At 71.0% G+C, this 230,686-nt stretch carries 174 protein-coding genes, 5 tRNA genes and 3 pseudogenes (1 of these 182 cut by a window edge); 66 read left to right on the forward strand and 116 right to left on the reverse strand.

What is annotated here, in order from left to right; translation table 11 throughout:
• Positions 1 to 168: 168 nt before the first annotated feature.
• Positions 169 to 2,058, reverse strand: a complete 1,890-nt coding sequence (locus tag ACIRR8_RS01825) for an AMP-dependent synthetase/ligase (RefSeq protein WP_404057866.1) — start codon at positions 2,056 to 2,058, stop codon at positions 169 to 171.
• A 298-nt stretch (positions 2,059 to 2,356) separates the two neighbouring features.
• Entirely contained in the window at positions 2,357 to 4,231 is a 1,875-nt protein-coding gene (lepA, locus tag ACIRR8_RS01830) for a translation elongation factor 4 (RefSeq protein WP_404057868.1), read from the reverse strand.
• 227 nt (positions 4,232 to 4,458) lie between these two features.
• On the opposite strand from lepA, the gene rpsT reads away from it, so the two are divergent.
• Positions 4,459 to 4,725, forward strand: coding sequence for a 30S ribosomal protein S20 (gene rpsT, locus ACIRR8_RS01835; RefSeq protein ID WP_363199484.1), 267 nt, complete (start codon positions 4,459 to 4,461; stop codon positions 4,723 to 4,725).
• Between the two features lie 277 nt (positions 4,726 to 5,002).
• Here rpsT and holA read toward each other — a convergent pair whose 3' ends face one another.
• Positions 5,003 to 5,989, reverse strand: a complete 987-nt coding sequence (holA, locus tag ACIRR8_RS01840) for a DNA polymerase III subunit delta (protein WP_404057870.1) — start codon at positions 5,987 to 5,989, stop codon at positions 5,003 to 5,005.
• Positions 5,990 to 6,080: 91 nt separating this feature from the next.
• Between holA and ACIRR8_RS01845 the strand changes: the two genes are divergently transcribed.
• Positions 6,081 to 6,326 (forward strand): hypothetical protein, encoded by a 246-nt coding sequence (locus ACIRR8_RS01845; protein WP_404057872.1) that lies wholly within the window; start codon positions 6,081 to 6,083, stop codon positions 6,324 to 6,326.
• An 81-nt stretch (positions 6,327 to 6,407) separates the two neighbouring features.
• Entirely contained in the window at positions 6,408 to 6,911 is a 504-nt protein-coding gene (locus tag ACIRR8_RS01850; protein ID WP_404057874.1) for a pyridoxamine 5'-phosphate oxidase family protein, read from the forward strand.
• Here the strand turns inward: ACIRR8_RS01850 and ACIRR8_RS01855 are convergent.
• From ACIRR8_RS01855 to leuS, 5 genes are all read right to left on the reverse strand, one after another.
• Positions 6,894 to 9,491 carry a ComEC/Rec2 family competence protein gene (locus ACIRR8_RS01855; protein WP_404058687.1) on the reverse strand — a complete coding sequence of 866 codons (2,598 nt, stop codon included), beginning with the start codon at positions 9,489 to 9,491 and terminating at the stop codon, positions 6,894 to 6,896. The genes ACIRR8_RS01850 and ACIRR8_RS01855 overlap by 18 nt on opposite strands.
• Positions 9,492 to 9,508: 17 nt before the next feature.
• Complete coding sequence (locus tag ACIRR8_RS01860; protein WP_404057876.1) at positions 9,509 to 10,405, reverse strand: ComEA family DNA-binding protein; 897 nt, start codon at positions 10,403 to 10,405, stop codon at positions 9,509 to 9,511.
• Between the two features lie 461 nt (positions 10,406 to 10,866).
• Entirely contained in the window at positions 10,867 to 11,712 is an 846-nt protein-coding gene (locus tag ACIRR8_RS01865; RefSeq protein ID WP_404057878.1) for a DegV family protein, read from the reverse strand.
• A 130-nt stretch (positions 11,713 to 11,842) separates the two neighbouring features.
• Positions 11,843 to 12,616, reverse strand: coding sequence for a hypothetical protein (locus tag ACIRR8_RS01870; protein ID WP_404057880.1), 774 nt, complete (start codon positions 12,614 to 12,616; stop codon positions 11,843 to 11,845).
• A 138-nt stretch (positions 12,617 to 12,754) separates the two neighbouring features.
• Positions 12,755 to 15,628: a leucine--tRNA ligase gene (leuS, locus tag ACIRR8_RS01875; protein WP_404057882.1), complete on the reverse strand. Its 2,874-nt coding sequence runs from the start codon at positions 15,626 to 15,628 to the stop codon at positions 12,755 to 12,757.
• A gap of 443 nt (positions 15,629 to 16,071) precedes the next feature.
• Between leuS and ACIRR8_RS01880 the strand changes: the two genes are divergently transcribed.
• A complete protein-coding gene (locus ACIRR8_RS01880) occupies positions 16,072 to 17,694 on the forward strand; it encodes a hypothetical protein (protein WP_404057884.1) in 1,623 nt (540 codons plus the stop codon).
• Positions 17,691 to 19,277: a ferredoxin gene (locus ACIRR8_RS01885; protein ID WP_404057886.1), complete on the forward strand. Its 1,587-nt coding sequence runs from the start codon at positions 17,691 to 17,693 to the stop codon at positions 19,275 to 19,277. Before ACIRR8_RS01880 ends, ACIRR8_RS01885 begins: the two co-directional genes overlap by 4 nt.
• A gap of 80 nt (positions 19,278 to 19,357) precedes the next feature.
• On the opposite strand, the gene ACIRR8_RS01890 is transcribed toward ACIRR8_RS01885, so the two are convergent.
• From ACIRR8_RS01890 to ACIRR8_RS01935, 10 genes are all read right to left on the reverse strand, one after another.
• Positions 19,358 to 19,430, reverse strand: a tRNA-Ala gene (locus tag ACIRR8_RS01890).
• Between the two features lie 148 nt (positions 19,431 to 19,578).
• A complete protein-coding gene (locus ACIRR8_RS01895) occupies positions 19,579 to 19,812 on the reverse strand; it encodes a hypothetical protein (RefSeq protein WP_015608461.1) in 234 nt (77 codons plus the stop codon).
• A gap of 3 nt (positions 19,813 to 19,815) precedes the next feature.
• Positions 19,816 to 20,004 carry a hypothetical protein gene (locus tag ACIRR8_RS01900; protein ID WP_404057888.1) on the reverse strand — a complete coding sequence of 63 codons (189 nt, stop codon included), beginning with the start codon at positions 20,002 to 20,004 and terminating at the stop codon, positions 19,816 to 19,818.
• 133 nt (positions 20,005 to 20,137) lie between these two features.
• Positions 20,138 to 20,210 (reverse strand) — tRNA-Ala (locus ACIRR8_RS01905).
• 138 nt (positions 20,211 to 20,348) lie between these two features.
• The gene (locus tag ACIRR8_RS01910; protein ID WP_404058689.1) at positions 20,349 to 21,002 is read right to left on the reverse strand and encodes a histidine phosphatase family protein; all 654 of its coding nucleotides are present in this window, start codon (positions 21,000 to 21,002) and stop codon (positions 20,349 to 20,351) included.
• A complete protein-coding gene (gene rsfS / locus ACIRR8_RS01915) occupies positions 20,999 to 21,430 on the reverse strand; it encodes a ribosome silencing factor (RefSeq protein ID WP_356750299.1) in 432 nt (143 codons plus the stop codon). Before rsfS ends, ACIRR8_RS01910 begins: the two co-directional genes overlap by 4 nt.
• 95 nt (positions 21,431 to 21,525) lie before the next feature.
• A complete protein-coding gene (locus ACIRR8_RS01920) occupies positions 21,526 to 23,316 on the reverse strand; it encodes an LCP family protein (RefSeq protein ID WP_404057891.1) in 1,791 nt (596 codons plus the stop codon).
• Between the two features lie 19 nt (positions 23,317 to 23,335).
• The gene (gene nadD, locus ACIRR8_RS01925; RefSeq protein WP_404057893.1) at positions 23,336 to 23,953 is read right to left on the reverse strand and encodes a nicotinate-nucleotide adenylyltransferase; all 618 of its coding nucleotides are present in this window, start codon (positions 23,951 to 23,953) and stop codon (positions 23,336 to 23,338) included.
• Between the two features lie 38 nt (positions 23,954 to 23,991).
• Complete coding sequence (locus ACIRR8_RS01930) at positions 23,992 to 24,153, reverse strand: hypothetical protein (RefSeq protein ID WP_363199495.1); 162 nt, start codon at positions 24,151 to 24,153, stop codon at positions 23,992 to 23,994.
• 84 nt (positions 24,154 to 24,237) lie between these two features.
• Positions 24,238 to 24,390: a hypothetical protein gene (locus ACIRR8_RS01935; protein WP_404057895.1), complete on the reverse strand. Its 153-nt coding sequence runs from the start codon at positions 24,388 to 24,390 to the stop codon at positions 24,238 to 24,240.
• Between the two features lie 111 nt (positions 24,391 to 24,501).
• Between ACIRR8_RS01935 and ACIRR8_RS01940 the strand changes: the two genes are divergently transcribed.
• Entirely contained in the window at positions 24,502 to 25,620 is a 1,119-nt protein-coding gene (locus ACIRR8_RS01940; RefSeq protein WP_404057897.1) for a M48 family metallopeptidase, read from the forward strand.
• Here ACIRR8_RS01940 and ACIRR8_RS01945 read toward each other — a convergent pair.
• The 12 genes from ACIRR8_RS01945 to rplU form a co-directional block, all read right to left on the reverse strand.
• Positions 25,547 to 26,686 (reverse strand): hypothetical protein, encoded by a 1,140-nt coding sequence (locus ACIRR8_RS01945; protein WP_404057899.1) that lies wholly within the window; start codon positions 26,684 to 26,686, stop codon positions 25,547 to 25,549. The two genes, ACIRR8_RS01940 and ACIRR8_RS01945, sit on opposite strands and share 74 nt — an antisense overlap.
• Positions 26,687 to 26,908: 222 nt before the next feature.
• The gene (locus ACIRR8_RS01950) at positions 26,909 to 27,466 is read right to left on the reverse strand and encodes a hypothetical protein (RefSeq protein ID WP_404057901.1); all 558 of its coding nucleotides are present in this window, start codon (positions 27,464 to 27,466) and stop codon (positions 26,909 to 26,911) included.
• 128 nt (positions 27,467 to 27,594) lie between these two features.
• Positions 27,595 to 28,878 (reverse strand): glutamate-5-semialdehyde dehydrogenase, encoded by a 1,284-nt coding sequence (locus ACIRR8_RS01955; protein WP_404057903.1) that lies wholly within the window; start codon positions 28,876 to 28,878, stop codon positions 27,595 to 27,597.
• 95 nt (positions 28,879 to 28,973) lie between these two features.
• Positions 28,974 to 29,465, reverse strand: a complete 492-nt coding sequence (locus ACIRR8_RS01960; protein WP_404057905.1) for a hypothetical protein — start codon at positions 29,463 to 29,465, stop codon at positions 28,974 to 28,976.
• 127 nt (positions 29,466 to 29,592) lie between these two features.
• Entirely contained in the window at positions 29,593 to 30,711 is a 1,119-nt protein-coding gene (gene proB, locus ACIRR8_RS01965; RefSeq protein ID WP_404057907.1) for a glutamate 5-kinase, read from the reverse strand.
• A 229-nt stretch (positions 30,712 to 30,940) separates the two neighbouring features.
• Positions 30,941 to 33,703, reverse strand: a complete 2,763-nt coding sequence (locus tag ACIRR8_RS01970; protein ID WP_404057909.1) for a CDP-glycerol glycerophosphotransferase family protein — start codon at positions 33,701 to 33,703, stop codon at positions 30,941 to 30,943.
• Positions 33,704 to 33,879: 176 nt separating this feature from the next.
• Positions 33,880 to 35,121, reverse strand: coding sequence for a glycosyltransferase family 2 protein (locus tag ACIRR8_RS01975; protein WP_404057911.1), 1,242 nt, complete (start codon positions 35,119 to 35,121; stop codon positions 33,880 to 33,882).
• Between the two features lie 160 nt (positions 35,122 to 35,281).
• On the reverse strand, positions 35,282 to 37,417 hold the full coding sequence (locus ACIRR8_RS01980; protein ID WP_404058691.1) for a hypothetical protein: 2,136 nt from the start codon (positions 37,415 to 37,417) through the stop codon (positions 35,282 to 35,284).
• Positions 37,418 to 37,643: 226 nt separating this feature from the next.
• Complete coding sequence (locus ACIRR8_RS01985; RefSeq protein ID WP_404057913.1) at positions 37,644 to 39,143, reverse strand: SDR family NAD(P)-dependent oxidoreductase; 1,500 nt, start codon at positions 39,141 to 39,143, stop codon at positions 37,644 to 37,646.
• A gap of 338 nt (positions 39,144 to 39,481) precedes the next feature.
• Positions 39,482 to 40,918 (reverse strand): GTPase ObgE, encoded by a 1,437-nt coding sequence (gene obgE, locus ACIRR8_RS01990; protein ID WP_404057915.1) that lies wholly within the window; start codon positions 40,916 to 40,918, stop codon positions 39,482 to 39,484.
• A gap of 144 nt (positions 40,919 to 41,062) precedes the next feature.
• Positions 41,063 to 41,320, reverse strand: coding sequence for a 50S ribosomal protein L27 (gene rpmA / locus ACIRR8_RS01995; RefSeq protein WP_404057917.1), 258 nt, complete (start codon positions 41,318 to 41,320; stop codon positions 41,063 to 41,065).
• A gap of 14 nt (positions 41,321 to 41,334) precedes the next feature.
• Positions 41,335 to 41,655, reverse strand: coding sequence for a 50S ribosomal protein L21 (gene rplU, locus ACIRR8_RS02000; protein ID WP_003969204.1), 321 nt, complete (start codon positions 41,653 to 41,655; stop codon positions 41,335 to 41,337).
• A gap of 294 nt (positions 41,656 to 41,949) precedes the next feature.
• On the opposite strand from rplU, the gene ACIRR8_RS02005 reads away from it, so the two are divergent.
• Positions 41,950 to 42,564: an acyltransferase gene (locus tag ACIRR8_RS02005; protein ID WP_404057919.1), complete on the forward strand. Its 615-nt coding sequence runs from the start codon at positions 41,950 to 41,952 to the stop codon at positions 42,562 to 42,564.
• A gap of 10 nt (positions 42,565 to 42,574) precedes the next feature.
• On the opposite strand, the gene ACIRR8_RS02010 is transcribed toward ACIRR8_RS02005, so the two are convergent.
• From ACIRR8_RS02010 to ACIRR8_RS02110, 21 genes and pseudogenes are all read right to left on the reverse strand, one after another.
• A complete protein-coding gene (locus ACIRR8_RS02010; protein ID WP_404057921.1) occupies positions 42,575 to 44,710 on the reverse strand; it encodes a glycosyltransferase in 2,136 nt (711 codons plus the stop codon).
• Positions 44,707 to 46,035 carry a glycosyl transferase gene (locus ACIRR8_RS02015; RefSeq protein ID WP_404057923.1) on the reverse strand — a complete coding sequence of 443 codons (1,329 nt, stop codon included), beginning with the start codon at positions 46,033 to 46,035 and terminating at the stop codon, positions 44,707 to 44,709. Before ACIRR8_RS02015 ends, ACIRR8_RS02010 begins: the two co-directional genes overlap by 4 nt.
• 135 nt (positions 46,036 to 46,170) lie before the next feature.
• Positions 46,171 to 47,457 carry a nucleotide sugar dehydrogenase gene (locus ACIRR8_RS02020; protein WP_404057925.1) on the reverse strand — a complete coding sequence of 429 codons (1,287 nt, stop codon included), beginning with the start codon at positions 47,455 to 47,457 and terminating at the stop codon, positions 46,171 to 46,173.
• Positions 47,454 to 49,082 carry a glycosyltransferase family 2 protein gene (locus ACIRR8_RS02025; RefSeq protein ID WP_404057927.1) on the reverse strand — a complete coding sequence of 543 codons (1,629 nt, stop codon included), beginning with the start codon at positions 49,080 to 49,082 and terminating at the stop codon, positions 47,454 to 47,456. The genes ACIRR8_RS02020 and ACIRR8_RS02025 overlap by 4 nt, the downstream gene beginning before the upstream one ends.
• Complete coding sequence (locus ACIRR8_RS02030) at positions 49,079 to 50,659, reverse strand: glycosyltransferase (protein ID WP_404057929.1); 1,581 nt, start codon at positions 50,657 to 50,659, stop codon at positions 49,079 to 49,081. Before ACIRR8_RS02030 ends, ACIRR8_RS02025 begins: the two co-directional genes overlap by 4 nt.
• On the reverse strand, positions 50,649 to 51,668 hold the full coding sequence (locus ACIRR8_RS02035) for a Gfo/Idh/MocA family protein (RefSeq protein ID WP_404057931.1): 1,020 nt from the start codon (positions 51,666 to 51,668) through the stop codon (positions 50,649 to 50,651). Before ACIRR8_RS02035 ends, ACIRR8_RS02030 begins: the two co-directional genes overlap by 11 nt.
• Positions 51,665 to 52,783 (reverse strand): DegT/DnrJ/EryC1/StrS family aminotransferase, encoded by a 1,119-nt coding sequence (locus ACIRR8_RS02040; RefSeq protein WP_404057933.1) that lies wholly within the window; start codon positions 52,781 to 52,783, stop codon positions 51,665 to 51,667. The genes ACIRR8_RS02035 and ACIRR8_RS02040 overlap by 4 nt, the downstream gene beginning before the upstream one ends.
• A gap of 332 nt (positions 52,784 to 53,115) precedes the next feature.
• Positions 53,116 to 57,261 (reverse strand): Rne/Rng family ribonuclease, encoded by a 4,146-nt coding sequence (locus tag ACIRR8_RS02045; protein WP_404057935.1) that lies wholly within the window; start codon positions 57,259 to 57,261, stop codon positions 53,116 to 53,118.
• 230 nt (positions 57,262 to 57,491) lie between these two features.
• Positions 57,492 to 58,271, reverse strand: coding sequence for a TIGR03936 family radical SAM-associated protein (locus ACIRR8_RS02050; RefSeq protein WP_404057937.1), 780 nt, complete (start codon positions 58,269 to 58,271; stop codon positions 57,492 to 57,494).
• A 124-nt stretch (positions 58,272 to 58,395) separates the two neighbouring features.
• Positions 58,396 to 58,614: pseudogene (locus ACIRR8_RS02055) on the reverse strand (hypothetical protein); the annotation flags it as partial.
• 110 nt (positions 58,615 to 58,724) lie between these two features.
• The gene (locus ACIRR8_RS02060; protein WP_404057938.1) at positions 58,725 to 60,653 is read right to left on the reverse strand and encodes a TIGR03960 family B12-binding radical SAM protein; all 1,929 of its coding nucleotides are present in this window, start codon (positions 60,651 to 60,653) and stop codon (positions 58,725 to 58,727) included.
• A gap of 52 nt (positions 60,654 to 60,705) precedes the next feature.
• Entirely contained in the window at positions 60,706 to 62,232 is a 1,527-nt protein-coding gene (locus tag ACIRR8_RS02065) for a CHAD domain-containing protein (RefSeq protein ID WP_404057939.1), read from the reverse strand.
• Positions 62,233 to 62,261: 29 nt separating this feature from the next.
• Positions 62,262 to 63,455 carry a rod shape-determining protein RodA gene (rodA, locus tag ACIRR8_RS02070; protein WP_404057941.1) on the reverse strand — a complete coding sequence of 398 codons (1,194 nt, stop codon included), beginning with the start codon at positions 63,453 to 63,455 and terminating at the stop codon, positions 62,262 to 62,264.
• Complete coding sequence (mrdA, locus tag ACIRR8_RS02075) at positions 63,455 to 65,674, reverse strand: penicillin-binding protein 2 (protein WP_404057943.1); 2,220 nt, start codon at positions 65,672 to 65,674, stop codon at positions 63,455 to 63,457. The genes rodA and mrdA overlap by 1 nt, the downstream gene beginning before the upstream one ends.
• Before the next feature lie 61 nt (positions 65,675 to 65,735).
• Positions 65,736 to 66,401 carry a rod shape-determining protein MreD gene (mreD, locus tag ACIRR8_RS02080; RefSeq protein WP_404057945.1) on the reverse strand — a complete coding sequence of 222 codons (666 nt, stop codon included), beginning with the start codon at positions 66,399 to 66,401 and terminating at the stop codon, positions 65,736 to 65,738.
• 11 nt (positions 66,402 to 66,412) lie between these two features.
• Positions 66,413 to 67,453: a rod shape-determining protein MreC gene (gene mreC, locus ACIRR8_RS02085; protein WP_404057947.1), complete on the reverse strand. Its 1,041-nt coding sequence runs from the start codon at positions 67,451 to 67,453 to the stop codon at positions 66,413 to 66,415.
• Between the two features lie 169 nt (positions 67,454 to 67,622).
• Positions 67,623 to 68,642, reverse strand: coding sequence for a rod shape-determining protein (locus tag ACIRR8_RS02090; protein WP_093687258.1), 1,020 nt, complete (start codon positions 68,640 to 68,642; stop codon positions 67,623 to 67,625).
• Between the two features lie 288 nt (positions 68,643 to 68,930).
• Positions 68,931 to 69,344 carry a nucleoside-diphosphate kinase gene (gene ndk, locus ACIRR8_RS02095; RefSeq protein WP_404057950.1) on the reverse strand — a complete coding sequence of 138 codons (414 nt, stop codon included), beginning with the start codon at positions 69,342 to 69,344 and terminating at the stop codon, positions 68,931 to 68,933.
• A gap of 117 nt (positions 69,345 to 69,461) precedes the next feature.
• Positions 69,462 to 69,815, reverse strand: a complete 354-nt coding sequence (locus ACIRR8_RS02100; protein ID WP_404057952.1) for a DUF4233 domain-containing protein — start codon at positions 69,813 to 69,815, stop codon at positions 69,462 to 69,464.
• 5 nt (positions 69,816 to 69,820) lie between these two features.
• Positions 69,821 to 71,344 carry a bifunctional folylpolyglutamate synthase/dihydrofolate synthase gene (locus ACIRR8_RS02105; protein ID WP_404057954.1) on the reverse strand — a complete coding sequence of 508 codons (1,524 nt, stop codon included), beginning with the start codon at positions 71,342 to 71,344 and terminating at the stop codon, positions 69,821 to 69,823.
• Between the two features lie 132 nt (positions 71,345 to 71,476).
• Positions 71,477 to 74,098: a valine--tRNA ligase gene (locus ACIRR8_RS02110; protein ID WP_404057956.1), complete on the reverse strand. Its 2,622-nt coding sequence runs from the start codon at positions 74,096 to 74,098 to the stop codon at positions 71,477 to 71,479.
• A 137-nt stretch (positions 74,099 to 74,235) separates the two neighbouring features.
• Between ACIRR8_RS02110 and ACIRR8_RS02115 the strand changes: the two genes are divergently transcribed.
• Positions 74,236 to 75,252: a hypothetical protein gene (locus ACIRR8_RS02115; RefSeq protein ID WP_404057958.1), complete on the forward strand. Its 1,017-nt coding sequence runs from the start codon at positions 74,236 to 74,238 to the stop codon at positions 75,250 to 75,252.
• A gap of 84 nt (positions 75,253 to 75,336) precedes the next feature.
• On the opposite strand, the gene clpX is transcribed toward ACIRR8_RS02115, so the two are convergent.
• The 5 genes from clpX to ACIRR8_RS02140 all read right to left on the reverse strand — a co-directional run bounded on the left by clpX (position 75,337) and on the right by ACIRR8_RS02140 (position 80,073).
• Positions 75,337 to 76,635, reverse strand: a complete 1,299-nt coding sequence (clpX, locus tag ACIRR8_RS02120) for an ATP-dependent Clp protease ATP-binding subunit ClpX (protein ID WP_018511479.1) — start codon at positions 76,633 to 76,635, stop codon at positions 75,337 to 75,339.
• Positions 76,636 to 76,792: 157 nt separating this feature from the next.
• Positions 76,793 to 77,476, reverse strand: coding sequence for an ATP-dependent Clp protease proteolytic subunit (locus tag ACIRR8_RS02125; protein WP_404057960.1), 684 nt, complete (start codon positions 77,474 to 77,476; stop codon positions 76,793 to 76,795).
• An 82-nt stretch (positions 77,477 to 77,558) separates the two neighbouring features.
• On the reverse strand, positions 77,559 to 78,164 hold the full coding sequence (locus ACIRR8_RS02130) for an ATP-dependent Clp protease proteolytic subunit (RefSeq protein ID WP_404058693.1): 606 nt from the start codon (positions 78,162 to 78,164) through the stop codon (positions 77,559 to 77,561).
• A gap of 298 nt (positions 78,165 to 78,462) precedes the next feature.
• Positions 78,463 to 79,845: a trigger factor gene (gene tig, locus ACIRR8_RS02135; protein WP_404057962.1), complete on the reverse strand. Its 1,383-nt coding sequence runs from the start codon at positions 79,843 to 79,845 to the stop codon at positions 78,463 to 78,465.
• Between the two features lie 151 nt (positions 79,846 to 79,996).
• Positions 79,997 to 80,073, reverse strand: a tRNA-Pro gene (locus tag ACIRR8_RS02140).
• 168 nt (positions 80,074 to 80,241) lie between these two features.
• Here ACIRR8_RS02140 and ACIRR8_RS02145 point away from each other — a divergent pair.
• Positions 80,242 to 80,315: transfer RNA gene (locus tag ACIRR8_RS02145), tRNA-Gly, on the forward strand.
• 71 nt (positions 80,316 to 80,386) lie between these two features.
• On the opposite strand, the gene ACIRR8_RS02150 is transcribed toward ACIRR8_RS02145, so the two are convergent.
• The 4 genes from ACIRR8_RS02150 to ACIRR8_RS02165 all read right to left on the reverse strand — a co-directional run bounded on the left by ACIRR8_RS02150 (position 80,387) and on the right by ACIRR8_RS02165 (position 83,730).
• On the reverse strand, positions 80,387 to 81,526 hold the full coding sequence (locus ACIRR8_RS02150) for a tyrosine-type recombinase/integrase (RefSeq protein ID WP_404057964.1): 1,140 nt from the start codon (positions 81,524 to 81,526) through the stop codon (positions 80,387 to 80,389).
• Positions 81,526 to 81,735, reverse strand: a complete 210-nt coding sequence (locus tag ACIRR8_RS02155; protein WP_350828960.1) for a helix-turn-helix domain-containing protein — start codon at positions 81,733 to 81,735, stop codon at positions 81,526 to 81,528. Before ACIRR8_RS02155 ends, ACIRR8_RS02150 begins: the two co-directional genes overlap by 1 nt.
• Before the next feature lie 2 nt (positions 81,736 to 81,737).
• Positions 81,738 to 83,168, reverse strand: a complete 1,431-nt coding sequence (gene repSA / locus ACIRR8_RS02160) for a replication initiator protein RepSA (protein ID WP_404057967.1) — start codon at positions 83,166 to 83,168, stop codon at positions 81,738 to 81,740.
• 223 nt (positions 83,169 to 83,391) lie between these two features.
• Complete coding sequence (locus ACIRR8_RS02165; protein ID WP_351728676.1) at positions 83,392 to 83,730, reverse strand: hypothetical protein; 339 nt, start codon at positions 83,728 to 83,730, stop codon at positions 83,392 to 83,394.
• Between the two features lie 158 nt (positions 83,731 to 83,888).
• Between ACIRR8_RS02165 and ACIRR8_RS02170 the strand changes: the two genes are divergently transcribed.
• The gene (locus ACIRR8_RS02170) at positions 83,889 to 84,662 is read left to right on the forward strand and encodes a GntR family transcriptional regulator (RefSeq protein ID WP_055560450.1); all 774 of its coding nucleotides are present in this window, start codon (positions 83,889 to 83,891) and stop codon (positions 84,660 to 84,662) included.
• 25 nt (positions 84,663 to 84,687) lie between these two features.
• Positions 84,688 to 85,197: a GNAT family N-acetyltransferase gene (locus ACIRR8_RS02175; RefSeq protein ID WP_404057970.1), complete on the forward strand. Its 510-nt coding sequence runs from the start codon at positions 84,688 to 84,690 to the stop codon at positions 85,195 to 85,197.
• Positions 85,198 to 86,489: 1,292 nt separating this feature from the next.
• Here ACIRR8_RS02175 and ACIRR8_RS02180 read toward each other — a convergent pair.
• The gene (locus ACIRR8_RS02180; protein WP_109165690.1) at positions 86,490 to 86,684 is read right to left on the reverse strand and encodes a hypothetical protein; all 195 of its coding nucleotides are present in this window, start codon (positions 86,682 to 86,684) and stop codon (positions 86,490 to 86,492) included.
• Positions 86,685 to 87,138: 454 nt separating this feature from the next.
• On the opposite strand from ACIRR8_RS02180, the gene ACIRR8_RS02185 reads away from it, so the two are divergent.
• Complete coding sequence (locus tag ACIRR8_RS02185; protein ID WP_404057972.1) at positions 87,139 to 88,281, forward strand: acyltransferase family protein; 1,143 nt, start codon at positions 87,139 to 87,141, stop codon at positions 88,279 to 88,281.
• A gap of 77 nt (positions 88,282 to 88,358) precedes the next feature.
• Here ACIRR8_RS02185 and ACIRR8_RS02190 read toward each other — a convergent pair whose 3' ends face one another.
• On the reverse strand, positions 88,359 to 88,859 hold the full coding sequence (locus ACIRR8_RS02190) for an HD domain-containing protein (RefSeq protein WP_404057974.1): 501 nt from the start codon (positions 88,857 to 88,859) through the stop codon (positions 88,359 to 88,361).
• A 225-nt stretch (positions 88,860 to 89,084) separates the two neighbouring features.
• On the opposite strand from ACIRR8_RS02190, the gene ACIRR8_RS02195 reads away from it, so the two are divergent.
• On the forward strand, positions 89,085 to 90,290 hold the full coding sequence (locus ACIRR8_RS02195) for a cation:proton antiporter (RefSeq protein ID WP_404057976.1): 1,206 nt from the start codon (positions 89,085 to 89,087) through the stop codon (positions 90,288 to 90,290).
• A 102-nt stretch (positions 90,291 to 90,392) separates the two neighbouring features.
• Here the strand turns inward: ACIRR8_RS02195 and ACIRR8_RS02200 are convergent, their stop codons facing one another.
• The gene (locus ACIRR8_RS02200) at positions 90,393 to 91,538 is read right to left on the reverse strand and encodes a PP2C family protein-serine/threonine phosphatase (RefSeq protein WP_404057978.1); all 1,146 of its coding nucleotides are present in this window, start codon (positions 91,536 to 91,538) and stop codon (positions 90,393 to 90,395) included.
• Positions 91,539 to 91,643: 105 nt separating this feature from the next.
• Between ACIRR8_RS02200 and ACIRR8_RS02205 the strand changes: the two genes are divergently transcribed.
• Positions 91,644 to 92,879, forward strand: coding sequence for a GNAT family N-acetyltransferase (locus ACIRR8_RS02205; RefSeq protein ID WP_404057980.1), 1,236 nt, complete (start codon positions 91,644 to 91,646; stop codon positions 92,877 to 92,879).
• A gap of 66 nt (positions 92,880 to 92,945) precedes the next feature.
• Here the strand turns inward: ACIRR8_RS02205 and ACIRR8_RS02210 are convergent, their stop codons facing one another.
• Positions 92,946 to 93,773 carry an Fpg/Nei family DNA glycosylase gene (locus ACIRR8_RS02210; RefSeq protein WP_404057982.1) on the reverse strand — a complete coding sequence of 276 codons (828 nt, stop codon included), beginning with the start codon at positions 93,771 to 93,773 and terminating at the stop codon, positions 92,946 to 92,948.
• A 92-nt stretch (positions 93,774 to 93,865) separates the two neighbouring features.
• Positions 93,866 to 94,354 (reverse strand): ribose-5-phosphate isomerase, encoded by a 489-nt coding sequence (locus tag ACIRR8_RS02215; RefSeq protein WP_404057984.1) that lies wholly within the window; start codon positions 94,352 to 94,354, stop codon positions 93,866 to 93,868.
• A gap of 249 nt (positions 94,355 to 94,603) precedes the next feature.
• Between ACIRR8_RS02215 and ACIRR8_RS02220 the strand changes: the two genes are divergently transcribed.
• Positions 94,604 to 96,037, forward strand: coding sequence for an amino acid permease (locus ACIRR8_RS02220; protein ID WP_404057986.1), 1,434 nt, complete (start codon positions 94,604 to 94,606; stop codon positions 96,035 to 96,037).
• 265 nt (positions 96,038 to 96,302) lie between these two features.
• Here ACIRR8_RS02220 and ACIRR8_RS02225 read toward each other — a convergent pair whose 3' ends face one another.
• Complete coding sequence (locus ACIRR8_RS02225) at positions 96,303 to 96,896, reverse strand: biotin transporter BioY (protein ID WP_404057988.1); 594 nt, start codon at positions 96,894 to 96,896, stop codon at positions 96,303 to 96,305.
• Between the two features lie 263 nt (positions 96,897 to 97,159).
• Here ACIRR8_RS02225 and ACIRR8_RS02230 point away from each other — a divergent pair, with 263 nt between their 5' ends.
• Both ACIRR8_RS02230 and ACIRR8_RS02235 read left to right on the forward strand, forming a co-directional pair.
• Positions 97,160 to 98,587 (forward strand): amino acid permease, encoded by a 1,428-nt coding sequence (locus tag ACIRR8_RS02230; protein WP_404057990.1) that lies wholly within the window; start codon positions 97,160 to 97,162, stop codon positions 98,585 to 98,587.
• A gap of 143 nt (positions 98,588 to 98,730) precedes the next feature.
• On the forward strand, positions 98,731 to 100,173 hold the full coding sequence (locus ACIRR8_RS02235) for an amino acid permease (protein WP_404057992.1): 1,443 nt from the start codon (positions 98,731 to 98,733) through the stop codon (positions 100,171 to 100,173).
• Between the two features lie 19 nt (positions 100,174 to 100,192).
• Here ACIRR8_RS02235 and ACIRR8_RS02240 read toward each other — a convergent pair whose 3' ends face one another.
• From ACIRR8_RS02240 to tkt, 3 genes are all read right to left on the reverse strand, one after another.
• Complete coding sequence (locus ACIRR8_RS02240) at positions 100,193 to 102,058, reverse strand: hypothetical protein (protein WP_404057994.1); 1,866 nt, start codon at positions 102,056 to 102,058, stop codon at positions 100,193 to 100,195.
• Positions 102,059 to 102,233: 175 nt separating this feature from the next.
• Positions 102,234 to 102,902, reverse strand: coding sequence for a Dps family protein (locus ACIRR8_RS02245; protein ID WP_404057996.1), 669 nt, complete (start codon positions 102,900 to 102,902; stop codon positions 102,234 to 102,236).
• Positions 102,903 to 102,991: 89 nt separating this feature from the next.
• On the reverse strand, positions 102,992 to 105,232 hold the full coding sequence (gene tkt, locus ACIRR8_RS02250; RefSeq protein ID WP_404057998.1) for a transketolase: 2,241 nt from the start codon (positions 105,230 to 105,232) through the stop codon (positions 102,992 to 102,994).
• Positions 105,233 to 105,554: 322 nt separating this feature from the next.
• Between tkt and ACIRR8_RS02255 the strand changes: the two genes are divergently transcribed.
• Together ACIRR8_RS02255 and ACIRR8_RS02260 are read left to right on the forward strand one after the other, a co-directional pair.
• Positions 105,555 to 106,196, forward strand: a complete 642-nt coding sequence (locus tag ACIRR8_RS02255) for a superoxide dismutase (protein WP_018511460.1) — start codon at positions 105,555 to 105,557, stop codon at positions 106,194 to 106,196.
• Positions 106,197 to 106,481: 285 nt separating this feature from the next.
• Positions 106,482 to 106,877: a hypothetical protein gene (locus ACIRR8_RS02260; RefSeq protein WP_404058000.1), complete on the forward strand. Its 396-nt coding sequence runs from the start codon at positions 106,482 to 106,484 to the stop codon at positions 106,875 to 106,877.
• A 7-nt stretch (positions 106,878 to 106,884) separates the two neighbouring features.
• Here the strand turns inward: ACIRR8_RS02260 and ACIRR8_RS02265 are convergent, their stop codons facing one another.
• On the reverse strand, positions 106,885 to 107,601 hold the full coding sequence (locus tag ACIRR8_RS02265; RefSeq protein ID WP_404058002.1) for a hypothetical protein: 717 nt from the start codon (positions 107,599 to 107,601) through the stop codon (positions 106,885 to 106,887).
• 205 nt (positions 107,602 to 107,806) lie between these two features.
• On the opposite strand from ACIRR8_RS02265, the gene ACIRR8_RS02270 reads away from it, so the two are divergent.
• The gene (locus ACIRR8_RS02270) at positions 107,807 to 108,421 is read left to right on the forward strand and encodes a CatB-related O-acetyltransferase (protein WP_404058695.1); all 615 of its coding nucleotides are present in this window, start codon (positions 107,807 to 107,809) and stop codon (positions 108,419 to 108,421) included.
• 93 nt (positions 108,422 to 108,514) lie between these two features.
• On the opposite strand, the gene ACIRR8_RS02275 is transcribed toward ACIRR8_RS02270, so the two are convergent.
• Both ACIRR8_RS02275 and ACIRR8_RS02280 read right to left on the reverse strand, forming a co-directional pair.
• Positions 108,515 to 108,721 (reverse strand): DUF397 domain-containing protein, encoded by a 207-nt coding sequence (locus ACIRR8_RS02275; RefSeq protein ID WP_404058004.1) that lies wholly within the window; start codon positions 108,719 to 108,721, stop codon positions 108,515 to 108,517.
• Entirely contained in the window at positions 108,718 to 108,915 is a 198-nt protein-coding gene (locus ACIRR8_RS02280) for a Scr1 family TA system antitoxin-like transcriptional regulator (RefSeq protein WP_404058006.1), read from the reverse strand. The genes ACIRR8_RS02275 and ACIRR8_RS02280 overlap by 4 nt, the downstream gene beginning before the upstream one ends.
• Before the next feature lie 45 nt (positions 108,916 to 108,960).
• On the opposite strand from ACIRR8_RS02280, the gene ACIRR8_RS02285 reads away from it, so the two are divergent.
• From ACIRR8_RS02285 to ACIRR8_RS02305, 5 genes are all read left to right on the forward strand, one after another.
• Complete coding sequence (locus ACIRR8_RS02285; protein ID WP_404058008.1) at positions 108,961 to 109,362, forward strand: ATP-binding protein; 402 nt, start codon at positions 108,961 to 108,963, stop codon at positions 109,360 to 109,362.
• Entirely contained in the window at positions 109,359 to 109,883 is a 525-nt protein-coding gene (gene tgmA, locus ACIRR8_RS02290) for a putative ATP-grasp-modified RiPP (protein ID WP_404058010.1), read from the forward strand. The genes ACIRR8_RS02285 and tgmA overlap by 4 nt, the downstream gene beginning before the upstream one ends.
• A complete protein-coding gene (locus tag ACIRR8_RS02295; RefSeq protein WP_404058012.1) occupies positions 109,883 to 110,899 on the forward strand; it encodes a hypothetical protein in 1,017 nt (338 codons plus the stop codon). Before tgmA ends, ACIRR8_RS02295 begins: the two co-directional genes overlap by 1 nt.
• Positions 110,896 to 112,041 (forward strand): ATP-grasp peptide maturase system methyltransferase, encoded by a 1,146-nt coding sequence (gene tgmC, locus ACIRR8_RS02300; protein WP_404058014.1) that lies wholly within the window; start codon positions 110,896 to 110,898, stop codon positions 112,039 to 112,041. The genes ACIRR8_RS02295 and tgmC overlap by 4 nt, the downstream gene beginning before the upstream one ends.
• A gap of 516 nt (positions 112,042 to 112,557) precedes the next feature.
• Positions 112,558 to 116,559, forward strand: coding sequence for a leucine-rich repeat domain-containing protein (locus ACIRR8_RS02305; protein ID WP_404058016.1), 4,002 nt, complete (start codon positions 112,558 to 112,560; stop codon positions 116,557 to 116,559).
• A gap of 171 nt (positions 116,560 to 116,730) precedes the next feature.
• Here the strand turns inward: ACIRR8_RS02305 and ACIRR8_RS02310 are convergent.
• The 5 genes and pseudogenes from ACIRR8_RS02310 to ACIRR8_RS02330 all read right to left on the reverse strand — a co-directional run.
• Positions 116,731 to 117,441, reverse strand: a pseudogene (locus ACIRR8_RS02310) (transposase); the annotation flags it as partial.
• Positions 117,442 to 117,692: 251 nt separating this feature from the next.
• Entirely contained in the window at positions 117,693 to 119,201 is a 1,509-nt protein-coding gene (locus tag ACIRR8_RS02315; RefSeq protein WP_404058018.1) for a pyridoxal phosphate-dependent decarboxylase family protein, read from the reverse strand.
• Positions 119,191 to 120,579, reverse strand: coding sequence for an MFS transporter (locus ACIRR8_RS02320; RefSeq protein ID WP_404058020.1), 1,389 nt, complete (start codon positions 120,577 to 120,579; stop codon positions 119,191 to 119,193). Before ACIRR8_RS02320 ends, ACIRR8_RS02315 begins: the two co-directional genes overlap by 11 nt.
• 62 nt (positions 120,580 to 120,641) lie before the next feature.
• Complete coding sequence (locus ACIRR8_RS02325; RefSeq protein WP_404058022.1) at positions 120,642 to 120,989, reverse strand: VOC family protein; 348 nt, start codon at positions 120,987 to 120,989, stop codon at positions 120,642 to 120,644.
• Between the two features lie 82 nt (positions 120,990 to 121,071).
• The gene (locus ACIRR8_RS02330; protein ID WP_404058024.1) at positions 121,072 to 121,722 is read right to left on the reverse strand and encodes a DsbA family protein; all 651 of its coding nucleotides are present in this window, start codon (positions 121,720 to 121,722) and stop codon (positions 121,072 to 121,074) included.
• 169 nt (positions 121,723 to 121,891) lie between these two features.
• Here ACIRR8_RS02330 and pepN (ACIRR8_RS02335) point away from each other — a divergent pair, with 169 nt between their 5' ends.
• The 4 genes from pepN (ACIRR8_RS02335) to ACIRR8_RS02350 all read left to right on the forward strand — a co-directional run bounded on the left by pepN (ACIRR8_RS02335) (position 121,892) and on the right by ACIRR8_RS02350 (position 130,646).
• On the forward strand, positions 121,892 to 124,483 hold the full coding sequence (gene pepN / locus ACIRR8_RS02335) for an aminopeptidase N (RefSeq protein WP_404058026.1): 2,592 nt from the start codon (positions 121,892 to 121,894) through the stop codon (positions 124,481 to 124,483).
• A 214-nt stretch (positions 124,484 to 124,697) separates the two neighbouring features.
• Positions 124,698 to 125,795, forward strand: a complete 1,098-nt coding sequence (locus ACIRR8_RS02340) for a hypothetical protein (RefSeq protein ID WP_404058028.1) — start codon at positions 124,698 to 124,700, stop codon at positions 125,793 to 125,795.
• Positions 125,796 to 126,046: 251 nt separating this feature from the next.
• Entirely contained in the window at positions 126,047 to 129,355 is a 3,309-nt protein-coding gene (locus tag ACIRR8_RS02345) for a S8 family serine peptidase (protein WP_404058030.1), read from the forward strand.
• Positions 129,356 to 129,617: 262 nt separating this feature from the next.
• Positions 129,618 to 130,646 (forward strand): aspartate-semialdehyde dehydrogenase, encoded by a 1,029-nt coding sequence (locus tag ACIRR8_RS02350; RefSeq protein WP_404058032.1) that lies wholly within the window; start codon positions 129,618 to 129,620, stop codon positions 130,644 to 130,646.
• 82 nt (positions 130,647 to 130,728) lie between these two features.
• Here the strand turns inward: ACIRR8_RS02350 and ACIRR8_RS02355 are convergent, their stop codons facing one another.
• On the reverse strand, positions 130,729 to 131,277 hold the full coding sequence (locus ACIRR8_RS02355; protein ID WP_404058034.1) for a DUF1203 domain-containing protein: 549 nt from the start codon (positions 131,275 to 131,277) through the stop codon (positions 130,729 to 130,731).
• 124 nt (positions 131,278 to 131,401) lie between these two features.
• Between ACIRR8_RS02355 and pepN (ACIRR8_RS02360) the strand changes: the two genes are divergently transcribed.
• Together pepN (ACIRR8_RS02360) and ACIRR8_RS02365 are read left to right on the forward strand one after the other, a co-directional pair.
• The gene (gene pepN / locus ACIRR8_RS02360) at positions 131,402 to 133,978 is read left to right on the forward strand and encodes an aminopeptidase N (RefSeq protein WP_404058036.1); all 2,577 of its coding nucleotides are present in this window, start codon (positions 131,402 to 131,404) and stop codon (positions 133,976 to 133,978) included.
• 206 nt (positions 133,979 to 134,184) lie between these two features.
• Positions 134,185 to 134,712 carry a hypothetical protein gene (locus tag ACIRR8_RS02365; protein WP_404058038.1) on the forward strand — a complete coding sequence of 176 codons (528 nt, stop codon included), beginning with the start codon at positions 134,185 to 134,187 and terminating at the stop codon, positions 134,710 to 134,712.
• A gap of 107 nt (positions 134,713 to 134,819) precedes the next feature.
• Here ACIRR8_RS02365 and alc read toward each other — a convergent pair whose 3' ends face one another.
• From alc to ACIRR8_RS02390, 5 genes are all read right to left on the reverse strand, one after another.
• On the reverse strand, positions 134,820 to 135,974 hold the full coding sequence (gene alc / locus ACIRR8_RS02370) for an allantoicase (RefSeq protein WP_404058040.1): 1,155 nt from the start codon (positions 135,972 to 135,974) through the stop codon (positions 134,820 to 134,822).
• A 101-nt stretch (positions 135,975 to 136,075) separates the two neighbouring features.
• Positions 136,076 to 136,987 carry a LysR family transcriptional regulator gene (locus ACIRR8_RS02375; RefSeq protein WP_404058042.1) on the reverse strand — a complete coding sequence of 304 codons (912 nt, stop codon included), beginning with the start codon at positions 136,985 to 136,987 and terminating at the stop codon, positions 136,076 to 136,078.
• A 95-nt stretch (positions 136,988 to 137,082) separates the two neighbouring features.
• Positions 137,083 to 137,313, reverse strand: coding sequence for a hypothetical protein (locus tag ACIRR8_RS02380; protein WP_404058044.1), 231 nt, complete (start codon positions 137,311 to 137,313; stop codon positions 137,083 to 137,085).
• Positions 137,314 to 137,333: 20 nt separating this feature from the next.
• Positions 137,334 to 139,481 (reverse strand): 4-alpha-glucanotransferase, encoded by a 2,148-nt coding sequence (gene malQ, locus ACIRR8_RS02385; protein ID WP_404058046.1) that lies wholly within the window; start codon positions 139,479 to 139,481, stop codon positions 137,334 to 137,336.
• Positions 139,482 to 139,793, reverse strand: coding sequence for a hypothetical protein (locus ACIRR8_RS02390; protein ID WP_215037809.1), 312 nt, complete (start codon positions 139,791 to 139,793; stop codon positions 139,482 to 139,484). It abuts the gene before it with no gap.
• Between the two features lie 325 nt (positions 139,794 to 140,118).
• Here ACIRR8_RS02390 and ACIRR8_RS02395 point away from each other — a divergent pair, with 325 nt between their 5' ends.
• Positions 140,119 to 143,112, forward strand: a complete 2,994-nt coding sequence (locus ACIRR8_RS02395; RefSeq protein WP_404058048.1) for a beta-N-acetylglucosaminidase domain-containing protein — start codon at positions 140,119 to 140,121, stop codon at positions 143,110 to 143,112.
• A gap of 44 nt (positions 143,113 to 143,156) precedes the next feature.
• Here the strand turns inward: ACIRR8_RS02395 and ACIRR8_RS02400 are convergent, their stop codons facing one another.
• Positions 143,157 to 143,693 (reverse strand): HNH endonuclease, encoded by a 537-nt coding sequence (locus tag ACIRR8_RS02400; protein ID WP_031122726.1) that lies wholly within the window; start codon positions 143,691 to 143,693, stop codon positions 143,157 to 143,159.
• Between the two features lie 315 nt (positions 143,694 to 144,008).
• Here ACIRR8_RS02400 and ACIRR8_RS02405 point away from each other — a divergent pair, with 315 nt between their 5' ends.
• From ACIRR8_RS02405 to ACIRR8_RS02470, 14 genes are all read left to right on the forward strand, one after another.
• Complete coding sequence (locus tag ACIRR8_RS02405; RefSeq protein WP_404058050.1) at positions 144,009 to 145,079, forward strand: mechanosensitive ion channel family protein; 1,071 nt, start codon at positions 144,009 to 144,011, stop codon at positions 145,077 to 145,079.
• A gap of 178 nt (positions 145,080 to 145,257) precedes the next feature.
• The gene (locus ACIRR8_RS02410) at positions 145,258 to 146,463 is read left to right on the forward strand and encodes an ROK family protein (protein ID WP_404058052.1); all 1,206 of its coding nucleotides are present in this window, start codon (positions 145,258 to 145,260) and stop codon (positions 146,461 to 146,463) included.
• Between the two features lie 70 nt (positions 146,464 to 146,533).
• Positions 146,534 to 147,865: an ABC transporter substrate-binding protein gene (locus ACIRR8_RS02415; protein WP_404058054.1), complete on the forward strand. Its 1,332-nt coding sequence runs from the start codon at positions 146,534 to 146,536 to the stop codon at positions 147,863 to 147,865.
• An 8-nt stretch (positions 147,866 to 147,873) separates the two neighbouring features.
• Positions 147,874 to 148,815 carry a carbohydrate ABC transporter permease gene (locus tag ACIRR8_RS02420; protein ID WP_404058056.1) on the forward strand — a complete coding sequence of 314 codons (942 nt, stop codon included), beginning with the start codon at positions 147,874 to 147,876 and terminating at the stop codon, positions 148,813 to 148,815.
• Positions 148,816 to 148,818: 3 nt separating this feature from the next.
• Positions 148,819 to 149,718, forward strand: coding sequence for a carbohydrate ABC transporter permease (locus ACIRR8_RS02425; protein WP_404058058.1), 900 nt, complete (start codon positions 148,819 to 148,821; stop codon positions 149,716 to 149,718).
• 2 nt (positions 149,719 to 149,720) lie between these two features.
• Complete coding sequence (locus tag ACIRR8_RS02430; RefSeq protein WP_404058060.1) at positions 149,721 to 150,986, forward strand: 6-phospho-beta-glucosidase; 1,266 nt, start codon at positions 149,721 to 149,723, stop codon at positions 150,984 to 150,986.
• A complete protein-coding gene (locus ACIRR8_RS02435) occupies positions 150,977 to 151,975 on the forward strand; it encodes an N-acetylglucosamine kinase (protein ID WP_404058062.1) in 999 nt (332 codons plus the stop codon). The genes ACIRR8_RS02430 and ACIRR8_RS02435 overlap by 10 nt, the downstream gene beginning before the upstream one ends.
• 446 nt (positions 151,976 to 152,421) lie before the next feature.
• Positions 152,422 to 153,810: a hypothetical protein gene (locus ACIRR8_RS02440; protein ID WP_404058064.1), complete on the forward strand. Its 1,389-nt coding sequence runs from the start codon at positions 152,422 to 152,424 to the stop codon at positions 153,808 to 153,810.
• Positions 153,811 to 153,821: 11 nt separating this feature from the next.
• The gene (locus ACIRR8_RS02445) at positions 153,822 to 154,871 is read left to right on the forward strand and encodes a glutamate ABC transporter substrate-binding protein (RefSeq protein WP_404058066.1); all 1,050 of its coding nucleotides are present in this window, start codon (positions 153,822 to 153,824) and stop codon (positions 154,869 to 154,871) included.
• 127 nt (positions 154,872 to 154,998) lie between these two features.
• Positions 154,999 to 156,363 carry a hypothetical protein gene (locus tag ACIRR8_RS02450; RefSeq protein ID WP_404058068.1) on the forward strand — a complete coding sequence of 455 codons (1,365 nt, stop codon included), beginning with the start codon at positions 154,999 to 155,001 and terminating at the stop codon, positions 156,361 to 156,363.
• Complete coding sequence (locus tag ACIRR8_RS02455) at positions 156,360 to 159,281, forward strand: tetratricopeptide repeat protein (protein ID WP_404058070.1); 2,922 nt, start codon at positions 156,360 to 156,362, stop codon at positions 159,279 to 159,281. The genes ACIRR8_RS02450 and ACIRR8_RS02455 overlap by 4 nt, the downstream gene beginning before the upstream one ends.
• A 2-nt stretch (positions 159,282 to 159,283) precedes the next feature.
• Positions 159,284 to 160,762 (forward strand): protein phosphatase 2C domain-containing protein, encoded by a 1,479-nt coding sequence (locus tag ACIRR8_RS02460; RefSeq protein WP_404058072.1) that lies wholly within the window; start codon positions 159,284 to 159,286, stop codon positions 160,760 to 160,762.
• Positions 160,763 to 160,781: 19 nt separating this feature from the next.
• Entirely contained in the window at positions 160,782 to 162,161 is a 1,380-nt protein-coding gene (locus ACIRR8_RS02465; protein WP_404058074.1) for a VWA domain-containing protein, read from the forward strand.
• An 83-nt stretch (positions 162,162 to 162,244) separates the two neighbouring features.
• Positions 162,245 to 163,807: an FHA domain-containing protein gene (locus tag ACIRR8_RS02470; protein ID WP_404058076.1), complete on the forward strand. Its 1,563-nt coding sequence runs from the start codon at positions 162,245 to 162,247 to the stop codon at positions 163,805 to 163,807.
• Positions 163,808 to 163,813: 6 nt separating this feature from the next.
• Here ACIRR8_RS02470 and ACIRR8_RS02475 read toward each other — a convergent pair whose 3' ends face one another.
• A complete protein-coding gene (locus ACIRR8_RS02475) occupies positions 163,814 to 164,812 on the reverse strand; it encodes a methyltransferase domain-containing protein (RefSeq protein ID WP_404058078.1) in 999 nt (332 codons plus the stop codon).
• 139 nt (positions 164,813 to 164,951) lie between these two features.
• On the opposite strand from ACIRR8_RS02475, the gene ACIRR8_RS02480 reads away from it, so the two are divergent.
• On the forward strand, positions 164,952 to 165,356 hold the full coding sequence (locus ACIRR8_RS02480; protein ID WP_404058080.1) for a globin: 405 nt from the start codon (positions 164,952 to 164,954) through the stop codon (positions 165,354 to 165,356).
• Positions 165,357 to 165,431: 75 nt separating this feature from the next.
• On the opposite strand, the gene ACIRR8_RS02485 is transcribed toward ACIRR8_RS02480, so the two are convergent.
• The 7 genes from ACIRR8_RS02485 to ACIRR8_RS02515 all read right to left on the reverse strand — a co-directional run bounded on the left by ACIRR8_RS02485 (position 165,432) and on the right by ACIRR8_RS02515 (position 174,416).
• Positions 165,432 to 166,151: a hypothetical protein gene (locus ACIRR8_RS02485; protein ID WP_404058082.1), complete on the reverse strand. Its 720-nt coding sequence runs from the start codon at positions 166,149 to 166,151 to the stop codon at positions 165,432 to 165,434.
• Positions 166,148 to 166,570, reverse strand: a complete 423-nt coding sequence (locus ACIRR8_RS02490) for an acyl-CoA thioesterase (RefSeq protein ID WP_404058084.1) — start codon at positions 166,568 to 166,570, stop codon at positions 166,148 to 166,150. The genes ACIRR8_RS02485 and ACIRR8_RS02490 overlap by 4 nt, the downstream gene beginning before the upstream one ends.
• Positions 166,571 to 166,575: 5 nt before the next feature.
• Positions 166,576 to 168,240, reverse strand: a complete 1,665-nt coding sequence (ettA, locus tag ACIRR8_RS02495) for an energy-dependent translational throttle protein EttA (RefSeq protein ID WP_404058086.1) — start codon at positions 168,238 to 168,240, stop codon at positions 166,576 to 166,578.
• 116 nt (positions 168,241 to 168,356) lie between these two features.
• The gene (locus ACIRR8_RS02500; protein WP_404058088.1) at positions 168,357 to 169,919 is read right to left on the reverse strand and encodes a Cys-Gln thioester bond-forming surface protein; all 1,563 of its coding nucleotides are present in this window, start codon (positions 169,917 to 169,919) and stop codon (positions 168,357 to 168,359) included.
• A gap of 188 nt (positions 169,920 to 170,107) precedes the next feature.
• A complete protein-coding gene (locus tag ACIRR8_RS02505; protein WP_404058090.1) occupies positions 170,108 to 170,581 on the reverse strand; it encodes a single-stranded DNA-binding protein in 474 nt (157 codons plus the stop codon).
• A gap of 119 nt (positions 170,582 to 170,700) precedes the next feature.
• Positions 170,701 to 172,776: a GTPase gene (locus ACIRR8_RS02510; protein WP_404058092.1), complete on the reverse strand. Its 2,076-nt coding sequence runs from the start codon at positions 172,774 to 172,776 to the stop codon at positions 170,701 to 170,703.
• Positions 172,773 to 174,416 carry a dynamin family protein gene (locus ACIRR8_RS02515; protein ID WP_404058095.1) on the reverse strand — a complete coding sequence of 548 codons (1,644 nt, stop codon included), beginning with the start codon at positions 174,414 to 174,416 and terminating at the stop codon, positions 172,773 to 172,775. The genes ACIRR8_RS02510 and ACIRR8_RS02515 overlap by 4 nt, the downstream gene beginning before the upstream one ends.
• Before the next feature lie 339 nt (positions 174,417 to 174,755).
• On the opposite strand from ACIRR8_RS02515, the gene ACIRR8_RS02520 reads away from it, so the two are divergent.
• The 4 genes and pseudogenes from ACIRR8_RS02520 (at position 174,756) to ACIRR8_RS02535 (ending at position 177,164) form a co-directional block, all read left to right on the forward strand.
• Positions 174,756 to 174,828: transfer RNA gene (locus ACIRR8_RS02520), tRNA-Arg, on the forward strand.
• A gap of 196 nt (positions 174,829 to 175,024) precedes the next feature.
• Positions 175,025 to 175,444, forward strand: a pseudogene (locus tag ACIRR8_RS02525) (exonuclease domain-containing protein); the annotation flags it as partial.
• Positions 175,445 to 175,667: 223 nt separating this feature from the next.
• On the forward strand, positions 175,668 to 175,913 hold the full coding sequence (locus ACIRR8_RS02530; protein WP_404058728.1) for a hypothetical protein: 246 nt from the start codon (positions 175,668 to 175,670) through the stop codon (positions 175,911 to 175,913).
• A 375-nt stretch (positions 175,914 to 176,288) separates the two neighbouring features.
• The gene (locus ACIRR8_RS02535) at positions 176,289 to 177,164 is read left to right on the forward strand and encodes a peptidoglycan-binding protein (protein ID WP_404058097.1); all 876 of its coding nucleotides are present in this window, start codon (positions 176,289 to 176,291) and stop codon (positions 177,162 to 177,164) included.
• Between the two features lie 19 nt (positions 177,165 to 177,183).
• Here the strand turns inward: ACIRR8_RS02535 and ACIRR8_RS02540 are convergent, their stop codons facing one another.
• The 10 genes from ACIRR8_RS02540 to iolC form a co-directional block, all read right to left on the reverse strand.
• On the reverse strand, positions 177,184 to 177,651 hold the full coding sequence (locus ACIRR8_RS02540; RefSeq protein WP_404058099.1) for a DUF1772 domain-containing protein: 468 nt from the start codon (positions 177,649 to 177,651) through the stop codon (positions 177,184 to 177,186).
• Positions 177,652 to 177,716: 65 nt separating this feature from the next.
• Positions 177,717 to 179,375: a von Willebrand factor type A domain-containing protein gene (locus ACIRR8_RS02545; protein ID WP_404058101.1), complete on the reverse strand. Its 1,659-nt coding sequence runs from the start codon at positions 179,373 to 179,375 to the stop codon at positions 177,717 to 177,719.
• 170 nt (positions 179,376 to 179,545) lie between these two features.
• On the reverse strand, positions 179,546 to 180,457 hold the full coding sequence (locus ACIRR8_RS02550) for an ABC transporter permease (protein ID WP_404058103.1): 912 nt from the start codon (positions 180,455 to 180,457) through the stop codon (positions 179,546 to 179,548).
• Positions 180,454 to 183,108, reverse strand: coding sequence for an alpha/beta fold hydrolase (locus tag ACIRR8_RS02555; RefSeq protein WP_404058105.1), 2,655 nt, complete (start codon positions 183,106 to 183,108; stop codon positions 180,454 to 180,456). Before ACIRR8_RS02555 ends, ACIRR8_RS02550 begins: the two co-directional genes overlap by 4 nt.
• Before the next feature lie 170 nt (positions 183,109 to 183,278).
• Positions 183,279 to 183,884 carry a DUF4291 domain-containing protein gene (locus tag ACIRR8_RS02560; protein ID WP_404058107.1) on the reverse strand — a complete coding sequence of 202 codons (606 nt, stop codon included), beginning with the start codon at positions 183,882 to 183,884 and terminating at the stop codon, positions 183,279 to 183,281.
• 76 nt (positions 183,885 to 183,960) lie between these two features.
• On the reverse strand, positions 183,961 to 185,463 hold the full coding sequence (locus tag ACIRR8_RS02565; protein ID WP_404058109.1) for a CoA-acylating methylmalonate-semialdehyde dehydrogenase: 1,503 nt from the start codon (positions 185,461 to 185,463) through the stop codon (positions 183,961 to 183,963).
• A 60-nt stretch (positions 185,464 to 185,523) separates the two neighbouring features.
• Positions 185,524 to 187,617, reverse strand: a complete 2,094-nt coding sequence (gene iolD, locus ACIRR8_RS02570) for a 3D-(3,5/4)-trihydroxycyclohexane-1,2-dione acylhydrolase (decyclizing) (RefSeq protein WP_404058111.1) — start codon at positions 187,615 to 187,617, stop codon at positions 185,524 to 185,526.
• Positions 187,614 to 188,582, reverse strand: coding sequence for a 5-deoxy-glucuronate isomerase (gene iolB / locus ACIRR8_RS02575; protein WP_404058113.1), 969 nt, complete (start codon positions 188,580 to 188,582; stop codon positions 187,614 to 187,616). The genes iolD and iolB overlap by 4 nt, the downstream gene beginning before the upstream one ends.
• Positions 188,583 to 188,599: 17 nt before the next feature.
• Positions 188,600 to 189,523: a deoxyribose-phosphate aldolase gene (locus ACIRR8_RS02580; RefSeq protein ID WP_404058115.1), complete on the reverse strand. Its 924-nt coding sequence runs from the start codon at positions 189,521 to 189,523 to the stop codon at positions 188,600 to 188,602.
• Complete coding sequence (gene iolC, locus ACIRR8_RS02585) at positions 189,520 to 190,539, reverse strand: 5-dehydro-2-deoxygluconokinase (protein ID WP_404058117.1); 1,020 nt, start codon at positions 190,537 to 190,539, stop codon at positions 189,520 to 189,522. Before iolC ends, ACIRR8_RS02580 begins: the two co-directional genes overlap by 4 nt.
• A 215-nt stretch (positions 190,540 to 190,754) precedes the next feature.
• Here iolC and ACIRR8_RS02590 point away from each other — a divergent pair, with 215 nt between their 5' ends.
• Positions 190,755 to 191,669, forward strand: a complete 915-nt coding sequence (locus ACIRR8_RS02590) for a sugar phosphate isomerase/epimerase family protein (protein WP_404058119.1) — start codon at positions 190,755 to 190,757, stop codon at positions 191,667 to 191,669.
• 49 nt (positions 191,670 to 191,718) lie between these two features.
• Here ACIRR8_RS02590 and ACIRR8_RS02595 read toward each other — a convergent pair whose 3' ends face one another.
• Positions 191,719 to 192,243 carry a DinB family protein gene (locus tag ACIRR8_RS02595; RefSeq protein WP_404058121.1) on the reverse strand — a complete coding sequence of 175 codons (525 nt, stop codon included), beginning with the start codon at positions 192,241 to 192,243 and terminating at the stop codon, positions 191,719 to 191,721.
• A gap of 435 nt (positions 192,244 to 192,678) precedes the next feature.
• Here ACIRR8_RS02595 and ACIRR8_RS02600 point away from each other — a divergent pair, with 435 nt between their 5' ends.
• Positions 192,679 to 192,870: an AlpA family transcriptional regulator gene (locus ACIRR8_RS02600; RefSeq protein ID WP_010064909.1), complete on the forward strand. Its 192-nt coding sequence runs from the start codon at positions 192,679 to 192,681 to the stop codon at positions 192,868 to 192,870.
• Positions 192,871 to 192,919: 49 nt separating this feature from the next.
• On the opposite strand, the gene ACIRR8_RS02605 is transcribed toward ACIRR8_RS02600, so the two are convergent.
• Both ACIRR8_RS02605 and ACIRR8_RS02610 read right to left on the reverse strand, forming a co-directional pair.
• Positions 192,920 to 193,675: a class I SAM-dependent methyltransferase gene (locus ACIRR8_RS02605; protein ID WP_404058697.1), complete on the reverse strand. Its 756-nt coding sequence runs from the start codon at positions 193,673 to 193,675 to the stop codon at positions 192,920 to 192,922.
• A gap of 243 nt (positions 193,676 to 193,918) precedes the next feature.
• Positions 193,919 to 196,258: an MMPL family transporter gene (locus ACIRR8_RS02610; RefSeq protein WP_404058123.1), complete on the reverse strand. Its 2,340-nt coding sequence runs from the start codon at positions 196,256 to 196,258 to the stop codon at positions 193,919 to 193,921.
• A 157-nt stretch (positions 196,259 to 196,415) separates the two neighbouring features.
• Here ACIRR8_RS02610 and ACIRR8_RS02615 point away from each other — a divergent pair, with 157 nt between their 5' ends.
• The 3 genes from ACIRR8_RS02615 to ACIRR8_RS02625 all read left to right on the forward strand — a co-directional run bounded on the left by ACIRR8_RS02615 (position 196,416) and on the right by ACIRR8_RS02625 (position 200,195).
• Positions 196,416 to 197,153, forward strand: coding sequence for a TetR/AcrR family transcriptional regulator (locus ACIRR8_RS02615; RefSeq protein WP_404058125.1), 738 nt, complete (start codon positions 196,416 to 196,418; stop codon positions 197,151 to 197,153).
• A 206-nt stretch (positions 197,154 to 197,359) separates the two neighbouring features.
• A complete protein-coding gene (locus ACIRR8_RS02620) occupies positions 197,360 to 197,683 on the forward strand; it encodes a heavy-metal-associated domain-containing protein (RefSeq protein ID WP_404058127.1) in 324 nt (107 codons plus the stop codon).
• Positions 197,684 to 197,777: 94 nt separating this feature from the next.
• Complete coding sequence (locus ACIRR8_RS02625) at positions 197,778 to 200,195, forward strand: heavy metal translocating P-type ATPase (RefSeq protein WP_404058129.1); 2,418 nt, start codon at positions 197,778 to 197,780, stop codon at positions 200,193 to 200,195.
• Between the two features lie 535 nt (positions 200,196 to 200,730).
• Here ACIRR8_RS02625 and ACIRR8_RS02630 read toward each other — a convergent pair.
• Both ACIRR8_RS02630 and ACIRR8_RS02635 read right to left on the reverse strand, forming a co-directional pair.
• Positions 200,731 to 202,029, reverse strand: coding sequence for a citrate synthase (locus tag ACIRR8_RS02630; RefSeq protein WP_109165615.1), 1,299 nt, complete (start codon positions 202,027 to 202,029; stop codon positions 200,731 to 200,733).
• Positions 202,030 to 202,243: 214 nt separating this feature from the next.
• Entirely contained in the window at positions 202,244 to 204,505 is a 2,262-nt protein-coding gene (locus ACIRR8_RS02635) for an ATP-dependent RecD-like DNA helicase (RefSeq protein ID WP_404058131.1), read from the reverse strand.
• Positions 204,506 to 204,704: 199 nt separating this feature from the next.
• Between ACIRR8_RS02635 and ACIRR8_RS02640 the strand changes: the two genes are divergently transcribed.
• Positions 204,705 to 205,211, forward strand: coding sequence for a hypothetical protein (locus ACIRR8_RS02640; protein WP_404058133.1), 507 nt, complete (start codon positions 204,705 to 204,707; stop codon positions 205,209 to 205,211).
• Between the two features lie 124 nt (positions 205,212 to 205,335).
• Here the strand turns inward: ACIRR8_RS02640 and ACIRR8_RS02645 are convergent, their stop codons facing one another.
• Positions 205,336 to 205,854 (reverse strand): MarR family winged helix-turn-helix transcriptional regulator, encoded by a 519-nt coding sequence (locus tag ACIRR8_RS02645; RefSeq protein ID WP_404058135.1) that lies wholly within the window; start codon positions 205,852 to 205,854, stop codon positions 205,336 to 205,338.
• Between the two features lie 132 nt (positions 205,855 to 205,986).
• Here ACIRR8_RS02645 and ACIRR8_RS02650 point away from each other — a divergent pair, with 132 nt between their 5' ends.
• From ACIRR8_RS02650 to ACIRR8_RS02665, 4 genes are all read left to right on the forward strand, one after another.
• Positions 205,987 to 207,669: an MFS transporter gene (locus ACIRR8_RS02650; RefSeq protein ID WP_404058137.1), complete on the forward strand. Its 1,683-nt coding sequence runs from the start codon at positions 205,987 to 205,989 to the stop codon at positions 207,667 to 207,669.
• 205 nt (positions 207,670 to 207,874) lie between these two features.
• Positions 207,875 to 208,438: a hypothetical protein gene (locus ACIRR8_RS02655; RefSeq protein ID WP_404058139.1), complete on the forward strand. Its 564-nt coding sequence runs from the start codon at positions 207,875 to 207,877 to the stop codon at positions 208,436 to 208,438.
• 488 nt (positions 208,439 to 208,926) lie between these two features.
• Positions 208,927 to 215,148, forward strand: a complete 6,222-nt coding sequence (locus ACIRR8_RS02660) for a DNRLRE domain-containing protein (RefSeq protein WP_404058141.1) — start codon at positions 208,927 to 208,929, stop codon at positions 215,146 to 215,148.
• 224 nt (positions 215,149 to 215,372) lie between these two features.
• Positions 215,373 to 216,089, forward strand: coding sequence for a VOC family protein (locus ACIRR8_RS02665; RefSeq protein ID WP_404058143.1), 717 nt, complete (start codon positions 215,373 to 215,375; stop codon positions 216,087 to 216,089).
• Positions 216,090 to 216,102: 13 nt separating this feature from the next.
• Here the strand turns inward: ACIRR8_RS02665 and ACIRR8_RS02670 are convergent, their stop codons facing one another.
• Positions 216,103 to 217,479, reverse strand: a complete 1,377-nt coding sequence (locus ACIRR8_RS02670) for a DUF4157 domain-containing protein (RefSeq protein WP_404058145.1) — start codon at positions 217,477 to 217,479, stop codon at positions 216,103 to 216,105.
• Between the two features lie 128 nt (positions 217,480 to 217,607).
• On the reverse strand, positions 217,608 to 217,820 hold the full coding sequence (locus ACIRR8_RS02675) for a hypothetical protein (protein ID WP_404058147.1): 213 nt from the start codon (positions 217,818 to 217,820) through the stop codon (positions 217,608 to 217,610).
• Between the two features lie 566 nt (positions 217,821 to 218,386).
• Between ACIRR8_RS02675 and ACIRR8_RS02680 the strand changes: the two genes are divergently transcribed.
• On the forward strand, positions 218,387 to 220,420 hold the full coding sequence (locus ACIRR8_RS02680; RefSeq protein WP_404058699.1) for a PA14 domain-containing protein: 2,034 nt from the start codon (positions 218,387 to 218,389) through the stop codon (positions 220,418 to 220,420).
• A gap of 102 nt (positions 220,421 to 220,522) precedes the next feature.
• Here ACIRR8_RS02680 and ACIRR8_RS02685 read toward each other — a convergent pair whose 3' ends face one another.
• The 3 genes from ACIRR8_RS02685 to ACIRR8_RS02695 form a co-directional block, all read right to left on the reverse strand.
• On the reverse strand, positions 220,523 to 220,792 hold the full coding sequence (locus ACIRR8_RS02685) for a hypothetical protein (RefSeq protein ID WP_404058149.1): 270 nt from the start codon (positions 220,790 to 220,792) through the stop codon (positions 220,523 to 220,525).
• A 197-nt stretch (positions 220,793 to 220,989) separates the two neighbouring features.
• Positions 220,990 to 221,730 carry a class I SAM-dependent DNA methyltransferase gene (locus ACIRR8_RS02690; protein WP_404058151.1) on the reverse strand — a complete coding sequence of 247 codons (741 nt, stop codon included), beginning with the start codon at positions 221,728 to 221,730 and terminating at the stop codon, positions 220,990 to 220,992.
• Positions 221,731 to 221,813: 83 nt separating this feature from the next.
• The gene (locus ACIRR8_RS02695; protein WP_404058153.1) at positions 221,814 to 222,332 is read right to left on the reverse strand and encodes a TspO/MBR family protein; all 519 of its coding nucleotides are present in this window, start codon (positions 222,330 to 222,332) and stop codon (positions 221,814 to 221,816) included.
• Between the two features lie 426 nt (positions 222,333 to 222,758).
• Between ACIRR8_RS02695 and ACIRR8_RS02700 the strand changes: the two genes are divergently transcribed.
• Positions 222,759 to 223,100, forward strand: a complete 342-nt coding sequence (locus ACIRR8_RS02700; protein ID WP_356751532.1) for an RNHCP domain-containing protein — start codon at positions 222,759 to 222,761, stop codon at positions 223,098 to 223,100.
• Positions 223,097 to 223,519 carry an RNHCP domain-containing protein gene (locus tag ACIRR8_RS02705; protein WP_404058155.1) on the forward strand — a complete coding sequence of 141 codons (423 nt, stop codon included), beginning with the start codon at positions 223,097 to 223,099 and terminating at the stop codon, positions 223,517 to 223,519. The genes ACIRR8_RS02700 and ACIRR8_RS02705 overlap by 4 nt, the downstream gene beginning before the upstream one ends.
• Before the next feature lie 265 nt (positions 223,520 to 223,784).
• Here the strand turns inward: ACIRR8_RS02705 and ACIRR8_RS02710 are convergent, their stop codons facing one another.
• The 3 genes from ACIRR8_RS02710 to ACIRR8_RS02720 are packed head-to-tail and all read right to left on the reverse strand — an operon-like array spanning position 223,785 to position 226,917.
• Positions 223,785 to 224,618, reverse strand: a complete 834-nt coding sequence (locus tag ACIRR8_RS02710; protein ID WP_404058157.1) for a sugar phosphate isomerase/epimerase family protein — start codon at positions 224,616 to 224,618, stop codon at positions 223,785 to 223,787.
• The gene (locus ACIRR8_RS02715; protein WP_404058159.1) at positions 224,615 to 225,769 is read right to left on the reverse strand and encodes a dihydrodipicolinate synthase family protein; all 1,155 of its coding nucleotides are present in this window, start codon (positions 225,767 to 225,769) and stop codon (positions 224,615 to 224,617) included. Before ACIRR8_RS02715 ends, ACIRR8_RS02710 begins: the two co-directional genes overlap by 4 nt.
• Positions 225,766 to 226,917 (reverse strand): Gfo/Idh/MocA family protein, encoded by a 1,152-nt coding sequence (locus ACIRR8_RS02720; RefSeq protein WP_404058161.1) that lies wholly within the window; start codon positions 226,915 to 226,917, stop codon positions 225,766 to 225,768. The genes ACIRR8_RS02715 and ACIRR8_RS02720 overlap by 4 nt, the downstream gene beginning before the upstream one ends.
• A 110-nt stretch (positions 226,918 to 227,027) precedes the next feature.
• Here ACIRR8_RS02720 and ACIRR8_RS02725 point away from each other — a divergent pair, with 110 nt between their 5' ends.
• Both ACIRR8_RS02725 and ACIRR8_RS02730 read left to right on the forward strand, forming a co-directional pair.
• Complete coding sequence (locus ACIRR8_RS02725) at positions 227,028 to 228,113, forward strand: LacI family DNA-binding transcriptional regulator (RefSeq protein WP_404058163.1); 1,086 nt, start codon at positions 227,028 to 227,030, stop codon at positions 228,111 to 228,113.
• Between the two features lie 153 nt (positions 228,114 to 228,266).
• A protein-coding gene (locus ACIRR8_RS02730; protein WP_404058165.1) for a type 2 lanthipeptide synthetase LanM family protein crosses the window boundary here: on the forward strand, positions 228,267 to 230,686 show its 5' portion. It continues 640 nt past the right edge of the window; only the first 2,420 of its 3,060 coding nucleotides appear in the window; its start codon is at positions 228,267 to 228,269; the stop codon falls past the right edge of the window.

Consider the following 230,686-nt stretch of genomic DNA (forward strand, 5'->3'; position numbering starts at 1 on the left):
GCGGGGGGGGCCCCCGGGGGGGGGGGGGGCGCGGGGGGGGGGGGGGGCCCCCGGGGGGCCGGGGGGGGGGGGGGGGGGGGGGGGGGGGGGGGCCGGCGCCCCCCGGGGGGGGGCGCCCCCCCCCCCCCGCCCGCGTACGGCTCTGCGCCCTGCGAACGCGCCGCGCGTCTACGCCTCGCGCGATCCCGCGTACATCTCGTCGATCAGCCCCTGGTACTCGCGCTCGACGACCGGCCGCTTCAGCTTGAGGCTCGGGGTCAGCTCGCCGTGCTCGACGTCCAGGTCACGCGGCAGGAGGCGGAACTTCTTGATGGTTTGCCAGCGCTGGAGGCCCTCGTTGAGACGCTGTACGTAACCGTCGATCAGCTCGACGGTCTGCGGGGCGGCGACCACCTCCGCGTACTCCTTGCCCTCCAGGCCGTTCTCGGCGGCCCAGTTCAGGATGGTGGGACCGTCGAGGGCGATGAGCGCGGTGCAGAAGTTACGGTCCGCGCCGTGCACCAGGATGTTGGAGACGAACGGGCAGACCGCCTTGAACTGGCCCTCGACCTCGGCCGGGGCGACGTACTTGCCGCCCGACGTCTTGATCAGGTCCTTCTTGCGGTCGGTGATGCGCAGGTAGCCGTCGGCCGACAGCTCGCCGATGTCCCCGGTGTGGAACCAGCCGTCCGACTCCAGGACCTCGTCGGTCTTCTCGGGCAGGTTGTGGTAGCCCTGCATGATGCCGGGGCCGCGCAGCAGGATCTCGCCGTCCTCCGCGATGCGCACCTCGGTGCCGGGGAGCGGCTTGCCGACGGTGCCGGTGCGGTAGGCCTCGCCCGGGTTGACGAAGGAGGCGGCGCTGCTCTCGGTGAGGCCGTAGCCCTCCAGGATGTGGACGCCGGCGCCCGCGAAGAAGAAGCCGATGTCGGGGGCGAGCGCGGCGGAGCCGGAGATGCAGGCGCGCAGCCGTCCGCCGAAGGCGTCACGGATCTTGGAGAAGACCAGCGTGTCGGCGACCTTGTGCTTGGCGCCGAGCGCGAAGGGGACGGACGCCTTGCCGGTACGGCGGTAGTTGTCCTGGGAGACCTTGGCGTACTCGCGGCCCACCCCGGCCGCCCACTGGAAGATCTTGTACTTGGCGCCGCCGCCCGCGCGGGCCTTGGAGGCGACCCCGTTGTAGACCTTCTCGAAGATCCGGGGGACGGCCGCCATGTAGGTCGGCTGGACGACCGGCAGGTTCTCGATGATCTTGTCGATACGGCCGTCGATCGCGGTGACGTGGCCGACCTCGATCTGGCCCGAGGTGAGGACCTTGCCGAAGACGTGGGCGAGCGGCAGCCAGAGGTACTGCACGTCCTCGGCGGTGATCAGCCCGGTCGCCACGGTGGCCTTGGCCATGTACGACCAGTTGTCGTGCGGCAGTCGTACACCCTTGGGACGGCCGGTGGTACCCGAGGTGTAGATGAGGGTGGCGAGCTGGTCGGCGGTGATGGCCGCGACCCGCTCGGTGACCGCGTCGGGCGTCTTGGCGAGCAGCTCGTTGCCGCGCGCCTCCAGGTCGTCGAGGGTGATGATCCAGCCCTCGGGGTCGCCCTCGGCGGGCTTGACGCCGGCCGGGTCGATGACGACGACATGCGCGAGGTCGGGCAGCTCGGTCCGGCGCTCACGGGCCTTGGCCAGCTGCTCGGCGTCCTCCGCGATGAGGATGCGGCTCTCGGAGTCGGCCAGGATGAAGGCGGACTCCTCGGCGTTGGTGGAGGGGTAGACCGTGGTGGTCGCGGCGCCCGCGCACATCACACCGAGGTCGATGAGGATCCACTCGACCCGGGTGGCGGAGGAGAGGGCCACCCGCTCCTCCGGCTGGACGCCGAGCGCGATCAGCCCGGCGGCGATCGCGTAGACCCGCTTCGCGGCCTGCCCCCAGCTCAACGACTTCCAGTCGTCGGGGCCCTCGCCCGAGGCCGACGGGACCGGATAGCGGTACGCCTCCCCGTCCGGGGTCGCCGCCACGCGGTCGATGAAGAGGGCCGCCACGGAGGGCGGCCGGTTATCGATCAAGGTCTGTGTGTCGCTCACGACGTCCTCCGGGCCTGCGGCATTGCTACGACCGGCTTCTTTGATCCTGCGACTACTGCGGCTGAGCGCCGCTGTCCTGTGCTGCTGTCCTGCTGCGCAACCTGCTTGTTCGGCTTGTTTAACTGGTGAGTAACCATCGATGCGTGATCAGAGTAGAGGGCACTCGTCCGCCACGTAAGAGGCAACGAGCCGCCGCTTTCATAACGAAAGGGCCCCCACTCCGCACGTTACTGCGGTGTGAGGGCCCTGGGGCCGACCGTCGCCGGGAGGGCGGGACGGGGGACGGAGACGGGGGGCTCTACTTCTTGCCCTTGCCCTCGCCGGCGGACTCGTCGGTCGACAGGACGGAGATGAAGGCGTCCTGCGGGACCTCCACGTTGCCGACCATCTTCATCCGCTTCTTGCCCTCCTTCTGCTTCTCCAGCAGCTTCCGCTTACGGGAGATGTCACCGCCGTAGCACTTGGCGAGGACGTCCTTGCGGATGGCACGGACGGTCTCACGGGCGATGACCCGGGCGCCGATGGCGGCCTGGATCGGCACCTCGAAGTTCTGCCGGGGGATCAGCTTCTGGAGCTTGGCGACGAGGCGGACGCCGTACGCGTACGCCTTGTCCTTGTGCGTGACCGCGGAGAACGCGTCCACCTTGTCGCCGTGGAGCAGGATGTCGACCTTGACGAGGTGGGCCGACTGCTCGCCGGTGGGCTCGTAGTCGAGGGAGGCGTAACCGCGGGTCTTGGACTTCAGCTGGTCGAAGAAGTCGAAGACGATCTCGGCGAGCGGCAGGGTGTAGCGGATCTCGACGCGGTCCTCGGAGAGGTAGTCCATGCCGAGCAGCGTGCCGCGGCGGCTCTGGCAGAGCTCCATGATGGCGCCGATGAACTCGCTGGGGGCCAGCACCGTGGCGCGGACGACCGGCTCGTGCACCTTGTCGATCTTGCCCTCGGGGAACTCGCTCGGGTTGGTGACGATGTGCTCGGTGCCGTCCTCCATCTCGACCCGGTAGACCACGTTGGGCGCGGTGGCGATCAGGTCGAGGCCGAACTCGCGCTCCAGCCGCTCGCGGACCACGTCCAGGTGGAGCAGGCCGAGGAAGCCGACACGGAAGCCGAAGCCGAGCGCGGCGGAGGTCTCCGGCTCGTAGACGAGGGCGGCGTCGTTGAGCTGGAGCTTGTCCAGCGCCTCGCGCAGGTCCGGATAGTCCGAGCCGTCCAGCGGATACAGCCCCGAGAAGACCATCGGCTTCGGGTCCTTGTAACCGCCCAGCGCCTCGGTCGCCCCGTTCTGCAGGGAGGTGATCGTGTCACCGACCTTGGACTGCCGGACGTCCTTCACACCGGTGATGATGTAGCCGACCTCGCCCACGCCGATGCCGTCGGCCGGGGTCATCTCCGGGGAGGACACCCCGATCTCCAGCAGCTCGTGGGTGGCGCCGGTCGACATCATGCGGATGCGCTCGCGCTTGTTGAGCTGGCCGTCGACGACCCGGACGTAGGTGACGACACCGCGGTACGAGTCGTAGACCGAGTCGAAGATCATCGCGCGGGCGGGGGCGTCCGCGACACCGACCGGGGCCGGGACGTCCCGGACGACCCGGTCGAGCAGCGCTTCCACGCCGACACCGGTTTTGGCCGAGACCTTGAGCACGTCCTCGGGCTGGCAGCCGATGAGGTTGGCCAGCTCCTCGGAGAACTTCTCCGGCTGGGCGGCGGGCAGGTCGATCTTGTTGAGCACCGGGACGATGGTGAGGTCGTTCTCCATCGCCAGGTAGAGGTTGGCCAGCGTCTGGGCCTCGATGCCCTGCGCGGCGTCGACCAGCAGGACCGTGCCCTCGCAGGCCGCGAGCGAACGCGAGACCTCGTAGGTGAAGTCCACGTGGCCCGGGGTGTCGATCATGTTGAGGACGTGGGTCCGCCCCTGGTCGTCGCCCTCGGTGGGCGCCCAGGGCAGCCGGACCGCCTGGGACTTGATGGTGATGCCGCGCTCGCGCTCGATGTCCATCCGGTCGAGGTACTGAGCACGCATCTGCCGCTGGTCGACCACACCGGTCAGCTGGAGCATCCGGTCGGCAAGGGTCGACTTGCCGTGGTCGATGTGCGCGATGATGCAGAAATTGCGGATCAGCGCCGGGTCGGTACGGCTCGGCTCGGGCACGTTGGAAGGAGTCGCGGGCACGCAGGGTCCTGATTCTTGAGACGCCGAACGCCGTGTCTCGGGTCGATGTCGGGTCGGTCGGATCGTCGGTCGGATCGATACGTAGGCTCCATCGTCCCACGCCTGCGGGCCAGCGACCGGTTTGGGCCGGTCGGAGGGTGACTGCTACCGTGGACAGCTGTGCCTCGTGGCTCTCGCGAGCCGCGCGGCGCACTTAGAAGATCCAACGAACCTGAAAAGGCTCTTTCGTGGCGAACATCAAGTCCCAGATCAAGCGGAACAAGACCAACGAGAAGGCGCGCCTGCGCAACAAGGCCGTCAAGTCGTCGCTCAAGACCGCGATCCGCAAGGCCCGCGAGGCCGCCGTTGCCGGTGACGTCGAGAAGGCCACCACGGCCGCTCGCGACGCTTCCCGTCAGCTCGACAAGGCTGTCTCGAAGGGTGTCATCCACAAGAACGCCGCCGCCAACAAGAAGTCGGCGCTGGCGTCCAAGGTTGCCGCCCTTCAGGCCTGAGCTTCTTCCCGAAGCTCACTGATGTGACCGCCGGAACGGACCAGACGGGCCCTCTCTCCCGCCCCTGACCGGCACCCCGCGCCGCACACCGAACCTGCGTTCGCCACGCGGGTGCGACGCACCAAGAGTGTGACCCGGAAGCCCCGCAGCGCCGATCTCCCCAGATCAGCGCTGCGGGGCTTCCGTGCGTTCGTGGACGTATCCAGCCCGTCCGGCGTTTGAGGACGGAACCGGTCAGGGCAGGGCCCCGCTCCCATCGGTGAAGCTGAGGGAACGGCTACCGCCCCGACCTCGCCGCCCGCGCAACAGCGACGACGGCCTTCTCCAGGGCGTACTCAGGGTCATCCCCTCCGCCCTTCACCCCCGCATCCGCCGCGGCCACGGCCCGCAGGGCCAAGGCCACCCCGTCCGGCGTCCACCCCCGCATCTGCTGCCGCACCCGGTCGATCTTCCACGGCGGCATCCCCAGCTCCCTGGCAAGGTCCGCCGGCCGCCCGCCCCGCGCGGACGACAGCTTCCCGATCGCCCGCACCCCCTGCGCCAGCGCACTGGTGATCAGCACCGGCGCGACCCCGGTCGACAACGACCACCGCAGCGCCTCCAGCGCCTCCGCCGCCCGCCCCTCGACCGCCCGGTCGGCGACCGTGAACGACGAGGCCTCCGCCCGTCCGGTGTAGTAGCGCCCGACGACCGCCTCGTCGATCGTCCCCTCGACATCCGCGATCAGCTGCGACACCGCGCTGGCCAGCTCCCGCAGATCGCTGCCGATGGAGTCGACCAGCGCCTGGCAGGCCTCCGGTGTCGCGGACCGCCCGTGGGTCCGGAACTCCGACCGTACGAAGGAGAGCCGCTCGGCCGGCTTGGTGGTCTTCGGGCAGGCGACCTCCCGGGCCCCGGCCTTGCGCGCCGCGTCCAGAAGCCCCTTCCCCTTCGCCCCGCCCGCGTGCAGCAGGACGAGCGTGATCTCCTCGACCGGCGCACCGAGATACGCCTTGACGTCCTTGACCGTGTCGGCCGAGAGGTCCTGCGCGTTGCGCACGATCACGACCTTGCGCTCGGCGAAGAGCGAGGGGCTGGTGAGCTCGGCGAGCGTGCCGGGCTGCAACTGGTCGGACGCCAGATCCCGTACGTCCGTGTCGGCGTCGGCAGCACGGGCGGCCGCCACCACCTGCTGCACCGCACGGTCCAGGAGGAGGTCCTCCTGGCCCACGGCGAGGGTGAGGGGGGCGAGCGGATCGTCGGTGGAATTCTTCCTGGTGGCCATCGCGCTCCAGCATCCCATGGCCCACTGACAGCCCGGATCCCCCGCCGCCCCAGGGTGCGGGGCACAGATATCCGTACCGGAGAATGTCCGGGTGAACGATGAGAGACACGTACTGGTGCTGCCCGACCGCGACGCCGCCGAGGAGGTGGCCGGGGAGCTGGCGGAACGCTTCGGGGTCGCCGAGGAACCCCAGCTCGTACGGGACGCCCTGGCCGGCGAGGACGACGCCGAGGACGCCCAGTGGCTGGTGGTCGTGGAAGACCCGGCCGGACGCCTGGACCCGGCCGCGCTGGACGAGTTCGCCGCGGAGTACGAGGGGTGGCTGGAGAAGCCGTAGCGCCTCGGGTCCGCACGGGGCGAAAGGCCTAGGTCCGGCGGCCGACGCGCCCCGCACCGGACGGCGGTTAGCGTGACGGCCATGAGCACCCCGGAACCTCCCCGCACCCCGGAACAGCGCCTGCGCGACACCCTCGACCGCCTCCGCGAGGACGAGGACGCCTGGGTGGCGACCGCCTCATCGGACGGCACCCCGTGCTTGGTGCCGTTGTCGTTCGTCTGGCACGGGGACGCCCTGGTCATGGCGACGCGCAGAACCAACCCGACGGCGGCCAATGTGACCCCCACCGGCCCGATCAGGGTCACCCTCGGCCCCACCCGTGACGTGGTACTCATCGAAGGAGAGGCGGAGATCGTCGAGGGAACAGCCCTCCCCGCCGCCACCGGCGACGCCTTCGCGGCGAAGCTCACGTGGGACCCGCGCAAGGACTCCCGGTGGGTGTACCTGCGCGTCACCCCGTACACCGTCCGGGCCTGGCGTGAGGTGAACGAGCTGGCGGACCGCGACCTGATGCTCTCCGGCAGCTGGCTGGTCCCGCCCTCCTCCGTCGCCTCCGGCACCGACCGGTCACCCCTCCCTTCCTGAACGTCCCACCGCCCGCAGCTCCTTGCCGGCGCCCGTCACCGCGATGGCGCCATCGGTGTCGGTACGCAGGACCCGCGCCCCGGCGGCCGTGAGCGCTTCGACGGTCCGGGGCGACGGATGGCCGTACGGGTTGTCCGCGCCGCAGGAGATGAGCGCGAGCCTCGGCCGCGCGCCGTCCAGCAGCCCCGCGTCCTGGAAGGCGGACCCGTGGTGGGCCACCTTGAGGACGTCCACCCGGGGCAGCCCGGCGGAGCCGAGCAGCAGACCGCGCTGGGCCGGCGGTTCGAGGTCGCCGAGGAGCAGCAGCGTCAGGCCGCCCGCCGCCCGTACGTACAGGGTCACGCTGGCGTCGTTCGGCCCGCCTGCCCCCTTCACCGCCCCGACTCCCCCGGGCCCGTCGCGCGGCCAGAGGACCCGCCACTCCAGCGGCCCCGCCCGTCGTCGCTCACCGGGTACCGCCCGCACCGTCGCGACCCGGGCGGCGGCCGCCGTACGCCGGACGAACGCGGCCTGCTCGGGCGGCTCGTCCAGGCTCGTCGTCTGGACCGCGCCCACGGCTCTGCCCCGCAGCACCCCGGGCAGCCCCCTCACATGGTCGGCGTGGAAATGCGTGAGGATCACCAGCGGCACCCGGGTGACGCCGAGATCGCGCAGGCAGTGGTCGACCGAGCGGGGGTCGGGTCCGGCGTCGACGACCACCCCCGTACCCTCCCCGGCCGCGAGCACCATCGCATCGCCCTGCCCCACGTCGCACAGCGCGAACGCCCAGCCGGGCGGCGGCCACCCGGTGACGATCCGGGCCAGCGGGACCGGTCGCACCACCACGAGGACCAGGAGGAGCGCGGCGCCCGCGCAGAGCCAGGGGTGGCGCACCAACCGGGGCGCGAGCAGCGCGCCCAGGACCGTGAGGACCGCGAGAAGTCCGGCGCCGACCCAGCCTCCGGGCCACGGCGCCTCGGCCCCGGGAAGGTCCGCCCCCGCGCGGGCCACCCCGGCGATCCATCCGGCCGGCCAACCAGCGACCCAGGCCAGCAGTTCGGCCGCCGGAGGTGCGACCGGCGCGACGGCCAGCGCCGCGAACCCGAACACCGTCGCGGGCGCCACCGCGAACTCCGCCAGCAGATTGCACGGAATCGCCACCAGACTCACCCGCGAGGCCAGCACCACCACCACGGGCGCGCACACCGCCTGCGCCGCGGCCGCCGCCGCCAGCACCTCGGCGAACCGCACCGGCATCCCCCGCCGTTGCAGCGCCGTGCTCCACCGGGGCGCGAGCGTCAGCAGGGCGCCCGTGGCCAGGACCGACAGCAGGAACCCGTAACTCCGGGCCAGCCACGGGTCGTACAGCACCAGGAGCACGACGGCCGCCGCCAGTGCGGGGAGCAGGGACCTGCGGCGGCCGGTCCCGATGGCGAGAAGCGTGATCAGGCCGCAGGCCGCCGCACGCAGGACGCTCGGCTCCGGGCGGCACACGACGATGAACACGAGCGTCAGCCCGCCGCCCAGCAACGCGGTCCCGCGCAGCGAGATACCCAACTTCGGTGCCAGGCCGCGCCTCTCACTGTTCATGGCCGAACCGGGCGGGCCGATGAGGAGGAAGAGCAGGATCGACAGGTTTGCCCCGGAAACAGCTAACAAGTGCGTCAGGTCGGTGGCCTTGAAGGCGTCGTGGAGGTCCGGCGGGACCCTGGAGGTGTCCCCGACCACCAGCCCCGGCAGCAGCGCCCGCGCATCCGCATCGAGGCCGTCCGTCGCCTCCCGCAGCCCGGAGCGCAGCTCGCCGGCCGAGCGCTGGACGGCCGTCGGAGGGCCGGTGATCCGGGGTGGCCCTTCGGTCTCCACCCGCAGGACGGCGGCCAGGCGTTCGCCCTCGTGGGCAGGGGGCGAGAGGCGGCCGCCGACGCGGAGCCGGGTGGACGGGAGCAGCTCCTGCCACCTCGTCCGGTCGTCGCCGGGCGAGACCATGAGGAGCACGGGCGTACGGACTTGGGTGCGGTGGCCGCCGGGTGGGGCCACCTCGGTGATGTCCGCGTTGATCAGGAGCGTGTCCGGGGTGCTGTGGCTGCCCCGTACGCCGGGACGCGTCGGCCGGGGATCCGAGGTGACCCGCACCTCGGCGTCCACCCGTGCGTGCTCCTGCGCCAGCCCGGGAACGGGCCCTCGCCGCACATCGGCACCGTGAAACCCGGCCGTGGCTCCGCCGGCCGCCACACAGAGCAGCACGGCTCCCGCGGCGACGGTCCACTTGCCTCTGCCCGATGCGGCTGCCCGTCTGCCTCCGGCCGCTGCGGCCTGCGGTCCGGATCCTGCCGGTGCGGCGGCCCGCCCGGATCCACAGGACACGGCTGCCCTCCTGCGCGCAGCGGTCCCGGCCACCAGGAGCGCGAGCGCCACCACGGCGCAGACCACCGCCCCTGCCGCCACCCGGCGTCCCGGCAGTCCCAGCGCGAGAGCCGCGGCCGCCCAGACCGCCAGCGCAGGCGGGACGAGCCGGAGGTCCGTCGTCCCCTCCTCCCGCGCACGGGCCGTGCCCTGTACACCGGTCGTGTCCCGGTCGGCGCGGTCGGCGCGGTCGGCCACGGCCGCCGTGGGGCTGTTCACGGCTGTACGAGCGGTCGGAGGTCGGCGAACCGGCGGTCACCGATGCCGCTGACCTGCCGCAGCTCGTCGACGGACCGGAATCCGCCGTTCTCCGTTCGGTGGTCGATGATGTGCTGCGCCAGCACGGGCCCGACCCCCGGCAGGGTTTCGAGCTGCTCCTTGGTCGCCGCGCTCAGGCTCACCAGGGCCGCTGGACCGGCCGCGCCCGGCGCGCCCACCGCCCCGACGGTCGTGCCGAGGGCCGCAGGGGCCTGCGGCAGTCCCACCGCGACCTGCTCGCCGTCCACGAGCACGCGCGCCCGGTTGAGGCCCGAGAGATCGGTCCCGGCGCGCGCACCGCCCGCCGCCCGGAGCGCGTCCGCCACCCTCGAACCGGCCGGAAGGCGCTGGACACCCGGCCGGCGCACCTTGCCGCTGACATCCACCACGATCTCCCCGGCCGGTTCGGGAGGAGGCGTGGGCGGTGCACCGGCAACCGGTCGGGGTACCGCGCCCGCGCCTCCGGCCCGTAACGGATCGTCGATCGCCGCCGCGGCCCCGGCCTCCACCGCCTCGGGGGCACGCACCCCCTGCGGACGTGCGGACCAGAAGTGGAAGGCGGCCAGGCCGACGGCCGCCACCAGCACCAGTGCCAGCGCCGCGATCGTCCGCGGTGCCAGCCCCCACCCGAGCCGCGATCCCAAGGGCACCCGGTCCCACAGCCCGCCCACCACACGCCCGACCCGCGAGGGCGCCTCCGACCGGTCCGGGGCGGCTCCTCCCGGGCGATCGTCGTGCAGCGCATACGCGGCCGGGCTCGGCTCCGGAACCACACCCGGGCCGACCTCCGGAACCACACCCTGGCCGACCTCCGGAACCACTCCCGGGCCGGGCTCCGGAACCGCACCCGTCATCAGCGCGTCCGCCCGACGCCGAGCGGCCGCCGCGGCAAGGGCGGCACGACCTCGCGCGGTCCCCTGCCTGCCGGGGCGCGCGCCGGGCCGAGCACCGGGACGGACCCCGGCCCGCCCACTCGGACGGCTGCCGGGCCCACGCCGCATCGGGCGTCCACCCGCCGCCACCCTCACGGCAGCAGAGGTCGGCGACGGCGACGGGGACGGAGAAGTTGTGGACACGTGGTCGGGCATCGACACCCGAGGAGTTCGAAGGGCCATGCCTCACGACGTTAGGCACAATCGCCCGAACTCGCTGAGCAGCCCCGATTCCTGTGGACAACCGGCCAGTTGTGGATATCTCGGTCACCCGTCCGAGGTTCCCCGCCATCACCTCCGAGGCTTCGGCGCCATCACCTCCCAGGCCCCGCCGCCATCACCGCGACGCGGTCACCGCCCCCGTCACCGACACGAGATCACCGTCACCGCGGCGAGATCACCACACCCAGCAGCCCCGGCCCCGTGTGCGCCCCGATCACCGCGCCCACCTCGCTGACATGGAGCTCGGCCAGCCCCGGCACCCGTTCCCGCAGCCGCTCGGCGAGCCGCTCCGCGCGCTCCGGCGCGGCGAGGTGGTGGACGGCGATGTCAGCCGTCGCCGCACCGGCCCGCTCGGCGACGATCTCCTCCAGGCGGGCGATGGCCTTGGACGCCGTCCGTACCTTCTCCAGCATCTCGATCCGGCCGCCGTCGAGCTGGAGGATCGGCTTCACCGCGAGCGCGGACCCCAGCAGCGCCTGAGCCGTACCGATACGGCCGCCCCGGCGGAGATAGTCCAGCGTGTCGACATAGAAATAAGCGGATGTTCCGGCGGCCCGCTTCTCCGCCGCCGTCACGACCTCGTCCAGGCTGCCGCCCGCCTCCGCGCTCTCCGCAGCCGCGAGGGCGCAGAAGCCGAGGGCCATGGCGACCATGCCCGTGTCCACCACGCGCACCGGGACCGGCGCGTCCTTCGCCGCGAGGAGCGCGGCGTCGTACGTACCCGAGAACTCCGCCGACAGGTGCAGCGAGACCACCGCGTCGGCGCCGCCCTCGGCCGCCGCCCGGTAGGTCTCGGCGAAGACCTCGGGGCTGGGGCGCGAGGTGGTCACGGAGTGGCGTTTCTGCAGGGCCAGGGCGAGCGAGCGGGCCGAGATCTCCGTGCCCTCCTCCAGCGCCTGATCGCCCAGGACGACGGTCAGCGGCACCGCGGTGATGCTGTGCCGTTCCATCGTCCGGTGCGGCAGGTAGGCCGTTGAATCAGTGACGACAGCGACATGGCGGGGCATGAGCCGGAGGTTACCTGCCGAGGTGGGAGTACGGGAGCCCGGCCCCGGCCCCGCGATCATTCGTGGTCACTTCGGAGCGCGTCCAGTCGGAACGCGTTCAGTCGGAACGCGTCCGGTCACCGCGCGACCGTCAGTTGGTCGTCTCCGGCCGGGCCGACTTCTGCCACGGGTACGTCGTCCGCAGGCGCGGGTCCGGAGCGGTGATCGCCTGCGGGGCCTCCTCGCCGGCCGGTCCGCCCCAGGAGTCGTCCGCCGTGCTGCTGCTGCCGCCTCCGGCGGCAGGCTCGGGCCAGTCCACCCCGGTGTCGCGCCTCTGCGGCGCCCCGGCGCCCGGCCCCTGCCCGGACTGCTGCTGCTCCTCCACGCTCCAGTGCCGCAGGGCCCCCGCCTCGATGTCGATCTGCGCGTTGAGCGCGTCCAGGTCGTCGTCGGCGAACTGCCGCGCGCGGTCCCGGGCCGCCCAGCGCAGCGAGTCCGCCGAGTGGGTGATCCGCTCGGTGCGCTCCCTCAGCTGCGGCAGCAGGCCGGCGACCGTCGCCCGGTCGGGCTCGCGCTCCAGCCGCTTCAGCTCCTCGTCGAGCTCCAGGCCGTGGGCGCTCAGCCGCCGGAAGAGGCCCACCGACTCCGCGAGGGAGGAGTCCGCGGCGACTCCGGCGTGCAGGGCGTCCTGGGTGGCCCGCATCGAGGTGCGCAGGGCCAGCCGGAGCTGCGCCAGCTCACCGGCCACACCCGGCTGGCCGAAGCTCTTGGCCCGGAGCGTGGTGTCCTCCACGGTGCGACGGGCCTGCGTGATCGTGCGGTCCACGCCGCGCTTGGCCGCGCCGACGGCCTTCACGGTCATATAGACGCCCAGCGCGATGAACGCGACGAAGAGCAGCGCCAGGATCGTGATCACGGCTTCCATGAATGCCCCTCGGTGTGTCGATGCGGCCCGCCGGTACCGGTTCGCCCTCTCCACCGTAAACGGAACGGGCAGGCCGAGGGTTCCTTCGGAACCCCCAACCTGCCCGTAGGGGATGGCCCTAACTCCGCACGAAATGGGTCACGCGGGGACGATGTTCACCAGCTTCGGCGCCCGCACGATCACCTTGCGGATCCCGGCGCCGCCCAGCGCCGCGACGACCGCCTCATCCGCCAGGGCCAGCGCCTCCAGCTCCGCGTCCGTGATGGAGGGCGAGATCTCCAGGCGGGCCCGGACCTTGCCCTTGATCTGGACGACACAGGTGACGGTCTCGTCCACGACGTACGCCGGGTCGGCCACCGGGAAGTCCTGGTGGACGACCGACTCGGCATGGCCCAGGCGGCGCCACAGCTCCTCAGCGATGTGCGGGGCCAGTGGGGCGACCAGCAGGACCAGCCGCTCGGCCACGGACCGCGACAGCGGGCCGCCCGCCTTCGTCAGGTGGTTGTTCAGCTCGGTGATCTTGGCGATGGCGGTGTTGAACCGCATCCCCTCCAGGTCCTGGCCGACCCCGTCGATGGCCTTGTGCAGGGCCCGCAGGGTCTCCTCGCCGGGCTCCGTGTCGACGACGGTGACCTCACCGGTCTCCTCGTCGACCACGTTGCGCCACAGCCGCTGCAGCAGCCGGTACTGGCCGACCACGGCACGCGTGTCCCAGGGGCGCGACACGTCCAGCGGGCCCATCGCCATCTCGTACAGGCGCAGCGTGTCGGCGCCGTACTCGGCGCAGATCTCGTCCGGCGTGACCGCGTTCTTCAGGGACTTGCCCATCTTGCCCAGGACGCGGCTGACCTTTTCGCCCTCGTAGTAGAAGGCGCCGTCGCGCTCCTCCACCTCGGCGGCCGGAACGGCGATGCCCCGGGCGTCGCGGTAGACGAAGGCCTGGATCATGCCCTGGTTGTACAGCTTGTGGAACGGCTCGGCCGACGAGATGTGGCCCAGGTCGTGCAGCACCTTGGACCAGAACCGCGCGTACAGCAGGTGCAGTACGGCATGCTCGGCGCCGCCGACGTACAGGTCGACGCCGCCCGTGGGCTGGCCCTCGCGCGGGCCCATCCAGTACTGCTCGATCGACGGGTCGACCAGCTGCCGGTCGTTCGTCGGGTCCAGGTAGCGCAGCTCGTACCAGCAGGAACCGGCCCAGTTGGGCATGGTGTTGGTCTCGCGGCGGTACTTGCGCGGACCGGAACCGTCGCCCAGGTCCAGCGTCACGTCGACCCAGTCCGCGTTGCGCGACAGCGGGGTCTCGGGCTGGGCGGAAGCGTCCTCCGGGTCGAAGGTGCGCGGCGAGTAGTCCTCGACCTCCGGCAGCTCCAGCGGCAGCATCGACTCGGGCAGCGGGTGGGCGATGCCCTCCTCGTCGTACACGATCGGGAAGGGCTCGCCCCAGTAGCGCTGGCGGCTGAACAGCCAGTCGCGCAGCCGGAAGTTGACGGTGCCCTCGCCGACGCCGTGCTCCCGCAGCCAGTCGGTGATCCTCGCCTTGGCCTCGACGACGCCCAGGCCGTCCAGCGAGATCTCGTCGTTGGCCGAGTTGACCAGCTTCGCGTCGTACGAGCTGAAGGCGTCGTCCCAGGTGGCGGGGTCGGTGCCGCGGTCGTCGGACGGCTGGACGACACAGCGCATCGGCAGCTCGAAGGCGCGCGCGAAGGCGAAGTCGCGGGCGTCGTGCGCCGGTACGGCCATGATCGCGCCGGTGCCGTACCCCATCAGGACGTAGTCCGCGATGAAGACGGGAACCTTCTCGCCGCTGACCGGGTTGGTCGCGTACGCGCCGGTGAAGACACCGGTCTTGTCCTTGGCCTCGGCCTGCCGCTCGACGTCGGACTTGGCGGCGGCCTGCTTGCGGTACGCGGTGACGGCCTCGGCCGGGCTCGCGTGCCCGCCGGTCCACACGGGGTGGGTGCCCTCGGGCCAGGCGGCCGGGATGATCCGCTCGACCATGTCGTGTTCGGGGGCCAGCACCATGTACGTGGCGCCGAACAGGGTGTCCTGACGGGTGGTGAAAACGGTGATGCCACCGGCGGTGTCGACCGGGAACTCGACCCGGGCGCCCTCGGAGCGGCCGATCCAGTTGCGCTGCTGCAGCTTGATCGCCTCGGGCCAGTCCAGCCCGTCCAGGTCGTTCAGCAGCCGGTCGGCGTAGGCGGTGATGCGCATGTTCCACTGGCGCAGCTTGGCCTTGAAGACGGGGAAGTTGCCGCGCTCGGAGCGGCCGTCGGCGGTGACCTCCTCGTTGGCCAGCACGGTGCCCAGGCCGGGCGACCAGTTGACCGGGGCGTCGGAGGCGTACGCCAGTCGGTACTGGCTCAGCAGGTCGGCGCGCTCGGTGGCGCTCAGCGCGCTCCACTCACGGCCGTCGGGGGTCGCGCGGGTGCCGTTCTCGAACTGCTCGACCAGCTCGGCGATCGGGCGGGCCCGGTCGGCCTCGGTGTCGTACCAGGAGTTGAAGATCTGCAGGAAGATCCACTGCGTCCACTTGTAGTACTCGGCCTCGATCGTCGCGAACGAGCGGCGGTTGTCGTGGCCCAGACCCAGCCGGCGCAGCTGGACCTTCATGTTCTCCATGTTGGCCTCGGTGGAGACCCGCGGGTGCGTGCCGGTCTGGACGGCGTACTGCTCGGCGGGCAGGCCGAACGCGTCGAAGCCCAGCGTGTGCAGCACGTTGTGGCCGGTCATCCGCTGATGACGGGCGTAGACATCGGTGGCGATGTAGCCCAGCGGGTGTCCGACGTGCAGCCCGGCGCCCGAGGGGTACGGGAACATGTCCATGATGAACTTCTTCGGCCTGGCGGCCAGCTCCGGATCGCCCGCCAGCTCCCCGGTGGGGTTCGGCGCCTCGTACGTCCCCTCGGCGTCCCAGAAGTCCTGCCAGCGTGCCTCGATGTCGGCGGCCATCGCCGCCGTGTAGCGGTGCGGCGCGGCCGTCTCGGCTGCGGAATTCGTCTCGCTCATGATCCTCAAAGCTCCATCGATCGTCATCTGCCGGGAAACGAAAAATCCCCTCGCACAGGAGGGGACGCCGCGCTGACTCCGACCAGGCGTTCTCACCGGTCGGGACTGTTCAGCGCGGCTCGCTAAGCAGAAGGCGTACGGCACGCATGGCGTCAGGGTACCGCACGGGCACGGAGGGCTGCGGAGAGCGACCGGTGGGTGGACGCCGCTTGCTGCAGCGCCTGGAAGCGGCCCCGTGGTGCCCGGAGAACGGCCCTCCTAGGGGGCGAAACAAAGAGGTTACTCGGCGTACCGACTTCTATCGGGGCAACCGAGCAAAGCTCGTACCGGTTGGTATGGGGCGTCCTAGCATGCGGCAACGGGACCGCTTTGCCGAACTATTCGGAGTCGCCCCCATGAACCCTCATCGCAAGATCCGCGTATCCCCCAGCATGAGCCCCGCAATGAGTCGGCCTGTACAGGGCGGCCTGACCGTCACCGCCCTGGTTTTCGTCCCTCTGCTCGCCGTCGCGGGGAGCGACGGCTTCCGCGCCACCCTCGATTTCACCACCGGCGTCCTGTCGCTGGTGTCACTCAGCGCGACCGTCGCCTGGGGTCTGCTGGCCACGGACCGGCTGTTCCTCTCCACCCGTCAGCGGATCATCTGCCAGGGCATCCACCGGGCCACGGCCATCGCCGCGCTCGGCTTCCTGCTGCTGCACGGAACCGTGAAGATCGCCCTCGGGCACGTCTCCGTGATCGGCGCCCTCATACCCTTCGGCCTCGGTGTGACGGGAACGGCGGGGCTGATCGGCTTCGGGTCGCTGGCCGGGCTCCTCATGGTCGTCACGGCCGCGACCGGTGCCCTGCGCAGCGCGTTCGCCCACCCCTCGCCCACGGCCACCCGGCTCGGACAGTCACTGGGCTCGCCCCGGGAGGCGGGCGGGATCGCGGGCCGGTGGCGCGCTCTGCACGCCCTGGCCTATCCGGCCTGGTGCGCCGCGCTGATCCACGGCCTGTACGCGGGCCGGGCACCGGCCACCTGGGTCGTCGTGATGTACGGCCTCTGCCTCACCGCCGTCGCCGGCGCCCTCTGCCTGCGGCTGCTGCCGCGCCCGACGAAGCGCCGCATCACCGACCGGATCACCACGCTGATGAACGCGGACGCGGGCTTCGACACCCCGGACCCGGTGCTGCGCGCGTCCGCACGGCCCGGCACGGACCGCGAGGCGCCTTCGGGAGACCCCGCCGGGTGGAGGGAGCCGGACCGCGGGGTCCGGGGCACTCCGGTGCGCCCGCGCACCCTGTCGGCGCCGGCACCACCGCCGATGCCACCCCCCGTACCGCTGTCCGGGTCGCTGCACGCGCCGCACGAGACGCACTCCCTGCACGAGGCGCCGACGGAACTGCTGTACGGGGTCCACTCCCAGGCGTACGAGCCACCGCCCCGCAGCTCCGACCGGCTCGCCGACGGGCCTGCGGGCGGACCGGGCATCGGGTCGGCGGGTGGCTCCGGGATCGGGCCGGCGGGCGGGCCGGGCATATCGGCCGGATACCGCTTCGTCTCGCAGGCCGGCGACGCCACACGCCCGCCCGGCGCCAGATGGCCGGCCCCGTCCCCCGCACCGCCCGCGCAGGCCCACCACGGCCCGCAAGGAGCCGAGCACACCTACGCGCCCCCGCAGGAACCACCGCTGTACACACCACCGCTCCACACCACGCCCTCGTACGAGACACCGATGTACGGCACCCCCGCGTACAGCACGCCGACCCACAGCACGCCGACCCACAGCGCACCCGCCTACGGCACACCGACCTACAGCACAGCTGACGCGACGCCTTCTTTCGACAGCGGCCAGACCAGCAGCGGCCAGACCAGCGGCCGCCAGACGCCCGCCTACGAGGCGCCATACGAAGCCGCCTACGCACCCGCCTACGAATCACCGTCCCGGGCCGCCCCGTCGGCCGGCCCCTCCACCACAGCCACCCACAGCACACCCATCCCCGGCGCCGAGCCGTCGGCCGGACCGTTCTCCGCGCCCCCGGCCGGCGAACCGTGGCACGCACCCGCAGGAGACCGACCGTGAATGCCCCTCTTCCCGACGTTCCCGAGGTCCGCGTCGTCGGCCTGCCCCAACTGACCACCGGCTTCGACCTGGTGGAGCGGCTCGACCTCGCCATGCACCTGAAGGTGCACGGACCCCTCGAACCGATGACCGGCGAGCGGCTGGCCGGGCTGGCCGAGGCGATATCCCTGCGGGGGCGGGGCGGCGCCGGATTCCCCTTCGGGAAGAAGCTGCGGGCCGTGGCGAAGGCGTCCATCCGGCGCGGTGTGCGGCCCGTCGTCGTGATCAACGGGAGTGAGGGCGAGCCCGCCTGCCGCAAGGACACCGTCCTGCTCAACCGCGCCCCGCACCTGATCCTGGACGGCGCCCTGCTGGCCGCCGAGGCGCTCGGCGCGCGCACCCTGGTCGTCGCCGTGACCCGTAACTCCACCGAGGTCTCCGTACGCGCGGCGCTGGCCGAGCGCGGCCTCTCCGACCGGCGCGGCCAGCAACTGCGCGCCCGGGTGATCCGCACCCCGGAGCGCATGGTCTCCGGCGAGGCGTCCTCGGTGATCCGGGCGGCGAACGGCGGCCCGGCCCTGCCACCCGGCCGGCGCGAGCGGGCGGCGGAGACCGGGGTCGGCGGCTCACCGACCCTGCTGTCGAATGCGGAGACGTACGCCCAGCTCGCCGTGGCCGCCCGGATCGGCCCCCGCCGCTACGGGCACACCGGGCTGCCGGACGAACCCGGCACCGTCCTGCTGACCGTCTCCGGCTCCGTGGCGCGGCCCATGGTCATCGAGGTGCCGACCGGGGTGCCGCTGCGGTACATCCTCCAGCTGGCCGGAGCCCCGCCGCTCCCCCAGGGCGTGCTGACCGGCGGGTACCACGGCAACTGGATCGACGCGGTCGCCTCCCACAACGCGGTGATATCCCGCGAGTCCCTGGCCACCGTCGGCGGCGCGCTCGGTGCGGGCGCGATCCTGCCGATCGGGCCGGACACCTGCCCGCTCGGCGAGTCCCTCCGGATCGCGAACTGGCTGGCCGCCGAGACCGCCGGGCAGTGCGGCCCGTGCAAGCTGGGGCTCCCCGCGGCGGCCGGCGGCCTCTCCGACGTGCTGAACGGCGGCGGGCCCGCCGCGCTGGAGGCCCTGCGCGAGGTGACCCAGGCCGTGAAGGGCCGGGGCGCGTGCAAGCATCCGGACGGGTCGGCGCGGTTCTTCATGTCGACGCTGTCGGCGTTCACCGACGACCTCGCCGCCCATGTCCTGGACGGCGGCTGCGGCCGCGAGACGGTCGGGGTGCTGCCGCTGCCCGCCTCCGGCTACCAGGACGTGGAGGAGTCGATCCCGAGCGGCGAGAAGCTGGCGGTGGACTGGACGCTCTGCCAGGGCCACGGCCTCTGCGCGGACATCGTCCCCGAGCTCATCAGACTGGGCCCCGACGGCTATCCGGCGCTGGCGGACGCCTCGGTCCCCATGCATCTGCGCGGACGCGCCCAGCGGGCCGTACGGCGCTGTCCCGCGCTGGCCCTGCGGATCGAGCAGCCGGCCGCCGAGCGGCAGCAACAGCGGCCCGCCCTGCCCGCCGTCAACCGGCGGGCCCTGGGCAGCGGACGCGACTGACCGGACAGCACAGGAACGAAGGAAGCGGGCCACCCGGATCCGGGTGGCCCGCTTCTTCACTGCCAAGATTATGGATCTTGTGGAGCTAAGGAGAATTGAACTCCTGACCTCCTGCATGCCATGCAGGCGCTCTACCAACTGAGCTATAGCCCCTTGTTGTTTGCCGCCCGGTTCCCCTTGGCGACATCGAGAACATTACACGGTCCCCCCGGTGCTTCACCAAATCGCTTCCGATGAGTGGGCATATGCCCGAATTATCCGGAGCGTTGAGCCGTCAGCCGCAGGTCAGAGGCCCGGAGGATCATGCCGTCGCGAAGGAGTAGAACCGCTTGAGCGTGCAGTGCTCCTCCAGGAGCCGCCCGTAGATCGGCTCCCCCTCCAGCTCCCGGTAGGTCTCGATGGGGTCGCCTTTTATGATCAGCGCCCGGGCGCATTCCTCGCACCAGTACTGGTATTCCGGGTTGATCGGGTCCATGTCCCTGACAATGGGCGTACCGCTGCCGCACCAGTCGCACTTACGCCTGTGTGCACCCATCAGTCAGCTCCAGCTGTGGCCGCAGGCCGTACACACGTAGGAGACCCCTCCGTTGTCGCCCAGGACCTGGGCCACGTGGGACGAACCGCAGGACGGACAGCCGAGCCGGGATCGATCTTCGGACCTTACGGGACCGGGAGGCGGGGCCGGGACAAGGGGCAGGCCGGGGACGTGTTCGCGACTCGCAGGCATCGCGCTCCCTCCCGATCGGTCCGTCGCCCCCTCCGGCGCTCCGATTCTGCCATGACCCCGCAAGAGGGTCAGCCCGCTTCACGCCCCCTACGCAGAAGATCCCGCCCCCAGACGGGGACGGGATCTTCGATTGTGGAGCTAAGGAGAATTGAACTCCTGACCTCCTGCATGCCATGCAGGCGCTCTACCAACTGAGCTATAGCCCCGCTGTTCGCTCTGTTTCCCTGCGTTTCCGCGCTGCGAACAAGAAGAACTTTAGCCTGTGACCTGCCGGAAAGTGAAATCCGGCCGCGGCCGCCCGTGGACGGCCCGCGAACAGCGGCCGAGCGGCCCCGGAAGGCGGCCTAGTCGTCGTCGCCGAGCACCGGCTCCGGCAGCGTTCCGGCGTTGTGCTCCAGCAGGCGCCAGCCGCGCGCACCCTCGCCCAGGACGGACCAGCAGCAGTTCGACAGCCCGCCGAGCCCCTCCCAGTGGTGCGCCTCCAGACCGAGGAGACGGCCGATCGTCGTCCTGATCGTGCCGCCGTGGCTGACCACGACGAGCGTGCCGTCGACCGGCAGCTTCTCGGCGTGCTCCAGGACGACCGGCGCGGCCCGGTCGGCGACCTCGGTCTCCAGCTCACCGCCGCCCCTGCGCACCGGCTCGCCGCGCTTCCAGGCCGCGTACTGCTCGCCGTACCGCTCGACGATCTCCCCGTGCGTCAGGCCCTGCCATTCACCCGCGTACGTCTCACGGAGTGCGGCGTCGTGGGCCACGGTGAGGCCGGTGACGGCGGCGAGCTCGGCGGCCGTGGCAGCCGCCCGCCGGAGATCGGAGGCGACGAGGGCGTCGGGCTGCAGCGAAGCGAGCAGCCGGGCGGCCCTGCGGGCCTGCCCGACGCCCTCCTCGGTGAGCTCGATGTCCGTGGAGCCCTGGAATCGGCGCTCCAGGTTCCACGCGGTCTGGCCGTGACGCCAGAGGACGATCCTGCGGCCCCGGCCGCTGCGACTGCCGTTCAGCTCTGGTCACCTTCCGTGCTGCCGTTGAGCTGTGCGTGCTCCTCGGCCTTGCCTCGGGTCCTGACCGCGTCCTCGGGGAGGGCGATCTCCGGGCAGTCCTTCCACAGGCGCTCCAGCGCGTAGAAGACGCGCTCCTCGCTGTGCTGGACGTGGACGACGATGTCGACGTAGTCGAGGAGGATCCAGCGGGCGTCGCGGTCGCCCTCACGGCGCACCGGCTTGGCGCCGAGCTCCTTCTGGAGCTTCTCCTCGATCTCGTCGACGATCGACTTGACCTGGCGGTCGTTGGGGGCCGAGGCCAGCAGGAAGGCGTCGGTGATCGACAGCACATCGCTGACGTCGTAGGCGATGATGTCGTGCGCGAGCCGGTCGGCGGCCGCCTGAGCGGCGGCGTTGATGAGCTCGATGGAGCGGTCCGTGGCGGTCACATGCAGGCTTTCGTCGGCGGTCGGATGCAACCTCTAGGGTCTCACGGACCGCCGACAGCCCCTCCCGCCGACGATTACTTGCTCCTGTCGTCCTGCTACTTGCTCTTGTAGTCCTGCCCCAGCACGGCGGACACGTCCGCGTTGGCGGCCGGCTCGCCCTTCTTCACGGCATCGGCGGGCAGCCCCAGGGTCTTGGCGACCTCGGTGGCCTTCCCCTTGTCCCCGGCGCTCCGGTAGAGCACGACGGACTCGGCCTCGGTCTCGGCCCTGCCACTGTCCACGAAGGCGTAACCGCCGTTGACCAGCGTGATCCGGGCGGATTCGCCGGCGTCGGCGTTCCCGGTGGCGTTGCGGACGGCGACCCTCAGAGGCGCGCCCTCCTCCGGAGCCTTCACCGTGCCGCCGAGGATGTCCTTGACGACGCTGCGGGTGGCCGCGTCGGTGAGGGTGCCGTCGTCCTGGACCGGCAGCATCGCCGTCTTGTAGTCGCCGACCTTGGCCCGGGACGCCAGCTTGGCGAGCGAGGCCCCGAGATCCTTCTCGGGCAGCGACGGGTCCAGGACCTGCGCCAGCGTCTCCACGGTGACGGTCGCGGCCTTGGGGTCCTCCGAGATCTTGCGCAGCACCGCGCGCATGACCTCCCCGAACCGCGCCAGCTGCTCGGCCTCGGCCTCACCGGGCGCGAGGTAGGTGGCGTACGCGACGGCCATCGGGCCGCTGAGCGTCTGCGCCTCCCCCTTCCTCACCAGGGGCGCGGCACCCTTCTTGGCGTCGGGAACATCGATGTCGGTGTCCATCTCGATGTTGCCGACCTGCTCGACGAGGATCTCCAGGTACGGGGTGTCCAGCCGCCAGGTGCCGCTGATCCTGGTGCCGAGAAGGGTCTCGATCGACTCCCTGGTGCCGGTCCTGCCGTCGTCGTCGACGGACTTGCCCAGCGTGGTGGTGGTTCCGTCGTCACCGGCGACGGCGAGGGTGTTGGGCAGCAGGACGGTGGTGCCCTGCTTGGTGGTGGCGTTGTCGACGAGCAGAGCTGTCGACGTGCCGCCCTTCTTGGTGTTGTGCAGGTGCACCACGATCACGTCGCGCTGCTGCGCGCCGGCGGCGACGGACTTCTTCTCCTCCGGGCCGGAGAGGCCGGGAAGCATGTCGGCGGACCAGAGGTACCCGACGCCGCCGACCACCACGAGCACGGCGACGACGATCAGCGCGATCATCCGGTTGCGGCCCTTGCGCCGCGCCTCCTCGCGCCGCTCGCTGCGGCTCTCGGTGAACTTCAGCCAGTCGATAACGTCCTCGGAGTCCTCGTCGGGCTCCTCGATGAACGAGAACTGCTCGGTGCGGTAGTCCGGCGCGGAGCCGCGCTGCCCGGGGACGGAGGGATCCGCCTCGGCCTCGGGCTCCGGCTCGCGCGTGGGCTGGGGGGTCTGCTGGGTCTGCTGCGGTGCCTGTTCCGGTGCGGGGGCGGCGCCCTGCTGCGGGATGTTCCACTGGCCGGTGTCGACGGCGGCGGGCTGCTGCCCGGTGGCGTAGCCGTAGTCGGTGTAGCCCCCGTAGCCGTACCCCTGGCCTTGCGCCTGGCCCTGGCCGTAGCCCTGGTCGGTGCCTTGGCCGCTCTGGTCCTGCTGCTGGGCCTGCTGTCCCGCGTACGGGTCGTAGGGCTGCTGGGACCCGCCGTACGGGTCGTATCCGTACCCCGACCCCGCGTCCGAGGCCTGCCCCTGCGCCTGGCCCTGTCCCTGCTGGGCGGCGTAGGGGTCGTACTGCTGACCGCCCTGCTGCTGCCCTTGCTGCTGGTACACCGGCTGCCCGTACTCGTCGTAGCCGATGATCTGCGGCTGCTGGTAGTACGGGTCGTGTCCGTACGGGTTCTGTCGGTCGTTCACCGGTGCCCCTCTCCGTGGCTCAGTCGCCGCGGTACAGCTGGCGCTTGTCGATGTAGCGGACCACGCCGTCCGGCACCAGGTACCAGACCGGCTCCCCCTGCGCGACCCTCTCACGGCAGTCCGTGGACGAGATCGCCAGCGCGGGCACCTCCACGAGGGAGACGCCGCCCTCGGGGAGTCCGTCGTCCGTGAGGAGGTGACCCGGCCGGGTCACACCGATGAAGTGGGAGAGCGAGAACAGCTCCTCCGCGTCACGCCAGGTGAGGATCTGGGCGAGCGCGTCGGCGCCGGTGATGAAGAAGAGGTCCGCGTCGCCGTGGACCTCGCGCAGGTCCCGCAGCGTATCGATGGTGTACGTCGGTCCGCCACGGTCGATGTCACTGCGGCTGACCGAGAACTGCGGGTTGGACGCGGTCGCGATGACCGTCATCAGATAGCGGTCCTCGGCCGGGGAGACCATCTTGTGGCTCTTCTGCCACGGCTGCCCGGTCGGGACGAACACGACCTCGTCGAGATGGAACTGGGCGGCCACTTCACTGGCCGCCACCAGGTGTCCATGATGGATCGGGTCGAAGGTCCCGCCCATGACGCCGATCCGGCGCTTCTCGGGGCCGGTAGGCACTTCCTGCTCTCCCATGCGTGCAGAGCCTACTGGCACAGCTGTACGCCTCTGACTCAGCGGTCGCGGTTGAAGCGGGTGGTGACCCAGAGCAGGAACATCAGCGCGAGGAAGGCGAGGCCGCCGACGAGGTAGGGGTTGAGGCTTTCGTGGTTGCCGCCGCCCTCGCCTCCGGAGGCGAGGGTGACCAGCTCGTGTGCGGTGCTCGTGAGGCTCATCTTCGGCAGGACCTATCGATCGTGAGTCGGAAGGAAGACGTCGGGCACATCGTATGCGGGGCCTCCGGGCACGCTCACGCCGACTCAGTCGTTGTCACCGTTGTCGCGGTATCCGCGCAGCAGGAACCAGGCGAGCAGCACCGCTCCGACGATCGAGGCCAACAGCACGATCCGGAGGGTGGCGCCGGGTCCCTGGTCCTCGGATACGGCGGCGAGAGTGAAGGCGATGTGCGGCATTCCGGGCGCTCCTCATAGTTGTCCACAGCCCCCCGCACACCGTAGCGCCAGCGCATACGCTGGGTTTTGTCCGGGGGACGAGCGACGTCTCGTACGAACAGGGGGCCATCCATGACCGACACCAGTCACGAGAACGTGCCGAGCAGGGCGCGCAGGCGATTTCCCGGGATCTCCTCCCGGGCCTACGAGCACCCGGCGGACCGGTCGGCCCTGGTGGCCCTGCGCCGGCTCACCGGTTTCGACACCGTCTTCAAGGCGCTGAGCGGGCTGCTCCCGGAGCGGAGCCTGCGGCTGCTCTTCCTCTCCGACTCCGTGCGGGTGAGCGAGGCGCAGTTCGCGCACCTCAACGACATGCTGCGCGACGCGTGTTACATCCTGGACCTGGAGAAGGTCCCGCCGATGTACGTCAAGCAGGACCCGCAGCCCAACGCCATGTGCATCGGGATGGACGAGCCGATCATCGTGGTCACCACCGGCCTCGTCGAGCTGCTCGACGAGGAGGAGATGCGGGCGGTGGTGGGCCACGAGGTGGGTCACGCGCTCTCCGGCCACTCGGTGTACCGGACGATACTGCTGTTCCTGACCAACCTGGCCGTGAAGGTCGCCTGGATCCCGCTGGGGAACGTAGCGATCATGGCCATAGTGACGGCGCTGCGCGAGTGGTTCCGCAAGTCGGAGCTCTCCGCCGACCGGGCCGGGCTGCTGGTGGGCCAGGACATCCAGGCCTCGATGCGCGGTCTGATGAAGATCGCCGGTGGCAACCACCTCCACGAGATGAACGTGGACGCCTTCCTCGCCCAGGCCGACGAGTACGAGAAGGGCGGGGACCTGCGGGACTCGGTCCTCAAGATCCTCAATGTGCTGCCCCGGTCGCACCCCTTCACCACGGTGCGGGCCGCCGAGCTGAAGAAGTGGTCGGAGACCCGGGACTTCCAGCGGATCATGGACGGCCACTACCCGCGACGCGACGAGGACAAGGACGCCTCGGTGACGGACTCCTTCCGGGAGTCGGCCACGCACTACGCCGACACCGTGCGGACGAGCAAGGACCCGCTGATGAAGCTGGTCGGTGACATCGCCGGAGGCGCCGGGGACCTGGGCGGCAAGCTGCGCGACAAGTTCACCGGAGGCGCCGGGGCCGCCCGGGGCGGTTCCGCTACGGGCTCGGACGGTACTCCCGGAGGGCCTGAGGGGACGGAGGGGCCTGAGGAGGGGCCCCGGAAGGCGTAGGGGCGCTCAGCGGCGCCAGGGTCCCGCAGAGGGCCGCGGTGGGCCGGCCGGCGGCGTACGGGTCGGTGGGCGCGGGGCCCCGGTCGTCGGCCCGCTCCCCCGCCAGGAGCGGGCGCAGCGCCCCCGCCGGGCCGGACGAGCAGGACTGCGGCCCGGCCTGTACGTGGGCGGTGCGCAGCTCCAGCCGGTGCAGCCGCAGGTCCTCGCGGTCGAAGCGGAAGCGCAGCTCGCGCCGGACGGTGAAGAGCGAGGCACCGTCCTCCTTGCGGGGGCCGGTCGCCGGGCGCAGGGCGTAGGTGAAGGTGTGGTCCGAGACGACCTCCAGGGTGCCCGCGCCGTCCTCCGCGTACGCGAGGGTGCCCTGGACCCGGATCCCCGGGTCCGCGAGCTCCACCTGGGCCGGGTCGAAGCGGACCAGCCAGCCGGTGGCGGCGTGGAGGCCGTCGTCGGCGGGGCTGCTCATGGACCGTTCGAACTGGCCCCGCTGGTCCGGGTCCAGGAGCTGCTCGACGGGCCTGCGGACCTGGCCGGTGAGGACGTCCGGGTTGAGCGAGGACTCCACCAGGTAGTCCTTGGCGATGGCGAGGGCGGTGGTGATCTGGCTGTCCGAGAAGTTCTGCGTGCGCCGTACGGAAGGGAAGTTGATGCCCTCGCCGCCGGTCCGGAAGCCGGAGAGTGGTGCGGCCCGGTAGAGCCGCTCGGGTGATCCGGCGGGTACAGCTCCGCGCGGGGCGAGGGACACCACGGTGGTCCGGAGCGGTTCGGCCCGCCGGGTGACGGGTTGCGGATAGGGGTTGCGGAAGCCGATGTAGACCGCCGCGGCGAAGGCCAGGGCGATGAGGACGACCAGCACGATGGCGGCCCGAGAGCCGTGGTGAGCGGGGGCCGCCGGCTCCGGCAGGGTCCGCACGGCGCGGGCGGGCTCGCCCATCCGCTCCCGGGCCGAGAATTCCTGCATGCGGGCACTGCGGATGAACGATTCGTCGAAGACGAGCGAGCGGTACTCGTCCTCGCCGCCCTCGGGGTTCTCGGGCGGGCCGTTCGGCGGTTCTGAGCGGCCTGTCATGACGTCTCTCCCGCATCTCCGCACCACCGGGTCCAGCGCGGCGCGCAACGGTCTGCTTCGGCCGCCAGGTGTCCGGCAGCGAGAAGCCCCCCGGAAGCGAGGGGTCACATCATCAGAGTAGGTCGATCAGCGGTGACGTAAACGCGGAGAGCGGCGCGAAGTGGCGGCCGGGACCACCGCCGTTCGGGTGATGGACGGGCGGTTGACCGGATGCTGGGCCGTTCAGGGAGCGTGGGGCGTGGCGGAGACCGTCGGGCGCGAGTGCTCCACGGCGGCCGGCGGAATCGCGCCCGGCTGGTCCACCCCGCTGGTCGCGGGCGGCGGCACCGGGTCCTGGCGGTTCGCCGAGGTGCCCCGGTAGACGGCGGAGAAGGCGAGCGCGACCATCCCGACGCCCATCACCACAGCCAGCAGCCAGGCGACCGGGCGGTGCCAGCGGGCGGCGCCCCGGTAGCCGCCCGGCCCGTAGGAGCCCGGGCCGGCGTCGTCGTCGGGGTCGTAATCGAGGTCCTGCGGGTCGTGGTGGGCCTTGGAGCGGCCGTACGAGCCGTATTCGCCGTCCGTGGGGCGGCGGCTGCGGCGGGTCCGGGCGGCCTCGGCCTGCGCGCGGGCCTCGGCGGCGGCCAGGAGCCGCTCCACGGCGGTGGGTTCATGGACGGTGGCGGCCCGGACGAAATCCTCGTCGAACACCACGGAGGCGAAGTCCTCGTCCGCGCCCCCGCGGTCGTCGTCGGGCTCCCAGCCGTCCTGGAACGGCTTGCCCCCCACGTCGTCCGGCACGGATTCAGCGTAGCCGTGCCGGGACGTTTTGGGCAGGTGCTCCGGAAAGTCGCCGGGCCGGCGGGAGGGGGAACATGCGGGCGGACCATGCCCCGGACGCGTCAGGCCGCCGTGGCTGCCGGGTGTGGCTACCGGGTGTGGCCGTCGCCGGTGACGATGTACTTCGTCGAGGTCAGCTCCGGCAGGCCCATCGGGCCGCGGGCGTGCAGCTTCTGGGTGGAGATGCCGATCTCGGCGCCGAAGCCGAACTGTCCGCCGTCCGTGAAGCGGGTGGAGGCGTTGACGGCGACCGTGGTCGAGTCGACCAGCTGGGTGAAGCGGCGGGCGGCGGCCTGCGAGGTGGTCACGATGGCCTCGGTGTGGCCGGAGGACCAGAGGCGGATGTGGGCCACGGCCGCGTCCAGGGAGTCCACGACGGCCGCCGCGATGTCGTACGAGAGGTACTCGGTCTCCCAGTCCTCGGTCGTCGCCGCGACCACGGTGGCCTTGGTGGACTCGGCGTGGGCGAGGACCTGCTCGTCGCCGTGGACGGTGACCCCGGCCTCGGCCAGCGCGTCCAGGGCGAGCGGCAGGAAGGCGTCGGCGACGTCCTTGTGGACGAGGAGGGTCTCGGCGGCGTTGCAGACGCTGGGGCGCTGGGCCTTGGAGTTGATCAGGATGTCGACGGCCATCGACAGGTCCGTCTCGGCGTCGACGTAGACGTGGCAGTTGCCGGTGCCGGTCTCGATGACGGGGACCGTGGACTCCTCGACGACCGTACGGATCAGGGAGGCGCCGCCGCGCGGGATGAGGACGTCGACCAGGCCGCGGGCGCGCATCAGCTCCCGTACCGAGTCGCGGCTCTCGCCCGGGACGAGCTGTACCGCGTCGGCCGGGAGGCCCGAGCCGCCGACCGCGTCGCGCAGGACCCGGACCAGGGCGGTGTTGGAGGCGTACGCGGAGGAGGAGCCGCGCAGCAGGACCGCGTTGCCGGACTTCAGGCAGAGGGCGGCGGCGTCCACGGTCACGTTGGGGCGGGCCTCGTAGATGATGCCGACCACGCCGAGCGGGACGCGGACCTGGCGCAGGTCGATGCCGTTGGGCAGCGTGGAGCCGCGCACCACCTCGCCGACCGGGTCGGGCAGCGCCGCCACGTCCCGTACGTCGGCCGCGATGGCACGGATCCGCTCCGGGGTGAGGGTGAGCCGGTCGATGATGCCCTCGCCCGTGCCGGCCTCGCGGGCCTTCTCGACGTCCTGCGCGTTGGCCTCGACGATCTCGGCAGTCCGCACTTCCAGGGCGTCGGCGATCGCCAGCAGCGCGTCGTCCTTGGCCGCGCGCGGAAGTGGCGCGATATCGGCGGCGGCGGCGCGGGCCCGGTAGGCGGTCTGCGCGACCGGGGAGAGGTTGTCGTAGGGCGAGAGCGTGGTCATGCCCGCAGAGTAATGCGCGCTCTGCGGGCATACGGCACGTATCCCGTGATGCGAGACGGCCGACCCGAGGGACGGACGCCTCGCATCAGGGTCTTTCAGTAGGGGTGCACGCCGACGGGGGCGGCGGGCGGTGGCCCGTACCCCTCGGCGATGCGCTGGTGGTAGGTCTCGCGGTCGATGACTTCGAGGCCGACGATCTTCCAGGGCGGCAGCTGGGCGGTGGATCGGTGCTCGCCCCAGAGCCGCAGCGCGACCGCGGCCGCGTCGTGCAGATCGCGGGCCTCTTCCCAGTAGCGGATCTCCGCGTGATCTCCTGCGTAGCGGCTGGTCAGCAGGAAGGGGTGGTCGTGTGCGAGCTGTTCCAGGCCGCGTCTCACCTCCCCCAGCGGTGTCTCGGTCCCCGAGACGCTGAGGGTGATGTGCCACAGTTTGGACTGTGGCCGGTCCTCCTGCTTCGCCGTCAGCGGCTCCTGTTCGGCGGTGCCTCCCAGGGGCGGGTTCCGGTCGAGATCCGCCCCCGCTCCGACACTCGTCAGGGCGCGGCTGCCCGTGGATCGGGGCGACGCCCCCGGGCGCGCTCGTCTCACCGGCGGCCTCCTGTGATGTGTTGCTGTGCGGACCCCTGTTTCCCCACTACAAAGTGGACCAGTCCACGGCCTGGTCCGGGGCGGTTTTGGTAAAGGTCCCTGCCCGATGGCGGGACTTTCAGCCGTTTCAGGGGGTGAGGCGGGGCGTGAGGACGACGAGATCGTCCCTGTGTACGACCTCGCGTTCGTAGGCGGGTCCCAGTTCGCGGGCGAGGTCGCGGGTGGAGCGGCCGAGGAGCTGCGGGATCTCCTTCGCGTCGAAGTTGACGAGTCCGCGGGCGACCGGGGTGCCGCGCAGGTCGCGCAGCTCCACCGGGTCGCCGGCGCTGAACTCGCCCTCGACGGCGGAGATCCCGGCGGGCAGCAGCGAGGTGCGGCGCTCGACGACGGCTCGTACGGCGCCGTCGTCCAGGGTGAGCGCGCCCTGCGGGGTGGAGGCGTGGGCGAGCCAGAGGAGCCGGTCGGCGGAGCGGCGGCCGGTGCGGTGGAAGTACGTACCGGTGTCGCGGCCGGCCAGCGCGTCGGCGGCGCGGCTGGCGGAGGTGAGGACGACCGGCACGCCGGCCGCGGTGGCGATGTTGGCGGCCTCGACCTTGGTGACCATGCCGCCGGTGCCCACGCCCGCCTTGCCGGCGCTGCCGATGGTGACGCCCGCCAGGTCGCCGGGGCCGGTGACCTCGGCGATGCGGGAGGCGCCGGGGGTGCCGGGCGGGCCGTCGTAGAGGCCGTCGACGTCGGAGAGGAGGACGAGGAGGTCGGCGTGGACGAGGTGGGCGACGAGGGCGGCGAGCCGGTCGTTGTCGCCGAAGCGGATCTCGTCGGTGGCGACGGTGTCGTTCTCGTTGACGACGGGGACGGCGCCCATCTCCAGGAGCTTGTCCAGGGTGCTGTAGGCGTTGCGGTAGTGGGCGCGGCGGCTGGTGTCGTCGGCGGTGAGGAGCACCTGTCCGACGCGGACGCCGTACCGCGCGAAGGAGGCGGTGTAGCGGGCCACCAGGAGGCCTTGGCCGACGCTGGCGGCGGCCTGCTGGCGGGCGAGGTCCTTGGGCCGGCGGACCAGGCCGAGCGGGGCCAGCCCGGCGGCGATGGCGCCGCTGGAGACGAGGACGACCTCGCGTTCGCCGCCGTCCCTGACCTTGGCCAGGACATCGACGAGCGCGTCGACCCGGTCGGCGTCGAGGCCGCCGGAGGCGGTGGTGAGCGAGGAGGAGCCGACCTTGACGACGATCCTGCGGGCGCCGGTCACGGCAGTCGCCCGGCCGGACGGCCCGCGGCCCACAACCGTACGGTCCGAAAGTCCGTGTCCCGACGCCGTGCCGTCCGCCGCCGCATCGTCCGACGGCCTCTGCTCTGCCACGTGCTTCCTCGCCTTGGATCGCCCGGTCTCCGGCGGGGCGCGCACCCGCCGCCCCGGCACAGCACAGTACGCGAGCGGCCGACCTCGCTGCCTGCCGGTTTCGCCCGGTGGACACGGGCTAGGGGGCGTCCCCGATCGCGAGCATCCGGTCCACCACGCGGGCGGCGGCGCGGCCGTCGGAGGGTTCGCAGAAGTCGTCGCGGAATCGTGCGTACTTCTCCCGGTACTCCTCGCTCACCTCGTCGATGTTCCGGATCGCGGCGACCAGGTCCTCCGAGGTCTTGATCAGCGGTCCGGGCGCGCGGGAGGTGAAGTCGAAGTAGAAGCCGCGCAGGGTGTCGCGGTAGTGCTCCAGGTCGTACGTGAAGAAGAGCATCGGCCGCCCGGAGTGCGCGAAGTCGAACAGCACCGAGGAGTAGTCCGTGATCAGCACGTCGGCGATCAGGTAGAGGTCGGCGATGTCCGGGTAGTACGTGACGTCGTGGACGAAGCCCTGTCCGGCGCCGGGGATGGAGTCGAGGACCTTGTGGTGCTTGCGGTAGAGCAGTACGTGGTCCTCGCCGAGCTCGCGCCGCGCGGCCTCGACGTCGATCCGGTTGTCCAGCTTGAAGCGGCGGCCGCCGTAGCGCTGGTCGTCGCGCCAGGTCGGCGCGTACAGCACGACCTTCTTGTCCGCGGGGAGACCGAGCTTCTTCCGTACGGCCCCGGCGCGCTCGGCGCGGTCGGGGGCGTGGAAGACGTCGTTGCGCGGGTAGCCCGCCTCCAGCACCTCGCACCGGAGGCGGAAGGCGTTGGTCATGATCGGGGTGGTGAAGGCGTTCGGCGTGATGAACAGGCTGTACTGGCAGGACCGCTGGGGCAGGCTCGCGATGTAGGCCAGGTTCGCCTTCGGGGTGCCGAGGAGGTCGGCGCCGATGCGCTTGAGCGGGGTGCCGTGCCAGGTCTGGACGACGACCTGGCCCTCGCGGCGGACGAACCACTCGCGGATGCCGCCGTTGGTGACGACGTACCGGCTGCGCGCCAGCGCCTCGTACCACTCCTGGCTGGCCCACTCCACGCCGCGTACGCCGGGCGGCAGGACGACCTGCTGGTCGTGGACCATCGCGATGTGCTCGACCTCGGTGCCGCGCCGCTTGAGCTCCTCGTAGACCGCGCGCGGCGAGTCGGAGAACTGCTTGCCGCCGAAGCTGTTGTAGAGCACGGCCTCGCGCAGCGGCAGCTTGCGCTGCTCGGGCGTGTGGACGTCGCGCATCAGGCGCTGGCGGTAGGCGGCGCGCAGTCCGGGACCGAGGACCGGTCCCGACTCGACGAAGATCCGGTCGAAGTCGACGCGGTCCACGGTGTACGTGCGGTGCTCGCCGCGGTGGGAGAGCGGCAGTACGGGGACGAGGTCGGGGCGGAACGTGACGGGCAGGTCGTGGGTGTGGTCCCACTCGGTGCGCCGGCGCAGCCGTGGCATCCACCGTCCGGCGCGCAGCGGCACGGTGCCCTCGTACGTGGGCATGGTGTCGGGGCGCAGGCGGGCGGTGAAGCGGCCGTCGGCGAAGTCGGCGGGCAGCGGGCGGTCCTCGTTGCGGCCGGTGTGGCGCAGGACCATCGACATCTGCTCGGCCGGGCCGGTGAAGGTGCCGGAGAGGACCAGTTCGCCGTCGGCGCTCCACTCGACGGTGTCGACGACCGGCTGGACGGTGCGCAGCTGCGGGGTGAAGTTCCCGGCGCCGTCGGTGCGGATCGCCAGCTCGCGTCCGCCGGGCAACGGGTGGCAGCCAGTGCGCAGTTGCTCGCCGTTGGTGGCGCGGCGGGTGGTGCCGTCGGCGAAGACGATGAGCGTGCGGTACGTGCGGCAGGTGCCGGGGGCGACGCCGTCGTCGGGGAGGGCGGCGAGGGGCAGCTCCGCGGTGTGGCGGAACCAGCCGTCGTCGCCGGTGCCGGTGTGCCGGAGCGGCAGGTCGGTGGCGAAGCCGGTCGGCTCGTGGTCGATGCGCAGCGCGGTGGGGTGCTTGGCGGCGGGGGCCGTCACGCGGGAGCGGAGGGTCAGGGTGAGGGTGTCGCCGTCGCACCGCTGGGCGTCGATCTCGGCGGGGACGACGTCCACGGTGAGCTTGAGGCGGTTGCGGTCGAACCCGGCGACGAGCCGGACGCCGTCGTCCAGGACGCGGGTGAGGCTGTGTCCGGCGGCGCCCGCGCTGTTCTTGGTGACGCTGCCCACGGACATGCCGCCGGGGCGCGGGATGCCGATGCCCAGGCGCCAGGTGCCGGACTGCCACCGGCCGCGTACCCGCAGCCGGCCCGGGTCGATGCCGATCTCGAAGCCGGACCGGTCGTAGTTGTGCAGGGCGCCCTTGGCCTCGGCGGTGGCGCGGGGCTCGTCGACCGTGCGCAGGCGCAGCGGGAGGGCGGAGCGGCTGCCCTGGCGGCGGAGTGCGGCGACGCGCAGGGAGCGTCTGCCGGTGTCAGAGGGGACGTTGGGGATGTAGGCGTAGCCCTTGACGAGGAGCTTGCCGCCTTCCCAGGCGAGGTCCAGGAGCTTGGCGCGTACGGGGAGTTCGCTGCGGTTGAAGTTGCGCACCGAGGACGGGAGCGAGGAGCTCTCGATGCCGGGCAGCTCGATCCGGGCCCGCCGCAGGCCCTTGACGGAGAAGGCGCCCGGGTTCTCCCGCTCGTAGTGGAGCAGCTCCGCCAGCTCCTCGCCGCGTCCGCTGGCCGCCAGGTGCCATTTGACCCGGGCCATCGGGGAGAACTGCCGCACGATCTTGGGGGCCGCTCGGTCCAGGAAGTCCTTGGCCGCGCTGTGGAAGGCGGGGCGCTCCTCGGCCGGGGTCTCGGGGAAGTACTTCATGAGCCGGCTGAGCTCTTCTGGGATCGCTTCGAGGGACGCCACGCGCGGAGTGCCTTTCCGAGGGAAAACGTACAGATCGTGAACCCCGGGAAAATGGGGTGCAATTGAGACGCCAACAGCGGCTCATGCTTACACCCCGGCACAGTGTGACGCCAATCACACAAATGCCCCCTGCGGGCCCCTCGCGGGCGGCCCGGGAGCCTCGGAGCGCCCTCCGGTCAGACGCGGTGCGCGCGCGGGGCGCGCCACGCGTGCAGCGCCGTACGACAGGCCTTGCGGACCACGCGGCGGGCGAAGGAGACGCGCGGTCTCGGCTGCGGCGGCTCGATCCGGCGGCCGCCGGCCCATTCGGTGACGGTCACCTCGTAGGCGCGCTTCGGAAGGGCGGAACCCTTGCCCGCCTTGGCGAAATGCGGGTACGCGAGGAGGATCCGGTCGCCCTTGCGGACCACCTCGGGCTCCTTCTTGTCCCGCAGGAACGCGGCGATGTCGAGCAGCAGATCGAGCCGCCCGCGAGCGAGCGCGGTGAGCCTCAGCCGCTCGTGGACCTTGAGCCGGCGGCCGACCCCCGGGGTCCAGTAGGCGTCCATCAGAGGGGCGGCGAGAGCCATCTTCTCGCGGCGCACGGCGTCGGACTGATTCATCAGTCCGGGTCCGAACTGGGGCAGCAGCGTGATGACGAACGGACGCACCATCAGCGCGTCCCGGCGCGGACCGGCGGGAACCAGGTCGGCGATGAGCCCCATCAGCGCGCGGGCCGAGTCGAAGCGGCGCCGGTGGCCTCCCTTCTTGGTCATCTGGTTGCCGTCCTCACGGCCCACCAGGTAGTAGCAGGTGTAGTCGGCGACGACGGAGACGCCGTTGCCGCGCAGATAGGCCTCCATGGTGAACAGGGCGTCCTCGCCCGTCTTCAGGTTCTCGTCGAAGCTCATGCCGAGCCGTACGAGGAGGTCGCGCCGGAACAGCTTCTGCGCGCTCAGCGTGAATTTGATGTTGGATTCATAGAGGTCGGCGCGCTCGACGGTCTCTTTCCACATCGACTTCGCCGCCCCGCGGTTGACGCCGACGATCTTTCCGAGCACCACGTCCGTGCCCGCCCGGTCGCCCATGGCGACCATCCGCTCCAGGGCCTCCTCGCCGAAGTAGTCGTCGGCGTCGAGGAAGAAGACGTACCGGCCGCGGGCGAGCTTCAGGCCGCGGTTGCGCGGGCCGCTGGGGCCGCCGGAGTTGGCCTGCCGGACGACGCGCATGGGGATCGCGGTCCGGGCGGCGAACTCCTCCAGGCAGGTGCCCGTGCCGTCCGTGGAGCCGTCGTCGACCGCGATGATCTCCATCCGCCCTGCACCGATCGTCTGCGCCTCCACGGACTCCAGACAGCGGACCAGATAGGGCATCGCTTCATACGCTCCGACGATCACACTGACATCGGGCTCGTGGTTCGTCCTGGGCATGTCGGCCATATGCACCCGTCGATTTCATCATGAAAAAGGACGATTTGCCCGGCTATGCACCTTCTCCGCACCGGCACGCCGAACGGCCCGTACGTCTCCTCCCCCTGGGAGACGTACGGGCCGCTGCGGAGGTTGCGTCTTTTCCGGACAGTCAGATCGGATGCGCGGCTCAGCGCGCCGGCGAGCTCCCCTCGACGACCGCGGTCTCCGCGGCCGCCTCCACCGCGGTCTCCGGGGCCACACCGGCGACGGCCCCTCCGGAGACGGCCAGCGCGCCCCGGTCCGCCACGGCACCGGTCTCGGCCTCGGGCGTGGCGGCTCCGTCGCCGGGGTCCGCCTCACGGTCCGGGACCGCGATGACCTGGTCACCGAGGCGCTGGGCGACACCGGCGTTGCGCGCCTCGGCCTTGGCGGCCAGCGCCCGTACGGCGGCGTTGAACTGCTCCATGGAGGTCGGCTCGTCCGGACCCAGGAGGTACGTCTTCAGCTCGCGGCGCGCACCGGCCAGTGTGTCGGCCGACGGGTCCGCCACGGCGGCCAGCAGCTCGTCGAGCTCCTCGGCGCCGTTGGACAGGATGACTCCGGCCCGTACGGCGGTGTTCTGCCGCTTGAACTCCTCGGCCCCGAGCGCCGCCGAGTCGGTGACCGCGTACGGCTTGCCGCTCGCGATGAAGTCGGAGACCACGCTGGAGATGTCCGAGACCATGGCGTCGGACTCGTTGAAGCAGTCGTACAGCCTGGGCTGCGAGCCCACCACCGTACGGTGCTCCCACCAGCCGAAGGAGCGCCAGTAGGCGTCGTCCCACGCGGCCCGCAGCTGCGCCACCTCGGCCTCGCGGACGGGGTCGGCGAGCGAGACCCGGGACTCCTCGGCCTCGTCCCCGTCGGAGCGGCCCACGGCCGCGAGCTCCGCGAGGCGGGCCTCGATCCGCACCAGCCCGGCCTGGGCCGCGCTCCGGTCGGCGGCCGTCCGCTCGGCCTCCGCGGTCCAGCGGGGCTCCGCGGCGCGCTCGGCGGCCGCCTTCTCCAGCATCGCGCGGATCTTGGCGTCGACGGCCCTGGCCGTGCGGCTGCGGATGCCGGTGAAGGGGTGCGGCTTGTAGATGATCCGGACGGGGTCGTCGGCGGCGAGCAGCCGGCGCACGATGTTCTCGCCCGCCAGGAGCAGGGAGGTGTTGCCGGAGTTGTCGTCCCAGCCCTCCCAGGTGGGGGCGTACAGCACGGTCGGGATGGGGTTGCGGGCCGCACCCGTCCAGCTCTTGATGGGCTCCAGCTGCGGGCGGCCGACCTCGACGATGTCCTCGTCCCGGATCCCGACGTCGGCCAGCGCGTAGCGGTCGCGGCCGGCCCGGCCGGCCGTCCAGACCTCGTCGTACACCTTGGAGTACGGGTTGACGCTGGCGAGCTTGTCGCTGTCGCCGTGACCGATGAAGACGTGCTTCATGGTCGGCACGCGCAGGATGTGGATGTTCTTGCCGACGTTGGCCGGATACAGGCAGACGCGGACGGTGGAGAGGTCCAGGTTCATCAGATGCGTGCCCGCCGGGACGCAGAGCACCGGGACGGGGGTCTCGGCCAGCTGTGTCACCAGACCGCGCTCCCGCATGATGATCAGCGGCCGGCCCTCGACACGGGCCATGGTCTCCAGCCACATGTTGCCCTGGTAGGCGGACTCGTTGGAGCCGGAGAAGTAGAGCACCTCGGTCGGCTGGTACTCGCGCAGCCAGGTGTCGACGGCCTTGAGCACGGCGGCGGCCGACGGCACGAGCCGGCCGCGCCGCAAGTACGGCAGGAGCGCGGCGACGTAGGCGAAGGCCAGCAGCAGGGAGAGCGCGGCACCGGCGTAGCCGACGGCGTCCTCACCGGTCCCGGCGGCGATCAGGATGCCGGCCATGGCCGGGATGTCGAGGTGCAGCACCTTCTCGCCCGCTCGGCGCAGCAGCGCACCCGGCGGGGCGTCCGGGATGCGTACGGCGTTGAGGTCCACGTTGCGCGTGACGACCGGCATCGTGCGGCGCAGCCGGATCAGGGTCGCCAGCGCGCCGTGCGGGACCTGGAGACCGTAGAAGATCAGGAAGCAGGCGACCGCCGTGTAGAACAGCGGCTCCTCGGCGAGGCCGAGCCGGGCCAGCAGCAGGACGAGCATCAGCTCGCGCACCAGGAAGCGGATGGACAGTCCGGCCCGGACCTTGCCGAGCCGGTTGATCAGATAGCTCCCCCGCTGGTGCAGATACCAGTCCGCGGCATAGGTGACAGCAGCGGCCGCCGCGAAGAACCAGATGTTCGGAAGGAGCGCCGCCAGCATGACGCAGGGGTACCCGAGCCCGAGCAGCAATGCTGCCGCGAGCTCTGACCTGCTGCCCACACGGGCCAGGCGAATAGCTGTCGAAATCACGAAGAACCTGCTCCAGGGGGGTGCCGGTCGGATTCACGCACGGGGAAAGTGTGAGGATATGACTTCACGAACACGGGCCTCTGTCCTCGCGCAAAGCGATGACAGAGGCCCGTATACACACAATGGTCAAGAATTATTACACATCCCCTTGACGGTCCAGCGCATACGCCAGCGCCTGCTCGAACCCGGAGGAGGCGGAGGCCTCGGCCGTCGGATCCTGCTGTCGTACGTCGATGACATGACCGGTCATCGTGGAGAGCAGCACGTCCAGCGAGGTGCGCGCCACGGCCTCGGAGGAGAGCAGCGAGCCCTCCGGTTCCTGGCCGAAGGCCCTGGTGCGCATCGGCGTCGCGGTCCGCTCCGGGTTGACGCAGTTGACCCGGATCCCCTCCCCCGCCCACTCGTCGGCGAGCGCCTGGGTCAGGTTGACCATCGCGGCCTTGGTGGAGGAGTAGAGGCTGTACTCGGCGCGGCCGCGGGTGTAGCTGCTGGAGGTGTAGAGCAGCAGCTGTCCCCGGGTCTGGACGAGGTACTTGTAGGAGGCGCGCGCGATCTGGACGGGGGCCAGGTAGTTGACGTTCAGAGCTTCCTGGATCGTCGCGTTGTCCGTCTCGGCCAGCTTGCCGATGCGCAGGACTCCGGCCGTGTTGATGACGTGGTCGATGCGGCCGGTCTCGGCGTACGCCTTGGCGAGCGCCTCGTCGATGTGGACCGGGTTCTCCACGTGCGTACCGGTGGTGGAGCGGCCCAGCGCGTAGACGCTCGCGCCGTAGCTCTCGGCCAGCCGCGCGATGTCGGCGCCGATCCCGTACGAACCGCCGAAGACGACGAGGGTCTTGCCGGAGAGCAGCTCGCGGTAGGCGTCCTCGCCGGCCTGGCGCGGAGCGGCGGTGGAGGCGAGCTGGAAGAGCTTGTCCGTGATGAAGACGTCGACCGGCTGGGTGACCTTCATGTTGTACTCGTCGCCCGCGACCACGTGGATCGGCACGTCCGGGAGGTACTTGAGGACCACCGAACAGTCGTCGGTGGCCTGGAAGTTCGGGTCCCCGGCCGCGATCCGGTACGCCTTGCGGATCGTGGAGAGCTTGAACGCCTGCGGGGTCTGGCCGCGGCGCAGCCGGGAGCGGTCGGGGACCTCGGTGATGAACTCCCCGTCCTCGCCGTGGGTGCGGGTCACGATGATCGTGTCCGCGGAGGGGATGGCGACGTCGACGGCCTGGTAGCGGTCGAGGGCGTCGACGCAGTCCCTGATCACCCGCTGTGACAGCAGAGGGCGCACCGCGTCGTGGAAGAGGACGTTGCGCTCCTCGCCCTCGGCCAGCCCCTCGCCGAGGGCCGCGATGGCACGCTCGGTGGTTTCGTTGCGGGTGGAGCCGCCCTCGATGATCCGGGTGACCTTGGTCAGTCCGGCCCTCGCGACGATCTTCTCGACGTCCGGCACGAAGCCCGGCGCCATCAGCACGATGACGTCGTCGATGTCCTCGGCGCTCTCGAAGATGGCCAGCGTGTGCTCGATGACCGCCTTGCCGGCGATCTTCAGCAGCTGCTTGGGGATCGACAGTCCCACGCGCTGTCCCGTACCACCGGCGAGCACGACCGCTGTGGTCCGGGGCTTGGCTTCGTGCGGCTCAGACACAGACGACCTACCTTGCTATGACGGAGGAACAGCGCGATGCTCGCACTCTCCGTGACCGTCTCGCAAGGCGGACGCCGTCCGGCGCCCGTCCCGCGGAAACCGGCAGTTCACCCTCTGGCCAGGAAGGTTGGACGGTGCGGGGCCGGTACGGGAGTGATCTGATCCATAGAGATGTTGCATAATCTGCACATCTGCGACTCTTGCGCCCGGTTCGGGCGGCCGCCGGGAGCGGCCGGACCGCCCGAGACCTGGCCGGAGAATACCGGACGGCCCGGCTCCATACGGAACCGGACCGTCCGGTCGTGGCAGCGGTGCGCCCGTGCGAGGGCGCACGCTTCCTAGAAGGGGTCGAACTCGTCGTACTCCTTCTCCGCGTCGTCACGCTCCGCATCACGGTCCCGGCGGCGCTGCGCGGCCGGGCGCGGCTCCTCCAGGCGGTGGTCCTCGCCACGGCGGCCGAGCATCTCGGCACCGGCGCTCACGGTCGGCTCCCAGTCGAAGACGACCGCGTTCTCCTCGGGGCCGATCGCGACGCCGTCGCCGGCCCGGGCGCCCGTCTTCATCAGGGCGTCCTCGACACCGAGGCGGTTGAGCCGGTCCGCGAGGTAGCCGACGGCCTCGTCGTTGTTGAAGTCGGTCTGGCGCACCCAGCGCTCGGGCTTCTCGCCGCGCACCCGGTAGATGCCCTCGTCGTCCAGGGTGACGGTGAAGCCCGCGTCGTCGACGGCCTTGGGACGGATGACGATGCGGGTCGCCTCCTCCTTCGGCTTGGCGGCACGCGCCTTCGCGATGATCCCGGCGAGCGCGAAGCTCAGCTCCTTGAGACCCTTGTGCGCGATGGCGGAGACCTCGAAGACCTGGTAGCCGCGGGCCTCCAGGTCGGGGCGGATCATGTCGGCGAGGTCCTGGCCGTCGGGGATGTCGACCTTGTTGAGGGCGACGATGCGGGGCCGGTTCTCCAGGCCGCCGTACTGGCGCAGCTCCTCCTCGATGATGTCGAGGTCGGAGACGGGGTCGCGGTCGGACTCCAGCGTGGCGGTGTCCAGGACGTGCACGAGGACCGAGCAGCGCTCGACGTGGCGCAGGAACTCCAGGCCGAGGCCCTTGCCCTGGCTGGCGCCGGGGATGAGGCCAGGGACGTCCGCGATGGTGTACACGGTCGAACCGGCGGTGACGACGCCGAGGTTCGGGACGAGCGTGGTGAAGGGGTAGTCCGCGATCTTCGGCTTGGCGGCGGAGAGCACCGAGATCAGCGAGGACTTGCCCGCGCTCGGGTATCCCACGAGGGCCACGTCGGCGACGGTCTTGAGCTCCAGGACGATGTCCCGGCTCTCCCCCGGCTCACCGAGCAGCGCGAAGCCGGGCGCCTTGCGGCGGGCGGAGGCGAGCGCCGCGTTGCCGAGGCCGCCGCGGCCGCCCTGGCCGGCGACGAAGGTGGTGCCCTGGCCGACGAGATCGGCGAGCACGTTGCCTGCCTTGTCGAGGACGACGGTGCCGTCGGGCACGGGCAGGACCAGGTCCTGGCCGTCCTTGCCGGAGCGGTTGTCACCGGCGCCGGGCTGGCCGTTGGTGGCCTTGCGGTGCGGGCTGTGGTGGTAGTCCAGCAGCGTGGTCACGGACTGCTCGACGACGAGGATCACATCGCCGCCGCGTCCGCCGTTGCCCCCGTCGGGGCCGCCGAGCGGCTTGAACTTCTCCCGGTGTACGGAGGCGCAGCCGTGGCCTCCGTTACCCGCGGCGGCATGCAGCTCGACGCGGTCCACGAAGGTGGTCATGGTGGGTGCCTCCAGGTACAGCAGGTAAATACGGAATTGTCTCTGTCGTAACACGCCGAGGGCGGACCCGCTTCCCCGGTTGCCGGGAAAGCTGAGATCCGCCCTCGGAAGGTGCTGTGTGCCGTTACGCGCGCGTCGACAGGATCAGACGGCGAGCGGAACGATGTTCACGACCTTGCGGCCACGGTGCGTACCGAACTGCACCGCACCGGCGGTCAGCGCGAACAGCGTGTCGTCGCCGCCACGGCCGACGCCCGTGCCCGGGTGGAAGTGGGTGCCACGCTGGCGGACCAGGATCTCACCGGCGTTGACGGCCTGACCGCCGAAGCGCTTCACGCCGAGCCGCTGAGCATTGGAATCGCGCCCGTTCCGAGTGGACGATGCGCCCTTCTTGTGTGCCATGTGTTCTCAGTCCCTTACTTCGCAGCCGCGGGGATACCGGTGACCTTGATCGCCGTGTACTGCTGGCGGTGACCCTGGCGACGGCGGTAGCCGGTCTTGTTCTTGTAGCGAAGGATGTCGATCTTCGCGCCCTTGTGGTGGTCCACGATCTCAGCCGTGACCTTGATGCCGTCCAGCACCCACGGGTCGCTGGTGACCGCGTCACCGTCGACAACGAGCAGGGTCGAGAGCTCGACCGTGTCGCCAACCTTGGCAGTGGAAATCTTGTCAACCTCAACGATGTCGCCGACAGCAACCTTGTGCTGGCGACCACCGCTGCGCACGATGGCGTACACGCGGATCTCTCTCTCGCTCGGAACGGATCCCCTGATGCCAGCCGCTCGCACGGGCCGGGGCCCGGGACGATCCGGAAGGATGAGCGGCCTCTCCTGGCGGACGGCGCGAACACCGACCGTTACCGGGAGGGATGTGCTCAGGGGTAGGCGCGTCAAGTAAACACACCGAGGGTCAAGGGTACGGGGCCGGGGCGTGGGGGGTCAAACCGGGGTGGCGGCCCCGCTGCGGCCCCTCCGGAACCGCGGGCGCACCTATGCTTTCCGGGCCAGTCAGCTCTCCGGAAGGCACACACCGTGAACTACAGGGTCCAGCCCACCGCCCAGGTCGACGGCAGTGCCGAGATCGGCGCCGGCAGCAGCGTCTGGGAGCTGGCGCAGATCCGTGAGGACGCGAAGCTCGGCGAGGGCTGCGTCGTCGGCCGCGGCGCCTACGTCGGCACCGGCGTCCGCATCGGCGACAACGTCAAGATCCAGAACTACGCCCTCGTCTACGAGCCCGCCGAGCTCGGCGACGGCGTCTTCGTCGGCCCGGCGGTGGTCCTCACCAACGACCAGTACCCGCGCTCGGTGGACCCCGACGGCAAGCAGAAGCGCGGTGGCGACTGGGAGGCGGTCGGCGTGCAGGTCGCCGAGGGAGCCTCGCTCGGTGCGCGTTCCGTCTGTGTCGCGCCGGTGCGGATCGGCCGCTGGGCCATGGTCGCTGCGGGCGCCGTGGTGACCAAGGACGTCCCGGACTTCGCGCTGGTCGTCGGCGTACCGGCGCGGCGGATCGGCTGGGTCGGCCGCAGCGGTGTGCGCCTGGTGGCGCGCGAGGGTGAGCCGGGCGTGTGGGAGTGCCCGCAGGGCGGGACGGTGTACGAGGAGGAGGACGGGGTCCTCAGGGAGCAGCGGATCACGCCTGCCCCCTGAGGTCTGCCGCTCAGTCCTCCAGCAGCAGCCGGTCGAACCCGGGGCTGATCACCGGCCAGTCCCAGGTGGTCAGCGCGTGTTTCGCCGCCCCGGCCGCCGCCTCGCGCCAGGTCTCCTCCGTGGCCGTCAGCGCGAGGATGCGGTCGGCGGCCTCCCGCGGTGAGGCGACGACCCAGTCGGCGGGGAAGAGCGTGCGGGCGCCGTGCTCCTTGCCCGCGAAGAACGGCCAGTCGCGGACGACCGGCAGCGCCCCGCTGGCGGCGCCTTCGACCAGCCCGCAGTGGAAGCTCTCGCGCACCGAGCTGCTCAGGATCACGCCGACCCCGGTGAGCGCGCCCGGAACGTCCTCCGTACGGCCCAGCAGCTGAACCGCTCCGCCGGGCTCCAGCTCGGCCAGGTCCCGCCGGAGCAGGTCGTCGTAGGCGCGGGCGGCGGCGCTGGCCTTGCGGTCCAGGCCGTTGCCGATGACGACCAGCCGGTAGCGCTCGTCCCGCTCCCGCAGCAGCCGCAGCACCTCGACGGCCCAGCGCGGGTCCTTGGCGACGACGCCCGCGCCGATCAGCCCGACGGTGAAGCGGACGCCGGCGCCGCTCTTCCCGCGCTGGAACCGCTCCAGGTCCATGGCGTTGGCGATGACGTGCAGCGCCGGCGCGCCCGGCTCCCGCAGGCGCGGCAGGCAGTCGACGACCAGGTCGCGCAGGTGGTCCCCGACGAAGACCAGGTCGTCGACCCGGTCCAGGTCCACCAGGTGCGGCCAGAGGGTGAACGCCTCGTAGCTGTGCAGCCGTACGACGATCCGCGTGGTGCCCGGATCGACCAGCGTGAACAGGGCCGCGGCATTGGTGCACCAGTCGACGAACACCGTGTCCGCCCAGTCCAGATGGGGCCGGAGCGCCTCCTCGGCCTGCTCCCCGAGGGGGGCCGCGCCGCCGAGCGCGTACTCCATCATCCGCTGGGCGCCGCGCGCGAGCGGCCGCAGCGTGTCGTCCTCCTTGACCTCCAGGAAGCGGATCTCGACGCCAGGGTGGTCGGCGTACCGGTCGCGGATCGACTGCAGGAAGTTGGCGTTGGAGTACGTCGTGACCAGCAGCCGCAGCGGCCGGCCGGCCGGCGGGGCGGCGGCGGGCAGCGCACGGCCGCGCGGCGCGGTCAGCGCCTGGAACGCCGTGCTCGCGCGGAAGGGCGCCAGATAGCCGGCCGGGTCCTCGGCCAGCGGCGAGGTGAGCGAGTCGAAGTGGACGGCGCGCGGGAAGGCGAGGGTGAAGGCCGAGGAGAGCGAGGCCGCGGCCTTCTTCGCCCCGCCCTTCGCGTGGTGCCGGTCCGCGATCGTGAGCGCCGCCTCGTACGCGGACCGGCGCAGCGCCGCGTCGTCGTGCCCACGGTCCAGGTCCGCGCGGGCGGCCTCGGCGAGCAGATCCGCGCGGAGCTCTTGGTCGGAGGTGAGCCGGGCGGCGTCCCGCAGCACCAGGGTGGCGCCGGCCTTGCGGCCGCCTTCGGCCATGCTCAGGCTGACGCGCCGGGCCAGCTCGGCCCGCAGCCGGTCCGGCACCTTGGGCGCGGCCACCGCGCCGCGCCACGACTTGGCGCCGAGCGCGGTGCGCAGGACGGCCGGGGACGAGGCGCGGCGCAGCACACCGCCGGCCACGCGCCGGACGCCGCGCTTGGTGGAGCGGGCGGCGCCGGCCGGGGTCGGCACGCTCCGGGCGACGGCCCGCAGCGCGTAGTGCACCGGGCGCTCGCGGCGGTCCTCGACGGCCTTGAGCGCGGGGGCGATGCCGAAGACCGCGTGGGCCCGGCGGTTCACCTGGGCCAGCCGCCACACCGTGTAGACGGCGGAGGCGTCCAGGGCGACCAGGACGTGGGCCCGGCGGCCCGAACCGCGCACCTGCCGGTCGCCTTCGGCCGAGGCCCAGACGCGGCGCGGGGCGGAGAGCTTGGCCACGCGCTTCTCGAACGTCCGGCCGCGCCCGGCGGCCGCCTCCTGAAGGGAGCGCAGTGCGGCCAGTTCGAGACCGGGGTCGATGTCGTCCGGTGCGAAGAGGCCCGCCAGTTCGACGGTGGCGCCCGCCGCCCGGAACTTCTCCAGCGACGCCTTGAGGACCGCGGGCTGCGGCCGTGTTCCGGCGATCAGAAGTACGTGCGTCATACGGAGAGGTCCTCCACCTCTTGGGTGCCGGGGGCCGTGGACGCCGTCCCGGAGCCCTGGTCGCCGTCGGGGCCGCCCGAGACGGCCTGGCGGATGAGACGGCGGACGGCGGGGCCCAGTTGGGCCGCTCGCGCGTACTGCGCCGCGTGGCGCCTGGCCGCCGCCCGGTCCTCCTCGCCCGCCTCCACGGCGAGCTTCGCCGCACGGGAGTAGCCGGCGGCCAGCTCCTCCTCGTCGAAGCCGGTGGCTCCGGTCCACAGCGGATGGCCGGTCATCACGGTGGTCGCGTCGTGCTCCACCGCGTGCGCGGACATGACCGGCAGGCCGGTCGCGGCGTACTCGTACACCTTGCCGGAGGTCATGTACTTCCCGCCCATGATCATCATCAGCAGGACGTCCCAGCCCGCGAAGATGTCCGGCACATCGGCCTTGGGCGCCGGTCCTCCGAAGCTCACCTCTTCGCCACGGGCGTGCGCCTGACGGATCATCTCTATATGGGCGTTGGCCTCCCGGGTGGCTCCGGAGCCGATCTGGCCGCGGATCTCCAGCCGGGAGCGGGCGACGAGCGGGTCCCGTTCGCGGGCGAGGCGCCAGCCGTCGAGAACGGCCTTGAGGACGCGGGGCGGTGAGGTCACCACACCGAGGTGGCCGAAGGTCAGGCCGGCCTCGGGATCGGGGGTGCGGGTCCGGGCCGGGACGCTGTCCTCGTCGTACCCGTTGCGCACGACGTGGACGCGGTCGGCGAGATCGGGGTGGCGTTCGCGGTACCACTCGGCGATCGGGTCGTTCACCAGCCACAGGGAGAGCGCGTGGCTGAGCACCTTGCGCTCCCACACGCCGGAGGGCGAGTCGGCGGTGAACGCCTCGCCGCCCTCGATCACGTCGACGGACCAGCCGTCCCGGAAGTCGATCGCGTACGGAACCTTCCGCGTCTCCCAGAGGTGCAGGGCCGCGGCCATGTTCACGTACGGCACGCAGGTCGCGAGGACGAGGTCGGCGGGCCTGTTCCGGTGAATGCGCTCGACCGCCCGTTCCAGGTCGGCCTTCCAGCCGCCGTAGATCGGCTCGGGGAAATCCTTCATCCCTTTCTTGCGGTAAGCGGCGACCCACTGCGCGGGCCTCAGTGCGCGGTCCTCCGAGAACTTCCGGATATCGGTTTCCAGGTCCTCGCGCACCAGCGGAAGCTTCACGACGCGTACGCGCGGATCGACCGGCTCCGAGAGCGTGTGGTCGAGGCCGAAGTCCCGCTCCCAGGACTCGTCGGCAATGGTCACCACCGTGACGTCCCAGCCTTGCGAGACGAATTGGTTGGCCGTTTCACGCATACGGTAGGCGCAGCTTTTCGCAGCGGGGGGAAACCCGATCGCCAGGTAAATCACATGGTGCGGAGCAGGGGTGTTAGGCACATAAAAACGCTAGCACGGCAGGCCTTCACCCCTGCCCCCGTCGTCTACGGAAGGTCAGCCGCCGATCACTACGCGTCGTACGCCGGCCCACTTCTCCGGGTCCGTCGTACGACGGCCGTCGACCAGGACGCGGACGTCCGGCAGATCGGCGGCGGCGAGTTCGCGGTACTCGGCGTGATCGGCCTGGAGGATCGCCGCGGTGACGGCCTGCCGGCCGTCGTGCGGGACCAGACCGAGCGCGGTCAGCTCCTCGGGGGTGTAGAGCGGGTCCGAGACGAACGGCATCGCGCCGCGCGCCCTCAGCGCCTCCACGACCCCGTAGACACCGGAGAACGCGGTCTCCTTGACGCCGCCGCGGTAGGCGGCGCCCAGCACCAGGACCCCGACGCCGTCCAGGTCGCCGTAGGCGGCGGCCAGCAGATCGACGGCGTACGACGGCATGGCGACGTTCGCCTCGCGGGCCGCGCGGACGACGGTGGCCTCGGGGTCGTTCCACAGGTACATCCGCGGATAGATCGGGATGCAGTGGCCGCCGACGGCGATGCCGGGCTGGTGGATGTGGCTGTAGGGCTGGCTGTTGCAGGCCTCGATGACCTTCTTGACGTCGATGTCGTTCCGGTCGGCGAAGCGGGCGAACTGGTTGGCCAGGCCGATGTTGACGTCCCGGTAGGTGGTCTCGGCGAGCTTCGCCAGCTCGGAGGCCTCCGCCGTACCGAGGTCCCAGACGCCGTTGGGACGGGGCAGGTCGTCGCGCTGGTCGAAGTCGAGGACGGCCTCGTAGAACGCCACGCCGGCCGCGGCGGACGCCTCGTCGATGCCGCCGACGAGCTTCGGGTAGCGGCGCAGGTCGGCGAAGATCCGGCCGGTCAGCACCCGCTCCGGCGAGAAGACCAGATGGAAGTCGTCGCCCGGCGTCAGGCCGGAGCCCTCGGCCAGCATCGGCGCCCAGCGCGTACGGGTCGTGCCGACGGGCAGCGTGGTCTCGTAGCTGACCAGGGTGCCGGGCTTCAGTCCGGCCGCGATGGCCTTGGTGGCGGCGTCCATCCAGCCGAAGTCCGGCGTGCCCTCGGCGTCCACGAAGAGCGGGACGACGACCACGACGGCGTCGGACGCGGCGACCGCGGCGGTGGTGTCCGTCGTCGCGGAGAGCAGGCCGGCGCCGACCGTCTCCTTGAGCTTGGCACCGAGGTCGTACTCGCCGGGGAAGGGCTCGGTGGCCGCGTTGACCAGCTCGACGACCTTCTCGTTGACGTCCGCGCCGATGACCCGGTGGCCCTTGGCGGCGAACTGCACGGCGAGCGGGAGCCCGATCTTGCCGAGCGCGACTACACAGATGTTCATCGGGACACTTTCCTCTTCAGCCTGGACAGCAGTCGGCGCAGCCGGGGGCGCAGCGGGGGCTTCGGTTCCCACAGCAGGGCCGTCGTGATGACGAGCCGCCCCTTGGCGTTCGGGTTGGCCGAGACCCGGTGGGGCGTGGTCGTCCCCACCCGGCGGGCCAGCGGCATCGGCAGGCCGCCGGTGCGGACCGCGATCTCGTACGGGTTGCCCGCGACGTCGACGTAGAGGCGGACGCCGCGCTTGGCGTGGATCAGGTCGACGGGGATGCGTGCGGTCAGCAGGGTGCCGGTGCCGTCATCGGCGGGTTCCTGGGTGAACTCGCCGACCGCCTCCGGGCGCTGGGCGTCCTTGGGCAGTCTGCGGCCGCCGGCCTTGCCGGCGCTCTTGGGCAGGGCGCCGTGGGCGAGGGCGACGAAGGCGGGCGGGGTGTCGCCGGTGAGGCCGATCCGCAGCTTCAGGGCGAGGGTGAGGTCCGACCCGTCCTGCTCCCAGGCGGCCGACAGCAGCTTCGTACCGTCCGCGATCCGGCCGGCGACCGACTCGCGTGCCTCGTACCACCGGTCGTCGAGACCGATCGCGGCGTCCCGGAAGCCGGGGTAGAGGGCGTAGGCGCGGCCTCCTTCCAGCAGGAAGGGCGGAGCGCCGTGCTCCGCCTCGTCCGCGATGGCCCGGGTGAGCTCCGCCACGGCGCCGCGCTGGGCGAGGCCGAGGCGGACCCGTCTCTTCACGCCGGTCGCGTCGCGCAGGGTGTCGGTGAAGTAGGCGTCCTGGAGAGCGGCCAGTCCGTCGCAGATCTCCTTCCGGGTCTCCGGAGGGAGCGCCGGGAAGTCGTCGAGCATGAGCTTGGACAGCTCCCACTCGAAGTGCCGCTTGAGGACGGCGTCGCGCTGCGGTCCGGCCTCGACGAGCCCGGCGGTGTGGTCCATGATGCGCGCCGTGCACCGGAGGCGGGCCAGGTGGTCGGCGCGGTAGGTGATGTTGCTCGCGTCGCCGCGCTTGACCGCGTAGTAGTACGTGTAGTCCGCGAGGACCGAGATCCTCCGGGCCTTGACGCACGCCTCTATGGTGAACGGCTGGTCGCTGCCGACGGGCAGGTCCTCGGGGAACCGCAGTCCGTGCTTCTCCACCAGCTCGCGGCGGAAGAGCTTGGTGTTGGCGAGCGTGAAGGGCAGCGCCGAGTCGTAGAGGCTGACATCTGTCCGGTTGCCGGAGAACAGCTTCTGGTGGACGTAGCGCCCGTTGGTGCCGACCATCTTGCCGACGACCACGTCGGACTCGTTGGCGTCGGCACAGGCGACCATCCGCTCCAGCGCCTCTTCGCCGAGGTAGTCGTCGGAGCCGATGAAATAGACGTACCGGCCGGTGGCCAGCTCCAGGGCACGGTTGCTCGGGGCCGCGGGTCCGCCGGAGTTGGGCTGGTGGACCACGGTGAAGACGTCCGGGTACCTCTCCGCGAAACGGTCCAGCTCGCGGCCGCTGTCGTCGGTGGATCCGTCGTCCACCGCGATGACTTCCAGCCGGTCCTCGCCGATGGTCTGCCTCACCAGGGAGTTCAGGCATTCGGTGAGGTACGGCATCGTGTTGTAGACGGCGACGACCACACTGACGTCGGGTGTTCCGGTCATCTCGCCGTACCTCGCATCAGTCGGGTGTAGACCCCGTCGAGAACGTCGGCCTGGGCTTCCCAGGTCCACTCGTCCAGCCGGCCTTCGACCTCGTAGGCGGCGGTGTAGCGCTTGGGCGCGTCGAGCACGGCCCGGACGGCGCGGACGTAGTCCGTGACGTTCTCCGCCTCGAAGACCTCGCCCTGACCGGTCTGGCGGGTCATCTCGGCCATCGTCTTCACATCGCTGACCACCAGCGGCAGCCGGGCGTGCGAGTACTCGAAGAACTTGGTGATAAGCGCGATCTCGTGGTTCGGCCAGTGGTGGATCGGGATGACGCCGACATCGGCGGTCGACAGGAACGAGACGACCTGCCAGTGCGGCACGTAGGGCATGGCGTGCACCCGGTCCTGGACGCCGAGCTCCTCGGCCCGCTTCATCAGCGTACGGATGTACGGCAGCTCGGGGTGGCTGGCCACGAACGCGACATGGGCGCCGGGCAGCTCCGGGAGGCCGTCCACCATGACGTCCAGGCCGCGCTGGCGGGCGGCGAGGCCGCTGTAGACCAGCAGCGGCACATCCGGGCCGATGCCGCAGAGAGCGCGCAGGTCGGGAACGGGCAGAGCGGTGAAGCGGGAGGCCTCGGCGGCCTCCGGCGCGTTGAGCACGACGTCCGGGCGCTCGGGCAGCTTGTGGGTCTTCTGCAGCAGGTCGGCCAGGCCGCCGGAGACGGTGACCACCGCGTCGGCGTACTTGGCGTGCTCGCGTTCGTACGCCACCATCGCCGGGAGCTTCCGCTGGTTGACCCAGGAGCGCACGCCGGGCAGGTACTCGTGGGCGTCCCAGACGAGGGAGACCTTCCGGCCGGCCGCGCGGGCGCGGAGCTTGGCGCGGGAGCCGACGCCGAGCATCCGGAAGTCGTTGGCGTGGATGATGTCCGGCTGGAGCACGTCGATGACGGGCCCGTAACTCAGTTCGAAGTCCCAGACGCTGGGGTCCAGCCGCCGCCACGCGCGGTCACCCATCGTCTTCAGCCAGAAGGCGGTGGCCGCCTTGTCCACGGCGGCGGAGCGGGTCCTGCGCAGGCCGCGGAGCTTCCTGGTGTGGCGCGAGCGCAGCTTCACCCAGCGGCTGGTGGCCTTGGCCGCGCCCTTGCGCGCCGCGAGCCACACCTGACCGCCGGTGGAGCCGAGCACGGAGCGGTCCTCGCCGGTCCTCAGCGCGGCGCCACGGACCCGGAGGTCCGCGCGCCAGGCCTTGACCTGCTGCGTACGGAACTCGGCCACGCGCTCGGACGGGTAGGCCAGCGGGCGGCGGATCGGCGCGCCGCGCAGGTCCTTGGGACGGGTCGACATCTTGGACTTGACGCCGAGGAGGCGGACCTCGGCCTCACCGAGCTGCCAGGCCGTCTCCTCCTCCTTGCCGGAGAACTTGCCGAGCAGGATGACGTCCCAGCCGGCCGCGGCGGCCGAACCGGCCTGCTTCTGCACACGGGAGTCGCCGTGCACGCTGTTGTCGACGAGCATGACGATACGACCGCGTGCACCCTTGCGGGGCAGTGCGGCGAGGTCTGGGTACGAGGGGAGTTCAGGTGCCATGTTCCGTCCGGTCCGGGGCCGTGAGAGTAACGGTGGTGCGGGTCGTGGCGGACTCCAGCACGGCTTCGGCCACCTCGACGGTGAGGAGCCCCTGCCGCAGGGTGCAGACATCCGCGGACTCCCCGCGCACAGCGTCGCGGAAGAGTTCGTGCTCGACAAGCAGGGGCTCGCGCTTGGGGATGGCATAACGGATCATGTCGCCCTCTGACACCCCGCGGAAGGCGCGCAGCGCCTCCCACTCGGTGGTGACCGCGGCGTTGGAGTGGAAGGTGAGGTCGGCGGTGAGGGTGTCGGCGATGAAACAGCCGCGCTCGCCGGTGACCGAGGTGAACCGCTCCTTGAGCGGGCTCAGCCAGTTGACCAGGTGGTTGACCATCGTGCCGTCGGAGAGCTGGCCGACGGCGGAGACCATGTCCTCGTGCGGACGGCCCGACTTGGAGACGGTGTGCGCGGCGATCGACGTGTACGACTGGCCGGTGACCCAGCCTGTCAGGTCGATGTCGTGCGTGGCGAGGTCCTTGACCACGCCGACGTCGGCGATCCGGTGCGGGAAGGGGCCCTGGCGGCGGGTGACGACTTGGTAGACGTCGCCGAGCTCACCGGCCTCCAGGCGGGCGCGGAGCGAGAGCAGGGCCGGGTTGCACCGCTCGATGTGGCCGACGCCCGCGACCAGGTCACGGGCCTCGAACGCCTCGACCAGGCGGCGGGCGCCCTCGACGCTGTCCGCGAGCGGCTTCTCGATCAGGGCGCAGACACCGGCGTCGGCGAGCTGGAGGCCGACCTTCTCGTGCAGGCCGGTGGGGCAGGCGACGACGGCGTAGTCGATACCGCGGGCGAGGAGCTCGTCGACGGTGGACAGGACGGGCGCGCCCTGCGCCCAGCCGTTCCGGTCGCCCATCGGCTCGACGACGCCGGCCAGCTCGACGCCTTCCAGGCCGGAGAGGATCCGGGCGTGGTTGCGGCCCATGGAGCCGAGGCCGATGAGCCCGGCCTTCAGAGCGGCGGTCACAGGTTCTCCCCCAGCGAGTTCACGGCGGCCACGATGCGCTCCAGGTCGTTCCGGGTGAGCGAGGGGTGGACGGGCAGCGAGACGACCTCGGCCGCCGCCTTCTCGGTTCGGGGCAGCTCCCAGGTCCGGCCCGCCTTCTGGTCCGGCTCCCAGTAGGGCTTGAGGCGGTGGATCGGCGTCGGGTAGTAGACCGCGTTGCCGACGCCCGCCTCGGTGAGCCTCGCCATCGCGGCGTCCCGGTCGCCGCGGATCCGCACGGTGTACTGGTGGTAGACGTGCCGGGCGCCTTCGGCCACCGGCGGTGTGGTGACGGCCGGGGCGGTGATGTGGGCGTCCAGGTACGCGGCGTTGGCGCGGCGCTGCTCGGTCCACTCCTCGACCTTGGCGAGCTGGACACGGCCGATCGCGGCGGAGACGTCGGTCATCCGCATGTTGGCGCCGACGATCTCGTTGGCGTACCGCTGCTCCATGCCCTGGTTGCGCAGGAGGCGCAGCGTACGGGCCAGTCCGGCGTCGGCCGTGGTGACCATGCCGCCTTCGAGCGCGTGCATGTTCTTGGTGGGGTAGAAGCTGAAGGTGCCGCCCGCGCCGAACGCGCCGACCGGCCTGCCGTTCAGTGCCGCCGCGTGGGCCTGGCAGGCGTCCTCGACCACGGCGAGGCGGTGCTTCTCGGCGATCGGCATGAGCTTGTCCATCGCGGCCGGGTGGCCGTAGAGGTGGACCGGCATGATCGCGGCGGTGCGCGGGGTGATCGCGGCTTCGACGGCCGCCGGGTCGAGTCCGAAACCGTCCGGCTCGATGTCGGCGAAGACCACGTCGGCGCCGGTCAGCCGTACCGCGTTGGCGGAGGCCGCGAAGGAGAACGAGGGGACGATCACCTCGTCACCGGGGCCGATCCCGAGGGCCAGGAGCAGCAGCTGGAGAGCCGAGGTGCCCGAGTTGACGGCGACGCAGTGCCGTCCGTCGACCAGGCGGGAGAAGCCCTCCTCGAAGGCCGCGACCTCGGGCCCCTGCACGACCCGGCCGCTGCGCAGTACGCGTACGGCGGCCTCGATCTCGTCTTCCCCGATGACGGGTCGGGCAGCGGGAATCGGCTGCTCGTTGATGCTCGTCATGGACGTCCTCCTTGACACCGCAAGAGCTCGTTACCGGCAGAATTCTGGATTGCGGACACCGCGCACAGCCGCGCGAAACCCCGTCGGCGTGACGCCGACGCCCTCCCGGGGGAATCAGGTCCGGTCTGATGGGTCACCGGGGCCGGTCACCAATTGTAGTTTCTGCGAAGAACTCTGACAGTCCAACAGCCGTCATCACATTATCAGTGATTTCACAACCCATTTCAGCGACGTTAACTCACTTTGCATCAGTTCTGGTACAAAGCCCGTGGCCCGCCTCCGAAAGTAACGGGACGGGCCACGGACAATGAACGAACGATTGCGGGGAATCGTCAGCCGGCTGACGCCTCACCGTCGGAGGACGGCGCCGAAGCGGTCACGGAAGGCGACGCCTGCTCGGCGGCGACGGTCTTCTTGGTCGCCTTCTTCGCGGCCGTCTTCGCCGTCGTCTTCTTCGCGGCGGTCTTCTTGGCGGCCGTCTTCTTGGCCACCGCCTTCTTCGCCGGAGCCTTCTTGGCGGCGGCCTTGCGGGCCGTCTTCTTCGCCACCGGCGCCTCCTCCGGCTCACCGGACGCGGGAGCCTCGGCGGCCTCGGTCTCCGGGGCCTCGGAGGCCTTCGGATCGGGCGCCGACCCGACGACGAGGACCGCCGCCTCGTCCGCGCCCGTCGGCGAACCCGCCGGAGCGGTGGCCTTACGGGTCGCCCGGCGACGGGCCCGCGGCGGTGCGGCCTCCTCGGGGGCTTCCGCCTCGGACGCCTCCTGTACGGGAGCGGGCTCGGCGGGCGCCTCGACGACCGGGTCCTCGACGGCGACCGGGTCCGTGGCGGGCTCGGCCGGCTGTACGGGCTCCGCCGGCTCGGCCTGCTTCGGCGAACCCGCCGGGGCGGACGCCTTACGGGTGGCGCGACGGCGCGTACGGCCCTGGGGCGCGGCCTCGGCCGCCTCCTGTGCTTCCGGGATCTTCGGCGGCTCGGGCGTGTCGAGGACCGGCTCGGCGACCGGCTCGGCCTCGATGGCGGGGGCCGGAGCGGGAGCCTCGGTCCTCGGGGCGCCGGCCGGGGCCGACGCCTTGCGGGAGGCGCGGCGGCGGCCACGGCCACGGCCGGCGGCCGCCTCGGCCTCGGCCGGGCTGCTGTAGAACTCCTCGTCCGCGGCGACCTCGGGCTCCACCGCCACCGGCGCGGCGACCTCGGCGGCCAGCTCGGCCTCGGTCTCGGCGGGCTCGGCGGCCTGGTCCTCGTGGCCGTGGTCCTGCTCGTGACCGTGCTCGTGGTCCTGCCCCGCGCCGCCACGGCGCTTCTTGGACTTCTTGGAACCGCCGCCGCCGCCACCGGCGGACGTCGGCTGCTCCATGTGGACGATCACACCGCGCCCGTTGCAGTGGACGCAGGTCTCGGAGAAGGACTCCAGCAGGCCCTGGCCCACCCGCTTGCGGGTCATCTGGACCAGGCCGAGCGAGGTGACCTCGGCGACCTGGTGCTTGGTGCGGTCGCGGCCCAGGCACTCCAGCAGGCGCCGCAGGACCAGGTCCCGGTTGGACTCCAGCACCATGTCGATGAAGTCGACGACGACGATGCCGCCGAGGTCGCGCAGCCGCAGCTGGCGCACGATCTCCTCTGCCGCCTCCAGGTTGTTCCTGGTGACGGTCTCCTCCAGGTTGCCGCCCTGGCCGGTGAACTTGCCGGTGTTGACGTCGACGACGACCATCGCCTCGGTCTTGTCGATCACCAGCGAACCGCCGCTGGGCAGGTAGACCTTGCGGTCCAGCGCCTTCATCAGCTGCTCGTCGATGCGGTACGTCGCGAAGACGTCGACCTCGGACGTCCAGCGCGAGAGCCGCTCGGTCAGGTCGGGCGCCACGTGCGAGACGTACCCGTGGATCGTCTCCCACGCGTCGTCACCGCTGACGATGACCTTGGAGAAGTCCTCGTTGAAGATGTCGCGCACGACCCGGACGGTCATGTCCGGCTCGCCGTAGAGCAGCGTCGGCGCGTTGGAGCCGCTGGTGCCCTTCGCCTTCTTCTGGATCTCCTCCCACTGCTGCTGGAGCCGCTCGACGTCACGGCGCAGCTCGTCCTCGCTGGCGCCCTCGGCGGCGGTGCGCACGATGACGCCCGCGTCCTCGGGGACGATCTTCTTGAGGATCGTCTTGAGGCGGGAGCGCTCGGTGTCGGGCAGCTTGCGGCTGATCCCGGTCATCGAGCCCTCGGGCACGTAGACCAGGTAGCGGCCGGGCAGCGAGACCTGGCTGGTGAGGCGGGCGCCCTTGTGGCCGATCGGGTCCTTGGTCACCTGGACCAGGACGGACTGGCCGGACTTGAGCGCGGTCTCGATGCGGCGCGGCCCGTGGGCCATGCCGAGCGCCTCGAAGTTGACCTCACCGGCGTACAGGACGGCGTTGCGGCCCTTGCCGATGTCGACGAACGCGGCCTCCATGGAGGGCAGGACGTTCTGCACCTTGCCCAGGTAGACGTTGCCGACGTAGCTGGTGGCCTGCTCCTTGTTGACGTAGTGCTCGACGAGCACGTTGTCCTCGAGGACGCCGATCTGGGTGCGCTCGCCGCTCTGGCGGACGACCATCACGCGCTCGACGGCCTCGCGGCGCGCGAGGAACTCCGCCTCGGTGATGATCGGGACGCGGCGGCGGCCCTGCTCGCGTCCCTCGCGGCGGCGCTGCTTCTTGGCCTCCATCCGGGTCGAGCCCTTGATGGACTGGACCTCGTCGAAGCCGGTGCCGGGCTCGCGCTCCTCCTTCTTGCGGGGCTCGCGGACCTTGACGACCGTACGCTCCGGGTCGTCGGTGCCGTTGTCGGCCTCGGCGCCGGCGTCACCGCTGCGGCGGCGGCGACGGCGGCGACGGCGGCTGCTGCTCGAACCGGAGGCGGCGGAGTCGCTGTCGCCGTCGTCCTCCTCGTCGTCGGCCTCCTGGGCCTGGGCCGGGGCCTGGTCGTCCTCGGCGCGGGCGGGTGCGGGCGCCTCGTCGGCGTGCTGCTGCTCGGCCTCGTCCTGGTCTCCGGCCTCGCCGCGACGGCGGCGGCGGCCACCGCGACGGCGGCGGCGCGAGGGGCGGTCGCCGTACTCGTCGGTGTCCTCGCCGTCGTGCTCCTCCGCCTCGGCCTCGGCCTCGGGTGCCTCCTCTGCGGGCGTCTCCACCGGGGCGGCGGCGGTCTGCTCGGGCTCGGCGGCCTCACCACGGCGGCGGCGACGGCGGCGCGAGGGGCCCTGCGGCGCGGCCTCGGCGGGCGGGGAGGTCTGCCCGGTCTCGGCGATCTGCTCCTCGGCCTCCTCGACCTCGTCGTACGCGGAGGAGGGACCGGCCGCGGCAGCGGCGGCGGCCGCCGTCTCGGGGGTCTGGAACATCGGCTCGGCGAAGACCGGGGCCTGGAACACGGCGACGGCCGGGCGCGTGGCGCGGCGGCCCTTGCGGGTCGGCTCCTCGGTCTTGGCGGTGAACTCGGGGCGGCCCGCCGCGGCGGTGGCCCGGCGGCGCTGGCGTCCGCGCGGTGCGGCCTCCTCGACCTCCTCCGCCTCGGCGGCGAGCTCCTCGGCGACGGCGGCGGGCAGGCTCTCGCCGGCCTCGACGGTCTCCTCCGCCTCGGTGACCTGCGGGGCACCGGCGGGAGAGGTGGCCTTACGGGAGGCACGACGGCGACCGCGCGGCGCCGGGGCCTCCTCTGCGGGCTCGACGGCGGCCGGGGTCTCGGGCTCGTTCACCACGTCGGCGGCCTCGGCGGCGGCCTGCGGGGCGCCGGCCGGGGCGGAGGCACGGCGGCGGGTGCGGCCACGCGGGGCCTCGGCGACCGGGGCGGCGGGCTCGGCGGCCACGGCGGCGGGCTCAGCCACGGGCTCGGCGGACGCGACCGGCTCGACGACCACGGCGGCCTCGGCGGCCTGCGGGGCACCGGCGGGCGAAGTGGCCTTGCGGGAGGCACGGCGGCGGCGCGGGGCGGCGGGCTCCGGAGCGACCTCGGCCACCGGCTCCTCGTCCTCCTCCGTCTCCTCCACGACCGGCTCGGCCGAGGTCTCGACGACCTCCACGACCTCGGCGGCCTGCGGGGCACCGGCCGGAGCCGTCGCCTTGCGGACCGCGCGGCGGCGGGTACGCGGCGCCGGGACCTCATCGGCGGGCTCCGCAAGCGGGGCCTCGGCCACCGGAGCGGGGGTCTCGACGGCCTCGGCGACCGCCTCTGCGGTCTCCGGAGCGCCCGCGGGCGCGGTCGCCTTGCGCACGGCGCGGCGGCGCGTACGGGCGGGGGGCGCGGTCTCGACGGCCGGTTCGGGAGCGGTCTCGGGCGCGGTCACCGGGGTCTCCACGGCGGCGGCCGGTGCGGCCTCCTCGGCGGCGGGCGCCTGGGCCGCGCCGGGCGGGCCGGCCGGGCGGGAAGCGGCGCGGCGCCTGCGGCGCGGCGGCAGCTTGTCCCCGGGGGTGTTCTCTTCGTTGTTCCCGTTGGTGGCGGGTTCGTTCGGCTGAGGCATGCGGGCGGTTCTCCCGTCGCGCTCCCGGGCGCCGCGTCTGATTCCGGTCCGGCACGGTCCGCAGTGGTGCGATACCGCTCGTCCGGGGCGCGGGCGCCGCACGGGAGCTGATGTCTTGGCTCGCCGGTTCCGTCCGCGGTGTTGCGGACGGCCTGGCGAAAGTCTTATGGGTCAGTGCGCGGCCCGACCCAGGTGGCTCCCGAGTCGGAGGGCTGCGCTACAACGACCGCCTACGCGGAACCTGCACCTTCCGGCGCCGTCGCGACGGCTGCTGCGACCGCGTTGTGTGCGGTCGGGGCGGCCTCGCGGTCGGGCGCGAGCGGGTCGGTCACCGTGCCGGACTCCTCGTCGAAGAGCCCCTGCGCCAGCCTCGTCACCGCGGCGGGGACGGGCGGCGCCAGGTCGGCCACAGCGCGGAGACCGGACAGGACGTCGTCGGGTCGCACGGCAGGTGTCACGTGCCGAACAACCAGCCGCAGTATCGCACAGGGCCCGTCCCCCGGCCTATCAGCCGAGTGATCAAGAGCTCGCAGGTCGGCGACGGCGGCGCGGGCGTCGAAGGTGCGGATGCCGTTCTTCGCCTTGCGCTGGACCTCGACGGTCCCGGCGGCGTTGAACGCGTCGACGGCTCTGCGGGCCTCGTCGGGATCGACGCCGTCCAGGCGCATCTCCCAGACCGAGGCGGTCAGCCGGTCGGCGAGGCCGGAGGTGCGGGCCTCCACCGCGTCGGTGATGTCGAGACCGTCCGGCAGCGAGTCGTTGAGCAGCTCGCGCAGGAGGCTGGGGTCGCGTGCCTCGGTGAGGGCGATCTCCAGGAACTCGGCCTCGCTGCCCGTGCCGGTGGGGGCGGCATTGGCGTAGGACACCTTGGGGTGCGGGGTGAAACCCGCCGAATACGCCATCGGCACCTCGGAGCGGCGCAGTGCCCGCTCGAAGGCCCGCTGGAAGTCGCGGTGACTGGTGAACCGGAGGCGGCCGCGCTTGGTGTAGCGCAGACGGATGCGCTGCACTGCCGGTGCGGGCGGCGGGCCTTCGGGCTGTCGCTTGCCCAGTGGTTCTTCTCCTCGGTGCGGGGCGGGCGCCGGGGAGCGCCGCCCACGAAATACGGGGTGGTCCCCGGGGTGCCGCTCCGGCTCACCCCTGCTTGACGAGTTTCTCGCTCAGCAGGGAGGTCTCGGACGCCTGCGCCGCGCTGGGGACAGTCGTTGTACTACCCAGAGTACGCGCAGGCACCCCCACCGGTTCCCCGGACCGCGTTCCGGCCGCCCCGCCGACCGGTGCGCGCCAGGCGTCGCGGCGGGCCTGCCGCACGGCTTCCCGGGCGGTGGGCAGGGGGTGTCTTGCCGGCGAGCCCGGCATGATCGGCCGGACACCCCTCGGTGGCTGCGGTCGTCCGTGCCCTCCATGACGCGCAGGCCCGGTCCGGGGTTGCCGGGCCGGGCCTGCGGTGTGTCACGGACCCGCTACTTGTTGACCACGCTCAGCGGGAGCAGCTTCTTGCCCGTCGGGCCGATCTGGATGTCCAGGTCGAGCTGCGGGCAGACGCCGCAGTCGAAGCACGGGGTCCAGCGGCAGTCCTCGACCTCGGTCTCGTCGAGCGCGTCCTGCCAGTCCTCCCAGAGCCAGTCCTTGTCCAGACCGGAGTCGAGGTGGTCCCAGGGCAGGACTTCCTCGTACGTGCGCTCGCGGGTGGTGTACCAGTCGACGTCGACGCCGAAGTCGGGCAGCGTCTTCTCGGCGCAGTTCATCCAGAGGTCGTAGCTGAAGTGCTCGCGCCAGCCGTCGAAGCGGCCGCCGGACTCGTAGACCGCGCGGATGACGGAGCCGACGCGCCGGTCGCCGCGCGAGAGCAGGCCTTCGACGATGCCGGGCTTGCCGTCGTGGTAGCGGAAGCCGATGGAGCGACCGTACTTCTTGTCGTCGCGGATCTTGTCCCGGAGCTTCTTCAGCCGGGCGTCGGTGTCCTCGGCGCTCAGCTGCGGGGCCCACTGGAACGGCGTGTGCGGCTTGGGCACGAAGCCGCCGATGGAGACCGTGGCGCGGATGTCGTTCTGGCCGGAGACCTCGCGGCCCTTGGCGATGACGTTGACCGCCATGTCGCCGATCTGGAGGACGTCCTCGTCGGTCTCGGTGGGCAGGCCGCACATGAAGTACAGCTTCACCTGGCGCCAGCCGTTGCCGTAGGCGGTGGCGACGGTCCGGATCAGGTCCTCCTCCGAGACCATCTTGTTGATGACCTTGCGCATCCGCTCGGAGCCGCCTTCGGGGGCGAAGGTGAGGCCGGAGCGGCGGCCGTTGCGGGTCAGCTCGTTGGCCAGGTCCACGTTGAACGCGTCGACGCGGGTGGAGGGCAGCGAGAGGCCGATCTTGTCGTCGGTGTAGCGGTCCGCCAGCCCCTTGGCGATGTCGCCGATCTCGCTGTGGTCGGCGGAGGAGAGGGAGAGCAGGCCGACCTCTTCGAAGCCGGTCGCCTTGAGGCCCTTGTCGACCATTTCGCCGATGCCGGTGATGCTTCGCTCCCGCACGGGGCGCGTGATCATGCCGGCCTGGCAGAAACGGCAGCCGCGGGTGCAGCCGCGGAAGATCTCCACGGACATCCGCTCGTGCACGGTCTCCGCGAGCGGGACGAGCGGCTGCTTGGGGTAGGGCCACTCGTCGAGGTCCATGACGGTGTGCTTGGAGACGCGCCACGGCACGCCGGACCGGTTGGGCACGACGCGGCCGATGCGGCCGTCGGGGAGGTACTCGACGTCGTAGAAGCGCGGGACGTAGACGCCACCGGTCTTGGAGAGCCGGAAGAGCACCTCGTCGCGGCCGCCGGGACGGCCCTCGGCCTTCCAGGCGCGGATGATCTCGGTGATCTCCAGGACGGCCTGCTCGCCGTCGCCGATGACCGCGCAGTCGATGAAGTCCGCGATCGGCTCGGGGTTGAAGGCCGCGTGGCCGCCCGCGAGGACGATCGGGTGGTCCACCGTGCGGTCCTTGGCCTCCAGCGGGATGCCCGCCAGGTCCAGGGCGGTGAGCATGTTGGTGTAGCCCAGCTCGGTGGAGAAGCTGAGCCCGAAGACGTCGAAGGCGCCGACGGGGCGGTGGCTGTCCACGGTGAACTGCGGCACCTTGTGCTCGCGCATCAGCTCTTCGAGGTCCGGCCAGACGCTGTACGTGCGCTCGGCGAGGACGCCTTCGCGCTCGTTCAGTACCTCGTAGAGGATCATGACGCCCTGGTTGGGCAGCCCGACCTCGTAGGCGTCGGGGTACATCAGGGTCCAGCGGACGTCGCAGCTGTCCCAGTCCTTGACGGTGGAGTTCAGCTCACCGCCGACGTACTGGATGGGCTTCTGCACATGCGGGAGCAGAGCCTCGAGCTGTGGGAAGACCGATGCGGCAGACATCTCGCGAACCTTCGTGAGCCGGCAGGGGTGACCATCCAGCGTACCGCGCGTCTCAGTGCTTCAGATCCGCCCGGAGTACGGGGTCCGATGCGCGGCTCCAGACCTCGGGCAGCTCGCGCTCGCGCCGGTCGGCGGTCGCCTCCTCGTGTCCGTACAGAAGTCCCCAGGTGAAGGCGGTCTCGCCGGCCGCGTGCGCCTGGACGGCGAGGGTGCGCAGTGCCTCACGGGCGACCACGCTGTCCTGGTGGTCGCCCAGCAGGGACTGGACGGCCTTCACCCGCTTGGCGAACCGCTTGGCGGGCTTGCCGAGGGCCGGCTCGGCCGCGTCGGCCGCGTACCGCGCACGCTTGGCGGCCTTGCGGGCCTCGTGCATGGCGGTGTCGCGCTCGGGGCCCGGCGGGTGCTCCAGGGCGTGGTCCATGCGGCGCGCGAGCTTCTCGTAGTCCTTGAGCACCGCGCGGGGCAGCGCCTTCTCGGGTGTGCGGGAGGCGGCCGGGCGCAGCGGTGGTTCGGCGCCGAGGGCGTCCAGGGTGTCGAGGAGCGCCAGATACCGCTTCCCGTCCAGTACGCCGGTGATCCGGCGGCGCGATCCGGAGCGGCGGGCGGCCGACCAGACCTGGAGCCGGTCGCGCACCGGGCCGAGGGCCGATGTGGCGGGCAGGGCCGCGATCCGGGTGGTCAGCCGCTCGTCCAGGACCTCCTGGTCGCGGTCGACGCCCAGCTCACCGGCGAGCCACTTGAGCTCGGCGCCGATCGGGTCCGTGACCTCGCGGTCCAGGATCTTGCGGTACGTCTTGAAAGCGCTGCGCAACCGCCGGGTGGCCACGCGCATCTTGTGCACGGAGTCCGGCAGGTCGCGGCGGACGGCGGGGTCGAGGTCGACGATGGTGCGGATCTGCTTGCGTACGTAGGCGAGGACGTGGTCGCCCGCGGTCCGCGGGGCTTTTGTCTTCGGCTTCTCCTCCTTGCGTACGGGTGCCGTTTCCGCCAGCGCCCTGGCGAGCTTCGACGCGGATGCCGACGGGCGCACCCCGGCCTTGCGGAGCCGCTTCTCGACCGCGTCCAGGAAGGCGGGGTCGCCGCCCTCGGCCAGCTCGACCTCGATCTCGGTCCAGGTGGCGGTGGTGCCGGCCCCCTCCCCCGCGAGCCGTTCGGCGAGCACGTTGTCGACGCTGACCTCGGCGAGGAGGGTGCCGTCGGCGTCGGTCAGGTGCTGGAGGTCGCGGGAGGTGAGCAGGCGGACGACCGGAGCCGGTTCCGCGTGCCGGAGGCGGGAGCGGAGGAGGGCGGCGAAGGAGGGCGGCAGGGTGTCGGCGAGCGGTTCGTGGAGCTCGTCGCGGATGCCGGTGGCGACCGGGAACTTCAGGTGCCAGCCCTCGTCCGCTCCCCCGCTCCGGCGGCGTAGGGTGAGGGCACCCTGGGCGAGGCGGAGGTCGGCGGTGTCGTAGTAGACGGCGTCCAGCTCCGTGACGCCCTGCTCCAGGACCCGGCCGACCCCGGCCACCCGGCTCAGGTCGGGCAGCCGGGTGGCGTCGGTGGCTTCGTACTTCCGCTCGATCTCGCGCTTGGTGTCCGCCATATACGGACACCTACCCGGGTGGGTCGGGTTCAGGCGGACATCGGGCGCTGCACTCTGATCGACTGGAGCAGCCCGATCGCGACCCAGACGGCGAACATCGAGGACCCTCCGTAGGAGACGAAGGGCAGCGGCAGGCCGGCCACCGGCATGATGCCGAGCGTCATGCCGATGTTCTCGAAGGCCTGGAAGGCGAACCAGGCGATGATGCCGGCGGCGACGATCGTGCCGTACAGCTCGGTCGTCTCGCGGGCGATCCGGCAGGCGCGCCACAGGACGACACCGAGCAGGACGATGATCAGCCCGGCACCGAGGAAGCCCAGCTCCTCACCGGCGACGGTGAAGACGAAGTCGGTCTGCTGCTCGGGGACGAACTGGCCGGTGGTCTGGGTGCCCTGGAAGAGCCCGGTGCCGGTGAGGCCGCCGGAGCCGATCGCGATGCGGGCCTGGTTGGTGTTGTAGCCGACGCCGGCCGGGTCGAGCGCCGGGTTGGCGAAGGCGGCGAACCGGGCGATCTGGTAGTCGTCGAGCAGTCCGAGCTGCCAGACCGAGACGGCTCCGGCGGCGCCGGTGCCGAGCAGGCCGAAGACCCAGCGGTTGGAGGCGCCGGAGGCCAGCAGGACGCCGAGGACGATGACGGCCATCACCATCACCGAGCCGAGGTCCGGCATCAGCATGACGATGGCCATCGGGATGACCGCGAGGCCCAGCGCCTTGGCGACGGTCCGGTGGTCGGGGTGGGGCTGGTCGCCCGCGTCGACCCGGGCCGCCAGCAGCATCGCCATCACCAGGATGATGGTGATCTTGGTGAACTCGGAGGGCTGGATGGAGAACCCGGCGGGCAGCTTGATCCAGGCGTGGGCGCCGTTGATCGTGGTGCCGAGCGGGGTGAGGACGGCCAGGACCAGCAGCACCGAGATGCCGTAGAGGACCGGGACGGCTCCGCGCAGGGTGCGGTGGCCGAGCCAGATCGTGGCGATCATCAGCGCGATGCCGATGCCGGTGTTCATGGCGTGCCGGAGCAGGAAGAAGTACGGGTCGCCCTGGGTGAGGTGGTCGCGGTTGCGGGTCGCGGACCAGACGAGCACCGCGCCGAGGAGCGAGAGCGCGAGCGAGGCGCCGAGCAGCGGCCAGTCCAGCCGCCGGGCGACGGAGTCGCGGGCGGTCAGCTTGGCCCAGGAGCCCTGATCGGGGGCGTAACGGGATACGGAGAAGCCACCTGCCATCAGGGCCGCCTCCCGGTCATCGCCGGTGATCCGGTGAGTCCCGGCTGGCCCGGGGGCTGCGGCACCAGGTTCTCCGGGTCGGCCTCCTGGCCTTCCGGCTGGGTCGGGACGGGGTTGTACGGCTTGATCTTCGGGGCGTGGATCGAGCCGTCGGGCTGGACCTTCGGCAGCGCCTTCTGGGGCTTGGGCAGCAGGGCCTTGCTCACATCCTGGTTGCCCTCGGCGTCGAGGCCGTAGAGCGCGTCGTAGATCTTGCGGACGGCGGGCCCGGAGGCGCCGGAGCCGGTGCCTCCCTGGGAGATCGTCATGACGATCGTGAAGTCGTCGGTGTAGGTCGCGAACCACGAGGTGGTCTGCTTGCCGTACACCTGCGCCGTGCCGGTCTTGGCGCGCATCGGGATCTTGTCCTGCGGCCAGCCGCCGAACCGCCAGGCCGCCGTGCCGCCGGGCTCGACCACCGAGCGCAGCCCCTTGTCGAGGTCCTTGATGGTCTGGGCGTTCACGGGCAGCTTGCCGGTGGACTTGGGCTTGATCTCCTGGATGCTCTTGCCGTCGGGGCTGATCACGGCCTTGCCGACGGTGGGGGCGTGGAGGGTGCCGCCGTTGCTGATGGCGGCGTAGGCGGTGGCCATCTGGATCGGGGTGACGAGGACGTCACCCTGGCCGATGGCGTAGTTGATGCTGTCGTACGCCTTGAGCTGGTTGCCTTCGAGGCAGCTCTCGTACGCGATCTGCTGCACGTACGTGCCGCCCTTCTTGCCCTCCTTGCACCAGGCGCCCTTGTTCGCCTCCCAGAAGTCCTGCTTCCACTGGCGGTCCGGGATGCGGCCCTTGACCTCGTTCGGCAGGTCGATGCCGGTCTCGTCGCCGAGACCGAAGTCGCGGGCGGTGGTGTAGAACCAGTTCTTGGCGTCCTTCTTCGGCTTTATGCCGCCGTCCTTGGACCACTCCTCGTGGCCGAGGCGGTAGAAGACGGTGTTGCAGGAGTACTTGAGCGCGTCCCCGAGGGTGATCGGGCCGTGGCCCTGGGACTCGAAGTTGGCGAAGGTCTGGTTGCCGAGGCTGTAGGAGCTGCTGCAGTTGTACCGGTCGTTGAAGGCGTGGCCGCCGCGGACGGCGGCGCTCGCGGAGACCACCTTGAAGATGGAGCCGGCGGGCGCCTGGCCCTGGATGCCCCGGTTGAGCAGCGGGTAGTTGGACTTCTCGCTGGTCAGCTTGGCGTACTGCTTGCCGGAGATGCCGCCGACCCAGTCGTTGGGGTCGTAGTCGGGCTGGGAGGCCATCGAGACGACGCGGCCGGTCTTGGACTCCATGACGACGACGGCGCCGGAGTCGGCCTCGTACTTGCGGCCGGTGATCTTGTCGGTCTCCTGGCGGACGGTCTTCATCGCCTGGGCGAGCTCGTACTCGGCCACCGCCTGGACGCGGGCGTCGAGGCTGGTGACGAGGCTGGAGCCGGCCACCGCCGGGTCGCTCTCCGCCTCGCCCATGACGCGGCCGAGGTTGTCGACCTCGTAGCGGGTGACGCCCGCCTTGCCGCGCAGCTCCTTGTCGTACGTCCGCTCCAGGCCCGAGCGGCCGACCTGGTCCGAGCGCAGGTACGGCGACGGGCCGTCCAGCGCCTTCTGGATCTCGTCGTCGGTGACGGGCGACAGATAGCCGAGCACCTGCGCGGTCTTCGCCTTGCCGGGTGCGGTGTAGCGGCGTACGGCGGTGGGTTCGGCGGTGATGCCGGGGAAGTCCTCGGCGCGCTCGCGGATCTGGAGGGCCTGCTGGGTGGTGGCCTCGTCGGTGACCGGGATCGGCTGGTAGGGCGAGCCGTTCCAGCAGGGCTGCGGGGTCTTGGAGTCGCAGAGCCGGACCTTGTCCCGCACGTCCTGCGGCTTCATGTCCAGGACGTCGGCGAGCCGGGTGAGGACGCCGACGCCGTCGTCCTTCATCTTCAGCAGCTCGGTGCGGCTGGCGGAGACGACGAGGCGGGTCTCGTTGTCGGCGAGCGGGACGCCGCGCGCGTCGAGGATCGAGCCGCGCACGGCGGGCTGGACGACCTGCTGGACGCCGTTGCCGGCCGCCTTGTCGCTGTACTCGTCGCCGTTGCGGATCTGGAGGTACCAGAGGCGGCCGCCGAGGGTAAGCAGCAGCGAGAAGACGAGGACCTGGATGACGATGAGCCGGATCTGGACCCGCTGGGTCCGCCCGGTCTCGGGAATGTTGCTCACGGGGTGCCCCCGGTGGTGGTCCGGCTGAGGGTGCGGGGGTCGTCCCCCGGGAAATACAGCCTCACAGGCGCTTGACCCCCTTGATGCGGCCCGCGCGGGCGGCGCGGTTGCGGGCGGCCTTCACGCGCAGGCCGCCGCGCTGGTTGCCGATGCGCAGCCCGGTGCCGGAGGAGAGCCAGCCCGCGGCGACGTCGCTGCCGCCTCCGGCGGCCTCGGAGACCGGGTCGCTCTCGGTGCGTCTGGCCAGGGCCATGATCAGCGGCACGACGAAGGGCGCCAGCAGCAGGTCGTACACCGCGGCGGTGAACAGCAGGCTGCCGAGGCCGACATGGCGGGCGGCCGTGTCGCCGACGAGGGCGCCGACGCCCGCGTAGAGCAGGGTCGATCCCAGCGCGGCGGCGACCACCGCGGCCATCGGTGCGAAGGCCGACTTGAGCTGCCCGTTCTCCGGCCGGACCATGCCCGCGAGGTAGCCGATGACGCAGAGCACCAGGGCGTAGCGGCCGACGGCGTGGTCGGCGGGCGGCGCGAGGTCCGCGAGGAGTCCGGCGCCGAAGCCGATGAGCGCGCCGCTGACCGGCCCGTACACGAAGGCGAGTCCGAGGACGGTCAGGAGCAGCAGGTCCGGGACGGCGCCGGGGAGCTGGAGGCGGGCGAGGACGGTCACCTGGACGACGAGGGCGACGGTGACCAGGACGATGGAGAGCAGAGTCCGGTTCAGGCGCATGGGGATCAGCTCTACTCCTGGTCGTTTGCCGCGTTGTCGGGTTGCTGGGCGTTGCCCTGCTGGTCGCCTGCCGCGCCGTCGCCCGCGTTCTCGTTGATGTTGCCGACGACCTTGCCCGAGCCGTCGACGAGGTCGCCGTTGGGCTGGACGGTGACGGTGACCGTGGGGGTCGGCTTGGGCTTCGTCTTGACGGGCTGCTTGGGCAGGACCGTGTCACGGGGGTCCGAGCGCGGGGCCTGGACGACGACGCCGACGATGTCGAGCTTGGTGAACCCGACGTACGGCTTCACGTAGACCGTCCGGGTCAGCGCGCCGCCGGAGGGGTCGACGCGGACGACCTCGCCGACCGGGACGCCGGGCACGAAGGGCTTGTCCTTGCTGGAGCCGAAGGTGACGAGCCGGTCGCCCGCCGCCACCTTGGCCTTGCCGTTGAGGAACTGCACCGAGAGCGGGCGTGAGCCCTGGCCGGTGGCGAAGCCGAGCTCGTCGGTCTTCTCCATCCGGGTGCCGACGGTGAAGTCCGGGTCGTTGGCGAGCAGGACCGTAGCGGTGCTCGGGCCGACGGTCGTGACGCGGCCGACCAGCCCCTCACCGTTGAGGACGGTCATGTCGCGGCGGATGCCGTCGTCGGATCCGGCGTCGATGGTGATCGTCCAGGAGAAGCCCTGGGCCGCTCCTATGGCGATGACCTCGGCGCCCTTGATGCCGTACTGTCCGGCGCCCGCGTTCTTCAGCATGGCGTCGAGCTGGCGGACGCGGCTGTTGGTGCGGTCGTCGCTGCCGAGCTTCGCCTTCAGCGCGGCGTTCTCCTGCTCCAGGGCGGAGATCCGGTCGTGGCGCTTGCCGGAGTCCCGTACCGCCCCTATGGCGTTGCCCACCGGGTCGACCGCCGTCGCGACGCCGTTCTGGATCGGCCCGAAGACGGTGGCCGCGGCCTGCCGTGCGCCGTCCACCGGTGATCCCTCGCCGCCTCGGATATCGACCGTGATCAGGGCGAATGCGATGGCGATCAGCAGCACCAGGAGCAGCCGGCTCTCTCGTGTGTCCCTCACGTGCGGCGGCCGTGCCTTCCTCGTCGGAATGTTCGTGCCTGTGTGTACGTCGCTGTCGGTACGTCAGCGCCCGTGCACTTCGGTACGTGTACAGCAACGATCTATATCAACGATCCGGCGGGCGGAGCCGCAGCGTCCGCGCGCCGGATCGGGTGATGTTCCGTCTGTCCTACCGGCGGGGCTGGGCGTCCAGCACCTGCTGGAGCGCCTCGAACTCCTCGACGCACTTGCCGGAGCCGAGCGCCACCGAGTCCAGCGGGTCCTCGGCGATGTGGATCGGCATGCCCGTCTCGCGGCGCAGCCGCTCGTCCAGGCCGCGCAGCAGCGCGCCGCCGCCCGTGAGGACGATGCCGCGGTCCATGATGTCGCCGGAGAGCTCGGGCGGGCACTTGTCGAGCGTCGTCTTCACCGCGTCGACGATCGCGTTGACCGGCTCCTCGATCGCCTTGCGGACCTCGGCGGCCGAGATGACGACCGTCTTCGGCAGCCCGGAGACCAGGTCGCGGCCGCGGATCTCGGTGTGCTCGTCCTTGTCCATGTCGTACGCCGAACCGATCGTGATCTTGATCTGTTCGGCGGTGCGCTCACCGAGGAGGAGCGAGTACTCCTTCTTGATGTGCTGGATGATCGCGTTGTCCAGCTCGTCACCGGCGGTCCGGATCGACTGGGCAGTGACGATTCCGCCGAGCGAGATCACCGCGACCTCGGTGGTGCCGCCACCGATGTCGACGACCATGTTGCCGGTGGCTTCGTGGACCGGCAGGCCGGAGCCGATGGCCGCGGCCATGGGCTCCTCGATGATGTGCACCTGGCGCGCGCCGGCCTGCGTGGACGCCTCGATGACGGCGCGGCGCTCGACCCCGGTGATACCGGAGGGAACGCAGACGACGACCCTCGGGCGGGCCAGGTAGCGGCGCTTGTGGATCTTGAGGATGAAGTAGCGGAGCATCCGCTCCGTGATCTCGAAGTCGGCGATCACGCCGTCCTTCAGCGGCCGCACGGCAACGATGTTGCCCGGCGTCCGCCCGATCATCTTCTTGGCCTCGGAGCCGACTGCCAGGATCCCGCCGGTGTTGGTGTTGATGGCCACGACGGACGGCTCGTTCAGGACGATGCCGCGCCCCCTGACGTACACCAGCGTGTTGGCAGTCCCGAGGTCGATAGCCATGTCACGGCCGATGAACGACATTGAGTTCCCCTTGTTCCCCATGAGGATGCGTCGGGCCTTCCCAGGTAGCGAAGATGGCTTGTTCTGGTAGGCGAGGTTGGCGCTGCGGGCGTGGAAGCTTCCATCGTAGTGCCGTATGCACGGACACAGCGCGAGGGTCCTTCGCCAGTGTGAGCGGAACGGGTGCCCGTTCTACCCATGGTGACGTTACGTCGGAGGGATGCGTTCCCGCGAGAGGGAACCCTATGCCGAAGGGCGACCGAATTACTTCGGTCGCCCCAGGCAGGCAGCGCTGTTTGGCCGATCGGGTCAGGAAAGTCCCGGAAAGAAAAGCTTCAGTTCTCGCTCTGCGGACTCCGGCGAGTCCGAGGCGTGGATGAGGTTCTCCCGGGTGATCGTGCCGAAGTCACCGCGGATCGACCCGGGCGCGGCGGCGATCGGATCGGTGGGGCCGGCGAGCGTGCGCACGCCCTCGATCACCCGCTCGCCTTCGGCCACCAGGGCGACGACCGGGCCGGAGGCCATGAACTCCATGAGCGGCTCGTAGAAGGGGCGGCCCTTGTGCTCGCCGTAGTGCTGCTCCAGCGTGTCGTGGTCCAGGGTGCGCAGCTCCAGCGCGGTGATCCGCCACTCCGCCTTGCGCTCGATCCGGCCGACGATCTCGCCGATCAGGCCGCGGCGGACCGCGTCGGGCTTGAGGAGGACGAGGGTGCGCTGAGTCATGTGCGGCTCCTTGCAGACACTTCGGGTGCGGTGAGGCGAGATTACAGGGGTACGGGGACGGGTCTGCGCCCGGGTTCACTCAGGGTCACCTACGCGCCCCGGGCACCTGCCGTCATCTCAGGCCGTGGCCTTGCCGGCCTTCTGCTGGGCGGCCCAGCGGGCCTTGGCCTCGTCGATCTTGCGGCCGTAGTGCACGGAGGCCCACCACAGCCCGCCGAAGACCAGGCCGAGGATGAACATCATCGGGACCACGAATCCGCTGAGGACCAGCGCCACCTGGAGCGCCCAGCCGAGCTGGATGCCGCCGGGCCGGGTGAGCATCCCGCAGAGCAGCAGGGACAGCACCATGCCGGCCCCGCAGACCGTCCAGACCGTGGCCTGGGAGACGTCGTCGAGCTTCATCGCGACGAGACCGGCGAAGCCGATCACGAAGAACTCACCGAGCAGCGTCGAGGCGCAGAGCGTACGCATCCTTGTCAGCCCCTTCCCAGAAGCAGCCGGGCCTCGCCGACCGTGATCACCGATCCGGTCACCAGGACCCCGGCGCCCGCGTACTCGTCGTCCTCCTCGGCCAGCGTGATCGCCGCCTCCAGCGCGTCGTCGAGACGCGGCTCGACCTGGACCCGGTCGTCGCCGAAGACCTCGACGGCGATCGCGGCCAGCTCGTCCGCGTCCAGCGCGCGGTCGGTGGAGTTCTGCGTGACGACGATCTCGGCGAAGATCGGCTCGAGGGCCTCCAGGAGACCGCGTACGTCCTTGTCGCCGCTGGTGCCGACCACGCCGATGAGCCGGGAGAAGCTGAACGCCTCGGAGATCCCGTCCGCCGCGGCCCTGGCTCCCGCCGGGTTGTGCGCGGCGTCCAGGACGACGGTCGGGCTGGAGCGCACGACCTCCAGGCGGCCGGGCGAGACCACGGCGGCGAAGGCCTTGCGGATGGCGTCGATGTCGAGCGAGCGGGCCTGCTCGGCGCCGATGCCGAAGAACGCCTCGACGGCGGCGAGCGCGACGGCCGCGTTGTGCGCCTGGTGGGCCCCGTACAGCGGGAGGAAGATCTCCTCGTATTCGCCGCCGAGTCCGCGCAGGGTGACCAGCTGTCCGCCGACGGCGACCTCGCGGGAGGTGACGCCGAACTCCATGCCCTCGCGGGCCACGGTGGCGTCCACCTCGACGGCCTTCTTCAGCATCACCTGCGCGGCGTCCACCGGCTGCTGCGCCAGGATGACCGTGGCGCCCTGCTTGATGACGCCGGACTTCTCGCCGGCGATCTCGGCCGGTGTGGTGCCGAGCCGGTCGGTGTGGTCGAGCGAGATCGGGGTGACGACGGCGACGGTGGAGTCGATGACGTTGGTGGCGTCCCAGGTGCCGCCCATGCCGACCTCGACGACCGCCACATCGACCGGCGCGTCGGCGAAGGCCGCGTACGCCATGCCGGTGAGCACCTCGAAGAAGGAGAGCCGGTAGGGCTGCTGGGCGTCGACCATCTCGACGTACGGCTTGACGTCCTCGTACGTCTCGATGAAGCGCTCGGGCGCGATCGGCGAGCCGTCGAGGCTGATGCGCTCGGTGATCGACTGGACGTGCGGCGAGGTGTAGCGGCCGGTGCGCAGCTCGAAGGCGTTGAGCAGGGCCTCGATCATGCGGGCCGTGGAGGTCTTGCCGTTGGTGCCGGTGATGTGGATCGAGGGGTAGGCGCGCTGCGGCTCGCCGAGCACGTCCATCAGGGCGGCGATGCGCGTGACGGACGGCTCCAGCTTGGTCTCGCCCCAGCGCCCGGCGAGCTCCTGCTCCACCGCGCGCAGCGCCCGGTCGGTCTCGGGGTCGGCGGGCCGGGCGGGGACCGCGTCGGCCTGCGGCGCGCCCCCGTAGGTGCGCAGGGTGCGGCTCCCGGCCTCGATCACCGCCAGGTCGGGGTCGCGCTGGGTCTCTTCGCCGACGATCTCCGCGAAGGTGTCGTCGGGCTGGGACGCGTCGTGCCGGTCTGAAGGGCGGGGCTCACTCACGGGGCCAGTCTACGGATGGGCGCCGACATCGCGCGCAGCGCCCGGCGGAGTGCGGAGCGGGGGTACGGCGAAGCCCCCGCATCCCCCGGTCGGTCGGGGTGCGGGGGCTTCGCCGGTCGGCTGCTCAGCCCATCAGCTCGCGGGGAGCGCCGCCAGCTGGGCGGAGATCCGCTCGATGTCGGCCTCGGCCTTGGAGAGCCGGCCGCGGATCTTGTCGACCACGTTGTCCGGGGCCTTGGCGAGGAACGCCTCGTTGCCGAGCTTGCCCTCCGCCTGCGCCTTCTCCTTGCGCGCCGCCTCCAGGTCCTTGGTGAGGCGCTTGCGCTCGGCCGGGACGTCGATCGTGCCGGACAGGTCCAGCGCGACGGTGGCCCCGGCGACCGGGAGGGACGCGGTGGCGTGGAAGCCTTCGCCGGCCGGTTCCAGCCGGAGCAGCTGGCGGATGGCCGCCTCGTGCGGGGCCAGCGCGGTGCCGGTCAGGGTCAGCTGGGCCGGGACCTTCTGGCCGGGCTTGAGGCCTTGGTCGCCCTTGAAGCGGCGGACCTCGGTGACGACCTGCTGGACCAGCTCGATCTCCTTCTCTGCCGCCTCGTCACGGAAGCCGGAGTCCGCGGGCCACTGCGCGACGACGACGGACTCGCCGCCGGTCAGCGTGGTCCACAGGGTCTCCGTGACGAACGGGACGATCGGGTGGAGCAGGCGCAGGGTGACGTCGAGGACCTCACCGAGGACCCGGCCCGAGACCTTGGCCTGCTCGCCGCCCGCGAAGAACGTGGTCTTGGACAGCTCGACGTACCAGTCGAAGACCTCGTCCCACGCGAAGTGGTAGAGCGCGTCGGAGATCTTCGCGAACTGGAAGTCGTCGTAGAAGCGGTCGACGTCCGCGACGGTCTCGTTGAGGCGGGAGAGGATCCAGCGGTCGGTGGCCGTCATCTCCGACGGGTCCGGCAGCGGGCCCTCGACCGTCGCACCGTTCATCAGCGCGAAGCGGGTGGCGTTCCAGATCTTGTTGGCGAAATTGCGGGAGGCCTTGACCCAGTCCTCGCCGATCGGGACGTCGGCGCCCGGGTTGGCGCCGTTGGCCAGGGTGAAGCGGACGGCGTCGGAGCCGTAGGCGTCCATCCAGACGATCGGGTCGACGGCGTTCGGGTTGGACTTCGACATCTTCTTGCCGAACTCGTCGCGGACGAGACCGGTGAGGGCGACCGTCTTGAACGGGACCTCGCCGTCCATCGCGTACAGGCCGAACATCATCATCCGGACGACCCAGAAGAAGATGATGTCGTGGCCGGTGAGCAGGACGTCCGTGGAGTAGAACTTCTCCAGGTCCGGCGTCTGCTCCGGCCAGCCGAGCGTGGAGAACGGCCACAGGCCGGAGGAGAACCAGGTGTCCAGGACGTCCTCGTCCTGGAACCAGCCCTCGCCGGTCGGCGGCTCGTCGTCGGGTCCGACGCAGACGACCTCGCCGTCGGGGCCGTACCAGACGGGGATGCGGTGGCCCCACCAGAGCTGGCGCGAGATGCACCAGTCGTTGAGGTTGTCGACCCAGTCGAAGTAGCGGCGCTCCAGCTCCTTCGGGTGGATCTCGACGCGGCCGTCACGGACCGCGTCGCCCGCGGCGGCGGCGAGCGTCTCCACCTTGACCCACCACTGCAGCGAGAGCCGCGGCTCGATCGTGGTCTTGCAGCGGGAGCAGTGGCCGACGGAGTGCATGTACGGACGCTTCTCCGCGACGACCCGGCCCTGCTCGCGCAGCGCCTCGACGATCGCGGAACGCGCCTCGAACCGGTCCAGGCCCTCGAAGGGACCGGGGACGGTGATGATGCCGCGCCCGTCCATGATCGTGACGGATTCCAGGTCGTGACGCTGGCCGATGGCGAAGTCGTTGGGGTCGTGGGCCGGGGTGACCTTGACCGCACCGGTGCCGAACTCCGGGTCGACATGGGTGTCCGCGACGACCGGGATCGTACGGTCGGTCAGCGGCAGCTTGATCCGCTTGCCGATCAGGTGGGCGTAGCGCTCGTCGTCGGGGTGGACGGCGACGGCGGTGTCGCCGAGCATCGTCTCGACGCGGGTGGTCGCGACGACGAGCGTCTCGTCACCTTCGCCGTACTTCAGCGAGACCAGCTCGCCGGCGTCGTCCTGGTGGTCGACCTCCGCGTCCGAGAGGGCCGTCATACAGCGCGGGCACCAGTTGATGATGCGTTCGGCGCGGTAGATCATCCCGTCGTCGAACAGGTTCTTGAAGATCGTCTGGACGGCCTGGGAGAGGCCCTCGTCCATGGTGAAGCGCTCGCGCGACCAGTCCAGGCCGGCACCGAGGCGGCGCAGCTGGCCGAGGATCCGGCCGCCGTACTCCTCCTTCCACTGCCAGGTCCGCTCGACGAACGCCTGACGGCCGATGTCGTGCCGCGACTTGCCCTCTTCGGCGAGCTGCTGCTCGACCTTGTTCTGGGTGGCGATACCGGCGTGGTCCATACCGGGCAGCCACAGCGTCTCGAAGCCCTGCATCCGCTTGCGGCGGGTGAGGGCGTCCATCAGCGTGACCTGGAAGGCGTGGCCCAGGTGGAGGGCGCCGGTGACGTTGGGGGGCGGAATGACGATGGTGTACGGAGGCTTGTCACTCTTCGCGTCGGCTTCGAAGTAACCACGCTCTACCCAGCGCTCGTACAGCTTCCCCTCTACATCGGCCGGCGCGTACGTGGTCGGCAGTTCGGGGGTGCTGGCTGGCTGCTGCGATGAGTTCTCGGTCACGGGGGACAGTTTAGGGCCGTCACAGCTCTGCACTGAAACGGATTGGTTCAGTAACGGTGTCCGGGCCGATGGCCCATGTCAGGGCGGCTTCCGTCAGGATGTTCGCAACGCATAAGAGTTTCGGAGGGGACACCGCAATGAGCTACAACCAGCCGGGCCCGTACGGCGGGCAGCCGCCGCAGGGCCAGCCCGGACCGTACGGACAGCAGCCCGGGCCGTACGGCGGCCCGCCGCCGCAGGGCCCGCCCCAGGGCCAGCCCGGCTACGGCTACCCCCAGCAGGCCCCTCAGGGCGTCCCGCCGCAGCAGCAGCCCGGCCCGTACGGCGCACCGCAGGGCCAGCCCGGCTACGGCTACCCGCAGCCGCAGCAGCCGGGCCCGTACGGGCAGCAGCCGCCCACTCCTCCCTACGGCGGCCAGCCGGTGTACGGGGGCCAGCCCCCGTACCCGCCGCAGCAGCCGAAGAAGAAGACCGGGCTGATCGTGGGAGCGTCGGTGCTGGCGCTGGCGGTCATCGGGGCGGGGGTCTGGTACTTCGCGGGCGGGGCGAGTAACAGCGATGTGGCCGACTCCACCAAGGGGTACAAGCTGACGCCGGCCGCGTCGGTGGACGACTACGCGCGGGACACCTCCAAGCCCGTACGTTCCGGCCCGGTGACCGGGAAGTCGAAGGAGGACGCCGAGGCCGCGGGCGTCAAGAACCCGCAGCAGGCCGGTGCTGACTACCAGAGCGGCTCGAAGGACAACCCGCTCACGCAGAAGATGCTCCTTCTCCAGGGCTACTGGGGCGAGGTAGAGGACCCGGCGAAGGTCATCAACAACTCCTTCAGCGACGCCGAGAAGAAGATGAGCGAGAGCAGCAACGGCGCCAAGGTCTCTCTCGTCGGCGATGCCAAGGACGTCAAGCCGGCTGGTTTCGAGGGCGCTCTGATGAGGTGCCAGAACCTCAAGACCATCAACGACAAGGCCGACGGCACCCTCGCGAAGGGGCCGAAGGAGGTCATCACCCCGGTCTGCATCTGGGCCGACTACAGCACGGTCGGCATGGTCGTCGCCGTGGACGTCGGCGGAGCCCTCACCGGCAAGGCCATGGCGCAGGACGAGGTCGCCGCCCTCGCCGCCAAGCTCTACAACACCTCGCGCACCAAGATCTGACGCGCCGCGTTCGCGCTCAACCTCGAAGGGGCGCCCTCCGGTTGACCGGTGGGCGCCCCTTCGGCGTACGTAAGTCGTCTGCCGCTAGGCGGACTTCTCGTGGCGGCCGCCGTCGTTCTTGCCGATCGTGCGCGGCTCGCGCGGGACCAGCGTCGGGTTGACGTGGTCGCGGACGACGTCCGGCGTGATGACGACGCGGGCGACGTCCTTGCGGGACGGGACCTCGTACATCACGGACTGGAGGACTTCCTCCATGATGGCGCGCAGGCCGCGCGCGCCGGTCTGGCGCAGGATCGCCTGGTCGGCGATGGCCTCCAGTGCCTCGCGCTCGAACTCCAGCTCCACGCCGTCGAGTTCGAAGAGGCGCTGGTACTGCTTGACCAGGGCGTTGCGCGGCTCGATGAGGATCTGGAGCAGCGCCTCGCGGTCCAGGTTGTGGACCGAGGTCAGCACGGGGAGGCGGCCGATGAACTCGGGGATCATCCCGAACTTCACCAGGTCCTCCGGCATGACCTCCTGGAACTGGTCGCTCGCCTGGATCTCCAGCTTGGAGCGGATCGTGGCGCCGAAGCCGATGCCCTTGGCGCCGGCCCGGGACTCGATGATCTTCTCCAGGCCGGAGAAGGCGCCGCCCACGATGAACAGCACGTTCGTCGTGTCGATCTGGATGAACTCCTGGTGCGGGTGCTTGCGTCCGCCCTGCGGCGGGACGGAGGCGGTGGTGCCCTCCAGGATCTTCAGCAGGGCCTGCTGGACGCCCTCGCCGGAGACATCGCGGGTGATCGACGGGTTCTCGCTCTTCCGGGCGACCTTGTCGATCTCGTCGATGTAGATGATCCCGGTCTCGGCCTTCTTGACGTCGTAGTCGGCCGCCTGGATCAGCTTCAGCAGGATGTTCTCGACGTCCTCGCCGACATAGCCGGCCTCCGTCAGAGCCGTCGCGTCCGCGATGGCGAACGGGACGTTGAGCATGCGGGCCAGCGTCTGCGCCAGCAGCGTCTTGCCGGAGCCGGTGGGGCCCAGCAGCAGGATGTTCGACTTGGCCAGCTCGATCGCGTCCTCGCGACCGGCACCGCCGCCGTTCTCCCCGGCCTGGACCCGCTTGTAGTGGTTGTACACCGCGACCGAGAGGGCCTTCTTCGCGGGCTCCTGCCCGACGACGTACCCCTCGAGGAACTCGTAGATCTCGCGGGGCTTGGGAAGCTCTTCCCAGCGGACCTCGCTCGTCTCCGCGAGCTCCTCCTCGATGATCTCGTTGCAGAGATCGATGCACTCGTCGCAGATGTACACACCGGGTCCCGCGATGAGCTTCTTCACCTGCTTCTGGCTCTTGCCGCAGAACGAGCACTTGAGCAGGTCGCCGCCATCACCGATGCGTGCCACGAGGTGCTTCCCCTTCGCCTGGGAGGCCGCCTGGTTCAGCGGCTCCTGGTGCCTCTATCCGACGGTACCTTGCCTGGGCCCCCGTTCGGGCCCCCCTTGGCACGGTTCACACGGCCGAGACCGTGCAAACGGAATGTGCCAAGGGGAAAGACCGACGTCAGACCGATGCGCCCGCGGTCGTCTTGCGGGTGGACACGATCTGGTCGACGAGCCCGTACGCCAGGGCGTCCTCGGCCGTGAGGATCTTGTCGCGCTCGATGTCCTCGCGGATCTTCTCCACCGGGGTGGTCGAGTGCCGGGCCAGCATGTCCTCCAGCTGCGTCCGCATCCGGAGGATCTCGTTGGCGGCGATCTCCAGGTCGGAGAGCTGCTCGCGACCCGTCTGCGAGGACGGCTGGTGGATGAGGACGCGGGCGTGCGGGAGCGCCATGCGCTTGCCCGGGGTGCCGGCGGCGAGCAGGACGGCGGCGGCCGAGGCGGCCTGGCCCATGCAGACCGTCTGGATGTCCGGCTTCACGAACTGCATCGTGTCGTAGATCGCGGTGAGCGCGGTGAACGAGCCGCCGGGGCTGTTGATGTAGATCGAGATGTCGCGGTCCGGGTCCATCGACTCCAGGCAGAGCAGCTGCGCCATGACGTCATTGGCCGAGGCGTCGTCGACCTGGACACCGAGGAAGATCACGCGCTCCTCGAAGAGCTTCGCGTACGGGTCGTACTCACGCACACCCTGCGAGGTGCGCTCCACGAAGCGCGGGACGACATAGCGGTTGTCCACCTGCGGGCCGGTGTAGAGGCCGCTCGCGGAGGCGCCGGAGAAGTTGTTCATGTGGGTGTTCACCATCCTGGTGGCGTTCTGGGGCTGGAGGTCTCGGCGTACGAGAAGGGGGTGCGGGTGGGGTGCCGACGGTCCGGTGGGGACCGGATCAGGCACCCGTGCCGCCGCCGCCCGGGATGCCCGACGCGACCGTGATGATCTCGTCGATGAGGCCGTAGTCCTTGGCCTCCTCCGCCGTGTACCAGCGGTCGCGGTCACCGTCGCGGATGATCGTCTCGACGGACTGGCCGGAGTGGTGGGCGGTGATCTCGGCCATGCGCGTCTTGGTGCGGAGCAGGTACGCCGCCTGGATCTTGATGTCCGAGGCCGTTCCGCCGATACCGGCCGACCCCTGGTGCATGAGGATGTCGGTGTTCGGGAGCGCGAAACGCTTGCCCGCGGCGCCGCCGGTGAGCAGGAACTGGCCCATCGAGGCCGCCATGCCCATGCCGATGGTGACCACGTCGTTCGGGATGTACTGCATGGTGTCGTAGACCGCCATGCCGGCGGTCACCGAGCCACCGGGGCTGTTGATGTAGAGGTAGATGTCCTTGTCCGGGTCGGCGGCAAGGAGCAGGAGCTGCGCGGTGATCCTGTTGGCGATGTCATCGTCGACCTGCTGACCGAGGAAGATGATGCGCTCGCCGAGCAGTCGGCTGTAGACCTGGTCACCGAGGCCTCCACCGAGGGACGGCTCTCCGGCGGCGTAGGGCATCAGATTCGTCACGTATCCACCTGCTCGTCTCTGACGGCTCCGGCCGTCTCAGCGTCTTCGTACCGGGGGATGGGGGACTCCCCCACCCTTCCTCTTCATGGACCCTAACGCGCAGGTAGGACAACGCCATCCCGGTTCCGCAACTGTTCGCTGGGAGCGCAAGGTCCGCCGTGGGCACAGGGGTTCCGGTGCCGCACAGCGATGCGGGGTGTGACAGCGACGGGCCCCGGACGCGTGTGGTGCGTCCGGGGCCCGTCGTGCCGGCCGGCGCGTGGCCGACCTGGGATCAGGGCGAGGCTCAGGCCTCGTTCTTCTCCTCGGCCTTGTCCTCGGTGGCGGCCTCGGCGGATACCTCCGTGGTCTCGTCCTCGTCGTCCTCCAGGTCGACGACCTCACCGTTGGTGTCGACGACCTTGGCGGCCTCGACGACGACGGCGAGCGCCTTGCCGCGGGCGACCTCGCCGACGAGCATCGGTACCTGGCCACCCTCGACGACGGCCTGGGCGAACTGGTCGGGGCTCATGCCGGAGGAGGCCGCACGCCGCATGAGGTGCTCGGTGAGCTCCTCCTGGTTGACGTTGAGCTTCTCCTTGTTGACGAGCTCGTCCAGGATGAACTGGGTCTTGATGCCCTTGATGGCCTGCTCGGAGGTCTCGTTCTCGAACTCCTCCAGGGTCTTGCCCTGGATCTCGAGGTACTTCTCCAGGTCGAGGCCCATCTGGCCGAGCTGGTGGTGCTCCAGGTTGTGCTTGCGGGTCTGGACCTCGTCCGCGAGCAGCTTCTCCGGGATCGGGACCTCGGCGAGCTTCAGCAGCTCCTCCAGGACGCGCTCCTGGGCCTGGGTGGCCTGGTCGTACTGCTTGGTGGTCTCCAGGCGCTTGCGGCTGTCGGCCTTCAGCTCCTCCAGCGTGTCGAACTCGCTGGCCATCTGGGCGAAGTCGTCGTCCAGCTCGGGGAGCTCACGGGCGGCGACGGCGGTGACCTTGACGGTGACCTCGGCGGCCTTGCCCTCGGCGGAGCCGCCCTTCAGCTCGGAGGTGAAGGTGGCCTCGCCACCGGCCTCCAGGCCGGTCACGGCCTCGTCGATACCGTCGAGGAGCTCGCCGGAACCGATGGTGTACGAGACACCGGCGGCCACGCCGTCCTCCAGGACCTCGCCGTCGACCTTGGCCTCCAGGTCGATCGTGACGACGTCACCGTCGGCGGCGGCGCGCTCGACCGGGTTGGTGGAGGCGAAGCGCTCGCGCAGCTGCTCCACGGCCTTCTCGACCTCTTCGTCGGTGACCTCAAGGGCGTCGACGGTGACCTCGATGCCGGAGTAGTCCGGGATCTCGATCTCGGGGCGTACGTCAACCTCGGCGGTGAAGGCCAGCAGCTCGCCGTCCTTCAGCTCGGTGATGTCGACCTCGGGCTGGCCGAGGACGTTCAGCTCACCCTCGTTGACCGCCTCGGTGTAGAACTTCGGAAGGGCGTCGTTGACGGCCTCCTCCAGCACAGCACCGCGGCCGAACCGCTGGTCGATGACCCGGGCGGGGATCTTGCCCTTGCGGAAGCCCTTCACCGTGACCTGCTGGTTGATCTTCTTGTACGCCGCGTCGAGGCTGTCCTTGAGCTCCTCGAAGGGCACCTCGATGCTGAGCCGAACCCGGGTCGGGTTCAGGGTCTCCACGGCGCTCTTCACGGTTCGGTCTCCTTGGTGGCTGACTTCTTGGGGTTCTGCTGGGCCGCCTGACTGGCGGCTTCGCGGACCGAGCCCGGTACATCAGACACACGGGCACGCAATTTGCATAGTAACGGCAAGGGGGAGGACTCCCACAATGCGATCTTGCTGGTGGTCGGGGTGGCCGGATTCGAACCGACGACCTTCCGCTCCCAAAGCGGACGCGCTACCAAGCTGCGCCACACCCCGTCGGTGCGACACGTAGGGTACATGCACCGGAGCCCTGCGTCGGCCCCTTTACGACAGGGGCGGGGAGCGGTGGTCCGGCGGCCGGCGTCAACGGGTGTGCGGAGAGCGCCGCCGACCCGCTACGATGCTTTCCGTGCCGCGGTCCGGTGGACCTGCGGTGCGGTGCACGCGGGCGTAGCTCAATGGTAGAGCCCTAGTCTTCCAAACTAGCTACGCGGGTTCGATTCCCGTCGCCCGCTCCAGATGCCTAAGGGCCAGGTCGGAGAGTCATTCTCCAGCCTGGCCCTAGCGCTTTGCCGATCTTCATCTAGCCCTACGTGCCCGCTGTGTGCCCGTTCGGATCGGACTCTTGCTTCCGGGCCTTCTCAATGGCCGCGCTCACCGCGTTGCCGATCAGCCGCTCTCGCTCGGCGGTCGCGTGCTGGTAGATCAGCGCCGCACGGGCCGTACTGTGGCCCATTCTCGTCATCAACTCGCGCGTACTGGCACCGGTCGCCGCCGCCAGGGTGTTGCCCGTATGACGAAGATCATGGAAGTGCAGCCCCTTGATCGCAGCGAGATCGCACGCCTTGCGCCACAGCCGGTTGAAGTGGTTCCGCCGAGGCGTCGCGCCCTTGGCACCAACGAAGACCCGGCCATCCGCTCCGGGCTCCGCGTAGACCGTCAGATGCGCGGCCAGCTCGCCATGGATCACCGCCGGGATCGCCACGGTGCGCTTCCCGGCAGCGCTCTTGGGCTCCTTCACCAGACGCGTGCCGTTGTGGAGTTCGGCGATATTCCGACGCACCCGCAAAGCGCCGGCCGACAGGTCCAAGTCTCGACGGCGGAGCCCGACCAACTCCCCCCAGCGAAGCCCGGAGAAAGCCGCCAGGAGGACAAGGGCGCGATACCTAGGCTGGATGGCCTCCGCGAGCGCGTAGACCTCCTGAACCGTCGCTATGGGCCGCTCAGGGGTCGGTGCGGTGCTGGCCCCCTTGACCCGGCAGGGGTTTCGCCGGATCAACCGGTCATCTACTGCGGTCATCAGTACCGCCCGGAGGAGGGCGTACGACTTCGCAACCGTTGACGGGCCGGTCCCGCCCTCCAGTCGGGCGACCCGCCAGGCGCGGACCATGGCCGAGGTGATGTCCGCTACCGCGACGTTGCCGAAGGTGGGGACCAGGTGATTGCGGAGCAGCGAGCGGTAGAGATCGGCGGTCGAGGCCCCAATGCCGCGCTCGGTGATCCAAGTGGCCGCGTAGGAACCGAAATCGATCCGGCCCGCACCAGGGTCAGACCAGTCGCCCGAACGCAGTTCCGCTTGCCGCTCCGCCAGCCAGTCATCGGCATCACGCTTGGTTCGGAAGGTCTCAGGCGCGGGCCGGTCGATGCCGTCGGCTCCGAGGTAGCGAGCTTGATAGCGGCCGGAAGGCAGCTTCCGTACCCGCCCGAAGGAACGCTTTTTGCCTGCCATCAGGCAGCCCTCCTCAGAGCAGCACGGCGCAGCAACACGGGCTCAACGGTGTTGGCAGCGATGAAGGCCGCTACGGCGGTCTCGGGGATGCGGACGTGTCGGCCGACCTTGACGAAGGTGATCCGGCGCTCCTCGATCAGCCGCCGGGGGAACCGGGCGGTGGTGCCGAGGAGTTCGGCGACCTGATCAACGCTGAGCAAGCGTTCCATGCTCACCACTCCCCCATCGTGTCGAGTGCTTCGAGTTCGGCGCGTGCTTCGCGGGCGGTGGTGCGGCCGGTCTGGATATCGCGGGCGATCGTGGCAGCGAGCCAGGACTCACCCGGGGTGTGGCCGTGCCCTGCGTAGGTCCAGTGGGCGAGGGTCAGTGTGGAGCCCTCCGGGGCGTCATCGGGGTCAGGGAGGCCGCGTTCGCGGCGTTCCTGGCGGGCCCGGTAGTCGGCCCTCACCTGGCGGAGTGCGCCGAGGGTGGTGGAGTAGGCGCGGGACTTGGTGGAGAAGTGGCCACGGAAGCCGAGCATGTGGGCCCAGCGCCACAGCATCCGGTCCGGGTAGGCGTCGTCCAGGACGAAGCACGCTTCGATCAGGCGGCGGGCGTGGTCGGGCAGGTCGGTGAGCTTGTCCAGCTCTCCCAGCTCCCCGATGCGGCGGTCCACCGTCCCGGTGGTCTCGGCAGCCTTGGTGGCGTACTTCGCCACGTACGCGGCCACCGCCTCCTCCGACAGGTCCTCATTCGCACTCCCAGCACCGATGGGGCGGACGTCCACCTGTGTGCCCCATGCCAGCGTCCGGGCGGGATGGTCGCCGGAGGGCGGGAGCGGGACCGTGGCACGGGCGGCAGCCGCCTGGATCGCGTCCGTGAGCAGGGCGACGGAGGCCCAGCCCGGGGGCGGGGTCTCAGATCCTTCGGGGCCGTCGAGTCGGACGATGGCGTGGAAGTGGACCGCGCCGCGCTTCTGGAACTCGGCGACCTTCCCGAAGGAGACCCGGCAGACCTCGGCAGCCTCTTTCTGGGAAAGGCCGGCGCGGGCGGCGACCTCCCGGCGGAGGTAGATGGTGAACCGTCGCCAGAGGTCCCCGGCGTGGTTGTTCCACAGCACCGCCCCCGCATAGTCGTACGTGCCCGGGTTCAGGGCGTTGCCGAGGAGCGGGGAGTCTTCGGGGTGGTCGGTGCCGCACCGGCAGACACCCCGGTTGGGCCGGTTGTGGACCGGGCCGAAGCTCGGGGCCGTGAGGGTGGCAAAGACCTTGGGGTGCGTGCGCACCGTCACCGGCGTCCCCTTGGCCACGTCGCCGGTGAGTCCGGCGCGGATGAGGTGGAAGGTGTCTCCGGCGTAGGTCCAGGCGCAGGAGGGGCAGCGGGAGGCCCGCCGGTTCCCGCACGCGACACGGAGCCGTCCACCGGGCTCGCCCTGGGTGCTGTAGGAGTAGAGCACCTGCCCCGACTTCGCGTCGCGGGTGGTGGTCATGCCTTCCAGGTGGATCGGGTCCGAGCAGCCACCGGTCCGGCGGACCTGCTCCTGCCACCGGCCGAAGCCGGGGGCGTTGGCGACCCGTAAGAGGTCAGCCAGGGTCAGCGGATCGGTGCCCACGATCGCGGCAGCACCGGCCACGGCCGAGGGCTCTACGGGAAAGAGGGTCACCGGCGACGCCCCCGGCGCGCGGACTCACGTTCCACGACCCTCTGATGAGCGTCGTAGGCGTCCGACTTGGCCTGATAGGCGCGCTCCATCTCACGCCGCGCCTCGGGCGAGGGATCGACGGAGCTACGCCAGTACGCGTCAACCGACTCGTTATGCGTACGCAGCATCTCTGCCTGAGACGCCTTCTCCGCCTTGCTCTGCTTGCTACCTCCGAACAGTCCCATTACGCGGCCACCTCCAGCCGAGGAGCCGCACCCACGAGCGCGGAGAGACGGCCGATGTGGGCCGAGTGCCGGTCCTTGGCGCGGTCGCTGATCTCGCTGGCCGTGATCTGGCCGGGGTCGAACTCGTTGAGACCGGAGCCCTCGCAGACCCAGCAGAAGATCGACAGGCAGTCGTCCTCACCGGCCCAGCCAGACCCGGCGCACTCCGAGCAGTCCGCCCAGGGGCGGGATGTCAGGAAGTACAGGCACTCACCCGGTTCGGCGCACCGCGACTCCAGGCACGCCGGGCAGGCCCGACCTAACGCCGAACGACGCACAACCACAGCAGAAGCAGTCATGATGGAAGCTCCCTGATGGGACAGGGGGGCGGTGTGTCTGCTTGGCGGTAGGAACGCCGCCCCCAACTGGCTTGAGCCACTTACTGGCTTAAGCCAGTTGAGCACGAAGGGCTGCGCGGGTCAAGACGCTGGCTTAAGCCAGTTGCTATGCTCGGTTCATGACCGCATCCGACCGCTCCCCCCAGCAGCCAGCCAGCCGACGAATCGCTGACGCCCTCCGCGCCTCGATCGAGCGGGGCGAGCTGGAGGCCGGCCAGAAGCTCCCGTCTGAGCGAGCCCTGGCCGAGCAGTACGGAGCGGCGCGCAACACCGCGCGAGAAGCCATCCGCCTCCTGGCCGAGCAGGGGCTCGTGACCGCGAAGCACGGTCGGGGCGTATTCGTACGCGAACCCCAACGTCTCTTCCGCTTCGGCAGCGATCGGTACTCAATCGCGAACCGGGAGACCGGGCTTACCCCCTTCCGCCTGGAAGCCAAGAAGCAGGGCAAGGTCCCGCGCATCGACGTCTTGAGCATCACCCGCGAGGTACCGCCCTCCGACGTCGCGGAGCGGCTCCAAGTCCCGGCCGACAGCGAAAGCGTCGTGCACCGCGAGAACCACTACTTCGCGGACGATGAGCCGGTCCAGATCGTCTCCACCTACCTGCGCTGGGAGGAGGCGGAGGGCACTCTCCTTATGCAGGCGAAGTCAGGGCCGAACGGGATCTACGGCCGCCTTGAGGAGCTGGGCCACGTGATGACGCGGGTGCGCGACGAGATCAGCGCTCGGATGCCTTCACCAGAAGAGGCCCGGGTACTTGACCTCTTGCCAGGGGTGCCCGTACTCGAAGTGCTCCACACGAGCCTGGATCAGAACTCGGAGCCTTTCGAGGTGTCCCGGTACGTGCACCGCGCCGATCAAACCGGGCTCCTCTACGAGCTGCCCGTTTCCTAGCCCACTGCTCCGTTGGAGGACTCGCGTGGCTGACACCACCATTCGCCCTATCGAAGATGCCGACGTTCCCGGAGCTGCGGCAGCCCTGGTCGAAGTCCACTCGACGGATGACTATCCGGTTGAGGGAGTGGGTGACCCCGAGGCATGGATCACGCCGCCGGGAGTCGTGAAGGCGTGGGTAGCTCACCGGGACGGTGTGGTGGGGCATATCGCGATCATGAAGGCGGAGGGGGAGAAGGCCGTCACCCTCTGGCAGCAGCAGAGCGGAGAGGCTGAGTCCCGCATCGGTGTACTGGCCCGGCTGTTCGTGGTGCGATCTGCGCGGAAGCACGCCGTGGGCGAAAGCCTCATGCGCGCAGCCATGGACTACGCCGAGGAGAACGGCCTACGCCTTGTGCTCGACGTGATGGAGAAGGACGAGGCAGCCATCCGCCTCTACGAACGCTTGGGCTGGCAGTTCATCGGCGGAGCCACGCACCAATTCGGAGACAGTCAGCAGATCCCCGCCAAGTGCTACGTCTGGCCCGCCAGCTAGCTCCGGGACGTTACAGGTTTCTCTACCTCATCAAGGCACCCGGCTGCGCTCCGCTCCGCCGGGCGCGCTTCCCGGCTCTGGCTGCGCCCGCGCTCCTGCCTTCGGCCCGCTCGGCGCTGCCGCCGCCGACGCGCGCCCACAACTGGATAGGCCCGGGGGCATGAGACGAGAACCAAGCCCGCGGCTTCACGACGATGCCTCCGGCGGGGGCGCTCAGACTCCGGGATGGGACGGGGCACCGTTCGCGAGTGCCGGCCGGAGCGGGGCGAGCGTCGTGGGGCTCCCATCCCGACCACCTTCGACCCAGGCAGAGCCGAGCAGTCGCGGCCCAGGGCGTCAAGGTCGTTCGTACAGTGGCGCGCTCCACCTTGACGCCCTGAACCACGACCGCTCCACGGTGTGTGGGTCGAAGGCGGACGGGATGGGAGCCGGGGTGAGTGGTGGGTCAGAGCGCTGCCCACCTTCGCTTCGAAGCCCGATCCGGCCCGCAGAAGCTTGGGAAACCAAGGAAAACCTTGGATTCCAAGGAAGAGACCCCGCCAGCGACCAGGCCAACCTTCGGATCTCAAGAAGGATCTAAGGTCAACGCATGGAAAGTCCTTGGAACTTGCTTTTGAGGGCCCGCCTAGGAGAGACTCCAGCAACGGGCACGACGCAACAACAGTCCAGCCCAGTCTTGGCTCATGCACGCATGGGCAGACGCGCTTGCGGCTCCCCGGCAACCCACAGGGACATCGCAAGGCGGTCATCAGCACTGCCGACGCTCAACGCATGCCGATAGGTGCCCAATCTCATCTGCTTTGGCGGCTGGAGAGACCAAGCACCTTCGGCTTACGCAGGAGGTTCCATGAACTACCGAGAGAACCCACGCCACTTACCCTCTCGCAGAATCAAGAGGGCCAGGCGTGGGCAGATTAGCGCTGCACCCCGGCTTCCCGCAAGCCGATCGCACGGTTTCGCGGCGGCAGCGACCGCCGTGGGGACGCTCATCTCCGCCCTGGCGGCCAGCGGGGCCCTCATCCTCGCCAACCCTCCTGGGGCGCACCCCATGCCCGTCACGTGCCCGATAACGCGGAATCTCACGGGGAACCCCGGGGAATCAGCGAGCGCGGACAGGCACCCCGCAGGTCAGCATTACGCCAGGTCAGGGGACTTCCACGTACGGGGTCTTCCAAACTAGCTACGCGGGTTCGATTCCCGTCGCCCGCTCCATGCCAGGGCCCGGTCCGACGTCTCCGTCGGACCGGGCCTCTCGCGTCACCGGGCCTCCGGCGGACGGGAGGCGGACCGGCTCAGAAGCTGATCTGGTTGATCGTGTCCGCTATCGAGTTCATGAACCTGTTGATCGACGGGGCCATGCCGGTCGACGCCAGGAAGAAGCCGAAGAGCACGGCGACGAGCGCGGGGCCGGGCTTGATGGAGCCGCCCCGGATCATTACCACCAGGACGACCGCGAACAGCAGCACCATAGACAGTGAGATAGCCACGTCTGATCACACCCTCGGTCGGTCTTGGTCGGTCCGCTTCGCCGGTCCGGAAACGCGCACCACTGCGCGCCCCGTCGCGTCCATCGTGCCACCAACTCCCCCGTGTCTGCTGCCGGGTGACGGATCGCACTGACCGGATCCCGCCATCCTGCCCAGCTCGGCGGCGCTCCACTCCGCACCCCCGCGCTTCCGCCGCGAAATCCGCGCGGCGCATATTCACCGACCCGCCTGTGGTGATCGCTTCCTCGATCACCACAGGTCGTTCACAGGTAATTGGCGTGCGCGGATGCGAGGTAATTCACTCCTCGAACACGCCGCCGATATTCCCTGTTTAAGAGGGATCAAGTGTGTCATAGCGGGCAGTGGTCGATTGTTTCGAACGCGAATAGAGGGGAAAACGCGCCATCTCAACGCGGTTTTACGCGCGGCAATCGACGGGTCTAAGGTGCCTTAGATGTTCCAAGCTCCGAGCGTATTCACCAGGGCCCCGCACCCCCCGGCGACCCGGGAATCGGAGCCCAGATCCGAGCGGACGCCCACCCCCACGGCCACCGCCCCGGCACCCAAGGCCCCGCCGGCGGCGGCGAAGCAGCGTGACCCCTACTTCGACAACGTGAAGTACCTGGCCATCGTGCTGGTCGCGGTGGCGCACGCCTGGGAGCCGGTGATGGACGGCAGCCGGGCCACCCGGGCGCTCTACATGATCGTGTACACGTTCCACATGCCGGCCTTCATCCTCATCTCCGGCTATTTCTCCCGTAACTTCGACCTGTCCGCGCCGAAGGTGAAGCGGCTGATCACCGGCGTCGTCGTGCCCTACGTCCTGTTCGAGACGGCCTATTCGCTCTTCAAGCGGTACGTGGACGACTCCCCCGACACCGCGATCAGCCTGGCCGATCCGCTCTATCTGACGTGGTTCCTGATCGCCCTGTTCATCTGGCGGGTCACCACGCCGATCTGGCGCACACTGCGCCACCCGCTGCCGGTGGCGCTCGCCATCGCGATGCTGGCCTCGGTCTCCCCCGACATCGGCGACGACCTGGATCTCCAGCGGGTCTTCCAGTTCCTGCCGTTCTTCGTCCTCGGCCTGCTGATGAAGCCGGAGCACTTCCAGCTGGTCCGGCGCCGCGAGGTGCGGCTGCTGGCCCTGCCGCTGTTCGCGGGCGCGCTGCTGTTCGCGTACTGGATCGCCCCGCACATGCAGCTCGGCTGGCTCTACCGTGCCAACAGCGCCCAGGAGAGGGACGCACCGTGGTGGTCGGGCGCGGTGATGTCCCTGGCCCTGTTCGGCTGCGCGCTGGCGCTGACCGTCGGCTTCCTGGCCTGGGTGCCGCGCCGGCACACCTGGTTCACGGCGCTGGGCGCCGGAACGATCTGCGGCTACCTGCTCCACGGGTTCCTGATCAAGGGGGCCGTCTACACGGGCCTGTTCGACCGGTACACCTGGCTCTCCGACCCCGTCGGCCTGGTCGTCGTCTCGGCCGTGGCCGCCGTCGCGGTGACGCTCATGTGCTCGCCGCCGGTGGGCCGGGCGCTGAAGTTCGCCACCGAACCTGACATGCCGTGGGCGTTCCGGAAGGACCCCGCCCAGCGCTGAACCCGCTGCCCCTGGTGCCTGATCCGCCGGGCACACCCTTGGTCTCCGATCCACCCGCGCCACCGGCCGCGGGTGGATCAGCGCGTTTCCGGGTTGGCCGAAACCTTTCGGTCGGAGGGCGAACCTCCGCCGGTCAGCCCCAACAGCCCCCGTACCTGCGCATATTTCGCCGTCAGCCGGGTACGGGTCGGCTCCTCCAGGACAGCGAGACGGGCCGGATCGGCGTTGTGGGCCAGATCCGCCTCCTTGATGAGCAGCGCGCCCTCGGTGGCGAGGATCCGTGCGGTGTACGAGGTCAGCTCCTCGCCCGGCCGTTTGGTGACGGCCAGGACCATGTCCTTGACCTCCTGCGGCAGCGCGGCCCCGGCCAGCCACCGGGCGGAGAGCGCATCGTCCTCGATCGCGTCGTGCAGCCAGGCCGCCGCGATCTGCTGGTCGGTGCCGCCCCGCACCCGTACGCCCTCGGCCACCGCCGCCAGGTGTTCGGTGTACGGGCGGCCCGCCTTGTCGGTCTGCGCCGCATGGGCCTCACGGGCTAGGGCCTCGACCTGGGCCAGGTTCAGATGGGTGCCGGACATGGCCCGACTCTACGGCGGCACGTCAACGCCCTCGCCGGCCTGCGGCGTCGCCGGAACCGGCCGCCACCGCCCAATCCGACAAAAGATGACAATACGGCGATCTCACAGTTGCAGAGTCAATCGTTCGGTAAACTAATTACTGACGGTTTATTGACACCCTCTTGACACCTTCTTGACCTATCCCGAAGGAACAGGCTCATCGGACACGCAGACACCCTCCTCGCCATGGGCGGCGCCTTCCTGGCCGCTGCCGTCCTCGCCCGCCTCGGCGGCCGTATCGGGCTGCCGACGATCCCCCTGTTCATCCTGGCCGGCATCCTCCTCGGCCCTCATACGCCTGGTTACACGCTTCTCTCCAACCCGCACGACCTGGAGATGCTCTCCGCGCTGGGACTCGTCCTCCTGCTCTTCTACCTGGGGCTCGAGTTCCACATGGACGACCTCAGGACGGGCGGCCGGAAGATGGCCATCGCGGGCGGGACCTATCTGGTCCTGAACGTGGGCGCCGGTCTCGGTTTCGGTTTCGCACTGGGCTGGGGCACGTCGGAGGCGCTGGTCCTCGCCGGTGTGCTCGGCATATCCTCGTCCGCCATCGTCACCAAGATCCTGGTGGACCTGGGCCGCATCGGTAACCCGGAGACCCGGCCGATCCTCGGCATCATCGTCGTCGAGGACGTCTTCCTCGCCCTCTACCTCGCCGCTCTCCAGCCGATCCTGTCCGGTGCGGACAGTCTCTCGGCCATGCTCGTCGACGCCGGCAAGGCCTTCGGCTTCCTGCTGCTGCTCGCTCTGGCGGCCCGGTTCGGGACGAAGCTCATCGGCAAGCTGATGAACACCCGGGACGACGAGCTCCTCGTCATCTCCTTCCTCGGTGTCGCGGTCTTCGTCGCCGGTGTCTCCGAGATGTTCGGCGTCGCCGACGCGATCGGTGCCTTCATGGTCGGCCTGATGCTCGGCTCGACCACCTCCGGCGAACGCATCCTCAAGCTGGTCCACCCGCTGCGCGACGCGTTCGGCGCGATCTTCTTCTTCGCCTTCGGCCTCTCCATCGACCCCGGCGTCCTCCCGAGCGTCTTCTGGCCGGTGCTGGCGGCCGTCGTCCTGACGCTCGCGATGAACGTGGCCGCGGGTCTCGCCGCCGCCCGGATCTACGACTTCGGCTCGCAGGGCACGGCCAACATCGCCACCACGCTGGTGGCCCGCGGCGAGTTCGCGCTCATCCTCGCGACGATGGCGGCCGCCGCCGGACTCGACAGCCGGCTCTCGCCGTTCATCGCCGGCTATGTGCTCCTGCTCGCCGTCCTCGCCCCGCTGGCGGCCGGACGCTCGCACTGGCTGGCCCGGATCCTGCCCGGCGGACGCGGCGGCAAGGACGACGGCGGCGGCAAGGACGGCGACAAGGATCAGGAACAGGTCCCGGTGTCGGTCTGAACGGCTGCGGAGGGTGCCGCCGGGAAGCACCCGAGGGTGATGATCACCACATGATCACCCTCGGGTGACGGGTGCCTCTTCGTTGACGAGAGGCCGAGGCGCTCAGGCCCTGCGCGAGAGCAGCAGCAGTGCCCGGTCGTCGTTGACATCCTTGGCGCAGGCCTCGATCAGATGCCAGGCCGCGCCCTCGAAACCGGTGGAGACGTAGCGTTCGGCCTCACCCGTCAGCCGGTCGATGCCCTCGGCGATATCCCGGTCGGACGCCTCCACCAGGCCGTCCGTGAAGAGCATCAGCACGTCTCCCGGCGCGAGCGAGCCCTTCACCGCGTCGAACTCGGCCCCGTCGTAGACACCGAGCAGCGGGCCCTCGCCCGACTTCTCCTCCCACTGCCCGCTGCCCGCGTGCAGTTGCAGGGCCGGTGGATGGCCGGCCGAGAAGATCTCGTAGTCCCCGGAGTCCAGATCCAGCACCAGGTGGATCGAGGTCGCGAACCCCTCGTCCCAGTCCTGCCGCAGCAGATAGCCGTTGGCGGCGGCGAGGAAGCCGTGCGGCGGCAGCGAGCCGAGCAGCCCGCCGAAGGCGCCGGAGAGCAGCAGGGCCCGAGAGCCCGCGTCCATGCCCTTGCCGGAGACGTCGGTGAGGACGACCTCCAGGGTCCGGCCGCCGTGGGTGCGGGCCGCGACGACGAAGTCGCCGGAGAAGGACTGGCCGCCGGCCGGGCGCAGGGCCATCTCGCGGTGCCAGCCCTGCGGCAGCCGGGGCAGGGAGCTCTGCACCCGGATGCGTTCGCGCAGGTCGAAGAGCATCGTGCCGCCGCGCCGCCACGGCACGCCGACCCGGGCCCGGAACTGGGCCAGGATCAGCCCGAAGAACCCGCAGGCGGCGACCACGAGGACGGTGCCCGGAGTGACCCGGGCGGGGCCGTCCAGGTACGGGCCGAGAATGAGCGCTTCCGCGATCAGGGCGGCGGCGGACGTGGCGTACAGACCGAGCAGGCTGGCGGGGCGCAGCAGGAGGCCGCCCGCGACGATGGGCAGTGCGAGGGCGGCCGGGTCGATCCACACCGGGCTGGCGATGGTGGCGAAGGTGATGGCCGGAATCGTCAGCAGGAGACCGGCCAGGGCGATCCAGTCGGAGCCGTCGCCGCGGAAGTAGTCCACCCCAGACCTGCGCAGCCCGATGCGGGCCCGGTGCGCCGATCTGCGCCACCGGGCCCAGAAGTCGTCCACTCCTGCGCGACGGGCCATTGCCGGGACCCTATCCACCCGGACGCCGCCGGTGCAGGGGGACCCCGGTCTCGATCCGGGCGAAATCGAGTCGTCCGCTTCGGCGCACCCTGGTAGGGATGGCCTATGACTTCAGAACCCCGTGTGCTGCGACCTGCCGAATGGGACCCCTGGTTCGCCTGTCTGGAGCGTGCGTTCGGAGGCGCGGCGAGTGCCCCGGAATCGCGTGCGCTCTGGCAGGAGCTGACCGAGCACGACCGGTCCGTCGGGCTCTGGGACGGAGAGGTGTGCGTCGGTACGGCGGGGGCGTACAGCTTCCGGCTGACCGTGCCCGGCGGGGCGGCCGTGGAGGCGGCGGGCGTCACGATGGTGAGCGTGGCGGGGACGCACCGGCGACGCGGGCTGCTGCGGTCGATGATGCGGCGCCAGCTGGACGACGTACGGTCCTGGGGTGAGCCGCTGGCGGTGCTGACGGCGTCGGAACCGGCCATCTACGGGCGCTTCGGCTACGGGGCCGCGACCCGCGCCCTGAGCGTGAACGTCGACACCTCTCGCGTACAGCTGGATTCCCCGCCGGGCACGGAGGACGTACGGGTGCGGTACACGGATCCGGTGGCGGCCCTGCCCGCCTGCGAGGAGGTGTACGGGCGGCTCGCCGCGGAGCGTCCGGGGACGCCGGTGCGGCAGCCGAGGTGGGAGCGGTCCGCGGTGATCGACACGGCGCAGGACCGGGCCGGTGCCTCGCCGTTGCAGTGCGTGCTCGCCGAGCGGGACGGCGAGGTGACCGGGTACGCCACGTTCCGGGTGCGGCCGGACTGGGACCGGGCGGGGCCGAAGGGGACGGTGGCGCTGCGGGATCTGGGGGCGCTGGATCCGGCGTCGTACGCGGCGCTGTGGCGGTTCCTGTTCGGCATCGACCTGACGTCGTCCGTGGAGGCGGGCCCGCGGCCGGTGGACGACCCGCTGATGCAGCTGGTCTCGGACGTGCGGCGGTGCCAGGCGCGGGTGCAGGACGGGCTCTACGTACGGCTGGTGGAGGTGGGTGCGGCGCTGGAGGCGCGCGCGTACCGGACGCCGGTGGATGTGGTGCTGGAGGTGGCGGACGCCTTCTGCCCGTGGAACGCGGGGCGCTGGCATCTGGTGGCGGACGCGAAGGGCGGCGCCTCGTGCCGGCGTGCGCCGGATCGCGCGCCGGATCTGGAGCTGTCGGTACGGGAGTTGGGCGCCGCGTATCTGGGCGGGGTGTCGTTCACCTCGCTCGCGGCGGCGGGACGGGTGCGGGAGGTGCGGCCGGGGGCCGTGGAGGAGGTCTCGGCGGCATTCTCGTGGCACGTGGAGCCGTGGTTGCCGCACAACTTCTGAGCGGAGACGGGTCCCCGGGTCAGGTCCCGGACCGGCGCGGGCCCCGAGCGGACGGCGCGTGCGCGGTCAGGCTTCGGACGACAGGCCCGGGTCCTGGCAGCGCGGGCACCAGAAGAGGTTGCGGGCGGCGAGGTCCGCCGTCCGGATCTCGCTCGCGCAGATGTGGCAGGGCAGGTTGGCCCGGCGGTAGACGTAGACCTCGCCGCCGTGGTCGTCCTTGCGGGGCGGGCGGCCCATCGCCTCGGGGAGGTGCTCGGGGCGGACGGTGTCGATGCGGTTGTTCCGTACGCCCTCGTGCATCAGCTCGACCAGGTCCGCCCAGATGGCGTCCCACTCGGCGCGGGTGAGGTCCTTGCCGGCGCGGTACGGGTCGATGCCGTGGCGGAAGAGGACCTCGGCCCGGTAGACGTTGCCGACACCCGCGATGACCTTCTGGTCCATCAGGAGCGCGGCCACGGTGGTCCGGCTGCGTGAGATCCGCTGCCAGGCCCGCTCGCCGTCCTCGTCGCCGCGGAGCGGGTCAGGGCCGAGCCGTTCGTGTATCGCGCGCTTCTCGGGCCCGGTGATCAGGGCGCAGGTGGTGGGGCCGCGCAGGTCGGCGTGGTGGGCCGCGTTGACCAGGCGCAGGCGCACGGTGTCGGTGGGCGGCGGTGGCGGGGCCGTACCGAAGCCGAGCTTGCCGAAGAGGCCGAGGTGGATGTGGACCCAGCCGGTGTCGCCGAAGCCCAGGAAGAGGTGCTTGCCGTGGGCGTCGGTGGTGGTGAGGGTGCGTCCGTCGAGGAGGGCCGCGCTGTCGGAGAACTTGCCCTGAGGGCTGCTCACCCGGACCGGTCCGCCCGCGAACCGCTCGGCGTGGTCCTGGGCGAGGCGGTGGATCGTGTGTCCCTCGGGCACGGTGGGCTGCTCCTGTGGTTCCTCTGGAAGGGCGGGCGGTGACATGGCCGTGCCGCCGGGTCCGGGACCCGGCGGCACAGGTGGCGTAAGGGTCAGCCCTGCTGCGGGTGGTGAGCCGGGATCGGGGGGAGCTCGCCGGTGTTCTCGTACGCCGAGAGCATCTCGATGCGGCGCGTGTGGCGCTCCTCGTTCGAGTACGGCGTGGAGAGGAAGATCTCGACGAACTTGGTCGACTCCTCCAGCGTGTGCATCCGGCCGCCGATCGCGACGACGTTGGCGTTGTTGTGCTCACGGCCGAGGGCGGCGGTCTGCTCGCTCCAGGCCAGTGCGGCACGGACGCCCTTGACCTTGTTGGCGGCGATCTGCTCGCCGTTGCCGGAGCCGCCGATCACGATGCCGAGGCTGTCCGGGTCCGCGGCCGTCTTCTCGGCGGCACGGAGGCAGAACGGCGGATAGTCGTCCTGGGCGTCGTAGATGTGGGGGCCGCAGTCGACGGCCTCGTGCCCGTGGGCACCGAGCCACTCGACGAGGTGGTTCTTGAGTTCGTAACCGGCATGGTCGGATCCGAGGTACACGCGCATGGAGCGAAGTGTGGCACGAACCGCGCGGGGTAGCCGCCAGCGGGGTCGGAGCCCGTCCTGTCGGCGTCGCGGTCCGGCTCGTCCGGCCCATGTGGCGCACGTCACTTGGGTAATGATCAGGCAAATGATCCGGATGAGAGGGTTCCGCTTCTGCCTTCTTCCGGGCTTGAATGCGTGGCCTTGTCTTCCGCACCACCCCACGTGGAGCAGGGCACACCCTCATGCACGGAAACGTTAGGACTTCCCCCCATGACGTCGCAGACGACGCTGGCGGAGCCGGGTCACGAACCCGGTGAGCCGGATCGGCCCGACTCCTCGGGCGGACTTCAGGCAGGCCTGAAGAACCGCCACCTCTCGATGATCGCGATCGGCGGTGTGATCGGCGCGGGCCTCTTCGTGGGCTCCAGCGCGGGGATCGCGGCCGCCGGGCCGGCGATCCTGGTCTCGTACGCGATGGTCGGCCTGATGGTCGTCCTCGTGATGCGGATGCTCGGCGAGATGGCCGCCGCCCGCCCGAGCTCCGGCTCCTTCTCCGCCTACGCCGACCAGGCGCTGGGCCGTTGGGCCGGCTTCTCCATCGGCTGGCTCTACTGGTTCTTCTGGGTCGTCGTGCTCGCCGTCGAGGCCACGGCCGGCGCCAAGATCCTGGAGAGCTGGATCCCGGGCGTCCCGCAGTGGGCCTGGGCGCTGATCGTGATGGTCGTGCTGACCGCCACCAACCTGGTCTCGGTGGGCAGTTACGGCGAGTTCGAGTTCTGGTTCGCCGGGATCAAGGTCGTGGCGATCGGCGCGTTCGTGGTCGTCGGCCTGCTCGCCGTCTTCGGCTTCCTGCCCGGCTCGGACAACTCCGGCTCGGGGCTCGCGCACCTCACGGACTCCGGCGGGTTCTTCCCCGAAGGGCCGGGCGCGATCCTGACCGGTGTGCTGATGGTGGTCTTCTCGTTCATGGGCAGCGAGATCGTGACGCTGGCGGCCGGTGAGTCCTCGGACCCGCAGCGGGCCGTGTCGAAGGCCACCAACAGCGTGATCTGGCGTATCGCCGTCTTCTACCTCGGCTCGATCTTCGTCGTGCTGACGCTGCTGCCGTGGAACGACCCGTCGATCCTGGAGAAGGGCAGCTATGTGGCCGCCCTCGACTCGATCGGGATCCCGCAGGCCGGCAACGTCATGGACTTCATCGTGCTGACGGCCGTGCTGTCGTGTCTCAACTCCGGCCTGTACACGGCCTCCCGGATGGCGTTCTCGCTCGGTGAGCGCGGCGACGCGCCGAAGTCCTTCGCCAAGGTCAACAAGCGCGGCGTGCCGCAGGCGGCGATCCTGTCCTCGGTCGTCTTCGGCTTCGTGGCGGTGTTCTTCAACTACCAGTGGCCGGACACGGTGTTCCAGTTCCTGCTGAACTCGTCGGGCGCGGTGGCGCTCTTCGTCTGGCTGGTCATCTGCTTCACGCAGCTGCGGATGCGCGGGATCATCCTGCGCGAGACGCCGGGCAAGCTGGTCGTACGGATGTGGCTCTTCCCGTACCTCACCTGGGCGACGATCGCGGCGATCTCCTTCGTCCTGGTCTACATGCTGACCGACGACACCGCCCGTGAGCAGGTCGTGCTGTCGCTGCTGGTCGCGGCGCTGGTGGTGGGGATCTCGCTGGTGCGCGAGGCGCGCGGCCGCAAGGCCGTCGCGAAGTGATCCGCGGCCGCTGACGCCTGAAGGCTCCACGGAAGAGGGGCCCCGGCCGGCCGGGGGGGGGGCGGGGGGGGGCCCCGCGGGGGGGCGGCGGGGCGGGGGGGGCCCCGGCGGCGGCCCCCCCAGCCCGGGCCGCGGCGCGCGGGCCCCCCCCCCGGGCGCTCGGCCCCGCGCGCCCGCCCCCCTCCCGCCGCCCCGCGGGCGCGGCCCCCCCCCCCCCCGCCCCCCGCCGGGGGGGGCCCCTCTTCCGTGGCTCTTCGGCGCGGGCTCAGCCGCGGCGGCCGAGCAGCTTCCAGGCGGCGGGCAGGGCGCCCATCGCCAGGGCCGCCTTCAGCGCGTCGCCGATGAGGAACGGGACGAGACCGGCCGCGACGGCGGCGCTCAGGGACATGCCGGTGGCGAGCGCGAGGTACGGCACGCCGACGGCGTAGATGATCGCGGAGCCGATCACCATCGTGCCCGCCGTGCGGAGCACCGAGCGGTCGCCGCCGCGCCGCGCGAGGGCGCCGACGACGGTGGCGGCGAGCAGCATGCCGAGGATGTAGCCGAGGGAGGGCATCGCGTAGCCCGAGGTGCCCTCCGCGAACCACGGCATGCCGGCCATGCCGACGACCGCGTACACCGCGAGGGAGAGGAGGCCGCGGCGGGCGCCGAGCGCGGTGCCGATGAGGAGCGCGGCGAAGGTCTGGCCGGTGACGGGGACCGGGGAGCCGGGGACCGGGACGGCTATCTGGGCCGCGATGCCGGTGAGGGCGGCGCCGCCCACCACGAGGGCCGCGTCGACGGCGTAGCGGTGCCGGGCTGCGGGCAGCAGGTCGGCGAGGACCGCTCCGGAACGGACGGGGGCGGCAGCAGTGCTCATCGGGACTCCGCGGGTGAGGGCAGGCAGGTGGGGTGGGGCTGCTGCCGACGTTAGCCCAGGGGCCGGCGCTCGATCACCATCAGCCGCCCACAAAGCGGCGGTTGACGGGTTGGTGGGATTCGCACAAAGGTCCATTCGCAATCGCGGCTGGGCGTGATGCTCGTCACTGAGGTGAGGAGGCGGGTGGCCCGTTTTGCCGGGAGGGGCCTTGGAGGCTCAGACTGTAGGTTCCCCATAAATGATCCGAGAGTGACTCGCACCTCATGCACGACGCTCCCCCCACCCCGTCCGGGGCTCCCGCCACCCCCGCGGAGCCTCTCGAACACGGCCTGAAACAGCGCCACCTCACGATGCTCGGGCTCGGCGGCGTGATCGGCGCCGGGCTGTTCGTCGGGTCGGGCGCGGGCATCGCGGTGGCGGGGCCCGCCATCGTCGTCTCGTATCTGATCGCGGGCGCGCTCGCGATGCTGGTGATGCGGATGCTCGGCGAGATGTCCGCCGCGATGCCGGCCTCCGGTTCCTTCTCCGTGCACGCGGAGCGGGCCCTCGGGCGGTGGGCCGGGTTCAGCGTCGGCTGGCTCTACTGGTTCCTGCTGGTGGTGGTCCTCGCCGTGGAGGCGACGGCCGCCGCGCAGATCGCCCATGGATGGGTGCCGGCGGTCGAACCGTGGGCGTGGGTGCTGCTGTTCATGGTGGTGTTCACCGCGGCCAACCTGGCGGCGGTGAGGAACTTCGGCGAGTTCGAGTTCTGGTTCGCCTCCTTGAAGGTCGGCGCGATCGTCGTCTTCCTGGGGCTGGGTCTGTGCGCGGTCTTCGGGTGGCTGCCGGACACCGACCCGGTCGGCATGACCAACCTGACCGGGCAGGGGGGCTTTCTGCCGAACGGGTGGAGCGGGGTCGTCTCCGGCGTGCTGACCGTGGTCTTCGCCTTCGGGGGCCTGGAGGTCGTCACCATCGCCGCCGCCGAGACGGACGACCCGGCGCGCGCGGTGGGTCGCGCGGTGCGCAGTGCGGTGGTGCGCATCCTCTTCTTCTACGTCGGGTCGATGCTGGTCATCGTGACCGTGCTGCCGTGGACCGCCCAGCAGGCCGGGCTGAGCCCGTATGTGAAGGTGCTGGACTCGATCGGGGTGCCGTCGGCCGGGCAGATCATGAACATCGTGGTGTTCGTGGCGCTGCTCTCGGCGCTCAACGCCAATCTGTACGGCTCCTCGCGGATGGTGTTCTCGCTGGCGGAGCGCGGGGAGGCGCCGCGCGGGCTGCTGAAGGTGTCCCGTAAGCCGGGAACGGCGGGCGGTGTGCCCCGGCGGGCCGTACTGGCCTCGGTGGCCTTCGGCTTCGTCTCCGTCCTGCTCAATCTGCTCTGGCCGGACACCGTGTTCCTCTACATGCTCAACTCGGTCGGCGCGGTGCTGCTGTTCGTCTGGGCGCTGATCGCCGCCTCCCAGCTGCGGCTGCGCGCCCGGCTGGAGCGGGAGGCGCCGGGGGCGCTGGAGTTGCGGATGTGGTGGTTCCCGTATCTGACCTGGCTGACGCTGGCGGGGCTGCTCGGCGTGCTGGTGCTGATGCTGACGGACGCCGACGCGAGGCCGCAGGTGCTGTGGTCGGCGGGCGCGACGGCGCTGGTGCTGCTGGTGGCGGTGGGCCGGCAGTGGCGGGAGCGCAGGGGTTCCGCCTCCACCGGCCGGTAGCGGTCGGTGCTTACCGACCGCTAGGCGGGTGTGCACCTTGTGTGAGCCTCGTGCCCGTATAGCAGACACCCGTTCCGTGTGAGCGGTGCGGATGCTCAGACTGTGGTCCGTCCCTCGTCTCAGCTACCGAACAGAGCTCGTCCATGTCTCGGACCTCCGTGTCTCCCCCCACCGCTGACTCCGCAGCCGCCGCCGGAGCCTCGACGGACTCCGCGCTCACCCACGGCCTCAAACAGCGCCACCTCTCGATGATCGCCCTCGGCGGCGTGATCGGCGCCGGGCTCTTCGTCGGCTCCGGGGCCGGGATCGCCGCCGCCGGGCCGTCGATCGTCATCGCGTACGCGCTCTCCGGGCTGCTCGTCATGATGGTGATGCGCATGCTCGGCGAGATGTCGGCCGCCAACCCGGCCTCCGGCTCCTTCTCCGTGCACGCCGAGCGGGCGATCGGCCCGTGGGCCGGGTTCACCGCGGGCTGGTCCTTCTGGTTCCTGCTCTGCGTGGCCGTCGGCCTGGAAGGGATCGGAGCGGCCCAGATCGTCAGCGGCTGGCTGCCCGGGACGCCGGAGTGGGCCTGGGTGGCCCTGTTCATGGTGGTCTTCCTGGGGACCAACCTGGCGGCCGTGAAGAACTTCGGCGAGTTCGAGTTCTGGTTCGCCGCGCTGAAGGTCATCGCGATCACGCTGTTCCTGGTGCTCGGCCTGCTGGCGATCCTCGGCGTCCTCCCGGACACGGAGGCGCCCGGCCTGGCCAACCTCACCGGTGACGGCGGCTTCCTGCCGAAGGGCATGGACGGCTTCATCATCGGGCTCCTCGCCTCCGTCTTCGCGTACGGCGGTCTGGAGACGGTCACCATCGCCGCCGCCGAGTCGGAGAACCCGGTGCAGGGCGTCGCGAAGGCGGTCCGTACGGCGATGTGGCGCATCGCGGTCTTCTACATCGGCTCGATGGCCGTCATCGTCACCCTGGTCCCCTGGGACAACCCGAAGGTCGCCGAGGTCGGCCCCTTCTACGCGATGCTCGACCACCTCGGCATCGGCGGTGCCGCGCAGATCATGAACGTGGTCATCCTCATCGCCCTGCTCTCCGCGATGAACGCCAACATCTACGGCGCCTCGCGGATGGCCCGGTCCCTGGTCGCCCGGGGCCAGGGCCCGGCCGTACTCGGCAAGATCTCGTCCGGGGTGCCGCGCAACGCGGTGCTGTTCTCCTCGGTGTTCGGCTTCCTGTGCGTGCTGCTCAGCTACTGGCGGCCGGACGACGTCTTCCCGTGGCTGCTCAACATGATCGGCGCGGTGATCCTGGTCGTATGGATCTTCATCGCCGTCTCCCAGCTGATCCTGCGCCGCCGCACCGAGCGCGAGACGCCCGAGAAGCTCGTCGTACGGATGTGGCTCTTCCCGGTCCTCACGATCGTGGCGCTGGCGGGCATGGCGGGCATCTTCCTGCTGATGCTGCGCCAGCCGGACACCCGCGACCAGCTGCTGGCCACGGGTGCGCTGACGGCGGTGCTGATCGGGATCGGCGTCGTACGTCAGCGGCGGCGCCGGGACGAGGACACCGCGGAGATCCCGGCGCAGCGGAAGTAGGCGGTCCGGGGCGCGGTGGTCACAGCAGAAGCAGTACCGCCGCGCCCCACAGTGCCGATACGGCCACCAGCGGCGGGCCGACCGGCGTGCCCTGCCGGGCCGTCGGCGCCTCCTCGGTGGGCCGCAGCTCCGGGTCGAGGTGCAGGGCCCGCATCTCGTCGGCGGCGCGGACCGCGTACGGCTCACGGTTCAGGCGGCGTTCCAGCCAGGCCCAGCCGGTCGGCGACAGCGCGACGTCCGGGTGGTTCTTGCCGGTGGTGACGCGGATGCCGTCCTCGGTGTGGCGTACGGCGGTGATCGCGTCCCACTCGATCCGCCGTACGCGCCACGCCCCGGTCACCCAGAGCCCGTCGCGGTCGGCGGTGATCCGCCAGGTGAGGGCCGTGGCGACGGCGGTCGTCAGCCACGGCAGTCCCACGACCAGCCAGAGCCAGGTCCAGGACGGCCCGTCGTCGAGCATGGCCCACATGCCGCCGCCCTGCACCACCAGCAGGCCGAGGCCCACGGCCCGCGAGAGGCCGTGCGCCTTCCAGACCCGCAGGCCGTCGACGGGCGCCAGGGTGGCGGCGATCTCCTCGACGGGCCGCCGCGCGTTCTTCCGCTTGGGGCGCCCGGGTCCGCGCGTCACCGGCCCCGGGACGGCCGGCTTCACGGCGGTGACGCTGCACTCCACCGCGACCTCGGGCGAGTCCTCGTCGTCGCGTGCGGCGAAGGCGACTTCGGCACCGGCGTACGGAACGCCGTACAGGACGGCCTCGCGCAGCGGCGGTGGAGGGTCCTCGCCGCGGAGGATCTCCCGGACCTTTGTGAGGTCGACGGCCTCCGCGTCCTCCGGCCCTTCCTCCTCGTCCTCCTCGGAGGCGGCCAGTGAGTGGAAGTACAGGACCGGTCGGAGGCCCTGCGGATCGTCGGCCGCGAACACCCAGGTGCGGCCGTCCTCGTGGTCCTCGCGCACCAGCACCTTCAGCACCGGCTGGGGCCCGTGCCGCAGCCGTACCGAACGTGTCCTTCCGTCCACGCCGTTGACGAAGAACGCCAGCGACGCGACGAGGCCGGCGAACACCAGCAGCTCCCAGCCGAAGGCGTCGTACGGTTCCGCGACCAGCGCCGCCCAGTCGCCGTCCACCACGACATCGGCCGTGCCGCCCTCGGGGAAGCTCTCCGGAAAGGCCGTCTCGAAGCGGTGGGTGCGCCCGTCGGCCTCCACCTTCACGATGTCCATGCCGTCGTCGTCGCGCTCCAGGGCCACGACCCGTCCGGACAGCCGCGTGGCGGCCGCGGCCCGCTCCTCGTACGCGTCCGCCACCCGCTGGACCTGCCAGTAGCCGAACCCGGCGACGGCGAGCAGCAGTGCGGCCAGGCCGAAGGAGAAGCGGCCGCGGCGGAACGTCCGCGCGGCGGCGGGCAGCGGCTGTGCGGCCGGCCCGGCCGCCTCCAGGGCCAGCGTCCGCTGCCGGCCGGCTAGGGCCAGCCGGTGGACGATCCCGGCGGTGGTGAACGCGACGGCCACGAGGTGGGCGAGGACGTACGGCTCCGCCGACGACTCGGTGACCCCGCCTTCCGCGGCAGACCCCACCACCCCGGCCGCCAGCCCCACCAGAGCGAGCCGGGGCTGCCGCCAGACCCAGTACGGGGTCAGCGCCAGCACGACGGCCGTCCCGAGACCCCACCAGTCGGTGCCGCACGGCTCGGCGGAGGAGCAGGCGGGAGCGGGCCCCGCCGCCAGGTACCAGACCATCGAGACGACGAGGGCCGCCACCGACCACAACGGGCGCGCCCACCCGGCCGGAACGGCGTTGAGCCAGCGTTCGGCGCCGGAGGTACGCCAGTCGGCGGCGCCGGGGGGTATGTGCTCGGCGGGCAGGGGCACAGGAGCTCTGTTCACCCGCGCATTATGACGAAGGGTGAGGTCATGGCCGGAGGTCCGGGTCACCGGCGGGCTGGTGACCGGAGGCCCGGGTCACCGGCACGGCTTCGTGGCCGGTGACCCGGGGACGGCGTTCGGTGCGTGGTGTTCAGCGCACAGTCTTCGGCGTGTGGCTTTCGGCGCGCGCGGTGTCTCAGCGCGTGGTGCGCCTGTTCGCCGTCTTCTTGGCCGGCGCCTTCTTCGCCGCCGTCTTGGCGGGGGCGGGCAGCGCGGTCTCCTTCGCCGGGGTGCGCTTGGCGGCCGTGCGCTTCTGGGCCGCGGCGGCCGCGGCCTCCTCGGTCTCGGCGCCGGCGTTCGACAGCGTGCCCGAGCTGCTCTCCAGGTGGGCGCGGACGAACCACTGGAACTGCTCCAGGCCGCGCAGGTGCTCGATGAGCAGGTCCTCGGTGACGGGGTCGATCTCGCCGGCCTTCCCGACCGCCGCGCGGTGGTCCTCGATGATCCCCGTGTAGACCAGGTCCAGCGCGCCGAGGTGGGCGATGGCGTCGGCGCGGCCGACGCTGTAGTCGTCCCAGGTCCGCTCCTTGACCAGCACGCCCGGCGTGCCCTGCGGCTCGCCGCCGAGGGCCGAGATGCGCTCGGCGGCCGCGTCGGCCATGTCCCGTACGGCGGCGGTCTGCGGGTCGAGCATCTCGTGCACGGCGATGAAGTGCGGCCCGACCACGTTCCAGTGGATGTGCTTGAGCGTCAGCGCGAGGTCGTTGAGCGCGTGCAGGCGCAGCGTCAGGAGGTCGATGACCTGGCGGCCCTCGTCGACGCCGAGGCCGGGAACGGTGTAACGGGGGGTGCGTGCGGGGGACATAGGGGCTCCTTGTGCAGAGGGGATGGGGTGACAGGGGTGGGGTTGGGGGCGGCCCGGAACGGACTGCGGGGGCCGCCCGGAGGGGGCGCTCAGCCGGCGTCGCCGGTGCCGCCTTCGGGCGGGGTGGCGCCGGGGCGCTCGCCGCCGGGGCGGACCGGGCCCGCCGCTGCGCGGATGCTCGCCAGGGCGGCGTCGGCCACCGCGCGCGGGGTGATGCCGAACTCCTCGTACAGCCGCTCGTAAGGGGCCGAGGCGCCGAAGTGCTCCAGGCTGACCATGCGGCCCGCGTCGCCGACGATGTCCCGCCAGCCCTGGGCGACGGCGGCCTCGACGCTGACCCGGGCCCGTACGGCGGGCGGCAGGACCTCGTCCTGGTACGCGTACGGCTGGTCGGCGAACCACTCGCGGCAGGGCAGGGAGACCACCCGGGCGGCGTGGCCCTCGGCGGCCAGCAACTCACGTGCCTCCAGGGCGATGTGGACCTCGGAGCCGGTGCCGATGAGGATGACGTCGGGCGTACCGCTCTCGCTGTCGGCGAGTACGTAGCCGCCGCGCGCGGCTCCGGAGGCGGGGGCGTACGCGCCCTCCCCCCGCTCCAGGACCGGTAGCGGCTGCCGGGTGAGGGCGAGGCCGGCGGGCCGGTCGTGGTGCTCCAGGACGGTGCGCCAGCAGACGGCGGTCTCGTTCGCGTCGGCGGGCCGGACGACGTCGAGGCCGGGGATCGCGCGGAGGGCGGCCAGCTGTTCGACCGGCTGGTGGGTGGGGCCGTCCTCGCCGAGTCCGATGGAGTCGTGGGTCCAGACGTAGGTGACCGGGAGCTTCATCAGGGCGGCGAGGCGGACGGCCGGGCGCATGTAGTCGCTGAAGATCAGGAACGTACCGCCGTAGGGCCGGGTGAGGCTCTGGAGCGCGATGCCGTTGAGGATCGCGCCCATGGCGTGCTCGCGGATGCCGAAGTGGAGCGTACGGCCGTAGGGGTCGCCCGGGAACTCGCCCGTCTGCTTCCCTTCCGGCACGAAGGACGGCTCGCCCTCCATGGTCGTGTTGTTGCTGCCCGCGAGGTCGGCCGAGCCGCCCCACAGCTCGGGGAGCACGGGCGCCAGCGCGGTGAGTACGTCGCCGGAGGCCTTGCGGGTGGCGATGCCCTTGGGGTCCGCGTCGAAGACCGGGAGGCTGTCGGTCCAGCCGTCGGGGAACTTCTGCTCCCGCAGCCGGTCCAGGAGCGCGGCGCGCTCGGGGTGGGCGGTGCGCCACTCCTGGTAGCGGGGCTCCCAGGCGCGATGGGCTTCGGCGCCCCGTTCCCGTACCGCACGGGCGTGCTCCAGTACGTCGTCCTCGACGGTGAAGTCGGCGTCCGGGTCGAAGCCGAGCAGCTTCTTGGTGGCGGCGACCTCGTCGTCGCCGAGGGCGGAGCCGTGGGCCTTGCCGGTGTTCTGCTTGGTGGGCGCGGGCCAGCCGATGATCGTACGCAGCAGGATCAGGGACGGGCGGCCGCTCTCGCTCTTCGCGGCCTCGACGGCGGCGAGGAGGGCGTCGACGTCCTCCACGTAGTCGCCGGTGCGGGTGAAGTCGACCGTCTGGACATGCCAGCCGTACGCGGCGTAGCGGGCGGTCACGTCCTCGCTGAAGGCGATGTCGGTGTCGTCCTCGATGGAGATGTGGTTGGAGTCGTAGAAGACGACGAGGTTGCCGAGCTCCTGGTGTCCGGCGAGCGAACTGGCCTCGGACGTGACGCCTTCCATGAGGTCGCCGTCGGAGGCGACGACGTACACATGGTGGTCGAACGGGCTGGTGCCGGCGGACGCGTCGGGGTCGAGGAGGCCGCGCTCGCGACGGGCCGCCATGGCCATGCCGACGGCGGAGGCGAGCCCCTGGCCGAGCGGCCCGGTGGTGATCTCGACGCCCCGGGTGTGGCGGTACTCGGGGTGGCCGGGGGTGATCGACCCCCAGGTGCGCAGCGCCTCCAGGTCCGTCAGCTCCATGCCGTAGCCGCTCAGATAGAGCTGGATGTAGAGCGTGAGGCTGGAGTGGCCGCAGGAGAGGACGAAGCGGTCGCGCCCGAGCCACTGGTCGTCGGCCGGATCGTGGCGCATGACCTGCTGGAAGAGCAGGTACGCCAGCGGAGCCAGGCTCATCGCGGTGCCCGGGTGGCCGTGGCCCGCCTTCTGCACGGCGTCGGCGGCCAGCAGCCGGACGGTGTCGACGGCCCGGACGTCGAGCGGGCCCCAGCCCGCACTCTCCGCGACCGGCAGGGCGAGCTTCGGGTCGCGGCCGCGGTGCGGGCCGCCGCCCGGGGCATCGGGGGCGTCGGGGGCATTGCGGGGTGCCATCAAGTCCTCCTGCATCGGTGGGGCGGTCAGCGGCGAGCGGTACGCCTGCGGACCCCGGCTCCGCAACGCCCGGCCGCTTGGCCGGGTCCCCCGGAACGACGGGTCCAAACCTGCGATGGCGTACACAGCACGACAGAAGGAGCAAATCATCCTTGCGGGACAAAGCGCGGAAGACCTGCGGGAGAAGGAGCGGAAGAGCGGGACCGCAGGTCCTAGGCCGAAGGGCTGATCACTTCGCGGACCTTTCTGCTGTTAGCCTGCTCTTGCATATAGGTTGCAATAACAACTGGACGGCATTCCCAGCAGTCGGAGGGCTCGCATCATGGCCACGTACACGCTCCCGGAACTCCCGTACGACTACGCGGCGCTCGAACCGGTCATCAATCCGCAGATCATCGAGCTGCACCACGACAAGCACCACGCCGCCTACGTCAAGGGTGCGAACGACACCCTGGAGCAGCTGGAAGAGGCCCGCGACAAGGAGGCCTGGGGAGCGATTAACGGCCTCCAGAAGAACCTCGCGTTCCACCTCTCCGGCCACATCCTGCACTCGATCTACTGGCACAACATGACCGGCGACGGCGGCGGCGAGCCCCTCGCGGCGGACGGCGTGGGCGACCTCGCCGACGCGATCACGGAGTCCTTCGGGACCTTCGCGGGCTTCAAGTCCCAGCTGACGAAGGCCTCGGCCACCACCCAGGGCTCCGGCTGGGGCGTGCTCGCGTACGAGCCGCTCAGCGGCAAGCTCATCGTCGAGCAGGTCTACGACCACCAGGGCAACGTCGGCCAGGGCTCGGTCCCGATCCTGGTCTTCGACGCCTGGGAGCACGCCTTCTACCTTCAGTACAAGAACCAGAAGGTGGACTTCATCGAGGCGATGTGGCGGGTCGTCAACTGGCAGGACGTGGCGAAGCGTTACGCGGCCGCCAAGGAGCGCACGGACGTACTGCTGCTCGCGCCCTGATTCCGCTCCGGCGGTCGATACGTCCTGCCTCGTGATCGTCTTCTCAACCTTCACTTCGGCGGGCGGATGAACGGAGAGCCCTCGCGAGGACGTGACTCGCGGGGGCTTTCCCATGCCCTGGGCGGGGCGCACGAAGTGGCACCCCCGCGCCGGAAGACGACGCCTCATGATCCGGCCCAAGCTCTCCAGCACCATCGAACGCCGCCTCCTGGTGAACCACCGGGTGGACCCGTACGTCGCGTCGGCCGGAGCTACCCGGGCGAGCACGGCCGCGCGGACTTCACGGTGCGGGAGGAGGCCGACGCGGTACGGGTGGCCTTCGCGACCCGGGACGGTGAGGTGGAGGTGGACGCGACGGTGGAGCCGGCGGAGGAGCTGTGCGGGAGCGGGCTGTTCACGGACCTGGCGGAGGCGTCGGAGTTCTTCCGCCTCGGCCACCGCGGCCTCTCCCCCAACGCCGGTGGCACACACCTGGACGTCCTCGAACTGTCGGCGCCCGCCTGGAAGGTGACGGCGGGCCGGCCCTGTACCGTACGCTCCTCGTTCTTCGAGGACCCGGACCGTTTCCCGCCGGGCAGCGCGGTGCTGGACAGCGCGCTGGTGATGCGGGGCGTGGCGGCGGAGTGGTCGCAGGGGGCGGCTTTGCGGGTGGGGTGCGGGGCGGGGGCGGGGGCGGCGTAGCGCGCGGCTACCGGGCTACCGGGCCGGGGGCGCAGCGGGCCGGGAAAAGGACGGCCGGTGGGGCGAGTTCGCGCCGGCGTACGCCGGTGATGTGCAGGCACGCGTCGGGGCTGCCGCCCTCCGGCGGGTAGTGGAGTGCGACCTGTTCGAGCGGGGTGACGCGGCCGGCCAGGTGCAGCTCCGCCGCCTGCGTACCGTCGTCCGGGAAGCGTCCGGCGAGAGCTCCGAAGGCCAGGGCCCCGTCGTTCCCGGCGATGATCTCGTGGACGTCGAACCGCCAGTGTTCGGCGGCGTCGGCGCGCAGGTGCTTGCCTTCGAGCCCGAAAGTGGCGAGGAGGCCGGTGCTGCCTCTGAGGTGGTCCGCGAGGGCGCAGCAGATCGGGACGGCCTCGGCGTAGGGGGTCGCCACCCGGGTGTGGCGGTCGTGGGTGGCGAACGCCAGGGCGTCGTCGAGCAGCCCGAGGGCGGTGGCTCCGGCTTCGGGGTGTCCGTGCCGGGCGATGGCGAGGAGGATGGGCGCGGCGGTGACGACGGCGGGGAAGACCTCTCCGCTGTGGTCGTGCACGAGCCCGCCGCCCGCCAGGACCGAACCGGCTCGGGCGGCCTGGCCGAGGCCTGTCGCCGTGGCGAGGGCGCGCAGGCCGGAGGCGGCGAGGTCGGGTCGGTACCAGCCGGCGGGGCCCGGTATGCGGGCCCAGTCCACTGCTTCGATCGCGTCCAGCACCGTCGTATCGTCCCACGGCGAGAGGGAAGGGCAGGCGGAGGCGGAGGGGCAGGCGGACCTCGCCCGCCCGCGCCGAAAATACCCGCAGCTCACCGGGCCGAACTGCCACGATGGCCTTCGTCCCCCGCCCGTGCTCCCCCTACGGAAGGCAACCGTGAGTTCCCGTCCCGACCCCGTCCCGGCCGACCCCACCGTCCTGCACCCGATGCCCGGCCAGCCGCGGGTGGTGCAGTTGAAGCCGCTGGTCACCTCGGAGCTGATCGAGGTGGGGGCGTACTCGTACTACGACGACCCCGAGCACGCCACGGAGTTCGAGACCCGGAACGTGCTCTACCACTACGGGCCGGAGCGCCTGGTGATCGGGAAGTTCTGCGCGCTCGCCACGGGGGTGCGGTTCATCATGAACGGCTCCAACCACCGTATGGACGGCCCGTCCACGTTCCCGTTCCCGACGCTCGGCGGCTCGTGGTCGGACCACTTCGACCTGCTGACGGGGCTGCCCGACCGGGGCGACACGGTGATCGGCAACGACGTGTGGATCGGCTACGAGGCCGTGATCATGCCGGGCGTCCGCATCGGGCACGGCGCGATCATCAGCTCACGGTCCGTGGTCGTCTCGGACGTCCCGGACTACGGCATCGTCGGCGGCAACCCGGCCAGGCTCATCCGCACCCGCTACGAGGAGGCGGATATCGCGCGCCTGCTGGCGGTGGCGTGGTGGGACTGGCCGGCGGAGCACCTGACGCGCCATATCCGTACGGTCATGTCGGGCACGGTGGCCGAGCTGGAGGCGGCGGCGCCGAGGAGCTGCATCTGGTAGTGCTCCGCGAGTCGACTCACGGAGCACTACCAGGGCCTCTACCGGTGCCGCGTAAGTCGACTCACGCGGTGGCCCCTACCCACAGGGGAGCGGTCAGCCACCGAAGGTGCCCGCCTTCACACCGTCGATGAACGCGGTCCAGTGACCGGGGCCGAAGAACTGGAGTCCGCCGGCCGGGTTCTTGCTGTCGCGCACGGCCCGGCCGCCGTCGGCGGTGTGGGCGACCTCGACGCACTCCTGCTGGCCGCCCTGCGAAGCACTGGACTTCTTGAACTCCGTAACGATCTTCTGGCTGTTCATGTCGGCTCTTTCTCGGACTCGGGAAGGCTGGCGAGGCACTCACGCAGGAACGTGAGGGTCTGTGCGGGCGTCAGGGCGGACGATCGAAGAGCTTCGAAGATCTGCGCGTGGGTGGCCATCTCCTCCAGATCCTCGATGATGACCGTGCTCGTCGTGCCGTCGAAAGCGACCGCGCCAGGGGCCGACTCAAGCACTTCAGGTGATCTCTGGTTCCGCCTGCCCACGACCTTGGGGGACGTATGTCCGGGCGCACAGACAGCAAGAGGTTCCGAGTCCGCAGGGACTCCATCCCCGCCGCTCGGCGGCACGTCAGAACGGTCCTCGTCGGGTGGAAGCTCGGCGGCTTGGTGGACGACGCCTCGCTGATCACCAGCGAGTTGGCCACCAACGTCGTCGCTCACGCCAAGGGCGCCGGCGACTACTTCGAGTTGGGGTCACGGCGCCGGAACGGCGTACTGATCCTGGAGGTCGCCGACTCCTACCAGTGGCTGATGCCTGAGCTCGGCAAGCCGGCCGACGACGACATGTCCGGCCGAGGCCTGCTCATCGTCGACGCGCTCGCCGAGCGGTGGGGCGTACGGCCTCGCAATCCCGGAAAGACCATCTGGGCTCAACTACCGACCGGGACAAGGCCCCTGTGAGGCAGCTCCCCCACCACCGGCACACACATCCCCCACTCCTCCCCTTCGCCGAGCTGGTACGCATCGAGGGCGACCCCGCGTACCGGGACCGGCACTTCCCCGGGCTCAGCGCGGCGATCGCCCAACGCGGCCACTGGCGCTCGGCCGAGGCGGACGCGCTGGTGCGGCAGCCGAGGTCGCCGCCGGGAGAGCTGAGTGGCAGCAGAGCAAGCAGTCCACCACCAGCACGGAGGAACAAACAGATGCGCACGATGACGCAGATGCCCGCCCCCTGGGGAACGGGCCGGATGGGACCGTACGAGGCCACCCCCACGATCCCGCAGTTCACCCCCGTACTCGACCCCGAGACTCAGGTGGCCCTGATCCTCGACGAACACGGACGCATGGTCGAGATGGGCGGTCACGGCACCAGCACCAGCGGGCTCACGCCCACGCAGACCACCCCGGGCGACGGCGCCGGCCCGGGCGGAGCCAACGACTCCGACGCCACGGAGTCCTACGACCAGGACCAGTCCGACTGATGGACGGCCGACGCGGGTCGGTGCTGGTGCTGACCAACCCCTCCGACGTGACCACGGACATCGTGCTGCGCATCCTCGCCGCGCGCCGTGTGCCCGTGGTTCGCCTCGACCCCGGCACCGACCTGCACACAGGGGCCTCGCTGTCCGCCACGTACGGCACGGGCGTTCAGCGGGGTGCCCTGCGCACCCCGAGCCGGAATCTCGACCTCGGGCGGGTGCGGTCCGTCTGGGTACGCCGGTCCTCGCCGTACGCCGGTCCTCGCCGTACGCCGGTCCTCGCCGTACGCCGGTCCTCGCCGTACGCCGGGCCGCCCGGGCTGGAGACGCCGGACCGCAAGTTCGCGGCGGAGCAGGCCTCTTGGGGAGCCGGAGGCATCCTCGCGTCCCTGCCGGGCGTGCACTACGTCAACCATCCCTGGAACAACCGCGCGGCCGAGTACAAGCCCGCTCAGCTCGCCGCCGCGCAGCGGTTCGGTTTCCTCGTGCCCGACACGTTGATCACCGATGTCGCTTCCGAGGGGCGGGAGTTCGCCGCTGAGCAGAGCAACGGCGTCGTCTACAAGCCCTTGTGGAACACGCCTTACCGCGTGGCCGGGCGGCCTCACAGCGTATGGGCGCGCGAAGTGCGTGAGCAGGAGATCACGGACGCCGTGGCGGTCTGCCCTCACCTCTTCCAGGCCCGGGTGGACAAGGCGTTCGACGTACGGGTGACCGCCGTCGGGCATCGGCTGTTCGGAACTCGGATCGACAGCCCCGACCTCGACTGGCGGCGCCGACAGAACCTCATGCGCTGCGGGCCGATGGACGTGCCCGACCCGGTGAGGACCTCCATCCACGCCTACCTCACCCACTTCCGTCTCGCGTACGGAGCGTTCGACTTCGCCGTGACCCATGACGGCGCCTGGTACTTCCTTGAGTGCAACCCCAACGGGCACTGGGCCTGGCAGCCACCCGGCATCACCGACGCAATCGCCCATGCCCTCGCCTATCAGCTGGAGAAAGGCTCGGAACCGTGAGCATATCCGCTCAACTGCGTGCCGCCCTCGCGAACGTACTGGCCGAGGGCGGCACGCTCACCGACCCGGCATGGCGCGGCGCAGCCGAGGCCGTACCCCGGCAGCTGTTCGTGGGGTCCTACTTCGCGCAGGTCCCCGACAGCTTCACGACCCGCTACCGGCCCGTGCACCGGGGTGAGGACGGGTGGCTGGACGGGGTCTACACCGACGAAACACTCATCACCCAACTCGACGGCCGCACCAGGGCGGACGACATCGACGGCGGCAGCACCGTCGTGGGCTCCGCGACCTCGTCATCCACTCTGCCGTCGCTGGTGCTGCGGATGTGGCAGCAGCTCGAAGTGGAGCCCGGACACCGGGTGTTGGAGGTCGGCACCGGGACCGGCTACTCGACCGCCCTCGGGGCGCACCGCCTGGGCGACGACCGGCTCACCAGTGTCGAGTACGACCCCGTGGTCGGCCAGGCCGCCGCTTCCGCCCTCAAGGCCGCCGGATACGCGCCGCGGCTCATCGTCGGAGACCGTCTGCGGGGAGATCCGGACGGCGGCGGGTACGACCGGCTGATCGCCACCTGCTCGGTCCGGTACGTCCCCATGGCCTGGCTGCATCAGGTGAAGCCGGGCGGAAAGATCCTGGTCACCCTCTCCGGCTGGAGCTACGCGTCCGGGCTGGCGCTCCTCACCGTGATCGGGCCCGGGACCGCCACCGGACGGTTCCTGCCCGGGTACACCAGCTTCATGATCGCCCGCCCGCACGACCGGCCGCCCCGTCCGACCCTGGCTCTGCTGCCCGGCGAGGAGCGGCCCAGCCTGATCGACCCGGCGGTGATCGGGACGTGGACCGGCAGTTGGGTGGCCCAGCTCGCCGCGCCGGCGGCGGAACGTATGGGGGTGGGGCCGGAGCAGGTCCTCTGGGACGTCTCCACCGGTTCCCAGGCACGGACGACGCCCGGGCCCGGCGGCGGGTGGACTGTTGTACAGCGTGATCCTGTACGGCTGTGGGACCGGGTCGAGACCGCGATCCGGCACTGGCAGGCGGCGGGCGAGCCGCACCAGGAGGGCTTCGGCGTCACGGTCTCCGCCGCCGGCCAACGGGTGCGGATCGGTGGTGAGGACAGGCCGGGGTGGGATCTGCCAGTGTGACCTCCGGCTACCTCCTCTCAAGGACCGCGAGCCCCGCCCTCGCTACATCGGCTCATGCCGTGGGCGGGGCCTCGTGCTGCCTAAGAACCCCGTCGCCCACAGCTCCGTCCGTTCCCCCCGGCCGCCACCGCATCCTCCGCCTCGCAGCCCGCTGGCCTGGATAACCGAGATCACCACCGCCCTCGAACGGCCCGCCCGCCTACCAAACCCGGCTGACCAGCGCATCCACGCGCTCCCACAAGCAGACAACCCCACCTGGAGCAGTGCCCAACACCCAACCGAGACAACACCCAGGTCCTCACCCTGCCCGCGCGACCGCCGAATGGGCCACCGACTCCGCCGGCGGCCCATCGCGATGTTCGAGGCTGGCTTGGGGGCTCAGGAGCCGCCCATCACGCCGCCAATTCGGAAGTGAAACCGCAGAGCCGGTCAGCACCGTGATCAACTTCATGGATTCGCTCACGCCCGACGACTGAGTGCGAGAGCATCATCCGAAGCGATCGAATGTGAGGACTCATGGAACCACAGAACGGGCTGGAAGCCGCTGAAGCACTCGTCGATGCCTGCAAGCACGCGGGAGGCCATGAGCTAGACCTTTCAGGGCTCCGCTTGAACGCATTGCCTGAGTCGCTGGGCAACCTCACGGAACTCATGGAGCTTGACCTCAGTGGCAACCAGCTGACGGCCGTCCCTCACGCCCTGAGCAACCTCACATCCCTGAACCATCTCGATCTGGACAACAACCAGCTGACGACCGTCCCTCCCTGGGTAGGGAACCTCACCGGTCTGACCGAGCTCAAACTAGGCAGTAACCAGCTGACCGCCGTCCCCGAAGGCCTTGGCAACCTCGCCCACCTCAAGCGCCTCGATCTGGACAACAACCGGCTGACGACTGTCCCCCAGTGGGTAAAAGACCTCTCCGCCCTCGCAACGCTCCACCTTAGTGGCAATCAGTTGACGGTTTTTCCCGATGCGTTGAGCAACCTCACCGGACTTGTTGAACTTTACCTGAGTGATAATGGGTTGGCAGCGGTTCCTGAGAGTCTGGGTAACCTTACCGAACTCGCCACGCTCTACCTGAGTGGTAATCGGCTGTCGGCGGTTCCTGAGAGTCTGGGTAACCTCGTCGGACTTGTTGAGCTCAATTTGAGTGGTAATCGGCTGTCGGCGGTTCCTGAGAGTCTGGGTAACCTCGTCGGACTTGTTGAGCTCAATTTGAGCGATAATCGGCTGTCGGCGGTTCCTGAGAGTCTGGGTAACCTCACCGAACTCGCCACGCTCTACCTGAGTGGTAATCGGCTGTCGGCGGTTCCTGAGAGTCTGGGTAACCTCACCGAACTCGCCACGCTCTACCTGAGTGATAATCGGCTGTCGGCGGTTCCTGAGAGTCTGGGTAACCTCACCGAACTCACTATACTCAGACTGGGCAGTAACCAGATTACCGCTGTCGCAAGTTCGCTGGGGAATCTAAGCCAGCTTCGGCATCTCGATCTCGACAATAACCTACTAGCGACCGTCCCAGAGAGCCTTGGCAACCTGACCAAACTCACAGAGCTCAACTTGTACGAGAACCAGCTGACCACCGTCCCGGACAGCCTGGGCAACCTCACTCAACTCATCGAGCTACGACTCGACATCAATAAACTGGCTTCCGTCCCAGAAGCGCTGGGCAATCTAACCCAGCTTCAGCGTCTCGATCTAGACACGAACCAACTGACTGTAATACCGGAAAGCCTGGGAAATCTTACCCAAATAAGTATGCTCTACCTGTTTGACAACCAGCTGACTTCCATCCCGGGAAACTTCAGCAAACTCACCGAACTCAACACGCTCAACCTGAGTGGTAATCAGCTGACCGTCATCCCGGAGAGCCTAGGCAATCTAACCAATCTCACCTGGCTAGACCTGAGCAGGAATCATCTGACCGCCATCCCGGAGAGCCTGGGTAACCTAACCGACCTCACCGAGCTCAATCTGAGTGGTAATCAGCTGACTTCCATCCCGGAGAGCCTGGGTAACCTAACGCGGCTCGCCGCACTTAGCCTGAGTGGTAATCAGCTGACCGCTGTACCAGAAAGTTTGGGTAACCTTACCGAACTCACCTCGCTCAGCTTGAGCGGCGGCAACCAGTTGACGACTCCACCACCGGAGATTATTTCTGCCGGCGCTCAGGCTGTTGTGTCGTTTCTTGCAGAGATGGGGCATGATCCAGTCCATCAGTGGGCTTCGAAGGTCGTAGTGGTGGGTGAGGGTCGAGTAGGCAAAACATCGCTACTACGTGCCCTCCGGGGAGAATCTCATAACCGCCATGAGGCCAGCACGCACGGACTGACAGTCGACAGCCTCCACCTTGCCCATCCCAACCCCCCAGGCGACGAAAACGTGATCATGCGCCTGAGCACCTGGGATTTCGGCGGACAAGAAATCTACCATGCGACTCATCAGTTCTTCCTAACCGATCGTTCCCTGTTCTTGTTGCTTTGGGATGCGCAGATCGGATGGGAGGGGAGCAAACTCCATTATTGGCTTGACATGATCAAAGCTCGCGCCCCGCAGGCCCCAGTGGTACTGGTAGCTACCCACCTGGGACCTCGACCACCAGACCTACCGCTCGCCGAACTCAAGGAGACTTATCCAGGACTCATTGCGGCGAGTCTGGCTTCGGACAGCGAATCTCGTGAAGGCATCGAAGAGCTGAGGGAATGCATCCGGCGAGAAGCTGCGCGACTCCCTTTGATGGGGGCCACTTGGCCTCGGCGATGGCTTCAAGCTGCCGATGCAATCCGAGCCGATCAAGCTAGGCATGTCGAACCCGAACAATTGCACGCCTTGATGGCGAATCATGGAGTGACCGAGGAGGCCCATCGGCAGGCGCTGACTGCGGCACTACACAGCCTTGGGGATTTGCTTTTCTATCCGGACGATGAGGAGCTATGCGACTTGGTTGTTCTGCGTCCTCAATGGCTAACCGCCTATATCAGCAGAGTCTTGGATTCAGAGATAGTCCTCGAAAGCGGCGGGCTCTTTAATCATGGTCTAGGCAACGAAATCTGGCAGGACGTCGACCGGGCTATGCGTCGACACTTCATCAGGATGATGGAGCACTTCGACTTGTCCTACCGCACCGAGGGTCGAATGAGTAGCCTTGTAGTTGAATTGCTACCTTGGGATCCTCCGCCGTACCAGGAGCAGTGGGATGGGCTGCTACGCAATGGTCCACGCGAGTTGCGACTGCGATATAGAATGCACACTGTGCCACCCGGGATCCCTACATGGTTTATTGCCCGGGAACACCGTTTCTCCATTGGCCTTCGCTGGCGTTCAGGCACCCTGCTAAAGCATCCGGATGGGGAGCACTTCGGTCTAGTAGTGGTTGACCGACACGCTAAGGCGGCAGAGATTCGAGTCCGCGGCCCATATCCGCACGATTTTTTCGCGGTACTCAAAGACGGATTTGAGCAGACCCTGCAGCGCTATCCTGGACTGGATATCACTCGTTCAGTTCCCTGCCCACACAAGGATGATGATGGAAAATCGTGTCCTCACGAGTTTCCTCATATGCAATTGGTGACTCGGTTGGCCCGTAAGCCCCCCCGTGAAATCATCGAATGTCCAGAACATCTGGAGGATCTGGACGTGCGTATGCTGCTGCAGGGCATCGAGCCTCCAACTCAACGCAAATCGGAAGTGATGGCAGCTGAAGCCCTCGCTAAACTCGATCAGCTGCAAGCTTCCGCGCAACAGCGTCACGAAGAAGTCCAGATCCGCTTTAATCAGGCCGACTTTAATTTCGATCAAGAGTTGGGGCGGACTCGAGCAGAGGTTTTTGCCGTGCTGGCCGAGCAGCAGCGGGGATTCCTGGCAACAATTAGGCGCGAACAGTCGAGAAATGAGGTGCTGTGCCCGAGTCTAATTTGGGTGCGGCGGACGAACCGTCGCCGCGTTGGAGGATTGCTGCCGGGGGAAGTGCTTCAGTTGCACTTGTGCTGCGAAGCGCCGGGGCAGTGGCACCTGCTAGCGGACGTTGAGCCGTACGAGGTGCCGGCGGAGTCTGACTTCACTAACGCCGTACTGCTTCCTTATGTGCAGCGCACGCTCTCAGTGTTGAAGTACGTAGTTCCAGTCTTTGGTGCTGGCCTAGGAGTGGCTTCGGAAGATCTGGCTAATATCTTGAAAGATGACATCGAATTGATGAAATCTTTGCTGGAGGGATTGCCTGAGGAAATGCGCACGCGGTTGGATGATGGCCAGATCCAGTCCATGGCTAGGGCGGAGGATCATGCCGAATACCGCCGAATGTACCACCTCCTTAAGCAGCTTGATCCCGCTGAAAAGTGGGGTGGGCTGAATAAAGTCACCACACCCGAGGGGCATACATATTGGTTGTGCCGTGAACATGCTCGAACTTACCGCCCGGTTATGGGGGCGGTGGAAGGCGTTCAACCGCAGTTCTCGGCCGGGGAAGGGACCACACATGTTTTGACACAGTCAACAGAGCGACCTGATCCGATCGAGTAACGTCGTCACAATGGGCAGAGCTGTCGGTGGTGATGTGGCAGCAGGCGGACTTGAGGAAGGCTTCGTGGCTGCCTGCTCGTCGTTCCCAGCGGATGCGTTTGAGACCGTGGGGCTAAAGGCTGTTGCAGACGGGTGTGGGCAGGTCAAAGTCGTGTTTGACCTGCTGGTTCCGCCTGTCATAGCAAGGTTGTGCAGGGTGGCGACGGCTTGGACGGCGTGGTGGGGGCCGTCTCCTTTCTGGCGGCAGTCGCGGAGGGTTTCCAGTTCTTCATGCGGGCGAAGGTGTGCTCGACGCGGGCGCGGACGCGCCGGTGTTCGGCGTTGTCCTCCTCCTGGCCCCGCAGGAGTGGGCGTCCGGATCTCTTGCGGTGCGGGACGATCAGTCCGGTGCCCAGGTAGGCGCCGTCGGCGATGACCGTTATCCCGGCCCCGATGGCGATGCAGGTCCGAATCCCACCAGGCGTGGACGTTGGCCTTGTTGCCGGGGACGGGGCGGGCCGAGGCGATCACCAGGCGGCTGTCCGCATCGATGACGACCTGCACATTCGCCGAGAACCGGTAGTTGCGTGAGGACGCGGCGACCGTACGGTCGCGGACCGGGACGAGGGTTCCGTCCACGATCCACAACCGTTCGACGTCCGCGACGGGCCGCGGAGCCGTCTCCAGCGCAAGAAGCGGCCGCAGGCGCTGGATGACCCGGCAGACGGTGGCCGGGGAACAGCCGAAGAGCGGGGCGAGCTGCCGCATCGTGAGGTTGGTGCGGTAGTAGACGGCCACCAGCAGGACCCAGTCCGCCAGCGGCAGGCACCACGGTCGACCGCCACCGGGACCATTACCTCTCCGCTCCCGTACCGCCTTCACCAACTTCTCGAACCGGCCCATCCGCAACCCGGCGAACGTCTCCGCTCACAACGGCTCAGCCCGCAACACCCTACCCATACAAGAGGAATTCCCTAACTCAGGTGTTCTGCAACACCCTTTAGGGGATCGGTGTTGCACCAGGAAAACGGTCCCGCGCAGACCGCCAGGGCCGCAACACCGGTGACAGCATTTGCTGCGCTCCTCTTTCGCGATGGCATCGGCAACTTCCTCTTCTCAACAGCCGCAAGAAGGCGGCTGCTCGGGCCGCCCGATCACGGCCGGCCCGAGCGGAACACCGACCCCACGAACTCCGTCAGCAGCCGCTCCTTCAGCCGGACCGGCAACGCGTCGAGCAGGAACAGCACCGGGGCCATCCGCTCCGGGAGGCCGGCCCCCTCTCCCAGGCCCGCGAAGGCCAGGATTCCCGCGATCTCGTCCGGGGTGAGCGCGTCGGGGTCCAGGTCCGCCGCCAGGTCCGTGAGGGCCGGGTCCGTCGTGACCGGGGGCAGAGCCCGGGCCTCGGCCAGGGCTTCCGGCAGGTCGGTGAGCAGGGTGTCCACGCGGTCGACCGTGGCGGGGGTCAGGGTGAGGTGGAGGTTGGGCGGGAGGCCGTCGAAGGAGAGCTGGGGCTGGAGGTACCAGCCGCGTACGCGCATCTCGTCGGCCAGGTGCAGCAGCAGGCTCAGGTCCGGTGTGGCGGCGGTCCCGTCGGGGGTGGCGGAGGTGAGGACCGTGAACGCGACCAGGCCCGCCTCCGGTTCGCCGAGGATGTGGACGTCCGGGATGGCGCGGAGGCCCTCGGTGAGGTGGTCGGAGGCTTCCGCCACCCGTGCGGCCAACGCCGTGTAGCCGTCCTCGCCTATGTGCTGGAGCACCGCCCACGCCTGGGCGAGGAGGCCCGCCGACTTGGTGCCCTGGACCGTCGGGTTGACCACCGGGTAGCCGGGCCAGCCCGCGTGGGCGAAGTACTGGTGGCGGCGGAGTCCGGCGTCCCGGTAGAGGACCACGGAGGCGCCCTTGTCCGCGTAGCCGTACTTGTGCAGGTCCACCGAGAGCGACGTGACACCGGGGAGCGAGAGGTCGAAGGGTTCCACCGTGCGGCCCGCCTTGCGCAGGTACGGGAGCAGCCAGCCGCCGATACAGGCGTCCACATGGCACAGCACCTCGTGCTCGGCGGCCGCCTCCGCGATCCTCGCCACCGGGTCGATGACCCCGTGCGCGTACGAGGGCGCAGAGGCGACGACCAGTGCGGTACGGGGCGTGATCGCGGCGGCCATCGCGGTGGGGTTCGCCTTGTACGTCACCGGGTCCACCGGGACGACGACCGGTTCCAGGCCCAGATAGGCGGCGGCCTTGTGGAACGCGGCGTGTGCGGTGGAGGGCAGCACCAGTTGCGGGTCGGTCACGCCTCGGGTCGAACGGGCGTGGTCCCTGGCCGCCTTGACCGCGAGCAGGATCGATTCGGTGCCGCCGCTGGTGAAGGTACCCCGCGTCTGCGGCGACCCGCCGAGGAGCGCTGCCGCCGCGCCGACCAGGTCGTTCTCCAGGCGCGCCACGCTCGGGAAGACCGTGGGGTCGAGGCCGTTGACGGTGGCGTACGCGGCGTAGGCCTCGGCGGCCAGCTCGTCCAGGCCCTCGCGCCCGGCGTCGTAGACGTAGGCGAAGGTCCGGCCGCCCCGGGTGGGGGCGTCGGCGGTGCGCAGTTCCTTGAGTTCGGTGAGGATCTCGGCGGCGGGGCGGCCGGTGGGGAGTGCGGGGGCGTTGTCCTGGTCAGGGGACACGGGCGGGTTCCTCCGGGGCGTCGGCGGGGTCCTCGCGGTAGTGGTGGAGCAGCCACAGGCTCGCGGCGGCGAGGAGTGCGGGCAGCAGGCTCATACCCGCCGTGATGCCGGTCAGCGCGGCGGCGGGCTGCGCGACCTCGTGGTCGGCGTCCGATGAGCGGAAACCGGTCACCGTGAGGACCAGCGCGAAGACGCCCGCGCCCAGCGCGAACGCCAGCGTCTCGGCCGCCGTCCACAGGCCGGTGAACGTGGCCGCACGGCGCTTGCCGGTACGGGCGGTGTCGGCGGCCAGGGTGTCCGCGAGCAGGGTGAGCGGCAGGAGTTGGAGGCCCGCGTAGGCGATGCCGATGACCGCGACCGCCGCGTATCCGAGCGCGCTGCCCACCTGGCCGGTCAGCGCGAGGGCGGCGGCCCCGGCGACGTACAGCAGCGTTGCGCAGCCCTGCGCGTACTTCGCGCCGCGCAGCCGGGCGAGCCTGGTCCAGACCGGCACGACCAGGACCAGCGGGCCGATCAGGCAGGCGAAGAGCGGGGTCACCGCGGCCGGTGAGCCGAGGGTGTACGTGGCGAAGTACTGGACGCCCGCCAGCATCACGCCGACCGCGAGCGCCTGGAGGAACCACATGCCGGCCAGGAGGAGGAACGGCCGGTTCGTGCGGGCCACGGCGAGTTGGGCGCGGAGGGAGGGTTCGGCGGTGGAACGGGCCACGGCGGGCGCCCACCGGGTGGTGAACCAGGCGCCGAACATGCCCGCCGCGAGCAGGACGGCGACCGCGACGCCCATCAGCCGGTAGCTCGCCGAAGTGCCGCCGTCCGCATGGGCGATGGCCGGGGCGAGCGCGCCCGAGAGGAGGATCGCGGCGCCCAGGAAGCCGACCCGCCAGCTCAGCACCCGGCGGCGCTCGGCCGGGTCCTCGGTGATCTCGGCGGGCATCGTCACGTACGGCACCTGGAAGACCGCGTACGCGGTCGCGGCGAGCAGGAAGAGCGCGGCGACGTACGCGGCGGCGGCCATGCCGCGCAGCGGGGGCGCGGCGAAGATCAGCGCGAAGAGCGGCGGCAGGGTGCAGGCGCCGATGAGGAGGAACGGGCGGCGCGGGCCGCCGCGCAGCCGGCTGCGGTCGGAGAGCGCGCCGACGAGCGGGTTGATCAGGACGTCCCAGGCCTTCGGCAGGAAGACCGCGGCCCCGGCGATGGCCGGGGAGACGGCGAGCACGTTGGTCAGGTAGTAGAGCAGGATCAGGCCGGGCACGGTGGCGAAGGTGCCGGTGCAGAGCGAGCCGAGGCCGTAACCGATCCGCACCCGGCGCGGGAGGAGCGGGCCCGGGCTGCCGGGGCTCCGCTCCGTACCGCTGTCGTGGCGGCTCTCGGTCGGCATGGGGCAGATCATGAACGAGAGTTCGAGCGAAGGGCAAGGGGTGGGGCCGGAGGCCTCTCAGGTCACTGGGTGCCCTCGTCCGCCACGCAGAACTCGTTGCCCTGCGGGTCCTGCAGGACGTTCCAGGCCAGGCCGTGCATGGAGTGCTCACCGATCACCGTCGCCCCCAGCCCCACCAGGCGCCGCACGTCCGCCGGGCGGTCGGGGGACGCGAAGTCGACGTGCACCCGGTTCTTGACGGACTTGGGCTCGGGCACCCGCTGGAAGCCGAGGACCAGCGGCGTGGCGGGGACGATGACGAACTCGCCGTAGTCCCGCGTGCCCTCCACCCCCAGCGCCGTGGCCCACCAGGCGGCGAGGGCCTGCGGGTCGGGACAGTCGATCGTGATCATCTCCGGTGAGATTCGCATGGTCCTCACCGTACGGTCCGGCACTGACAACGGGCCGGGAGCACGCGCGTGCTCCCGGCCCCACCAGGCGGAAGGCCCGGTCTCAGTCGAAGATCGGGCCCTGCGTGCGGGTCCGCTTGATCTCGTAGAAGCCCGGGATGGAGGCGACGAGCAGCGTGCCGTCCCAGAGCTTCGCCGCGTCCTCGCCCTTGGGGGCCGGGGTGACGACGGGACCGAAGAAGGCGACCTGCTCGCCGTCGGCGCCGGGCACGGCGACGACGGGGGTGCCGACCTCCTGGCCGACCTTGTCGATGCCCTCCTGGTGGGAGGCGCGCAGCTCGGTGTCGTACGTGTCCTTGTCGGCGTACTCCACCAGGTCCTCGGGCAGGCCGGCGTCCTTGAGGGCGCCGACGATCGCCTCGCGGGTGGGGCCCTCGTCGTTGTTGTGGAAGCGGGTGCCGAGCGCCGTGTAGAGCGGGCCGACGACCTCGTCGCCGTGGAGCTGCTGCGCGGCGATGACGACCCGGACCGGGCCCCACGCCTGGGTCGCCAGCATCTCGCGGTACTCCTCGGGGACGTCGTCCAGCTTGTCCTCGTTGAGGACGGCGAGGCTCATCACATGCCAGCGGACCTCGATGTCGCGGACCTTCTCGACCTCCAGGATCCAGCGCGAGGTCATCCACGCCCACGGGCAGAGCGGGTCGAACCAGAAGTCGGCCGGGGTCTTGCCGTTCGCGGGGGTGCTCTGGGACATCTCTCTCCTCATGGAATGGCCTGGTGCTGCTGTGGTCCAGAACACTCCCTGAAGGTCTCCCATTCCCGGACCGGCCGCTGCCGGCCGACCGGATACCGGCCGCCACGGACGCGTGCAAGGATCAATAGGTTCGAACACGACACATGACGCGCGTCACGAAGGAGTGCCCGTGCCCGGTGAAAACCTGTCCCGCGACGAGGCCCAGAAGAGGGCCGAGCTGCTGACCGTCGACGGTTACGAGGTCGAGCTCGACCTGCGTTCCGCCGTCGACGGGCCCGAGGGGGCCGGCGGGGGCGGGGGGCCGGTCACGTTCCGGTCGCTCACCACGATCCGGTTCCGCTCCTCCCGGGCCGGTGCCTCGACCTTCGCCGACCTGGTGGCGCCGGGTGTGGACGCCGTGACGCTGAACGGGAAGGCGCTCGACCCGGCCGCTGTGTTCGACGGCGCCCGGGTGGCGCTGGACGGGCTCCTGGAGGGCGAGAACGTCCTCGTGGTCGACGCCCGGTGCGCGTACAGCAGGACCGGCGAGGGCATGCACCGCTTCGTCGACCCGGAGGACGGCGAGGTCTACCTCTACACGCAGTACGAACCGGCCGACGCCCGCCGGGTCTTCGCCAACTTCGAACAGCCGGACCTCAAGGCGCCCTACCGCTTCCAGGTGACCGCGCCGGACGGCTGGCGGGTCTGGTCCAACGGGGCCGAGGAGTCGCACGAGGGCGGGGTGTGGCGGTTCGCGGAGACCCGGCCGATCTCCACGTACATCACGGCCGTCGTCGCCGGTCCGTACCACTACGTGACCGACCACTACAGCCGCACGTTCGAGGACGGCACCACCCTGGAGATCCCGCTCGGCGCGATGTGCCGCAAGGGGCTCGCCAAGCACTTCGACGCGGACGACGTCTTCCTGGTCACCAAGCAGGGCCTGGACTTCTTCCACGACAACTTCGACTACCCGTACCCCTTCGGGAAGTACGACCAGGCCTTCGTGCCGGAGTACAACCTCGGGGCGATGGAGAACCCGGGCATGGTCACCTTCCGCGAGGAGTACATCTTCCGCGGCAAGGTCACCTCGGCCGCCTACGAGCGGCGCGCCAACGTCATCCTGCACGAGATGGCGCACATGTGGTTCGGCGACCTGGTCACCATGGAGTGGTGGGACGACCTGTGGCTGAAGGAGTCTTTCGCGGACTTCATGGGCTCCTTCTCGATGGTGGAGGCGACCCGCTTCACCAACGGCTGGATCACTTTCGCCAACAACCGCAAGGCGTGGGCCTACCGCGCCGACCAGCTGCCCTCCACACACCCGATCACGGCCGACATCCGTGACCTGGAGGACGCCAAGCTGAACTTCGACGGCATCACGTACGCCAAGGGCGCCTCGGTACTGAAGCAGCTCGTCGCGTACGTGGGGCGGGAGGCGTTCCTGGAGGGGGCGCGGCGCTACTTCAAGAGCCACGCCTACGGCAACACGCGTCTCGGTGACCTTCTTTCGGTGCTGGCGGAGACCTCAGGGCGTGACATGACGGCCTGGTCGCGCTCCTGGCTGCAGACGGCCGGCGTCAACGTGCTGACCCCCGTCGCGGCGTACGACGAGGCCGGCGCGTTGACGGAACTGACCGTCGTACAGGAGGCCGCTCCGTCCCATCCGGAGCTGCGCCCGCACCGGGTCGCGGTCGGCCTGTACCGGCGTACGCCGGAGGGCGAGCTGACGCGGTACGCACGGGCCGAGGTGGACGTGGCCGGCGAGCGCACCGTGGTGAAGGAGCTGGCCGGGGCGGAGCGGCCCGATCTGATCCTGGTCAACGACGACGACCTCACGTACTGCAAGGTCCGCTTCGACGAGGGGTCCCTGGCGACCCTCCGTGACCACCTGGGCTCCATCACCGACCCGCTGGCCCGTGCCCTGTGCTGGTCGGCCCTGTGGAACCTGACCCGGGACGCGGCTCTGCCCGCCCGCGACTTCGTCGCGCTGGTGCTGGCGCACGCCGGGCGCGAGAGCGACATCGGCGTCCTGCAGATGCTGCACGCCTGGGCGCAGTCGGCGCTGGTGAACTACGCCGCCCCTGCCTGGCGCGAGGAGGGCGGCCGGGCGCTGGCCGAGGGCGCGCTGCGCGAGCTGCGGGGAGCCGAGCCGGGCAGCCAGCACCAGCTGACGTGGGCCAGGTTCTTCGCGGCCGTGGCGGGCTCCGAGGCGGACTTCCAGCTGCTCGGCGGGCTCCTGGAGGGCACGGCCCGGATCGACGGGCTGGAGGTCGACCAGGAGCTGCGCTGGGCCTTCCTCTCGCCGCTCGCCTCGCACGGCGTGGCGAACGAGGCGGCGATCGACGCCGAACTGGCCCGGGACGACACGGCGTCCGGCAAGCGCCACCACGTGCGGTGCCTGGCCTCGCGTCCCTCAGAGGCGGTCAAGGCGCAGGCGTGGGCGGCGGTCGTCGAGTCGGACAAGCTCTCCAACGCGCTGGTCGAGGCGACGATCGCGGGCTTCGAGCAGCCCTCGCAGCGGGAGCTGCTGGCGCCGTACGCGGACCGCTACTTCGCGGCGATCGAGCGGGTCTGGGCGGAGCGGTCCATCCAGATCGGCATGCATGTGGTGAAGGGCCTCTTCCCGGCCCTCCAGGACAGCCCGGAGACCCTGGCGGCGACCGACGCCTGGCTGACCGGTCACGAGGACGCCGCTCCGGCGCTGCGCCGGCTGGTCCTGGAGGCCCGCGACGACCTGGCGCGGGTGCTGCGCGGGCAGGAGTGCGACGCGCGGGCGTAGGAGAGAGGGCGGTTCAGGGGGCGCGCGATCAGGAGGTGCGCGCGGCGCGAAAGTGGCGCTCGCACATCTGACCGGATGCGCCCCCTGGCCAATTCGGGCACAATCGCTCTTTTCGGCTGTCGAACATCCTTACTTTAGGGCTGCGTTGTCCGGAATTGTCGACGGCTCTGTAACAGGGGTTAAGAGACCCTGAGTTGGCGGGAAATCATCGCCCATGACCCAGAACACCCCGCTCTCCCCCCTGTCCTCGCGCCTCCCCCGCCCCTCGCACCACTTCCAGGACGTGACGCGCCGCGTCCTCTCCGCCGCCCAGCTCCGCGCACGCGGCGTCTCCGCCGCGCAGACGTCCGCGCACTGCCTGCCCGGCGGCCCCTGGCAGCACCTGCTCCCCGGCGTCTATCTGCTCCACCCGGGCCCGCCCGGCGGCCGGGAGCGGCTGCACGGCGCCCTGCTGTACGCCGGCCGCCCGCCGGTCTCCTCCCGGCGCACGTCCCCGGAGCACACGGACGCGGGGTTCGGCGAGGCGATGGTGACCGGGCTCGCGGCGCTCGCGCTGCACGGCTTCGCCGCGGCGCCGGAGCTGGAGGCGCTGCACCGGATCGACGTCCTGGTGCCGCGCACCCGGCGGCTGCGCTCGTCCCGGTTCGTGGAGGTGGTGCGGGCCACCGCCGCGCTGCCCGAGCCGGTGCTACTGGCCGGAGTGCCCGTCGCCCCGGTGGAGCGGGCGCTGGCGGACGCGGTGGCGGGGCTGACCGAGGTGGCGGAGGTGACCCGGCTGCTGACCGAGGCCGTACGGGCCGGGCGCAGCGAACCGGCCGCGGTGGTGCGGGAGCTGAGCGCGGCCGGGGTGCTGGGGCGGCCGGCGGTGGTGGGTGCGGTGGACGCGCTGCTGGCCGCGGGACGGGCGGCGGCGGAGGAGCGGCTGTACGCGATGGTGCGCGAGCACGGGCTGCCGGAGCCGCTGTGGAACGTGGAGCTGCGGCTGCCGGGCGGGCCGGAGCTGGGCGGGGTCGACGCGTACTGGCCGGATCTCGCCGTCGCCGTCGAACTGGACACGCGCGCGCCGCGGTTCGGTGCGCCGGAGAAGGGGTGGCGCGGCGGGAACCGGGGGCCGGGGCGTGCTGAGGACCCGCAGTGGTCCGCGTACGCCGCCAAGCGGGAGCGGCTGGAGCGGCTCGGGGTCACGGTCGTCCACCTCACCCCGGGGAAGCTGTGCGAGGCGGTGGACCAGCAGGCCACGGTGGTGCGTACGGCACTGATGGCGGCGGACGACCGGGAGCCGGCGGCGTATCTGGTGGTGCTGCCGCGGTGATCGCGGCGCGAGGTGTCACGGGTGCCACTGGTCCGGACCACCCGGGCCGTGGTCCGGACCGCAGAGGCGGAATGATCAATTCCAGCAGGCACTTTCGCCTCATTCATCCCGTGTGACGCATCGTCCCCGGTGGCGGATCTATGCCATGTACCTGTCTCGTCTCCGTCAACTCTCCACAAAGCCCTGTCATTTACGACAGGGTGAGCGGTCATCCGGTACCGAATTCCGGACTCTCTCTTTCAATTACAGGGATGCTGATGACCAAGGAATCCCCCAGCTCCATACCCGGGGCGAGACGAGCCGCGCGCATAGCCGCCGCTGCCGGCCTGGCCGCCGCCCTCGCGGCCTCCGGCGCGGCACCGGTGTTCGCCGTCGACGACCCGGCACCGGCACCCGTCAAACCGGCCGCCACGAGCGACCAGGGCGACAAGCTCGGCAAGGCCGACGCCGAGGTTCTGGCCAAGGCCGAGGCCAAGGGCGAGAAGAACATCACGATGATGATCGCCACCACCCCGGGGGCGACCGAGCAGGTCACCGAGCAGCTGGACGCCGTCAAGGGGTCCGTGCTCGGCCAGACCTACGACAAGCTCGGCTACGTCCGGGCGACGGTGCCGACCGGCACCGCCGAGGCCACCATCGAGGCGGCCTCCAAGCTCAAGTCCGTGCTCGGCATCGATCTCAAGCAGGAGATCAAGCTGGACGACCCGACGCCCGCGGGTGACCGGGCGGCCGGCGCCAAGCAGGTCAAGGCCACGGGCAGTTACCCGGCGCCGGGCAAGAACACCCCCGCCGCCAACCCGTACAACCCCTCCTTCGAGACGGGCGCGGTCGACTTCGTCAAGAAGAACCCGACGGCCGACGGTCGCGGGATCACCATCGGTGTCCTGGACTCCGGTGTCGACCTCGGCCACCCGGCCCTGAAGAAGACCACCACCGGCGAGCGCAAGATCGTCGACTGGGTGACCGCCACCGACCCGGTCAACGACGGCGACGGCACCTGGCTGCGGATGACGCAGACCGTGACCGGACCGACGTTCACGGTCGGCGGGAAGACCTACTCGGCTCCGGAGGGCAGCTACAAGTTCGCCACCTTCGCCGAGTCGGCCACCACCGGCGGCGACATGGCGGGCGACCTCAACCGCGACGGTGACACCACCGACGTCTGGGGCGTGCTCTACGACCCGGTCAAGGGCACCGTCCGGGTCGACCTGAACGAGAACGCGGACTTCTCCGACGACAAGGCCCTCAAGCCGTACAAGGACAAGTTCCAGGTCGAGTACTTCGGCGAGGACGACCCGCGCACCAAGGTCGTCGAGCGCATCCCGTTCGTCGTCGAGACCCGCAAGAACGTGGTCTACAACGCGGCCGGCGCCAAGGCCGACTACGTCAACATCGGTGTCATCGAGGGCTCGCACGGCACGCACGTCGCGGGCATCACCGCGGCCAACGGCCTGTTCGGCGGCGCGATGAACGGCGCGGCGCCCGGCGCCAAGGTCGTCTCCTCGCGCGCCTGCACCTGGTCCGGCGGCTGCACCAACATCGCGCTGACCGAGGGCATGATCGACCTCGTCGTCAACCGCGGTGTCGACATCGTCAACATGTCGATCGGCGGCCTGCCGCCGCTGAACGACGGCAACAACGCCCGCGCCGAGCTCTACAAGCGCCTCGTCGACATCTACGGCGTCCAGCTCGTCATCTCGGCCGGCAACAGCGGCCCGGGCCTCAACACCATCGGTGACCCGGCCCTGGCCGACCACGTCATCTCGGTGGGCGCGTCGATCTCCAAGGAGACGTGGGCCGCGAACTACGGCTCCAACGTCACCAAGAAGTACGACATGCTCCCCTTCTCCTCGCGCGGTCCGCGTGAGGACGGCGGCTTCACGCCGACCATCTCGGCTCCGGGTGCGGCGATCAACACCACCCAGACCTGGTCCGAGGGTGGTCCGGTCAAGGAGGCGGGCTACGCCCTGCCGCCCGGCTACTCGATGCTCCAGGGCACCTCGATGGCCTCGCCGCAGGCCGCCGGTGCGGCGGCCCTGCTGCTCTCCGCCGCGAAGCAGAAGGACCTGGAGCTGCCCCCGGCCGACCTGCGTGTCGCGCTGACCAGCTCGGCGAGCCAGATCAAGGACGTGCCCGCGCACGTCCAGGGCTCCGGTCTGATCGACATCGTCGCCGCCTGGAAGCTCATCACCAAGAAGGGCAACCCGGCGCACGAGTACAAGGTGAAGGCACCGGTCGACACCGCGATCGACTTCGCGCTCAAGGACCCGGGCTTCGGCACCGGCCTCTACGACCGTGAGGGCGGCCTGAAGGTCGGCGAGACGAAGGTCTACGAGATCACCGTCACCCGCACCACCGGCCCGGACCGCAACGTCCAGCACAAGCTGTCGTGGAAGAACAACGACGGCACCTTCAAGCTGAGCAGCCCCGAGTACGTCTCGCTGCCGCTCGACACCCCGGTGAAGCTGAAGGTCACGGCGAAGGCCAAGACCGCGGGCGTGCACAGCGCCATCCTGGAGCTGGACGACAACAAGACCGTCGGCATCGACCACCAGGTCATGTCCACGGTCGTCGTCGCCCACGAGCTGAACAGCCCCGGCTACGCGTTCAAGTCGTCGAGTTCGGTGCAGCGCAACGGCACCACCTCGTACTTCTTCAACGTGCCGGAGGGCGCCAAGACCCTTGAGGTCGCCCTCAGCGCGCTGCGCTCGGGCAGCCAGACCCGGTTCATCGCCCTGCACCCGTACGGGACGCCGGTCGACCCGACCTCCACGGTCAACTGCTACCCGAACTACGAGAACCCGGCCAACACCTGCCGTCCGGACGTGCGCTCCTACAAGGACCCGTACCCCGGCGTGTGGGAGGTCGAGGTCGAGTCGCGCCGTACGTCGCCGCTGCTGGACAACCCGTTCAAGCTGGACGTGTCGATCCTCGGTGCCTCCTTCGACCCGGCGGTGCAGACCATCGCCGAGGCGAAGATCGGCGCCCCGGCCGCGGTGAACTGGAAGGTCACCAACACCGCCGCGCCTCTTGAGGGCAAGCTCAAGGGCGGCTCGCTGGGCTCGGCCAAGGTCGACAAGCCGTCGATCTCCACCGGCCAGACCCGTCAGACCACGGTCACCATCGGTGCGGGCGTCGAGAAGCTCGACTTCGCCATCGGCGGTACGTCGGACGCCAACGCCGACCTCGACCTGTACGTCTTCCGGGGCGCCACCCAGGTCGGCAGCGGCACGACGGCCGGCTCCGAGGAGAAGGTCAGCCTGGCCAACCCGGCCGCCGGTACGTACACGGTCATCGTCGAGGGCTACTCGGTTCCGTCCGGGTCGACCACGTACGACTACCGCGACGTGTACTACGCGGCCTCGCTCGGCACCCTGAAGGTCGACACGTCGAAGACCTACAGCCTGGCGAACGGCGCCTCGGCGCAGGTCGGCGCGGAGGTCGTGGTCGCCGGTGCGGCTCCGGAGGGCCGGCAGTTCTTCGGTGAGGTCCAGCTGGTCAACGCGCGCGGCACCGCCGCGGGCACCGGCAGCGTCGTGATCGAGAAGGTCACGCCGTAACGGACACCGTACGAACAGCAGCGGGGCGGGCGCTCTCCACGAGCACCCGCCCCGCTGTGCGTGTTCCTCGTCACAGGCGGCGGCCCGGGCCGCAGATGTTCCCCTTGGCACGCACGGCCGATGCAGATTCTGCGGCCCTCGCGCGGAGAGCCCGCAGGTCGGACAATGGATTGGACAAGCCGTGCCGGGTCATACGCATGATGGGGCGGTAATCGGGCCGCGCGCACGTACAGCCCACGTGCTCACGTACAGAGGAGTTCCAGTGAAGGTCGGAATCGTCGGCGCCACCGGTCAGGTCGGCACAGTCATGCTCAGGATCCTGGCCGAGCGGGACTTCCCCGTCGACGAGCTGCGGCTCTTCGCCTCCGCCCGCTCCGCGGGCTCCACGATCGGCTTCAGGAACACGGCCGTCACCGTCGAGGACGCCTCCACCGCCGACTACACCGGCCTGGACATCGTGCTGTTCTCCGCCGGCGGCGCGACCTCCAAGGCGCTGGCCGAGAAGGTCGCCTCCCAGGGCGCCGTGGTGATCGACAACTCCTCCGCCTGGCGCAAGGACCCCGAGGTCCCGCTCGTCGTCTCCGAGGTCAACCCGCACGCCGCCCGCGTACGGCCCAAGGGGATCATCGCCAACCCGAACTGCACCACGATGGCGGCGATGCCCGTGCTGCGCCCGCTGCACGCAGAGGCCGGCCTCGAAGCGCTGACCGTCGCCACGTACCAGGCGGTCTCCGGCTCCGGTGTGGCCGGCGTCGCCGAGCTGCACGGCCAGGCGTCCAAGGTCGTCGCCGACGCCGAGAAGCTGGCCCACGACGGCGAGGCCGTGGACTTCCCCGAGCCGGCCGTCTACAAGCGCCCGATCGCCTTCAACGTGCTGCCGCTGGCGGGCTCGATCGTGGACGACGGCTTGTTCGAGACGGACGAGGAGCAGAAGCTCCGCAACGAGTCCCGCAAGATCCTGGAGATCCCGGAGCTGAAGGTCTCCGGCACCTGCGTCCGCGTCCCGGTCTTCTCCGGCCATTCGCTCCAGATCAACGCCCGCTTCGCCCGCCCGATCGGCGTCGAGCGCGCCTATGAGCTGCTGAAGGACGCCGAGGGCGTCGAGCTCTCCGAGATCCCGACCCCGCTCCAGGCGGCCGGCAAGGACGCCTCCTTCGTGGGCCGCATCCGGGTCGACGAGACGGTCGACAACGGCCTCGCACTCTTCGTCTCCAACGACAACCTCCGCAAGGGCGCCGCGCTGAACGCCGTCCAGATCGCGGAGCTGGTGGCGGCCGAGCTGAAGGGCTGACGCGCGAGCCTTGTACGCGCACGCGTCGACGGAAGGGGCGGCCACCGGAGTGCATCCGTGGCCGCCCCTTCGTGTGCGTGCCTCAGGGCCGCCGCACCTCGAAGTGGAAGCACCCGTACTCCACCGCCCGTACGTGCACCAGCGCCACCTCCGGATCCGCGAACGCCTCGTCGAACGCCGCGTCGAAGCCCTTCTCCGCCTCGGCCAGGATCTCCAGCAGTCGGCCGCCGGCGATGTGTCCGCGCGCGTCGTAGCGGCGCACCGTGCGCAGCGCGCCGGGGCGTGAGAAGGGGTAGCTCTGGCGCTCCGGGTCCGGGCCCGCGCACTCCTCGGCGTGGATGAAGACGGGACCCTGCTCGTCGTACGCCCCCGGGGCCGCCCCGGTCGCGGCCGCCCAGCGGCGCAGCGGGGCGTAGGAGACCAGGGCGACGCGCTCCCCCGGCTCGCTGCCGCGCAGGCAGCAGCGGAGGGGGGCGCCGGCCCCCGTATCCCGGTACGGGGCGCAGGGGCGGCCGGCGTCGTCGATGGCGCGGAGCGCGGCGAGCGCGGCGGGGGCGATGGGGTGCGGCTCGTACCGGGCGACGAGGCGCGGCTCGTATCCGGTGGTGGCGCGGAGCTGGTATCCGGTCATGGTTCGAGCCTGGCCCCCGGAGCCGTCCGCGTCCGGCGGAAAACGGACATCGCGCTGGGAGTGCGGCCCATGGAAGGATGACGGAAACGCCGCATACCAAGTCGCACACCTAGGAGATGACCGCGTGCCTGGCACGAATCTGACCCGCGAAGAGGCACAGGAGCGGGCGCGCCTGCTGACCGTGGACGCGTACGAGATCGATCTCGACCTCTCCGGAGCGCAGGGGGGCGGCACCTACCGGTCCGTGACCACCGTGCGCTTCGACTCCGCGGAGGCGGGTGCGGAGACCTTCGTCGACCTGGTCGCCCCCGCCGTCCACGAGGCCGTGCTCAACGGCGAGGCGCTGGACGTCGCCGCCGTGTTCCACGACTCCCGGATCGCCCTGGCCGGCCTGCGCGAGGGCGCCAACGAGCTGAAGGTCGTCGCGGACTGCGCGTACACCAACAGCGGTGAGGGGCTGCACCGGTTCGTCGACCCGGTCGACGAGCAGGCCTACCTCTACACCCAGTTCGAGGTGCCGGACGCCCGCCGCGTCTTCGCCTCGTTCGAGCAGCCGGACCTGAAGGCGACCTTCCAGTTCACCGTGAAGGCCCCGTCCGGCTGGACGGTCATCTCGAACTCGCCGACGCCGGAGCCGAAGGACGACGTCTGGACGTTCGAGCCGACGCCGCGCATCTCCACGTACATCACGGCGCTCATCGTCGGCCCGTACCACTCGGTGCACAGCAGCTACGAGAAGGACGGCCAGTCCGTCCCGCTCGGCATCTACTGCCGCCCCTCGCTCGCCGAGTACCTGGACGCGGAGGACCTCTTCGCCGTCACCCGGCAGGGCTTCGCCTGGTTCCAGGAGAAGTTCGACTACGCGTACCCGTTCGCCAAGTACGACCAGCTCTTCGTCCCGGAGTTCAACGCGGGCGCGATGGAGAACGCCGGCGCGGTCACCATCCGCGACCAGTACGTCTTCCGCTCGAAGGTGACGGACGCGGCGTACGAGGTGCGGGCCGAGACGATCCTGCACGAGCTGGCCCACATGTGGTTCGGCGACCTCGTGACGATGGAGTGGTGGAACGACCTCTGGCTCAACGAGTCGTTCGCCACCTTCACCTCGATCGCCTGCCAGGCGGACGCCGAGGACTCGAAGTGGCCGCACTCCTGGACCACGTTCGCCAACTCCATGAAGACCTGGGCGTACCGGCAGGACCAGCTGCCCTCCACGCACCCGATCATGGCGGACATCGGGGACCTGGACGACGTCATCGTCAACTTCGACGGCATCACGTACGCCAAGGGCGCCTCCGTCCTCAAGCAGCTCGTGGCGTACGTCGGCGAGGACGCGTTCTTCCAGGGCGTGCAGGCGTACTTCAAGGCGCACGCCTTCGGCAACACGCGCCTGTCCGACCTGCTGGGCGCGCTGGAGAAGACCTCCGGCCGTGACCTGAAGACCTGGTCGAAGGCGTGGCTGGAGACGGCCGGCATCAACATCCTGCGCCCGGAGATCGAGACCGACGAGAACGGACACGTCACCTCCTTCACCGTCCTCCAGGAGGCCCCGGCGCTGCCCGCCGGTGCCAAGGGCGAGCCGACGCTGCGCCCGCACCGGATCGCGGTCGGCTGCTACGACCTCGACGGCAGCGGCAAGCTCGTCCGGACCGACCGGATCGAGCTGGACGTCGACGGCGAGCGCACCACCGTGCCGTTCCCGGAGAACACCGCCCGTCCGGCCGTCATCCTCCTCAACGACGACGACCTCTCGTACGCGAAGGTCCGCCTCGACGAGGAGTCGCTGCGGGTCGTCACCGAGCACCTCGGCGACTTCGCCGAGTCGCTGCCGCGCGCCCTGTGCTGGGCCTCCGCCTGGGACATGACGCGGGACGGCGAGCTGGCGACCCGGGACTACCTCTCGCTGGTGCTCTCGGGCATCGGCAAGGAGTCGGACATCGGCGTCGTCCAGTCGCTGCACCGCCAGCTGAAGACGGCCCTGGACCTGTACTCCGCGCCGGAGACGCGCGAGGCCGCGCTCAACCAGTGGACGGAGGCGACGCTGGCGCACCTGCGGGCGGCCGAGCCGGGCAGCGACCACCAGCTGGCGTGGGCCCGTGCCTTCGCGGCGACGGCCCGCAACCCGCAGCAGCTGGACCTGCTCCAGTCGCTGCTGGACGGCACGGAGTCGATCGAGGGCCTGACCGTCGACACCGAGCTGCGCTGGTCGTTCGTGCAGCGGCTGGCGGCCGTCGGCCTGCTGGACGAGGAGGAGATCGCCGCCGAGTACGAGCGTGACCGGACGGCGGCGGGCGAGCGCCACGCGGCCTTCGCACGGGCCTCGCAGCCCTCGGAGGAGGCCAAGGCGCAGGCGTGGGCCTCGGTCGTGGAGGCCGACAAGCTGCCCAACGCGGTCCAGGAGGCGGTCATCGGCGGCTTCGTCCAACCGGACCAGCGCGAGCTGCTGGCCCCCTACACGGAGAAGTTCTTCGCCTCGGTCAAGGACGTCTGGGACTCGCGCAGCCACGAGATGGCCCAGCAGGTCGCGGTCGGCCTCTACCCGACGCTCCAGGTCTCCCAGGAGACCCTGGACGCCACCGACGCGTGGCTGGCCTCGGCCGAGCCGAGCGCGGCCCTGCGCCGGCTGATGTCGGAGTCGCGGTCGGGCGTGGAGCGGGCCCTGAAGGCCCAGGCGGCGGACGCGGCGGCGGCCACCGCCTAGTCGCTTCCGGTACGCGCCCGGGGGCGCTCTCTCCGCTGCGGTGGAGGGGGCGCCCCCTTGGCGTAGGCCGGTGCGCTCCGGCTCTTGTGCCGCATCGGCGTGCGCCCGCGCGTTTGCCGTACGCCCGCGCGCGGGGTGGTCTCCCGTGGCCTACGGTCCGAAGGGTCGTCGCAAGAGCTTCGGTCGCAGGCCACGGGAGGGTTCGGATGCCCGGCTTCGCCGCCGTGCCGGTCGCGCTGGCGCTGTGCGCGGGTCTGCTGACGGGCCCGGCGCAGTCCGCGCGCGCGGACTGCCGGGCCGGTCCGGCAGGCTGCCACGACCTCTACACATACGGGTACGGCCTCGGGCTCCATCCGTTCACCGAGGCGCATGAGGTCCGCGAGCAACTCACGGACCACTTCTGGCTCTTCCCGGTCAGCGGCGGCTGCCCGAGCCGGATCCGGGCCGGAGCCCGCTGCGAGCTGCTGGGCGGCAACCCGGTGGAGGTCGAGTACATCGGGAACGACTTCTTCCAGATCAACACACTGCCGGGCCACCAGCTCGGCAGCGGTATGCACATCCGCTTCGCCTTCTCCCGCTCCCTCGGCTTCCACTCCCTGACCGTCCACGCCTGGCAGGACCGGCCCACCGACTGCACGGGCGAGATGTTCTGCAACGCCGCGAACAGCGCGTTCGCGTGGGGCACCTGGCTGGTGCTGGCCACGACCCTGCGGTTCTCCGCGTACGTCGCCTGAACCGCGAGCCGTTCCTGAACCGCGGGCCGTTGGAGACCGCCCGGCGGGCGGGCGCAGGAGCGCAGCCGTCCGCCGGGCGGAAACTGGGGGGCCGGAGCGTTACGGGGTCACGCGCCGGACTCCTCGTAGCGGCGGGTCAGCTCGGCCGTGCCGGACTCCGTGAAGCCGCCGTGCAGTCGCATCCGGGCCACGCCGCCGTCGGGGAAGGCGTCGAGGCGGACGTGGGTGACGACGGCCTGGGCGCGGAGCACGAAGCGGTGCGGGGTGTCGGGCTGGAGGCGGGTGCGCGGGATGATCTCGAACCATTCGCCGGTGTCGCCGTTACGGCCCTGGAGGGCGATCCAGCCGGCGGAGTTGCCCTTGAGGTAGGCGGTGTCGATCTCGACCGCGCGGATCGCGCCCTGGGCCGGGAGGCGGAAGCGGACCCAGTCGTTGGTGTCGCGGACCCGGCGGCGGCGGTTCTCCCAGCCGTCGTCCATCTTGCGGGAGGTGCCCGGCAGGATGATCTGGGTGGGCGAGGAGTAGAAGCGGTCGGAGGCGTCCTCGTACGTACCGCCGTTGAGCACCGAGATCAGGTCGACCGTGCCGAGCGCGGCGATCCAGGCCGGGTCGGGGACGACCTCGCCGTGCACGCGGAGGCGGGCTATGCCGCCGTCGGGGTGCTGGCAGAGGCGGAGGTGGGTGTAGCGGCGGCCGCCGGTGATCTCGAAGGCGTTGGCCGCGTGGCCGCGTACGGGCGTGGGCGGCAGGATCTCCTCCCACTTCACGTCGTCGGCGAGCAGCTCCTGCGGGCTCGGGGCGCCTTCGACGGCGGCGGCCTGTACCGATACGCGCTGGGGGTAGTTGCCGCGGAAGTGCGCGGTGTCCACGATCAGGCCGCGGACGATGCCGGGGGCGCCGAGGCGGACGATCGCCCAGTCGTGGTCCCCGGGGGCCGGGAAGGGGTTCTCGGCGTCGGCGCCACGGCGGCGACGGGTCTCCCAGCCGTCCATGATCTTGCCCTTGTGGCCGAAGTGCTCGGGGTCGAAGACGGCGCGCTCGCGCAGGAGGAGGTTCTCGCGCTCGGCGAAGAACTCGTCGTTGGCGGCGATCACCCCGGCGCCGAGGCGGCGGTCGGCGAGGTCCACCAGCTCGGTGAAGGGCAGGTCGCCGGCCTCGCGGTAGTCGGCGTAGGGGTCGCCGCCGCCGTAGGGCGCGGCGTCGTTGGCGTGGGGATCGGTGTCGGAGTTCTGAAATGTGGTCTCGCTCGCGCCGAAGGTCATGTGGCTACCTTCGCGCGACCGGAACCATCAGGTCCATCGAAAGTTTTCACAGATACTGTTCAGCTCAACTGAACGATACGGTTTCAGTTGAACGACGCGGTTCAGTTGAACGATGCTGCGGCCTCCGTGAGCGCTGTGAGGACCCGGGCCACCGCCGGGCCGCTCTCCGCGCCGTGCCGGACCGCCGCCACCACGTGGCGGCGCGGCTGGTCCGCCTCCAGGACCCGCATCACCACGCCTTCACGGCGCTGTTCGCGGGAGGCCATCCGGGGGACGAGCGCGATGCCCATGCCCGCCTCGACCAGCGCGAGGATCGCGGTCCAGCCGGCGGCGCTGTGGGCCTGCTCGGGGACGAAGCCCGCCGCCTCGCAGGCCGCCGTGGTGATCTCGGACCACGGGCCCGAGCCGCCGAAGATCCAGCGGTCGGCGGCCAGGTCCGCGAGGCGCAGCGCGGGCGCGGCGGCGAGTGGGTGGCCGGCCGGGAGCGCCACGTCCAGCGGGTCGGCGAGCAGCGGGAAGAGGGAGAAGCGCGGGTCGCGGGCGGTCGGGGCGTGCGCGGCCAGCGAGAGGGCCAGGTCCACCTCGCCCGCGGTGAGCAGCTCGTACGCCTGGGCCGCCTCGGCCTCCCGTACGCGTACGCCGGGCCCCGGCCGGTCCTCGGCGCGCAGCAGCCGCACGGCGGGGACGACGAGGGCGGGCACGGCGGTGGAGAAGGCGGCGACCCGCACCTCACCGGCGTCGCCGCGGAGGTAGCCGGTGAGTTCGGCGTCCGCCCGCTCCAGCTGGGCGAAGACCGCCTCGGCGTGGCGCAGGACGAGGTGGGCGGCGTCGGTGAGGCGGACCCGGCGGCCCTGCGGCTCCAGGAGCTCCACGCCGAGCTGCTTGGCCAGGTTGGTGAGTTGCTGGGAGACGGCGGAGGGGGTCATCAGGAGTGCCTCGGCGGTCGCCGTGACCGTGCCGTGGTCGCGGAGGGTGCGCAGGATGCGGAGCTTCTTGACGTCCCACTCGGTCATGGCCGCAACCTACCGGGCGGGCGGCGGCATGCCGGACACGCCGATGCGCCGCGCGGTAGCTCCTACCGGCGGCGCATCCTGCGTACGGGTGCGGGTCAGACCTGCTTCTTGGACTTGTCCAGGACCATGACCAGGGCCGTGATCACCAGGAACAGGGCGATGGGCGCGATGACGTAGAGGCCGATGGTCTCCATCGCGCTGAGGCCCGGGCCCGGGTCGTCACCGTCGTCGCGGGTGTACGCCAGAGCCGGGGCCGACATGAGCAGCATCATCAGCGCCGTCCCGGCCGCAACGACGCCGGCGCGCATTCCGTTCTTCTTGTCCACGGTGCCAACGTAGCGAACGGCTAGCGGGGGCGCGCGCCCGGGGGTGCCGTACGGGCCTTCGCGGGGTGCAGGACCTCCATCAGACCGTGCAGCCGGGGCGAGGCGGCGATCTCCTCCAGGGTGACGGGGTGGCCGTCCGGGTCGGCGATGGGCAGCCGCCAGTTGGGGTACTGGTCCCAGGTGCCCGGGAGGTTCTGCGGGCGGCGGTCGCCGACGGTGTCGGGGAGCCAGATGCCGGTCATCCGGGCGGGGGTGGCGCGCAGGAAGCGGTGGACGGCGCGGACGGCAGCCTCCTCGTTGCCGTCGCCCTCCGGGAGCATCCGCAGCCGGGCGAGGAGGGCCAGCCACTCGGCGGTGGAGGTGACGTCCTCGGTGAGCTCCTCCTCCAGCGGGCGGGTGAGCAGGCCGAGGCGGTGGCGGAGCGTCACATGGTCGCCGGTCAGCCGGGCGGCGGTGGAGGGCAGGTCGTGGGTGGTGGCGGTGGCGAGGCAGTCGCGCCGCCACTTCTCGGGGGCGAGCGGGCGGCCGTCGCCGTCCCAGTCGCGCTCGAACCAGAGCACGGAGGTGCCGAGCACCCCGCGCCGGGCGAGCGCCTCGCGGACGCCGGGCTGGACGGTGCCGAGGTCCTCGCCGACGACGACGGACCCGGCGCGGTGGGCTTCCAGGACGAGGACGGCGAGCATCGCCTCGGCGTCGTACGTGACGTACGTGCCGTCGGTCGGCGGCCTGCCCTCCGGCACCCACCAGAGCCGGAAGAGGCCCATGACGTGGTCGATGCGCAGCGCGCCCGCGTGGGCCATGAGGCCGCGCAGCAGGCCGCGGAAGGCGGCGTAACCGGTGGCGGCGAGGACGTCGGGGCGCCACGGCGGCAGGCCCCAGTCCTGGCCGCGCGCGTTGAAGGCGTCCGGCGGCGCGCCTACGGACATGCCGTGGGCGAAGGCATCCTGCTGGGACCAGGTGTCGGCGCCCGCCGGGTGCACGCCGACGGCCAGGTCGTGGACGATGCCGACCTCCATCCCGGCGTCCTCGGCGGCCCGCTGGGCGTCGGCGAGCTGAATGGCGGTGAGCCAGGCGAGGCGGCAGTGGAGGTCGACCCGGTCCAGCAGTCCGGAGCGGGCGCGGGCGGTCGCCGCCGAGCGGGGGTCGCGCAGCGGCTCGGGCCAGGCGTGCCAGTCGGGCCCGTGCACCTCGGCGAGCGCGCACCACAGGGCGTGGTCCTCCAGCGCCTGGCCCTGCTCGGCCAGGAAGTCGCAGTAGGCGGCGCGGCGGCCCGGGGTGAGCGGGACCTCGGCGATCAGCTCCAGGGCCTGCCGCTTCAGCTCCCAGACGGCGTCCCGGTCGATCAGGGCGCCTTTGTTGAGCACGGCCTCGCTGAGCGCGGCGGCGTCCTGGTGGAGGTCCTCCAGGGTGGTGCGGTCGCGGACGTGCCCGTACTCGGGGATGGACTCGACGTGCAGGTGCACGGGGTCGGGGAAGCGGCGCGAGGAGGGGCGGTACGGCGAGGGGTCGGTGGGCTTCCCGGGAACGGCCGCGTGCAACGGGTTGACCTGGACGAACCCGGAGCCGAGGGTGCGCCCGGACCAGGCGGCGAGGTCGGCCAGGTCCCCGAGGTCGCCCATGCCCCAGGAGCGGGCGGAGAGCAGGGAGTAGAGCTGGACCAGGAAGCCGTGGGTCCGCTCTGGCGGCTGCGGGACCCGGGCCGGGGCGACGACCAGGGTGGCGGTGGCCTCGTGGTGGTCGGGCGTACGGACGTGGAGGCGGTGGATGCCGTACGGAGGCTGGGTCCAGCCGGCGGGGGCGGCACCGGAGCCCGTGCGGGCCGCGGCGGGCTCGGCGGCCTCGGTGGGAACGGCCCCGACGGGCGCGGCGCCGGAGTCTGCGACGGCCGCCGGCTCCGGCTCGACCGTGACGGTCGAGCCGGGCGGCAGTCCGGTCAGCGGGGGCGGCAGCGGCTCACCGGCCCAGACCACCACGGTCGGCGGCAGCAGGCGCGAGCGGGACTCCGCGGCGACGAGTGACCTCCGTACGTCCTCCGGAGTGCCGGCGTCCACGCCCAGCGCGGCGAGCACGGCGATGACCGTGTCGTCGGGGACGGACACCGTGACATCCGGGGACGGGGAGTAGGAGGTGGCGACACCGTGCAGTGCGGCGAGCCGGGACAAGCCCATTCAGACTCCTGGGAACTCCATGCCCCCTGCGGTGCCGGGTGCGGTCGGCTCGCTGGTCAGAGGGGCGACGGCGGCGAGCGGAGGCTCGCTCGTGAGAGGGGTGGCATCGGCGAGCGGCGGCTCGCTGGTCAGCGGTGCGGCATCGGGATACGGGGATTCACCGAGCAGGAGGGAGATATCGGCGAGCGGCGGCCCGCTGATCAGGTGGGCGACATCGGCGAGCGGAAGGCCGCTGGTGAGAGGTGCGGGATCGGCTTGGGCGGGTACCTGTTTGGAGAGGGCGGAGAGCAGAAGCTGCGCGGATGCGGGCATGGTGGCCTCCTGGCCGTGGAGAACAGGACCCTGAGGACCTACCCAGACCTGGCATGCGCAGACCTGGACGTGACCTACCCGTCATACATCGCGTCATGACGGCGTACACCTTCGGACAACGAGCCCAACGTGCCCCTGGTCACCTTCCGTTCCCTCGTACGGCAGGTATGAGCCGTTTTCAGCCATTCTCACGGGCCACACCTGTCCCCCGGGCGCGAAGGCGTCACTATTCCCGGCAAATCCGACAGAACAGCCATGTGCATTGACACCCTCGCGCCCGGGTGGTGGGCTCGGACCTCACTCAGGCCTTCAGAGGGAGCGCGACGTGCGGTTCGGGCGCAGAAAGCAGGCCACGGCCGTGGCCGTCGCCGTGATCGGTGGGCTGCTGAGCCCTTTCGCACCGGCCGCCACAGCCGCCCCCGCCGACCCCGGCAAACCGCCCGCCACCTCGCCCGACCGCGCCGACACCGCGCAGCCGCCCGCCGTCTGGCCCCGGCCGCAGAGCATCCGGGCCACCGGTCCGGCCCTGCCGCTCTCCACCGAGGCCACCGTCGTCGCCGCGCCGGACGCCGATCCGTACGCCGTGGCGGAGCTCCGCTCGCTGCTGCGCGCGGCCGGGGTCACGACCGTCCACGAGAGCCTGCCGGGCCGCGGAACGCTGATCCGGGCCGGCGGCCCGGGTGCAGGCGAGGCACTGCGGGCGCTGCGCGCTCCCGACCGCGCCGACCTGCCCGCCGGCGGCTACCGGATCGCGTCCGGCAAGGTCGCCGGGCGCGCCACCGTGGCGCTGGACGGGCTCGGCGAGGACGGCCTGTTCCATGCGGTCCAGACCCTGCGGCAGCTGGTGAGCGGTGGTGCGGTGGCCGGGGTCGTGGTGCGGGACTGGCCGGGCACGGCCGTACGCGGCATGGCGGAAGGGTTCTACGGACAGCCCTGGACCCAGGAGGAGCGGCTCGCGCAGCTCGCCTTCATGGGCCGCACCAAGCAGAACCGGTACCTCTACGCGGCGGGCGACGACCCCTACCGGCTGGCCCGGTGGCGCGAGCCGTACCCGGCCGAGCGCCGGGCCGACTTCCGGGAGCTGGCGCGGAAGGCGGAGGCCGAGCACGTCACGCTCGGCTGGGCCCTCTCGCCGGGCCAGGCGATGTGCATGGCCTCCGACCAGGACGTGCGGGCGCTGACGAAGAAGATCGACGCGATGTGGGCGCTGGGCGTGCGGGTCTTCCAGCTCCAGTTCCAGGACGTCAGCTACAGCGAGTGGCACTGCGACCTGGACGCGGAGACGTTCGGCAACGGGCCCGAGGCGGCGGCCCGCGCGCAGGCGAAGGTGGCCGGGGCGGTGGCGCGCCATCTCCAGGAACGCCATCCGGACGCGGCACCGCTCTCGGTGCTGCCGACGGAGTTCTACCAGGACGGCGCGACCGACTACCGCACGGCGCTCGCCGCCGAGCTGGACGACCGGGTGCAGGTGGCCTGGACGGGCGTCGGGGTCGTACCGAAGAAGATCACCGGGCGTGAGCTGGCCGGGGCGCGCGCCGCGTTCCGCCACCCGCTGGTGACGATGGACAACTACCCGGTCAACGACTACGCCCAGGACCGGATCTTCCTCGGGCCGTACACCGGCCGGGACCCGGCGGTGGCGAGCGGTTCCGCGGCGCTGCTGGCCAACGCGATGGAGCAGGCGTCCGCCTCCCGTATCCCGCTCTTCACCGCCGCCGACTTCGCCTGGAACCCGAAGGGGTACCGCGCGGACGAGTCCTGGCGGGCGGCGATCGACGATCTGGCGGGCGGCGACGCGGGCGCGCGGGAGGCGCTGTCGGCACTGGCGGGCAACAGCGCGGACTCGGTGCTCGGCTCGGCGGAGTCGGCGTACCTCCAGCCGCTGTTCGCCGCGTTCTGGCAGTCCCGGGCGGCCGCGGCGCCGGTACGCGACCGGGCGGCGCGCGAGCTGCGGGCGGCCTTCACCGTGATGCGCCGGACCCCGGACCGGCTCGCCACGCCCGCCGACGGCCGCCTGGCCGACGAGGTGCGCCCGTGGACCGAGCAGCTGGCCCGCTACGGCCACGCCGGAGAGCTGGCCGTCGACCTGCTCCAGGCCCAGGCGGCCGGTGACGGGGCGGGCGCCTGGCGGGGCCGGCTGGCACTGGAGCCGCTGCGCGAGGAGATCGCAGCGCAGAAGGCGACCGTCGGCAAGGGCGTGCTCGACCCGTTCCTGGACCGGGCCGAGAAGACCGCCGACGGCTGGAACGGCGTCGACCGGCCCGCCGGGCGGGTCACCAAGGACGCGCACGGCTACACGGTCCGCCTGGAGCGGGCCCGTCCGGTGGAGGCCGTGACGGCGCTCGCCGAGCCGGGACCGGATCTGGCCGGCGCGGTGGTGGAGGCCCACGTTCCGGGCGAGGGCTGGCGGGCGCTGGGCCGGCTGTCGCCGAGCGGCTGGACCCAGACCGCCGCGAAGGGGCTGCGCGCCGATGCCGTAAGGGTCGCCGTGCCCGAGTCCGCCCGGACCACGCCTCCGTCGTACCTGAGTCCCAGCCTGCCGCCGTCGCCCGCGGTCCCGGCGGGCGCTCCACGGCTGCGCGCGCTGGTGCCGTGGTTCGGGGACGAGCCGGAGGCGGTGCTCGACCTGGCGCACGGCGAGACGGACGCGGAGATCGGCGGTGAGCCGCAGCGGGTGGCGGCGCGGCTGGCCGGGCGGCGTCCGGCCGAGGTGAAGGGCAAGCTGACCGCGAAGGCGCCCAAGGGCATCGAGGTGCGGGTCCCGAAGCAGACGACCGTGCCGCGCGGGTCCCGTACCGAAGTGCCGGTGGACATCACCGTTCCGGCGGACACCCCGGCGGGTGAGTACGAGGTTCCGCTGACCTTCGGCGGCCAGGAGTCCACGCTGACCGTGCGGGCCTTCCCGCGGACCGGCGGCCCGGATCTGGTGCGTACGGCCACGGCCTCCTCCTCCGCCGACGAGACGCCTGACTTCCCGGCCTCCGCCGCCTCGGACGGCGATCCGGAGACCCGGTGGTCCTCGCCGGCGGAGGACGGGGCGTGGTGGCAGGCAGAACTCCCGCAGCCGGTGCGGCTGGGACAGGTGGTGCTGTCGTGGCAGGACGCGTACGCCTCCGCCTACCGCATACAGACCTCCGCCGACGGCCGCACCTGGCGCACCGCCGCGACCGTCCGGGAGGGCCGGGGCGGGCGCGAGTCGGTGCGGATGGACGCGAAGGACACCCGGTTCATCCGGGTGCAGGGCGAGGCGCGGGCCACGCAGTACGGCTACTCGCTCTGGTCGGTGGAGGCGTACGCGGTGGCGGAACAGGCTCCCTGAGGTAGGGACGACGAAGGCGGGGCAGGGACGACGAAGGCCCGGTCTCAGGCGGAGACGCCGTCGATCCGGGCCATCACGTCGTCCGCGCCGAACGGTTGCAAATACGGCAGCCAGCGCGGGTCGCGGTGTCCGGTCCCGATGATCCGCCAGGCCAGGCCGGTCGGCGGGGCCGGCTGGTGGCGCAGTCTCCAGCCGAGCTCGGGGAGGTGGCGGTCGGCCTTGACGTGGTTGCAGCGGCGGCAGGCGGCCACCACGTTGTCCCAGGCGTGCTGTCCACCGCGGCTGCGCGGAATGACGTGGTCGACGCTGGTCGCGGCGGCCCCGCAGTACATGCAGCGCCCTCCGTCCCGGGCGAACAGCGCCCGGCGCGTCAGAGGAACGGGCCCCCGGTAGGGGACCCGGACGAAACGCTTGAGCCGGACCACGCTGGGAGCGGGCACGGCACGGGTGGCGCTGTGCAGGAAGGCGCCGGTCTCCTCCAGGCAGATGGCCTTGTTTTCGAGGACGAGGACGAGCGCGCGGCGGAGCGGTACGACGCCGAGCGGCTCGTACGACGCGTTGAGAACCAGGACGTGCGGCACGGTGGATGCCTCCTTGTACGCCGGCGGCGCGTGGCTCGCGCCGGGACGATCCGATCTCAGTCTCTCCTCATGCCTGGTCAAAGCGCCACCACGTACGGGTAACGGGCCGAGAGGATTTTTCTCACCCTCCGGCGCGACGGGCGCCCGAGGTGCTCGTCGGAGGTGTCTCACCAGGGCGGCGTCCCGCGCTGTGCGATCGGCCACAGCACACCTGTTCCCGGTGAGACCTGTCTCTCCTCCGGGGACGGCAACGATCCACTCCCCCGGCTTCGTTAGTGTTATCGGTCAGCCGTCGTCCCCCTGGAGGTCCCCGCCGTGCACCTGTCCGCCCTGTTGGCCGCAGCCCCGTCACCCGAGCCGGGCGGCTCGCTTGAGGAAGCCGCCGAGCAGGCCGGGAACGCCGCGGGATGGGTCGAGGAGAACTGGTCCACCTGGCTGAGCACCGGTCTGCGGATCCTGCTGATCGTGGCCGTGGCGATCACGCTGCGCTATCTGATCCGGCGCGCCCTGACCAACCTGATCGACCGGATGAACCGCAGCGCCCAGGCGGTGGAGGGCACCGCGCTCGGCGGTCTGCTGGTGAACGCGGAGCGCAGACGCCAGCGCTCGGAGGCGATCGGCTCGGTCCTGCGGTCGGTGGCCTCCTTCGTGATCATGGGAACGGCCGCGCTGATGGTGCTGGGCGCCTTCAAGATCAACCTCGCGCCCCTGCTCGCCTCCGCCGGTGTCGCCGGTGTGGCGCTCGGTTTCGGCGCCCGCAACCTGGTCACGGATTTCCTCTCCGGCGTCTTCATGATCCTGGAGGACCAGTACGGGGTCGGCGACACGATCGACGCGGGCGTGGCCTCCGGTGAGGTCATCGAGGTCGGCCTGCGGGTCACCAAGCTGCGCGGCGACAACGGCGAGATCTGGTACGTCCGCAACGGCGAGGTCAAGCGGATCGGCAACCTCAGCCAGGGCTGGTCCACCGCCGGCGTCGACGTCACCGTGCACCCGACGGAGAACCTGGAGCACGTCCGCGAGGGGATCACCACCGCCGCCGAGACCATGGCCAAGGAAGAGCCCTGGTCGGAGCGGCTCTGGGGCCCGGTGGAGGTGCTCGGCCTGGACGCGGTCCTGCTGGACTCCATGACGGTCCGGGTCACCGCGAAGACGATGCCGGGCAAGTCGGTGGGCGTCGAGCGCGAGCTGCGCTGGCGCATCAAGCAGGCGCTGGACGACGCGGGCATCCGCATGATCGGCGCGGTGCCGCTCCAGACGGACGGCGAGTCCACGGCGGACCCGACGGCGGCGATGGCGGCCCCGTCGGCGTACGCGTCGGCCACCTCGCCGCAGTCGCTGGCCGCGACGCCGATACCGCCGCCGGCGACGAACCTGAACAAGTAGCTCCCACCCACCCAAGCCCCCGGCAGCCCCAGGAAGGCGGCCGGGGGCTTTTACGTGCGCGGTAACGCTTTCGTTGCCGGACGGGCGCTCCCCATTGACGCCCCGGTGGCGCGCGTCCTACCGTCCTCCCTGAATAGGAAAGTTTCCTAACAGAGTCGACGAGGGTGGGGCATCCACGATGACGGGAACCACACCGGGCACCCCCCGGGTGCTGCGGGCCATGAACGACCGCGCCGCCCTCGATCTGCTGCTGGAGCACGGGCCCCTCTCACGCACCCGGATCGGGAAGCTGACCGGCCTCTCCAAGCCCACCGCGTCCCAGCTCCTGGCCCGGCTGGAGGCGGCCGGTCTGGTCGTCGCCACCGGGACCAGTGAGGGGCGGCCCGGGCCCAACGCGCAGCTCTACACCGTCAACGCGCGCGCCGCCCATGTCGCCGGGCTCGATGTGAACGAGCGGCGCATCGTCGCCGCCGTGGCGGACGTGACCGGGGCGGAGGTCGGGCAGTTCGAGCTGGCGACGCCCGGCCGGCGCGCCGACAGCGTGGTGCGCCAGGTGGCGGACGCGCTGGACGGGGCGGCGAAGGAGGCCGGGCTGACCCGCGCCGACCTCCACCGGGTCGTCATCGGCACCCCGGGCGCCTTCGACCCGGGCACCGGGCGGCTGCGGTACGCCTCGCACCTGCCCGGCTGGCACTCCCCCACCCTCCTGGAGGAGCTGGCCGCGTCGCTGCCGATGCCGGTGGAGTACGAGAACGACGTCAACCTGGTCGCCGTGGCCGAGCAGCGCCTCGGTGCGGCCCGCGGCCACGAGGACTTCGTGCTGCTCTGGAACGAGGAGGGCCTCGGCGCCGCCCTTGTCATCAACGGGCGCCTGCACCGCGGCTTCACCGGCGGCGCGGGCGAGGTCGGCTTCCTGCCGGTGCCCGGGACCCCTCTCGTACGCCAGGTCGTCAAGGCCAACAGCGGCGGCTTCCAGGAGCTCGCGGGCGCCCAGGCGGTGCCCCGGCTCGCGAAGGCGCTCGGCATCGACACACCGCAGCAGCCGCACGCCGAGGCCGCCGCCACCCTGCTGGAGCGGGCGGCCGCCGCGTACGAGCGGGACGACGCGCTCACCGAGCTGCTGCGCCAGTACGCCCACCGGCTCGCCACCGGCCTCGCCTCCGTCACCGCCGTCCTGGACCCCGGGCTCATCGTGCTCTCCGGCGGTGCGGTCGCGGCAGGCGGCGAGGTCCTGCGCTCCCTGATCCAGTCCGAGCTGGCCGAACTCGCCGCCTCCCGGCCCCGGCTGGTCGTCGGCGAGATCGACCGCACCCCCGTACTGCGCGGCGCCCTGGAGAGGGCGCTCGCCGACACCCGCGACGAAGTGTTCGACACCTCGCGCTGAACCGACCCCCGTAACCGCCCCTGCCGTCCGCCTCTCTCTTCCCCCGTTCCTGGTCCCTGGGAGTTTTGTCATGCGCACAAGCCGTCTCACCAGCATCGCCGTCGCCGTCGCCGCGATATCGGTGCTCGCCACCGCGTGTACCGGCCAGTCCGAGGCCGGCGCCTCCGACGACCCGGACGCGAAGACCACCATCAACTTCTGGCACGGCTGGAGCGCGCCCGCCGAGGTCAAGGCGGTCCAGGACAACATCGACCGGTTCGAGAAGGCCCACCCGAACATCACGGTGAAGGTCTCCGGCAACATCAACGACGACAAGCTCAACCAGGCTCTGCGGGCGGGCGGTTCGGACGGGCCGGACGTGGTCTCGTCCTTCACCACGGCCAACGTCGGCAAGTTCTGCGCCTCCGGCGCCTTCACCGATCTGAAGCCGTTCATCGAGAAGTCGAAGCTGGACCTGGAGAAGACGTTCCCGAAGGTCCTCCTGGACTACACCCAGTTCGAGGGCAAGCGCTGCGCCCTGCCGCTGCTCACCGACGCCTACGGCCTCTACTACAACAAGGACGCGTTCAAGAAGGCCGGGATCACCGCGCCGCCGAAGACGATGTCCGAACTGGCGAGCGTGGCGAAGAAGCTGACGGTCGAGAAGGGCGACACCTACCAGCAGCTCGGCTTCATGCCGAACTTCCACGGCTACGAGACCGTCGTCAGCCACTACATGCCCTCGTGGGACCACACCTACTTCGACGAGAACGGCAAGTCCAACATCGCCAAGGACCCCGCGTTCGCCAAGATGTTCACGTATCAGAAGAAGCTGGTGGACAGCCTCGGCGGCTACACCAAGCTGGAGAAGTACCGGGGCACGTTCGGTGACGAGTGGGGCGCCAAGCACCCGTTCCACACCGGCCAGGTGGCCATGCAGCTGGACGGCGAGTGGCGGCTCGGGATGGCCGAGGACGCCGGGGTGGACTTCGAGATCGGGGTCGCGCCGATGCCCGTCGCGGACGACGAGGCGGACAGCTACGGCAAGGGCTACCTCTCCGGCACCATCGTGGGCATCGCCCCGGCCAGCAAGAAGCAGAACGCCGCCTGGGAGCTGGTCAAGTTCATGACCAGCGACACCGAGGCGGTCGTCAACTTCTCCAACGGCATCCGGAACGTGCCGTCCACCCTGGAGGCGCTGAAGTCGCCCGGCCTGAAGTTCGACCCGCGCTTCAAGACCTTCCTGGACATCGCCCAGCACCCGGCGTCCAGCACCTCCGACGGGGCCGTCAACGGGGCCACGTACCAGCTGACCCTCCAGGACTTCGGCTACCAGTACGAGAAGGGCGCGGTGAAGGACCTCCAGGCCGGTCTGGAGAAGACCGCGAAGCAGATCGACACCGACATCGCCAAGGCCAAGTAGCCCTCACGATGACGACGCACACACTCCGCTCCAAGCGCCGCCGGTCGGCGCTGCGGAACGCGGCCTTCATGTCGCCGTGGCTGATCGGGTTCTCGGTCTTCTTCGCCTACCCGATGGTCTCGACGGTCTACTTCTCCTTCACGTCGTACGACGGGTTCGGCGCGCCGGTCTTCAACGGGCTGACGAACTGGACGTACGTCTTCCAGGACTATCCGATGTTCTGGCCGTCGCTGTGGAACACGCTCTGGCTGGTGCTCGTCGTGGTCACCTGCCGGGTCGTGTTCGGCCTCGGGATCGGGCTGCTGATCACCAAGATCAAGACGGGGACGGGCGTCTTCCGGACGCTCTTCTACCTGCCGTATCTGGCCCCGCCGGTCGCCGCGACGCTCGCCTTCGTCTTCCTCCTCAACCCCGGCACCGGGCCGGTCAACGCGATCCTGGGCGACCTGGGGCTGCCGACGCCCGGCTGGTTCAACGACGCCTCCTGGTCCAAGCCGGCGCTCACCATGCTCGCGGTCTGGGGCATCGGGGACCTGATGGTCATCTTCATGGCCTCGCTGCTGGACGTGCCGACCGAGCAGTACGAGGCGGCCGAGCTGGACGGCGCCTCCGCCTGGCAGAAGTTCCGCTTCGTGACCCTGCCGAACATCTCGCCGATCGTGCTGTTCGCCGTGGTGACGGGCGTCATCCAGGCCATGCAGTACTACACGCAGCCGCTGGTGGCCGGAAAGGTCGCCTCCGGGGTCATCGGCGGCTCAGGACAGTCCTTCGAACCCGGTTATCCCGACAAGTCGACTCTCACGCTCCCCCAGCTCGTCTACAACCTCGGCTTCCAGCGCTTCGACTACGGCGCCGCCTGTGTCGTCGCCCTCGTGCTGTTCGCCCTGGCCATGGCGTTCACCGCGCTGCTCATGCGGGGCCGCAACAACCTGATCCAGGCCGGTGACTGAGCCATGACCCAACTCCTCGACAAACCCCGCGCACTCCCTACCGGTGACGCGCCCACGCCCGCCGCGCGCACCGCACGCCGTAAGGCGCTGCTGCACTGGATCGCCGTCCACTCGCTCGGCATCGCCGCCGCGCTCTTCTTCGTGCTGCCGTTCGTCTTCGTGGTGCTCACCTCGCTGATGAGCGACCAACAGGCGCTGACGCGTGACCTCACCCCCAACACCTGGGAGTGGGGCAACTACGAGAGGGTCTTCAACACCCCGGGCTTCCTCGTCTGGTGGCGCAACACCCTCCTGTACGCGGGACTCGGCACCGTACTGACCGTCGTGTCGTCGATCCCCGTGGCATACGCGCTGGCGAAGTTCCGCTTCCGGGGCCGCAAGCTGTCCCTGATGCTCGTCATCTCCATGATGATGCTGCCGCCGCAGGTCGTCATCATCCCCATGTACCTGTTCTGGGCGAAGCAGATGGACCTCTCCGGCACGCTGTGGCCGCTGATCATCCCGATGGCCTTCGGCGACGCTTTCTCCATCTTCCTGCTGCGGCAGTTTCTTCTGACCATCCCGAACGAGTACCTGGACGCCGCCAAGGTGGACGGGTGCGGTGAGTTCCGCACGCTGATGAAGGTCGTCCTGCCGATGGCCAAGCCCGGCGTCGCGGCCATCGCGCTCTTCCAGTTCTTCGCCGCCTGGAACGACTACTTCGGACCACAGATCTACGCCTCCGAGAACCCGGCCGCCTGGACGCTCAGTTACGGCCTGGAATCCTTCAAAGGCGCGCACCACACCGACTGGAACCTGACCATGGCCGCGACCGTTCTGGTCATGGCCCCCGTGATCGCCGTCTTCTTCTTCGCTCAGAAGGCATTCGTCGAGGGCGTCACGCTGACCGGAGTAAAGGGCTGACAATGAAGCTCGCAGTAGTGGGTGGCGGGTCCACCTACACACCTGAACTGATCGACGGATTCGCCCGGTTGCGGGACACGCTGCCGGTCGAGGAGCTGGTGCTCGTCGACCCGGCGGCCGACCGGCTGGAGCTGGTCGGCGGCCTGGCGCGGCGGATCTTCGCCAAGCAGGACCACGCCGGGAAGATCACCACGACCACCGACCTGGACGCGGGCGTGGCCGGCGCCGACGCGGTCCTCCTCCAGCTGCGCGTCGGCGGACAGGCCGCGCGCAACCAGGACGAGACCTGGCCGCTGGAGTGCGGCTGCGTCGGCCAGGAGACCACCGGCGCCGGCGGCCTCGCCAAGGCGCTGCGGACCGTGCCGGTCGTCCTGGACATCGCCGAGCGGGTGCGCCGCACCAACCCGGACGCCTGGATCATCGACTTCACCAACCCGGTCGGCATCGTCACCCGCGCCCTGCTCCAGGCCGGGCACAAGGCGGTCGGCCTGTGCAACGTGGCGATCGGCTTCCAGCGCAAGTTCGCCCGGCTGCTGGAGGTGAACCCTTCCGAGGTCCACCTGGACCACGTCGGGCTCAACCACCTCACCTGGGAGCTGGGCGTGCGCCTGGGCGGCCCGGACGGCGAGAACGTGCTGCCGAGGCTGCTGGCCGAACACGGTGACGCGATCGCCGACGACCTCCACATGTCACGGAAGCTGGTGGACCGGCTCGGCGTCGTCCCCTCGTACTACCTGCGGTACTTCTACGCCCACGACGAGGTCGTACGGGAGCTGGGGACCAAGCCCTCCCGCGCTGCCGAGGTCGCGGCGATGGAGAAGGAGCTGCTGGCGATGTACGGCGACCCGGCGCTGGATGAGAAGCCCGAGCTGCTCGCCAAGCGCGGCGGCGCCTTCTACTCGGAGGCGGCGGTGGACCTCGCGGCCTCGCTGCTGGGCGGCGGCGGTTCGCCGGTCCAGGTGGTGAACACGTACAACAACGGGACCCTGCCGTTCCTCCCGGACGACGCGGTGATCGAGGTGCAGGCCCGGGTCGGCCACGACGGCGCGACGCCGCTGGCCGTGCCGGCCCTGGACCCGCTGTACGCCGGTCTCATCGCCAACGTGACGGCGTACGAGGACCTCGCCCTGGAAGCCGCGCTGCGCGGGGGCCGGGACCGGGTCTTCAAGGCGCTGCTCTCGCACCCGCTGATCGGCCAGTACGAGTACGCCGAGCAGCTCACCGACCGGCTGATCGCGCACAACCGGGAGCACCTCCCGTGGGCGTGAACGTCTCGGTCGTCGCCGTCGACGCGGGCAACAGCAAGACCGATGTGGCGCTGATCGGTGACGACGGCACGGTCCTCGCCACGGCCCGGGGCGGCGGGTTCCAGCCGCCGCTGGTGGGCGTGGACTCCGCGATCGACGTCCTGGGCTCGGTCCTGGACCGGGCGGTGGCCGGGCTCCCGGATGAGGCCGCCGCAGAACTGGCCTCCGTTCCCGGCTCGTTCGGGCACATCTCGGCCTGTCTCGCCAACGCCGACCTGCCGGTCGAGGAGGCCGAGCTGGCCCGGGCGCTGGAGGCCCGTGGCTGGGGGACGTCGGTGCAGGTGCGCAACGACACCTTCGCGATCCTGCGCGCCGGGGTGGACGAGCCGCGGGGCGTCGCGGTGGTCTGCGGGGCCGGGATCAACTGCGTGGGCATGGTGCCGGACGGGCGGACGGCCCGGTTCCCGGCGATCGGGCGGATATCCGGTGACTGGGGCGGCGGTGCGGGGCTGGCGGAGGAGGCGCTGTGGTTCGCCGCGCGCGCCGAGGACGGGCGCGGTGAGCCGACCGAACTGGCCCGTACGCTGCCGGGCCACTTCGGGCTCGACTCGATGTACGCGCTGATCGAGGCGCTGCACCGGGGCGCGATCCCGCTGACCCGGCGCCATGAGCTGACGCCGGTGCTCTTCGCCACGGGTGGAGCCGGGGATCCGGTGGCGGCCGCGCTGGTGGAGCGGCTGGCGGAGGAGGTGGTGGCGATGGCGTCGGTGGCGCTCAGCCGGCTCGGGCTGCTGGAGGAGGAGGCTCCGGTGCTGCTGGGCGGCAGCGTGCTGGCCGCGCGCCATCCGCAGCTGAACGACCGGGTCGCCGAACTGCTGGCGGTACGCGCCCCGAAGGCGGTGGCGCGGGTGGTGTCAGAGCCGCCGGTGCTGGGGGCGGCGCTGCTGGGCCTGGACGTGACGGGGGCGGCGCCGGAGGTCCACCGGCGGCTGCGGGAGCAGTACGCCTGATCCCGACCCCGGAGGCCTGATCACCCGGAAGCCTGATCGCTCGCCAGGGCGGACAGGAGGGGCGTCCCGTCGCGTTCGTGCGGCGGGGCGCCCCTCGTTCGGGGGAACGTGGGGGTGCCCGGGGAACCGATCGGGCGTCTCGCACGTGTACCTGATGGGGAGTCCGCAACGCATGGGGATGGCTGGACGGTCGGGGAGGCTCGGGGCGGAACCGGAGCGGTGCGAAAAGGCCGGCGACGATGCCGGTTCGCTTATGGGGATGTTTCGGGGCACGTTGCGCCGATCGCCTTGATCCACCGCGTCCGCCCTGATCGAATGCGTTGTCCGGTGCGGGATCCAGGCGTTCTCGATGTGCCGGTCCGTCACCGCGGCCATACTTCTGGCCGGGCACCGGACCGCGATCGGCCGGGGTCCGGAGCACCGTCGGTGACCGAGGGGGAGGTCGAGTGACACAGCTGCCGCAGGGCGGCCCGCAGACGCAGCGCGCGCCTGAGCAGGCGCCCGCGCCGACCGGCCTGCCCGCTCAACGACCGGGCTCCTGGGCCGCGCAGAGCCGTCGGCTGCGCGCCGTGGCGACGACCGAGCCCGGCCGCCTCCAGATCATCGGGGCCGTGCTGGCGCTGCTGGTCGTGGCGTTCGGCGCGGTGACCGCCCTGGAGATCTCGCACCGGGCCTCCGCCGCCGACGACGTGGTGGGGCGCAGCCAGCCGCTCAGCGCGGACGCGGCCAGCATCTACCGCTCGCTCGCCGACGCGGACACGATGGCGGCCGGCGGCTTCCTCGCGGGGGCGCAGGAGCCGAAGGCGGTGCAGGAGCAGTATCGGAAGGACATCGAGGAGGCGGCCCGGCTGCTGGTGAAGGCGTCGGCCAACACCGACTCGTCGACCAGTTCCTGGCAGGAGATCACCACCCTCAACGAGGTGCTGCCGGTCTACACCGGCCTGATCGAGCGGGCCCGCGCCAACAACCGGCAGGGGCTTCCGCTCGGCGGCGCCTATCTGCGGTACGCCAACCAGAAGATGACGAACGAGCTGCTGCCCGCGGCCGAGCGGCTGTACGCGGCGGAGACGGGCCGGCTCGACCGGGACTCCGCCGACGCCCGCCGGTGGCCCTTCCTCTCGCTCGCCGCCGGACTGGTGGTGCTGGGCGCGCTGGTGTGGATGCAGCGCCGCAACTACCGCCGCACCAACCGGGTGTTCAACCACGGGCTGCTGGTGGCGACGGCCGCCGCGTCGGTGGTGCTGCTCTGGCTGGCGGTCGGGCACACGGTGGCCCGCACCGAGCTGCGGTCCGCGATGACGCAGGGCCAGGAGTCGCTCGACGTGCTCAACAACGCGCGTATCAACTCCCTGAAGGCGCGCGCCAACGAGAATCTGACGCTGGTGGCGCGCGGTGCGGTGCTGACCGCCGACGGCTCGGCCGACCAGTACGAGACGGACTACACCACGGGCATGAAAGCCCTTCAGGAGCAGTTGGAGAAGGCAGAGCGGCTCGCCGACGACGAGAGCGGCAGCACTCCGGTGGCCCGGGCCGCCAAGAGCGTCACCGAGTGGCAGGACCGCCACCGCAAGGCACGCGCCACGGACGACCAGGGCGACTACGACGGAGCGTTGAAGCAGATCATCGGGGAGAAGGACTCCACCGGGCAGTCCTTCCAGCAGGTGGACACCGCGCTGCGGACCGCGCTCGCCCATGAGCAGGGCGAGTTCACCGCGGCCGCCGAGGGCGGGCGCGGGGCCCTGCGCGGCCTGCCGACCGGGGCCGCCGCGCTGGCGGTGCTGGGCGCGGTCGCCGCGATCCTCGGGGTCAACCGCAGGCTCTCGGAGTACCGGTGAGAGGGGCAGCGATGGCCAGGGCGAGAACGTGGGCGCGGCGCCGTACCTCACGGGTCCGGCTGCGCGGCTGGGGCGGTGTGACGGCGATGGCGGTGGCGTGCGTGATCACCGCCGCGCTCACGCTGCTGCCGCTCTCGCAGCACAGCGGGGGGACCGCCGTGGCGGATCAGGTGGGCGGCGGGACGACCGCGACCCTGCCGGTGCGGGCCGAGGCATGCACCGATCCCGAGGCGAGCCTGCCGCCCTCGTCGGCGGACGGGCCGGGCGTCGCGAAGATCAAGGCGCGCGGGAAGCTGGTCGCGGGCGTCGACCAGAACAGCTACCGCTGGGGGTACCGCAACCCGTACAGCGGTGAGCTCGAAGGGTTCGACATCGACCTGGTGCGGGCGCTGGCCAAGGACATCCTCGGCGACCCGAACGCCGTGATCTTCCGGGCGATCCCCACCAACCAGCGCATCGCCGCCCTGGAGCGGGACCGGGTCGACGTCGTCGTGCGGACGATGACCATCAACTGCAAGCGGCTGGAGCAGGTCTCCTTCTCCACGGCCTACTTCCGCACCGGCCAGCAGATCCTGGCCCCCAAGGACTCCGCCATCACGGGGTACGACGGATCGCTGAAGGGCAAGCGGGTCTGCTCCGGCGAGGGCACCACCGCGTACGAGGCGCTGGAGAAGGAGTCGTACGGGGCGATATTCAAGGACGAGCTCGACGGCACCGACCGGGACCCGGACCGGCTGACCGTCCCCAACCAGCTGGACTGCCTGGTCCGGCTCCAGCTCGGCGAGGTCGACGCCGTCCTCACGGACAACGCGCTCGGCGCCGGGCAGGCGGCGCAGGACCCGGCGGTGGCCCTCAAGGGCGCGGGTCCGTTCACCACCGAGTTCTACGGTGTGGCGGCGAAGAAGGGCGCCGACGATCTGGTGGCCCGGGTCAACAAGGTCCTGGTCGACTACCGCGCCGGCGGGCAGGGCAGCGCCTGGATGGTGTCGTACCGCAAGTGGCTGGCGGCCGACCTGCCCGGTATATCGGCGCCACCGGCCCCGAAGTACCGCAGCGAGTGACCCCGGCGCGCCGGGCCGCGTCCGTACCGGCGGTGACCGCGTACGGACCGGACCGGTCGCGCGCGTACCGGAGCAACTGACCCCGTCCGGGCCCACCGGCCCGGCGGCGAGAGCGGAGAGGTGATCGATGGGCGTCGCGGGATCCTTCCCCAGCTTCGCGGGGAGGCCCCCCGGCCCGGTCATGGACCGGGACGAGGCGGACCGTGCGCTGGCCCGGCTCGGCGCGGAGCACGAGGCGATCGAGACCTCGCTCCTCGCCCTGCAGGACCATGCGGGCCGCCGCCTCCTGGAGGGCGCCGAGCTGACCGGTCTCACCCGGGAGCGCTGGGCCACGACCGAGCAGTCGATCACGCTGCTGTGGGGGTACTTCGACGCCTACGCGGGCGCGCTGGAGGAGGCCCGGGACATACGGGCGCGCCGCCGTCACCCGAACCGCGAGGATCTGGCGGCCCTGACCGAGCTGCTGCGCGGCGAAGCGGTCACGGTCGCCAACTCCGGTGCGGTGCCGCCCTCCTCGGTGACGGGACCGGCCCGGCTCTCGGAGCGGTTCTCGCTCCAGGAGCTGGTGGCCCGGATGAATGAGCTGTACGCCAGGTCGCTGGACATGGTCGTCGCCTCGGACTCCGTCTGGTCGGCGCTGCCCGCCCGGATCGACCTGCTCGCCGCCGAGCTGCACCGCACCCGTTCGCTGGCCCACTCGGTCGGGGTGCGGCCCGGTGAGCACCCGGCCGGGGACGATCTGGAGGAGATCACCGGGGAGCTGACCACGCTGCGGGTGCAGGTGATCTCCGACCCGCTGGCGTTCTGGCTGCCTGGCCCCGGCAGCGCCGCGCCCGGCGGTGGCCGGCCGGACACCTCGCGGTACGACCGGGCGGCCCGCGCGCTGGAGGACGTACGGCGGGAGATCGAGGCGGTGCTGGCGGTGCGGCAGGACGCCGAGGCGCGGCTGATGCGGGTGCGGGACGTGCTCTCGCGCGCCGACCGCACGCTGACCGAGGCGCGGGCGGCGCGCGGCGAGGTGCTGGCCAAGATCGCCGCGTCCGAGGTGCCCGCCGTCAGCGGACCGGCGACCGCACTCCAGGAGCGGCTGGACATCGCCGCCGAGTACCGCAGGCGCGCCCAGTGGAACCGGCTCTCCCCGCTCCTGGAGACGCTGGAGCAGGAGGCCGAGGAGGAGCTGCTGCGCGCCCGGGAGTCGCTGACCTCGGTGACGGCCCCGCTGGCGGTCCGGGCCGAGCTGCGCGGCCGGCTCGACGCGTACAAGGCGAAGGTGGCCCGGCACGGTCTGGCGGAGGACCCGCTGCTGATCGAGCGGTACGACGCGGCGCGCCGGATGCTGTGGAGCGCCCCGTGCGATCTGCGGGTGGCCGAGCAGAACGTCCTGCGCTACCAGCAGGCGGCGGCCGAGCTGCTGACACCGCAACGGCCCGAAGGACCGGACGGGCCCCGGGGACCCGAGGACCGGCGGGGCGACCAGGGGGAGACACGATGAGTACGCAGTGCCAGCGCCCGGCGTGCGAGGGCGCCTACGAGGACGTGGGCGGAGGTGAGCTGTACTGCGACACCTGCGGTCTGGCCCCGGTCGTCTCACCGACGGGCATGGTCTCCTCGCCGCCCACCGGTATCGCGGGCGGCGGCCGGGCGAGCAGCCGCGACAGCTCCTCGCAGCGCTCCTCCTCCCGTGCCTCCGCGCGCTCCTCTTCGCGTTCGTCGACCTCGCGGCGCTCGGTGTCGGGGCGGCTGTCCCGCTCGCTCTCCGGCTCCTCCACCTCCCGTTCGGTCTCGGTGCGCTCCTCGGGCTCCTCTGCCGCCTCCTCCACCCGGGGCCGGCTGGGCGTCGGCCTGGTGCAGGTCCCGGACGTGCCGCGGCCCGACCCGCGTACGGCGGTGATGGAGAACCCGGAGGTGCCCGAGCGCAAGCGGTTCTGCTCCCGCTCCGACTGCGGTGCGCCGGTGGGGCGTTCGCGCGGGGAGCGTCCCGGCCGCACCGAGGGGTTCTGCACCAAGTGCGGCCACCCGTACTCCTTCGTGCCGAAGCTGACTGGCGGCGACATCGTGCACGGCCAGTACGAGGTGGTGGGCTGCCTGGCGCACGGCGGGCTCGGCTGGGTCTACCTCGCGGTGGACCGGGCCGTCTCGGACCGCTGGGTGGTCCTCAAAGGCCTGCTGGACACCGGCGACCAGGACGCGATGGCGGCGGCCATCTCCGAGCGCCGCTTCCTCGCCGAGATCGAGCACGCCAACATCGTGCGGATCTACAACTTCGTGGAGCACCTGGACCAGCGGACCGGTTCGCTCGACGGGTACATCGTCATGGAGTACGTCGGCGGCAAGGCGCTCAAGGAGATCGCCAACCAGCGCCGCACCCCGTCCGGCAAGCGCGACCCGCTCCCGGTCGAGCAGGCCTGCGCGTACGGGATCGAGGCGCTGGAGGCGCTCGGCCATCTGCACAGCCGCAACCTGCTCTACTGCGACTTCAAGGTCGACAACGCGATCCAGACCGAGGACCAGCTGAAGCTGATCGACATGGGCGCGGTACGCCGGATGGACGACGACGAGTCCGCCATCTACGGCACCGTCGGCTACCAGGCCCCCGAGGTCGCGGAGGTCGGCCCGTCGGTCGCCTCCGACCTGTACACGGTGGCGCGGACGCTGGCGGTCCTCACCTTCGACTTCCAGGGGTACACGAACGTCTTCGTGGACTCACTGCCGGACCCGGACAACATCGAGGTGTTCCGCACCTACGAGTCCTTCTACCGGCTGCTGGTCCGGGCCACCGACCCGGACCCGGGGAGGCGGTTCGCCTCCGCCTCGGAGATGGCCGAGCAGCTGACGGGGGTGCTGCGCGAGGTCGTGGCGCTCCAGAGCGGGCGGCCGAGACCGGCGCTGTCGACGCTGTTCGGCACGGAACTGCGCGTGACGGACACGGAGTTGTTCGCCGAGCAGATGGACGACGTGTCCCGGCTGGGCGCCCGGGCGGCCTCCTCGGGTCGCGGTGGCCGCTTCGGACAGCGCAAGCGCGGTACGGGTCCGCTCCCGGGCATTCCGGCGCAGGGCGGCGGCGTACCGGGCCAGGGCGGTGCGGCGCCGGTGGCGCCGGGGGCCGTGACGTCGGCGGTGGCGGGTGCGCTGCCGGTGGGGTCGCAGCCCGCCGGTCCGGGACCCGCGGGGGCGGCTCCGCTGACGGCGACGGCGACGCATGTACGGGGCGGCGGACCGGCAGCGGCGTACGCGCCCCCGGTCCACGCGCCTACGCCTACGCCTGCTCCTGCTCCTGCTCCTGCTCCTGCTCCTGCTCCTGCTCCTGCTCCTGCTCCTGCTCCTGCTCCTGCTCCTGCTCAGGCGTACGGGCAAGCCTCCGTCCCGGCGCCCCGGGAGGCCCCGCCCTCCCCCGCCGCACAGCCCGGCCCCACCGCCCCGTACGGCACCTCCGGGGCCACCACCGGGGGTGTCCGGCCGGCCGTGTTCGACGCGCGGGCCACCTCTCTGGCGCTGCCGGTGCCCCGGGTCGACGCGAGCGATCCGAACGCCGGGTTCCTCGCCGGACTGATGGCCTCCGCACCCGCCGAACTGATCGCGGCGCTCCAGGCGGTGCCCGCGGCCTCGCTGGAGACCCGGCTGCGGGAGCTGCGGGCCCGGCTGGAGATGCGTGAGCTGGACTCGGCCGCCGCCGCGCTGACCGCGCTGGAGACCCGCCACCCGGACGACTGGCGGGTCGTCTGGTACCGGGGCGTCGCCTCGCTGGTGACCGGTGACCACGAGGTGGCGGCGCTCTCCTTCGACGCGGTGTACGACGCGTTCCCCGGGGAGCCGGCGCCCAAGCTGGCGCTGGGGATCTGCGCGGAGGTGCTGGGCCAGCTGGACAACGCGGCCGAGTACTACCGGCTGGTGTGGGCGACCGATCCGAGCTTCGTGAGCGCCGCGTTCGGCCTGGCCCGGGTGCAGATCGCCGCCGGGGACCGGGCGGGTGCGGCGCACACCCTGGAGTCGGTGCCGGAGGCGTCGATCCACTACACCGCGGCCCGGGTCGCCGCCGTACGGGCCCGGTTGCGCGAGCGGGACCCGGCCGAGCCCCTGCTGACCGATCTGACGGCGGCCGCCGTCCAGGTGGCGGCGCTGGCCGGGTTCGGCCTGGACCCGGTGCGGCGCGAGCAGTTGACGACCGAGGTTCTGGGCAAGGCGCTGGACTGGGTACTCTCCGGTAGTCCCGGTGCCCCGCCGCCGGGCGGACCGGCGGCCGCCGGAGCTCCGGGCACCCGGAAGCTGCTCGACGCCGAACTGGACGAGCGGGGACTGCGGTTGGGCCTGGAACGCTCGTACCGCATGCTCGCCCGGCTCGCGCAGCGGGGCGACGAGAGGATCGAACTGGTGGAGCGGGCCAACCGTTTCCGCCCCCGGACGTGGGTGTGAAGATGTCAGAGAGCCACCAGCAGCCCGCCCTGGCGCGGTGTCCCGGCTGCGAGGAACCGCCGGCGTCCGGCGACCTGTTCTGCGGCGCGTGCGGCTACGACCTCTCGGCCGTACCGACCCGGACCGGCGACCGGCCGACGATGCCCATCACCGTGCCGCCGGCAGCCGAGGCCGCTCCGGCGGTCTCTCCGGCGGCCCCGCCCGCGCCCGCCGCGCCCGCGCCTGCCGCGCCCGCCTCCGCGCCCGACGCACCCGCGCCGCCGGTGTCGGCCGTGGAGTGGCCGGCCGCCTCCGAGACGGACAGCTCCGACGTGCCCGTACCCGTGCACCGGGCGACGGACCTGCCCGGCACGGACTCGGGCGGCCAGCCGCTGCCGGCGACACCCGGGGCGCACCACGACGACCAGCCGACGACACCCCCGGTGCGCCACGACGACCGGGCGGCGGCTGAATCGGCCACCTCCGTACCTCCGGGCGCCTCGGGCGACTTCGCGCTCGCCGCCCCCGATCCCCGTACGGCGGAGCCCACTCCGACGCCCGCCGCCGGCACCAAGGTCTGTGTGGCCTGCCGGTCGGGCCGGGTCGACCCCGACGGGTACTGCGAGAACTGCGGGCACGCCCAGCCCCGCGAGCGCGACCACATGGAGCAGGAGCTCGGCTCGGTGGCCGCCGTCAGCGACCGGGGCCTGCGCCACCACCGTAACGAGGACTCCTTCGCGGTCTCCTCGACCGCGCTGCCGGACGGTTCGCCGGCCGTCGTGGCGATCGTCTGCGACGGCGTCTCCTCGGCGAGCCGGCCCGACGAGGCGTCGGCGGCCGCCGCGAGGGCCGCCAACGAGGCGCTGCTGGAGTCGCTGCCGCGCGGCACGCACCCGCAGCAGGCGATGCACGAGGCGATCGTCGCCGCGTCCGAGGCGGTCAACGCACTGGCCCAGGACTTGGCCGGGGCGGCCGAGCACGAGGCCCACCGCCATCAGAACGCACCGGCCTGCACGCTGGTCGGCGCGATCATGGCGGGCGGGCTGCTGGTGGTCGGCTGGGTCGGCGACAGCCGGGTCTACTGGGTGCCGGACGACCGCACCGGACCGGCCGCCCGGCTCACGGAGGACGACTCGTGGGCCGCGCAGATGGTGGCGGCGGGCCTGATGAACGAGGCCGAGGCGTACGCGGACGAGCGCGCCCACGCCATCACCGGCTGGCTCGGCGCCGACTCCTACGAACTGGAGCCGCACACGGCCTCGTTCAAGCCGGACCGCCCCGGCCTGGTGGTGGTCTGCACGGACGGCCTGTGGAACTACGCGGAATCCGCCGAGGAGATGGCCGCCGCCGTGCCTCCGGAGGCCCACCGGCGACCGCTGCACGGCGCCCAGGTGCTCGTCGGGCACGCGCTCGACGGCGGGGGCCACGACAACGTAACAGTGGCTCTGCTGCCGTTCGCCGTGGAGCCGCAAGGGGCAGGATCGGCCTGCACCACCGTTTGAGTCTCAGGGAGCAGACCGGATGGCCAACTTCTCGAAGTCGAACGTGCCGCAGTTCTCCGTCGAGGTGTACCAGAACGCGTTCCTGCCCGAGGGCGGCCGCGAGGTCAACGCGATCGTCACCGTCACCTCCACCGGCGGCGGCACCACCGGCGGTATCCCGCTTCCGCGCGCGGCGGCCTCACCCGGACACGTACCCGGATACGGGCCCGGGCCGGGGCAGGCGCCGAGCGCCGCGGTGGTGCTGATGGTCGACTGCTCCGGTTCGATGGACTACCCGCCCACGAAGATGCGCAACGCGCGCGACGCGACGGCGGCCGCGATCGACACCCTGCGCGAGGGCACACGGTTCGCGGTGGTCGCGGGGACGCATGTGGCCAAGGACGTCTACCCGGGCAACGGGCGGCTCGCGGTCGCCGACGCGCGGACGAAGGCCCAGGCCAAGGAGGCGCTGCGGAGGCTGAGCGCGGGCGGCGGGACCGCGATCGGCACCTGGCTGCGGCTGGCCGACCGGCTGCTCGCCTCCGCCGACGTCGACATCCGGCACGGCATCCTGCTGACCGACGGCCGCAACGAGCACGAGGCGCCGGAGGACCTGCGGGCCGCGCTGGACTCCTGCGCGGGCCGGTTCACCTGTGACGCCCGGGGCGTCGGCACCGACTGGGAGGTCAAGGAGGTCACCTCCATCTCCTCCGCGCTCCTCGGCACCGCCGACATCGTCGCCGACCCCGCAGGCCTCGCCGCCGACTTCACGCAGATGATGGAGAACGCGATGGGCAAGGAGGTCGCGGACGTGGCGCTGCGGCTCTGGACGCCCGTCGGCGTGGAGATCCGGTTCGTGAAGCAGGTGGCGCCGACGGTCGAGGACCTGACCGGCCGGCGCACCGAGGCGGGCCCGCGCGCCGGGGACTACCCGACCGGCTCCTGGGGCGACGAGTCCCGCGACTACCACGTCTGCGTCCTGGTCCCCGAGGCCGGGATCGGCCAGGAGATGCTGGCGGCCCGGGTCTCGCTGATCCTGCCCGACCCGTCGGGCGCGGGGGCTCCGCAGGTGCTCTCGCAGGGGCTCGTACGGGCGGTGTGGACGGACGACATGGTGGCGTCGACCTCGATCAATCCGCAGGTCGCGCACTACACGGGTCAGGCGGAACTGGCACAAGTCATCCAACAGGGTCTGGATGCGCGCAAGTCGGGCGACTTCGACGGTGCGACGGCGAAACTGGGCCGTGCGGTGCAATTGGCATCGGCGTCCGGCAACCAGGACACTGCGAAACTGCTTTCGAAGGTGGTCGACGTCGTCGATGCGGCGACCGGTACTGTGCGACTGAAAGCGAAGGTCGCGGAAGCGGACGAGATGACCCTCGAAACGCGCTCCACCAAGACCGTTCGCGTCAAGAAGTAACAGCACTCGGTGGCCGAACGGTCACGATCGATCGACAGCATGACGGCCCCCGGGGCCGGACGAGGAGAGGGGGAAGCGCCGACATGCCGACCTGCCCGAACGGACACCAGTCGGGTTCCGAGGACTGGTGCGAGGTCTGCGGACACCGCATGACCGGAACGGGCGCCCCCGCCGGCGCCGTACCTCCGCCGCCCCCGCCGCCTCCCGCGCCCGGTTACGGCTATCCGCCCCCCGTCGGCAACGACGGCGGCCCGCCGACGATGCAGGCGGAGCTCTGCCCGCAGTGCCGTACGCCGCGCGAGGCGATGGCGCCGTACTGCGAGGAGTGCCGCTGGAACTACATCACCAGCACGGCGACCTCGTACACGCCGCTGGCCCCGCAGCACAGCACGCCGAGCGGGTCCGGCGGCCCGGGTGGCCCCGTCGGCCCGCCGCCCGGTCTCAACCTGCCGCCCGGCTTCCTGGCCCAGCAGGGTCCTGGAGGCCAGGGTGGCCCGGGTGGCCAGGCAGGTCCTGGAGGCCAGGGTGGTCCTGGCGGTCCCGGTGGCGCGCCCCCGTCCCAGCCTCAGTCCCAGCCGCACCGGGACCCGTTCGAGTTCCAGGGTTCGCGGCCCTCGCAGGTGAACCGTCCGGCCGAGCCGCTCGCTCCGGGGCAGACCGGTCACGGCGGCGCGTCCGGTCACGGCGACCGTTCCGGTCACGACGGCCAGGACGAGCGCGGCGGCCCCCCAGGTCCCGGAGGACAGAGCGGACCGTCCGGACCGGGCGGTCAGGCCGGTCCCCCGCCACACGCGTTCCAGCAGGGTCCGCCGCCTCCGCCGGCCTTCCAGCAACAGGGCCCGCCGCCTCCGCACCAGCAGCAGGCACCTTCACCGTTCGAGCCGCAGCAGTCCTCGCCCTTCGCGCCGCCCCAGCAGCAGGCACAGCGCGGCGGTGGCGACGACTGGGTCCTGTCGCCGCCCTCCCAGCCTCAGACCCGGGCACCGCAGCAGGCCCAGCAGCCGCCCCAGGCGTTCCAGCAGCAGGCCCCGTACCAGGGCGGTCAGCAAGGGCAGGGCGGTCAGCAGACCGGTCACCCCGACCGGAACCAGGGGACCCCGGACAACCAGGGCTACGGCCAGGACCAGGGCTACGACCGCAACGGGCCGCAGCACGGCCAGGACCAGGGCTACGACCAGGGCCAGGGCAACCAGGGCTACGGCCAGGTCCCCGGTCAGGGACAGCCGCAGCAGCCCACCGCCACCACCTGGACCGCCGTCATCGCGCCGGACCGTGCGTACTTCCTGGCGATGATGCAGCGCAGCGGCCCCGAGGCGACCGGCCTGAACCTGCCCGCGTACTCCCCCGAGCAGCGCCTGCCGCTCACCGGGACCCAGGTCACCATCGGCCGCCGCCGGCAGAGCACCGGCGAGTCCCCGGACATCGACCTGTCCGTGCCGCCGGAGGACCCGGGCGTCTCCCACCAGCACGCGGTGCTGGTGCAGCAGCCCGACGGCGGCTGGTCCGTGGTCGACCAGAAGTCCACGAACGGCACCACGCTCAACGGCGCCGAGGACCCGATCCAGCCGTACGTCCCCGTCCCGCTCCAGGACGGCGACCAGGTGCACGTCGGGGCCTGGACGACGATCACGATCCGCCGGGACTGAAGACCCTCATCCGCCCAGCGGCCAGGTGTACGGCCCCTCCGGGTCGTCCAGCCAGGACCACTGCCGGCCGTCCGCGACCGTGACGCCGTACCTCTCCCGCCGCGGGTGCTCCTCGCGCTCCCAGAGCGAGAGGGCCTCGCGCGGATCGAGGCTGCCCGCCGTCAGGGTCAGCAGGAACCGGAACAGCTCGTCCCCGATCGCGCGCCTCGGCACTCCGCCGGGGCGCGCGATGGGTTCCGGCAACGGTGAGGCTCCGCGCAGGGGCACGAAGTACGCCGGGGTGTGCAGGAAGTGCCCTTCGGCGTGCGGGCCGTGCGCCGTCGCGCGCACCTCCAGCGAGACGAGCCCGGTCGCGACCGGTGCCAGGATCCGCGCTCCGGGAGCGCACTGTTCCGGCCAGGCGTGCGGTACGCAGGGCAGCGTGCAGGTCGCGATGATCCGGTCGTACGGGGCTCGCCGCGGACAGCCACGGGCCCCGTCGCCGGTGATGACCGTCGGGCGGTATCCGGCGGCGGCGAGATGGCTGCGGGCCGACTCCGTGATCTCCGGTTCGAGATCGACGCTGGTCACCGCCGTGTCGCCGAGCCGGTGGGAGAGCAGCGCTGCGTTGTAGCCGGGCCCGGTGCCGATCTCCAGGACGGTGTGGCCGTCGCGCAGGTCCAGGGCGTCGAGCATCAGGGCCATCAGCGAGGGCTGGCTGGAGGACGAGATGAGTTCGCCGTCCCGCATCCGGGTGGCCAGCGCCTCGTCCCCGTACACTCCGCGCAGCCAGCGCCGACGGCGTACGGGGTCCGGATCGTCGCCCCAGAGCCGCTCGTAGCCGCGGCTGCCGTGCACGTAGTAGTACGGCACGAAGAGGTGGCGCTCCACCTCCTCGAAGGCCCGGCGCCAGGCGGGGTCGGTGAGCCCGCCCTGCCCGACGATGTTCCGCACGAGGGTCTGACGCGCCTGGTCGGCCTCGGGGCCGGAGCCGGTCCCGGCGGGGGCTTCCCGGTGTGCGCCCATGTCTCCACTGTCCTGCGGCGGGACGGCGGAGGCGAACGCACGCGGCCGCACGCGACCGCAGACGGTCGGACGGGAGGCGGTCCCGGCCATTGGTCCTAGGACCCCTGACCTCGGCCGCCGCGTCTGCGACCATGGACGGGTGACAGAGATTCCGCGCGACACGCTTCAGGAGCAGACCTTTTACGAGCAGGTCGGCGGCGAGGAGACCTTCCGGCGCCTGGTCCACCGCTTCTACGAGGGGGTCGCGGGCGATGAGCTGCTGCGGCCGATGTATCCGGAGGAGGATCTGGGCCCGGCCGAAGAGCGCTTCACCCTCTTCCTGATGCAGTACTGGGGCGGCCCGCGCACCTACAGCGACCACCGCGGCCACCCGAGGCTGCGAATGCGGCATGCCCCGTTCCGGGTGGACCGGGCGGCCCATGACGCGTGGCTGGCCCATATGCGGGTCGCGCTGGACGAGCTGGAGCTGGCGCCGGAGCACGAGCGGCAGCTGTGGGACTACCTGACGTACGCGGCGGCCTCGATGGTCAACACGGCGGACTGACCGCTCCGGCAGGAGAGTCGACACGGCGGACTGAAACACTCCGGCAGGAGAACAGCGGGCAGCGGCCCGTCCGCCTCAGCCGTGCCCCACGGTCAGAGCCAGCGACCCCAGCCCGCCGACCGGGTCCCGGCGCAGGGCGACCGAACCGAACGGGGTCCGCAGCCGCAGCCAGCCGCCCGAGGCGAAGAGCGAGACGGGGAAGCCGGGGTCGGCGCGGAGGAAGCCGAGGGACTGGGCGGCGTGGACCGCGCGCAGCGGAAGTTCGGTGGCGCCGACGGGCCGGGACCAGATCTCGCGGCCGATCCGGTCGCGTTCGGCGCGGGTGCGCAGCTCTTCCGGCAGCGCCTCGTCCCGCGTACGGAATTCGGCGACGGCCGCGTCCAGAGCGGCGCGCAGGTCGTCCGGCCGGGGTAGCCCGGCCTGTTCGCGCCAGGGCCCCCTGGGCGGCAGGACGCCGGTCCAGGGCGGCCCGGTGACGGGTTCGGGCAGCGCACCGCCCGGCTCACCCGGCCCCTCCTCGGCCGCATCCGGGGACGGTGACAGGGAGAGGGACTCCAGCAGCTCGCCGGCCGACACCGTGACGTCGAGCGTCTCGGGCCGGGCCAGGCGGGCCGTACGGACGGCGAGGACCTCGAAGGAGGGCGGCCGGCCGAACACGGCCAGTGCGTCGCCGCCGCCCGCCTGCAACCGGACCGCGGCGGCCCGGTCGTAGTGGAGCAGCCGGCCGAGGAAGGCGGCGAGATCCGCCGCCTCCCTCGGGTCGGCGAACAGCAGCGACTGCACAGGCACGGTCATGCCGCGGCGACTTCCTCTGCCAGGTACTGCTGGAGGAAGAGCTTCTCCTCGGCGGAGATCCGCCGGGGCCGCTCGGCCACCAGGTCGTACGGGACGACGACGGTCGAGGCCCGTACGTACACCTGCTCGGGGTCCTTGATCTCGTAGGCGATCGTCAGCGACGCGGCGCCTATCTTCGTGACCCACGACTCGACGGTCACCGGCTCGTGCCGGTGGACCAGCGGCCGTACGTAGTCGATCTCGTGCCGGGCCACGACGGACCCGCCCGAGAACGACGGCGAGCCGTCCCCCGGCGCCAGCCGGAACATGAAGTCGATGCGCGCCTCCTCCAGATAGCGGAGGAAGACCACGTTGTTGACGTGGCCGAAGGCATCCATGTCCGACCAGCGAAGGGGGCAGCTGTAGAGGTGACGAGCCAAGACGATCAGCCTCGCGTGAGCTTCTTGTACGTGGCGCGGTGCGGACGGGCCGCGTCCGCACCGAGTCGCTCGATCTTGTTCTTCTCGTACGACTCGAAGTTGCCCTCGAACCAGTACCACTTGGACTCACCCTCGTAGGCGAGGATGTGCGTGGCGACGCGGTCCAGGAACCAGCGGTCGTGGGAGATGACCACTGCGGCGCCCGGGAACTCCAGCAGCGCGTTCTCCAGCGAGGAGAGCGTCTCGACGTCCAGGTCGTTGGTGGGCTCGTCGAGGAGCAGCAGGTTGCCGCCCTCCTTGAGCGTCAGCGCCAGGTTGAGGCGGTTGCGCTCACCACCGGAGAGGACGCCGGCCGGCTTCTGCTGGTCCGGGCCCTTGAAGCCGAACGCGGAGACATACGCCCGCGAGGGCATCTCGACCTGGCCCACGTTGATGTAGTCCAGCTCGTCCGAGACGACGGCCCAGAGGGTCTTCTTCGGGTCGATGTTGGCGCGGGACTGGTCGACGTAGGAGATCTTGACCGTGTCGCCGACCTTGATGGAACCGGTGTCCGGCGTCTCCAGGCCCTGGATCATCTTGAACAGCGTGGTCTTGCCCGCACCGTTCGGACCGATGACGCCGACGATGCCGTTACGGGGCAGCGTGAAGGACAGGTCGTCGATGAGGACCTTGTCACCGAAGGCCTTCGAGAGGTTCTCGACCTCGACGACGATGGAACCGAGGCGCGGGCCCGGCGGGATCTGGATCTCCTCGAAGTCCAGCTTCCGCATCTTGTCGGCCTCGGCCGCCATCTCCTCGTACCGGGCGAGACGGGCCTTGGACTTGGTCTGGCGCCCCTTGGCGTTGGACCGCACCCACTCCAGCTCTTCCTTGAGCCGCTTCTGGCGCTTCTCGTCCTTGCGGCCCTCGACCTTGAGGCGGGCGGCCTTCTTGTCGAGGTACGTGGAGTAGTTGCCCTCGTACGGAATCGCGCGGCCGCGGTCGAGCTCCAGGATCCACTCGGCGACGTTGTTCAGGAAGTACCGGTCGTGGGTGACGGCGACGACCGCACCCGCGTACTTCGAGAGGTGCTGCTCCAGCCAGTTCACCGACTCGGCGTCCAGGTGGTTGGTGGGCTCGTCGAGGAGGAGCAGGTCCGGGGCCTCGATGAGGAGCTTGCAGAGCGCCACGCGGCGCTTCTCGCCACCGGAGAGGTTGGTGACCGGCCAGTCGCCGGGCGGGCAGCCCAGGGCGTCCATGGCCTGCTCCAGCTGGGCGTCCAGGTCCCACGCGTTGGCGTGGTCCAGGTCCTCCTGGAGCTTGCCCATCTCGTCCATGAGCGCGTCGGAGTAGTCGGTCGCCATGAGTTCGGCGACCTCGTTGAAGCGCTGGAGCTTGCCCATGATCTCGGCCGCGCCGGCCTGGACGTTCTCCAGGACGGTCTTGCTCTCGTCGAGCTTCGGCTCCTGCATGAGGATGCCGACGCTGAACCCGGGCGACAGGAACGCGTCACCGTTGGACGGCTGCTCCAGGCCCGCCATGATCTTCAGCACCGTGGACTTACCGGCGCCGTTGGGCCCCACGACACCGATCTTCGCGCCGGGCAGGAAGTTCAAGGTGACGTCATCAAGGATCACCTTGTCGCCGTGCGCCTTGCGCGTCTTGCGCATGGTGTAGATGAACTCAGCCAAGAGAAACCGTCCGGCAGCAATAGAGGTGTGGGCAGATACACCCCATCTTGCCTGACGTCCATCCCTGGGTGGTAACCCGTCCAGGGATGGACGGGTCCCGGCCCCGGGAGCAGCCGTTACGCGCTGTGCTGCCGGGCCGCCTGGGCCGCTTCCTTCCGGCGCAGGACGAACAGCGCGCCGCCGCCGATCACGAGGAAGCCGACGGCGAGGGCGGCGATCATCGGGGTGGTGCTGGAGCCGCCGGTGGCCGCGAGGTCGCCCTCCAGGCCGGAGGTGGTGGTGCCGGTCGGGGCAGGGAGGGGATCGCGGGCGGTCTGGGTGTTGATCCCGGTGTCCTCGTCGGCCGGCAGGTCCTTCTCGGCCGCGGCGACGCTGCCGCTGGTGGCGCAGTCCAGCACGCCGGTGAAGTTCTTCCGGAGACCGCCGGGTCCGGTGATGGTGAAGTCGTACGCCTGGTCCTCGGCCACCGGGATCGTCACCGTCTCGGTTCCTCCGGCGGCCACGGTGTGCTCGGCGCCGCCCAGCTCGAAGGTGAAGGGCTCGTCGCCCTGGTTGGCCGCGGTGATGTCGACGCCGCCGGCCACGCAGTTCTTCCGGGCGGTGAGCGCCAGGGCGGCGCCCGTCTTCGCCCACGTGGCGGTGGCCCGTGCGGAGACCGTGGACTCGCTGGAGCCGGCCAGGATCTGGGTCTGGGTGCGGGTGGTCCCGGCGAAGGCGCGGCCGACCGGCACGGAGGTGGTGGTCTGGACCCCCAGCGAGGCGGAGCCGTCGGCGCTGCCTTCCGGTACGTCGAAGTAGAGGCGGGCGCCGTCGGTGGCGGCGGTGACGGGCGTGCCCTTCTCGTCGGTCACCTTGATGCCGCTCGCCGCCGCGTCCACCGGGGGCGAGACGGAGACCTGGTCGGCGTCCGTACGGACGGTCACCGGACCCAGCCGCTCCCCGGCCCGGCCGGAGACCGCCGCGGGCTCCAGCGTCAGGGACGCCCGGGGCTCGGCGACGTTGCGCGCGCTCTTCTGCAGCCAGTCGGCGAGCTTCTCGGCCTGCCGGTCCGACGCCGTGACGTCGGCGCCGTCCGAGTAGCGCCAGATGGCGACCTGGGTGCCCGCGGCGGCGGTCCTCTCGGTGAGCGGCCCGGTGCCCGCCGCCTCGGCCAGCGCGGCGAGGTCGTCGACCTGCGGATAGGAGTGCTGGAGGATCCACCGGATCTTCCCGGCGTTCCGGTTGGCGCCGAGCGAGGTCTCGGCCCACGGGGTCTCCAGGTACTTAGCCTGGTCCTGGGTGGGGTTGTGGAGGTCGATGCAGTACGTCTTGAGCTTGCCGCCGCCGTCCACGGTCATCTCGAAGAGCCCGGCGGGCAGCTCCTGCGTCACGTCGGGGGCGCCGTTCTCGCCCGGCATGCGGAGCACGGCGCTGTCGAACGTCTTCAGCCCGTCGAGCACCGCGGCCGCGCCGCCCTGGTGCCGGGCGGGGTCGTCGGCGGCCGCGGTGCCGGTCCCGGCGAGGGTGGCCGCCGTGACGAGACCGGAGAGCAGCAGCGCGGTCACCGGGCGGAGGAAGCCCCGGCCTCGTCGTAGCCGCCCGGTCCCGGAGGCCTCCCCGGCCCGCGACGCTCTGCCACGGACGGTGTGCACCGCCTTCGCGTCGGACGGCGAAGCGGACACTGAAGGCGCAGAAAACACAGAATTCCCCTCCGGGCGGGACCCTCGCGCGTGGTGCGCGTGTGGGGAATGCCCCGCCAGCAGACTCAAGTGACCCATGAGCTCTGGGAATCCTAAGGACCGGGCGAACCACCGTCCCCCGTACTGCCCCCGGCCAACCATTCCGAATCGGAATCGTTATCGCCGGGCCGCCCCTGCGACCAGCCCTTTCAGGACACGGCCACCTTTTCGGCGGCTCGTTCCGACAGGGCCCGTGACGCGCCGGAACCATCGTCCGACTCTCCGTCAGCTCTGCGGTGCGAGGCCGCCGTCAGCGCCGGTTCGGTCCTGACGACCCGGCGGAAGGCGGCGGTCCCGCGGCTCAGGTCGTGGCCGACCGTGACCGCCTCGACGTCGACGAACGTCCGCCGCCCACCGTCCCGTTCCTCCTCGCGGACCTTCAACCGGCCGTGCACCAGCAGGGGTTCCCCGATCGCCACCGAGGCGGCCAGGTTGGCCGCGAGCGTCCGCCAGGCCCACACCGTGTAGAAGCTGGTGGGCCCGTCCGTCCAGAGCTGCGTCTCACGGTCCCGGCGCCTCGGGGTCACGGCGAAGCGAAAGCGTGCCATTCCCCCGGTGGCCGTCTCGCGGAACTCCACCGCCGTAGCGGCGTTTCCCACCAGCGTCACCATCGTCTCGTTCATTTCCCGCCCCGTTTCGGCCGTACCGCTCGATTCCGTCGTTCTGTCGTTCCGTCCACCGGCTTACCGATGTACGGACTTCATGGTGGACGCCGGAAGCGAATCCCGCCGGAGCCTGTGGACTACTGGCCGGTTGTGGAAAACTCCGTCACCGCCACGTACCGCTCGCGCACCTCCCGGTACCGCGCCAGCTCCGCCGAGACGGGGTCCAGGACCCTGGCCCGGCCGCACCCGGCCGCCGCCTCGCGCAGCCGTCGTTCGGCGTCCTGCCCGTAACGCCGGGCGGGGCCGCGGATCGCCGCCGCGCAGGACCACTCCACCAGCGGCCCGCCGACGACTCCGGCCAGCATGATCAGGGCCGGGGTGACGAGCCCCGGCTCCAGGACCCCGACGATCTGGCCGAGCAGCCAGAGGCCGCCGAAGACCTGGAGCAGCGTCATGGACACCTGGGCCAGCACCGCGGCGGGCCACCACTTGGGCCGGGGCGGTTTGGCCGGCCGCCCGCCGAGCGCCACGCCGGTCGCGGGACCCCGCCCGACCGACGTACCGACCGGCCCGGAACCACCGGAAGCACCGGAACTACCGGAAGCCTCGGATTTCTCGGACGCCCTGGACCCTGGGGATCCCTTGGACCCCTTGGACGCCCTGGATCCCTTGGAGGAACCGCCTCCCGCAGCCGCCTTCGCCGCCAGCTCGTCCAGCGCCTCCGGCAGCCCCTTCGCCCCGTTGAAGGCGGCCTCGCGCACGGCCTGCGCCCAGGGCGCGGGCAGCCCGTCGGCGGCATCGTCGGCGACGATCCGGACCGCCTGCTCGACCCGCTGCCGGGCGGTCGGCTCCTCCTCCGGCGGGGCGAGCGCCTGGCCCATCCGGTCCAGGCTGCCCGGCAGCCCCCGGGACTCGTACCAGCGCCACAGCCGCAGCCACGGCGTCCCGCACGCCCGCCCCGCGTTCCGGCGCCACTCCCGCTCGGCCGCCTGGCCGGCGGCCGCAGCACCGACCGCCTCGGCCAGCCGGTCGGTGAACTCCTCCCGGGCCCGCTCCCCCAGTCCCGGCCGCCCCTCCGCCACGTACACCGGACGCAGCCGCGCCGCGGCCGCGTCCACGTCGGCGGAGAGCCGCCGGGTGGCGGCCGTGCGGTCCTGGACGAACCGGCCGACCATCTCCCGCAGTTCGGGCACCCCGTCGCCGGTCAGCGCGGACAGGGACATGACGGTGGCGCCGGGTTCGCCGTGCTCGCCCAGCGCCATGCCGTCCTCGTCCAGGAGCCGGCGCAGATCGTCGAGCACGAGGTCGGCGGCCTCGCCGGGCAGCCGGTCGATCTGGTTGAGGACGACGAAGGTGACCTCCGCGTGCCCGGCCAGCGGGCGCAGATAGCGCTCGTGGAGGGCGGCGTCCGCGTACTTCTCCGGGTCCACCACCCAGATCACCGCGTCGACCAGCGCCAGCACCCGGTCCACCTGATCGCGGTGGGCGGTCGCGGCGGAGTCGTGGTCGGGCAGGTCGACCAGGACGAGCCCCTGGAGCGCCTCGTCGAACGCGGCGGGCCCGGGGTGCGGCCTGCGGCGGAGGCGGCCGGGGATCGCGAGGCGGTCGAGCAGGCCCGCCGCCCCGTCGGTCCAGCTGCACGCGATGGGCTGGGAGGTGGTGGGGCGGCGCAGCCCGGTGTCGGAGATCTGGGCCCCGGCGAGCGCGTTGAACAATGTCGACTTCCCGCTCCCGGTGGCCCCCGCGATGGCGACGACCGTGTGCCGCGAGGAGAGCCGCTGCCGGGCGGCGGCCTCGTCCAGTACGCGTCCGGCCTCGGCGAGGGTGTCCCGGTCGAGCCGGGCCCGGGAGAGGCCGACGAGTTCGCGCAGGGCGTCGAGCCGGGTCGGGAGAGGGCCGCCGGAGGACCCGTACGCCTCGACCTGAGGCCGTACGTCGTCATCCTCGGGAGCGCAACCGGCGGAGCCCGCGTCCGTACGGGAATCGGCGCGTCCGGGCGTACTGGTACCGGACGTGCCGGTTCCGGAATCGCCGCTCACGGGCGCACCGCTCCGCGCGTCGACCGCCGCGGCACGCCGTGCGATGAGCCCGTCGTCCCAGCGCCCGGCGTCCTCCTTGCCGGAAGAGCCCGGGGCTTTTGGAGCCTCCTTCTCCGTCAGCTCCCCCGCCCTCGCCGTGCCGTTGCCTTGGTCCTCGTCCGTGACGGCAGTCATCGCTGCCACCTCTCCTTCTGCAGTACGGAAAGCGCGGCGATCAGCGCGGCCTGCGGCTCGGGAGCGACGTCGAGCGCGTCGAGCGGCGCGAGGCGGCGGTCGCGTTCGCCGCCGAGTACCTGGTCCAGATAGGTCGTCAGCAGTTGGCCGCCCTTGTCGCGCAGGCGCAGCGCGCCCTGGGCCCCGATGCGTTCGGCGAGCTGCTCGCCGGCCGTACGGGCCCGCCGGCCGCCGAGCAGGGCCGCCGCCAGCAGGGCGGCGACGGTCTCGGGGTCGGGCGCCACGCTGCGTTCCAGCTGCCGCACCTCCTCCTCGGCGAGCTCCTCCAGGACCCGCCGCCACCGCCGTACGGCCACGGCGATCCGCCCCTCGACATCCTCGGCGGGCCCCCACCCGCCGGCCTCCCGCCCGGCGCTCTCGAACCGGAACACTCCGGCGGCGGGCTCGCGGCTCCACCGCGTACGGATCTGCGCGTCGGCGGCGGAGACGGAGCACTGGAGGAGGGCGATGAGGCTGTCCACCAGGGCTTCGAGGAGTTCGCCGGGGGCGCTGTAGAGGGGGTAGCCGCGCCACCGGGTCCGCGCGTCACCGGAGAGGACCGCTCCGCTCTGGAGCCAGCGCCGGATGCGGGCCGCCTCCTTGCCGTACGCGTCCTCGACCACGCCGGTGAGCCGTACGGAGGCGGCGTACTGCGCGGCGACGGCCGACGCCAGTTCGGGCATCCGTACGTTCAGCGATTCGATGAGCCCGGAGGCCGTACGTCCCACCGCCTGCTGCCGCGCGGCGGGGTCCTGGGCCCGGTGGGTGAGCCAGGCGCGCAGCGGGGCGACGGCGGTGGTCGGGAGCAGCCCGCTGCCGCCGCCGGCGGACTCGGGGAGTTCGGGGATGGTGAAGCGCGGTACGTCCCCGAGTCCGGCGCGGGTCAGGAGCGCCGCGTACTGCCGGGAGACCTCGGCGATCACCTGGTGGGGCACCCGGTCGAGGACGGTGACGAGGGCCGCGTCGTACTCCTTTGCCGTACGCAGCAGATGCCAGGGCACCGCGTCGGCGTACCGGGACGCCGTGGTGACCATGACCCAGACGTCGGCGGCACAGATGAGTTCGGCGGCCAGGACCCGGTTGCGGACGACGAGGGAGTCGATGTCGGGGGCGTCGAGGATGGCGAGCCCGCGCGGCAGGCTGACGGCGGTCTCCACGCGCAGCACGTTCGCGTCGTCGTGCGCACCGGCCCCGAGGTCGTCGAGCCCGTCGGGGTCCCGGGCCTGGCCCGGCGGCAGCCAGATCCGGGTGAGCTGCGGAAGCACCCGTACGCCCGCGAACCAGTGGTGGTCGTCGGGATGACAGACCAGCACGGGTGTCCGCGTGGTGGGCCGCAGCACCCCGGCCTCGCTGACCCTGCACCCGACGAGCGAGTTGACCAGCGTGGACTTCCCGGCCCCGGTGGATCCGCCGATCACGGCGAGCAGCGGGGCCTCGGGGTCCTTGAGCCGGGGCAGGAGGTAGTCGTCGAGCTGCGCGAGGAGTTCGACCCTCGTCTGCCGGGCGCGTTCGGCCCCCGGCAGCGGGAGTGGAAGACGCACGGCGGCGACACGGTCGCGCAGGGCGGAAAGTGCGTCGATGAGCTGAGGCCGTACGTCCATGGTCACCACATGCGAAGAATGCCCAATTTTGGCGCCCTTTTGAAGCTTATAGACCCCTCTGCGCGGCGGTTCCACTCTCCGGACAGCGTTCGGCAGGGCTGGAAAGGAGTCGGGACGGAGTCCGGACAAGAGGGATGAGTGGGGCACAGGCATAACGAGTGCACAACACCCGGGCCGCATGGCGCGAAAAGCTATGCACGATCCGTACTCACCTGCGATTATCGGTTCGCTTCACCGAACCTCCACATCGTGCCACGCAGGTGAAGCAACCGGGTCCAGGCGATCGGAGCCCTATCCTTGTCCCGGCACGGCCACGGAACCACCCGATCAGGGCTCCCGGCCCCCGTAGCTCAGTGGATAGAGCAGGCGCCTTCTAAGCGCTTGGCCGCAGGTTCGAGTCCTGCCGGGGGCGCACCGACCGCACGACCGTGAGGCCCTCCGCACCGGAGGGCCTTTTCGCTGGTCGGGGCAGATTAACGGGGAGTGGGGTAGTGGCGGCGTAAGGGAAGATCCCGGACCTGGCCCCGGCAGACCGAGCGCCTTCGCGCATCCAGGAAAAAGGCCATTCCGGTTGAGGAATGGGCAGATGCCGGATCATTCTTGCGGGCCTGGCCCTGAGCTCCCCGTCCCGTGATGTTTCCGGCCGGCGCGATTACGCCTTCCACTGGGCGCTGGTGGATGTGGAGACGTCCGGCTTCATCGCGCGGCGGGACCGGGTGCTGTCGGTCGCGGTGGTGACCATCGGTCCGGACGGCGAGCAGACCGGGGAGTTCTCGACCCTGCTGAATCCGGGGTGCGATCCGGGGCCGGTGCATGTGCACGGGCTGACCGCCGAGCGGCTGCCGGGGGCGCCGGCCTTCGAGCAGGTGGCGGGGCGGATAGGGGCGCTGCTGCGGGACCGGGTCCTGGTGGCCCACAACGCCCAGTTCGACTGGAACTTCCTGGCGCACGGGTTCGCGCGGGCCCGCCTGTATCTGCCGGTCTCCCAGCGGCTGTGCACCCTCGCCCTCAACCGGCAGGTGGACCCGTGGCGGCCGTCCCGGCCCCGCGCCGACCGGCAGCGACGCCGACGGGCCGCCCGCCGGCCGGGCGGCGGGTCCTCGTACTCGGCGGCACCCATCCCGCCGCGACCGCCGCGCGTACCAGGGTCGTCGCGCTGGGCGGTTCCGCCGCCATCGACCTCTCACCGACGGCCCCGCCGAACAGACGATCGCCGTCGGCCTCGCCTCGCTCCCGCCCGACTCCCGCAAGGTGGCCGTCGCGGCCGAGCTCCGGCTCGTGGACCGCTTCCTCGGAACGGACGACGACGCGCCTTCCTGCCTCTGGTCGCAGAGGGATCCGCTGACGGGGAAGTCGGCGTTGCTCGGCCGGATGGCACAGCACCTCTGGTCGTCGCCGAAGTTCGACGTCGTGGGCCACCGCCGCCGCCACCACCACCACCAGATCCTCGCCCACACGCGCGGTGAGGCGGTCGAAGGTCGTCACCTCTTCACGTAGGAGCCGGGTTCGCCGGGCGCATCCACGGTGGGAGCAGGGGAAGGGGCGTGCCCGGCACGGAGGAGGCCCCCCGTACGCACCCCGGTGCCGGAACACCAGCCCCGTCCACCCCGTCCCTCTCCCTAAGCGGAATCCGTCGCACAGGAGTGGTGGGCCGACGAAACGTTCGGTACGGGAGGACGTTCAGGGCGGCGCGAGAACGGGCAAATCGATCCTGTACGGCCCCAGGCGGAATCCCGCCGCCGGGTGTCCGCCGCCTCTCCGCAAACCCGTTCGGGCGAGCGCAACTTCGTTGCGCCGTCCGGCATCCGAGCCTGCCCGCCACCCCTCGAACAACCCTGCGAACCCCTGTACCACCTGGAAAGGAGCACCACGATGGCGACGCCTCTGTCCGCCGACAAGCTGCTCAAAGCCCTCCGCGCCGAAGGCCTCCACGTCGTCGAGCACCGGAGCTGGCGTACGAACAACCGGAATCACAAGGGACCCTGGGGTCCGACGCACGGCGTCATGATCCATCACACCGTCACATCGGGCACCGCCTCCTCCGTCGAGCTCTGCTACAACGGCCACTCCGCCCTCCCCGGCCCCCTCTGCCACGGCGTGATCGCCAAGGACGGGACCGTCCATCTCGTCGGGAACGGGCGCGCCAACCACGCCGGGCTCGGCGACGACGACGTCCTGCGGGCCGTCATCGCGGAGAAGGCCCTGCCGCCGGACAACGAGGCCAACACCGATGGCAACCGGTACTTCTACGGCTTCGAGTGCGTCAACCTCGGGGATGGGAAAGATCCCTGGCCGGCCGCCCAGCTGCTGGCGATCGAGCGGGCCGCCGCGGCCGTCTGCCGGGCGCACGGGTGGGGCGAGCGGTCGGTGATCGGGCACCTGGAGTGGCAGCCGGGCAAGGTCGATCCGCGGGGCTTCACCATGAGCTCGATGCGTTCCAGGATCGGCAAGCGGCTGGACGGTGCGCCGGACGGGCCCGCCGAACCGCCGCCGAAACCCACGTACGAACCGTTCCCCGGAGCCTCGTTCTTCAAGGCCGGCCGCAGCAGCCCGATCATCACCGCCATGGGCAGGCGCCTGGTGGCCGAGGGGTGCGGGCGGTACACGGTGGGGCCGGGTCCGGCCTGGTCAACGGCGGACCGGAACTCGTACGCGGCCTGGCAGCGCAAGCTCGGCTACACCGGCACCGGCGCCGACGGCATCCCGGGCAAGACCAGCTGGGACCGGCTCAGGGTGCCCAACGTGTGAGCCGGTGCGGGCGGGTCGGCTACAGCGCGACGGCCAGCAGGACGCAGGCCACCAGCACCAAGGCGGTGCGGATCTGGTGGAAGGTGTTCCACCGCGGCTCGAACGCCCGGCGGGCGGCGCTGTCGTCGCCGCCCTCCGACGCGGCGAGCGCGTTGTTGAGCGGGATGTTCCCGGCGATCGTGACCAGGTGACCGGCGATCACGCAGACGAGCGCCGCCACGAGCGCCGGGCCCGCCACCCCGTCGAGCTCGCCGAGTCCGGTGAGGAGCGCGGCGGCGGGCAGGACGACCACGCCGAGGAAGAGGACGAGGAAGAGCGGCCCGGGGACCTTCTCGTTGAAGCGGCGCATCGCCGCCGTGAACTGCTCGTCCGTCAGTTCGGCGAGGCCGGGCATGATCGCGATCAGGAACGTCAGCATGATGCCCGCGTAGAGGCCGGTGACGATCACGGAGAGCACCAGGAGCAGGGAGGCCATGGCGGACATCATGACCGGTGACAGCGGTTCGCACAGCCCGATTTCGTGTGAGTGTGCGAACGCCGCTGTCTCTCCGCTCAGCCGATCTCGCCCTCGGCCTCGTCTCCGCCGTCCGCCGGCTCGGTCCCGTTCCTGAGCGCCTCCGCCTGGCCGATCGCCGTCGCCAGCTTCCGTACGGAATCGTCCTCGGTCTCGTCCGCCAGCTTCGCGGCCCGTGAGGCGAGTTCGCGCAGTGCGGGCGTGCCGGGCAGGTCGCCGCCGCGCAGGGTGTCGGCGAAGTAGGCCGCCACGGCTGCCACCTGGAGCCGCTGCGAGTCGCCGCCCCACAGCGTGCCGTCGATCGTGCCGGTCCGCACCGAGCCGCTCTCCTCGTACGCCTTGCGGGTCTTGGGGTCGAGCCAGCGCACCGTCGCCTCGGCCACCTCGCCGGAGGCTCCTTCGCGCAGCCGTACGGCGTAGAGCGCGGTCACCGTGTGGCCGGGGCCGACCTCGCCGCCGTCGACGCTGTCGTCGCGGAAGTCCTCGTCGGCGACCTTGCGGTTCTCGTAGCCGACCAGCCGGAACTGCTTGACGTTCCTGCGGTCGAAGGCGACCTGGGCCTTGGCGTCGCGCGCCCGGAGTTCGATGTGGGCGGGCAGCTGGTCGACGAAGACCTTGCGGGCCTGCTCCTCGTCGCCGACGTACGTGGTGTGGCCGTCGCCCCGGTTGGTGAGCCGCTCCATGAACGCGTCGCCGTAGTCGCTGCCGACGCCGACGCCGAAGAGGGTGATGCCGTACTCGCGGCGGGCGGAGTCGATCCGTTCCAGGATGTTGTCGGCGTTGGTGTCGCCGGTGTTGGCCAGCGCGTCGGAGAGCAGCACCACCCGGTTGTTCACGCCCTTGCGGTGGCCCTTGACGGACTCCTCGTAACCGCGCATGATCCCCGCCTCCACGTTGGTGGACTGGGCCGGTTCCATGGCCTCCACCGCATCCCGGATCTTGTTCCGGTTGCCCTTGAGGCGGGTCATCGGCAGCCGGGTCTCGGCCTCGTCGCTGAAGGTGACCAGGGAGACGGAGTCGTCGTCGCGCAGCTCGTCGGTCAGGATGTTCAGGGACTTCTGGACCAGTCCGAGGCGGCCTTCGCCTGCCATGGAGCCGGAGATGTCGACGACGAACGTGAGCGAGGCGGGCGGGCGTCCGCTGCTCGGCGGGGCGGCCTTGGTGGCCAGACCGACGCGGAGCAGCGACCAGTCGGATGGACCGGAGCCGCCGGGGATCCGGGCTCCGTCCACCGTGACGGAGAAGCCGTTGCCCTTCGGGCGCTCGTACCCCTGCTTGAAGCTGTTGACGAACTCCTCGGGCCGTACGTCCACCGGGTCGGGCAGCCTGCCGTCGCCGAGGGTGGAGCGCGCGTAGCCGTAGCTGGCGGTGTCGACGTCCAGGGCGAAGGTGGAGAGGTAGTCAGGGGCGGCGAGGTCCGGGGCGGCCTTGTCGCCGTTCGCCTCGGACGGCCGGCCCTGGTCCGGTGCCACCGCGTCGGGGGCGCCCTTCCCGTCCCCGGTCGTGCCCTGCGGGGGGCGTGCGCCGGAGCGCTTGTCGGCGGCGGTGCCGTCCGAAGCCCCGGAGCCGCCGCACGCGGTGAGCACCATCCCGGCGGCGAGCAGGAGCGCCACCGCCCCCGCCCGGCGCCCCGCCCGGCGCCCCGCTCGGCGCCCTGCCCGGACCTCTGTCGTCCGCTTGTCGTTCCGCTGGTCCATCCGTAACCCCCCACGTCATCACGGTGTCTCCGACACCTGTGAATGTGACGTACGAAGCCGTCCGTCGGAGTCGACGAAAGCGTTGCGGAACCATCTCGATGCGGCAACAGGGGCCCGGCAGGAGCCCGGTGGAGCGCCTTCGCGGTCGGCAAACCGATGGAACATCAGGTTCAGGACACGATGTCCTTACGACTGAACCCGCGGAACGCGAGAGCGAACAGGATCAGCGCGTACGTCACCGAGATCGCCGCCCCCTTGATCATGCCGCCCCACTCCAGCTCCGGCTGGAGCGCGTCGGCCCACGCGAACTGCCAGTGCGCGGGCAGGAAGTCGCGCCAGGAACCGAGCGCGGTGACCGCGTCGAGCACATTGCCGACGATGGTGAGGCCGACCGCGCCGCCGACCGCGCCGAGCGGGGCGTCCGTCTTCGTGGAGAGCCAGAACGCCAGCCCGGCGGTGACGAGTTGGGAGACGAAGATGAACGCCACGACGAGCGCGAGGCGCGGGATGGTGTCCCCGGCCGCCAGCGCGCCCCCGGTCGGCAGTTTCAGCGGCCCCCACCCGTAGGCCGCCGTGCCCGCCGCCAGCGCGACGAGCGGCAGCAGCACCATCGCGGCGAGGCTGAAGCCGAGCGCGACGACGAGCTTGGACCACAGCAGCCGTACGCGCGGTACGGGCGCGGCGAGCAGGTAGCGCAGGGACGACCAGCTCGCCTCGGAGGCGACGGTGTCCCCGCAGAACAGGGCCACCGGGATCACCAGCAGGAAGCCCGCCGAGACGAACAGGGACGTGGCGGCGAAGTTCGCGGCGGACTCGGTCGCCACGTCCATCAGGTTGATCCGGCCGCCGCCCCGGCCTCCACCGCCGCCGTCCTCGCCGTCCGGCGTGCCGCCGATCGCGAAGGCGATGATCAGGATGAAGGGCAGGGCGGTGAGGATTCCGCCCATGAGCAGGGTGCGGCGGCGGCGCAGCTGGCGCATGGCCTCGACGCGGAGCGGGAGCGTGCGCCCGGCGCGGTAGCCGGCGGCCTCCGGGTGCTCGGGCGCCACCTCGGCCTCGGGTGGCTGTACGGCGGCGCTCATGCTGCTCCTCCGGAGATCAGGGTGAGGAAGGCGTCCTCCAGGCGGCGGTGCGGGCCGACGCCGGTGACCGGGACGTCGAGCCGGACGAGGTCGGCGACGAGGCGCGAGGTGGTGGCCCCGTCCAGGCGGACCAGGAGGCCGCGCCCGTCGTCGGTGCGGACGGCGGAGCCGATGCCGGGCAGGGTGGCGACCTTCTCCGCGAGCGGCTCGGACACCTCCTCGGCCGTGGTCACCAGGATCATGTCGCCGGAACCGGTGATCTCGGCGACCGGTCCGGCCTGCACGAGCCGGCCCCGGTCCATGACGACGAGGTGGGTGCAGGACTGCTCGACCTCGGAGAGCAGGTGGCTGGAGACGATGACGGTCCGGCCCCCGGCCGCGTAACGGATCATCACGTCACGCATCTCGCGGATCTGCGGCGGGTCAAGACCGTTGGTTGGCTCGTCCAGGATGAGCAGATCCGGCATGCCGAGCATGGCCTGCGCGATGGCGAGCCGCTGCCGCATGCCCTGGGAGTACGTCCGTACGGCACGGGCGAGCGCGTCGCCGAGGCCCGCGATCTCCAGAGCCTCCTCGATGTGGGCGTCCTCGGCGGGGCGGCCGGTGGCCTGCCAGTACAGGTCCAGGTTGGCGCGCCCGGAGAGGTGCGGCAGGAAGCCCGCGCCCTCGACGAAGGCGCCCACGCGGGAGAGGACCGGGGCACCGGGCCGGATGGCCTGCCCGAAGACGCGGATCTCGCCCTCGTCGGGGGTGATCAGCCCCATGAGCATGCGCAGCGTGGTCGTCTTGCCCGCGCCGTTGGGGCCGAGCAGCCCGAGGACCTGGCCCTTCTCGACGCGGAAGGACAGCTCGCGCACGGCGTAGCGGTCGACGGACTTCGCGTACTTCTTCGAGAGCCCGGTGATCTGGAGCGGTACGTCGGCGAGTTCGGGGTCCGGTGCGGGCGTGGCGGTCCGGCGGCGGGCGGTGATCAGGAGCGCCGCCGCGATGACGAGGGCGGCGGCCGGGAGGCCCCAGGTCCACCACGGGAGGGTGGCGGCGGCGGTCCTGACGGCGGGTGCGGTGGGGACGGTGAGCGGTCCGTCGGCCGTCACGGTGTAGGTCGCGGGCTCGGCGGGGGACGCGTAACCGAGGTCGGTCGCGGAGAAGACGAGCCGCATCCGGTGCCCGGCGTCGAACTCGTGGTCCACGGCCGGCAGCGCCAGCTCGACCGGCTTGCCCTGCTGGTCGGGCGTGATCCGGTAGGGGGCGACGAGCTGGGAGGGCAGCACCTGCTGGCGGCCGTCCGGTGACACGTCGTACACCTTGCCGAAGAGGACCGCGTCGCGGCCCTCGGTCGCCTTGACGTTCACGCGGACGGTGGGGGTGCCGGTGACGCGTACGGAGGTGTCCAGCGGGGCCGACTCGAAGCGGCCGAACTGCCCGGGGAAGTCGAGCGAGAGGCCGACGCCGAGCGAGGAGAGCTGGGAGAGGCCGCCGCCGATGCCGGGGACGGCGGAGATGGCGGGCGGGGCGGAGCCGGCGGGGTTGCGGAAGGTCTTCGTCCCCTCCCCGAGCGGGATCTCGCGGCCGCCGCTGCGCAGCCCCGGGTAGGTGTCGCTGCTCGCGCCGCGCTTGAGGGCGGCGCCGTCGGTGGAGTCGATGCCTCCGGTACGGGTGACGCGGAAGGCGGGCCCGGTGTCGGTGCCGGTCTCCTCCTTCAGGTACCGGTCGAACCAGGAGCCGACGCGCCCCTCGACCCGGCTCGTCTCGTTGTCGCCGCCGTCGTGGCCGCCGGAGATCCAGTCGACGGAGACGGGCGCGCCGTTGGCACTGATCGCCTTCTGCATGGCGTCGGCCTGGCCGAGCGGGAAGAGCGAGTCGGACTGTCCCTGGAGGAGGAGCGAGGGCACCGTGATGCGGTCGGCGACGGCGGAGGGCGAACGCTCGGTGAGCAGCTTCGTCGCGGCCGCGTCGGGCTTGCCGCTGACGGCGACCCGCTCGTACATCTCGCAGAGCTGCTTCTCGAACTTCTCGCAGCCACCGCCGGTGGTGATGAAGATCCCGGCCCAGAGCTTCTTGAAGACGCCGTCGGGGAAGAGGGCGTCGGCCAGGTTCCAGTAGGTGATCACGGGCGCGATGGCGTCGACGCGCCGGTCGTGCCCGGCGGCGAGCAGGGAGACGGCCCCGCCGTAGGAGGCGCCGGTGAGGCCGACGCGGGGGTCGCCCTTCGCGTCCAGCTCGACCTCGGGCCGCTGCGCCAGCCAGTCGATGAGCCCGGAGACGTCCTTGACCTCGTGGTCGGGGTCGTTGAGGGAGATCTCTCCGCCGGACTTCCCGAACCCGCGCGCCGACCAGGTCAGCACCGCGTACCCGTCGGCGGCCAGCTTCTCGGCCTGGGCCCGCACGTCGTTCTTGCTGCCGCCGAAGCCGTGGCCGATGAGCACGGCGGGCCGCTTACCGGAACCTCCGGCGGTGAAGTACGAGGTGTCGATCGGCACCCCGCCCGGCCGCAGTATCCGGTCCTCGCGCTGCACTGCGGGCGGGCCGTCATCGGCGACGGCGGTCCAGGTGCCGCCGCCCACCAGCACGGCGAGCACGGCGACGGCCGCGGCCCACCGGGCAGGGGTGCGGGGCAGCAGGCGCCGCCATCGAACAGTAGGGGTCTCCATCCCTCGACCCTAAACGGAGGACGCAACCCGGTTGAGTGCCGCCAGGGGGAGGTGGGCAGCCTCCCTGAGAGGTACGGTGCGCCCTTCCCGTACTCCGGACGCGGTACGGCCCTTATCCCGGCCGAAGGCCATTGCGGACATTGGCCGCGCAACGGCCGTGACGGACCCGACTACTCCCCGGCTCCTACCGGCCGCGGCGCGGCGAGGTCCAGCGGCGTCTCCGCCGGCAGCAGCGCGGCGGCCTTCTCCCGCTCCCCCGCACGTACCGCCGCGTGCACCTCTCGGGCGAGCGGGGTGACGTCGCGTACGGAGACGGTCCACTCGTCCGCGTACCGCCGGGACGCCTCCCCGCTCAGCCCCAGCTGGAGGGAGCGGTACGGGAGCGGGTTCAGGTCAAGGTCGCGTTCGGGGTCCCACTGGACGCGGGCGGGGGCGGTGCGCAGGCTCTGCTTCCAGGACGCCTCGTAGGGGTGCACATCGCGTACGTGGTGGGAGAGTTCGGCGTGCGCGAGGGCCCACTCCAGACCGCTCCGGTCGATCTCGACGGCGAGGACGACCTCCTGGCCCTCCTTGGTGCCCCAGCCGCAGCGGTACATCATCCACAGGAAGCTGGGCTTGATCCACGTCATCCGGTCCCGCTTCCACTGGGCGGGGAACCTCCCGTCGCGCGCGGCGGGGAGCCCGATGGCGGGCCGGTACGCCTGGTAGACGGTGACCGTGGTGGCGGTGTGCAGCGCGCGGATCTCGTAACGGGGCGGGAGGGGCGGGGTGTTCATACGCCCCAGGATGGGGGACACGGCCGCGCCCGGGCATCCGGATTTCGCCGGAGGCCCGGGCGCGGCCGGTGGTCGGTCAGTGGTTGCGCGGGAAGCCCAGGTCGACGCCGGCCGGGGCGTCCGCCGGGTCCGGCCAGCGGGTGGTGACGACCTTGCCGCGGGTGTAGAAGTGCACGCCGTCGTTGCCGTAGATGTGGTGGTCGCCGAAGAGCGAGTCCTTCCAGCCGCCGAAGGAGTGGTAGCCCACCGGGACCGGGATCGGCACGTTGACGCCGACCATGCCGGCCTCGACCTCCAGCTGGAAGCGGCGGGCCGCGCCGCCGTCGCGGGTGAAGATCGCGGTTCCGTTGCCGAACGGCGAGGCGTTCATGAGGGCGACGCCGTCCTCGTACGTGTCCACGCGGAGCACGCACAGGACCGGGCCGAAGATCTCGTCCTTGTACGCGTCGGAGTCGGTGGAGACCTTGTCCAGGAGCGAGAGGCCGATCCAGTGGCCGTCCTCGAAGCCCTCCACCGTGTGGCCCGTGCCGTCGAGGACGACCTCCGCGCCCTGGGCGGCGGCGCCCGTGACGTACGAGGCGACCTTGTCGCGGTGGGCGGCGGTGATCAGGGGGCCCATCTCTGAGGCGGGGTCGTTGCCGGGGCCGATCGTGATCTTCTCGGCGCGCTCGCGGATCTTGGCGACCAGCTCGTCGCCGATCGCGCCGACCGCGACGACCGCCGAGATCGCCATGCAGCGCTCACCGGCGGAGCCGTACGCCGCCGAGACCGCCGCGTCGGCGGCCGCGTCCAGGTCGGCGTCCGGGAGGACGAGCATGTGGTTCTTCGCGCCGCCGAGCGCCTGGACGCGCTTGCCGTTGGCGGAGGCGGTGGCGTGGATGTAGCGGGCGATGGGGGTGGAGCCGACGAAGGAGACCGCCGCCACGTCGGGGTGGTTCAGGAGGCCGTCCACCGCGGTCTTGTCACCGTGCAGGACGTTCAGGACGCCGTCCGGAAGGCCCGCCTCCGACGCCAGCTCGGCCAGCAGGTTGGCCGCCGACGGGTCCTTCTCGCTCGGCTTCAGCACGAACGTGTTGCCGCACGCGATGGCGAGGGGGAACATCCACATCGGCACCATGGCCGGGAAGTTGAACGGCGTGATGCCCGCGACCACGCCGAGCGACTGGCGGATGGACGAGACGTCGACCCGGCTGGAGACCTGGGTGGAGAGCTCGCCCTTGAGCTGCGTGGTGATCCCGCACGCCAGCTCGACGATCTCCAGACCGCGGGCGACCTCGCCGAGCGCGTCCGAGTGCACCTTGCCGTGCTCGGCGGTGATCAGCGCGGCGATGTCGTCGCGGTGGGCGTCGAGCAGCGCGCGGTAGCGGAAGAGGACCGTGGTGCGCTGGGCGAGCGAGGAGGTGCCCCAGGTGGCGTACGCGGCCTTCGCGGCCGCCACCGCCGCGTCGACCTCCTCCACCGAGGCCAGCGCCACCTGCGTGGTGACCTGGCCGGTGGCCGGGTCGGTGACCGGACCGTACTGGCCCGACGTGCCCTCCACTGTCTTGCCGCCGATCCAGTGGTTGACGGTCTTCGTCATGACGTACTCCTTCAGGCTTCAGGCAGGCGTGGGGGCCGGTTCAGGCGGTCAGGCAGGCCTTCACAGGTGGCGGCGTCGGGCGGCGACCTGCCGGTCGTACTCCTCCCGGGCCGTGACCGCCGCCGGACGGCTAGCGGTTTCGGCTACCGGAACATCCCACCACGCCTGTGCCGGAGGGGGGCCCGACACTGTGTCGGGCGTTTCGGTCTCGACGTAGACACAAGTGGGGCCCTCGGCGTCGCGGGCCTCGGAGAGGGCTTTGCGCAGGTCGTCGACGGTGGCGGCGCGCAGGACCGGCATGCCGAGGGAGGCCGCGTTGGCCGCGAGATCGACCGGGAGCGGCGGGCCGGTGAAGCCACCGCCGGCGTCGCGGTGGCGGTAGGCCGTGCCGAAGCGCTCGCCGCCGACCGCCTCGGAGAGGCCGCCGATGGAGGCGTACCCGTGGTTCTGGAGGATCAGGAGTCTGAGGGGGAGGTTCTCCTGGACGGCGGTGACGATCTCGGTGGGGTTCATCAGGTACGTACCGTCGCCGACCAGGGCCCAGACGGGGCGGCCCTCACGACTCTGGGCCCGGGTCGCGAGCAGGACGCCGATCGCGGCCGGGATCTCGTAGCCCATGCAGGAGTAGCCGTACTCCACGTGGTACTGGTCGCGGGAGCGGGTGCGCCAGAGCTTGTGCAGGTCGCCGGGGAGCGAGCCGGCGGCGTTGATGAGGATGTCCTCCTCGGTGACCAGCGCGTCGAGCAGGCCGAGGACCTGGGTCTGGGTGGGGCGCGCGGTGGGGTCGGGGGTGGTGAAGGACGCCTCGACCTGTTGCTCCCACGCCTCCTTCGCGCCGGTGTACTCCGTCTCGTACGCCGGGTCGATCCGGTAGCCCCGTGCGGCGAGCGCGCTGGTGAGCGCCTCCAGGCCGGTGCGGGCGTCGGCGACCAGCGGGAGGGCGGCCAGCTTGTGGGCGTCGGAGCCGGTGATGTTGAGGTTGAGGAAGCGGACGTCCGGGTGGGCGAAGAGGGTGCCGGAGGCGGTGGTGAAGTCCGTGTACCGGGTGCCGACGCCGATCACCAGGTCGGCGGTGCGGGCCAGTTCGTCGGCGGTGGCGGTGCCGGTGTGGCCGATACCGCCGACGTCCGCCGGGTGGTCGTGGCGCAGAGCCCCTTTGCCCGCCTGTGTGGAGGCGACCGGGATGCGGGTGGCGGCGGTGAAGGCGGCGAGCGTCTCCTCGGCTCCGCTGTGACGGACCCCGCCGCCGGCGACGATCAGCGGGCGGCGGGCCGAGCGCACCGCCCGTACCGCCGCTTCCAGTTCGGCCGTGTCGGGCGCCTGCCTGCGGACCCGCCAGACCCGCTCGGCGAAGAACTCCTCCGGCCAGTCGTACGCCTCCGCCTGCACGTCCTGCGGCAGTGCGAGGGTGACCGCGCCCGTCTCGGCGGGATCGGCGAGGACCCGCATCGCCTGGAGGGCCGCCGGAATGAGCGCTTCCGGGCGGGTGATCCGGTCGAAGTAGCGCGAGACGGGGCGCAGGCAGTCGTTGACCGACACGTCACCGGCGTACGGGACTTCGAGTTGTTGCAGTACGGGGTCGGCGGGCCGGGTCGCGAAGGTGTCGCCGGGGAGGAGGAGGACGGGCAGGTGGTTGACGGTGGCGAGGGCGGCGCCGGTGACGAGGTTGGTGGCGCCCGGGCCGATGGAGGTGGTGACCGCGTGCGCGGAGAGCCGGCCGGACTGGCGCGCGTATCCCACGGCCGCGTGCACCATGGCCTGTTCGTTGCGGCCCTGGAGATACGGCATGCGGTACGCGGTCCGGTTCCCGTTGCCGTCGCCGTTCCGCGTCCCATTGCCGTTCCGCGTCCCGTAGCCGTCGCCGTTCGGCGTCCCGTAGCCGTCGCCGTTCCGTGTCCCGTTGCCCGCTCCGTTGCCCGCCTCCACGAGCGCCTGTCCGATGCCTGCGACGTTGCCGTGGCCGAAGATGCCCCAGGTGGCGCTGATCAGACGGTGACGGCGGCCGTCGCGCTCGGTGTACTGCCGGGCGAGGAAGGCGACCAGGGCCTGAGCGGTGGTCAGGCGGCGATTGGGGGGCGCGGTCGTGGAACGGCTGCTCGCGGGGGTCTCGGGGCTTGCTCCGTCGGTGGGGATCGCGGGACTCGTCGGGCTCAACCTGTTACCTCCGGGCCGGGCGACGGATGCGCCGTGTCCGGGCGGGCCGTCTGCGGATGCGCCGTGTACAGCGGCAGTCTGGCGTCGACCGGCGCGTCCCGCCAGGTGTCGCGGATCCATCGGTGGTCCGGATGGTCGCGGATCAGCCAGGCCCGCTCCTCCCCCGGCCCCGCCATGACGTTCAGGTAGTAGAGCGTGCGGCCGGGCGGGGCGATGGACGGGCCGTGCCAGCCGTCGGGGATGAGGACCGCGTCGCCGGTGCCGACCTCGGCGAGAACCTCCGTACCGCCTGCGCGCGACGGCGAGACCCGGTGGTAGCCGAGGCCGCCGCCCTCCACCTCGAAGTAGTAGATCTCCTCCAGCTCGCACTCCTCGCCCGGCACGTGCTCGTCGTGCTTGTGCGGCGGGTAGGAGGACCAGTTGGAGCCGGGTGTGAGGACCTCGACGGCGATCAGGCGGTCGCAGTCGAAGGTGTCGGCTGCGGCGAAGTTGTTGACCTGGCGCGAGCAGCTGCCGGTGCCGCGCAGCTCGACGGGTACCTCCGGCGCGGGGCCGTAGCGAGCGGGGAGTCGTCGCTCGCACTTCGCTCCTGCCAGGGCGAAGCGGCCTCCTGCGCCGGAGGCGATCTGTGCTCGGTCGTCGCGCGGCACGTAGGCGAAATCACTCACCCCGCTGAACACGCTTTCCCGGCCCAGCAGTTCAAAGGTCTCCCCTGCCGTACGCACCGTACAGGCACCGGCCAACGGCAGGACGATCCATTCGCACTCCCCGGTGACCAGCGTATGAACTCCGCCCGGCTCCAGTTCGAGAACACGGAGACCGGACCGGTCCCATCCGGCCATTTCCGGATCGATGTCCAGGACATAGGGCCCACGCGCGGCGGTGCCTGCGGGCAGATGGTGGCGCGGCGCGGCGGGCGGAGCGCCTCCACTGCGGTGCCCGTGGTGTTCGTGGTGCGTTTCCATGGCCCCTCCCTACCCGGCTACAGCAGCGATACGGCGGTGTCGACGGCTCCCGCCACGTCCCCGTCGACCGGGTAGAGCAGCGAACGCCCCACGACCAGCCCCCGCACCGTCGGCAGCCGCAGCGCCTCGCGCCACTTCCCGTACGCGCCGTCCAGGTCGTCGCCCACCTCACCGCCGAGGAGGACGGCGGGCAGCGTGGAGGTCTCCATGACCTGCGCCATGTCGTCAGGATGCTCGGTGACGGGGACCTTGAGCCAGGTGTACGCGGAGGTCCCGGCCAAACCCGAGGCGATGGCGATGGACGTGGCGACGGCGGTGGCGCCGAGGTCGTTGCGGAGGCGGCCGTCGACGCGCCGGCAGAGGAACGGCTCGACGAAGACCGGCAGCCGGTGCGCGGCCATGGCGTCGATGGTGCGGGCGGCGGCGTGCAGGGTGTCGAGCGAACCAGGGTCCTCGTGGTCGATGCGGAGCAGCAGCTTCCCGGCGTCGAACCCGTGGCGGACCAGGTCCTCGGGGCGGTGTCCGGTGAACCGGTCGTCCAGCTCGAAGGCCGCGCCGGCGAGCCCGCCCCGGTTCATGGAGCCCATGACCACCTTGTCCTCCAGGGCGCCGAGGAGGAGCAGGTCGTCCAGGACGTCGGCGGAGGCGAGGACGCCGTCGACGCCGGGCCGGGAGAGGGCGAGGCAGAGCCGCTGGAGGAGCTCGGACCGGTTGGCCATGGCGAGCGCCCGGTCCCCGACGGCGAGGGCGCCGCGTGCGGGGTGGTCGGCGGCGATGATCATCAGCCGGCCGGGGTGGGTGGTGCGGTCGCGGTCGGTGGGGGTGCCTGCCGTACGGAGCAGAGGCCTCCGCTTCCGTCGCGCGGCGGCTTCGGCCACCGCTTCGGGGCGCTCGGCGCGGAGCCGGACCAGTTCGCGGAGGGAGGCCGCGGCAGGGGTCATGAGGCTGCTCCGGAGGGCCCGGTCGCGCTGTCCGCCGCCACGGCTCCCGCCGCGAGGGCCCGCTCCACCTCGTCCGGGAACGGCATCGCGGAGGAGCAGGCGAGGCGGGAGGCGACGATGGCCCCGGCGGCGTTCGCGTACCGCATGATCCGGGCGATGTCCCAGCCGGCCAGCAGCCCGTGGCAGAGCGCCCCGCCGAACGCGTCCCCGGCGCCGAGCCCGTTGACGACCTCCACCGGCAGCGGTGGCACATCGGCGGTGGAGCCGTCGCGGCGGGCGGCGAGAACGCCCTTCGGCCCCTGCTTGACGACGGCCAGCTCCACGCCGGCGGCGAGCAGGGCGCGGGCGGCGGCGTGCGGTTCGCGTTCGCCGGTCGCGATCTCGCACTCGTCGATGTTGCCGACGGCGACGGTGGCGTGGGCGAGGGCCTCCCGGTAGCGGGCGGGCGCGACCGAGCTGTGGTCGCCGCCGTCCCAGAACATGGGCCGCCAGTCGAGGTCGAACACGGTCGCGGTACGAGTCGCCCGGGCCGGGCTCTCGCCGCGCGCTCGGAGGGCCGCCAGCGTCGCGGCCCGGCTGGGCTCGGCGCTCAGCCCCGTACCGGTCATCCAGAAGATCCGCGCGTCGCGCACCGCGTCCAGGTCGAGTTCCGGCGGGTGGATCTCCAGATCGGGCGCCTTGGGCTGCCGGTAGAAGTAGAGCGGGAAGTCGTCCGGCGGGAAGATCTCGCAGAAGGTCACCGGCGTCGGATACTCCGCGACCTCCGTCACCCACCGGTCATCCACGCCGAACCCCCGGAGCTCCTGGTGGAGGTACTCCCCGAACGCGTCCCGGCCGGTCCGGGTGATCAGCGCCGTACGCCGTCCCAGCCGCGCCGCCGCCACCGCCACGTTCGCCGGGGAGCCGCCGAGGAACTTGCCGAACGTCTCCACCCGGGCGAGCGGCACGCCGATGTCCAGCGGGTAGATGTCCACCCCGATCCGCCCCATGGTGATCACGTCGTACGGCTCAGGCATACCCATCCCTTCGACCCACGGCACGACCCACCGGCGCCGCTCACCGACGCGGCGCATCGGCACGGCCCATCAGCACCACGCACCGGCACGACCCACCGGCGGCCGGCTGATCCCAGGTCAGGTCTAGCCCTCTCCCCGGAGCCCTGTCAACATTTTGTCCGGACATTCGGACGAACTCTTGACACTCGTCCGTGCGGGCCACGACGCTGGGCGATATGACCCCCTCCGCACCCTCTTCGGCCCGCATCCGTATCGGCTCGGCACCCGACTCATGGGGTGTGTGGTTCCCCGACGACCCGCGGCAGGTGCCTTGGCAGCGCTTCCTGGACGAGGTGGCCGAGGCCGGGTACACGTGGATCGAGCTCGGTCCGTACGGCTATCTGCCCACGGATCCGGCCCGGTTGACGGACGAGACGCGCAGCCGTGGGCTGACCGTCTCCGCCGGCACCGTCTTCACCGGGTTGCACCACGGCCCCGGCGTCTGGGACCGGACCTGGGCGCATGTCGCGGACATCGCCGAGCTGACCCGGGCCATGGGCGCCGAACACCTGGTCGTCATCCCCTCCTTCTGGCGCGACGACAGGACGGGCGAGGTGCTGGAGGAGCGCACGCTCACGCCCGCGCAGTGGCGTGACCTGACGACCCAGACGGAACGGCTCGGCCGGGAGGTCCGGGAGCGCTACGGGCTCCGCATCGTCGTCCACCCGCACGCGGACACCCATATCGACGGCGAGGAGAACGTCAACCGCTTCCTCGACGCCACCGACCCCTCCTTGGTCTCGCTCTGCCTGGACACCGGGCACTACGCCTACTGCGGCGGCGACAGCGTCAAGCTCATCGAGACCTACGGGGAGCGCATCGGCTACCTCCACCTCAAGCAGGTCGACCCCGAGATCCTGGCGGCCGTGGTGGCGGACGAGGTCCCGTTCGGCCCGGCCGTGGCGCGCGGCGTGATGTGCGAACCGCCCGGTGGCGTGCCCGCCCTGGAGCCGGTCCTGGACGCGGCGCGCGCTCTGGACGTCGACCTGTTCGCGATCGTGGAGCAGGACATGTACCCGTGCGATCCGGACAAGCCGCTCCCGATCGCGCGCCGCACCCGCGAGTTCCTCCGCTCCTGCGGACGGCCCTGACGTCGTACGGAGTGGCGGGGAAGCCTGGCGGAGCCCGGCGGCCGCCGGGTCACACCCCCGTACGCCCGTCGATGCGCTCGCGGATCAGGTCGGCGTGCCCGCAGTGGCGCGCGTACTCGCCGATCATGTGCGTGTAGATCCAGCGGAGCGTCACCTCGCCGCCCATGAACGGGCTGGTGTCGTCGAGCGCCCGGCCCGCACAGTTCTCCCGAGCCCGCCGGATCTCGCCCTGCCACACCGCCACCGCGCTCTCGTACGAGGCGTCCTCGGCCAGCTCGAACCCCCCGTCATGGCCTTCACCGCCGCCCCCGCTCCCGTCCGCCGGGGCGAACAGCCGCTCCACGTCCTCCTGCACGAGGACCCGCCGGAACCAGTTCCGCTCGACGGCCGCCGCGTGCTGGACCAGGCCGAGCAACGTCATCGCCGAGGGTGGAGCGGATGCCTCACGGAGTCGCTCCTCGGGCAACTCCGCGCACTTCTGGGCCAGAGTGGCACGGTAGAAGTCGAGCCAGCTCTCCAACGAGGTGCGCTCGTCGGCGACCGGCGGGGGCATCGAACGCTCGGAAGTACTCATGGTCACCATCGTGGCATCCGGGTCCGACATCGCCCGGCAGTACGTCGCCCGCCCGCGCCAGGACGTCCGGCGACCCGATGACGGCGTCGAAGTCCACCTCGATCCGTTCGGTGTCGGCGACGGCCGGCAAGGAATGGACCGCGCGTATCGCCTCGCTCGGATCCGCGGTGGTGAGGACGCCAGCAGCAAGGGAGTTACTCACCTCGGCACCTTGGGCCAGCAGGCGTACGACTCGACACGGCATTTACTGTTCGCCCCTTCTGTCACACCAGTAACTGTTTCGCCACACATATCTCCGTTACACGCGTTTTCCGTCACAGGCGCACAACAGCCCCACCCTGCCTGCCGTCCGTGGTCGTTCAACCGAGCGCAGGCTGCGTGATCATGAGGGCAGAACCGGCCCTCAGAACAGAGCAGCGCAGAGAGGTGTCACGGATGACGGACAGAACACTCTGGTCCTACAAGGACATTGCCGCGCACATCCAGGTCCAGCCGGACACCGTCCGTTCCTACCGCAAACACGGTCTCCTCCCCCCGCCCGACCAGGTCAAGAACGGAAAGCCCTACTGGTACGGCGACACCGTCCGCGCCTGGGTCGCCTCCCGCCCCCGCAACCGCGGCCGCTGAACCCGGTCCCGCCCCCAGTCCCGACCCCGCCCCCGGTCCCGGTGCCGCTCTACTGCCGGGCCTCCCTCCTGAACAGCGCCGTCCAGAGAAAGGACTCACCGAAGACCGGGGAGCCAGGCGCCTCGTCGCACATGCGGCGCAGCTCGGTCTCCGTCAGGTCCGCGGCCGAGAAAATACCGCGCAACTCCTCGGCGGTGTAGGCGAGTCCGCCGCCCAGACTCCCCTGCCGGTAGAGCTCCGCGTCCGGCAGCTCGGAGCCCATGCCGCCCTCTCCGGCCACGAAGCAGGTGAGCGCGAAATGGCCGCCGGGGGCGAGGCAGCGGTCGAGGAGTGCGAGGTAGCTGATCCGCCGGTGGGGCGGCAGGTGGTGGAAGCACCCGGAGTCGTAGATCAGGTCGTACGGGCCCGCCGCCTCCGCCCCCTCCGCTGTCAGGACGAAGGCGTCACCGCAGTGGAACCGGGCCCCGGCTCCCGGCACTTCGGCGCGCTCCCCGGCCCAGGCGATCGCCGCCGGGGAGAGGTCGATCGCGGTGACGTCGAAGCCGCGTGAGGCCAGCGCGTGCGCGTTGCGCCCGGGACCGCAGCCGAGTTCGAGCGCGCGGCCCGGGGGGACCAGTCCCCGGTCGACGTACGAGACGAGGCTCTCGTCGGGCTTCTCCGCGAAGAACGGCACCGGCTTCGCGCGGTCCTCGTAGAAGCCGTCCCACCACGAGGCGGCGTCGGAGGTCCAGCGGTGCGCTTCAGGCGCGAACAGGCCGTCCAAAAGCGTCAGTACGTCGTCCGCCGTGCGGATGTTCCGGTCCATCCGGTCCCCTTTCCTCATGCGCCAATTTTAGGGATCGACCGGAAGAAAGCCCAGGTCACAGCTGGTTTGGCGATCGCTCTGGGGGCTGCCGGGCAGGCTGCGGCGGGGTCGGTGACCACCGCCCCTCCGCCCCGGCCGCCAGCCCCTGCGCATGCCTGCCAGGGCCCGTCAGAAGGCCTTGCCGGGCCGGCCCGGGAGCCGTTTCCGAACGGATTCCGGGCCGGCCGCGTAAGGAGCCGTCCCCTACGCCCCCGCGGTGACCTTCTCCCCGTCCCGGGTCCCCGCCTCGGGTATCTCTCCATCGGCCGTGGGCTCACCCGGCCCGCCCGGCGCACCCTTCGTACCGGAGGAGCCGGCCGGGGCCGACTCTCCTTCGCTGAGGCCGAACCGCTGGTGAAAGGCGCGCAGCGGCCTCGGGGCCCACCAGGTGGCGTGGCCCGTCAGCTTCATCACCGCGGGGACCAGCAGGCTGCGGACCACCATGGCGTCCATCAGGACGGCGAGGGCGATCCCGAGCCCCAGCATCTTGGTGTTGGTGACCCGCGAGGTGCCGATGGCGACCATCACGACCGCGAGGATCACGGCGGCCGCGGTGATCAGGCCGCCGGTGCGGGACAGTCCGAAGGTGACCGAGCGTTCGTGGTCGCCGGTCCGGTCGTACTCCTCCTTGATGCGGGAGAGCAGGAAGACCCCGTAGTCCATGGAGAGTCCGAAGGCCACGCAGAACATCAGGACGGGCAGGGTCGTCTCGATGTCCCCCGTACTGGTGAAGGCGAGGATGCCGGAGAGGTTTCCGTCCTGGAAGACCCAGACCACCGCGCCGAACATGGCCGTCAGACTGAGGGCGTTGAGCACGACCGCCTGGATCGGGATGAGCACGCTGCCGGTGAGCAGGAAGACCAGGAGCAGCGTCACCACGACAATGATGCCGATCGCCCAGGGCAGCCGGTCCGCTATGGCGTCCTTGGAGTCGACGAGAACCGCCGCCGTGCCGGTCACCGACGTGTCGAAGGAGCCTGCGGGCAGCGCGCGCAGATCCCGTACGAGCTGCTGGGTGTCCTGACCGACCGCCTCACCGCCGGACAGCACGTCGAAGTACGCGGCCGAGTCCGATGTGAGCGGCCCCTCGACGCGCTGCACGCCCGGAACCTTCCCGATCCGGTCCTTGAGGGCCGCGTACGCGGCCGGCGTGCCCTCCCCCTCGACCAGCATCGACAGGCCGCCGCCGGGACTGCCGGGGAAGCCCTCCCGGATGTGCTCCTGGACCACGCGGGACTCGGCTCCGGCGGGGAGCTGGCGGTCGTCCGCCGTACCGAACTTGACGCCGAGGAAGGGCAGTCCGAGGAGGACGAGCCCCACCGTGGTGACGATGGCGAAGACCGGTGCCCGGCGCATCACCAGCTCGGCGAAGCGCGCCCATCCTCTGCCGGAGCCTTCGGCGGTGGCTTCCGTCCTCTTCCTGCGGCGCAGCAGGCGGCGCAGGTCGAGCGCGTTGACCCGGTGGCCCAGCAGCATGAACGCGGCGGGCAGCAGGATCAGCGCGGCGGCAGCAGCCAGCAGGACCACGGCGATCCCGGCGTAGGCGAAGGAGCGCAGGAAGTACTGCGGGAAGACGAGCATCGCCGACAGGGACACGGCGACCGTCAGCGCGGAGAAGAGCACCGTGCGGCCGGCCGTGCGCAGCGTGGTGCCGATGGCCGTCCGGGTGTCGGCTCCGGCGTCCAGCTCCTCCCGGAAGCGGCGGACGATGAACAGGGCGTAGTCGATGGCCAGTCCGAGGCCGAGGGCCGTGGTGAGGTTCATCGCGAAGACCGAGACGTCGGTGAACTCGGTCAGTCCGCGCAGCACTGCGTTGGTGCCGAGGATGGCGACGATGCCGACGAGGAGCGGCAGCAGGGCGGCGACCGCACTGCCGAAGACCATGACCAGCAGGACGAGCGTCACCGGCAGAGCGATCAGCTCGGCCCGCAGCAGGTCCTCCTGGATGATCGTCTGCATCTCCTGCTGGACGGCGACGGGCCCGCCGACCGAGACCTTGACCGGGCCCCGCTCCCCGGCGAAGGCAGGCGTGATCCGTTCGAGCGTCCTGCCCGCCTCCGTCTCGTCGCCGCCTATCCGGGCCGCGATGAGCGCCTCGCGGCCGTCCTCGGCACGCAGGGCCGGCGACGTGGTCTGCCAGTAGGAAGTGACCCCCGATATGCCCTGCTCTGCGGCGAGCCGCTCGGTGAGCCGTGCGGCCTCGGCGGCCACCGCCGGATCGTCGACGGTCGCGGCGCCGCTGTCCACCAGGAGGAGCAGGTTGGGCTGCGAGGCCGGGAACTCACGCTCCAGCGCCTCGGTGGCGTACGACGACTCGGCGTCGGGAGCCTGCCAGCCGCCGCTGCCCATCCGGTCGGCGACCCCGCTTCCGGCGAAGACGGCGAGGGCGGTGATCACCAGGGCGGTCAGCAGAGCGAGCCGGGGCCTGGCGGTGACGAACCGGGTCCAGCCTCCGAGACGCTGTGGACCGGGCCCGGAACACTGGGGACCGGGCCCGACAGGCTGCGGACCGGCCGTGCCGGGTGGACCGTTGACTTCGGACATGGTGCGGTGTCCCCTTCACCGAGACCCGGGCGGCGCAGGGCAGCATGGGTCAGTCATTGCCACTTACACTGGCAAACACGAGTAGTCGCTCGCGTTTCACAAGAATGCGAGCGAGCACTCGCGTTTGTCAAACGCATCACGAAAGCTGGGGATTGCCATGCCGGAGGCCAGAGCCAAGAAGGGCGCCGCAGGGGACGGCGCAGCCGGGAAACCCGCGGCCGAGGGGCCCGGCGGCGGCGCGGGGGCGGCGCGCCCGCGCCGGCGCCAGGCCCGTGGCGAGGCGCGCATCGCGCAGCTGCTCAACGCCGCGGCCACCATCTTCGGGGCCAACGGCTACACCGCGTCCAGCACCAACGCCATCGCCCGCGAGGCCGGAGTCTCGCCGGGCACGCTGTACCAGTTCTTCCCGAACAAGGAGGCCATCGCCGTCAAGCTCGGCGACCAGCTGCTCCTCCGCTGGCGCGACACCTACGGAGCGGCCTTCACACCGAGCCACATCGAGCTGCCGCTCGACCGCATGCTCGACGCCATCCTCGACCCGCTGATCGCGTTCAACTGCGAGAACCCGGCGTTCTTCGTGCTGATGCACGGTTCGGAGATCCCCGGCCGGATCACCGAGGCGCACGACACCCTGCACGTCACCATGTTGAGCCGGGTCGAGGAGGTCCTCGCCGGCTACCTGCCGGAGACCCCCGCCGCCCAGCTCCACCGGGTCGCCGAGATGACCTTCATGGTGTTCAAGGCCGGGCTCGACCTGGTCCTGGCCAACGAAGGCGACGAGCGCGCGGCCTACATCCGCGAGCTGAAGACGGCCATGTACCGCTACCTTGACCCGCTCATCGGCGACGACGCACCCGACCTGGCCCCGCAAGCCCGCCAGAGCCCCACCCTCTAGGAGGTCCGCGAGCGGACCGGAGTTCACCAGCGGACAGAAGTCCGCGAGCAGACCGGACTCCGCGAGCGGCGACCCGCACCGGGCGCGCCCGCATCTCTTAATACCCCCTAGGGGTATAATGTGGAGTAAGTGAGGCACCCCGGGCTCCCCTGTGTTCCCCCACGCCCCACGCGCACGCCGAACGTGTCCCCGAAGAGGAGAACGCCATGACCGCCGAGACCGAGCCCACCACCCAGTCCACCGGCTCCTGCTGCTCGCCCGCCGGCTCCTGCCACGGTGGCGGCGCCGCCGACGTACAGATCGAGCCGACGGACTCGGTCACCACGGTGTACGAGGTGAAGGGCATGACCTGCGGCCACTGCGAAGGCGCCGTGTCGGAGGAGATCTCCGCGCTCGGCGGCGTGACGTCCGTCGAGGCCGTCGCCGCCACCGGCCGCGTCACCGTCTCCTCCAAGGCCCCGCTGGCCGAGGACGCCGTGCGCGCCGCCGTCGACGAGGCCGGTTACGAGCTCGTCGGCCGGGCCGCCTGAGCGCCCGTCGCACCACCCTCTCCCCGTCGGGCCGTACTCCACCAGCAGATACTGGTGGAGTACGGCCCGACCTGCGTCACCCAGGAGTTCGGACATGGCCAGCACAGCAGCAGCCGAGACCCCGGCCGCCCACGCCTCCGAGGCCGAGCTCATGATCGGCGGCATGACGTGCGCCGCATGCGCCGCCCGGGTCGAGAAGAAGCTCAACCGGATGGACGGCGTCACCGCCACGGTGAACTACGCGACCGAGAAGGCCCGCGTCACGTTCACGGAGGGCCTGGAGCTGGCGGACCTCGTCGCGACGGTCGAGAAGACCGGCTACACGGCCCGCCCGCTCGCACCCCCGAAGCGGGAACCCGAGCAGGAGCCTGAGCAAGAGCCTGAGCAGCAACCCGCGCCCGAGCGGGAACCCGGACCGACCCTGGTCGATGCCCCGGCCGAAGTCGCCGAAGCTGCCGGAACCACCGACGCCGCCGGAACTCACAGAACCCTCGGAGCAGCCGGAACCCCCGAAGCCGCCGAAGCAGAACAGGCCGCCTCCCTCGCCGCGCTGAGGCAGCGGCTCACCGTCTCCGCCGTCCTCAGCATCCCCGTCGTCCTGCTCGCCATGGTCCCGGCGCTCCAGTTCGACTCCTGGCAGTGGCTCTCCCTGACCCTCGCCGCGCCCGTCGTCGTCTGGGGCGGCCTGCCCTTCCACCGCGCCACCTGGACCAACCTCCGGCACGGCGCGGCCACCATGGACACGCTCGTCTCGATGGGCACGCTGGCCGCCTTCGGCTGGTCGCTGTGGGCCCTGTTCCTCGGTGACGCGGGGATGCCGGGCATGCAGCACGGGTTCGACCTCACCGTCTCGCGCGCCGACGCGAGCTCCACGATCTACCTGGAGGTCGCGGCCGGGGTCATCACCTTCATCCTGCTCGGCCGCTACCTGGAGGCGCGCGCGAAGCGGAGGTCCGGGGCCGCGCTGCGGGCGCTGATGCACCTGGGCGCCAAGGACGTCGCCGTACTCCGAGGCGGTACGGAGGTACGCGTCCCGGCCGACCGGCTCGCCGTCGGGGACCGCTTCGTCGTACGCCCCGGCGAGAAGATCGCCACCGACGGCACCGTCGTCGAAGGCAGCTCCGCCGTGGACGCCTCCATGCTCACCGGCGAATCCGTCCCCGTGGAGGTCACCGCAGGCGACTCCGTCACCGGCGCCACCATCAACGCCGGCGGCCGCCTCGTCGTCGAAGCCACCCGCATCGGCACCGACACCCAGCTCGCCCGCATGGCCCGCCTCGTCGAAGACGCCCAGAACGGCAAGGCAGCAGCCCAACGCCTCGCCGACCGCATCTCCGCCGTCTTCGTCCCCATCGTCATCGCACTCGCACTCGGCACCCTCGGCTTCTGGCTCGGCAGCGGCGCCGGACTCACAGCAGCCTTCACCGCCGCCGTCGCCGTCCTGATCATCGCCTGCCCCTGCGCCCTCGGCCTCGCCACCCCCACCGCCCTCATGGTCGGCACCGGGCGCGGCGCCCAGCTCGGCATCCTCATCAAAGGCCCCGAAGTCCTCGAAACCACCCGCCGCGTCAACACCATCGTCCTCGACAAAACCGGCACCGTCACCACCGGCAAGATGACCCTCCTCACCGTCCACACAGCCGACGGCACCGACGACAACGACGTGCTACGGCTGGCCGGAGCCCTGGAACACTCCTCCGAGCACCCGATCGCCCAAGCCGTGGCAGCAGGCGCCGCCGAACGACTCGGCGGCCAATCCCCCCTCCCCACCCCCGAAGACTTCACCAACATCCCCGGACTCGGCGTCCAGGGCGTGGTGGACGGACACGCCGTCCTCGTCGGCCGGCCCCGCCTCCTCGCCGACGCGGGCATCGCCCTCCCTCCGGAGCTGACCGCCGCCCTGGCTGAGGCCGGGGAGCTGGGGCGTACAGCGGTGGCCGTCGCCTGGGACGGGAAGGCCCGGGGCGTGTTCGGGGTGGCCGACGCCGTCAAGGACGGCAGTGCGGCCGCTGTGGCCGAGCTGCGGGCCCTGGGGCTGCGGCCCGTCCTCCTGACCGGTGACAACCGGGCGGTGGCCGAGGCCGTGGCCCGCGAGGTGGGCATCGACGAGGTCCACGCCGAGGTGCTCCCCGAGGAGAAGGTGGAGGTGATCAAGGGCCTTCAGGCGGAGGGCCGGAGCGTCGCGATGGCCGGCGACGGGGTCAACGACGCGGCGGCTCTGGCCACGGCAGATCTGGGGCTGGCGATGGGTACCGGGACGGATGCGGCGATCGAAGCGAGCGACCTCACACTGGTTCGTGGAGATCTCAAGGTGACAGCTGACGCAATCCGCCTTTCCAGGCGTACTCTTTCCACCATCAGGGGCAACCTCGTCTGGGCCTTCGGGTACAACGTCGCGGCGCTGCCCCTGGCTGCAAGTGGCCTGCTCAACCCTATGATCGCGGGAGCCGCCATGGCGTTTTCGTCCGTGTTCGTCGTCACGAACAGCCTCCGGTTGCGTGCCTTCACGTAACTTCCACAAAGAGATTTAGATCACACCGGGTTCAGGGTAACCATCCGATGGGTTCATGAGTCTTAGAGTGCGATGCCAAGGATGTCTTGGGGGACGTCCGATGGAGTGTCTTGGGGGACGCTCCTGTGGCAAGCGTTGAGCCGGGGCACGTGCACCGGGGAGCTTTGAGCGGCCCTCCCGTGCGTACGTACCCCGGCAGACCGCGCACAGCACAACAACGGGAGCTTCGGCTCCCTTCAGACGCCCGGCCGGATCCCGTGGGGGGAATCCGCTCCGGGATATGGGAAGCGCCCTGACCGTCGACCCGTGGGGGGATCGGCGGCAGGGCGTTTCTCGCTTGTCCAGGCCGTGCAAGCCTCCGCTCCCGGCCTGGCACTCAAACACCCGCACGGACCCCGGAAACGCCGAATCGCCCCGGACACCGCGCTCTGTGCGAAGCGCGGTACGCGGGGCGAAGGCAGTCGGCCGAAGAGGCCGGGGTACTACAGGGCGGTACGAGACCGGGTGAGCGGCCCTCGACCGGAACGAGGTACGGTCAGCGACCCTCGACCGGGACGAAGTCGCGGAGGACCTCGCCGGTGTAGATCTGGCGCGGGCGGCCGATGCGCGAACCCGGCTCCTTGATCATCTCGTGCCACTGCGCGATCCAGCCCGGAAGGCGGCCGAGCGCGAAGAGCACGGTGAACATCTCGGTCGGGAAGCCCATGGCCCGGTAGATCAGACCGGTGTAGAAGTCCACGTTGGGGTAGAGGTTGCGCGAGACGAAGTAGTCGTCGGAGAGCGCGTGCTCCTCCAGCTTGAGCGCGATGTCGAGCAGCTCGTCGGACTTGCCGAGCGCGGACAGCACGTCGTGCGCGGCAGCCTTGATGATCTTGGCACGCGGGTCGAACGACTTGTACACCCGGTGGCCGAAGCCCATCAGGCGGACGCCGTCCTCCTTGTTCTTCACCTTGCGGATGAAGGAGTCGACATCGCCGCCGTTGGCCTGGATGCCTTCGAGCATCTCCAGCACCGACTGGTTGGCGCCGCCGTGCAGCGGGCCCCAGAGCGCCGAGATGCCGGCGGAGATCGAGGCGAACATGTTCGCCTGCGAGGAGCCGACCAGACGGACGGTGGAGGTCGAACAGTTCTGCTCGTGGTCCGCGTGCAGGATGAGCAGCTTGTCCAGGGCCGAGACGACGACCGGGTCCAGCTCGTACTCCTGGGCGGGGACCGAGAAGGTCATGCGCAGGAAGTTCTCGACGTACCCGAGGTCGTTGCGCGGGTAGACGAAGGGGTGCCCGATCGACTTCTTGTACGCGTACGCCGCGATCGTCGGCAGCTTCGCCAGCAGGCGGATCGTCGAGAGGTGGCGCTGCTCCTCGTCGAACGGGTTGTGGCTGTCCTGGTAGAACGTGGACAGCGCGCTGACCACCGAGGAGAGCATGGCCATCGGGTGGGCGTCGCGCGGGAAGCCGTCGAAGAACCGCTTGACGTCCTCGTGCAGCAGCGTGTGCTGGGTGATCTCGTTCTTGAAGGTCGCCAGCTCGTCGACCTTCGGGAGGTCGCCGTTGATCAGCGTGTACGCGACCTCGAGGAACGACGAGCGCTCGGCGAGCTGCTCGATCGGGTATCCGCGGTAGCGCAGAATGCCCTGCTCACCGTCGAGGTACGTGATGGCGGATTTATAGGCGGCGGTGTTGCCGTATCCGCTGTCCAGCGTCACCAGGCCGGTATTGGCCCGGAGCTTCCCGATGTCGAAGCCCTTGTCGCCGACGGTGCTGTCGATCACCGGGTAGGTGTACTCGTCATCGCCGTACCGCAGTACTACAGCGTTGTTGGTGTGCTCGCTCACGTCATCCCTCACCGACGTAGTGCCTCTTCTTCGAGGTGCCCTGACTGTCTCCACCCTCCCCCATTCGGCTCAGGAGAGTGCACTCGGGGTCGTCCATTGGACCTACTGGCGGCACTGAGTGCCGTCAACTTTCTCATCCTGCCCCCTTGACTGCGGTTCCGGAAGACCTCCGTGATGTTTCCCACCGATTTGATCGATCATTTTTGGGCGGGGGTCACGAGAAGTCTTCGCCCGAGCCGCCCCGCAGCCGGAAATCCAGTGCCGTACAGCGCCTGCCTGCGGAAACCGTACGGACTGCCTGGCCGATCGCCTTACGGGACCCGACCAGCACGACGAGCTTCTTGGCTCGCGTCACTGCCGTGTAGAGCAGGTTGCGCTGGAGCATCATCCAGGCGCTGTTGGTGACGGGGATGACGACGGCCGGATACTCGCTGCCCTGGGAGCGGTGGATGGTCATGGCGTACGCGTGGGCCAGCTCGTCCAGCTCGTCGAAGTCGTACCCGATCTCCTCGTCCTCGTCGGTGCGGACGGTGAGCCGCTGTTCGTCCAGGTCAAGGCCGGTGACGATGCCCACCGTGCCGTTGAAGACGCCGTTCTCGCCCTTGTCGTAGTTGTTGCGGATCTGGGTGACCTTGTCGCCGACGCGGAAGACACGGCCGCCGAACCGCTTCTCGGGGAGGTCGGGGCGGCCTGGGGTGATGGACTGCTGGAGCAGCCCGTTCAGCTCGCCCGCACCTGCCGGACCCCGGTGCATCGGCGCGAGAACCTGCACGTCACGACGGGGATCGAGGCCGAACTTGGCCGGAATGCGGCGGGCCGCCACATCCACCGCCAGCTTGCCCGCGTCCGCCGTCTCGTCCTCCACGAAGAGGAAGAAGTCGTTCAGCCCCTGGGTGAGCGGCGGCTGACCGGCGTTGATGCGGTGGGCGTTGGTGACCACCCCCGACTGCTGGGCCTGCCGGAAGATCCTGGTCAGCCGGACGGCGGGGACGGGGCTGCCCTCCGCGAGCAGGTCGCTGAGCACCTCCCCCGCCCCGACCGAGGGCAGTTGGTCGACATCGCCCACGAGGAGGAGGTGGGCACCGGGTGCCACGGCCTTCACGAGCTTGTTGGCCAGCAGCAGATCGAGCATCGATGCCTCGTCCACGACGACCAGGTCCGCGTCCAGCGGACGGTCCCGGTCGTACGCGGCGTCCCCGCCCGGCTTCAGCTCCAGCAGCCGGTGCACGGTGGAGGCCTCGGCCCCCGTCAGCTCGGCCAGTCGCTTGGCGGCCCGCCCCGTGGGCGCGGCCAGCACCACCTTCGCCCGCTTGGCCCGCGCCAGCTCGACGATGGAGCGCACGGTGAAGGACTTCCCGCAGCCGGGCCCGCCGGTCAGGACGGCCACCTTCCGGCTGAGCGCGAGCCGTACGGCCTCCTCCTGCTCCGGCGCCAGCGAGGCCCCCGTACGCGTCGCGAGCCAGGCCAGCGCTTTCTCCCAGGCCACGTCCTGGAAGGCCGGCATCCGGTCCTCCTCGGTCCGCAGCAGCCGCCGCAGCTGTCCGGCGAGGGACAGCTCGGCCCGGTGGAACGGCACGAGGTAGACAGCGGTGATCGGCTCACCGCCCTCGGAGGACGGCACCTTCTCCCGTACGACACCCTCCGGATCGGCGGCGAGCTCGGCGAGGCACTCGATGACGAGGCCCGTGTCGACCTGGAGGAGCTTGACCCCGTCGGCGATGAGCCGTTCCTCCGGCAGGTAGCAGTGCCCTTGGTCGGAGGACTGCGACAGGGCGTACTGCAGGCCCGCCTTGACCCGCTCCGGGCTGTCGTGCGGGATGCCGACGGCCTGGGCGATCTTGTCGGCGGTGAGGAACCCGATGCCCCACACGTCGGCGGCGAGCCGGTAGGGCTGGTTCCGCACGACGGAGATCGAGGCGTCCTCGTACTTCTTGTAGATACGGACGGCGATGGAGGTCGAGACGCCGACGCCCTGGAGGAAGACCATGACCTCCTTGATCGCCTTCTGCTCCTCCCACGCGGCCGCGATCATCTTCGTGCGCTTGGGGCCGAGACCGGGGACTTCGACGAGCCGCTTCGGTTCGTTCTCGATGATGTCGAGGGTGTCGACGCCGAAGTGCGTGGTGATCCGGTCGGCCATCACCGGACCGATGCCCTTGATCAGCCCGGAGCCGAGATAGCGGCGGATGCCCTGGATGGTGGCGGGCAGGACGGTGGTGTAGTTCTCGACGGTGAACTGCTTGCCGTACTGCGAGTGCGAGCCCCAACGGCCCTCCATCCGCAGCGACTCACCGACCTGCGCGCCGAGCAGCGCACCGACCACCGTGAGGAGATCCCCGGCCCCGCGCCCGGTGTCGACGCGGGCGACCGTGTACCCGTTCTCCTCGTTGGCGTACGTGATCCTCTCCAGGACCCCGGTCACCTCACAAACACCCTGGCGGCTGCCTTGCTGCGACTCAACTCCCCTACCGGGCATGTCCCACCTGGCTTCCCACGTCTCCGATGCCTGCGAGGCTATCGCCCGCCACCGACAGAACGGGCTGGACCGTATTCCGCGAGGTGGATGTCCGGCGTGTGGCGACAGCCGGACCGTCCTCGTGAGGTAACGGCTTGGAATCGCGCCCCCTGGCTCGCCTCGACGCCTGCATGCTCATGCCATGGGAAGACGTGACGGGGTGCGCAGGGGAACGGCCCGGGGGTATCTGCTCGACGGCTGTCTGGCCGTGCTCATGCTGCTTCTCGTGTGTGTCATCGGACTGTGGGTCCGGCTGGCCACGGCGGACGACCGCGCCGAGGCAAAGGCCCGCGCTGCCGTGCGGAGTGCCGCTGAGACCCGGCAGGAGAGGCTCGCCGACGCGGCAGCCGACGGCGTGCTGGACGACAGCGAGATCGCCCAGGTCTTCCCACGGGAAAAGCCGGCTCAGGGCCTGGTCGGCGTCGAGCGGCAGAGCCCCGATCTCACGGTGACGGCAGAGCTGCTGGGCGTCGGGCCGGGGGCCTTCCGCGCCGAAGCGACACTTGTGACAGGGTGCTTCGCTTTCGAGGTCGCACTGGACGGCAAGTCAGGGCCTGCGGTCACCGTGAGGGAACTGGCCGTAGAGACCGAGCCGCAGTCGGCGTGTACAGCGGCAGAGGCGCCGGCTCCCCGTGTCCGACCAAGTGAGCACCTCACCTCATCGTGATCCAGGTCACGTTTGCCTGGTGAGGTGTGATCCTCTCCAGAACCCTTTCGACAACGGCCGTGCCGGACATGACCCGACGCCACCGTCCGCCACCGACAGCGCGGTTCGCGCCCCGGAATACCGCCTACACCGCGGGCCCGCCGTCCCGGTACTCGTTGGCGAGCAAGGTGTCCATGGTCGACCGCAGCCGCCCGATGAAGTCCTCGAACCGCTGGATCTCCTGCGGCGAGTACGCGGACATCGCCTCGGCCATCCGTTCCGCGTACGGACCGAAGAACGCCTCGGCGCGCGGCCGGATCCCGGGGCTGCTGCGCAGGGTGACGACCCGGCGGTCGGTGCTCTCGCGGGTGCGGACGATGTGCCCGGCCTGTTCGAGCCGCTTGAGGAGGATGGCCGTGGCGCCGGAGGAGAGCGAGACGCGCTCGCTGAGGCGGGCGGGTGAGAGCGGTGTGCCCTGGTCCTCGGCGTACAGGATCTCCACCAGGGCGGCGGCATCGGTGGAGTGCAGCCCGAGCCAGGTCGCGAAGCGGCGCGTGAACTCGGTGTAGTTGGCGCCGAAGGCGCGCAGGCCGTCCATGAGGTGGTCGACGCGGGTCGCGTCGCCACCGCCGTTCCCGCCGGCTCCCGCATCGGCGTTGGCCATCGCTCCGCCTCACCCTCTCTTCCGCTTCCGGTCTTCCGGTCTCCCTCGCTTTGACAACCTACCGCGCCCACTTTACCTTTACCGCAAAGCTAATTACCTTTGCGGTAAAGCAATCAAGGGAGTCGAAGCGCCATGCCCGAACCTTCCGGCCTGCCCGAACCCTCCGGCCACGCCGAACCTTCCCGGCCTGCGGAAACCCCTCCCTCGGTACGTCAGTGGCTCGGCCTCGTCGCCGTGGCCCTCGGCGTCGCGCTGATCGTCGTGGACATCACGATCGTCAACGTGATCCTGGCGCCGATCATCGAGGACCTGGCCATCGGCTCGTCCGAGGCGCAGTGGATCCAGGAGTCCTACGCGATCACCTTCGCGGCCCTCCTCCTGGTCACCGGCCGCCTCAGCGACCTCTACGGCGCGCGCCGGATCTTCCTGCTGGGCCTCGTCGCGTTCGGCGCGACGAGCCTGCTGGCCGCCCTCGCGCCCAGCGGCGGGCTGCTGATCCTGGCCCGGTTCGTCCAGGGCGTCGGCGGAGCGATGATCCTGCCCACCTCGCTGGCCCTGCTGAACGCCACGTTCTCCGGCCGGGCGCGCGGCCAAGCGTTCGCCGTCTGGGGCTCGACGATCGGAGCGGCCGCTGCCGTGGGACCGCTGCTGGGCGGCCGGCTCGCGGACTTCTCCTGGCGCTGGGCCTTCGGCATCAACATCCCGCTCGTGGCCTTGATCGTGGCGGGCGGCCTGCTGTACCTGGACGTTTCGCCGCGCACCCGGGGCCGTATCGACGGCGTCGGAGCCGTACTCTCGGCGGCCGGCCTCGGCCTGCTCGCGTACGCCCTGATCGAGAGCCGCACGCACGGCTGGCTGATGACGACGAAACCGCTGGAGGTGGGCGGCCTCACGTGGAGCGGCGGCCCGTCACCGGTCCTGGTCGCCTTCCTCGCGTCCGCCCTGGCCCTGGGCGCGTTCTGGCGGCGGCAGGCGGTGCTCGGCCGGTCGGGCGGCGAGCCGCTGATGGACGTCGGCCTCTTCTCCATCCGCTCGTTCCGCAACGGCAACTTCGTGACGCTGATGGTCGGGCTCGGCGAGTTCGGCATCATCGCGGTGCTGCCGCTCTGGCTCCAGTTCGCCCTCGGCTACAGCGCGTTCCAGGCGGGCCTCGCGCTGGTCGCCCTGGCGGCGGGCAGTTTCGCCGCCTCCGGGGCCGGTTTCCCGATGTCGGCGACGGTCTCCGCCCTCACGCAGGTCCGGATCGGCCTGGTGCTGGAGGCGGCGGGCCTGGCGATGCTGGCGCTGATCGCCTCGACGGACAGCACCTGGTGGCTGATCACGACCGCGCTGTTCGTGTACGGGGTCGGCGTCGGCTTCGCCACGGCGCAGGTCACCAACATCGTGCTCGTCGACGTACCGTCCCGAAGCGCCGGGCAGGGCTCGGGCATCCAGAGCGCGGCGCGCGAACTCGGCTCGGCGCTGGGCATCGCGCTCCTCACGACGCTCTTCTTCAGCACGCTGGCGTCCGGCATGACCGACCGCCTCACCCGGGACGAAGTGGCCGCCGGTGAGGCGGAACGGCTGGGCGACGTCGTCACGGAGAGCGCCGGTTCGGTGATCGGGGCCTTCGCGGCGGACCCGCGTACGGCGACGGCGGCGGAGGCGGCGCGCGAGGCGATGGCGGTGGGGGTGCAGGTCTCCGGATACGTGTGCGCGGGGCTGCTGCTGTTGGCGCTGGCGGCGACGCTGTTCATGTCACCGAAGGCGCGTACGGACGCGCGGGCGGAGGAGAAGCGGAGCGAGCGGCAAGGAGCGGGCGACCCGGCCCGGTGAGGCCGGCTGAAACCCGGCGGACGACTCACCCGTACGCCCTCCCCCCTGCGGCCGTCATGAGCGCGTGGCACCGAAAGTCACGTGGGACCGGGACCTCTTCCTCTCGCCGGGAAAGCCAAGGAGCAGCGTGCTAACGTAACCGGCCGTGCGAGCCCCGGGCCTGCGGAAATCCGGCCGCCCGGGCCTACCAACCAGGGGAGTCCACTTGGCAGTTCACACAGGGCCCGGCCGTTGCGCCGCCCTGCTCCTGACGGTGGCGGTGGCAGCCGGAGCTCTCACCGGATGCCAGTCGATCGCCGACGCCGCGTCCACCTCGGGGTGCGATGGCACCGAGAGCCGGATCAAGAAGCTGGAGTCGTACGACGTCCTGGGCTCAGAGCCTGAAGGAGCCGTCGTCCCCAAGGGCTTCGAGAAGCTGGAGTCAGGCTGCTGGCAGGACAGCGGAGAAGCGCAACTGTACGCCTCACGGACCTACGTCCTCCGCGGCGACAAGGCCGAAACAGCCGCGCACTACCGGTCCGTGGCGCAGCGGGAGGGCTGGCAGCCGGGCCGCCCCGACCAGGGGTCGTCGAACGACGGACAGTTCGCCGGCCTCTGCTTCACCAGGACCGAAGGAGACCGGGCGACCGCTTTGGACATCTACTTCCTGACCAAGGAGATCCTGGAGGCGGAAGAGCGCGAGCCCGGCCCCGAGTTCAGCTCCGGATCCGGATACCGCGTGGAGATCACCGCGGCCGCAGACGGCTCACCCGCGGACTGCTCGGACTGAAACAGGTCCGCGACGGCCCGGTGCTGCTCCCGACCGCGGTCTTCACCAACCTCGCCCTCGAAGAGACCCCCGGCGCCAGGTGACTCAACCTCACCTGGCGCCGCCGTATCTGATGGCTCACCGAGCCGTGGAGGTGGCTCTTCCGTGTGAAGCACGGGAGCCGGGAGCGTCAAGAATGAGCAAAGAGTGGAGCCGCTCACCACGCTCCCCAGGTGATCATTTTGCCGCGAACGTCCGTTACTTTTCCGTCGGGTAACCCGAATGCCCCTTCGTGGGCCCTGGATGCCCTCCATGGACGCCCTTACTCCGCTTACTGGCTCGTTGACACCTGTGTGCAACATGTGAGGATCCCATGTGCATGCGGGGTACACCCGCACCATGTGCGAGGAGTGAGAGTGACAGGGAAGTTCCTGCGACCAGGAAAAAGACCGAACGCACCATCCGTTCAGCCCTTCCTGCCGCCCGTCCAGTTGAGGCGTCTGCGCCCCGTGGCCGCGGCCGTCGTGCTGACGATGGCGTTCGAAGCCACCATCATGGTCGGAACCGCCAATCTGGCGATGGGCTTCGAGCGGACGGCTGTTCCTGCCGAAAAGGGAGCCGACGCGAAGATCCTCGGGCCGGCGACCGCGGGGTCGGTGGCTGCCGCCCGGCTGAAGGCGAAGATCCAGAACCGTCGGATCGAGGCGCTGGACGCGCGTACCGTGACCTCGACGGTCCACGTGAACCCCGACGGTTCGGTGACCGAGGAGGCGCACACCGGACCGATACGGTTCAAGGACGACCGGGGCGCGTGGCAGGACATCGACATCTCCCTGCAGAAGCTCTCGGACGGTTCGGTCGGGGCCCGCAGGCATCCCCACGGACTGCGCCTGGCCGGCCGGAGCGCGGCTCCCAAGGGGCTGAGAAGCACCGGCAGGAAGACCGCTTCGGCCGGCGTTCCCCTGGTGACGTTGGAGGGCCGGACCGGTCAGCGGATTCAGCTGGGCTGGTACGGGGCGCTGCCCGCACCGGAGATCGAGGGCGAGGAGAGCACCGTCGCCCGGTACCGGAACGCCCTCCCCTCCGCGGACCTCCTGATCGAGTCGACGCGCAGCGGCTACGAGCAGTTCCTGGAACTGAAGAATCGTTCCGCCGTCGACGCGAGCGGTGCGATTGCCTACAGCCTCACGGCCAAGGGCCTGACCGCCCAGGTGAACCCGGACGGTTCGGTCTCCTTCAAGGACGCCAAGGGCAGGCCCGTAGGCGCCATGCCCGCGCCGGTGATGTGGGACGCGAAGGTGGACGCGTCGTCCGGTGAACACGAGCACACCGCCCCGGTGGCGGTGAAAGTGGCCCAGGACGGCGACACCGTCACCCTGACGCTGACGCCGGACGCGAAGTTCCTGGCCGATCCCGCGACACAGTTCCCCGTGACGATCGACCCGGCGATCAACGTCGGGGCCAGCTTCGACACCTTCGTTCAACAGGGCTACACGACCGACCAGTCGACCTCGACGGACCTCAAGCTCGGCAACAACGGGTCCTCTCAGGTGGCCCGGTCGTTCCTCTCGTTCCCGATGAAGAACATCACGGGCAAGCAGGTCACCGCGGCGAAGCTGAACCTGTTCTCCTACCACTCCTGGTCCTGCACCCCCGCCGCCTGGGAGGTGTGGTCGACCGGAGCCTCCGGCACCGGATCGCGCTGGACCGCGCAGCCGGCCTGGACGACGAAGTACGCCACCAGCACCCAGACCAAGGGCTTCTCCAGCGCCTGCAACGACGGCTGGGTCAACGCGGACGTGACCTCGCTGGCCAAGGCGTGGGCGGGCAACGGCAACGGAAGCAACCACCTGGGGCTGCGGGCCACGAACGAGGACGAGCCGGCCGGCTGGAAGCGCTTCAACTCCGGCAACGCCGCCTCCAACACCCCTTATCTCTCGGTCACCTACAACTCGGTCCCCGACCTGCCAACCCTCATAGCCCCGGCTGCCGGAGCCGCCACCAACGACACCACGCCGACGCTGTCGGCGAAGGCCCTGGACGGCGACGGTTCTCAGGTCACCCTCAACTACGAGGTGTGGACCTCCGCCGGCACCTCCGCACTGCGCACCGGCAACAGCGCGGCGGTCGCCTCGGGTGCCCAGGCGGACTGGACCTCCGCCGCCCTGCCGGCCGGCTCCTACAAGTGGCGGGCGCGGGCCACCGACGGCTCCGCCACCAGCGCCTGGTCGGCGTTCCGCACCCTGGTCGTGGACACCACGGCGCCTGCCGCGACCACGGTCGCCTCGGCCGGCTTCCCCGCCGGGCAGTGGTCCGGCACGCCGGACGACAAGGGCGACTTCACCGGTGACTTCACCCTCACTCCCCCGGCCACGGACGTGATGTCGGTCCAGTGGCAGTTGGACGGCGGGGCGTGGCAGTCGATCGCCACCACCGGCTCGGCCGTGACAGCCAGGCCGGTCTTCCGCGCGGGCAAGCACACCCTGGCGGCACGCTCCAGGGACGCCGCCGGCAACGTCTCCGCCACCACCTCCTTCACCTTCTTCGCCGGTTCGGGCGCGGCCCTCCTCTCGCCGGGCCAGGGCGACCGTCCGGCACGGCGGACCGTACTGACCGGTCAGGGCAAGAGCTCCGACACCGGGGTGCGCTACCAGTACCGGCGCGGTGAGACCGATGCCTGGAAGGACGTCCCGGTCGCCGATGTACGGCGCCGGGCGGACAACACGGCCCTCGCCTCCTGGCCTGCCGCGGTGAGCGGTGGCCTGTCCGAGGCGCTGGTGTGGAACATCACCAGCAGCCTCACCGAGGACGGCCCGATCGACGTCCGCGCGGTCTTCACCGACGGCACGAGCACCGACGTCTCCCCCGCCACCTCGATCACCGTCGACCGGAAGGCGGGCGCCGCACCCACCCAGGCCGCCGGTCCGGGTGACGCCAACATGCTCACCGGCGACTTCGTGCTGACCGAGACGGACAGCTCGGCGTTCGGCCTGACGGCCAGCCGCACGGCCTCTTCGCGGCGGCCCTCCGAGGGCGGACAACAGGAGGGACAGGTGGCCATCTTCGGTCCCCAGTGGACCGCGGGCGCTGCCGCGGAACTCTCCGCCACCGAATCGCTCTACCTGCGCAAGACGTCGAACACCTCGGTCGCGGTGGTGGACATCGACGGCGAGGAGACCGGCTTCACGGCGACGAGCGGAGGTGGCTGGAGGCCCGAGGAGGGCGCAGAGGCCCTCACGTTGACGGGCAGCCTGACCGGCTCCTTCACCCTCAAGGACACCGAGGGGACCGTCTCCCAGTTCACCAAGATCGATGCCGCCGCCACCATCTGGCAGCTCTCTCAGAGCAGCCTCCCGACGGACAACTCCACCACCTCTCTGGTCTCGGAGAAGGTGGTCGTGGGCAGCGCCGTCCTGGCCCGCCCGAAGTACGTGATCGCTCCCACCTCTGCGGTCACCAACGCCACGTGCGCGAACACCCCTTCCACCAGGGGCTGCCGGATCCTGGAGTACCAGTACGCCACCACGACCACGGCCACCGGGAGCACGCTGGGCGACTACACCGGGCAGGTCGCCCGCATCCGCCTGTGGTCCACCGACCCCGGCGCGGCGAACGCCACGGCCACGATCGTGTCGAACTACGCCTACGACGCCTCGGGGCGCCTGCGTGAGCAGTGGGACCCGAGGGTCTCCCCCGCGCTGAAGACGGCCTACACCTACGACAGCGCGGGCCGCGTGGTCACCCAGACCCCGCCGGGCGAGCTGCCGTGGACCTTCTCGTACGGGAAGGCCGGCTCCAGCACGGTCGCGGGCGAGGGCATGCTGCTCTCCGTGTCCCGGCCGACCCTGAAGCCGGGCAGCAAGGACGAGACCGACGGCGGTACGTCGGCGACCTCGCTGGTCTACGACGTACCGCTCACCGGCACCAAGGCACCCAATCAGCTCTCTCCGGCCGCGGCCCTGACATGGGGCCAGACGGACGCACCGACGGACGCCACCGCCGTCTTCCCGGCCGACCAGGTGCCCGCATCGCACAACGGGAATGACCTCAATGCCGGTGACTACGACAAGGCGACCACCACCTACACCAACGCCTCGGGCCTCCAGGTCAACACGGGCCTGCCCGGCCGGCACCTGACCACCACCCAGTACGACTCCTTCGGCAACGTCGTCCTGGAGCTGGGCGCCACCAACCGCGAACTCGCCCTCGGCGACGCCGACTACCAGGTCACCACGCAGAGCCAGCTCGGCATCCTCACCGACTCGCCGGCGGAACGTGCCCGCAAGCTGGCCACGGTCTCGGAGTTCTCCGCCGACGGCAAGCGGCAGCTGCATCAGTACGGCCCGCTCCACCTGGTCACCCTGACCCAGCAGCTCCAGGGCGATTCCGACAGCCCCACCATCGCGGCCGGAACCCAGGTGGCGGCGCGCCAGCACACCGTCACCCGGTACGACGAAGGCCGTCCCACCGACGGATCGGCCCGGGTCGCGGACCAGCCGACCACCACATCGACCGGCGCGTTCATCGAGGGCTACCCGAATGACGGCGATGTCCGAACCACCAACACCCGTTACGACTGGGTCAAGGGCCTGCCCACCGCCACGGTCACGGACCCGAACGGAATCAAGCTGACCCGTTCCTCCGAGTTCGACGCCCAGGGCCGCATCCTGAAGAGCATGCAACCCAAGTCCAACGGCGCGGACGCCGGAACGGTGGCTTCCCGCTACTGGACGGCAGACGGGACCGGCGCCTGCTCCGGGCGCCCCGAATGGGCCGACCTGCTCTGCTCCAGCGGCCCGGCGGGCAAGATCACCGGTGGCGGCTCGAACCCCGACGAACTGCCCACCAAGACCCTGGAGTACAACCGCCTGGGCCAGGTGACCAAGGTCACCGAGACCGCCAACGGCGTCACGCGCACCACGGTCACCACCTATGACGGCGCCGGGCGCGGCACCAAGAGCACGATCACGGGAGGAGCAGGCACCGCCGTACCGACGCAGACCATCACCTACGACCCGGCCAACGGGCAGGCCGTCACCGTCTCCGACGGGACCGGTACGGTGCGCCACGTCACCGACAGGCTGGGCCGTGAGATCTCGTACGACGACGGTGCGGGCAATGTCACGCGCACCGAGTACGACCGCCGCGACCGGGTGACGCGGACGACCGACTCCGTTCCCTCGGAAACCACCTACAGCTACCAGAGCCTCACCGGCCAGCCGACCGGAATGCACGACTCCGCGCTCGGTAGCACGGGCGACGTGAGCGCCTCCTACGACTCCGACGGCCGCCTCTACAAGCAGACGCTGCCATGGAACATCGACGTCGAATACAACCTCGATCCCACGGGGAACGAGACCTCGCGCTACTGGCACTGGGAGTCCGGCTGGACCATCCAGGGCGAGTCGGTCAGTGAGAACATCCACGGCCAGGTCGTGTCCCGCACCACCTACACGGGCGGCGGCGCGTACCAGAACTACACCTACGACGCGGCAGGCCGCCTGACCAGGGCCGACGACACCCAGGCCGGCGTCACCACCCACCGCGGTTACGGATTCGACGTCAACACCAACCGTACGTCCCTGGTGACCACGGTCGACGACGTGGAGGGCGGCGCGCCCACCACGAAGACGGTCAACTCCACGTACGACACCGCCGACAGGCTGATCGCCACCGGTACGGTCTACGACGCCTTCGGCCGCACCACCGCGCAGAGCAGCGGAGCCCAGAACTCCTACTTCGCCAACGATCTCGTCCGCCAGATCACGGCGGGCTCGGAGCGCACCACCTGGGACCTCGACGCGGCCGGCAGGCTGGCCTCGTTCACGACCGAGAACAAGGATGACAACGGGACCTGGTCGACGGCCTCGACCAAGCGCAACCACTACGGGGCCGACGGGGACAATCCCACGTGGATCAGCGAGGGTGACAGCAGGATCACCCGGAACCTGTCGGACCTGACAGGAGACCTGATCGCCACGACCGGCGCCGCCGGTGACGTGGTCCTCCAGCTCACCAACATCCACGGCGACGTGGCCACGCAGATTCCCCTGGTGGACGCCACGACTCCGGTGGTCAACAGCTACGACGAGTTCGGCAACCGCCTTCCCGGCACCGACCCGGCCCGGTACGGCTGGATCGGCGCGGAGCGGCGCTCGTCGGAGACGCCCAGCACCGCCACACTGATGGGGGTGCGCCTGTACGACTCGGCCACCGGCCGGTTCCTCTCCACCGACCGTATCGTCGGAGGCAACGCCAGCTCCTACGACTACTGCTTCGGCGACCCGGTGAACTGCTACGACATCAGCGGGAACTACGCCATCGGCGGGCTCGTACCCGAAGCCGCGATCTGTGCCCTGTTCTTCCTGTGGTGCGCGGACATGATCTACGTGACCAACTGGGCACTGGGCGAGGCCAAGAAGAGGTACTCGAACGGAGCGAAGCAGAACGCCTACCGCCACTGCATCTGGCAGGCCATGCTCACTTGGTCGGTCGGGTCGAGCCTCGCGAAGGCCCTGGGCAACGCGCACGAGAAGAACGCGGGCAAGTCCGCCGCGGCGAAGCGCGACTCCAAGGCCGACTCGTACAACAACACGGTCGGCAGGGGTGTGGGAAAGAAGATCACTGCCTGGACCTACGGCAAGGCGAAGCAGACCGCGTGCCGGCTCTGCAAGGACAAGGTCAAGAAGCACAAGTTGAAGTCGAACGCGAAGGGGAAGACGTGGGTCTAGCCGAACAGCTGTAGCGGTTCGGTGAGAGGGGGGCGGCGCCGGGGGCGCCGCCCCCCTGCGCGTACCGGAGACGCCCTGCGCCCGGTCGCCTTCTTCGGGATCCGGATCTACGGGCTGGTCTCGCTGTTCGACCGCGGCGGAGGCAGCGGGGACGGCGGGGCCGCGAAGGCTCGGGCTGTCATGACCCATTGCCCAGCTACTCAAACTTGACTAGATTCGACGTCATGACTGAGAAGACCATTCCGCTGCTGCCGTGCCGGACGGAACTGATCCAGTCCGTGGTCGACTTCTACACAGCCCTGGGCTTCGAGACGACGCACCTGCAGAAGAGCCCGTACGCGTACGCGGTGGTCGAGCGGGGAGCCGTGGAGATCCAGCTGTACGGCATGAAGGACTACGACCCGGCCGCGTCGCACTCGACCTGCTACGTGCTCACCGACGACGTGGACGGCCTGCACGCGGCCTTCCGGTCGGGCCTCAAGGCCGCGTACGGACGCATCCCGACGCGAGGGCTGCCGCGTATCGGCCCGCTGAAGGACATGTCTTACGGAGTACGGCAGTTCCTGACGACCGACCCGACCGGCAACACGATCCGGGTGGGCCGGACACTCGGCAACGCCGACGCCGAGGAGCCCGCGGCAACCGCCCCGAAAGAGACGTTCGCCCGGGCCTTGCACATGGCGGACCTGTTCGCGGACTCCAAGCAGGACTACCCGGGTGCCGTCAGGATCATCGACCGGGTGCTGAACCTGGAGGACGAGCGGCCGACTCCGGTACAGCGGGTGCAACTGCTGGTGCTGCGCGCGGACATCGCGCAGCGGTTGGGAGATACGGAGGGAGCCCGGGGCTGGCTGGAGGAGGCGGCAGCGGTCCAACTCAGCGTCGAGGAACGGGAGACGGCGCACGATGCCCTGGTCCGGCTGAGTGATCTTCGGAGGTGAACAGCGGGCAAGGTCAGGTCATGGTGACAGTGGAGTACCTGTCCGGCGCGGAGCTGTCCCACGCCACGTGGACCCGGCAGCGGACCGGCTGGCCGGTGGCGGCGAGTCCGCTCGCCGCGATGGCGCCCGACGGATCGGTCAGCGTACTGAACAGGCCCCCGGCGGGCCCGGCCCCGCCCTGAGTGAATCCCAGCGCGCTCGGCGCCACGGTGGTGGGATAGAACCGCGCATCACCCGTGATCGTGTACGTGCCCCGGGTGGTGTCCTTGCGCTTCCTCCCCGGGATGATGGAGGCGAGGGAGAAGGTGTCCTCCCCTCCGTCGGACACGTTGCCCTGCGCGTCGACGGTCCACAGCTCCCAGTAGCGCCCGACGGAGGCGAACACGTTGGATCGCTGGGCTGTGACGTAGGCGTCGATGTTCGCGGCGGGTAGGGCCGTCCACGCCGAGCCGTCCCACTGCTCCACCGCGAAGACCCGGTTGATCTCCTGGATGATCAGTCCTTGCTGAGGCGGGTTGACACTCAGCTGCCGCCTGCGTTCGAAGTAGCCGCACTCGCCTTCCAGTTCGTCCGCCGGCAGGTTGGTGAGCGCGGCCTGCGAAGCGACGGGGGCGGCGGTGCCGGTGGCCGTGCTCCCCGTGGAGGGAGCGCGCTGGACGGGCGATGAGGAGGAGTGGCCTGCGGATCGGGCTGCGCCGAGCGGTACAGGGCCCGGGCCCGGGGAGAGGCGGTCCCGGTCCGCCGCCGGGGCGGGCAGGGGCCGGGCCAGGGCAGCTGTGGCGTTCGCTTCGGCCGCGCGCTCGAAGTGGTCCGAGGGGTCCGACACGCGCAGCCCGGATCCGGTATCGGTGCCGGCCACCGGGCCTTGGCGCTGCTGGATCACGTGGGTGAGTTCGTGGGCGAGGGTGTGCTTGTCCGTGCCTCCGTGGCCGAGCACGACGTGGTCGCCGGAGGTGTAGGCGCGGGCGCCGATCTCGGACGCGGAGCGGGCGGCGGAGGCGCCGTCGTGGACGCGTACGGACTCGAAACCTTCCCCGAGGCGTAACTCCATTTCCGTACGCACCGGTTCGGCGAGCGGCCGCCCGGGCGAGCGCAGGACGTCGTGCACGCTGGAGCGCTGTACCGAGGTGTCGGCCTCGGACTCCTGTGCGGCTGTGGTGTCCGGGTGGTGGCTGCGGGAGGGGTCGTGGCCGTGCCGCTGGTCCTCGATCATCTGGGCGAGCGCGGCGTTGCCGATGGAGCGCTGGAGGAAATCGGCGGTTGCCGGGGGCAGGGGCGCGCCGTGGCGGATCTCCTGATCGGCCAGGGCCGGGACGCGCACGCTTCTGCCGGCGGGCGGCCTGGTGGGCGTCGCCTCGTCGTTGTCCGGGTGATGCGCCCTACCGTGCAAGAGCCACTCCTCGCCGTCAACGGCGCCCGCACCGGCTGCGGTTGCCCGTACCAAGCTCTATCAGGCTCGCGCGCGCCAGAGAAGGGCGGTGGGTGCAGACCCGGCGCGCCGCTGCGGGGTCAAGTCGCTTACAGGTCGAGCACCGCCCACACCCGTCGGCCGTCCGCCGCGGTGTCCGTGCCGCACGACACGGCGCCGAGGCGGGTGAGCTCTGGCAGTAGCGCACCATTCGCGGCCTCGTGCGCCGGCTGGTGCGAGAGGGCGACGATGAGTGCCTGGTGCCCCTGGTCCGCGAGGTGTACGGACACCCTGCGGCCGCCGTCCGCGACCGCCGTGCGCACGAGTAACTCCGTCAACTCCGCGGCGGCGCGGCCCGCTTCTCGGAAACCCCATTCGCGCAGCCGGTGAAGCACATGCCCTGAGGCCTTCTCCGGAGCCCAAGGAGCGCTTGCGAGCTGCCAGTTCGCGGATCTTCGGTTTCGGACCAGCGTCCGGGCCCGCGGGGTGGCCGTGAGGCCGGTCTCCGGACGCGGCGGCGAAATCGGGCGCTTCGGCGGGGGCGGGGTCTTCGGTGGGTGGTCCGGGGCGTGATCCGACACGATGGCTCCCTGTCCTTGGGTCGGCGGCACGGATGGCCATCGTGGTGGGTGTGTTGGGGCTCCCGGCGGCGATCGGCTGCGGCTTCACCCGTACAGATGGGGCAGCCGTACGACTTGACGCCGGCTTGGGGCGCTTGACGCCGACTTGGGGCGGGGGCTGGGGCGGGTGGGCCTCGGCCACGGGTGAGAGGCGGTCGCTGCCGGAAAAGTGTGGAGGTACGGACAACCCTGCCCCCGACTCACGAGTCACACAGGCGCCTGACTCTTCTTATGATCTGACGTGGTCCGAAAGGGGCCTTTTCTCTGTGATGACTCGTACCCGGCTGTCCGCGTTGGCCGCGACAGCCGCGCTTGCCACCACCGGTGGCCTGGTGACCGCCGCTCCCGCCTCGGCGGCGGTCACCTGCGCCTCTCCCGTCTGGAAGGCGCAGTACTTCGGCAACTCCACCTTCAGCGGCACGCCGAAGCTCACCGCCTGTGACACCGCCATCAGCGAGAGCTACGGGACCGGCGGCCCGGCCGGCGTCACGCTGCCCAAGGACAACTTCTCCGTCCGTTGGTCCCTCGACCGTGACTTCGGCTCGGGCGGGCCCTTCCGGCTCTCCGCCGCCACGCAGGACGGAATGCGCGTCTACGTCGACGGTGTGCGGAAGATCGACCTGTGGAAGAACGTCTCCGCCACCGTCCGCAAGACCGTCGACCTGACCATCCCGGCGGGCAAGCACACGATCCGCGTGGACTTCGTCGCCTGGACCGGCGTCGCCAACGCCGCCTTCACGTACGCCCCGCGCACCGAGGCCGCCGTCGACAAGGTCAAGCCGCTCACCCCGACCGGGCTCACCGCCGCGTACGACCGGGCGACGGCCAGGACCACCCTGCGCTGGGCCGCCAACAAGGAGATGGACCTCGCCGGGTACCGCGTGTACCGCCGGCTGAGCACCACCAGTTGGGCCAAGGTCAGCGGGACGTCCGCGCTGACCACCCGGTCCTTCGTCGATGCCCCGCCCGCCACCGGCCAGACCTTTCTGTACGAGGTCCGCGCCGTCGACAAGGCGGGCCGCGAGTCCACCGGCAGCCCGGACGTGACGGCGACAACCGTCGACCGCACCGGGCCGGCCACCCCCACCGGACTTGTGGTCACCACCGGCGACGGGTGGTACGACACCCTGAACTGGCAGAAGGCCGCCGACGCGGCGAAGTACGAGGTGTACGCCTCCCCCACGCCCGCCGGACCGTTCGAGCTGCGCGGCACGACGACCACGACGTCGTACCGGACGGATGGCGCCGTGAACAAGAACACGTACTACCGGGTCCGGGCCCTTGATGCGGCCGGCAACCCCGGGGCGTACGCGGCGGTCACCAGCGACGGCGTCGACCGGATGCCACCGAAGTCCCCGACCGGCCTCAACGTCGTGGCCCGTCCCGGCTACACCGACCTGCACTGGCACCAGCCCGACAGTTTCCTGGAGGACTACGGCAACGGCGGGTACTACCGCGTGTACCGCTCGCCCGGCAAGACGTTCGACCCGGCAGCGCGCGCCCAGGTGGCCTGCGTCGCGGAGGAGAGCGACGACGCCGGCAACTGCTACGACGTGGGCATGCCCGCGAACACGTATGTGACGTACGCCGTCACGGCGGTGGACCCGTACGGCAACGAGTCGGCGTACTCCGCCCCGCTCGTCGTCCGCACCGGCGACACCGTGGCACCCGGCCCGGTCACCGGCGTGAAGGTCACCGCGCGGGGCGACGGCATGCTGGTGAGCTGGGCAGCCTCGCCCGAGGACGACATCGACGAGTACGTGGTGTGGAAGGGCACCCGGCAGGCCGGCGGCACGGTCAAGTGGCTCGGTCCCGACACCTGCTCGGAGGGCACGAGCAACTGGCTCGCGATCCTCTGCGGCAACCTGCCGGACGGCCAGACGCATGTATACGCGGTGGTGGCCAAGGACCACTGGGGCAACACGCTGCACCCGAGCGATCCGAAGGTCACCGTGGTCGAGGCCACCGAACGCGATGTCCGGCCGTCCGTGACCGTCACCCACGACTGGAGCCTCGGCCACCTGGGCCACAACCGGTCAGCAACTCGTCCGTCCGTCGACTGGCAATGCACCGACACAGCCCGGTGCGCCACGGTCGCAGGTTTCCGCGTGAGCCGGTGGAACCCGACGGCCAAGGCGTACGAGCCCCAGCACGACGGACTGCTACCGGCGGGCGCCCGGACGTGGGAGGACTCCACGGCGACCAAGGGGAACACGTACTTCTACACGCTTGAGGCCGTGACGGCCGACGGCACCGTGGTGGGAACGTACCCGTGGTACATCGTCTTCCAGGACCGCGTCTGAGGAACCTGAGGGCCTGTCCTCCGCATCTGCCGGGCTCATCCGGAGCCGGAGGACAGGCCTTCCGCCTGCTGGGTGGCCACCGGCGCTGGTCGGCGGCGCCGGTCAGACGGACGGAGACAGCTTCTTCGCCGTGCTGCAGTGGGCGGTCCTCGTGTGGCGCCACAGCTGGACGATCGTCAGGCCGAACAGGGCCGTGAACGCCAGAAGGATGAGGGTCATGATCTCCATCTGGCGGCCGCCGCCCGCGCCGCGGTCCAGTTGGAGGAACAGTCCCAGCAGGGAGAGCACCATGCCGCCCAGGTAGACCGAGCGGATGCGCCGTAGCTGACGTACAGCGCGAGGGGCGAGGGCTACACGCTTCATGAAGGCCATGTTCGACGGATACCCCCCGGGCGCCCGGCCAGTCGCCCCGTTCCCGCGGTTTCTGTAGCCGGTGCGTCGACGCAGTGGCGGCCGTTCGGGGGTGCAGGCCGCCGCACCCCCGAACGGCGCAGGTGAGGGCCGGTGCCGTGGCCCTCGGAAGGTTATTCGGAGCTGAGGCTCGTTCGGATGGGTCCGGGCGGAAAATATCAAACCGGCTTGCGCCATACGGAGATGTGCTTGGGCGAGTCCTGCGTGAAGGGCGTCCCGTTCCAGTCCGCGACGCGGCGTTCCCGTTCGAGGCCGGCGATCCTCGCCATCAGGTCCAGCTCCGCCGGCCAGGCGTACCGGTGGCGGGAGTTGCCCCGGCGGTAGCGGCCGTCGTCGCCGTCGCGCGTGAAGTGGTGCGAGACCAGGATCTGCTCCACCAGGTCGAACGTGTCGAAGCCGAGATGCCGCTCGGAGACGTCGAACGGCACCGCGGTCTGGCCGGGCGGCAGGGAGCGCAGGGGCGGCAGACCGAGCTCGATGACGAATCGGCCACCCGGTTCCAGGTGGCGTGCCGCGTTGCGGAAGCACTCGACCTGTTCCTCCTGCGTGAGCAGGTTCGAGATGGTGTTGTACACGAGGTAGACCAGGGTGAATCCGCCGGGGACGACCGTGGTCGCCATGTCCCCGATGGTCACCGGGAGGCTGTGCTCGTCGATCTTGTGGCGCAGCACCGCCGCCATGTGCTCCGACAGTTCGATGCCCACCACCGGTACGCCGCGTTCCCGGAGCGGGACGCCCACGCGGCCCGTCCCGATGGCGAACTCCAGGGCGCGGCCGTCTCCGGCCAGCTCGGCGAGGAAGTCGAGGGTGGGGTGGAGCACGGCGGCCGAGGAGTTCTCGGCCTCCTCCGCGTCGTAGCGGTCGGCGGTCGCGCGGGTCCAGAGTTCGCTGCTCGTCACGGGCGGACACTCTGCCGGGCGCCCCGGGACTCTGTCGACGTATTAAGCCGCCTGCGGCCGTGGCGACGCTGTGGAGACGGAGATCAGTTCGCCAGCCAGAGCGCCAGGTTCAGCGCCGCCGCGTAGCCCACCCACAGCAGGTACGGCGCCAGCAGCCAGGCCACGCGACGGTCCACCCGGGCGCAGAGCAGCGCGGTGGCCGCCACGGCCGCCAGCAGCAGGACGATGTCCAGGAAGGCCGCCCCGTACTGCTCGGCGGCGAAGAACAGAGGCGTCCACAGCGCGTTCAGCGCCAGCTGTACGCCCCATGCCACCAGCGCCGGTCGGCGGCCCGGGCCGGGGCGGCGGGCGACCAGCCAGCCCGCCACCGCGATCATCCCGTAGAGCACCGTCCACACCGGGCCGAAGAGCCACCCGGGCGGCGCCCAGGCCGGCCGGTCCAGGGCGGCGTACGTGCTGCCCGCGTCGCCTGTCGCGAGCGCTCCGGCGGCGGCGACGGCGTAGCAGAGGGCGAGCAGCAGGAGGAGCGTGAGCCAGCTCCTCCTGCGGGATGGTGCCGCTCCGGCAGTGGGTGTGGTGGAGGTCGTGGGGGTCGGTGGCATGGGCGTACTCCTGTTTCCGTGTTCTCTGTGTTCCTGGGGTGTTCCTCCCAGTTCCCGCCACGGGCGCGCCCAGGCCAGGGAGCGCCGCGCGTAAATCGGTGGTCCGCCTCCCGTTGCCGTTGTTACGGTGCTTCCGCCTTGTCGCGGTGTGGACCGCAGGTGACCTCTGGGCCGTGTGCCCTGGAAAGCAGTTGATGTATGCCCCGGTCAGTGACTCCGAGCCTCCCTCGTCGCGCCCACGGCGCCGGGGCGACCGGGCCTGACCGCATGCGCAGCCGTACGTTCACCGTCTGCTGACGCTTCACGGCCTCCGACAGCTCCGGCCCTCCGCCGCGAGGGGTGCTCGGTACTTCCCTGCTGCTTATTCCCTCACCTTCGGCAAGGAGTATCCGGGTGTCACACGACCGCCCCCAGCACCGCTCAGCCATGTCCTCCCTCTCCACCTTCACCTGCGTCCGCTGCGGCCTGACCGTCGCCGCGTCCGCACCCGACGGCAGCCGGCGCAACCACTGCCCCAGCTGTCTGCACTCCCAGCACCTCGTCGACCACGCCGAGGGCGGCCCCTCCGACTGCGAGGGCCGGATGACACCGATCTCCATCGCGGTACTCCGTACCGGTGACTGGATGGTCGTCCACCGCTGCGTCCGCTGCGACGAACTGACCTCGAACCCGGTCTGCGGGGACGACAACCAGCTCATCCTGATGCGGATGGCCGTACGTCCCCTCGCGCAGCCGCCGTTCCCGCTCGAAGCGTTCGGTGACCTGTGACGCGGCGTGGAGCCCGGTCGGCCGGGTCTCGCCGTCCCCAGCGTCCGAAGGACGTGCTCCACGGGCCCGCCGGTACGCGCGGTGACGCGTTCCGGTGCGTCGGCTGCCGGCTCGACGTGTCGGTGGTCGCGCCGGGCACCGCCCATCGCAACCACTGCCCGTCCTGCCTGGTCAGCCTGCATGTGGATCGGCGGGTTCCGGGCGACCGGGCGGCGGGCTGCGGCGGGCGGATGACGGCGCTGAGCCTGTCGGTACGGGCGGACGGGGAGTGGATGCTCATCCACCTCTGCCTGACCTGCGGCGAACTCAGCGCCAACCGCATCGCGGGCGACGACAACGCTCTGGCGCTGATACGGCTGGCGCTGCGGCCGCTCGCGGACGCCGGTATCCCCGCCTCGCGGGTCATGCTCGCCCTGTGAGGGGAGGGGCCGTCCGGTGTTCGCCGGGCGGCCCCTGTCAGCGGTCCGCTCCCTCGGCTCAGGAAGAAGCCGGAAGCAAGAATGGAGAAGGAAGCAAGAATGGGGCCCGGCCTCGCGGCCGGACCCCCCTCGCTTTCCCCCCGTCGGGCCTTCCCGTTCCCCCCGGACCCCTCCCCGGAAGTCCCGACGCCATGTGTGACCCCGGAGGGTACGTAAAGGTTGCAGCCCTTTACGATCTCTTTACCTCGGGCCTCGATCAGCCCTCTCAGCAGGCATGTCGCCCATAGCGCTCCGCCACCTCCGCCAGCACCTCCGCCCCTTCCCGGGCCCACAGCGCCTCGTTGAAGATCTCCACCTCGATCGGGCCGTCGAAGCCCGCCGCCTCCACCTGCGCACGGAACGCCCGGAAGTCGACGCTGCCGTCGCCCAGTTGGCCCCGGCCCAGCAGGACGCCCGCCGGGAGCGGGGTGATCCAGTCGGCCAGCTGGAAGGAGTGGATACGGCCGCCCGCGCCTGCCCGGGCGATCTGCGCGGGTGCCTGGTCGTCCCACCAGACGTGGTAGGTGTCGACGACCACGCCGACCTGCTCGGCCGGGAAGCGTTCCGCGAGGTCCAGGGCCTGGGCCAGGGTGGAGACCACGCAGCGGTCGGACGCGAACATCGGGTGCAGCGGTTCGATCGCCAGCCGTACACCGCGCTCCGCCGCGTACGGTCCGAGTTCGGCCAGCGCGTCCGCCACGCGTTCGCGCGCGCCGTGGAGGTCGCGGCTGCCGGGCGGGAGGCCGCCGGAGACCAGGACCAAGGTGTCCGTGGCGACGGCCGCCGCCTCGTCCACCGCTCGGCGGTTGTCGTCCAGGGCGCGGGACCGCTCGGCCGGGTCCAGGGCCGTGAAGAAGCCGCCCCGGCAGAGGCTGGTGACGGTGAGGCCCGCGTCCGCCAGGAGCCTCGCCGTGCGCTCGACGCCGTACGCCTGGATCGGCGCCCGCCACAGACCCACCTGGCCGATGCCCGCCTTGACGCAGCCCTCCGCCAGCTCGGGCAGCGACCACTGCTTGATCGTCTCCTGGTTGAGCGAGAGGCGGGAGAGCTGTTCGTTCATCGTGCTCCTCCGTGGACCGCCAGCAGTGCGCGCATTCGGTGCGCCGCCAGCTCCGGGTCCGGGAACAGGCCCAGTTCGTCCGCCAGTTGGTAGGCCTTCGCCAGGTGCGGCAGCGAGCGCGCCGACTGCCATCCGCCCGCCATCGTGAAGTGGTCCTGGTGGCCGGCCAGCCAGGCCACCAGGACCACGCCCGTCTTGTAGAAGCGGGTGGGCCGCTGGAAGAGGTGGCGGGAGAGTTCGACCGTGGGGTCCAGGAGCGCCCGGAAGCCTGCCACGTCCCCCGTGTCCAGCACCCGCACGGCCTGCGCCGCCAGCGGGCCCAGCGGGTCGAAGATGCCCAACAGTGCGTGGCTGAAGCCGCGTTCGTCGCCCGCGATCAGCTCCGGATAGTGGAAGTCGTCGCCCGTGTAGCACCGCACCCCGCCCGGGAGGCGTCGGCGTACGTCGATCTCACGGGCCGCGTCCAGGAGCGAGATCTTGATGCCGTCGACCTTGTCCGGGTGTTCGGCGATGACCTTCAGGAAGGTGTCCGTCGCCTCGTCCAGGTCCGCGCTGCCCCAGTAGCCCTCCAGCGCCGGATCGAACATCGGGCCCAGCCAGTGCAGGATCACCGGCTCGGACGCCTGGCGCAGGAGGTGTGCGTAGGTGGCGAGGTAGTCCTCCGGGCCCCGCGCCGCCCTCACCAGCGCGCGCGATGCCATCAGGATCGGTTGTACGCCGTTCGCCTCGGCCAGCGTCAGCTGCTCCTCGTACGCGGCGGCGACCTCCGCCAACGTCGGCTCGGTGGAGGGCAGCAGCTGGTCGGCGCCGACTCCGCACGCGATCCTGCCGCCCACCGCCCTCGCCTCCGCCGCCGACCGGCGGATCAGTTCGGCCGCGCCCGCCCAGTCCAGGCCCATCCCGCGCTGCGCGGTGTCCATCGCCTCCGCCACGCCCAGGCCGTGCGACCAGAGGTGGCGGCGGAAGGCGAGCGTGGCGTCCCAGTCGATCGCCGCCGGGTCGTCGGGGCTGATGTCCGCGTACGGGTCCGCGACCACGTGTGCCGCCGAGAAGACCGTACGGGAGGTCGGCGGCGCCCCGCCGGCCGCCAGGTCCAGCGGGATGGCGCGCGGCGTGTACGGGCCCTGCGGCAGGAGCACCGGAGCCGTCACAGCGTCAGCTCCGGGACCTCGAAACGGCGGCCCTGTGCCGACGACTTCAGCCCCAGCTCGGCGAGTTGGACACCTCGCGCACCGGCCAGCAGGTCCCAGGTGTACGGCTCGTCCAGCGCCACATGGCGCAGGAACAGCTCCCACTGCGCCTTGAAGCCGTTGTCGAACTCCTGGTTGTCCGGGATCTCCTGCCACTGGTCGCGGAACGACTCGGTGACCGGGAGGTCCGGGTTCCAGACCGGCTTGGGGGTCGAAGAGCGGTGCTGTACGCGGCAGTTGCGCAGGCCCGCCACCGCCGAGCCGTGCGTGCCGTCCACCTGGAACTCCACCAGTTCGTCGCGGTTGACCCGGACCGTCCAGGAGGAGTTGATCTGCGCGACCGCCCCGCCCGCCAGCTGGAAGATCCCGTACGCCGCGTCGTCGGCGGTCGCCTCGTACGGCTTGCCGCGCTCGTCCCAGCGCCGCGGAACGTGCGTCTGCACATGGGCCGTTACGGAGGTGACCTGGCCGAACAGCTCGTGGAGCACGTACTCCCAGTGCGGGAACATGTCCACGACGATGCCGCCGCCGTCCTCCGCGCGGTAGTTCCACGACGGGCGCTGGGCCTCCTGCCAGTCGCCCTCGAAGACCCAGTAGCCGAACTCCCCCCGGATGGAGAGGATGTCGCCGAAGAAGCCGCCGTCGATCAGGCGCTTCAGCTTCAGCAGGCCCGGCAGGAAGATCTTGTCCTGGACCACGCCGTGCTTGATGCCCGCGTCCCGGGCGAGGCGGGCCAGGTCGAGTGCGCCTTCGACGTCCGTGGCCGTCGGCTTCTCCGTATAGATGTGCTTGCCGGCCGCGATCGCCTTCTTGACCGCCTCCACCCGGGCCGAGGTGACCTGGGCGTCGAAGTAGATGTCGACCGTGTCGTCCGACAGCACCGCGTCCAGGTCCGTCGACCACTCGGTCAGCCCGTGCCGGGCCGCCAGCTCCTCCAGGGCGTGGGCGCGGCGGCCGACGAGGACGGGCTCCGGCCAGAGCACCTCGCCGTCGCCCAGGTCCAGGCCGCCCTGCTCGCGGATCGCGAGGATCGAACGCACCAGATGCTGCCGGTATCCCATGCGACCGGTGACGCCGTTCATGGCGATGCGCACTGTCCTGCGTGTCACGAAGGTCCCTCCATACAGCCGTAGCAAGCGCTTTCTACACGGGATGACGCTAGCCTGCGGGCAGCGGCCGGACAAGAGGGGCGCCGCACGTGACCTCACGGAGGAAAGCGATGACAGTCACCCTGGCGGACGTGGCGGCCCGCGCCCGGGTGTCCCCGGCCACCGTCTCCCGTGTGCTCAACGGCAACTACCCGGTCGCCGCCTCGACCCGGGAGCGGGTCCTGCGCGCGGTTGACGACCTGGACTACGTGCTCAACGGGCCCGCCAGCTCGCTGGCCGCCGCCACCTCCGACCTGGTCGGGATCCTGGTCAACGACATCGCGGATCCCTTCTTCGGGATCATGGCCGGGGCCGCGCAGACCCAGATCGGCGGGCCCGGGGACGGGTCCGGGCGGGCGGGCGGCGAGAAGCTGGCCGTCATCTGCAACACCGGCGGCTCGCCCGAGCGCGAGCTGACCTACCTCACCCTCCTCCAGCGCCAGCGCGCCGCGGCCGTCGTCCTCACCGGCGGCGCGGTCGAGAACGCGGACCACCAGGCGGCCATGGCAGCGAAGTTGGCCAAGATGGCCGATGCCGGCACCCGGATCGTCTTCTGCGGCCGGCCGCCGCTCCCGGACGGGGACGCGCTCGTCGCCGCGCTGGCCTTCGACAACCGGGGCGGCGGGCGGCGGTTGACCGAGCACCTGATCTCGCTGGGCCACCGCAGGATCGGTTACGTCGCCGGGCCCCTCGAACGCACCACCACCCGCCATCGGCTGGAGGGCCACCGCGAGGCCCTGCGCGCTGCCGGGCTCGACGCGGAGGGCACGGAGGGCACGGGCCAGGAGCGGCTCACCGTGCACGGGCCCTACGACCGGCGCTCCGGCTACGAGGCCACTCTCGAAATACTGCGCCGGGAGCCCGGGATCACCGCCGTCGTCGCGGCCAACGACACGGTGGCGCTGGGTGCTTGCGCCGCCGTACGGGACCAGGGGCTGCGCATCCCGCAGGACATCTCGGTGGCCGGCTTCGACGACCTGCCGTTCTCGGTGGACGCCGTCCCGGCTCTGACGACCGTACGGCTGCCGCTCTTCGAGGCGGGCGCGCGGGCCGGGCGGCTGGCCATGGGCAAGGAGGACCCGCCGCCGGGCGGCATCGCGACCATCGCGGCCGAACTGATGATCCGCGGGTCGACGGCTCCGCCGCGGGTGGGGTGAGGCACCCGGCCCGGGCCCTTCCAGGGACCGCCGGACACGCCCTACGGTCCGCAGGACGAAAGATGGGGGCAACTCCCCCATGCGTCACCGGACTCCACCCACCAGGATGGTTCGCGAGCGGTCCGGTGGGCCGTTCCCGACCTGGGAGGTGCGGTGGAGAAGGAACTGATCGGCAGCGGCGGTACGGGGGCCGCTGCCCGTCTCGCTCCCCCGGGCACCAACGGGCCCGCCGGGGCCGCCAAGGCCGTGCGGACGAACGGATCGCCCGCCGCCACCGGCGTACGTGACCGCGCCGCTCTCGCCCCCCGCACCGGCCCCTGGTGGCTCTCCGGAATCGTCGGCGAGCCGCCCATGGTCGAGCCGGACTGGGTTGTGTTCGTCCGGGACGTCATCGCCGACGCGCCGCACGAGGCGTTCGTGGCCGAGCGGGAGTATCCGGGGCTCTCCGGATTCGCCCTCGTCGTGGCCCCGTTCGCCGAGCGGGCCGCCGGGCGGCTGCTGACCTCGCCGTCGAACAACGCCGTACGGGCCGGGACCGCCGTCGGGCTCGCCCCCGTACTGGAGGACTTCCGGTCGCACCTCGTCCGGCGGCTGGCCCGGCTCGCGGCGCGGACCCTCGTGCTGGAGCTGCACAAGGCGCGGCGGTCCGGGCGGCTGGCCGGGGACGGGCCGAAGGAGCGGTTCCGGGACTTCCTGCGGCTGACGGCCGGGCGGGACGGGCTCGCCGCCTTCCTCACCGCCTATCCCGTACTGGCCCGCATCCTGGCGCGCACCAGCCTCGCCGCCGCCGACGCCCTCACCGAGATGCTCGGCCGGCTCGCCGACGACCGGGAGCTGCTGGCCGCCTCCGGTGTGCTGGGCGGCCGGGGGCCGGAGGCCGGCGGGCGTGGGCCGGTGGCGCTGACCGGGGTCGACGCCGGCGCCGGTGACAGTCACCGCGGCGGCCGCTCGGTGATGCTGCTGCGGTTCACCGACGGGAGCCGGCTGGTCTACAAGCCGCGCCCACTCGCGGCGCACCGGCACTTCAACTCCCTGGTGGAATGGTTCGGTTCGCTGCCCGGGACGCCGACCCTGCGGGCGCTGCGGGTGCTGGACCGGGGTGAGTACGGGTGGGTGGAGTTCGTGGCGGAGCGGCCCTGCGCCTCGGCTGCGGAGACCCACCTGTTCTACCGCCGCCAGGGCGCGCTGCTGGCCCTGCTCCATCTGCTGGACGGGACCGATCTGCACCAGGAGAACCTGATCGCCTGCGGGCCGCACCCGGTCCTGGTCGATGTGGAGACCCTCTTCCATCCGCCGCTCTCGCAGGCGCACTCCGCCGACCCCGCCGCCCGCGCTCTGCACGCCTCGGTCCACCGGGTCGGGCTGCTGCCGCAGCTGCTGGTCGGTGACGCGGCCGCGCTCGACGTCTCCGCGATCGGCGGCGGCCAGGCCGCCTCCTCCCCCATCGAGACCGCCGACTGGGCGGACGCGGGCACGGACACCATGCGGTTGGTACGGCGCTCCGCGCGGTTCACCGAGTCCGCCAACCGGCCCCGGCTGGACGGGATTCCGGCCGACCCGTCCGCGTACACCGACGCGCTGTGCGAAGGGTTCCGCGCCGGATACACCGCCATCAGCGACAACCACAACGAACTGCTGGGCGAACAGGGCCTGTTGACGGAGTTCGCGCAGGACGAGGTACGGGTCGTGCCGCGGCCGACCTGGACCTACACCACGCTGCTCGACGAGTCGACCCACCCGGACCTGATGCGGGACGCCGCCGAGCGCGACCAGGTCCTCTCCCTGCTGCGCACCCCGGCTCTCGGCACGCCCGCCCTGCCCGGTCTGGAGGACGAGGAGATCGAGGAGCTGTGGGCCGGCGACGTGCCGGTCTTCCTCACCCGGCCCGGCACCACGGACCTGTGGAGCGGCACCGGACGCGAGGTGCTCCTCGCGCCGGGGCCGACCGGTCTGGCCAGGGTCGCGGCGAAGGTACGGGCCATGGACACGGTGGACCGCCAGGACCAGGAGCGGATCATCCGGGCCGCCATGGTCTCCACCTCTCCCGAGCCGCCGCACCGGGCGGCGGGCGGCACCCGGGCCCGGACCGCCGCGACCGCGCCCGAACCGGAGCAACTCCTCTCCGCCGCCCGCTCGGTGGGCGACCAGCTCGTCTCGCTCGCCTACCGGCACCGGGCCCGCACCAACTGGATCGGCCTGGAGCTCCTCGGCGAGCGCTACTGGCGGCTCGCACCGATGGCGGCCGATCTGGCCGGCGGCTACACGGGCCCCGCGCTCTTCCTCGCCCAGCTGGCCGCCCTCACCGGCGCCGAGCGGTACGCCGAGGCGGCCCGCGAGGCGCTGGCCCCGGTGCCCGGACTGCTGGACGCGCTGCACGGCAAGGTGGACGACCTCGCGGTGCTCGGCTCGGGCGCCTTCGCCGGGATCGGCGGCATCGCCTACGCCCTGGCCGAGGTGGGCTCACTGCTCGACGACCCGGCGATCCTCGAACTGGCGGGCCCGGCAACCCGGTTGGCCTGCGCGGCGAGTTCGGCCGAGGACGGGTACGGGGTGCGCGGCGGTGCGGCCGGCGG

The organism is Streptomyces sp. NPDC101178, assembly GCF_044767965.1.
Lineage (GTDB): Bacteria > Actinomycetota > Actinomycetes > Streptomycetales > Streptomycetaceae > Streptomyces.

Coding starts and splice junctions, on each gene's coding strand:
- holA (WP_404057870.1), bottom strand. CDS start 5,989: ATGGCCACCAGGAAGAATTCCACCGACGATCCGCTCGCCCCCCTCACC.
- ACIRR8_RS01850 (WP_404057874.1), top strand. CDS start 6,408: ATGAGCACCCCGGAACCTCCCCGCACCCCGGAACAGCGCCTGCGCGAC.
- ACIRR8_RS01860 (WP_404057876.1), bottom strand. CDS start 10,405: ATGACGGGTGCGGTTCCGGAGCCCGGCCCGGGAGTGGTTCCGGAGGTC.
- ACIRR8_RS01865 (WP_404057878.1), bottom strand. CDS start 11,712: ATGCCCCGCCATGTCGCTGTCGTCACTGATTCAACGGCCTACCTGCCG.
- ACIRR8_RS01870 (WP_404057880.1), bottom strand. CDS start 12,616: ATGGAAGCCGTGATCACGATCCTGGCGCTGCTCTTCGTCGCGTTCATC.
- leuS (WP_404057882.1), bottom strand. CDS start 15,628: ATGAGCGAGACGAATTCCGCAGCCGAGACGGCCGCGCCGCACCGCTAC.
- ACIRR8_RS01880 (WP_404057884.1), top strand. CDS start 16,072: ATGAGTCGGCCTGTACAGGGCGGCCTGACCGTCACCGCCCTGGTTTTC.
- ACIRR8_RS01895 (WP_015608461.1), bottom strand. CDS start 19,812: ATGGGTGCACACAGGCGTAAGTGCGACTGGTGCGGCAGCGGTACGCCC.
- ACIRR8_RS01900 (WP_404057888.1), bottom strand. CDS start 20,004: ATGCCTGCGAGTCGCGAACACGTCCCCGGCCTGCCCCTTGTCCCGGCC.
- nadD (WP_404057893.1), bottom strand. CDS start 23,953: ATGGGAGAGCAGGAAGTGCCTACCGGCCCCGAGAAGCGCCGGATCGGC.
- ACIRR8_RS01930 (WP_363199495.1), bottom strand. CDS start 24,153: ATGAGCCTCACGAGCACCGCACACGAGCTGGTCACCCTCGCCTCCGGA.
- ACIRR8_RS01935 (WP_404057895.1), bottom strand. CDS start 24,390: ATGCCGCACATCGCCTTCACTCTCGCCGCCGTATCCGAGGACCAGGGA.
- ACIRR8_RS01940 (WP_404057897.1), top strand. CDS start 24,502: ATGACCGACACCAGTCACGAGAACGTGCCGAGCAGGGCGCGCAGGCGA.
- ACIRR8_RS01945 (WP_404057899.1), bottom strand. CDS start 26,686: ATGACAGGCCGCTCAGAACCGCCGAACGGCCCGCCCGAGAACCCCGAG.
- ACIRR8_RS01955 (WP_404057903.1), bottom strand. CDS start 28,878: ATGACCACGCTCTCGCCCTACGACAACCTCTCCCCGGTCGCGCAGACC.
- ACIRR8_RS01975 (WP_404057911.1), bottom strand. CDS start 35,121: ATGGCCGACATGCCCAGGACGAACCACGAGCCCGATGTCAGTGTGATC.
- ACIRR8_RS01980 (WP_404058691.1), bottom strand. CDS start 37,417: ATGCTGGCGGCGCTCCTTCCGAACATCTGGTTCTTCGCGGCGGCCGCT.
- obgE (WP_404057915.1), bottom strand. CDS start 40,918: ATGACCACCTTCGTGGACCGCGTCGAGCTGCATGCCGCCGCGGGTAAC.
- rpmA (WP_404057917.1), bottom strand. CDS start 41,320: ATGGCACACAAGAAGGGCGCATCGTCCACTCGGAACGGGCGCGATTCC.
- ACIRR8_RS02010 (WP_404057921.1), bottom strand. CDS start 44,710: ATGACGCACGTACTTCTGATCGCCGGAACACGGCCGCAGCCCGCGGTC.
- ACIRR8_RS02015 (WP_404057923.1), bottom strand. CDS start 46,035: ATGCGTGAAACGGCCAACCAATTCGTCTCGCAAGGCTGGGACGTCACG.
- ACIRR8_RS02020 (WP_404057925.1), bottom strand. CDS start 47,457: ATGAACATCTGTGTAGTCGCGCTCGGCAAGATCGGGCTCCCGCTCGCC.
- ACIRR8_RS02025 (WP_404057927.1), bottom strand. CDS start 49,082: ATGACCGGAACACCCGACGTCAGTGTGGTCGTCGCCGTCTACAACACG.
- ACIRR8_RS02030 (WP_404057929.1), bottom strand. CDS start 50,659: ATGGCACCTGAACTCCCCTCGTACCCAGACCTCGCCGCACTGCCCCGC.
- ACIRR8_RS02040 (WP_404057933.1), bottom strand. CDS start 52,783: ATGACGAGCATCAACGAGCAGCCGATTCCCGCTGCCCGACCCGTCATC.
- ACIRR8_RS02045 (WP_404057935.1), bottom strand. CDS start 57,261: ATGCCTCAGCCGAACGAACCCGCCACCAACGGGAACAACGAAGAGAAC.
- ACIRR8_RS02060 (WP_404057938.1), bottom strand. CDS start 60,653: ATGTCTGCCGCATCGGTCTTCCCACAGCTCGAGGCTCTGCTCCCGCAT.
- ACIRR8_RS02065 (WP_404057939.1), bottom strand. CDS start 62,232: ATGGCGGACACCAAGCGCGAGATCGAGCGGAAGTACGAAGCCACCGAC.
- rodA (WP_404057941.1), bottom strand. CDS start 63,455: ATGGCAGGTGGCTTCTCCGTATCCCGTTACGCCCCCGATCAGGGCTCC.
- mreD (WP_404057945.1), bottom strand. CDS start 66,401: ATGCGCCTGAACCGGACTCTGCTCTCCATCGTCCTGGTCACCGTCGCC.
- ACIRR8_RS02090 (WP_093687258.1), bottom strand. CDS start 68,642: ATGTCGTTCATCGGCCGTGACATGGCTATCGACCTCGGGACTGCCAAC.
- ndk (WP_404057950.1), bottom strand. CDS start 69,344: ATGACTCAGCGCACCCTCGTCCTCCTCAAGCCCGACGCGGTCCGCCGC.
- ACIRR8_RS02100 (WP_404057952.1), bottom strand. CDS start 69,815: ATGCGTACGCTCTGCGCCTCGACGCTGCTCGGTGAGTTCTTCGTGATC.
- ACIRR8_RS02115 (WP_404057958.1), top strand. CDS start 74,236: ATGAGCTACAACCAGCCGGGCCCGTACGGCGGGCAGCCGCCGCAGGGC.
- ACIRR8_RS02125 (WP_404057960.1), bottom strand. CDS start 77,476: ATGGTGAACACCCACATGAACAACTTCTCCGGCGCCTCCGCGAGCGGC.
- ACIRR8_RS02130 (WP_404058693.1), bottom strand. CDS start 78,164: ATGCCCTACGCCGCCGGAGAGCCGTCCCTCGGTGGAGGCCTCGGTGAC.
- ACIRR8_RS02150 (WP_404057964.1), bottom strand. CDS start 81,526: ATGGCAGGCAAAAAGCGTTCCTTCGGGCGGGTACGGAAGCTGCCTTCC.
- ACIRR8_RS02155 (WP_350828960.1), bottom strand. CDS start 81,735: ATGGAACGCTTGCTCAGCGTTGATCAGGTCGCCGAACTCCTCGGCACC.
- ACIRR8_RS02165 (WP_351728676.1), bottom strand. CDS start 83,730: ATGACTGCTTCTGCTGTGGTTGTGCGTCGTTCGGCGTTAGGTCGGGCC.
- ACIRR8_RS02170 (WP_055560450.1), top strand. CDS start 83,889: ATGACCGCATCCGACCGCTCCCCCCAGCAGCCAGCCAGCCGACGAATC.
- ACIRR8_RS02185 (WP_404057972.1), top strand. CDS start 87,139: ATGTTCCAAGCTCCGAGCGTATTCACCAGGGCCCCGCACCCCCCGGCG.
- ACIRR8_RS02190 (WP_404057974.1), bottom strand. CDS start 88,859: ATGTCCGGCACCCATCTGAACCTGGCCCAGGTCGAGGCCCTAGCCCGT.
- ACIRR8_RS02195 (WP_404057976.1), top strand. CDS start 89,085: ATGGGCGGCGCCTTCCTGGCCGCTGCCGTCCTCGCCCGCCTCGGCGGC.
- ACIRR8_RS02200 (WP_404057978.1), bottom strand. CDS start 91,538: ATGGCCCGTCGCGCAGGAGTGGACGACTTCTGGGCCCGGTGGCGCAGA.
- ACIRR8_RS02205 (WP_404057980.1), top strand. CDS start 91,644: ATGACTTCAGAACCCCGTGTGCTGCGACCTGCCGAATGGGACCCCTGG.
- ACIRR8_RS02215 (WP_404057984.1), bottom strand. CDS start 94,354: ATGCGCGTGTACCTCGGATCCGACCATGCCGGTTACGAACTCAAGAAC.
- ACIRR8_RS02220 (WP_404057986.1), top strand. CDS start 94,604: ATGACGTCGCAGACGACGCTGGCGGAGCCGGGTCACGAACCCGGTGAG.
- ACIRR8_RS02225 (WP_404057988.1), bottom strand. CDS start 96,896: ATGAGCACTGCTGCCGCCCCCGTCCGTTCCGGAGCGGTCCTCGCCGAC.
- ACIRR8_RS02230 (WP_404057990.1), top strand. CDS start 97,160: ATGCACGACGCTCCCCCCACCCCGTCCGGGGCTCCCGCCACCCCCGCG.
- ACIRR8_RS02235 (WP_404057992.1), top strand. CDS start 98,731: ATGTCTCGGACCTCCGTGTCTCCCCCCACCGCTGACTCCGCAGCCGCC.
- ACIRR8_RS02245 (WP_404057996.1), bottom strand. CDS start 102,902: ATGTCCCCCGCACGCACCCCCCGTTACACCGTTCCCGGCCTCGGCGTC.
- tkt (WP_404057998.1), bottom strand. CDS start 105,232: ATGGCACCCCGCAATGCCCCCGACGCCCCCGATGCCCCGGGCGGCGGC.
- ACIRR8_RS02255 (WP_018511460.1), top strand. CDS start 105,555: ATGGCCACGTACACGCTCCCGGAACTCCCGTACGACTACGCGGCGCTC.
- ACIRR8_RS02270 (WP_404058695.1), top strand. CDS start 107,807: ATGCCCGGCCAGCCGCGGGTGGTGCAGTTGAAGCCGCTGGTCACCTCG.
- ACIRR8_RS02275 (WP_404058004.1), bottom strand. CDS start 108,721: ATGAACAGCCAGAAGATCGTTACGGAGTTCAAGAAGTCCAGTGCTTCG.
- ACIRR8_RS02285 (WP_404058008.1), top strand. CDS start 108,961: ATGTCCGGGCGCACAGACAGCAAGAGGTTCCGAGTCCGCAGGGACTCC.
- ACIRR8_RS02295 (WP_404058012.1), top strand. CDS start 109,883: ATGGACGGCCGACGCGGGTCGGTGCTGGTGCTGACCAACCCCTCCGAC.
- ACIRR8_RS02305 (WP_404058016.1), top strand. CDS start 112,558: ATGGAACCACAGAACGGGCTGGAAGCCGCTGAAGCACTCGTCGATGCC.
- ACIRR8_RS02320 (WP_404058020.1), bottom strand. CDS start 120,579: ATGCCGACCGAGAGCCGCCACGACAGCGGTACGGAGCGGAGCCCCGGC.
- ACIRR8_RS02325 (WP_404058022.1), bottom strand. CDS start 120,989: ATGCGAATCTCACCGGAGATGATCACGATCGACTGTCCCGACCCGCAG.
- ACIRR8_RS02330 (WP_404058024.1), bottom strand. CDS start 121,722: ATGTCCCAGAGCACCCCCGCGAACGGCAAGACCCCGGCCGACTTCTGG.
- ACIRR8_RS02340 (WP_404058028.1), top strand. CDS start 124,698: ATGACCCAGAACACCCCGCTCTCCCCCCTGTCCTCGCGCCTCCCCCGC.
- ACIRR8_RS02345 (WP_404058030.1), top strand. CDS start 126,047: ATGCTGATGACCAAGGAATCCCCCAGCTCCATACCCGGGGCGAGACGA.
- ACIRR8_RS02355 (WP_404058034.1), bottom strand. CDS start 131,277: ATGACCGGATACCAGCTCCGCGCCACCACCGGATACGAGCCGCGCCTC.
- ACIRR8_RS02365 (WP_404058038.1), top strand. CDS start 134,185: ATGCCCGGCTTCGCCGCCGTGCCGGTCGCGCTGGCGCTGTGCGCGGGT.
- alc (WP_404058040.1), bottom strand. CDS start 135,974: ATGACCTTCGGCGCGAGCGAGACCACATTTCAGAACTCCGACACCGAT.
- ACIRR8_RS02375 (WP_404058042.1), bottom strand. CDS start 136,987: ATGACCGAGTGGGACGTCAAGAAGCTCCGCATCCTGCGCACCCTCCGC.
- malQ (WP_404058046.1), bottom strand. CDS start 139,481: ATGGGCTTGTCCCGGCTCGCCGCACTGCACGGTGTCGCCACCTCCTAC.
- ACIRR8_RS02390 (WP_215037809.1), bottom strand. CDS start 139,793: ATGCCCGCATCCGCGCAGCTTCTGCTCTCCGCCCTCTCCAAACAGGTA.
- ACIRR8_RS02410 (WP_404058052.1), top strand. CDS start 145,258: ATGACGGGAACCACACCGGGCACCCCCCGGGTGCTGCGGGCCATGAAC.
- ACIRR8_RS02415 (WP_404058054.1), top strand. CDS start 146,534: ATGCGCACAAGCCGTCTCACCAGCATCGCCGTCGCCGTCGCCGCGATA.
- ACIRR8_RS02420 (WP_404058056.1), top strand. CDS start 147,874: ATGACGACGCACACACTCCGCTCCAAGCGCCGCCGGTCGGCGCTGCGG.
- ACIRR8_RS02425 (WP_404058058.1), top strand. CDS start 148,819: ATGACCCAACTCCTCGACAAACCCCGCGCACTCCCTACCGGTGACGCG.
- ACIRR8_RS02430 (WP_404058060.1), top strand. CDS start 149,721: ATGAAGCTCGCAGTAGTGGGTGGCGGGTCCACCTACACACCTGAACTG.
- ACIRR8_RS02445 (WP_404058066.1), top strand. CDS start 153,822: ATGGCCAGGGCGAGAACGTGGGCGCGGCGCCGTACCTCACGGGTCCGG.
- ACIRR8_RS02450 (WP_404058068.1), top strand. CDS start 154,999: ATGGGCGTCGCGGGATCCTTCCCCAGCTTCGCGGGGAGGCCCCCCGGC.
- ACIRR8_RS02455 (WP_404058070.1), top strand. CDS start 156,360: ATGAGTACGCAGTGCCAGCGCCCGGCGTGCGAGGGCGCCTACGAGGAC.
- ACIRR8_RS02460 (WP_404058072.1), top strand. CDS start 159,284: ATGTCAGAGAGCCACCAGCAGCCCGCCCTGGCGCGGTGTCCCGGCTGC.
- ACIRR8_RS02465 (WP_404058074.1), top strand. CDS start 160,782: ATGGCCAACTTCTCGAAGTCGAACGTGCCGCAGTTCTCCGTCGAGGTG.
- ACIRR8_RS02470 (WP_404058076.1), top strand. CDS start 162,245: ATGCCGACCTGCCCGAACGGACACCAGTCGGGTTCCGAGGACTGGTGC.
- ACIRR8_RS02475 (WP_404058078.1), bottom strand. CDS start 164,812: ATGGGCGCACACCGGGAAGCCCCCGCCGGGACCGGCTCCGGCCCCGAG.
- ACIRR8_RS02485 (WP_404058082.1), bottom strand. CDS start 166,151: ATGACCGTGCCTGTGCAGTCGCTGCTGTTCGCCGACCCGAGGGAGGCG.
- ACIRR8_RS02505 (WP_404058090.1), bottom strand. CDS start 170,581: ATGAACGAGACGATGGTGACGCTGGTGGGAAACGCCGCTACGGCGGTG.
- ACIRR8_RS02510 (WP_404058092.1), bottom strand. CDS start 172,776: ATGACTGCCGTCACGGACGAGGACCAAGGCAACGGCACGGCGAGGGCG.
- ACIRR8_RS02515 (WP_404058095.1), bottom strand. CDS start 174,416: ATGGACGTACGGCCTCAGCTCATCGACGCACTTTCCGCCCTGCGCGAC.
- ACIRR8_RS02535 (WP_404058097.1), top strand. CDS start 176,289: ATGGCGACGCCTCTGTCCGCCGACAAGCTGCTCAAAGCCCTCCGCGCC.
- ACIRR8_RS02540 (WP_404058099.1), bottom strand. CDS start 177,651: ATGATGTCCGCCATGGCCTCCCTGCTCCTGGTGCTCTCCGTGATCGTC.
- ACIRR8_RS02545 (WP_404058101.1), bottom strand. CDS start 179,375: ATGGACCAGCGGAACGACAAGCGGACGACAGAGGTCCGGGCAGGGCGC.
- ACIRR8_RS02550 (WP_404058103.1), bottom strand. CDS start 180,457: ATGAGCGCCGCCGTACAGCCACCCGAGGCCGAGGTGGCGCCCGAGCAC.
- ACIRR8_RS02555 (WP_404058105.1), bottom strand. CDS start 183,108: ATGGAGACCCCTACTGTTCGATGGCGGCGCCTGCTGCCCCGCACCCCT.
- ACIRR8_RS02560 (WP_404058107.1), bottom strand. CDS start 183,884: ATGAACACCCCGCCCCTCCCGCCCCGTTACGAGATCCGCGCGCTGCAC.
- ACIRR8_RS02565 (WP_404058109.1), bottom strand. CDS start 185,463: ATGACGAAGACCGTCAACCACTGGATCGGCGGCAAGACAGTGGAGGGC.
- iolB (WP_404058113.1), bottom strand. CDS start 188,582: ATGGAAACGCACCACGAACACCACGGGCACCGCAGTGGAGGCGCTCCG.
- ACIRR8_RS02580 (WP_404058115.1), bottom strand. CDS start 189,523: ATGACCCCTGCCGCGGCCTCCCTCCGCGAACTGGTCCGGCTCCGCGCC.
- iolC (WP_404058117.1), bottom strand. CDS start 190,539: ATGCCTGAGCCGTACGACGTGATCACCATGGGGCGGATCGGGGTGGAC.
- ACIRR8_RS02590 (WP_404058119.1), top strand. CDS start 190,755: ATGACCCCCTCCGCACCCTCTTCGGCCCGCATCCGTATCGGCTCGGCA.
- ACIRR8_RS02595 (WP_404058121.1), bottom strand. CDS start 192,243: ATGAGTACTTCCGAGCGTTCGATGCCCCCGCCGGTCGCCGACGAGCGC.
- ACIRR8_RS02600 (WP_010064909.1), top strand. CDS start 192,679: ATGACGGACAGAACACTCTGGTCCTACAAGGACATTGCCGCGCACATC.
- ACIRR8_RS02605 (WP_404058697.1), bottom strand. CDS start 193,675: ATGGACCGGAACATCCGCACGGCGGACGACGTACTGACGCTTTTGGAC.
- ACIRR8_RS02610 (WP_404058123.1), bottom strand. CDS start 196,258: ATGTCCGAAGTCAACGGTCCACCCGGCACGGCCGGTCCGCAGCCTGTC.
- ACIRR8_RS02615 (WP_404058125.1), top strand. CDS start 196,416: ATGCCGGAGGCCAGAGCCAAGAAGGGCGCCGCAGGGGACGGCGCAGCC.
- ACIRR8_RS02620 (WP_404058127.1), top strand. CDS start 197,360: ATGACCGCCGAGACCGAGCCCACCACCCAGTCCACCGGCTCCTGCTGC.
- ACIRR8_RS02625 (WP_404058129.1), top strand. CDS start 197,778: ATGGCCAGCACAGCAGCAGCCGAGACCCCGGCCGCCCACGCCTCCGAG.
- ACIRR8_RS02635 (WP_404058131.1), bottom strand. CDS start 204,505: ATGCCCGGTAGGGGAGTTGAGTCGCAGCAAGGCAGCCGCCAGGGTGTT.
- ACIRR8_RS02645 (WP_404058135.1), bottom strand. CDS start 205,854: ATGGCCAACGCCGATGCGGGAGCCGGCGGGAACGGCGGTGGCGACGCG.
- ACIRR8_RS02650 (WP_404058137.1), top strand. CDS start 205,987: ATGCCCGAACCTTCCGGCCTGCCCGAACCCTCCGGCCACGCCGAACCT.
- ACIRR8_RS02665 (WP_404058143.1), top strand. CDS start 215,373: ATGACTGAGAAGACCATTCCGCTGCTGCCGTGCCGGACGGAACTGATC.
- ACIRR8_RS02680 (WP_404058699.1), top strand. CDS start 218,387: ATGACTCGTACCCGGCTGTCCGCGTTGGCCGCGACAGCCGCGCTTGCC.
- ACIRR8_RS02685 (WP_404058149.1), bottom strand. CDS start 220,792: ATGGCCTTCATGAAGCGTGTAGCCCTCGCCCCTCGCGCTGTACGTCAG.
- ACIRR8_RS02695 (WP_404058153.1), bottom strand. CDS start 222,332: ATGCCACCGACCCCCACGACCTCCACCACACCCACTGCCGGAGCGGCA.
- ACIRR8_RS02700 (WP_356751532.1), top strand. CDS start 222,759: ATGTCCTCCCTCTCCACCTTCACCTGCGTCCGCTGCGGCCTGACCGTC.
- ACIRR8_RS02710 (WP_404058157.1), bottom strand. CDS start 224,618: ATGAACGAACAGCTCTCCCGCCTCTCGCTCAACCAGGAGACGATCAAG.
- ACIRR8_RS02725 (WP_404058163.1), top strand. CDS start 227,028: ATGACAGTCACCCTGGCGGACGTGGCGGCCCGCGCCCGGGTGTCCCCG.